The sequence below is a fragment of the Streptomyces sp. NPDC000404 genome (assembly GCF_040300365.1).
GTDB lineage: Bacteria > Actinomycetota > Actinomycetes > Streptomycetales > Streptomycetaceae > Streptomyces > Streptomyces ramulosus.
Map to the genome: position 1 here is coordinate 286,907 of NZ_JBEPDN010000002.1, position 226,133 is coordinate 513,039.

Genomic DNA, 226,133 nt, shown 5'->3' on the forward strand with positions numbered 1-226,133 from the left:
GAACTACGGCTGGCCGGTCTGCGAGGGCAACTGCTCGGAGTCCGGGATGACCAACCCGAAGCGCCAGTGGCCGGTGAAGGACGCCTCCCCCAGCGCCGTCGCCTACGCGGACGGCGCGATCTACATGGCGGCGCTGCGCGGTCAGCGGCTCTGGCGCATCCCCGTCGACGGCACCAACGCCGGTACGCCCAAGGCGTACTACACCAAGGACTACGGGCGGCTGCGCACCGTCGAGGCCGTCCCCGGCAAGAAGGCGCTGTGGCTGACGACGACGAACGGCGACAACAACGGTGACGGCGGCGCCGGTTCGGACAAGGTGTTCCGGATCGATCTGAAGTGAGCGCGGTGGGGAACCCGCCCCGGGGCCGGGCCGTGACCGGCCGGCCCCGGGTGGGCGGCGCTCCGCCGTACGCGGGCGCCGTCCGCCTCAGCCGGTCTCGTCGGGCGCCGGCTGGACGAGGTCCACGTCGAGCGTGCGGTGGCTGCCCGCGGTGAGGGATATCGGGGTGGCGCGGGGCGGGTAGCCGGACGCGGTGAGCGTCAGGTTGCTGCCGGTCAGGTCGTCGAAGGCGAAGGCGCCGTCCGGGCCGGTGACGGTGTGGCCCGCGACCGTGCCGTCCGTCAGCACCGTCACGGCGGCGTCGGCGAGCGGCGCGCCGCCGGGGCCCCGGACCGTGCCGCGCACCGAGGCGACCGGCCGCAGCCGTATCTCCTCGCAGCCGGTGGCCCCGGAGGCGTCCGCCAGATCGACGCTGCGGGCCTCGGGCCGGTGCCCGGGGGCGCTGAAGGTCACCGTGCAGACGGTGCAGGGCAGTTCGCGGATCTCCCAGCGGCCGTCGGCGCCGGTGGTCGCGCGGCCCACCGCCTCGCCGCCGGCATCGGTGACGATGACCTCGCCGCCGGCGAGCGCGGTGCCCCGCTCCCCGCCGGACAGCGTGCCGGCGAGCCGCGCGGCGCCGGTCAGCGTGAGCAGCACGTCCACGGTGGCGTCGCCGCAGGTCAGGGCGAGGGCGTGCGGGGTGTGGCCGGGGGCGGCGCCGGTGAGGACGTAGCTGCCCGCGCCCGGGTCCGGGAGGGTGAAGCGCCCCTCGGCGTCGGTGGTGGTGACTCCGGCCTGGCGGCCCCGCCGGTCGATGAGGGTGACGCTCGCCCCCGCAACGGGCGCACCGGCCGCGGTCCGGATGCCGCCGCGCACGCCGGTGAGGCCGGCCGCACCGGCCCGGTCGGCCTCACCGGCCCGGCCTTCGGCGGGCCCGGCGGGGTGCGCGCCGCCGGTCTCCGTCTCCCCGTCGGTGTTCCCGGCGACGAGGGTGGGGCGGGTGGCACGGCGCTGGGAGGGCAGGAACGCGGCGAAGACGACGCCGAGGACCACCGCGCCCGTGGCGATCACGAAGGAGACCCGGAACCCGGCCATCGTCGGGTAGGTGACCGGCCCCTTGGTGGTGGACATATGGGCCAGGACCATGCCGATGACGGCGCTGGACACGGAGGTCCCGATCGAACGCATCAGGGTGTTCAGGCCGTTGGCGGCGCCGGTCTCGGACGGGTCGACGGCGCCGACGATCAGGGCGGGCAGCGAGGAGTACGCCAGGCCGATGCCGGCGCCCACGACCACCGCGATGATGACCGTCTGCCAGGGGGCGTTCATCAGGCCGATGCCGGCGCCGTAGCCGATGCCGATGATCAGCATGCCCAGGAGCAGGGTGGCCTTCGGGCCGCGGCGGGCGGCGAGGCGGGCGTAGACCGGGGCGGTCAGCATCATCGTCAGGCCGAGCGGCGCCACGCACAGACCGGCGACCAGCATCGGCTGGCCCAGGCCGTAGCCGGTGGAGGTCGGCAGCTGGAGCACCTGGGGCAGCACCAGGGAGATGGCGTAGAAGGCGACGCCGACGGTGATGGACGCGAGGTTGGTGAGGAGGACCTCGCGGCGGGCGCTGGTGCGCAGGTCCACGAGCGGGTCGGCGAGGCGGAGTTCCATCACGCCCCACAGCACCAGGATCAGCACGGCGAGGCCGAACAGTCCGAGGGTGGTGGGGGAACCCCAGCCCCAGTCGCTGCCCTTGGTGATCGGCAGGAGCAGCGCGATCAGACCGGCGGACAGCCCCAGGGCGCCGAGCAGGTCGAAGCGTCCGGGTGCCCGGACGGAGGTCTCCGGCACGACGAGCAGGGTCAGCAGTATCGACAGGACGCCGAGCCCGGCGGCGAGGAAGAACAGGGCGTGCCAGTCGGCGTGCTGGGCGACGAGGGCGGCGACGGGCAGGGCGAGGCCGCCGCCGACGCCGATGGACGAACTCATCAGGGCCATCGCCGAACCGAGGCGTTCCTTGGGGAGTTCGTCGCGCATGATGCCGATGCCGAGCGGTATCGCGCCCATGGCGAAGCCCTGGAGCGCCCGGCCGACGATCATGACGATCAGGTTGTCGGTGAAGCCGCAGATCAGCGAGCCGACGACCATGACGGCGAGGCTGGCGAGAAGCATCTTCCGCTTGCCGGAGAGGTCGCCGAGGCGCCCCATGATGGGCGTGGCGACGGCACCGGAGAGCAGGGTGGCGGTCAGTACCCAGGTGGCGTTGCTCGGTGCCGTGCCCAGCAGCGTCGGCAGGTCCTTGATGACCGGCACGAGCAGCGTCTGCATCACGGCGACGACGATGCCGCAGAAGGCGAGGACGGGGACGAGGCCGCCGGATCTCCGCTCCTTTGCGGGGTCGGACACCGGGAGCGCGGCGGTGGGCGGCGCGCTCCTGGGTGGCTGCTGCGTCGTCGTCTGGGTCATGCCTGCGGCCTCCGGGCGGAGTGGAACGGATACGGATCGGGCCCGTCCGGCCGCTTCGGTGCGGCCGGACGGCGTGGTCGGTCTCGGGTGCGGCGGTGCGCCGCGGGCAGCGGTCGTCCCGTACGCGGCCGCATCCGGTGGGCGCGACGGTGTCCGCACGGGTCCCGGCGCGCGGCGGGGCCTCGGGCCGGGCGGCCCGGGCACGGCGGTGTGCGCCGGTGTCGGGGTGACGGTCGATGGCCGCGCGGGGCGGTCAACGTCAGGGTGGAGAAAGGGTGTTGGCGCGGCGGTGGCTTCGGTGGGGCGAGGTCAGGGTGTCGGGGTGCCGCGTGGCGGGCCAGGTACGTGCATACCGAACGTTGTATGCGGTGGCCGTATTCCGGCGCGATCTCGTCCATGCCGCGAGATGCGGGTGATCTGGGTCACTCCCCTGCCCGCCGTCAGGTGTCGCTCCGTCATCGGCCCTCCCCCGTTGTCGTTTTCGCTGCTGATCCGGCCGGGCGGCCGGCGGCTCGCCCGGATGCGGCCCCGGACCGCGGGCGGCCGGACGGCGTCCGGGCCGCGGCGGCCGCGGTCTATCCGGCCACGGTTCCCAGTCAACAGCACACCACTGACAACGGGTTGACCGCGAGCGGCGCCGAAGTGCTCAACACGCAAAGAAAGGGCCGGGTTCGCCACCCGGCCCTTTCCCGCCCCCTCCCGTATCCCGCAGCTCAGGCGTCGTGGAAGACGATCCCGAGGCAGTGGCGGCTGCCGGAGCGGACCGTGCTGACGCCGTGCCGGATCTGCCCCGCCGACCAGCCGCGGGCGGAGCGCACCGGGCGGTCGCGGGTGGTGAAGACGAGGCCGCGGCCCTGTTCCAGCACGGTTGTGGTGCCGCGGGACTGGGCGCGCGGACGCTGCTCGACGAGGAGGAATTCGCCTCCGGTGTAGTCGTCGCCGGGGACGTCGAGGCCGATGACGACCTGGAGCGGGAAGACCATGTCTCCGAAGAGGTCGCGGTGGAGGGCGTTCCAGTCGCCGGGGCCGTAGCGCAGCAGGATCTGGGAGGACCGATCCTGACCTGCGGCGTGGCACTGCTCCAGCCAGGCGTCCAGGGTGTCGGGCCAGGGCGCGGGACGGCCGAGCCGGTCTGCCCAGTCGCGGGCGACGGGCAGCAGCAACGGGTAGAGCGCGGCACGCAGTTGGCGGACCGGCTCGGGCAGCGGGTACGCGAAGTAGCGGTACTGACCGGACCCGAAGCGGTGGCGGGCCATGTCCACGGTGGAGCGGAAGAGGTCGGTCCGGTCATACAGGGCGATGAGGTCGCGGCACTCCGCGGGGGTGAGCAGCGGCGGCGTCATCGCGCAGCCCAGGGTGTCGAGCTCCGCGGCCAGGGCCTGCGGGTCCGTGGCGGCGACGCGGGCCGCGAGGCCGGAGCGGTCGGGGTGGCGGAGGGTGGTCGTGGACATGCGGGGCTCCGGTGCGGGCGGGTCGGGGGCCGTGGCGCGCCCCGGTCGCGACCGGGGCGCCGGGGGTCACGCGGTGCGGGGCAGGGCGTTCTCCAGGCGGAGCAGCTGCTCCTTGCGCTCGGGTCCGGCCGCGTACCCGGAGAGGGAGCCGTCGGCGCCGATCACGCGGTGGCAGGGCCGGACGATGAGCACCGGGTTGGCGCCGATGGCGGTCCCCAGGGCGCGGACGGCTCCGGGGGCGGCGCCGATCTCGGCGGTCAGCTTGCCGTAGCTGGTGGTGGTGCCGTACGGGATGGCTTCGAGGGCCTTCCAGACGCGCTCGCGGAACTCCGTGCCCGGGGTGGCGATTTCGAGGGTGAAGTCGGTGAGCTCGCCGTCGAAGTAGGCGCGGAGCTGGCGGATGACCTCGGTGAAGGCCGCCGGGTCGTGGGTCCAGCCGTCCTGGACGGAGGCGCCGCCCTTCTGGCCGGGCAGGGACAGGGCGGTCAGCGCGGTGCCGCCGACGGCCGTCGCCGACACCTCGCCCACCAGGAGGATCTCGCCCAGCGGGCTGTCGTACGTGGCGTAGTGGGTCATGAGGCTGTCCGTTCCTTAAGATTCTCGGCCGTACACGCTCCACTGTGCGGTACGGCCGGGGCTCTCGCTGGCGGAAATCGGACACGGCGCTCCGGTGGGGGCGGAGCGGCCTCGCGGACGCGGACGGACGCCCGGCGGCCTCGGGCACACGGCCGCCGCCGGTGCCCGGGGCGCCGGTCAGGCCGGTGGCATCGGCCAGTCGTCCAGGCCGCCGCCGCGCCATTCGACGAGGCGGGGGTCGTCGAGCGTGATGTCCTCGGCCGGTTCGCAGAGTCCGGCCCGGCGCAGGAACTCGGCCACATCGCCGCGGCCGTGGGCCAGACCCACGATCTGGCCGTGCACGGTGACGCGGCGCCCACCGGAGGACGACGGCGGATGCACGATGACGGGCGGGTGCTCTGTCATGCCTCCAGCCTGCGACGGGGTCCGCGGCCTCGCATGTCGGCCCGGTCCGCGGCGTCCCGTCCGGCGCGCCGGGCGGCCCGTACGGACAAGCCCCGGCCGGTCGGGGGGGGGGATCCGGCCGGGGCGGCTGAGGTGCGGGCCCGGAGGCGGTCGCCCCTCGGCGAAAGGCACTGTGGGGCTTCAGCCGAACGATCATCCCCACAGGCGGAGGGTTAGGCCCGGGGACACTGTTCCTCCGGCACCCGCACTCAGGAGAACAGCGAACCGGGGAGCGGTGTTCCGCCCCGCCCCGGTGACGGTGGCCACGCGCCCGCCCCGGCGGGACCACCCTGCCAAGACCCCCGTCCGGGCCTCTTCCGGGTCGCTCCCCGCCGGGGCGGAGACTCAGGTCAGACCTTCAGCGGCTGGATCGCCGTAGGCGCGTGGCCGGGCTCGGTCGCCAGCTCCTCCCACTCGTTGACCTTGTCGATCTCGGCACCGGCCATCGAGATGTTGGTGATCCGCTCCAGGATCGCCTCGACGACCACCGGGACGCGGTGCTCGGCGGCGAGCTTCTTCGCCTCCTCGAACGCGGGCAGCAGCTGCTCGGGCTCGGTCACCCGGATCGCCTTGCAGCCCAGCCCCTCGGCGACCTTGACGTGGTCGACGCCGTAGACGCCCAGCTCGGGGGTGTTGATGTTCTCGAACTCCAGGTTGACCTGGAAGTCGATGTCGAAGTTGCGCTGCGCCTGGCGGATCAGCCCCAGGTAGGCGTTGTTCACCAGGACGTGGACGTACGGGATGCGGTGCTGGGCGCCGACCGCCAGTTCCTCGATCATGAACTGGAAGTCGTAGTCGCCGGAGAGCGCGACCACCGGGGTGTCCGGGTCGGCGGTGGCCACGCCGAGGGCGGCGGGGATGGTCCAGCCGAGCGGTCCGGCCTGGCCGCAGTTGATCCAGTGGCGCGGCTTGTAGACGTGCAGCAGCTGCGCGCCGGCGATCTGCGAGAGGCCGATGGTGGTGACGTAGCGGGTGTCGGGCCCGAACGCCTTGTTCATCTCCTGGTAGACGCGCTGCGGCTTGATCGGGACGTTGTCGAAGTGGGTACGCCGCTGGAGCCGCGCGCGGCGCTCCTGGGTGGCGGCGGCCCACGCACCGCGATCGGGCAGTGCGCCCGCGGCCTGCTGCTCCCTGGCGACCTCGACGAACAGCTCCAGCGCCGCCCTGGCGTCGGAGGCGATGCCGTAGTCCGGGGCGAAGATCTTGCCGATCTGGGTGGGCTCGATGTCGACGTGCACGAAGGTGCGGCCCTCGGTGTAGACATCGAGCTTGCCGGTGTGGCGGTTGGCCCAGCGGTTGCCGATGCCGAGGACGAAGTCGGAGGCGAGGAGGGTGGCGTTGCCGTAGCGGTGGGAGGTCTGCAGGCCCACCATGCCGGCGTTCAGCTCGTGGTCGTCGGGGAGGATGCCCCAGCCCATCAGGGTGGGGACGACCGGGACGCCGGTCAGCTCGGCGAACTCGACCAGCAGCTCGCAGGCGTCGGCGTTGATGATGCCGCCGCCGGCGACGATCAGCGGGCGCTCGGCCGCGTTGAGGAGGGCGAGGGCCTTCTCGATCTGGGCGCGGGTGGCGGCGGGCTTGAAGGCGGGCAGCGGCTCGTAGGTCTCCGGGTCGAAGTCGATCTCCGTCATCTGGACGTCGATCGGCAGGTCGATGAGGACCGGGCCGGGGCGTCCGGAGCGCATCAGGTGGAACGCCTGCTGGAAGACGCCGGGGACCTGTGCCGCCTCGGTGACGGTGGTCGCCGCCTTGGTGACGGGCCCGGCGATGGCGGCGATGTCGACGGCCTGGAAGTCCTCCTTCTGCATCACCGCGACCGGTGCCTGGCCGGTGATGCAGAGGATCGGGATGGAGTCGCCGGTCGCGGAGTACAGGCCGGTGATCATGTCGGTGCCGGCCGGGCCCGAGGTGCCGATGCAGACGCCGATGTTGCCGGGGTGGGTGCGGGTGTACCCCTCGGCCATGTGGGAGGCGCCCTCGACGTGGCGGGCGAGCGTGTGGTCGATCCCGCCCGCGGCCTTGAGCGCCGCGTAGAAGGGGTTGATCGCCGCGCCCGGGACTCCGAAGGCGTGGGAGATGCCCTCCCGCTTGAGGATCTCCACCGCGGCGCGGGCGGCTGTCATTCGAGGCATCGCGTACTCCTGCGTCGGCCTGTCAGGGGCGTGGTCCGGCGAGAGACCGAACCCGATCAATTCCGCATCATGGAATTCATGTTTTGCTTTATGGAAGGAAAGTAGAGCGCGGTGCGGGGCCCGTCAAGAGATCCGGTGGCGGCGGAGGTACGGCGGCGCCCGTCCGGGTCGCTACGGACACGCCAACTCCCGCTTTTTATATGAGAGTTGGTGCATCGGGCCGCCCCACTCCGGACCTGCCCCCGGCGGCCGGTACCGTCACGTCCGGCCGCCAGACGGCCGCCGGGCGCCGCGCCCGGACCCCGTCGAGATCAGGAGTACCGCCCGTGCGCCACGCCGCCGTGACCCCCGCAGGTGACCGCATCCGCTGGATCGAGCACCCAGGCGACGGGACCGGGCGGCCGGCCCGCGTCTATCTGCACGGGCTCGGCGCCTCCTCGCCCGTCTACTGGAGCGCCACCGCGGCCCACCCCCTGCTCGCCGGGCCCCGGGCGCTCCTGCTGGATCTGCTCGGCTTCGGCATCAGCGACCGGCCGGCGGCGTTCCCGTACACGATGGAGGCGCACGCCGACGCGGTGGCGGCGGCGCTGGAGGCGGCCGGGGTGTCGGGCGCGCAGGTGGTGGCGCACAGCATGGGCGGCACGGTCGCCGTGCTGCTGGCGGCGCGGCATCCGCGGCTGGTGTCGCGGCTGGTGCTGGTCGACGCCAATCTCGACGCGCTGGAGCCGGAGCGGGGCGCGGGCGGCAGCCGCGGGATCGCGGCGCGGACGGCGGAGGAGTTCCGGACCGGCGACGCGGAGACCGCCGCCGCGACGGGCAGCGAGTGGTGGGCCACGATGCGGCTGGCCGGGCGGGATGCGGTGCACCGCAGCGCGGTCGACCTGGTCCGCGGGACGACGCCGTCAGTCCGGGAGGTGCTGTGCGGTCTGCCGGTCCCCCGGACGTTCCTGTACCCGGCCGACGACGGGCCCTTCCCCGGTGCGGACGGGCTGACCGCGGCGGGTGTCGCGGTGGTGGGCCTGCCCGGCTGCGGGCACAACATGATGCTGGACGCCCCGGAGGAGTTCGCCCGGGCGACGGCCGCGGCGCTGGCGTAGCCCGCCCCGGCACACGGAAAACCGCCGGTCCCCCCGCGGCTGTCGGGGGCGCCGGCGGTCGAAGCCGTACGGGGCGCGCGGCCGTGGCGGCGCGCCCCGTACGGGTTCAGCGGATCGGCATCCCGGAGAGGGTCCGGGCGATCACCAGGCGCTGGATCTCGCTGGTGCCCTCGAAGATCGTGTAGATCGCGGCGTCGCGGTGCATCCGCTCGACCGGGTACTCCCGGGTGAAGCCGTTGCCGCCGAGGATCTGGACGGCCTGGGCGGTGACCTTCTTGGCGGTCTCGCTCGCGAACAGCTTCGACTGCGAGCCCTCGGCGGCCGTGAACGGCTTGCCGTTGACCGCCATCCAGGAGGCCCGCCACACCAGCAGCCGGGCCGCGTCGATCGAGGTGCGCATGTCGGCCAGCTGGAAGGCGACGCCCTGGTTGTCGATGATCGGGCGGCCGAACTGCTCGCGGGTCTTCGCGTACTCCAGGGCCTCCTCGTACGCGGCGCGGGCGGTGCCGACGGCCATCGCGCCGACGGCCGGGCGGGACGCCTCGAAGGTGGCCATCGCGGCGTTCTTGACGCGCTCACCGCCGCCCGCCTTCGCGCGCTCGCGGGCGCGGGCCAGGCGCTCGTCCAGCTTCTGCTTGCCGCCCAGCAGGCAGCTGCCGGGGATGCGGACGTCCTCCAGGACGACCTCGGCGGTGTGCGAGGCGCGGATGCCGTGCTTCTGGAACTTCTGCCCCTGGGACAGGCCGGGCGTGTTCGGCGGCACGATGAAGGAGGCGTGGCCCTTGGAGCCCAGCTCCGCGTCGACGACCGCGACAACGACGTGGACATTGGCGATGCCGCCGTTGGTCGCCCAGGTCTTGGTGCCGTTGAGGACCCATTCGTCCGCGGCCTCGTCGTAGACGGCGCGGGTGCGCATGGAGGCGACGTCCGAGCCGGCGTCCGGCTCGGAGGAGCAGAAGGCGGCGACCTTGACGTCGTCGGGGGTGCCGTACATCTGGGGTATCCAGGTGCCGATCTGCTCCTCGGTGCCGTTGGCGAGGACGCCGACGGCGGCGAGGCCGGTGCCGACGATCGACAGGGCGATGCCCGCGTCGCCCCAGAAAAGCTCCTCCATCGCCATGGGGATGCCGAGGCCGGTGGGGTCGAAGTACTGCTGGGCGTAGAAGTCGAGCGAGTAGATGCCGATCTTGGCGGCCTCCTGGATGACCGGCCAGGGCGTCTCCTCGCGCTCGTCCCACTCGGCGGCCGCGGGACGCATGACATCCGCGGCGAAGCCGTGGATCCAGTCCCGGACCTCCTTCTGCTCGTCGTTCAGCTCCATGATGAACTCGGCCATGTCCCCTCCAGCGGTACGCGCCACATCAGGCGTTACTTACGGTAACAGGAGTCTGTTACTCGTGAGTAGGCGTGTCAACTCCCCCGCTGGCGGCAGGCACCGCGCGGCACGGGTGTTACGTTGCGCGAGCACCACGGATTCACAAGGGCGGGGAGCTGGACCATGGAGAGCACCGAGCGGGACGGCAGGCGGCAGACGACCGCGGACCGGCGGCGTGAGCTGCTGGAGGCGGCCGAGCGGATCGTCCTGCGCGACGGCCCGGAGGCGTCGATGAACGCCATCGCCGCCGAGGCCGGGATCACCAAACCGATCCTCTACCGCCACTTCGGCGACAAGGGCGGCCTCTACCGCGCCCTCGCGGTCCGCCACACCGACGGACTGCTGGCCGGGCTGCGGGCGGCGCTGGCCTCCCCCGTGCCGCGCCGCGAGCGGGTCGAGGCCACCCTCGACACCTATCTCCTCGCCATCGAGACCCGGCCGCAGGTCTACCGCTTCCTGATGCACCCGGCCGACGAGGCGACGCCCGCCGAGTCCGGGTTCGACGTCGGACGGCACTCCGCCCCGCTGCTGCGCCGCCTCGGCGAGGAGCTGGCGGAGGTGATCAGCGAACGCCTCGCCCTCGGCCCGGCGGGCGAGGAGAAGGCGCGCGTCTGGGGCCACGGCATCGTCGGCATGATGCACGCCGCCGGCGACTGGTGGCTGCGCGAACGCCCCTGCTCACGGCAGCAGTTGGTGACCCATCTGACGGATCTGCTGTGGGGCCAGCTGGCCGCGATCGAGGACCGGCCGGACGGTCCCGGGTTCTGAGCCGCAGGCGTCGCGGGAGCGGCCCGCGGCGCCCGGCGTCAGCGGGCGCCCGCCGTCTCCTTCGCCCACGGGGCGCGGGCCGCGGCGCGCAGCGCGCGGCGGCGGCGCAGCCCGGTGAGCCGGTCCACGTAGAGGCCGCCCTCCAGGTGGTCGCACTCGTGCTGGAGGCAGCGCGCGAAGAAGCCGGTGCCCTCGACCCGCAGCGGTGCGCCGGTCCGGTCGAAGCCCTCCACCACGGCCTCGTCGTGGCGCGGGGTGCCGGCCTCGATGCCGGGCAGCGAGAGGCAGCCCTCGGGGCCGCGCACGACCGGCCCGTCCGTGCCGGCCGGCTGCGGGTTGACGAGGTGGCCGAGGTGGCGGCGGTCCTCGTCGTCGGGGCAGTCGTAGACGAACACCCGCAGCGGGACGCCGATCTGGTTGGCGGCCAGGCCCACGCCGCGCGCCGCGTACATCGTCGCGAACATGTCCTCGATCAGCCGGGACAGCTCGCCGTCGAACGACGTGACCTCCCGGCAGGGGGCCGAAAGGACCGGATCGCCCAGCAGTCGGAGGGGGCGCGGTTGCCCGGTACGGCCGGGAATGGTGCGAGGCGGCATGGGGACCAGCGTACGGTCCCCCGGGGACCGGATGACCTCTCAGGGGTGGCGGGGTTCGGGCACAGGCCCGGATCTCGATAGGCTGATCCCCGACCGAAGCCTCCGGACGGGTCCTGGGCCGCGGAGGAGGCGTTCCACCGGCAGCCCGGAGGGCAGGCGGGCGCCGGATGCAAGGAGGATCAAGGACGATGGCAGGCAACACGGAGCCGCTGTCGCCGCGGGCCAAGCTGGCCGTGACGGCGGGCAGAGCCGCGGCGGCGGTATCGCGCGCGGCGGGCCGCGGCAGCGGATCGGTGATCGGCGGCCGGGTGGCACTCAAGCTCGACCCCGACCTGCTGGCCCGGCTGGCACGTCATCTGGATGTCGTGCTCGTGTCCGCGACGAACGGCAAGACGACCACGACCCGGCTGATCGCCGAGGCGCTGCGGGCCGGTGGCCCGGTGGTCTCGAACGCGCTGGGCGCCAACATGCCGGCGGGGATCACCTCCGCGCTGGCGGGCGGCTCGGACGCCAAGTTCGGCGTGATCGAGGTCGACGAGAAGTACCTCGCCGGTGTCGCGCGGGACGTCACACCCAAGGCCATAGCGCTGCTGAACCTCTCGCGCGACCAGCTCGACCGCGCGGCGGAGACCCGGATGCTGGCCGAGCACTGGCGCGAGGGCCTCTCCGGCTCCAAGGCGCTGATCATCGCCAACGCCGACGACCCGCTCATCGTGTGGGCGGCGTCCTCGTCGGCGAACGTGGTGTGGGTCGCGGCCGGCCAGGAGTGGAAGGACGACGCCTGGTCGTGCCCGTCGTGCGGCGGTGTGATGCAGCGCCCGGACGACGACTGGTTCTGCGGTGAGTGCGGCTTCCGCCGCCCCACGCCGAGCTGGGCCCTGTCGGGCGACTACGTCCTCGACCCGCACGGCAGCGCCTGGCCGATCAAGCTGCAGCTGCCCGGCCGGGCCAACAAGGCGAACGCGACGACGTCCGCCGCGGTGGCCGCCGCCTTCGGCGTGCCCCCGCAGGTGGCGCTGGAGCGGATGTACAGCGTGCAGGCGGTCGCCGGCCGCTACGACGTGGTGTCGTTCATGGAGCGGGAGCTGCGGCTGCTGCTGGCGAAGAACCCGGCCGGCTGGCTGGAGACGTTCTCGCTGATCGACCCGCCGCCCACCCCGGTGATCATGTCCGTCAACGCCCGGGGCGCGGACGGCACCGACACCTCCTGGCTGTGGGACGTCGACTACACCCGTCTCGCCGGGCACCCGCTGTTCGTGCTGGGCGACCGGAAGCTGGACCTCGCGGTCCGCCTGGAGGTCGCGGGGCTCGACTTCGAGGTCTGCGACAGCCTCGACCAGGCGGTGCAGATGGCGCCGCCCGGCCGCATCGAGGTCATCGCCAACTACACGGCCTTCCAGGACCTGCGTCGGCGCGTGGGCAACTGATGGCGATGGAACGACAAGGACGAGCGAGAATGAGCGACAACAGCCTGCGGCTGGTGTGGGTCTACCCGGACCTGCTGAGCACCTACGGCGACCAGGGCAACGCGCTGGTCGTGGAGCGCCGGGCCCGGCAGCGCGGCCTGGACGTGCAGCGCCTCGACGTACGGTCCGACCAGCCGATCCCCACCTCCGGTGACATCTACCTGATCGGCGGCGGCGAGGACCGGCCGCAGCGGCTGGCGGCCGAGCGGCTGCTGCGCGACGGCGGGCTGAACCGCGCCGTCTCCAACGGCGCGATCGTCTTCTCGGTGTGCGCCGGGTACCAGATCCTCGGTCACGAGTTCATCAACGACCAGGACAAGCAGCAGCAGGGCCTGGGCCTCCTCGACGTGGTGAGCACCCGCGGCGAGGCGGAGCGGTGCGTCGGTGACGTCCTCGCCGACATCGACCCGCAGCTCAACCTCCCGCCGCTGACCGGCTTCGAGAACCACCAGGGCGTCACGCACCTGGGGCCGACGGCCCGCCCGTTCGCGAAGGTCCGCTTCGGCAACGGCAACGGCGTCGGCGACGGCTTCGAGGGCGCCTGGCAGGACACCGTCTTCGGCACCTACATGCACGGCCCGGTGATGGCGCGCAACCCGCACATCGCGGACCTGCTGCTGAAGCTGGCCCTGGACGTCAACGCCCTGCCGCCGGCCGACGACCGGTGGTACGAGGCGCTGCGTCAGGAGCGGATCGCCGCCGCCACCGCGACCGCCTGACGGCCGCCGCGCCGGGCACCTCCCGCGCGGCCACGCCCCATCCCGTACGCCCGCAGTCCCGCACTGCGGGCGTACGTGTGCGTTCGGGCTCCGCGCTTGTAGGGTGAGCGCCATCCCACCGGACGACGGGGTCCGGGCCTCCCCGCTCTACCTTGCAGAGGGTTTCCGGCATGCGTATTGGTGTACTCACCTCCGGCGGCGACTGCCCCGGTCTGAACGCCGTCATCCGCTCCGTCGTCCATCGCGCCACGGCCGACCACGGCGACGAGGTCATCGGCTTCCACGACGGCTGGAAGGGCCTGCTGGAGTGCGATTACCGCAAGCTCGATCTGGATGCCGTGGGCGGCATCCTGGCGCTGGGCGGCACCATCCTCGGCTCGTCCCGGGTGCAGCCGGCGCAGCTGCGCGACGGCGTCGAGCGGGCCCGCGGGCACGTCGCCGACCTGGGTCTGGACGCGATCATCCCGATCGGCGGCGAGGGCACGCTGAAGGCGGCGCGGCTGCTGTCGGACGCCGGGCTGCCGATCGTCGGCGTACCGAAGACCATCGACAACGACATCGCGGTCACCGATGTGACGTTCGGCTTCGACACCGCGGTGGGGGTGGCGACGGAGGCGCTGGACCGGCTGAAGACGACCGCCGAGTCGCATCAGCGGGTGCTGATCGTCGAGGTGATGGGGCGGCACACCGGCTGGATCGCGCTGCACTCGGGCATGGCCGCGGGCGCGCACGCGATCGTGGTGCCGGAGCGGCCGTTCGACATCGAGGAGCTGGCGGAGCGCGTCGGGGAGCGGTTCGCGGCGGGCAAGAAGTTCGCGATCGTGGTGGCGGCCGAGGGCGCGAAGCCGCGTGAGGGGTCGATGCGGTTCGAGGTCGGCGACACCGACATGTACGGGCACGAGCGGTTCGCCGGGGTGGCGCGGCAGCTGGCCCGCGAGCTGGAGCACCGGCTCGGCAAGGAGGCCCGCCCGGTGATCCTCGGCCATGTGCAGCGCGGCGGGACGCCGACCGCGTACGACCGGGTGCTGGCGACCCGCTTCGGCTGGCACGCGGTGGAGGCGGTGCACCGCGGGGAGTTCGGGATGATGACGGCGCTGCGCGGGACGGACATCACGCTGGTGCCGCTGGCGGAGGCGGTCGAGACGCTGAAGACGGTGCCGGGCGATCGCTACGCCGAGGCCGAGTGCGTGCTGTGACCGGCGGCCGCGCCCGCGGGTAGGCGCGCCGTGTGAACCGCCCCCGGCCGAGGCAGGCGCCGGGGGCGGTTCTAGTCTGGTCGCCGGAGTATCGGTACGAACCAGGAGCGAGCGGATGGATCACAGCGGGCACGGCATGACGATGGATCTGCCGCCGTTCACGCTGGGGCGGGGGATGGAGTTCGGCGGTGATCCGTTCTTTCTCGTGGGCTCCCTGCTGGCGCTGGTGCTGTACGGCTGGGCGGTGGCGCGGCTGCGGCGGCGCGGGGACGCCTGGCCGGTGGGGCGGACGGTCGCCTGGGTGATCGGCGTGCTGACCGTCGCGCTGGTGATGTGCACCAAGCTCAACGACTACGGCATGGTCATGTTCAGCGTGCACATGGTGCAGCACATGGTGATCTCCATGCTGTCGCCGATCCTGCTGCTGCTCGGGGCGCCGGTGACGCTGACGCTGCGCGCGCTCCCGGCCGCCGGACGGGGCCGCAAGGGCCCGCGGGAGCTGCTGGTGGCGTTCCTGCACAGCCGGTACGTGCGGATCATCTCGCACCCGGCGTTCACCATCCCGCTGTTCATCGCGAGCCTCTACGCGCTGTACTTCTCGCCGCTCTTCGACTTCCTGATGGGGTCGCGGGTGGGGCACATCGCGATGATGGTGCACTTCCTGGCGGTGGGCCTGGCGTTCTTCTGGCCGATCATGGGCGTGGACCCGGGGCCGCACCGGCCCGGCTACGTGATGCGGATGCTGGAGCTGTTCGCGGGCATGCCCTTCCACGCGTTCTTCGGCATCGCGCTGATGATGGGCACCGAGCCGATGGTCGGCACCTATCTGCACCCGCCGGCCTCGCTGGGCATCGATGCGCTCTCCGACCAGATGGCGGCCGGCGGCATCGCGTGGGCGTTCAGCGAGATCCCGTCGGTGGTGGTGCTGATCGCGCTGGTCTACCAGTGGTACAAGTCCGAGGAGCGGCAGTCGCAGCGGGCGGACCGGGCGGCGGAGCGCAACGGCGATCAGGACCTGGCGGACTACAACGCGTATCTGGCGTCGCTGAACGCGCGCGGGCGCTGACGCGGGCGGACGGATGGCGGCGCGGGCCGCGGCCGGGGACGATGGGTCCCGGGCCGCGGCCCGCCGTCGTTGTGCCCGCGGCCCCCGTTGAGGAGGTACGCCGATGAGCGGATCCACGAGGACGATGACCGGGCTCACGGTGGCCGGGCTGGTGGTGGCGACCGCGTACAGCGTGGCGCTGGGCGGCAGTCCGTGGGTGTGGCTCACATGGCTGGTGGTGGCGCTGGCGACGGCGGCGATGGTGGTGACCGGCCGGCGGTGAGCCCGCCGGGCTCCGGCGGAGCGCGAGCGGCTCAGAAGCGGAACAGCGGCCCGGTGGCGGCGTCCATGGTGCAGGCGTTGGCGAAGGTGCGCTCCCAGTCGATGCGCGCGCCCCGCCAGACGCCCTCGGCGGAGACCGTCACCGGGTCGTACTGCTTGGTGCAGGCGTGCGGCCGGCCGCGCAGGGCGTCGAGGTCGCCGCGGGCCCAGGTCAGTTCGGAGCAGGCGGCGTCGTGCTGCGGATGGTGGTCGCGGCCGTCGGGGCAGCGCAGCAGGACGCCGCGGATCCAGGTGTGCGCGGTGTCCGAGACGGTGAGGAAGAGGCCCCGGTCCTCCTGGGGTTCGGCGGCTTCGGCGGGGCGGGCGGGGGCGACGGCCACCGCGGTGACGAGGGCGGCGGCGGTGACCGCGGTGGCGCGGGCCGCTCGGCGGCGTCGGCTGACGGGCATGGGGCGTCTCCTGGGCGCTCGTGGGGGTGGGCGGCACCGGCGCGCCCGACCGGCCGTGGTGGCCGGGCGGGCGCGCCCGTGACCGCCTCAGCGCACCGCGCGCGGGGCCGGGCGGCAAGCGGGCTCGCCGTGCGGTCGCCCGGACGGCGCCCGGGTGCGCGGGGCCCGTCAGGCGCCGTCGGCGAGCGGTCCGACGGGCGTGCGGCGGACCACGTCCACCAGCGACCGGTCGGTGATCTTCAGGCTCGGGGAGACGGCGAGCGTGAGCGTGGAGACGCTCATGAAGGGGTTGAGGTGGTCCCAGCCCCAGGCGTCGAGGGCGGCGCGGACCGCCCGGGAGCGGCGGACCGTCTCCTCCGCGGGTGCGGGCGACATCACGCCGCCGACCGGCAGCGGCAGGCTCGCCGCCACCGTGCCGCCGAGCGCGACGGCCACCCCGCCGCCGGCGGCGACCACGTCCTGCGCGGCGGCGGCCATCGCGGCGCGTGAGGTGCCGATGGTGACGAGGTTGTGGCTGTCGTGGGCGTACGTGGTGGCCAGCGCGCCGTCGGCGAGGGTGCGGCCCAGCAGCGGCGCGAAGACGCATCCGGCGCGCCCGTACCGGTTGCGGACCCGCACGACGGTGGCGCGGCCCTCCCACGCCACCTCGCCGTCGCGGACCGGCAGGTCGAGCGCGTCTTCCTCGGTGTAGGTGTCGCGGGGGTTGAGGCGCAGCGCGCGGAAGCGGTGGACGCCGTCGGGGAGGTCGGTGTGCCAGCGGAAGCCGTCGGCGGTCTGCGGTTCGACGTGGACGGTGCCGGTGAGGGCGCCGGGGCCGGCGGTGGTGGCGGTGGGGGCGGCCGCCTCGGGGACGGCGACGGCGTCACGGGCCACGACGCGGCCGCCGGCCAGGACCAGTGCCGGGTCGAAGGCGGCCAGCTCGCCGCGGAGGAGGACGAGGTCGGCGCGCTTGCCCGGGGCGACCACTCCCCTGTCGTACAGGCGCAGCCGCTGGGCCGGGTTCCAGGTCAGGGCGCGCAGCACCGCCTCGGCGGGGAGCCCGGCGCGGACGGCGGTGCGGGCGATGTGGTCGAGGTGGCCGTGGGTGAGGATGTGGTCGGCCGCGAGGTCGTCGGTGACCAGGCAGAACGGCGGGAGCTGCGGGAGCGCGAGGAGCGCCTGGGCGACCTCGGGGAGCAGGCACTTCTCCTGGAGCATCATCAGCATGCCCAGGCGGGCCTTCTCCAGGACGACCTCGGTGCGGTTCTTGGTGTGGTCGGAGTCGACGCCGGTGGCGAGGTAGGCGCTGAGGTCGGCGCCGCTGAGGTTGGGGCAGTGGCCGTCGAGGATCATGCCGCGGCGGCGGGCGGCGCCGACCACGTCGCGCATCCGGGGGTCGCCGCCGACGACGGCGCGGTAGTCCATGACCTCGCCGAGGGCGATGACGCCGGGCCAGCCGAGCATCTCGTCGATGTCGTCGGCGGTGAGGCTCGCCCCGGCGTGCTCCAGGCCCTCCAGGGCGGGGACGCAGGAGGGGACGCCCCACAGCTGGGTCTGGGCGGTGGCGGCGCCCGCGTCGATCATCCAGCGCATGGCGGCGGCGCCGGCCACGTTGACGATCTCGTGCGGGTCGGCGAGGACGGTGGTGGTGCCGCGGGCCAGGGTGAGGGCGGCGAAGGTCTGCGGGGTGAGGAACGAGCTCTCGATGTGCATGTGCGCGTCGACGAAGCCGGGCGCGATCAGCAGACCGGTGGCGTCCAGGTGTTCCCGGGCGTCGGCGGGGGTGCCGGGCGGCAGGACGCCGCTGATCAGGTCGTCGCGTACCAGGACGTCGGCGGCGAACCGTTCGCCGGTGAAGCTGGACACCACCTGGCCGCCGCTGATCCTCAGGTCGTGCGGGCGGGGGGAGGTCATGGGCGTATCTCCTCGTGCGGATGCGGTGGGCGGGGGCCGCGGGTGTCAGGTGGCGAGCGTGTAGAAGTAGTAGCCGAGCGGGATCAGGACGATCCACAGGCCCCACGGGATCTCGCGGAAGCGTCCGGCGACGGCCTTGACCAGGACGTGGGCGGTCAGGCCGACGGCGATGCCGGTGCCGAAGTTGCCGAAGAAGAGGGTCGTGGCGACGGTGAGGGCGGCCGGGACGGCGTCGGTCGGATCGGTGAAGTCGATCTTGCGCAGGGTGCCGAGCATGGTCAGGCCCACGTACATCAGCACCGGTGCGGTCGCCGCCGGCGGGATCAGCGTGGCGAACGGCGTGACGAGCAGCAGCGCGGCGAAGCCGAGCGCCGCCCAGACCGAGGCGAGGCCGGTGCGGGCACCGCTGTCGGCGCCCGCCGAGGACTCCAGGTAGGCGGTCATGCTGGGCGCGCCGAGGGCCGCGCCGCCGATGACGGCGCCGGAGTCGACGTAGAAGGGCTTGCGGACGCCGGGGAGGTTGCCGTCCGCGTCGGTGAGTCCGGCGCGGCCCGCGACGGCGAGCAGCGTGCCAGTCATCGAGAAGAACTCGGAGACGAAGAAGGCGAAGATGTACGGGAAGTACTCGGGCTTGAGGGCGCCGAGGACGTCGATGTGGAAGACGGCCGGGCCGGGGCTGTCCGGCAGGGCCAGCAGCCGGTCGGGCAGGTGGGTCACGCCGAGCGGGATGCCGGCGAGGGTGATGACGGCGATGGTGATCAGGAACGCGCCGGGGACCTTGCGGGTGGCGAGCGCGGTGAGCAGCACGAGTCCGGCCAGGGCCAGCAGCCCGGTCGGGGAGGCGAGGTCGCCGACGGTGAGCGCGGCACTGTCCGGCCGGGCCTTGACGAGGCCGCTGTCGCGGAAGCCGATCAGGGCGATGTAGAGGCCGAGGCCGCCGCTGATGGCGTACTTGAGGTGGCGCGGCATCATGCGGGTGACGAGGTCGCGGATGCCGAGCACGGTCAGCAGCAGGAAGGCGACGCCGGACCAGAGGACCATGCCGAGCGCGGCGTCCCAGGGGACCTTGTCCTGGCCGACGATGGTGACGGCGAGCAGGGCGACGCCGCCGAGCCCCGGGGCGACGACGAAGGGGAGGTTGGCGACGAGGCCCATGGCCAGCGTCGCCAGGACGATCGCGATGAGGACGGCGGTGGTGGCGGCGCCGTGCGGGATCCCGGCCTTGGCGAGCTGGCTGGGCACGACGACGACCGCGTAGGCGGCCGCCACGAACATCGACAGCCCCGCCAGCGCCTCGGTCCGCGGGGTGCTGCCGCGCTCCCGTACCCGGAAGAGCCGCTCCAGGCGGGAGGCGGGCGCCGGGGAGCCCGGCGGGGCCGGGGCCGTCGGGTCGGCGGCGCGTGCGTCGGTACGGGGCATGAACACCTCGGAGGAGGACGGGGCGGACCCGGAAAGTCTCTCCCGGGCCGGCCGCTGAGCGTCGTGCAACCGGTTGCAGAGACCGGTTGCAGACAGCATGCCATGCGGGGCGGCGTCAAGGGAAGATCCGGCCGGGCGGCTTGACGTGGTGCGGAGTGGCCGTCGCCGCCCGGGAGAGCGGGGCCGGTGGGCACCGTGCCCGCGGGCGGGTAGGTTCGCCGCGGGGCGTGCGCAGCGCGCGGGAGGCCGGGACGGAGAGGGCAGCGGTGGACGTGATCGCGGTCATGGAAGCGCTCGCCGGACAGGGCATCACGGTGCTCGTCAAGGCCGACGCCGAACGGATGGCTCAGGGCCGTGCGGCATGGACCGTCGTGGCCACCGGCGCGCCGCTGCACGAGGACGTGCTGGTGCGGACCGACGGCGCATCGGTGGAGCAGTGCCTCGCGCTCTGCCTGCCGCGCCTGCGCGAGCGGGGCTTCACGCTTCCCGGCTGAGCGCGGAAGCCGCCCCGCGCTCCCCCACCGGACACCTATGCCGACGCCCTGAACAGGAGCCCCCATGACCCTCTTTCCGGACCTCTCCCCGCCGCCGGGGCCGAAGCGCTCCTGGATCAACACCACCCACGACTGGGCCGCCACCGTGGACACCGGGCATCTCGCCCTCATCCGGCGGCGGCCCGGGGAGTTCGCCCCGGGCGGGCCGGTCCACCTCGTCCTGGAGGTGCTGGCCTACGCCGCCGACGAGGCCGCGAGCCGGGGCGGCGGGCGGTGCCAGGTCACCCTGCATCCCGACGGTTCCGTCGCGGTGGCGGATGACGGCCGGGGTACGGACACCCGGTTCGACGAGGACGGGCGGGCGGTGCAGAAGCCGGTCATGGCCACGAAGGACCTCCGGTTCTTCGACGCTCCGGGGGCCGAGCGCCTGCCGGACGGAGCGCCGCGCCGGGGCATGTCCGCCGTCGCGGCGCTGAGCCGGTGGCTGACGCACACCAACCGCCGCACCAACGGCGCCTGGCGGCGGCGCTATGCGCACGGTGTGCCGGTGACCGGCCTGGAACCGGTCGCGCCGGACGGGACCACGGGGACCCGGGTCCACTTCCTGCCGGACGAGAACCTCCGGCCGCGGTGGTCGCCGACCGGGGACGAGGCGGCCCGGTGGGGCGCGCACTGGCCGGAGCTGACCGTCCGCATCGAGGACCGGCGCCACCGGGACCGGCGGGAGCGCTGACGGCCGGGACCCCTCGCAGGCGCCCCGGCCGTCCCCTCGTCAGCCCTTGGTCAGAGCGGTGTCAGCCCTTGGTCAGGGCGGTGCCGAGCAGCGGCAGCAGCCGGTCCCAGTGGCGCTGCAGCGCGGCGGCGTCGAAGGCGGCGGTGTCGGACATGGTGAAGCCGTGGACGGCGCCCGGGTAGACCTCGGTGGTGTAGGCGACGCCCGCGGCGTCCAGGGCCCGGTTGAACTCCGCCAGGGCCTCGGGGGTCAGATCGCCCTCGGCGAGCCCGATGTGGACCCGGGCGGTCAGCTCGGACACCAGGCGGTGCGGGCTGTCGGGGGCGTCGGTGACCAGGGCCGCGGGGTGGAACCCGGCGACGGCGGCCACCTGTCCGGGGTGGGCCGTCGCGGTGCGCATCGCCAGGACGGCGCCCAGGCAGTAGCCGATCGTGGCGACGGGCCCGGCGGCGACCTCGGGCTGCGCGGTCAGGAACCGCAGGTAGGCATCGGCGTCGCGCAGCACGCGGTCGGTGGTGTGCTCCTGGATCAGCGGCATGATCTGCGCGAAGAGCGCGGGCCGCGACTCCTCGTCGATGTGCTCGGGAAGCTCGAACACCGGCGCCGGGCCGGTGCGGTAGTAGAGGTTGGGCACGAGGACGTAGTAGCCGTGATCGGCCAGCTCCTGGGCCATCGTCCGCAGGACGGGCCGCACGCCGAAGGCGTCCGGGTACAGCAGCACCCCCGGGTGCTGCCCGCCGCCCTCGGGGAAGGCGGCGAAGCCGTCGGCCGTGCCGTCAGGTGTGGGGATCTGCAGCGTCTTGATGGGCATGGTGGGGTTTCCTTCCTCGGGCTGCCGCCGGTGCGCAGCCCCGGTCAGGGGTCAGGTCCTCAGGAGATCACCCCGGCGCGCGGCCGGTCGGTGAGGTCGCGGGCGGGGCGGTGGCGGTATCGGGACCCGCCCTGAGCGTACGGGGCCGCGGCGCGCCGCCTCCGGGCACGCCGGCTGCCGGACGGGCCCGGTTCACCGGTGCGGTGACGCCCGTCCGCCCGGCGTTCAGCGCCGCCCCGGAGGTCCCGTGGAGGCGCGGACCGCCAGCCGGGGCGCGAGGCGCGTGGTGGTGCGGGCGCCCGTGCCGCCGCACAGGTCGAGGAGGCGGCGGACGGCCGTGGCGCCCGCCTCCTCGACCGGGAGGGCCAGGGCGGTGACCGGCGGGTCGGTGGCGGCGAAGGCGGTGAGGTCGTCGCCGGCCGCGACGCTCAGGTCCTCGGGGACGCGCCGGCCCGCGGCGCGCAGACCGTGCAGCAGGCCGAGGGTGAGGTAGCTGTTGTAGACGAGCACCGCCGTGGCCTCGGCGGGGAGTCGGGGCGCGGCGGCGATGCCCGCGTCGAAGGTGGGCGGCAGCGGGCCCAGCACGTGCAGGCGGGCCCCGGCGGCCGCGGTCCGTTCGGCCAGGGCCGCCCGGCGGTGGGTGTCCGACCAGGAGCCGGGCGGCCCGGAGACGTAGGCGAGGTCGCGGTGGCCCAGCTCCAGGAGGTGGTCGGCGAGGCGGGTGGCGCCCTCCTCGGCGTCCAGGACGACGGCGGGCAGACGGCCGACGCGGCGGTCGACGAGGATCAGCGGGCGCTGCCGTGCGTGCTCGCGCAGCGCGGCGTCCGTGCCGACGGGCGCCACCATGACGACGCCGTCGGCCTGTTCGCCCAGGCGCGCGGCGAGCGCCGCCTCCCGGTCGGTGTCGGCCTCGGAGACGCTGATGAGCAGATGGGCGTCGGCCTCCTCGGCGGCGCGCTGCGCGCCGAGGACCAGCGGGGAGAAGAACGGGTTGGCCAGCGTCGGCACGATCAGGCCGATCAGACCGGTGCGGCCGGTGGTCAGCGCGCGGGCGCTGCGGTTGGGCTGGAAGCCGAGGCGGCCGGCGGCGGCCCGTACCTTCTCGCGGGTCGCGTCCGTCACCATCTCCGGGCGGGTCAGCGCGCGCGAGGCGGTGGCCTTGGAGACCCCGGCCGCACGCGCCACGTCCGCGAGTGTCGCCACCTGCTGCTCCTTCCGCCCGGGCGCCGCGCGGGTGCGCGGTGCGGCGTCCGATGCTAGTGCAACCGCTCTCTGAAACCGGTTCCTCCGGCATCGTCCGGCACCTGGCGGGGCCTCACCACACGGGCGCGGGCGCCCCGGAGGGATCCGGGACGCCCGCGCCGTACGGCTGCGCCGGTCAGGGAGCGGCGGGCAGGTCGCTCGCGCTCACCGCGGCGGCCTTGACGCTCTTCTTGGCGGGCTCGGGGGTGGCGTGCGGGGCGCACGTCACGTCCTTCGCGTCGGTCTTGCCCGCCAGCAGGTAGGCGTCGACCCGGTCGTTGATGCAGGGGTTGGTCAGGCCGGTGACGCCGTGCGAACCGGCGTCCCGCTCGGTGATCAGCCGCGATCCGGCGAACCGCTTGTGCAGCTCGACCGCGCCCTCGTACGGGGTGGCGGCGTCGCGGGTGCTCTGGACGAGCAGCACCGGCGGCAGGTCCTTGCCGCTCTTGACCTCGACGGGGCGCTGCTGCTTGGCGGACCAGGTCGCGCAGGGCAGGTTCATCCAGGCGTTCGCCCAGGTCATGAAGGGGGCCTTGGCGTGGACGCGGGTGTTGTCGCGGTCCCAGGTGCGCCAGTTCGTGGGCCACTTGGCGTCGGTGCACTCGACGGCGGTGTAGACCGCGTTGCTGTTCTCGGCGGCGATGTTGCCGGCCTTGTCGTCCAGGTTCGGACCGGCGTTCTCGACCAGCGGCTTCTCGTCACCGGCGCGGTAGGCGCTCCACGCCTCGGCGACGGGCGCCCACATCGAGTCGTAGTACGGCGCCTGCTGGAAGAAGCCGATCAGCTCGGAGGGGCCGACGAGGCCGCCGATGGGGTTCTTCTTGGCGCTCGCGCGCAGCTTCTCCCACTGCGCCTGGACCTTCTCGGGGGTGTCGCCGATGTGGTACGTCGCGTCGTTCTTCGCGACCCACTTCTTCCAGTCGCCCCAGCGGGTCTCGAAGGCGACGTCCTGGTCGAGGTTGGCCTGGTACCAGACCTTCTCGCGCGCGGGGTTGACGACGCTGTCGACGACCATGCGGCGGACGTGGCCCGGGAAGAGCGTGCCGTAGACGGCGCCGAGGTAGGTGCCGTAGGAGACGCCGAGGTAGTTGAGCTTCTTCTCGCCGAGCGCGGCGCGGATGACGTCCAGGTCGCGGGCGGTGTTGGGCGTCGTGAGGTACGGCAGGAGGTCGCCGCTGCGGGCGGCGCAGCCGTCCGCGTACGCCTTGGCGAGCTTGCGCTGGGCGCGCTTGTCGGCCTCGTTGCCGGGGACCGGGTCGGCCTTGGGGGCGCTGACGAACTCCTGCGGGTCGACACAGGAGATGGCGGCGGAGTGGCCGACGCCGCGCGGGTCGAAGCCGACGAAGTCGTAGGCGGCGGAGATCTTCTTCCACACCGGAGTGGCGTTGGTGACGCGGGTGGGGAAGCGCATCCCGGAGCCGCCGGGGCCGCCGGGGTTGTAGACGAGGGCGCCCTGACGCGCGTCCTTGCCGCCGGTGTTGGCGATCCGGTCGACGGCGATCTTGATGGTGCGGCCGTCGGGGCGCGCGTAGTCGACGGGGACGGTGACGTAGCCGCACTGGATCGGGGCCTTCAGGCCCCAGTCGGCGGGGCAGTCCTGCCAGTTGACGCCCGCGGCGGCGGCGCGGGCGGCGGCGGTCCGCACGCCGCGGTCCTCGGCCGAGGAGGCGGAGTGGCGCTCACCGGCGGTGGCGGGCGTGGCGGTGACGGCGCCGGCGAGGAGCGCGCCGGTCACCAAGGTCCCGGCGGCGCCGAGTGCTGCTGTTCTTCTCACGTGGTGGTTCCCCCTGCAGAGGTGCGCCGCGCATGGCGGCTGATCACGGCATGACCAGGGAGATCCTGCCGTCCCGCACTCGCCAGGAGAAGATTCGAACATCATTTCTTTATCAATCTGTAGGAATCATGGGGGTGATGGAGGATGCGCGCCCTTGCCCTTTCCACCTCATCCATCCCCCCTCCCCCTCCTCCCCCTGCCGTTACGGACAGTGGTGGCCGGGATGTTCCCAGCACGGCCGGAATCCGCCGTAGCCACCGGGTTTCGCGGCGCTCCAGGGGCGCTTCCAAGGCCGCGGAAGACCAACCGGCCAGGGAGAACGGGCCGTTCGAGGTCCGGCGACCCGGCGGACACGTCACGCTGGGTATCCGAGGCGCCGGGCGACGGGCCAGAACGCGTCAATCGTCCGTCATGTACGTTCCGCCTCTGTGCCGGAACGCGCACGGTGAGTAGCCTTCAAGCGGGCTCTCCTCCGTGCCAGCCGCGCGGGGAGAGCTGTCGGCGTTTCGCCTCCGTCCCGTGACCGAGAAGGAGTTCCGCGTGCCGGGTATCGATCAGGTGTTGTCCGAGGCGATGGGTATACCCGGCGTTCTCGGCGCCGGGCTGATCGACTGGACCAGCGGGCTGTCCCTCGGTACCGCGGGCCGGGCGCCGGGGAACGACCACGACGCCGCGGCCGCGGACACCGCCGAGGTCGTCCAGGCGGTCCAGCGCAGCGCCACCTTCGACTCCGGCTCCGACGGGGCGCGACCGGGTCTGGAAGACCTGATCCTCACCGCCGCCGGGGGCTACCACCTCATCCGCTTCGTCCACACCGCCTTCGACAGTCAGACCTACCTGTACCTGTACCTGGACCGGGAGCGGGCCAATCTGGCCGTCGCACGCAGGCGGCTGCACGATCTGGCGGCCGGGCTCGTGCCGGGCTGACCGCGCGGGCTCCCGCGCCGCCGCGACACACCCGCGGCCCCGCCACCGTCGGTGCGCGGGGCCGCACTCGGCCCCGGTACCGCTCGACCGGACACGCTAGGGGAACGCCATGGGCCACTCCGCCGCCACTCCCCCGACCGGACCGGACGGCCCGCTCGCGCGACTCGCCGCCGAACGGGCCACCGGCGCACTCCACTTCCCGGGCGGCCGCATCCGTCTGCGTGACGGCGCGGTCTCCTGGGTGGAGTGCGACGACCTGCCCGGATCCGCCGCCCCCGCACCGCCCCGCGAGGGCGGGCGATCACGCCGCCCCCGGCAGGGCCGGGCGGCGCGCGGCGCGGCGGGCACGTCCGGAGCGGACGGGCAGGCGCACACCTCCGGGGACACCGGGCCGGAGAATCTGACGCTCCGGCAGATCCGTCATGTGACGGTGCTGCTGGACGCGGCGTTCCTGGTGCTGCCGCTTCCCGAGGAGGGCACCTCGTTCACGCCCGGGGCGGAGCACTGCCCCGCGGCCGTACGGCAGGTGGGCGTCGCCGCGCTGCTGCGGGCGGTCGCCGTCCGCCGGGCGCAGCTGGACGCCTGGCGGACGTGGGCGGCGGTGGACGGCGCGCCCGTCGTCCTGGCCCCGGACACGCGGCGCGAGGACGGCCCCGGGTGGCGGGCCCGGCTGCTGCTGGCGGCGGCCGACGGGCGGCGCACCCCCGCCGGTCTCGCGCAGGCGCTGGGGCACTCGGTGTTCTGGACGCTGCTGGAGGTCCGGCGGCTGGCGGCGGGCGGGCTGGTGGCGCTGCCGGAGGGAGCGACGGCGGCGGGCGGCACGGAGCCGACCGGCGGCACGGCCCCGGCAGGTGGCGCGGGGACGAGCGGCGGGAAGACGGCCACCGGCGGTACGGCGGCCACCGGCGGCAGGAAAGCGGGCGGCGGCACGGCGGCCGGCGGCGGGAAAGCGGGCAACGGCACGGCGGGCGGCGGGAAGGCGGCCGGCCGCGCGGCGGCTGCCGGGAGTCCGGAGAAGACCGGCAGTACGGGCGCGGCCGGTTCCCCGGAGGCGTCCGGTGGCCGGTCCGCGGGCCGGAGCGGTGGCGCGACGACGCGGCCGGGCGGGTCCGGGCGGCCGCGCGGCGGGGAGAAGCGTTCCGGCACGGCCGGGCGGGAGCGGAGCGGTCCGGACAAACGGTCGGGCACCGCGCCGCCGCTGCCGACGCGCGGCGCCGACGGCGGCCGGGAGGGCGGACTGCCGACGCGCGGCCCCGCGGGCGGGCGGAGCGGCGGGCCGGCGTCGCGGGCCGCCGGGCGGGAGCGGGAGACGGAGCGGCCGACGCACTCCGCCGCGGACGACGGCGGCGAGGCGCCGGGCGCGCTGCCCCGGCGGCGTCCGGGGGTGTGCCTGGAGGAGGCGCGGGAGCGGGAGCCGCAGCCGTCCACCGGGACGCCGGGGCTGCCGGCCGGACTCCCGGAGACCGCCGACCCCGATGTCACCCTCCTCACCCGCCTGCGTACGGCACTGGAGGAGAACCTGTGAACCGTTGTGACGACCCATGAGACGCGCCCTCGCACGGCGCGCCGAGAAGAGGAGACTGATGACGATACAGCCCAGGGTGCGGGACGAACTGCACGCGCTGCGCGACCAGGTGCGCCATCTTCGCGGCGGCATGGTGGCCAGCGCGGACGGCATGGTCATCGCCCACGATCTGCGGAACATCGAACCGGACGCCCTCGCCGCGCTCACCGCGGCGGCCATCGGCGTCGCCAAGCGCCTCACCGAAGCGACCGGTCAGGGCGGCTTCGAGGAGACCCTCACCCGCGGTACGCACGGCTATGTCGCGGCGTACGCGGCGGGGGCGAGGGCCGTGCTGACCACCGTCGGCGGCCCGGAGATCAATGTGGGGCGGCTGCATCTGCAGGCCCGGCAGGCCGCGGAGCGCATCGGCGCGCTGGTCGACGAGGCACCCGCCCCGGACCCGTCCTGATCCCGCCGCCTGCGCCCCGCGTCCTCCGGTCGTCGCTCTCCCCGCGCTCCGTACGTGCCCCGCATCCCTCGCCCCGCCGCAACCCGTACCCAGAAAGGTGTGCACCGTTATGGCATCCATGGAAAACGCGCTCGCCGATGCGATGTCGACCATCGAAGGCGTCATCGGCATCGCCCTCGTCGATCACACCAGCGGGATGACGCTGGCGGCGCTCGGCGGCAGCAACTCACTGGATATGGAGGTCGCCGCGGCGGGCAACACCGATCTCGTCCGCGCGAAGCTGCGCACGATGGAGATGCTGGAACTCCAGGGCTCCATCGAGGACATGCTGATCACGCTGACCTCGCAGTACCACCTGATCCGGCCGGTGACCGGGCGCCACGGCGCCGGGCTCTTCCTGTATCTGGTGCTCGACCGCAAGCGCGCCAATCTCGCGCTGGCCCGGCACCGGCTCGCCCGGGTCGAGGAGGTACTGGAGGTCTGAACGGCTCACCCCGGCAGGTGACGTGCCGCCTCGTCGAGGACGGTGCGCAGCCGCAGCGCGTCCGGGGCGACGGCGGTGGCGAGGGCCGCGGGGCCGGTCAGCGGCGTCAGCACGCCCTGCCCGCCGCCCGCGTCCGGCCGCTCCGGCGCGGCCCCACCCAGCAGCCGCACCCGCTGCTCCGCCTCCTCGAACTCCGGCCTTACGACGAAGAGTTGGCCGATCGCGCGGTGGCCGCCGAGGACGGCGGAGGTGTCCCAGCCGGGCACGCCGGGGCCGTAGGCCGTCTCCTGGTCGAGCAGGGTGCGGCCGGCGCGGCGGACCGTCAGCCGGCTGTGGAGCCGGCCGGTGCGCTCGCCGGCGCGGCCCAGGACCTGTTCCTCACGCAGCACGAGGCGGGCGGTGGGGGCCAGTTCGACGGTGGTGGTCATCCACAGGTCGCTGCCCGCGGCGCAGATCAGCGGCTCGGGCAGCCAGTCGAGGCGGGCGCCGTCGCCGACGGTCAGCCGGACGTCGTAGGTGGCGGCGTCGCCGGTGCGGCCGGGCAGCGCGACGGTGGCGGCGGCCGCGGTCAGCTGGAGTTGCGCCCCGGTCTCGGCGGTGACCTCGACCGCCAGCCGGTCGCCGCCGAGCGGGGCGCTCATCGCGCCCACCATGCAGACGCGGGCCTGCGGCCCCGGGAAGCCGAGCCGGCGCAGCGCGAACGGCCCGGAACCGTCCAGGACGGGCAGCCGGGTGGTGCCGTGCGCGTCGGTGCGGGCGAGGATGCGGGCGGTGGCCCGCAGTCCGGCGGCGGAGGTGGTGTCGCCGGACGGCCGGGTGGTGGGCGCGGTGATCATGCGGCGCTCGCGGTCCAGGCGGCGAGGCGGTCGCGGACCCAGGCGGCGACGGGGGTGACGCCGCCGTCGGACTTGACGTTGGTGAAGACCACGGGCAGTTCGCCGCGCTGCGCCTTGGCGTCGCGGGCCATGCCCTCCAGGTCGACGCCGACGTAGGGGGCGAGGTCGGTCTTGTTGACGATCAGCAGGTCGGCGGTGGTGACACCGGGGCCGCCCTTGCGGGGGATGTCGTCGCCGCCCGCGACGTCGATGACGAAGATCTGCGCGTCGACCAGGCCCTTGGAGAAGGTGGCGGTGAGGTTGTCGCCGCCGGACTCGACGAGGATCAGGTCGAGCGGGCCGACCTCGTCCTCCAGGTCCTCGACGGCCTCCAGGTTGGCGGAGATGTCGTCGCGGATCGCGGTGTGCGGGCACGCGCCGGTCTCCACCGCCTTGATCCGCTCGCCCGGCAGGACCGCCTCGCGCAGCAGGAACTCGGCGTCCTCGCGGGTGTAGATGTCGTTGGTGACGACGGCGAGGGAGAGTTCGTCGCGCAGGGCGCGGCACAGGGCCGCGACGGTGGCGGTCTTGCCGGTGCCGACCGGGCCGCCCAGGCCGATCCGCAGGGCGCGGCGGGTGCCGTCGGGGCGGGTGGGCGCGGCGGCGCTGTAGCTGTGGCGGTGCGGGAAGATCTCGTCGAGTTCGTGATCGAGGTGCATACAAACTCCATAGGTCGTGCGGGCGCGCGGGGCGCCGATGGGCCGCCGGGAGCGGGGGGGGCTCCCGGCGGCGGTGGGTCAGGAGGCGAAGAGGCGGACCGGCCAGGCGGCGTGCTGTTCGGCGGTGATGTCGAGCAGCGGCGCCGACGAGGCGGGCAGGACCTGCGGCCCCTCCGCCGGGAAGCGGGCCCCGGCCGCCGCGGCGTCGGCCGCGAGGCGGTCGAGGTCACCGGCGAGGCGGGCGAGGACGGCGGTGGCGTCGAACGGATCCAGGCTCAGCAGCCGGACCACCGCCGTCGCCGGACCGCTGACGTTCTCGTACGCCACCGCGTACGCGGCGTCCAGCGGCGTCAGCCCGGCGGCGCGGGCGGCGACGCCCAGCACCACCGGCTGGTGGGCGCCGCGCGGCCGGGCCGCCGCCAGCGCGTCCAGCTCGGCCGACGGCCAGGCCGCGCGCGCCGCCCGCATCATCTGGCGGCCCAGCCGGCGGGCGGCGGTGCGCAGCGCCGGGACGGGCGTGCGGGCGTCCGCCGCGTCGTCGAGGGCGAGCGGGTCGCCGCCGGCCGCGGCGGCCGCGGCGAGCCCCGCCGCGACCAGCCCGGCGGTGTGCAGCCGGCCGCGGCAGAACGCCTCCAGGGAGGCGGCGTCCGTGATGCGTCCGGCCGCGACCGCCGCCTCCGCCCCGCCGGAGTGCGCGTGCCCTCCGGCGGGGAAGCGGCCGTCGGCGAGCACCATGAGGGCGGCGCGGTTCATCGCGGGCCTCCGGGGTGCGTGCCGTTCATGGATGAGGTCACCTGCGTCACGTCAGAAGAGGAAGTAGCGCTGGGCCATGGGGAGTTCGGCGGCGGGGGCGGGCTCGACCACCTCGTCGTCGATGGTCACCGTGAAGGTGTCCGGATCCACCTGGACCCGCGGCAGGGCGTCGTTGTTGCGCATCGACGCCTTGGTGACCGACCGGGTGCTGCGGATCGGCTCGTACGCCTTGGCGAGCGGGAGCCGCTCGGCGATGCCGTCCTCGACCGCCTGCGCGGAGACGAAGTTGACGGAGTTGCTGCCGGGGGCCTTGCCGGTCGCGCCGAACATCGGGCGCGGCAGGATCGGCTGCGGGGTGGGGATGGAGGCGTTGGCGTCGCCGACCTGCGCGTAGGCGATCTGGCCGCCCTTGATGACGAGCAGCGGCTTGACGCCGAAGAACGCCGGGTCCCACAGCACCAGGTCGGCGAGCTTGCCGTCCTCGACGGAGCCGATGACGTGGTCGATGCCCTGGGCCGCGGCCGGGTTGATGGTGTACTTCGCGACGTAGCGGCGGGCCCGGGTGTTGTCGGCGTGGGTGTCGCCGGTCAGCAGGCCGCGGCGCTTCTTCATCACGTGCGCGGTCTGCCAGGTGCGCATGACGACCTCGCCGATGCGGCCCATGGCCTGGGCGTCCGACGACATGATCGAGATGGCGCCGAGGTCGTGCAGGATGTCCTCGGCGGCGATGGTCGAGGGCCGGATGCGGGACTCCGCGAAGGCCAGGTCCTCGGGGACCGCCGGGTTGAGGTGGTGGCAGACCATCAGCATGTCGAGGTGTTCCTCGACGGTGTTGACGGTGTGCGGCCGGGTCGGGTTGGTCGACGCGGGCAGCACGTTCGGCTCGGAGACCATGGCGATCATGTCGGGGGCGTGGCCGCCGCCCGCGCCCTCGACGTGGAAGGCGTGGATGGAGCGCCCGGCGATGGCCGCGATGGTGTCGCCGAGGAAGCCGGCCTCGTTGAGGGTGTCGGTGTGGATCGCGAGCTGGGCGCCGCTCTCCTCACAGATGTTCAGGCAGGCGTCGAGGACGGCGGGCGTGGCGCCCCAGTCCTCGTGGATCTTGAAGCCGAGGATGCCGGCGCGCAGCTGGTCGCGCATCGAGTCGGCGGACATGGTGTTGCCCTTGCCCAGCAGACCGATGTTGACGGGCAGGTTGTCCATCGACTCCAGGAGCCGGGAGATGTGCCAGGCGCCGGGGGTGATGGTGGTGGCCTTGCTGCCCTCGGCGGGGCCGGTGCCGCCGCCGACGAGGGTGGTGACGCCGGAGGCGAGGGCCTCGTCCACCTGCTGGGGGCAGATGAAGTGGACGTGGGTGTCGATGGCGCCGGCGGTGAGGATCTTGCCGTTGCCGGCGATGATCTCGGTCTCCGGGCCGATGACGAGGTCGGGGTGGACCCCGTCCATCGTCTCGGGGTTGCCCGCCTTGCCCAGCGCGGTGATCCGGCCGTCGCGGATGCCGACGTCCGCCTTGACGATGCCCCAGTGGTCGAGGACGACGACGCCGGTGATGACGGTGTCGGGGGCGCCCTCGGCGCGGGTGACGCGGGATTGGCCCATCGACTCGCGGATGACCTTGCCGCCGCCGAAGACGGCCTCGTCACCGGCGCGACCGGGACCGCCGCTGCGGTCCTCCTCGATCTCGATGACCAGGTCGGTGTCGGCGAGGCGTATCCGGTCGCCGGTCGTGGGGCCGAACAGGTCGGCGTAGTCCTGGCGGGAAAGCTCAGCCATCGAGGGTGCCTCCGGTCTCACCGCGCAGCCCGGCGACGATCCGCTTGCCCGCGAGGGGGACCAGCTCGACCTCGGTGGGAATGCCGGGCTCGAAGCGCACGGCGGAGCCCGCGGCGACGTTGAGCCGCAGGCCGTGCGCGGCCGCACGGTCGAACGCCAGGCCCGGGTTGGCCTCGGCGAAGTGGTAGTGGGAGCCGACCTGCACGGGGCGGTCGGCGGAGTTGAGGACGGTCATGCGCGTGAGGGGGCGGCCTTCGTTGAGGCGGACCGGCTCGTCGGCGTAGAGGATCTGTCCCGGGATCATGTTCTGCTCTCCCGTGGTCAGTTGATGGGTTCGTGAACGGTGACGAGCTTGGTGCCGTCGGGGAAGGTGGCCTCGACCTGCACGTCGTGAATCATTTCGGGGACGCCGTCCATGACGTCGTCGCGGCTGAGGACCTGGCGCCCGGAGGACATCAGCTCGGCGACCGTACGGCCGTCGCGCGCTCCTTCGAGGATGTGCGCGGTCAGCAACGCTATGGATTCCGGGTGGTTGAGCTTCAGCCCCCGAGCTCGACGCTTTTCGGCCACGTCGGCTGCCACATGAATCATCAGACGTTCCTGCTCATGCGGAGTCAGTTGCATACGTTCCACCTCACAGACTTCCTGCCCGGGTACGCGTTCGCCCAGGTCACAGGCGTGGACACGCCTGTATGGGTAGATGTATCACACAGTGACTAAAGGGAAAGCAAACCGCCTCCCCGCAAGAGGTCATCAACGCCCCATCCGGCAGCGGCGAGTTCACCCCTCTTTCCGTACCGCCACCCGGCCCGCCACCTGCGAAACCCTTCTCGGCACCGGAGAGCGGACATCCCCCCTTACCGGGAGTTACCGAGCGGCAACCGAATTCTCCTTCCGGATTTCCCACACCAGAAATTCCCGGCAGCGGGAATACGGCGAGGAATTCCACATCCCGGAACGTCCGCCGGACCGATCGGACACCGCATCCCGGGCGCGGCGAATTGGATGCTCCGGGCAATCCGGACCCGTCACCGCCGGCCGAACGCCGCTGTCCGGTATCCGCTCTTGACGGGGTGGAGATCGGTCACGATCCTCATGTGCGCGTCAAAACGCTCCGCACCACCCCCCACACCAGTATCGGAGCCACACCGTGACTCGCACCGCCCGTACCCGCCGCCTCACCCTCGCCACCGGCGCCTGCGCCGCCGTCGTCGGTCTGCTCGGCGTCGCGGCCAGCGCCCAGGCGACCGCGCCGACCGCCGCACCGGACATCCCGGTGGCCGACGTCAAGGCCGACCTGGCCAAGTTCCAGTCCATAGCCGACGCCAACGACGGCACCCGCGCCCACGGCACCGCCGGGTACCAGCAGTCGATCGACTACGTGAAGGGCAAGCTGGACGCCGCCGGGTTCACCACGAAGGTCCAGGAGTTCAGCAGCGGCGGCGCGAAGGGGTACAACCTCATCGCCGACTGGCCCGGCGGCGACGAGAGCAAGACCGTGATGTCCGGCGCCCACCTCGACTCCGTCCCCGCGGGCCCCGGCATCAACGACAACGGCTCCGGCTCGGCCGGCATCCTGGAGGTCGCGCTCGCGGTCGCCAAGGCGGACCTCAAGCCCGCCAAGCACCTGCGGTTCGGCTGGTGGGGCGACGAGGAGGACGGCATGATCGGCTCCTCCCACTACGTCGACTCGCTCGGCGCCGACACCGCGAAGCTCGACTCGTACCTGAACTTCGACATGATCGGCTCCCCCAACCCGGGCTACTTCGTCTACGACGACGACGCGCGGCTGGAGAAGGTGTTCAAGGACTGGTTCACCACCAAGAACATCGCCACCGAGAAGGAGACCGAGGGCGACGGCCGCTCCGACCACGCGCCGTTCAAGGACGCCGGCGTCCCGGTCGGCGGGCTGTTCTCCGGCGCCGACTACATCAAGACCGACGCGCAGGCCAAGGCGTGGGGCGGCGAGGCGGGCAAGGCGTTCGACGCCTGCTACCACGAGTCCTGCGACACCGCGAAGAACATCGACGACACCGCGCTGGACAACCACACCGACGCCATCGCCCACGCGGTCTGGGAGCTGAGCTCCTGACCTTCCGCACCCCGTGCGTCACCGGCCGGCCCCACCCGGCCGGCCGCGGCCCGGTCGCCCCTCCGGCGGCCGGGCCGCGGCGCGTCTCGGCTCCGGACGGCCGCCGCGCGCCGCCGGTCCGGGGCGGTCGCACCCGACGCCCCTCGCCCGACCGGGCTCGCCCGCACGGACCAGCCGGTTCCGGGCGGTCGCGGGGGTGCCGCGTTGCGGGACGCCGGTGCGCACCGCACCGCGCGCGGCCGCTTTCCCGCTGGTCCGGGGCGCGCGTCCGGTTCCGGCGGCCGACACCGGACGCCCCGAAAGCACCATTTGACACATTTGTGACCAATGTCACACTTCGTCATTTCAGCGCAGAATCCGGCCGCCCCATGCGTGACGATCCCCTGGACGACAAGCCCCCGCCGCAGCGGCGGGGCGGTCCGGGCGGACGCCGAATCCTGCCGCCGTCCCGGACGGCAGGTCGACGCGGATGCACCGGCAGGAGCGGAGGACCCGAGTACGACGGGGCCGCGGCAGCCGGGGCGCATGCCCCGGGCCGACGCGCCCCTTGGGGTGAAGCCGTACGCACGGCCGGGCACCTTCGCCTGCCCGAACCCGACAGGTCTTCCTTCGCAGGCGGCTGACGAAGGGTTTGCGCATGACTGTGCGCATGCATGTGCCGGCCGCGGTCGCCCGGGCCGGAACCATCTCCGCTCTCACACTCGCCACCGTCGGCGCGGCCGTCGCGCTCCCCCCGGGCGCCGACGCCACCTCCGTCTCCGCCACGGCGGTGCGGATCGCCGCGTCCAAGAAGGGCGCGCCCTACCAGTACGGCGCCCGGGGGCCGCACCGCTTCGACTGCTCGGGGCTGACGCAGTACGCCTTCAAGCGCGCCGGACGGAGCCTGCCACGCACCGCCGCCGCGCAGTACAACCGCACCCGCCACATCCGCGCCGCCGCCCGCAAGGCGGGCGACCTGGTCTTCTTCCACGGCCGCGGGGGCGTCTACCACGTCGGGATCTACGCCGGTCACAGCCGCATCTGGCATGCGCCGCGCACCGGCACCGTCGTCCGGCTGGAGAAGATCTGGTCCGGCGCGGTGTCGTACGGCCGGGTCGGCTGAGCGGCGTGGCCGCCCGTCACGCCCCGGCGGGCGGCCACGGCAGCCGGACCCGGACGGTCTTGCCGCCGCCCGGCTCCGCCACCGTCGCCACCTCTCCCCCGGACTCGGCGGCCAGCAGGCCGACGATGAGCAGCCCGCGGCCGCCGTCCCGGCACAGGTCGGCGGCGAGCTGCCGCGGCGGCCGGGGGTCGCGGTCGGTGACCCCCGCGGTCAGCGTCTCGTCGCGGTCGAGCCGCAGGGCGACGGTGAAGTACGGGGAGGTGTCGCCGGTGTGCCGGACGGCGTTGGTGGCCAGCTCGGAGACGATCAGCCGGACCGCGTCGGTGAGCGGCGCGGCCCGGTCCAGCCCCCAGGCGCCGAGCACCGCGGAAACGTGCCTGCGCGCGGCCGCGACCGACTCCGGCGCGCCGGGGAGGGTGAGGGTGGATTCCTGGTGATCTGCCATCGCGGTGCCGTCCTTCTTCCCACCGGGGGTCGGATCCGGCGCACGGGCGGGAGGCGGGACGCCGCTCGGTCACCGGATCGGCCGCGCACGCCGGGGTGCGGACCGGCGGTCCATGCTGCCGGTACGCCCCGCGATCCACCACGAAATGCCCATATCTCTCGCCCGAAGCGGTGAATCCTCCGATGTGAGAGCGGGTCGCGGGCCCCCGGCGGCCGCGCGGCGGCTAACGGCGGCTCCGGCGCACGCGCCGCCGGCGGGTCAGCCGCGCGGCGCCGTCCCCGTCAGGATCCGTACCGCCGCGCGCAGTTGGGTGTCGGTCAGGTCCGCGCGGGCCGTCAGGCGCACCCGGGAGACGCCGTCGGGGACGGATGGCGGGCGGAAGCAGCCGACGAGCAGCCCGGCGGCCCGGCAGTCGGCCGCCCAGCGGACGGCGGCGTCCGGCGACGGCGCGCGGACCGCGACGACGGCGGCATCCGGCCGGACCGCGGCCAGTCCGGCGGCGGTCAGCCGGTGGTGCAGCGCGGCGGCGACCTCGCGGGTGCGGGCCGCGCGCTCCGGTTCGCGGCGCAGCAGCCGCAGCGCGGCGAGGGCGGCGCCGGCCGCCGCCGGGGCGAGTCCGGTGTCGAAGATGAACGTCCGCGCGGTGTTGACCAGGTGGTCGATGACGCGCGCCGGGCCCAGCACCGCGCCGCCCTGGGAGCCGAGGGACTTCGACAGCGTCACGGTGGCGACGGTGTCCGGCGCCCCGGCGAGCCCGGCGGCGGCGAGGGTGCCGCGCCCGCCGTCGCCGAGCACCCCGAGCCCGTGGGCGTCGTCGACGAGGAGGCCCGCGCCGTGGCGGCGGCAGGCGGCGGCGAGGGCGGGCAGCGGTGCGGCGTCGCCGTCGACGGAGAACACCGCGTCGGTGACGGTGAGCGCCCGGCCGCCGTGCGCGGACAGGGCGGCGTCCACCGCGGCGGGGTCGGCGTGGGCGACGACGGCCTTGCCTGCGCGCGAGAGGCGGCAGCCGTCGATGAGCGAGGCGTGGTTTTGGGCATCGGAGACGACGAGGGTGCCGGGGCCGGTCAGCGCGGTGACGGCGGCGAGGTTGGCGGCGTACCCGGAGGAGAGGACGAGGGCCGCCTCGAAGCCGCAGAACGCGGCGAGTTCGGCCTCCAGCGTGGCGTGGAGTTCGGTGGAGCCGGTGACCAGCCGGGAGCCGGTGGATCCGGCGCCCCAGCGGTGTGCGGCCTGTGCGGCGGCGCGGGTGACCAGCGGGTGGCGGGCGAGGCCGAGGTAGTCGTTGCTCGCCAGGTCCAGCAGTTCGCAGGAGGCGGAGCGGGGGCGCAGGGTGCGGCGCAGTCCGGCGTGCAGCCGTGCGTTGTGGGCCGCGTCGAGCCAGTCGAACGCCGCGCCCAGGTCCGGCGGGGCCGCGTCGGCGCGGGGGGCGTCACGGGGCGGCGGCGGGGCGGGATCCGCTGGCATCGGCTTCCTTCGATTCCCTCGCGGCCCCGCCCGCGCGGGCCGTCGGCGGTGCGGGCGGGGCCGTTGGTGATTGTGGACTGCCGATAGACGTTAGCGGTCGTTCCACCGCCCCAGGGTGTGGTGATACACACACCCCGATCCGGCCGCGTTGTGGGAATCCTCCTTGGCCAGGGGCACCGGCGTACGTCAGGATCATCGCCATGGAGCTGCTGAACACGTTGGTGGAGAAGGGGCTGCGGCGCGAGCTGCCGACCCGTGAAGAGGCGCTCGCCGTACTGGCGACGTCCGATGACGACCTGCTCGACGTCGTGGCCGCGGCCGGCAAGGTGCGCCGCAAGTGGTTCGGCCGGCGGGTGAAGCTCAACTACCTCGTCAACCTCAAGTCCGGGCTCTGCCCCGAGGACTGCTCGTACTGCTCGCAGCGGCTCGGGTCGAAGGCGGAGATCCTCAAGTACACCTGGCTGAAGCCGGAGGAGGCGTCGCGGGCGGCGGCCGCCGGGGTGGCCGGGGGCGCCAAGCGGGTGTGCCTGGTGGCCAGCGGCCGCGGGCCGACCGACCGGGACGTCGACCGGGTGTCGGAGACCATCTCCGCCATCAAGGAGCAGAACGAGGGCGTCGAGGTGTGCGCCTGCCTCGGGCTGCTGACGGACGGCCAGGCCGGACGGCTGCGGGAAGCCGGCGCGGACGCCTACAACCACAACCTCAACACCTCCGAGGCGACGTACGGCGACATCTGCACCACCCATGACTTCGGCGACCGGGTGGAGACGGTCCGGCAGGCGCAGGCGGCCGGGATGTCGGCGTGCTCCGGGCTGATCGCCGGGATGGGCGAGAGCGACGCGGACCTCGTCGACGTGGTGTTCGCGCTGCGGGAGCTGGACCCGGACTCGGTGCCGGTGAACTTCCTGATCCCGTTCGAGGGGACGCCGCTGGCGAAGGAGTGGAACCTCACGCCGCAGCGGGCGCTGCGGATCCTGGCGATGACCCGGTTCGTCTGCCCGGACGTCGAGGTCCGGCTGGCCGGCGGGCGCGAGGTGCATCTGCGCAGCATGCAGCCGCTGGCGCTGCACCTCGTCAACTCCCTGTTCCTGGGCGACTACCTGACCAGTGAGGGCCAGGCCGGCAAGGACGACCTCGCGATGATCGCGGACGCCGGTTTCGAGGTGGAGGGCGCCGGTACGACCACGCTGCCCGAGCACCGCCTCCCGGGCAGCGCCTGCGGTGACGGCGGCTGCGGCGATGCGGAGGCGGGCGGCTGCCACGGCGCCGCCGAGGTCCCCGAGCAGGCCGCCGATGCCCCTTCCGAGGAGGCGCGGCGCGGTCTGGTGGCGGTGCGCCGCCGGGGCGCGGGCACGGAGCTGCCGCCCAATGCCTGAGCCGCTCGCCCCGGCCGAACTGCTCGCCCTCGACCGGCAGCACGTCTGGCATCCGTACGGTCCGATGCCCGGGCGCGCCGCGCCGCTCGTCGTCGAGTCGGCGGCCGGGGTGCGGCTGCGCCTCGCGGAACCGGCGGGCGGGCACCGGGAGTTGGTCGACGGGATGGCGTCGTGGTGGTCGGCGGTGCACGGCTACCGCCACCCGGTGCTGGACGAGGCGGCGCACGAGCAGCTGGGGCGGATGAGCCATGTGATGTTCGGCGGGCTCACCCATGAGCCCGCCGTGCGGCTCGCCGAGCGGCTGGTCGCGATCACACCGGAGCCGCTGCGCCATGTCTTCCTCGCCGACTCCGGTTCGGTGGCGGTCGAGGTCGCCGCCAAGATGTGTCTGCAGTACTGGCGGTCGGTGGGCCGCCCACGCAAGCAGCGGCTGCTGACCTGGCGCGGCGGCTACCACGGCGACACCTGGCACCCGATGTCGGTGTGCGACCCCGAGGGCGGGATGCACGAGCTGTGGCGGGGGGTGCTGCCGCGGCAGATCTTCGCGGACGCGCCGCCGCCGGGCTTCGACGCGCCGGTCGACGAGGCGTACGCGAACCATCTGCGGGAGCTGATCGCCCGGCACGCCGAGGAGCTGGCCGCGGTGATCGTGGAGCCGGTGGTGCAGGGCGCGGGCGGGATGGTGTTCCACTCCCCCGGCTATCTGCGGGTGCTGCGCGAGGCGTGCGACGCCCACGGCGTGCTGCTGGTCTTCGACGAGATCGCCACCGGCTTCGGCCGTACGGGCTCGCTCTTCGCCGCCGGGCACGCCGGGGTCGCCCCTGATGTGATGTGTCTGGGCAAGGCGCTGACCGGCGGTTATCTGACGCTGGCGGCGACGCTGTGCACGGCTCGGGTGGCGGCGGGCATCTCGCGCGGCGAGGTACCGGTGCTGGCGCACGGGCCGACGTTCATGGGCAATCCGCTGGCCACCGCCGTCGCGGGCGCCAGCGTCGAGCTGCTGCTGTCGCAGGACTGGGCGGGCGAGGTGCGCCGTATCGAGTCCGGGCTGCGGACGGGCCTGGCGGCGGCCCGGGAGCTTCCCGGGGTGCGGGACGTGCGGGTACTGGGCGCGATCGGTGTCGTCCAGCTCGATCACGAGGTGGACATGGCCGCGGCGACGGCGGCGGCGGTCCGCGAGGGCGTGTGGCTGCGCCCGTTCCGGGACCTCGTCTACACCATGCCGCCGTACGTCACCGGCGACGACGACGTGGCCCGGATCTGCGCCGCGGTGTGCGCGGCCGCCCGGCCGGGCTGACGGCGCGGGCGCCCCGGCCCTCCGGGGCGCCCGTCCCTTCCCCCGTTTCCCCGGGATTTCTCTGTACGACAAAGCTGAAGGAGACACCATGACGGTGCTGTTCGTGACGGGTACCGGCACCGGGATCGGCAAGACCGTGACGACGGCGGCGCTGGCCGCGGCGGCGCTCGCGGCGGGCCGTTCGGTGGCCGTGCTCAAGCCGGCGCAGACCGGCGTCGGGCCGGACGAGCCGGGTGACGCGGCGGAGGTGGCGCGGCTGGCGGGAGCTGTGACGGCGGAGGAGCTGGCGCGGTTCCCCGAGCCGTTGGCCCCGGCGACGGCGGCCGCGCGGGCGGGCCGGGCGCAGGTCGGGCCGCAGGAGGTCGCCGACGCCGCCGAGAAGCTGGCGGCCTCGCACGATCTGGTGCTGGTGGAGGGCGCGGGCGGGCTGCTGGTGCGGTTCGACGCGGACGGTCACACCCTCGCGGACGCGGCGCGGCGGGCGAACGCACCGGTGCTGGTGGTGGCGGAGGCCGGTCTCGGCACGCTCAACGCGACCGCGCTGACCGCGCTGGCCCTGCGCAGCCACGGCCTGCGCTGCGCGGGTGTGGTGATCGGCAGCTGGCCGGCCGAACCGGACCTGGCCTCCCGCTGCAACCTCGACGACCTGCCCGCGGCGGCGAACGCCCCGCTGCTCGGCCTGGTCCCGGAGGGCGCCGGAAGCCTGCCGCCGGCCGCGTTCCGCTCCGCGGCCCCAAGGTGGCTGGCCCCCGCGCTCGGCGGCTCGGGGGCGTTCCGGCTGCCGGGCTGAGCGGGGCCGGGGCCGGCCGGATCCGGTGAGAGCCGCGGGGCGCACCGTCCGGGAGCGGTACGGCGCCCGGGGCCGCGCCCGTCCGGCGGGCCCCGGGATCAGCGCCGTGGCGGCGGTCAGTCCAGGGCCGCGCCCTTGCGTTCGGGGATGAGGAACATCGCGGCCATGTCCAGGACGTAGAGGACCGCGAGCAGGCCGATGGCCTTCTGGAAGCCGAAGCTCCCGGCGACCAGTGCGACGACGAGCGGGGCGAAGCCGCCGACGCCGCGGCCGAGGTTGAACAGCACGTTCTGCGCGGTGGCGCGGGCGTGCGTCGGGTACAGCTCGGCGATGAGCGCGCCGTAGCCGCCGGTCATGCCGTTGACGAACGCGCCCATGACGGCGCCGCCGATGAGCAGCGCGACGGGCGTGGTGAGGGTGGCGTAGGCGAGGACGGTGACGACCGCGCCCGCCTGGAAGAGCCAGAAGGTGGGGCGGCGGCCGATGCGGTCGGCGAGGTGGCCGAAGGCGAGGATGCCGCAGGCCATCCCGAGGACGGTGACGGCGGTCCAGGCGCCGGACTTGGTGAGGCTGTAGCCGAACTGCTGGGAGAGATAGCTGGGCAGCCAGGTCATCAGGCCGTAGTAGCCAAAGTTCTGGACCGAGGTCAGGACGAGGACGCCGAGGGTGGCGCGGCGCGCGGCGGGCGTGCCGACGAGGCTGCGCAGCGGTGCGGTGGCCGGGCGGGCGCGGTCGGCTGCGGCGGTGAACGCGGCCGGCTCCCGCATGGTGCGGCGGAAGCAGAACGCGGCGAGGGCGGGCACCACGCCGAGCGCGAAGAGGGCGCGCCAGCCCCAGGCGTTGATGACGGGCGCGGAGACGAGGGCGGCGGCGAGGACACCCGCCTGCCAGCCGAGGCCGACGTACGAGGTGCCGCGGGCGCGTTTGCGGCTGGGGAACGCCTCGGCGGCGAGCGCCATGCCGATGCCGAACTCGCCGCCGATGCCCATCCCGGCGAGGAAGCGGAAGGCGGCGAGCTGCGGGAAGTCCTGGGCGAGGGCGGTGGCGCCGGTGAAGACGGCGAAGAGCACGATCGACCAGGACAGCACCCGGATCCGGCCGAGGCGGTCGGAGAGCATCCCGAAGAGGAGGCCGCCGGCGACGCAGCCGATGAGGGTGAGGGTGGTCAGCGATCCGGCCTGGGTGGACGTCAGGTGGAGTCCGGCGGTGACGGCGGAGAGCGCGAAGCTGAGGATGAGGAGGTCGAAGCCTTCGAGGCCGTAGCCGACGGCGGAGGCGACGACGGCCTTGCGGGCGTAGCGGTCCGCGGCGGCGTCGGGCGCCGCGGGATCCGCGGCCGTCGTCTCGGAGAGGGGTGTGGGGGCCGGCGCGGGGTGCTGGGGCATGCGTCCTTCAGTGCTGCGTACGGAGCGGGGGCGACCTGCCGACCTGGGGGGTCAACGGCCGGGCCGAAGGCGGTCGGTGTCTCCCGTACGGGATGCCGCCGGTGCCGCGTGCCCACCGTGTCCGGCCGCGCGCGGGGCCGAAGGGCCATTCTAGAGGGCGTGGCGCGATTCGTTCGCACGGGCGCCCGATCGCGCGGCCGGGCGCCGGCGTCAGACCGTCCAGCTGCGCAGTTCGTCGGCGATGGCGGAGAGTTCGGTGGTGTCGTCCTTGACGAGGCGGGCGAGGTCGCGGACGCGCTCGGGCGAGGTCGCGATCTTCAGGCCGCTGGCGACCAGGTAGCCGTAGGCCACGGCCGTCGCGAACATCGCGTTGGACCGCTCCAACGCCGGTACGCGCAGCAGGATTTGGAGGAGCGCCGCGGCGCGGTCCGGGGGGTCGGTGTAGACGGGGACGCCGAGGATCTCCGCTTCATGGCGGCTGACGGCGGCGACGAGGGCGCCCCAGTCGGTGACCGCGGGGTCGCCCGGGGTGTGCTGTTCGGCGATGAGGAGGAGCCAGGCGAGGTCGATGCGGAGCGTCACTTCTTGCCCGGGTGTCCTTCCCTGCCGCCGGCCGCGCCGCGCCCGGGCCCCGCCGCACCGCGGCCGAATTCCTCGGCGAAGACGCGCTCGTACTGCTTCATGAAGTCGGAGGCCGCCTCGACGAAGGTCTGGCCGGCCTCTCCGGCGTCCCGGAGGACGAGTTCCTCGATATAGCGATTCACGCTCACTCCCCGCTGCAGGGCCCGCTCCCGGGCCGCCTCGGCGGTGGCTTCGTCCACGCGGACGTTCAACTGTGTTTTCGCCACTTCTTCACGCTAGCGCGCATCTGCTAGCACCGGCAAGCGGCCGGCGGGGGCGGCAAGCGGAGCCGTACGCCCCGCCCCACCCCGCGGCGCGCGCCCCGGCGCGGCTCAGGGACCGGGCCGGGCGCCGCTGCCGTGCGGGGCGAGCGGGACCGTCGCGGAGGGCGAGGCGTCCGGGGCCGCGGCGGGTGCGGCGTCCCCGTCCGCGGGCCCGTGGCCGAGGGCGTGCACGCACAGCCCGGCGAGGATCAGCGCGAGCCCGAGCCAGCCGATCGGCGCGGGCGCCGCGACGCCGAGCAGCAGCGCCTCGCCGAGCAGGGTGAACGGCACCTCGGCCGCCTGCGTCGCCTCGACCGCGCCGAGCGCCGCGGGGTGGTCGCGGACGAGGTCCGTCGCGCGGAAGAAGAGCGTCGTGGCGAGGACGCCGGAGGCCAGCGCGACGATCACGGACTGCACCAGCTGCCCGCCGGACGGCGGCCCCGCGGTGATGCCCGCGGTGGCCGCCAGCACCAGCCACAGCGGCAGCGAGCCGAGCGTCATCGCAAGGGTCCGCTGGACGCCGTCGAGCCCGTCGGTGCCGAGCAGCATGCGGTTGCCGAGCGGGTAGGCGACCGCCGCGATCAGCACCGGGACCACCACCGTGAACGCGGTGGCGGCGCCCGTGTCCCCGGCGTGTTCCAGCTGGGTCAGGACGACGCCGATGACGATCAGCACGGAGACCAGGACGGTGCGCAGCGGGACCCGGCCGCCGCCCAGCGCGCCGATGGCGATGCCCGCGACGATGACCAGCTGCCAGGTCGAGGCGACCAGCCATCCGGCGCCCGCCTGGGACGCCCAGGCGAGCGGCGCGTAGAAGAGGCCGAAGCCGATCGTCGACCACAGGAGCCAGCGGGCGGGGCGGGTGCGCAGGCTGCGCAGCACGGCGGGCAGACCGCCGCGGACCGCGACCAGGGCGGTCATCGGCACCACCATGAAGAGGTAGCGCAGGCTCGCGGTCCACAGCCACGAGCCGCCGGACAGGCTCATCGCCCGGTTGAGCACGAAGCTCATGGCGAATCCGGCGGCGGCGAGGATGCCGAGGGCCATGGGCGTGGCGAGGGCCGGTGTCCGGCGCGGGCGGCCGGGGCGTATCCGCACAGTCGTCTCTCCCGTGTCGAGGCCGTCGCGCCGGGCGGGCGCGCGTCCGAGCAGCTGACATCTGAAATGTCAGTGGTTTCCGGCCACGGTACGGCACCCGGCACGGCCCGCGGCGCCCGGCCCCGGCACCCCCGCGGCGGCGCCTTAGGATCGCCTGGTGACCGCACTGGAACCGGTCCCGAGAAGGCTGCTGCGCGACGAGGCGTACGACGCGCTGCTGGAGGCGATCGTCTCCGGTGAGCTGCCTCCCGGGCAGAAACTCAACGACGCCGAGCTGGCCGCGCGCCTGGGCCTGTCCCGCGCGCCGGTCCGCCAGGCCCTGGCGCGATTGGCCGGGGAGCGCCTGGTGGAGTCGAAGCCGCAGAGCTACACGCGGGTCGCGCCGGTCGACGCGCAGGAGACCCGGGACGCGCTCGCGGTGGTGCAGGCGATGCACGCACTGGCCGTACGGGAGGCGGTGCCGCGGCTGACCGCCGGCGATCTGGGGCGGATGCGGGCGGCCAACGAGGACTTCGTCCGCGCGCTGGACGCCGAGGACACCACGGCGGCGCTCACCGCGGACGATGCGCTGCACGCCGTCCCGGTCGAGGTCTGCGGCAACGCCGCGCTCGCCGAGACGGTGCGCCGGTACACGCCGCTGCTGCGCCGGTGGGAGCGGCTCCGGTTCTCCGGGGCGGCGGCGCGCTCCTCGGCCGCCCGGCACGACGCGCTGATCGACGCCTGCGCGGTGGGCGCGACGGAGACCGCGGTGGCCCTGTCCGGGGAGATCTGGAGCGGTCTGGGCACGACGGCGGACTGAGCGTCTGCCCGGGACCGTTCGCGCACGGTCCCGGGCAGGCGCTCAGTCCGTGTTCCGGCGGCTAGCGGGCCGTTTCCGTCCAGGTGACCGGCAGGGCGTGGACGCCGTAGATGTTCATGTCGGTCCGCAGCGGCACCTGGTCGGCGGGGACGGCGAGGGCGAGGTCCGGGAAGCGGCGCAGCAGTGCCGCGAACCCGGCGCGCATCTCGATCCGGGCCAGCTGCTGGCCCAGGCACTGGTGGACGCCGTGCCCGAAGGAGAGATGGCCGCGGGCGTTGCGTCGGATGTCCAGCGTGTCGGGGTCATCGAAGCGGCGGGGGTCGCGGTTGGCGGCCAGCAGGGAGACGACGACGGTCGAGCCCTCGGGAATGATCTCGCCGCCCAGCTCGATGTCCTCCGTGGCGTAGCGGTAGAAGATGTCGGCGACGGACAGGTACCGCAGCAGCTCCTCGACGGCGCCCGGCATCAGCTCCGGTTCGGCGCGCAGTGCGGCCAGTTGCCCGGGGTTCTCCAGGAGCGCGAAGGCTCCCAGGCCCAGCAGGTTGGCGGTGGTCTCGTGGCCCGCGAGCAGCAGCAGGAAGGCGATGCCGGTCAGTTCCTCGGCGGTGAGGTCGTCGTGGCGGGCCAGATCGGAGAGGAGGTCGTCGCCGGGTGCGGCGCGCTTGCGGGCGACCAGCTCGGCGAGGTACGAGGTCATCGCGCCGTACGCGGCGATCTTCTCCTCCAGCGGCTGTTCCTTGAGCATGAAGCGGGCGGAGTTGGCCTGGAAGGTGTCGCGGTCCTCGTAGGGGACGCCGAGCAGTTCGCAGATGACCAGCGAGGGCACCGGCAGCGCGAACTCCTTGACCAGGTCGACCGGCGGGGCCAGATGCGCGAGGGCGTCCAGCTGCCGCTCGACGATGTCGGCGAGGTGCGCCTCAAGGCTTCTCATCCGCTTGACGGTGAACGCACCGGTGAGCTTGCGCCGCAGCCGGGTGTGGTCCGGCGGGTCCATGGCGATGAACAGGCCCGGCACCTGCGGTGACGGTTCGGTCGGCACGGGCATGCCCGGCGTCTCGTACGGGATGTGGAGGACGCCGAGGTCCTGGCGGGAGCTGAACCGGTTGTCGGCCAGCAGCTGCCGGGCCTCCTCGTGGCCGGTGACCAGCCGTCCCTCGTGCCCGTCGGGGAAGCGCAGCGGGCTGACGGGGCGTGCGTCGCGCAACCGGGATATCGCCCGGGGCGGGTCGAAGGGACCGGCGTCGCGCTCCATCGGGAGGCCGAGCGGGACGGATGCGGTGGAAGACATGGGGTGCCCTTTCATGGCGGGATAGCGCTGGGACATGGGCATGACACGGATGAGCCCGTGCGGCGGCAGGTACATGAGAGGTACGGAGCCTTTCCCCGGCGACGGCGGAAGGCGGGACCCGGCGGTGGCCGGGGGCCGGCGCCGGCGGTCAGCGCCGGGCGCGGAGGATCTCGATGTTGCCGTGGCGGGTGCGGGCGTGGATCTCGACCGTGTCCTCGGCCGCGCCCGGGGCTTCGGCGGAGGTGAGCGCGTTGCGTACCTGACCGGACGAGGAGGAGGCGTCGATCCAGGCGGCGGTGGATTCGCGGATGCCGACCTCGATCGAGCCGGAGGCGGTCTCCAACTGCACGCTGCCGCGGGCGACATCGGCCAGCCGCAGGGCGCCGTGCGCGGTGGTGGCGGTGACCGGCCCCTCGGCCCGGGCGATGTCGATGTCGCCGTGGGCGCCGCTGACCCGCAGCTCCCCGGTCACGGCGGCGACGGTCGTGGTGCCGTGCGAGTTCTTCAGGGTGGCCGGACCGTCGACCGTCCCGACCCGCAGACTGCCGGAGCTGGTGGCGATCTCCGCCGCGCCCTCGACCCGGCCGACGGTGACCGAACCGTGGGCGGCGGTCAGCTGGAGCGGCCCGGTCTCATCGAGGCGGACGTCACCGGCCGAGGTCTTGACGCGCACCTCACCGAGCCGCCCCTCGCCCAGCACCTGCACCCAGGCGCCGGCCGCCTCGACGCGCGAGCCCGCGGGCAGTTCGACGGTCACGTCGACGGTGCCGGTGCGCCCGAGGAGGTAGCGCGGCTTGGGCGTCCGGAGCGTCAGCACCCCGCCCGCGAAGGAGACTTCGGCCTGCTCGGCGGCCCGGACGTCCTGATCCCGCTTCGGGTCGCGGGGCCGTACGCCGACGACCGTGTCGCGGCGCTCCCCCGCCAGGAGTTGAAGGGAGCCGGCGTCCAGATGAGCGGCGACCGCGATCGGCCCGGGGGTGTCGAAAGAAGGCATGGCTGAACCGTCCTCGTGAGTCCTTGGAGCGTCCCCGCAGGTGGGGGACGGTGTGAAGTGGTACGTGTACGGCTGTGCGGCTACGGGCCCCGGCGCGGCGCGCGCTAGCGCACCCAGCCAGTGAAGCGCTGTCCCACCGTCTGGGCCCGCTGGGTGGTGACCGGCCGGGCGCCGCCGTCGACCGCGGACGACACCGCCCGCACCAGCCAGGCGTTGACCGACAGTCCCTCGCGGCCCGCGGCCTCCTCGGCGCGCGCCTTGAGGGCGGCCGGTAGGCGGAGGTTGACGCGGGCCGTGCCGCCCTCGTCGCCCTCGACGGGCGGCTGCGCCGTGAGCGGCTCCACCGGCGCGGCGGTCTCCGCCACGGGGGCGGCGGGCGGCGGTGTCACCACGAAGTCCGGGTCCAGACCCCGCAGCCGCACGTCGACCGACCCCGGCGCCAGCTCCCGGGTGATCTCGTCCATCGCGGCGGAGAGCACATGCAGCATCACCAACCGGCTGGCCGACTCCAGCGGGGCGGTGAGCCGCTCCGCCAGATCGCGGGCGTCCCCCCCACCGGCTTCGGCGGCCACCGCGAGTTCACGGCGGAGAGTGTCGACATACGGGGTGAGATCCATGGCGTCATGGTGGCATCACAATGGCGCCATGCGCAAGCCTGCGCGATGGCAGATCCCAGGAAGGCCCCGGGACACGTCCACGACCTGCGAGAACGCAGAAAATCCAGCAATCCTCGGGATGCCGCAGCGCGCGTCTTCACATCCGAGGCGACGCCCCATGGCACAGAATGGCACCATCTGGCATCACGCAGCGCCAGCGATGGCGCCACGTGCCCCACGGCCACCCCCGCCCCTCCCCAGCACTCCCCGAAAGATCGCTCCGTACCGGCGCCGCGCATGGTTGCATGGGCCCGTTCGGACGCACCCGAACACGCCCACGGGTACCGGGCCTCGGGTACCCGCCACCAAGGGGGATCGCATGTCCCGACCGTTCCGCTTCGGACTCAACATCCTCAACCTCGGCACCGGTGCCGCCTGGCGCCGCACCTGCCGCCGGGCCGAGGAACTGGGCTACGACGTACTGCTCGTACCGGACCATCTCGGCCGCCCGGCACCGTTCCCGGCGCTGGTCACCGCCGCGGAGGTGACCTCCAGGCCGCGGGTCGGCACGTTCGTCCTCAACGCCGGCTTCACCAACCCCGCGCTGCTCGCCCGCGAGGTGGCCACCACCGACGCGCTCACCGGCGGGCGGCTGGAGCTGGGCCTGGGCACCGGCTACGTCCGCGCCGAGCACGAGACGGCGGGGCTGCCCTGGGGCTCCCCCGGCGCGCGCGTCGACCATCTGACCCGCACCGTCGAGGAGTTGGGCCGGCTGCTGGGCGACCCGGAGGTCACCCCGCAGCCGGCGCAGCAGCCGGGTCCGCCGCTGCTGATCGGCGGCAACGGCCCGCGGATGCTGCGGCTGGCCGCCGCGCACGCGCAGATCACCGCGTTCTCCGGCGTCCGGCAGGCGGCCGGGCGCACCGAGGGCACACTGGAGCTGATGTCCGCCGAGGAGGTGGCGGATTCGGTGGCCCGCTACGCGGGATACGAGGAGGCCGCCGGGCGCACCACACTGGCCGAGCGGAACATCCTGGTCCAGCGGGTGGTGGTGACCGACGACCGCCGGGCGGCGGCGCGGGAGTTGGCGGCGGAGGGCCTGGGGCTCGACGCGAAGCAGCTGTTGGAGGCGCCGACGCTGCTCATCGGGACGCCCGCCGAGATGGCGGACCAACTCCGCGAGCGGCGCGAGCGGTTCGGGTTCTCGTACATCACCGTGCTGGATCCGGTGATGGAGGCGTTCGCGCCGGTGATCGCGGAGATGCGGCGCGGCTGACGGCCGGGCGGGTCCGCGGGGTCCAGCTGGGCCCCGCGGGCCGGGCGCGGGGCGACCGCCCGCATCGTGGAAAGGGTTCGACGTCCGCGCGGGGCCGTTGATGGGATGGCGCCATGAGTGATCATCTTCGTATCCGCTGCGCCCGCCTCTCCGACATCGACGCCGTACTCCGCTTCTGGCGTACGGCCGCGGAGGGCACCAGCATCAGCGACGACCACGACGGCATGACCCGGCTGCTGACCCGCGACCCGGAGTCCCTGCTGCTGGCCGAGCGGGACGGGGAGTTGGTGGGGACGGTCATCGCCGGGTTCGACGGGTGGCGGTGCTCGGCCTACCGGCTGGCCGTCGATCCCGGCCACCGCCGGCAGGGCGTCGCCACCGCCCTGATGGACGCGGCGCAGGAGCGGTTCCGGGCGCTGGGCGGCCGCCGGATCGACGCCATGGTCCTGGAGGCCAACGAACCGGCGCACCACACCTGGGCCGCCGCGGGCTACCACCGCGAGGACCACTGGCGACGCTGGGTGAAGCCGCTGCCCGCGGAGGGCTGAGCCGGCCGTCGCCACACCCTGGGGCTTCCCGCCGGACCGCGCAGGTCCAGCGGGAAGCCTCGTTCACTTCTCTCACCAAATCCCCTGCACTGCCGCCCGGTTGACGTACCGCGCGCCCCTATCCCCTCCGTATATACATCGCGCGTATACACACGTTATATAGTCGGCTTTCCCGTCGTCCGGCGGGATGTTCGACTCGTTCTGGAGGACCACCGTGCTCAGGGGCACTTCGCTACTTCCCGCCCGGAAGGGGCGCGCGTCCGCGGCGGACCGGACGGGAGACGGCCCCCGGCCCGCGGGCGGCGGGGCGCGGCTGGCCGCCATCGACGGGCTGCGGCTGGTGGCCGCCGTCGCGGTGGCCGCGTACCACTTCCTGGGGACGACCACCCCGCGCTTCTGGGACGGGTACGACCTGCGGGAGGCCGTTCCGGCGCTGCACGAGGTCAGCCGCTACGGCTGGCTCGGCGTGGAGTTCTTCTTCCTGATCAGCGGGTTCGTGATCTGCATGAGCTGCTGGGGGCGGACCCCGGCGCAGTTCGTCGTCTCGCGGGTGTCCCGACTGTTCCCCACGTACTGGTGCGCGGTGCTGCTCGTCGTGGCGCTGGTGGTGACCGCGCGGGTGGCGCATCTGGAGGCGGCGACGCCGATCGATCCCCGGACGGTGCTGGGGAATCTGACGATGGCGCCGGGACCGATGGGGCTCACGCTGATCGACGGGGTCGCGTGGACGCTGTGGGTGGAGGCGCGGTTCTATCTGCTGATGGCGCTGATGCTCTTCATCGGACTCACCTACCGCCGCATGATCGCGTTCTGCGGCGCCTGGCTGACGCTGGCGCTGCTCGCCCGCGAGCTGCACTCCAAGACGCTCGACGCGGTCGTGCTGAGCCAGTACGCGGGCCTGTTCGTCACCGGCATCGCGCTCTATCTGATGCACCGCTTCGGGCAGAACATCGTGCTGTGGCTGCTGGCCGGGTTCGCCTGGTGCTACGAGCTGACGGTGCTGGGCGACCGGGTGGCCTCGCACACCGTGAAGCCCGCGGCGGGCGGCGCGCTCTCCTGGGGCGTCTGCGCCGCGCTGCTGACCTTCTTCCTCGTCGTGCTGGCGCTCGCGGCGTTCGGTCCGCTGGCCCGGATACGGTGGCGCGCCCTCGTCACGGCGGGCGCGCTGACCTATCCGTTCTACCTGGTGCACCAGAGCATCGGCGTGCCGGTGGCCAAGGGGCTGCTCAAGATGGCGCCGGGACTGGGCCTGCTGCCGTCCGTGGCGACGGGGCTCATCTTCGCCCTGCTGCTCTCCTACGCCCTGTACCGCCTGGTCGACCGGCCCGTCGGGCGGGCCCTGCGCCACCACCTCACCCGCGGGATGCACCCGGCGGACCGCACGGCCGGTCCCGGCGCACCGCCGCGGCAGCCCACGACCGGCGGCGCGGAGACCGCACCGCGCCCGGTGCCCAGCGGCGTGTGACGCGCGCCGGGCAGGCGCACGAGCAGACACGGAACAGCACAAGGGGCCGCCTCCCGCGAGGCGGCCCCTTCCGCATGCCCTTTAGCCCCACACCGCATTCACCGCATTGACTTTTGCCGGTCCTTTACCATGGTGGGGTTCTTTCTCCTGTACGCAGGCGCATCCGGCGCCCGTACGACTCCCCGACGAAAGGTGTGTGAGCGTCCAGCCATGGGCGAACCTCCCAGTTGCCGAGCCTGCTCGCGACAGAGCGCGAACCTCCGGATCCTGTTCGATCATGGGACGGAGGTGACCCGATGACCGAGCTGCTCCTCCTGGCCCTGGCGCTCCTGCTGACGCTGGCCTGCGGCGTCTTCGTCGCGGCCGAATTCTCGTTGACCACCGTCGAGCGCAGCGATCTGGAACGCGCCTCGGAGCGCGGCGAGCGCGGCGCGGCGAACGCGCTCAAGGCCGTCCGCCGCCTGACCTTCCAGCTCTCCGGCGCCCAGCTGGGCATCACGGTGACGGGTCTGGTCATCGGCATGCTCTCCAAACCGGCGCTGGCCACCCTGCTCGCCGGTCCGCTCGACGCGATCGGGCTGCCGGACACCGCCGCCCGGTCCGTGGCGCTGGTCCTCGGCACGGCGATCTCCACCGTCGTCCTGATGGTCGTCGGCGAGCTGGTCCCCAAGAACTGGGCGATCTCCAGCCCGCTGCCCGTCGCGAAGCGGGTCGCGGGGGTGCAGCGGGCGTTCAGCGCCGTGTTCTCCCCGCTCATCGGCCATCTCAACGCCACCGCGAACCACACCGTGCGCCGGATGGGTCTGGAGCCCGCCGAGGAGCTGGCGTCCGCCCGCGGGCCGCAGGAGCTGGTGGCGCTGGCCCGGCACTCCGCCAAGGAGGGCGCGCTGGAGCCGGACACCGCCGAGCTGTTCGTCCGCACCCTCAACCTCCCCGGTCTCACCGCCGAGAACGTCATGACCCCCCGCGTCCAGGTCACCGCCCTGGATCTGCAGGCCAACGCCGAGGACGTCGCCAACGCGACGCGGGCGACCGGTCTGTCCCGCTTCCCCGTCTACCGCGGCAGCCTCGACGGTGTCGTCGGCGTCGCGCACATCAAGGACGTGCTGGCCATCCCGGCCCAGCTGCGCGCCCGCCGCCCGGTGTCCGAGCTGCTGCGCGAACCGCTGCTGGTCCCGGCGACGCTGCCGGTCGACCAGCTCCTGGACCGGCTCTCCGGCAAGCGCACCATGGCCGTGGTGATCGACGAGTACGGCGGCACCGCTGGTGTCGTCACCCTGGAGGACATCGTCGAGGAGGTGGTCGGCGAGGTCCGTGACGAACACGACCCGATGGAGACCCCGGACCTCGCCGCCGCGGGCCGCGACCCCGAGGGCCACGCCCTCTACCACGCCGACGGCGCCGCCCGCACCGATCAGCTCGCCCGCATCGGACTGCGGCTGCCCGAGGGCCCGTACGAGACGCTGGCCGGGGTGATCGCCGCCGAACTGGGCCGGATCCCGGCCGAGGGCGACACCGTGGAGGTGGCGGGCTGGACCATGGACGTGCTCGACGCGTCCGGGCGCCGCGCCGCGCGGGTGCTGCTGCGCGCACCGGCCGCACAGCCGCCCGGTGACCGGGGACGGGAGGCCGGCCGATGACCGTGCTGCAGATCTTCGTCGGGCTGCTGACCCTCGTCGTCAACGCGTTCTTCGTGGGCGCCGAGTTCGCGCTGATCTCGGTGCGCCGCAGCCAGATCGAGCCGCACGCCGACGAGGGCGACCGCCGCGCGCACCGGGTGCTGTGGGGGCTCCAGCACGTCTCGGCGCTGCTGGCCACCGCTCAGCTCGGCATCACGCTGTGCACGCTGGTGCTGGGCGCGGTCGCCGAACCGGCCATCGCCCACCTGCTGGAGCCGCTCTTCGACGCGGTGTCGGTGCCGGACGCGCTGGTCCACCCGGTCTCGTTCGTGATCGCGCTGGCGCTCGCGACCTATCTGCACATGCTCTTCGGCGAGATGGTGCCGAAGAACGTGGCGCTGGCCGAGCCGGTGCGCACCGCGCTGCTGCTGGGGCCGCCGCTGGTGGCGCTGACCCGGGCGCTGCGTCCGGTGATCTTCGCGGTCAACAAACTGGCCAACGGGGCGCTCCGGCTGCTGCGGGTGGAGGTCAAGGACGAGGTCACGGCGACGTTCTCGGACGATCAGCTGGCCCGGATGGTCGACGACTCGCGCGCGGCGGGGCTGCTGGACGAGCGCGCCAAGGAGCGGCTGCGGGACGCCCTGGAGCTGGGCCGGCGGCCGGTGCGCGATGTGGTGCTGCCGGTGGAGAAGGTCGTCTCGGCGGGCCTGGGGATCACCCCGGAGGGCCTGGAGCGGCTGGCCGCGGCGTCCGGGTTCTCGCGCTTCCCGGTCGTCGACGACACCCATCGGATCGTGGGATATCTGCACGTCAAGGACGCGCTGGACGCGATGCCGCGGGAGGTGCCGTTCCCGGTGTCGGCGATGCGGCCGATCGCCCGGGTGCGGGCCGCGACGCCGCTGGACGACGTGCTGACCGCGATGCGCGGCTCCCGGACGCATCTGGCGGCGGTCATCGGTGAGGGCGGCACGCTGGCCGGGCTGGTGACGATGGAGGACGTGCTGCGCGAACTGGTGCTGCAACAGCCGGCCGGCTGAGCCCCACGGCGCTCCCCCGCGACCGCGCGGCACCCCGCCCTACCCACCGTCTGACCGATCGGTTAGTTTACTGACCGATCGGTCAGGCAGGGTGCGCCGACGGCGGTGTGCCATGCGCCCTGGCCGGTCGCTGCGCCGCGCCGCAGGGGCGGCGGCCGACACGAGGGGGCACGGACATGGCACGCACCACCTGCTGCATCGCCGGCGGCGGACCCGCCGGAATGATGCTCGGACTGCTGCTGGCCAGGGCGGGGCTGAAGGTCACCGTCCTGGAGAAGCACGCCGACTTCCTGCGGGACTTCCGCGGCGACACCGTCCATCCCTCGACGCTGCGCCTCCTCGACGAACTGGGGCTCGGCGCGGAGTTCGCCAAGATCCCGTTCCCCCGGCTGGAGGAGATGCGGACCCGGATCGGCGACACCACCGTGGTTCTGGCCGACATGCGCCGCCTGCCCGGGCGGCACCCGTACATCGCGATGGTCCCGCAGTGGGACTTCCTCGATCTGCTCGCCCGCGCCGCGGCCGCCGAGCCCTCCTTCTCGCTGCGGATGTCCACCGAGGTCACCGGGCTGCTGACCGAGGGCGGCCGGGTGAGCGGCGTCCGCCTGCGCGACGCGGACGGCCGCGCCGGCACCCTCACCGCCGATCTCACCGTCGCCTGCGACGGCCGCGGCTCGGCCGTGGCGGCCGCCGCCGGACTGCGCCAGGAGCAGTTCGACGTGCCGATGGACGTCTGGCAGGTCCGGGTCGACGCCCCGGCCGACGCGCACACCTCCGGCCGGGTCTTCGCCCGCTTCGGCGGCGGACAGGCGGCCGTCACGATGGACCGCGGCGACTACTTCCAGACCTCGTACCTGATCGGCAAGGGCCGCGACGCCGAACTGCGGCGCCTGGACGTCCAGTGGCTGCGCGACCGGCTCGGCGCGCTCTTCGGCTGGGACGCGCAGGTGACCGGCACGATCGCCTCCTGGGACGACGTCAAGCTGCTGGAGGTGACCTTCGGGCGGCTGCGCCGCTGGTACCGGCCGGGGCTGCTCTGCATCGGGGACGCGGCGCACACCATGTCGCCGGTGGGCGGCGTCGGTGTCAACATCGCCCTGCAGGACGCCGTCGCGGCCGCCCGGATCCTCGCCGCTCCGCTACGCGCGGGCACCGTCTCCGTCCGCGATCTGGCGCGCGTCCAGCGCCGGCGGCGACTGCCGCTGACGGTCGCGCAGAAGGCCCAGCACACCGAGCACGGGCTGATCACCGCCGCGCTCGACGGCACCCTGGACGCGCACCGGCTGCCGCTGATGCTCCGGCTGCTGCGCCGGGTGCCGCCGCTGCGGACGGTCACCGGCTACGTGGGCGGCATCGGGATCCGCCCGGAGCGCGTCCCGCCGTTCGCCCGGCGGGGGTGAGCCGGTCCGGGGCGCGGGCGGTACGGGGGTCCGGCCGCGCCCCGGGCCGAGGACGCGTGGACGCGGGCGCGCCGCTCAGTCCCGCGGCTCGATCGCGTACCGGGTGAACGCCTCCAACTCGGCGGTGGCCGCGTCCAGATCGAGGTCCGGGTGGGCCAGCCAGTGCGCGATGACCCCGTCGATGGCGCCGCCGATGGCGAGCGCGACGGTGCGGGTGTCGCACCGCCGCAGCCGCCCGGCGTCCTGACCTGCGGCGAGCAGCGCGGCCAGGAACTGCCAGCGGCCGTGGGTGTCGTGCGAGCCGGGCGTCTTGAGCCGGGTGCCGCCCTCGTCGTCGAGGAGCATCTCGGTGATCACCCGGACCTGGCTGCGGTGCGCCCGCTGGTAGCCGATCATCGCCCGGACGTAGGCGAGCACCGCCTCCCGCGGATCGTCCTCCTTCGCCACCTGCTCGGTGACGTACCCGGCGAACGCCTCCAGGACCTGCGTGAGCGTGGCGCGGGTGAGGTTGTCCTTGGAGGAGAAGTGGTAGAGGACCGCCGCCTTGGACAGACCCGCGCGCTCCGCGATGGCGGCGAGCGAGGTCGCCGGATAGCCGCGGGCGGCGATCAGCTCGATCGTGCAGTCGATCAGCTGCTGCCTGCGGGCGCTCTCCGTGAAGGTCGGCGTGGCGCTCCCCGCGCCGCGGCGAGGCGTCATCGCGGACCCACCCCTGTTCGTTCGTCGTGTACCGGCCGGAAGCCGACCGTACACCGCGGGATAGGATCGCCGCGCCATGGAGATGAATGCCCGCTACACCAGTTTTGTCGCGGTCGGCGACAGCTTCACCGAGGGAATGTCGGACGGCCTGCCGGACGGCACCTACCGCGGCTGGGCCGATCTGCTCGCGGCCCGCCTCGCCGCCCGCACACCCGGCTTCCGCTACGCCAACCTCGCCGTCCGCGGCAAGCTCATCGGCCAGATCGCCGACGACCAGGCCGGGCCCGCGGCCGCGATGGGCGCCGATCTGGTCACGATGGTCGGCGGGCTCAACGACGTGCTGCGGCCCAAGTGCGAGGTGGCGCAGGTCTGCGAACGGTTCTCGGCCGCGGCGGCGGTCCTGGCCAGGGGCGGCGGACAGCTGGTGCTGATGCGCAGCCCCGGCCGCCAGGGCCCGGTCCTGGAACGCTTCCGGCCGCGGATGGAGCAGCTGTACGCCCACATCGACGCGGTCGCCGCCCGGCACGGCGCGCTCGTCGTCGACCTCTACGCGTCCCGGGCGCTGGCCGATCCGCGGATGTGGGCCGACGACCGGCTGCATCTGACCGCCGAGGGACACCGGCGGGTGGCGGAGGCCGTCTGGCAGACGCTGGGGTTCGCCGCGGAGAGCGACTGGGACGCCCCGCTGCCGCCCGCGGCGACACCGGGCTGGCGCGCACGGCGCTCGGCGGACGTGCGGTTCGCCCGCGAGCATCTGGTGCCGTGGATCGGCCGGCGGCTGACCGGCCGCTCCTCCGGGGACGGCCGGTCCGGCGCCCAGTTCAGCGCCGAGCTGGGCCGGGCCTTCTGGGTCACCCCCGCGGACCACGCGGACCCGGGCCCGGTGACGGGGTGGCGCCGGGTGGAGCCCTGACGCGGGGCCGGTGGCCGGACCGGCCGTCCGATCAGGCGCGGGTCACGGCTTCAACGTCGCGACTCGGGCGTTGACGAGGATGTTCCTGTCGCCGGGGAACTCGTCGGGGACGAAGTCCAGCTTCACCCCCGGCTTGAAGACCAGGCAGTGGGTGGAGCCGCCGTAGTGGAACGAACCGAGCTGGTCACCGCGCTTGACCTGTTGGCCGGGCTGGACGGTGACCTCGCAGGAGGAGACCTCGGCCATGCCGATGGCGGCGAAGGCCATCAGGCCGACGGCCGGCTGCGTGGCCTCGATGTAGACCACCGCACGGGCGGCGAGATGGGCGATGTACCCCTGTGACAGGTCCGGGGCGGCGACGTCGCAGAGGGCGGCGGGCGTCTGCGAGTAGTACGTGCCGGGGATGTTGCGGACGGCCTTGACCGTGCCGTCGACGGGGCTGTGCCAGCGGTGGTAGTTGAGGGCGCTGAGGAACGCCTGGTAGACGGTGCCTCCGACGAAGTCCTTCGGATCCGGCTCGTCCGCGCCCTTGTGTGCGGAGTCGAGGAGGTAGGCGAGGGCGTACGGCTGGCCCTTGAGCCAGAACGTGTCCTGCAGCTTGATGTCGCGGGCCAGCCGGTAGGGGACGGACTCGGCGGCGCTGGTGACGGTCTTCGGGTCCGTGTCGACGGGGCGTGCGCCTTCCCGGAGCTCGCGTGTGAAGAAGTCGTCCCATGACGTGAAGCCGTAGTGCGGGGCCGCGGGATCGCACACGAAGGTCTTCTCGAAGTCCGGCATCGCGGCCAGGGCTTCCTTGCTGAACCAGTGGCCCGGCTCCGCATCGAGCACATAGGTCGAATCATCGCTCGTCAGATACTCGCTCCACTCGTCGAGCATGTTCTTGAGCGCCTTGTTCACCTCGCTGTCGAGGAACGCCGCGAAGCCCGCCTGGGTGCCTATCGCCCAGTTGAGGATCGCGTTGATCGGGAAGCCGACGAGTCCTGACGTGTTGAACTCCGGAGCGCTCTGGATGGCCTCGTTGAACAGCAGCAGCAGCTGCTCGACCGTCTTCACCTGCGGATAGCCGGTCGGCGTCTCGCGGTGGGACAGCTGCCACAGCATGTCGTGGAAGAGCATGTAGATCTTCGGGTCTTTGTTGATCAGGTCGCGGAGGGCGGCGACGGAGGGCTTCAGCTCCTCCGTTTCGAGCGACCGGCCCTCGATCTCCCTGATGCGGTCGTCCAGCCAGCCCCGCAGGAAGTCCGGGTCCGACGGGAGCCATTCGCCGGCGCGCACGGTGGAGAAGAGTTCCATGGTTTGCCTCACCTGGGGATGTCCGGCCTTGCCCGGGGCAGATCTCGTCCTGCCGCAAGGACCGTGTTCCGGATGTGGAAGCCCGCGGCGGCGCAGGAGCCATGGCCGGCGGGCGCGTGGGCAGCTCACCCCCGGTCCTCGTTCAGGAGCCGCAGCAGATGGCATTCGGCGTCGGTCATCGCCGTCAGCTCGCCGACGTTCACGCTCTCGGGCGAGGAGTGGATGCGGCACAGCGGCTCCTCACAACCGATCAGGAGCACCGTCGCCTTGGGGTTGATCTGCTGAAGCGCGGTGACCAGGGGTATCGCGCCCCCGTCACCGGTGAACACGACCTGCTTGCCGGGATACGCCTGCTCCATGGCCTTCTTGGCCATCGCGTAGCCGGGCCGGCTGGTGTCCGCCCGGAACCCCGCACCGGAGTCCGCCTTCTTGACCTCGACGACGGCGTTCCAGGGGTTCAGCTCGGGCCGCTTGACGAACCGCTCCAGTTCCGCGAGGGCGTCCTCCGGCTTCTCCTGCGGGGCGATGCGCAGGCTCACCCGGGCACTTGCCGTCGCGGTCAGCTGGTTGACGGGCGCGGAGTACGGCGGCGGACCGCTCAGCCCGACGACGTTGACGGACGGACGCCCGTACAGCCGGCTGCCGAGCGTGTCGCTGCCGATGAGGTTCACGTCCGGCAGCACCCCCGCTTCGGTGCGGAAGGCGGCTTCCCCGGGTTCCTTGCCGTTCCAGTGCTCCCGGACCAGGTCCGGTATCGCGACATCGCCCGGGTCGTCGAGGAGCGCCGCGAGGATGCGTACTAGCGCCATGAAGGCGTCGGGCGGCGGGCCTCCGTAGACGCCGCTGTGGACGGGCGCCTTCAGCGTGCTGACGGTGATGTCCACGGCCACCACGCCGCGCAGGCTGGTGGTGAGGGTCGGCTCGCCGAGCTTGTAGTTGCCCGTGTCGGCGACGACGATGACATCCGCCTTGAACAGGTCCTTGTTCTTCCGCACGTACCCCTCAAGGGTGTCGCCGGACTCCTCCTCCCCTTCCAGGACGATCTTCAGGGGGACCGGTGGCCTGCCGCCGAACGCGCGGAGCGCACCGAGGTGCATCATGACCCCCGACTTGTCGTCGGCGGCGCCCCGGCCCTGCACACGGGTGCGGTTGTCGATGTACCGCGGATTCCAGGCCTCTTGCCAGCCGCCGTCCGCCACCACGTCGTAGTGGGCGTACAGCAACGCCGTGGGCGCGTCCGCGGCGGCGTCGTCGGATGCGCAGGTGGCGTAGACCAGCGGGGCGTTCTTGTCGGGGTCGCCGATGCACTTCTGCTCGACGTGGTCGGGCTTGACGCCCGCCTCCGTCAGCTTCTTCTGGCACCAGTTCGCGGCGTCCTGCACGGGTTTCAGGTTCTTCTCGTCGTAGACCGACCGGATTTTGATGAACTCCATCAGATCCGCGACCAGGTCCTCCTTCAACTGGTCGGCCCGGACGGCCGGTTCGTCGTGGACAGTCATGTTCCTGGCTCCTCGGGACGAGGACGTGGGTCACGGCAGCCGTGGTTGCTGCTGGGTGATGCAGTGGGCGCCGCCGCCGCGCTCGAACAGCGGCCTGGCGTGGACCGGGAAGACGTCGCGCCCGTAGGCGTCACGAAGGATGACGTTCGCGCGGTTGTCGTTTTCGTCGTCGAAGTTGCACGCGATGACGGCCTCATTGCAGACCACATGGTTGATGTAGCTCCAGTCGAGCCACTCCCCCGCCTCGGTCAGCTTTTTCGGCGCCGGCACCCTGGTGACGGTCAGCGGCTTGCCCTGGATGTCGGTGGCCTGGCTCAACAGCTCCACGGCGCGGTTCGACACCTCGTGGTCGGGATGGTCGGGGTTCTCCTGGCTGTGGACGAGGACCTGGCCCGGTGCGGCGAAGGTCGCGACGAGGTCGATGTGTCCGCGCGTGCCGTAGGGCGAGTAGTCGGCGGTGAGGCCCCGGGAGAGCCAGATCAGCTTGCACTCGCCGTAGACGCGCGCGAATGCCTCCTCCACCCGCTCCCGTGTCCAGCCCAGGTTCCGGTAGGGGTCCAGCATCACCGTCTCGGTGACCAGGAACGTGCCCTGTCCGTCGGTGTGGATGCCGCCGCCTTCGGCCACCAGTTCCGACGGGATGATCTCGGCCGCCGCCTGGTTCGCGATCGCTGTCGCCACCCGGGCGTCCCAGGCCCATCTCGTCCAGGGCTGGGCACCCCAGGCGTTGAACACCCAGTCGACCGCGCCCAGCCGCTGACGGTCGTCGACGACGAAGGTCGGCCCGGTGTCACGGGCCCAGCCGTCGTCGTGCCGGACCACCATCAAGGTCGCGTCGGGCACCCACTTCTTCGCCTGTCCCTTCTCTTCCTCCGTCACCAGGATCGTGACGGGCTGGCCTCCGTGCTTCAGGATCGCGTTGGCCACGGCGGCCCAGACGGCCCTCGCCTCGTCGGGGTCCGAACCGGGCGGGTACCACTGGACGGGCCAGGCCATCCAGGTCCGCTCCTGAACCTCGGTCTCGGCGGGCATCCGCCACATACCGCGCTCCGGGGCACTCATCGCTCCTCCGTCCCGCTCGGCCGCACCACCTGGACGGTCTCGTCGGACGGCCCGTGCGGACGGTTTCACGCCGGCGTCGACGGAGTGGCCGGGGAAAACGCCGAGCCTGGATCTCCGTTGTGCCCCCTCCTTCCATCGTAGGAATCCCGCCCATCGGCGCACCCGGGCGCGCCGATGGGCGGTCATGCGGTCAACTCGGTGGCGGGGTCCTTCGGACTTCCGGTAGGAGCTCGCGACCTGTCCGGCCAGAAGGGCGGCGCTCAGAGCATCGACGTGTCCTTGACGTCGATGTGGGTGGACCAGGACTCGTAGCCGCACACGTTGAACATCAGATGGGTCTGCCCCTGTGTGGCACCGCCGGGTGCGGACACCGCGACCCAGGCGGTGGACGTCGCGTCCTTCTTCGGCAGGGCCGGGTCGACGCCCGTGAACGTGAGGGTCTGACCGTCGCCCGACAGGGCCCCGAAGTAATGCTTCTCGCCGCCCTGGGCGGGCAGCACCGTGAGCTGGTAATTCCCCGCGCCGCCCTCGGCGACGAACTGCAGGCCCTTGCCCGGGGGAAGGGTCACGGTGATCTTCTGCGGGGGTACTTTGTCGGTCTTCTTGCTGGTCAGGACCACGCCCGGGTAGCCGGGGCCGCCGCCGATGTTCAGCGTCACATCGGGCGGTCCGCCCGGCCGTACCGAGAAGCCGAACACCACGTGGATCGGGGTGGAGGACGATTTCTGTCCTTCCACGTCGAAGGTCAGATCGGTGTCTGCCCGCGAGCCTCCGCAAGGGGCTTGCACGGCGACCCAGAGCGTGGACTTCGCGCCCTTCTTCGACAGGGCCGGATCGACGCCCGTGAACGTGAGGGTCTGGCCGTCATGTGACAGGGTCCCGAGGTAGTGCTTCGGATCGCCCTGGGCGGGCTGCACGGTGAGCTGGTACTGCCCCACGCCGCCCTCGGCGACGAACTGCAGGCCCTTGCCCAGGGGAAGCGTCACCTTGCAGGTCAGCGTGGGTACCGCGCCGTCCGCTGTGGCGGTCAGCACCACACCCGGGTAGCCGATCTTGCCGCCCACCAGCAGTTCCACGTCCGGCGGGCCTCCCGGTACCACCGAGAAAAGCGTCTGCGTTTCCAGGGTCGTGACAGCGTCGCTCATTCCGGGCTCCTTTCGATGCGTCGCGTGTGTCCCCGTTACGTGATGCGGACGGTCGTGGACGGCGAGGTGAGGGTGTCGACCGCGAACGTCAGGGACGTCTTGTCCGGCCGGGCGCCGGCGGGGGCCTTGACCGCGATCCAGGCGAGCGAGACCGAGTCCTTGCCGGAGAGGGCCAGGTCCACCGAGGTGGCCCGGAGCTGTCTCCCGTCGTCGGAGAGAGTGGCGTCGTGGAAGGTCTCGTGGCCGCCGGGGTCCTGCACGGTCAGCCGGTAGCGGGTCCCGGACTCGGGGACGAACTCCAGGCCCTGCCCCGGGGGCAGCGTCACCGAGACGTCCTTCGCGGGCACCGGTGCGTCGTCCAAGGCGCGGAACCTGACGCCCGGGTAGCCGGGCGGGCCGCCCGCGGTCAGCGTGACATCCGGCGGGCCGCCCGGCGACACCGAGAACCGGCCCGAGACCACGATGTGGACCGGGGTGGACCGGGAGGTGCGGCCGCCCACGTCGAACGTCAGGTGGGTGTCCGCGGGTTGGGTTCCGGCAGGGGCCTTCACCGCGACCCAAGCACTGGACGTCTTCCCCTTGCCAGAGAGGGCCAGATCCACGCCGCTGAACGTGAGCTGCTGCCCGTCGGGCGACAGCGTCCCGTAGTAGTGGGTCTCCCGCGTGCAGGCGTCCCGCACGGTCAGCTGGTAGCGGGCCCCGGCCTCGGCGACGAACTCCAGGCCCTGCCCCGGGGGCAGCGTCACCGAGACGTTCTGCGGGGCGAACGGGCCGCGTGTGCGGGCCTCCAGCCGCACCCCCGGATATCCCGTGCCGCAGCCCGCGGTCAACGTGACGTCCGGCGGCCCGCCCGGCGACACCGTGAAGACCGCGGCGGTGGACAGACCGGTGACCTTCCGGACCCGGTGGTGATTCGTGTCGGCGATGTGGACGCCGCCTTGTGCGTCCACGGCGACGCCGTTGGGTTCATCGAGCGAGAAGTGGTCGGCGGGAGTGCCGTCGCCGTTCCAGTGGGTGCTGCCGTTGCCCGCGATCGTGGTGATGTTCTTGGTGCCCGCGGCCACCCGGCGCACCCGGTGGTTGCCGGTGTCGGCGATGTAGACGTCGCCCTGCCCGTCCACCGCGACCCCGTAAGGCCTGTTGAGCTGGGCGCGGACGGCCGGTCCGCCGTCGCCGGAGAAGCCCTCGGAGTCGGTGCCCGCGATCACGCTGAACGCGGCCGAGGACGCATCCACCTTGCACACCCGGGAGTTGAGGGTGTCCGCGATGTACACGTCGCCCCGCGCATGCGCCGCGACGCCGTACGGGCGGTTCAGCTCGGTCTTCTTGGTGCCGCCCGCGACCGTGGTGACGTAGGCGGCCCCCACGTCCAGCTTCCGTACCCGGCAGTTGTCGACGTCGGCGATGTAGAGGTTGCCTGCGGCGTCCGTGGCGAGGGCGCCGGGGTTGTAGAGCTGGACCTGGTCGGCCGGCCCTTCCTCGCCCGAGAAACCCGCGGTGCCGGTGCCGGCCACCGTGGTGATCCGCCGTGCCGCCACGTCCACTTCGCACACCCGGTGGTTGCCGGTGTCGGCGACGTAGATCTTTCCCTGGGGGCTGACCGCGACGCCGTAGGGGCGGGACAGCCGGGTGTCGAGGGTGCCGCCCGCGACCGTGGTGATCTTCTTGGTCGCCGCGTCCACCCGGCGCAAACGGTCGTTGCCGGTGTCGGCGAGGTAGACATTGCCCTGCGCGTCCGTGGCGGCGGCGCAGGGGCGGGACAGCTCGGCGCGGACGGCCGGCCCGTCGTCCCCGGAGAAGCCCTTCGATTCGGTGCCCGCCACGGTGGCGACGGAGGACCGCTCCTCCGCGACCGGGGCCTCGGGGACCCCGACGGGTCCGCTCATCACCGACTCCTTCCCGCCTCGTATCGGATGGCGGATTCCGGTGATGCGCCCGTTCCGCCTCGCCCCGTTCGTCCCGGATCCACACTAGGCAGGTGCGGCCGCCGGCGCCCGCCGAAAGCCCGCTCATGAGGTGGCGGAACCACAATGCGCCTACCATCGCCCTAGGGGGCGTCTTCCCGATCTTCACGGGGCGGAGATCCGCGGTGATCCCGCCGGCGATTGCGGCCGAAGGCGAAGCGCTTCGGCTTCGCGTGCCAGGCTTTCGGTGCGGCCGAGGATTCACGCCGCCATGACACGCCGCAACGCCGCCAACGCCCGCAATTCCCCGGCCCGTTCCGGAGAGATTCGTACGGTCCCTGACGGCTTTCAGAGCCTCATCGGGTGACATCAAACGAATCACGAGACAACTCATGCGCGAGATCACCTTCTTTCCGCGGCCTGCCCGTCGGGAGGAATTCGCCGTGCGGCGGCGCCAGGGCCCTTGGCGCCGGCACGGGAAAACGACCAGAGCCGCAATGGTGAACGACTGGAGGAACCATGGCCGACGGAAACAACCCCAGGGAGTGGAATGTCCCCCGCGGAAGGAAGCCGCATTCGATCACCATCGCGCCGGACAACTACCTCTGGGTGACCACGCACGACAAAGCTCTGGTCAGGTTCAACCCCATCGACCCGGGGAGCTACCACGAAGTCGAGAGGGACATTCCCCAGCTCACCGCGGGAATCATCCCCGAGCCCAACCCGAAGCGGCCGGACAAGCACGTGTGGTTCGCCTCGCCGGCGAACGAACAGTGGGTGGACCCCATCTACGACTTCGACGTCGTGAAGGAGAAATTCGACAAGTACGATCTCGACCCCAAGGCGCGGGCCCAGACCGTCTCCGCGGTATGCATCAAGGACCGGAACACTCCGACGTACTCGTACCATGTGGCATTCGCCGAGCCGCTCGCCAAGCAGGTCGGGTACATCAAATTCGGAGAGGACGGGCCGACCTACTTTCCGCTCCCGAAGGATGATGCCCAGTTCGACACCTGGCTCTGGTCGGTGGCCGTCAGCACCAACCAGGACAAGTCCTCCTACACGTTCTGGGCCACCGGGCGGCAATGGGAAGACCACACCACCAAAAGAACGAAGAACGGGCTGTACACCCATTCGCCCCGCGAAAAGGGGTCGCGCTGGCAGCGCATCGAGTTCCAGGGAGACAAGCAGACTCCGATCCATGTCATCACGGACTCGACGTATGTCTGGGTCGGCACGACGAATCCGAACACGCTGTGCCGTTACGAAATCGACGAGGGCCGCATGAAGCAGAGCACAAAGATTCTGCCGGACGAACCACGGCAACTGGCTTTCGGCCCGGACGGTCTGATCTGGGTGGCCGGCGCCCAGTGCATCCACCGCTTCAAAAAGGACGCCAGCGTCTCCTACGACTCGTCGGTCGACCTCCCCGAGGGAAGCGAGGCGGAGGGCCTCGTCGTCGGCAGCGAGAAGGGTCAGCCGGTGGTCTGGTACACGAGCCCGAAGAGCAAGAAGATCGGCAAGTACACGATGCCGCCCGAGCCCTCGGCCCGGACCGAGGTGGTCCTCCAGGCCGCGAGTTCGGCGCCGGCCGGGGAGATGGTGGAAGCACCCCTGGTGGCCGAGCACACCATCGGCGGGGACCCGACACCGGGTATTCCGCTCACCTGCCGCATCGTCGCCGAGCACGCGGCCTTCGAGGACGGCAGCCGGGAGTGCGTCGTGTTCACAGACAGCACGGGGCAGGTCGTCTTCCCCCGGGTGCAGGCAGGAGAGGTGACCGAGGACATCCGGCTCGAAGTCGGGTACGGGACGCCGGAGCCCGAGAACGCGGTCACCCTCGCCGTCACCGACGAGGGCACGGAGGCGTGATGACGGGCACCACGGATGCCGCGGGTGCGGCCGGAGCGCGCCCCTCCTTCGACCACCACGACCTCCTGGGCGCCGCACCGGCCGCGGTCGCGTTCAACCCCGCGGACGACAACATCTGGTTCGTCACCGCCGATGCACGCATCGGCAGATTCGTCCCGCGCCCCCCGTTCGAGGTCGCCGTCTTTCCGCCGCAGTTCTCACAGAAGCAGGCCGGCACCCTCACGACCTGGGACGGCAACGTATGGACCTACGTCCACGACACCGCCGAAGGGCGGCCCGCCAAGTGCGACCCGTCCGGGAAGTACCCGCTTCTCGGCACCGGCCCCGCCAAAGCGTGCCAGGCCATGGCCGTGGCCGAGGACGGCAGGAGCGCGGGGCGTCTGATCGCCACGCTCGACGGCCAGAAGTTCCTCTACCTCATCGACTCCGCGGGAGAGGTGGAGTACTCCGATGCCTACGTGGGCGGCGCCCTGCACGGCCTGGCCGTCGAGGAGGCGTCCAAGCGGTGCTGGGTGAGCTGCCCCGGCAGCAAGGACCTCGTCCCGTTCGACCTCACGGCGGGCCGGTTCGGCAGCCCCCTCGGCCTGCGGACGGCGCCGCTGCAGATCGCCCTGACCGAAAGCGAGGGGAAACGGTATCTGTGGGCGGCGACACCGGAGCGCAGGATCGTCCGGCGGCGTCTGGACGATCCCGGGGAGAAGGAGATCGCCACTCCCGCTCCGGTGGGCCGCTTCCTCGCCCTGCCCGGCGGAACGCTCTGGTTCACCATGCCGAGCCTGGACGCGGTGGGCTACATCCTGCCCGGCGCCGAGACCGTGACCGGCACCGTCCCCACGGGGGCGGGCAGCAGGCCGTCGGGGATCACGGTGGCCGACGACGGACAGCTGTGGGTCGCCCTCGAAGGCACGGCCCAGCTGTTCCGCGTGTCCAAATACCAGATCAGAGCCGTCTCCGGCGGCAGTCAGGCGGCGGATCTCGGCGAGACGTTCGACGAACCGCTGGTCGCCCAGGTGTCCATGGTCGACGGCAGCAGCCCCGCCGACGCCTCGGTCGTCTTCACCGTGCTGGGCGACAACGCCCGCTTCAGCGGTACCCAGCAGAGCGCGAAGGTCCCGGCGAAGGCGGGCGTCGCCACCAGCCCGCCGCTCAAGGCCGTGAAGGCAGGGCCGTTCGAGGTCTCCGCGGAATGGCAGGGCAAGGACGCGGTCACCCGGTTCCGGTACCTCACCGTGAACCCGCAGGCCGGGTCCGTCGATCACGTCCGCCACCTCTCCGGCGCCGGCCAGCACACCGCCCCGGACACCGCCTTCGACCAGCCGCTGAAGGTCGTCGTCGAGGACCGCAACGGCATCGCGGTGACGGCGCGGACGAGAGTCACCTTTACCGTCACCAGAGGCAGGGCCACCTTCGAGGGCGCCGCCTCGGCGAAGACCGAGAGCGACGCCGACGGCGTGGCCGCCTCCCCGGCTCTGACCGCCGGCCCCACCCCCGGCACCTGCACCGTTGAGGCGTGGGCCGAGGGCACCGACGCCGGGACCACCTTCCGCGAGTTCATCGACTGACGGGCCCGGCCCCGAGGCGGGGCCCACGGCTCCTCGTACCACGCAGCGGAACACAGCGCATCCATGCCACCCCTGGCACGGCTCAACGAAAGGACGTCACGCCATGCCTCAGCAAACCGCTCTCCACACCAACCTCCAACGCTTCAACCATTCCGGCGTCGTCCAGGACTTCACCGTCCCGCCCGGCGTCACCACGATCAACGCCCGCTGCTGGGGCGGCGGCGGAAAGGGCAGCAGAGGAGGCGGCGGCGGATTCGTCACCGGGGACATCGCCGTCCAGCCCGGGGAGACACTGCAGGTCGTCGTCGACCTGGGCGGCGGCTCGAAGGGCGGGGGCGGGATGAGCGGCCTGTTCAGTCAGCGGCTGGGACGCCCGCTCCTGATCGCGGGAGGCGGCGGCGGAGGCTACTCGGTGAACATCCGCGACGCGCACGGCGGTCCCGGCGGGAGCGCCACCGGGGCCGACGGTCAGGCGGGCACCGCGGCGGCGTCGGGGATCCTGGCGCGTGGCGCGTCGGATGCGTCGGGCGGCGCCAACGCGTCCGTGGACAGCAGACGCGGCGGGCGCGGGGGCAACACCGGCCAGGACGGATTCTCCAACGCGAGCGGAACCGGCGGAGGGCAGGTCCCGATCCCGGGCATGGGAGGAGGCGGCGGCGCGGGCGACGGCGGCCTCACCGGCGGCGGAGCCGGCTACGCGGGCGGCGGCGGAGGCGTCGACGCGGGCTTCCCGACGCGCTGGGCCAGCGGCGGCGGTGGCGGCAGCAGCTTCGTCGACGGCTCCGTCGCCGGCGGACGCAGCGTGCCCGGCACGGGTCCCCAGGCAGGAGGCAGGAACGACGCCCTGTACGAGTCTCCGGTCGGGGACGCGGACCAGCGCGGCCAAGTGGTGCTGCAGTGGACGGGGTTCACCGTGGCACCCGGCGGGCCGCCCGACGTGGATCTGGTGCAGGGTGGACCGGTCAAGTACCCGGGAGTGCAGGTCGACGGCAACGCGGCGGTCAACCCGGTGCCGGTCACGGTGGAGCTGCCCGCCGGCCACGGTCTGCTCTTCGGCACCCAGACGCTCCCGGACCTCCAGCTGACCGTGCATCACCTCAGCCGAGGAACGGTCCAGTACGTGGGAGCGCTGTCGGCGGACGGCAGCTCGCTCGCCTTCTCGGACGTGGATCTGATGCTGCCCGGGCCCACGGTGATGTGGGTGGGCGTGAGCGCCACCGCTTCCGCCGTTCCCGGCGACACCGCGCTGCGCTTCACCGTCGGCGGCCAGACCTCCGATTCCACCCCGGTACACGTCGGCACGGCCGTGGTCGTCCCGCCGCTCTCGGTCGAGCCCGGCGGGCCGCCGGATGTGCTGCTGACGCGAGGCGGGATCACCCGCTACCCGGCGGTGAAGGTGACCAACAACGGCACGGGAGCGGTCCCCCCGCTGACCGTCACCGTCACGCTCCCCCCGGGCGCCGGACTGCAATGGGGGCAACCCGGCCTGCCGGACATTCAGCTGACGGTCCTCAACGACCCGGGCCCGCCCTACACCGGAACGCTCTCCCCGGACGGTCAGAGCCTGACCTTCACCAACGTCGCCCCGCCGAGCCCCGGGTCGGACTATGTCCTCTACGTGGGCGTCAGCGCGGTCGCGAGTGCCCCCCTGGGAATCTCGTCACTGACGTTCAACGTAGGCGGCCATCAGAGCGCCTCCACACCCGTGGAGGTGACCGTTTAGCCGGAGTGGTACGCAACAGCAGGAGCATTCCCTTTCCTCGCCGACGGTGCCGCTGCTCGCGGAGCGGCACCGTCGGGTAACCGCCGAGTACCAATTCTCGGCATCTTTTGCCGAATTGGCACTCCGCACCTGACTGATAACCCGTCATGCGCTCCATGATGTGAACGCCGTTTCCTCGCCGTGCGCGAGTCACTGCCGCATGAGACGCTCCCGATGACGGGGCGCACCGAATCATCTGATCCCGCACTTACGGCCTTCAACCGTGGGAGGAATGTATGGCGTCAACACCAAGGGCCGGACAGGCCATTGCGGTGGCCGGGTCGCTCGACCCGCTCGCATTGAGCCGCGCCATGGACAAGCTGGTGACGGCAGCTCTTGCCGCGCAGACCTGGAGTCTCGTCAACACCGCCGCGGGGGCCGCACCCCCCTCGAGCGAAAGCGCGGTGCAGGAAGTACAGGCGGCTCAGGAAGGGGTCAGGGAGAGCGCTCAAGAATTCCTGAACGCGCACGTGCCGGAAGTCATCAAACGGCTCGGTGACGCCCAGAGTGCGGCCACCACTTTCCGCGCCATTCAGAAGTTCGTCGCGGCGGCCCCTGATCAGTCGGCCGCGCTTCTCGGGGCAACGGCGGAAGACTTCGAGAAGTTCCGGAAGCTGGCGGATGACTTCGCCGCGATGTACGAGGAATTCTGCAAGCAGGCGGAGGCCGCGGGTGCGGCGCTGACCAGCGCCACGGCCACCGCGATCACGCGACTCTCCGCGGGAAAGGGGGAAATCGCCGACACCAACCGCGCGCTGAAGGAGATGCAGCAGGTCGTGAGCGACGACCTGGACGACGTCATCGAGGCGTCTCACACCTCCGGCCGGGCAATGCGGAAGATCCTCGATTCCGTCGCGGAAGCTCTCAAGAGCATCGGGAACAGGGACCAGGCAGCGGGGGGTCCGGGAAACGTCCGCGAGCCGGGCGAGGAGGCTCCGCCCGCCAAGGTCGTCAACGCGCTGCGGAAGCTCCGTGCGGACAGCGAAAAACTGGCGGCGCTCCATCTGCAGCTCGCCGAGCAGCAGGCCGGAGTACAGCAATTGGCGAAGGTCAGCTCGGACTGCGACGCCTATGTGCGCAGTGTGCGCGCCGTCGCGGGGCCGGCCAGAGCCGTCGCCAACATGTGGCAGGAGGTGCACGCGGAGTACACGGCGACCGCGGCGCAGCACGACCGGCCCGGCGACGGTGCCCGCCTGGTCAGGCCCATCGACGAGGCCGCCGTCAAGTGGGAAGCGCTGCAGAAGCAGGCGGACCGGCTGCGGGCCGCGATCACCGACGGCTGACGCGAGGCATCGACAGCAGCGGACGAAGGAGAGCGGAGAGATCATGACCACGCAGATCGAGGCAAGCGTCGAACTCCAGCAGAGCGCCGGAAACGCGGTCGTCGAGCAGGGCGGACTGGCCGCGGTCGTCCAGTCGTATGCGATGAGTGTGACGCGGCAGCAGAAGCTGGACCCGAGCCGCTGCAGCAGCCAGGTGAAGCCGCACGCCATCGGGATCAACAAGGAACTGGACAGCGCCGCGGAAACGGCACGGTATTACCTCAACACCGTGCAGCCGGAATCCATGAGAATGCTCAACGCGGCCCACGACTACTTCCTCCTCCAGAGATCCCTCATCGAGATCTCCCAAGAGGTACAGGACAAAGATGACCTGGCGGAAATACTCCGCGGCATCCGGGACGACGTGGGCAGGATAGCGGCCGAGGCACAGCAGTACGTCAGGACGATGCAGAAGCTCCGCGACGACTTCACGAACAGCGGAAAGGCGTTCACCGAGTACGCCGCCAAACTGAACGCCGTGGTAGGGGGCAACCAAGGCGTCCTGCGAGATCTGAGCAATCAGCTCAACAGCGTGAACAGCCAGATCAGATCGAATTCCTCCAAGGCGCCGAACTGGCTCGCCATCGTCGGCGGCTTGGCCCTGATCGCCCTCGGCACCCTCGGTGCGGTGTTCACCGGAGGTCTTTCCCTGGGGCTGGCCATCGGCGGCGGTGTGCTGCTCGTCAAGGGAATGGGGAGGAACAACGGGCAGACACTGGCGCGCCTGGAGAACCAGAAGCGGGACATCATCGCCAAGCAGCAGCAGATTCAGGGGGAGGTGAAGCTGCTCCAGACGTGCGAGGCCGGGCTGACCGATCTCGGCGGCGAGGCGGCCAAGGCAGCCACTTCGGCCCAGAGCGCGGCCAATGGATGGACCGATCTCCGAACCTCCCTGGACAGCTTCGCCGATCAGGTGGAGAAGAGCAGCCAAGCGAGCGGAATTATGCAGAAGTTCCGCATGCAGGTGGCCGACAGCCAGCGGGACCCCATCCTCGACAAGATCCAGGCCATGCAGCGCAACCTCACCAGCCCGCAGCTGGTGACCAGCCCCACCCAGCCCACCGGCGACCTCGTCCAGGGCCAGCTCGGCAACATCTGAGGGCTGATTTCTCAGGGCTGACTCTGAGGGCTGACTCTGAGGGCTGATTCTCAGGGTTGATGCTGCGGGCCGACCCGCAATTCCCGGCGGGACAGCTCTTCGACCCCGAATTCCGGAACGGCTTGCCGGGTGAACCGGCAAGCCGTTCCGGCCGTCGTGCCCCCGCTCCGGCCGCCCGGCCCTTCAGCGACCCGCCGGCCGATGTCCACCGATCGGCGTCATGGCGGGTCAATCCGGAAGACCGGCTCGCCCACCAACGGGCTGTGAACCGCAACCCGGCGGCCCGGCCGCGGTACGAACGGCCGCGTGATCAGCCTTCGCCGGCGGCTCCGTGCCGCCACCACCGCTCTGGCCCTCGCGTGCCTGCTCGGCCCGCTGGCCGCCGCACCCGCCTCCGCCGCGCCCGCGCCCCCCGCGGAACTGACGCACAGTCGCCGGGCCCTGCCCACCCCGCCGTCCGCCGCTCAGGTGCGCACCGAGATCGAGGACCTCGTCGTCGAGGCCCCGCACTCGATGGACGGCTACAGCCGCGCCAAGTTCCCCCACTGGATCGGTCAGGGCGGCACCTGCGACACCCGTGAGATCGTCCTGGCCCGCGACGGGCAGGACGTCGTCGCCGACAGCCAGTGCCACGCCGTCTCCGGCACCTGGACCTCCCCCTACGACGACAAGATGTTCACCAACGCCAGGGACCTCGACATCGACCACATGGTGCCGCTCGCCAATGCCTGGCGGTCCGGTGCGGACGGTTGGGACACCGCGCGGCGCAAGGCGTTCGCCAACGATCTGCAGCACTCGCAGCTGGTGGCGGTGTCCGCCTCGTCCAACCGCAGCAAGGGCGACCAGTCCCCGGACCAGTGGAAGCCGCCGCTCGTCTCGTACTGGTGCGAGTACGCGCGGGCCTGGGGCGACACGAAGTACGTGTACGGGCTGAGGGTCACCCAGCCCGAGAAGGACGCTCTCGACTCGATGCTCGACACCTGCCCCACCGGCTGATGGGCCGTTGACGGCCGGTCAGGTGTGCGTACCCGCGAACCTGCCTCCACTGCTGCGGAGGCAGGTTCGCGGGTACGTCCTGCCGGAGTGGCCGCGTTGCCGGTGGGGCGGCCGCCACTCGCGGTGGTGCCGTGCCGGTCAGACGATGTCGAGGGTGGTGGACGGCGAGGTCCGGGCGCCGACGGAGAACTCGACGGCGGTGGGGCCCAAAGGCGCGTCGCCGCCGGCGCTCACGCAGACCCACATGACCGACTGCGAGGTGGCGGTGGGGATGGCGAGGTCGACGTTGGTGAAGGTGAGCGACTGTCCGTCGGTGGCGAGGGTCCCCGGGTACGCCTTGGTCCTTCCGCCGGCATCCTGGACGGTCAACTGGTGGTCGGGGGCGGACGGCGTGCCGAACGCCAGGCCGGCCCCGGCCGGAAGCGTCGCCGTGACGGTCTGCAGGGGAAGGGCGTGCGCGCCCTTGTTGACGACCTTCACCCCCGGGTACCTGAGTGCCGCGCCTCCCCGGGCCAGGGGCAGCGGGCCGTCGCCCGGGGAGAGGACGAAGCCGGGCTGGACGACGACCGGCGTGGACGGGGAGGTCTTGCCTCCCACGGTGAAGGGCAGGCTGGTGACGCCGAGGACGGCGTCGTGCTCGGCGCTCACCGCGACCCACATCACCGACGTCCCGGGCAGTTGCAGGTCCACGTCCGAGAAGTGGAGCGACGCCCCGTCCGGGGAGAGGACGCCGCTGTAGGGCGGGAGGGTCGGTCCGGCGGCGTTCCGGACGGTCAGCTGGTAGTCGGGGAGTGCCTGGGTGCCGAAGAGCAGGCCGCCGCCGGGAGGCAGGGCCACCGTCACGGGCACCGGAGCGAACGCCGCGCCGCCGTCGACCCGCACCCCCGGATATCCGACCGGCCCGGCCTGCACCAGTTGCACGTCCGGCGGGCCGCCGGGCGCCACCGTGAACTCGTGCCACTGCAGCACCACCTGGCCCGGCTGCCCGGCGTCGCCGACACCTGCCTGGTACCACGGATCGGATTTGCCCGCGGCGCTCGGCCCCGCGCCGGTGACCGTCACACCGCCGGTCACTCCGGGCCCGGACGCGAAACCCGAGCCACCGGCGCCGCCGGATTCGTAGGCGCCGCCGCCCCCGGCATCGCCGCCCCAGCCGCCGCCACCGCCGCCACCCGCGTAGCCGCCCCCACCACCGGCGGTGGCGGCGGACTGCGGGCCCCCGCCGCCACCGCCCATGCCGGGCAGCGGAACCCGCCCGCCGTTGAACCCACCGTCATAGCCCAGGTCGCCGCCCTTTCCCGCCGGGTCGTGGTCCTTGGCCTCCACCCCGGCGCCGCCTGTCGGTCCCACGGCTCCTCGTGCCGGGGCTCCCGTCCATGTCCCCCGGGCCCGGGGCTTCCCGTCGCCGCCGCGCGCACCGCCGCCCGGTCCGCCGGCCATCAGCGTCACATCGCCCTGGCCTTCGCCACCGGCGCCGCCGCCACCGGCGATGAGCAAGGGGCCCTGCCCGGTGCGGTACAGACCGCTCATGCCCCCGCCCTGCTTGGGCCCGCCGCCGAAGGCGGTACTGCCCACCACCACCTTCAACACCTCGCCCGGCGTGACCGCAACGGTCCCGGAGGTGAACCCGCCGCCGCCGGCGTGCGCACCGCCGCCGCCTCCGCTGCCCCAGATGCGGGCTTCGAGCGAGGTCACCCCGTCGGGAACCCGGAAGTCCTGCACCTGGCCCGTGGCGTTGAACCGCGTCTGCTGCTGCCCTGGCGCGGAAGTGGTCATGGCGTGCCGTCCTTTCGTTGCAGCCCGGCTGCATCGGTCGCGGTGTGCTGAGGTTCCTCAAGGCCGTGACGGGTACCGGAACGGCCGAGGTCCGGCTCGCCGGCCGGCTCCCCGCTGCGCGTCGGTTCCGCCGGGGCCCGGTCCGTACCGGCACCGGTTGACGGCGGCGGCTCCGGCTCGTGATGGCTTCGGGTGCGGCCGGCCGCCGGGCGCGCCCCGAAGGCCCGTCTCACCCGGCTCAGGGGCGACAGCCGGGGCCGGCCCTCGGCGGGCGTGCCGTCCCCGACCGCACGGTCGTCCTCGGGGCCGGGGCCCGCCGGGCCGGCATCGGCGGACGGGGGGACGGTGCGCCCGGCGGAGGCGGCGTGGCGGCGGTTCCCCTCCAGCGATTCGATGGCCTCGCACCACAGGTCGAGGTCGTGGGCGGCGCTCAGTTCGGCGGACCGTTCCAGGGCCCGGCGGGAGGCGCGGGCCCAGGTGTCCGGATCGCGGAGCGACCTCAGGGCATCGATCCAGGCGTTCTGGTCGTCGCGGTAGGCGAAGATGCCGGCGGCGCCCATGGCCTCCACCAGCCCGGGGGTGGGGTGGGCGATCACCGGGATGCCGGAGGCGAACGCCTCCACCGCCACCCGGCCCCACGACTCGTACAGGCTCGGCATCAGCATCACCCGTGCCCGGCTGTAGACGTGCTCACGCATCTGCTGCCCGGGCACCGAGTCGACGACTTCGCAGTTGGGCAGCCGCGGTGGCGGCATGACCTGCTCGCCGTAGGCGCCGCGCACCCCGCGGAACTTCCACTCCGGGGTCCAGGCGGCGATCCGCCAGAACAGCTCGCCGCCCTTGTCGGCATTGAGATTGACCAGGGTCGCGCACTCGCCCGGCCGTGTGCGGTACTCGTCCGCGATCACCGGCGGGCGCACCACGATGCTGCGCCGGGGCAGGAACTCCGGCGGGTAGCGGGCGTAGTAGATCTCACCGTCCCGCCGGATCCATTCGCTGTTGTAGACCACCAGGTCCGCGCCCGCCGCGTTGTGGAAGCTCGCGGCGAAGTTGTCGTGGCAGATCACCGTGAGCGGGATGGCGCGCTCCCGTGCGAGCCCGGCCAGCAGCGGCACGTTCTCGTAGTGGGTGACCAGCACGTCCGCCCGGTGCGCACGGGCGACGAAGTCGATGCCCTCCTGGAAGGGCACCACGTACACCCCGTCGATCTCGTACGACTTGTGGGTCTTCCCCGGGTGTGACAGCCATACCTCGACCCGGTGGCCGCGCTCGGCCAAGGGGCGCAGCATCGAGTGCAGCATCCACTCGGAACCGGCGTTGTGATCCGGTGGATACCCGTACACCCGGGCCACGATCGATCTGCGGCGTGCCACCGGTAACGCGGCCGGGCCGTACGGGCGGGGCGCCACGGAATTCACCCACCAATCCCCTCACTTGGGGTATATATTCCTTATCTACTCTTATCGGGCATATCGTATCTTCGTGCGGCCACGCCGGCAGGCGCCACACGGGCGCCGGCGAGTCTCACACCCGTATGCGCGCGCCCCGCCGTACGACGGCCGGGCCGGCGGCGGCCACCGGCGGCGGCCCTGGAGGAACGTACAGCCGGTACCGGGGCGCTGGCCTGCGGAAAGCGACAGTAGACTCTGGCCATGTGACTGCTGTGACTGCGAAGCCCCGCATCCCCAATGTCCTGGCCGGCCGCTACGCCTCCACCGAGCTGGCCGTGCTGTGGTCCCCCGAGTACAAGGTCAAGCTGGAGCGGAAGCTGTGGCTCGCCGTCCTGCGCGCGCAGAAGGATCTGGGCGTGGAGGTTCCCGAGCAGGCCCTCGCGGACTACGAGCGGGTCCTCGACACCGTCGACCTCGCCTCCATCGCGGAGCGCGAGAAGGTCACCCGGCACGACGTCAAGGCGCGGATCGAGGAGTTCAACGCCCTCGCCGGCCATGAGCAGGTCCACAAGGGCATGACCTCCCGCGACCTGACCGAGAACGTCGAGCAGCTGCAGGTGCGGCTGTCGCTGGAGCTGATGCGCGACCGCACGGTGGCCGTGCTGGCCCGCCTCGGCTCGCTCGCCGCCCAGCACGCCGAGCTGGTCATGGCCGGGCGTTCGCACAACGTCGCGGCGCAGGCCACCACCCTCGGCAAGCGCTTCGCGACCGCGGCGGACGAGCTGCTGGTGGCGTACGGGCGGCTGGAGGAGCTGCTGTCGCGCTACCCGCTGCGCGGCATCAAGGGCCCGGTCGGCACCGCGCAGGACATGCTCGACCTGCTGGGCGGGGACGCCGCCAAGCTCGCCGAGCTGGAGCAGCGGATCGCCGCCCACCTGGGCTTCGGCCGCGCCTTCACCTCCGTCGGCCAGGTCTACCCGCGCTCCCTCGACTACGACGTCGTCACCTCGCTGGTACAGCTGGCCGCCGCGCCGTCCTCGCTCGCCAAGACGATCCGGCTGATGGCCGGCCACGAGCTGGTGACCGAGGGCTTCAAGCCCGGCCAGGTCGGCTCGTCGGCGATGCCGCACAAGATGAACACCCGCTCCTGCGAGCGCGTCAACGGCCTGATGGTGATCCTGCGCGGGTACGCCTCGATGACCGGTGAGCTGTCGGGCGACCAGTGGAACGAGGGCGACGTGTCCTGCTCCGTGGTCCGCCGGGTGGCGCTGCCCGACGCGTTCTTCGCGCTGGACGGCCTGCTGGAGACGTTCTTGACGGTGCTCGACGAGTTCGGCGCGTTCCCCGCCGTCGTCGCCCGCGAGCTGGACCGCTACCTGCCGTTCCTCGCCACCACCAAGGTGCTGATGGGCGCGGTGCGGGCCGGGGTGGGCCGCGAGGAGGCGCACGAGGCGATCAAGGAGAACGCGGTGGCGTCGGCGCTGGCCATGCGCGAGCAGGGCGTGGAGCGCAACGAACTCCTCGACAAGCTGGCCGCCGACTCCCGCATCCCGCTGGACCGGGCGCAGCTCGATGCGCTGATGGCCGACAAGCTGTCGTTCACCGGTGCCGCCGCCGACCAGGTCGCGTCCGTGGTGGAGCGGATCCAGAAGGTCGCCGGGGAGCACCCCGAGGCCGCCGCGTACACGCCCGGCGCCATCCTCTGACCATGGGCTTCACCCCCGAGGAGCTGCAGGCCGCGCGCGGCCGTCATGTCCCCGACGTGACGGCGCCCGGCCTGCGGGTCCTGTTCTGCGGGATCAATCCGTCGCTGATGACGGCGGCGTGCGGGCACCACTTCGCCCGCCCCGGCAACCGCTTCTGGCCGGTGCTGCACGCCGCGGGCTTCACCCCGCGGCTGCTGGCCCCCGCCGAGCAGGGTGAGCTGCCCTCGTTCGGGGTGGGCATCACCAACGTCGTGGCGCGGGCGACCGCCCGGGCCGACGAGCTGAGCGCCGAGGAGTTCCGCGAGGGCGGCCGGCTGCTGGCGGAGAAGGTGGCGCGGCTGCGCCCGCACTGGCTGGCCGTCGCGGGCGTCACCGCGTACCGCACCGCCTTCGGCGACCGCCACGCGGCCATCGGCCCGCAGGAGCGCACCCTGGGCACCACCCGCATCTGGGCGCTGCCCAACCCCAGTGGTCTCAACGCCCGGTGGACGGTGGCGGCGATGGCCGAGGAGTACGGGCGGCTGCGGGCCGCGGCGTTCGGCGAGGAGGCCGCGCCCACCGGCTGAGACGGCTCCCCGCGGCCGGCTTTCGGGGCTCGCCGGGACCGCGCTGACCGGCTACGATCCGCCTCACATCGAGGCGAGGAGACGGACGTTGGGGCGGCTCACCGGCGGGGACCCCTCCCTGTTGCGACGGATCAACTCGGCGGTGGTGCTGCACGCGCTGCGCGCCGCCGACTCCCCCACGCTCACCGACCTCGTCCAGGTGACGGGGCTGTCGCGGCCGACGGTCGAGGGCGTGGTCGAAGGGCTCATCGAGACCGGGCTGGTGGCCGAGGCGGCCGCCGAGGAGGGGGAGGCGCGCCGGCAGGGACGGCCCGCGCGCCGCTTCCGGTTCCGGACCGAGGCCGGGCATCTGCTGGGCATCGAGATCGGCCCGCACCGCGTCTCCGTCCTCCTGTCCGACCTCGCCGGACGCCTCGTCGACTCCACCCAGCGCACGGTCGGCGCACGGGCCGGTGCGGACGAGCGGTTGGAGCGGGTACGCACCGCCGTCGCCGAACTCCTGCGCCGCGCCGGGGTGCCGCGCCGCTCGCTGCGCGCCGTCGGGGTGGGCAGCCCCGGGATCGTGGAGGCGGACGGCACGGTACGGCTGGGCACCGCGCTGCCCGGCTGGACGGGACTGCCGCTGGGCGAACGGCTGCGCCGCTCGTTCCGCTGCCCGGTGCTGGTGGAGAACGACGCCAACGCGGCGGCGGTGGCCGAGCACTGGACCGGCGCGGCGACCGGCAGCGACGACATCGTCTTCGTCCTGGCGGGGCTGAGCCCGGGGGCCGGGGCGCTGATCGGCGGGCGGCTGCACCGCGGGTTCGGCGGCGCCGCCGGGGAGATCGGCGCGCTCCATCTGCTGGGGCGGGAGGCCACGCCGGAGAAGCTGCTGTCGACGACCGGGAAGCCGCTGCATCCGCTCGACGAGGCGCAGGTCGCCGAGGTGTTCGCGCTGGCCCACGAGGGCGACGCCCGGGCGCAGGAGGCGATGGACCGCTTCCTGCAGCGGCTGGTGCACCATGTGGCGGCGCTGGTGTTGGCGCTCGATCCGGAGCTGGTGGTGATCGGCGGCTGGGCGACCGGGCTCGCGGGGGTCCTCGATCCGCTCCGCGACGAGCTGGCCCGCTACTGCCTGCGGCCGCCGCAGGTGGCGCTGTCGGCACTGGGCGAAACGGCGGTCGCCACCGGCGCGCTGCGCCTCGCGCTCGACCATGTGGAGGGCGAACTCTTCGCGGTCGAGGGCGCGGTGACGAGGCGCCGGTAGGGGGCGGCGCTTCCCCGGACACACGGATGCGCCCCTGCCCGGAGCCGGGCAGGGGCGCTGCTGCGTCTCGGCGCTCACGGCCCTGTCGCGATGGGCCGTCACATTCGATCGCCTGGCCTTTTCCCCGTCGGCCGGCGCCGGGAATACGGCGCCGGCCGACGGGCCCGGACGAATCCGGCACCGACCGTTCGGCAATTACCCGCGGAACACCTTCCGGCTTTCCCGGCCGCCCGACGCGAGCGGATCACCGAAATCCCCATCACGCCTCGAAGGAATTCGAACTTCCCTTCCTTCGAAACGGTGACCGGAATTTCATGGCCACTCGTCCGGCATCGAACACCCGGGACGGGGCACGGCTATTCGGTCGACACCGTCATGTTCTTGTCGGTCAGGTTCTTGACCGACAGCGTGACACCGCCGAAGCCGCGCTTGAACTCGTTGCTCCCCTTCTTGACGTCGCTGGTCTCGGTCGGGGAACCCCCCGCCGTCATCTCGAACCGCCCGTCGGCCTCACACTCGACCTTCACCGTGGTCTCCCGACCACCTGCCCAGGTGGGGATACCACCCTTGACCTCATTCGGGGCGAGACCGTAAGGACCAGCCATGATCATTCCCTCCCGTTTTTCTGCAATTGCCTTTCTCGACTGTGTGGGTACCCGGGCCCGCCTTTCCTCATTCACGGCACACGCCCCGTAAAGGGGAATGGCGTGATCTTTGGCTTCACCGACCGCTCGACCAGCGGTTCCATCATTTCAAGCCCCGACCGGGCATACGATATCCCCGGCATCCTTATTTCAAATTCAAGGAAGGAACAAGGGGTTCACATTCCGATTTTTCCATTCCGCGTTCGCGAAAGATTCCGGTCTGCTAAGGGGGCGGAGAGCGGCGGCCGTACGGAGCGGCGGGCCCCAAAACGCCCGGGCCCGTACCGCCGTGCGGCGGTACGGGCCCGGGCGTTGCGCCGTCGGTCAGCCGGCGAGCAGGGAGACCGCTTCGCTCTCGCCGAAGGTGAGGCGGCAGGTGTCGGCGCGGTAGGTGGAGACCGCGACGGCCGCGGGGCGGCCGCCGGAGACGTAGCGGGTGGTGACGACGAGGACGGGCGCGCCGGGCAGCCGGTCGAGCGCCTTGGCGTCCTCGGCGCTGGCCGAGCCCAGCTCGACGGTGCGGTCCTGGCCCTCCAGCGGATGGGCGGCCAGGGCGTCCAGCACCGCGCGGGCCCGGGCCGGGGCGCTGACCGCGGCGACCTCCGCACAGCCGGGGACCACCGCCGCCGGCACGTACAGCAGCTCGGCGGCGACGGGGCGGCCGGCGGTGACGCGGCCCCGGCGGACGACGTGCACGGGCACGCCCGCCGGGGTCTCCAGCAGGCGGGCGACGGGCGACGGGAGGGTGTCGGCGGTGCCGGCGTCGACGGGCTCCCAGTCGTCCCCGGCGGCGCCCGGCCAGGTGTGGCGGGCGGGATCGACGGCGACGCCGACGCGCGGCGGGGCGACGGTGGTGCCGACCCCGCGGCGGCGCTGGAGGCGGCCCTCCAGCTCCAGCTGCTCCAGCGCCTGCCGCAGCGTGGCGCGGGCGACGCCGAACCGGGCCGCCAGGTCACGCTCGTTGGGCAGGATCTCGCCGACGGAGAACTCCGAGTCCAGCGCCTCGCTGAGTACGGTCTTGAGGTGCCAGTACTTCGGCTCCGGCACCGTTTCGAGCTGCGTGGTCCCCACCCTGTCCTCCGCCTCGGCCATGTCCCGCAGGGCCGCGCTCCGCTCCCGCTGTCCTTGGGCGGACCGGTTATGAGCGCTTCTTTATTAAAGGTTGTTGCAGTATCGCCGACGATAGGCCTGGCCCCACCCTTGGTCAAGACCAATGAGCCAGGAGTGGGGGAATCGGCGGATGGGACGCGAGGGCGCTGCCCTGGCGCCCGGCGTACGCCGGGCGCGGAGCGGAGCGAGTCCGGAAAGCGGTCACCCTGCTCCGTGTAGCGGAGCCGTCAAGGTCCCCTCCGGTGGGTGGCCCCGGGTGCGCGGGCTTGCCACCATGTCCCGGTGCGCGGTGGTGGCGGTCGGCCGGAGTTCACCGGGAGTTGGCCGACCGGGCACCGCGACGCTGTACGAACGGGACGTCAGCTCATTTGTGCGACTTCACGGAGGTATCTGATGGCACCGGGATCCGGCGGCGGATTCGGACGGCGGTCGCTGCTGCGCGGCGCCGCGGTGGGCTCCGCCGCGCTGGCGCTGCCCACCCTGTCCTGCGCCGCGCCCGCGCAGGCCCGCAGCGGACGGCCGGCGGCCCGGTGGGGCACCCAGGTCGGCGATGTGACGGCGACGTCGGGGCTGGTGTGGGTGCGCTCCGACCGTCCGGCCCGGATGATCGTCGAGACGGCGGCGACCGAGGCGTTCCGCAACGCCCGGACCTGGACCGGCCCGGTGGTCGGCGCCGGAACGGACTTCACGGGCGTCACCGCGGTGCACGGCCTGCCGCCCGGTCAGCAGGTGCACTACCGGGTGCGGCTCGCCGACCCGGACGACCCGCGGCGCTCCGGGGAGCCGCTGACCGGCACGTTCCGGACCGCTCCGGCGCACCGCCGCGACGGCGTGCGCTTCCTGTGGTCGGGCGATCTGGCCGGGCAGGGCTGGGGCATCAACCCCGACCGGGGCGGCTACCGCATCTACGAGGACATGCGCCGCCGCAACCCGGACTTCTTCCTGTGCAGCGGCGACAACATCTACGCCGACAACCCGATCGAGGCGCGGGTGACCCTGCCCGACGGCCGGATCTGGCGGAATGTGACGACCGAGGAGAAGGCGAAGGTCGCCGAGACCACGGCGGAGTTCCGCGGCGCGTTCCGCTACAACCTCCAGGACCACAACCTGCGGGCGTTCAACGCCCAGGTCCCCACGATCACGCAGTGGGACGACCACGAGGTGCACAACAACTGGTACCCGGGGCAGTTGCTCGACGACGACCGCTACACCGTCAAGGACGCCGATGTGCTGGCCGCGCGGTCGCTGCGGGCGTTCAGCGAGTACTTCCCGATCCGTACGCTGCGGCCCGGACGCGAGGGCCGGGTGTACCGCGTGGTGCGGCACGGCCCGCTGTTGGACGTGTTCGTGCTGGACATGCGGCGCTACCGCAACGCCAACTCGCCCGGGCGGCAGACCGACGACCCGCAGGGCATTCTCGGCGCGGAGCAGCTGCGCTGGCTCAAGCGGGAGCTGTCGCGCTCGCGCGCGGTGTGGAAGGTGATCGCCTCGGACATGCCGCTGGGGCTGGTCGTACCGGACGGCAAGGAGAACTTCGAGGCGGTGGCGCAGGGCGATCCGGGCGCGCCGCTGGGCCGGGAGCTGCAGATCGCGGAGCTGCTGCGGCACATCAAGCACGCGCGGATCACCGGCACGGTGTGGCTGACGACGGATGTCCACTACACCTCGGCGCAGCACTACGCGCCCGAGCGGGCGGCGTTCAAGGACTTCGAGCCGTTCTGGGAGTTCGTGTCGGGGCCGCTGCACGCGGGCGGTTTCCCGGCGGTGAAGCTGGACGGCACGTTCGGCCCGCGGCAGGCGTTCGTCCGGGCGCCGGAGCGCGCCAACACCTCTCCCGCGGAGTCGCCGCAGTACTTCGGTGAGATCGACATCGACGGCGGCAGCGGCGAGCTGACGGTGCGGTTGCGGCGGGACAGCGGTCCGGGCGACGGGCGGGAGGGCGACGAGGTGCTCTTCAGCAAGGTGCTGCAGCCGGGACGGGTAGGACAGTAGAGCCCGATGCCACGCATGCTCCCCTTGACCGCTTCGCCCCTCTTGCGCCTCTTACCGGGTTTTACCCGTCGGACACAAGACGTTGGCGGCCAGGCAACACCGGTCGGCGAGGCTGGCGCCATGACCGACACCACCTCCGACACGTCCGCCCGGCGGGGCCACCGGCGCCGGGACGCCGTCGCCCTGACCGCGGCGGTCTCCGCCGCGGCCACGGCGACCGCCGCCGGGTCCCTGCTCCCCGGCCCGGCGGCGGCGCCGCTGCTCTGCGCCGCCGGGCTCGCCGCCGGCTGGCCGGCCGTCGCCCGGCTGCGCACCCGCTGGTCGCGCCGCCACGATCCGGCGCCGCCGCCGTCCGATACCGGCGCCGCGGCGCCGGCCCCCGCCCCGGGTGCCACGGCGCCCGGGGCGCAGCCGGCGCTGTGGCGGATGCGCACCACCGTCCAGGACTCCCCGGGCAGCCTGGCCGCCCTGTGCACGGCGCTGGCCGCGCACCACGTGGACATCCTCAGCCTGCAGACCCATCCGCTGGCCGCGGGCACGGCCGACGAGTTCCTGCTGCGCGCCCCGGGGGCGCTGACGCCGCAGGAGCTGACCGGTGCGGTGGCCGCCGCGGGCGGCCGGAGCACCTGGCTGGAGCGGGCCGACACCCACGATCTGGTGGACGCCCCGGCCCGGATGCTGGGCCTGGCCACCCGTACCGCGCTGGACTCCGCCGAACTTCCGCTGGCACTGCGGCAGTTGCTGGGCCGGTGCACGATCCGTTCGGTGCCGGCGCGTCCGCTGCGCGGGCGGCCCGCCGAGCCGCTGCCCGCCGAGGGCGTGCTGGAGGAACACGTCATGAAGTTCCGGGACGCCTTCGGGGGTTCCCTGATCGTCGAGAGGCCGCAGTTGCCGTTCACGCCCACCGAGTTCGCGCGGGTGCATGCGCTGGTCGAGCTGGACCGCCGGCTGGGCCGGCGGATGCCGCACCGCCGTGAGGTGCTGACGCTGCCGGAGGGCAACGATCTGACGGTCCGCCGGGCCGGGCCGGACGACCTGGCGGCGGCCGTGGCGATGCACGGCCGCTGCTCGGCGGCGACGCTGACCCGGCGCTACCACGGTCCGGTCGGCGACGCCGACGCCTATCTGCGGCATCTGCTCGGCCCGCACCACGGCCGCACCCTCGCGGTGGAGACCGCGTCCGGCCGTCTGGTGGCGCTCGGGCACCTGCTGTGGGACGGCGACGAGACCGAGGTGGCGCTCCTGGTCGAGGACGCCTGGCAGCAGCGCGGCATCGGCGCCGACCTGCTGCGCCGGCTGGTGGAGATGGCCGGCGAGGCGGGCTGCGAGAGCGTCTACGCGATCACCCAGGCGTCCAACACCGGGATGGTGGCGGCGATGCGGGGCCTGGGCCTGCCGCTCGACTACCAGATCGAGGACGGCACCCTGGTGATCACCACCCGGCCGCAGGGCGAACCGGCGCTGCGCACCACCCGCCCGGCGACCGCCTCCGGCGAGTCCCCGGGCCACGGCTGACGGACCGCCCTCACCCCGCCCCGGCCCGGTCGGGCACCGCGGGCTCCTTCAGGGGGCGCAGGAGGAGTCCGCCGAGGGCCGGGAGGGCGATCAGCGGCAGCAGTGCGGTCTGCAGCGAGGTGGCGTCGGCGACGGCGCCGATCACCGGCGTGGCGAGGCCGCCGACGCTGACGGCCAGCCCCAGCGTCACCCCGCCCGCGGTGCCCACCCGGCCCGGCAGGTAGTCCTGCCCGAGCGTGACGTGCAGGGAGAACGGCACGTACAGCCCGGCCGAGGTCAGTGCCACGCACACGTACAGCGCGGGCCCCGGGACGAGGACGACGCCGGCGACGGCCGGGACGGTCAGCGCGTAGGACCAGCGGACCACCGGGAGGCGGCCGAAGCGCGTGGCGAGGCGGCCGCCGGCGACGGTGCCGACGGCGCCGCCGAGGTAGAGGACGAAGAGCGCGGCGGCCCCCGCGGCGGGCCCTGCCCCGGTGCGCTGGCGCACGTAGAGGGCGAGGAAGGCGCCGAGGCCGACGAAGACGATCGAGCGGCAGACCACGGCGCCGGACAGGCGGGCGAAGGAGGCCCAGTCGTCGCGGGCGGCGGCCCGGGCCGTCCGGGCGGCCCCGGAGGCGGTCGCCGGTGCGGCGAGGGCGCGCAGCGCGACGGCGCAGAGCACGGCGCCGAGGAGCGCGGGCACCGCCAGCAGCGGGGAGGCGCGCAGTCCGCCGGTGGCGACGACGGCGGCGACCAGGAGCGGGGCGGTGGCGAAGCCGAGGTTGCCGCCCAGCGAGAACCAGCCCATCCCGGTGTGGCTGCCCCGGCTCGCGACGCGCGCCACGCGGACGGCCTCGGGGTGGTACGCGGCGACGCCGATGCCGCCGAGCGCGACCGCCGCGAGGGTGAGGGCGTACCCGCCGGTGAGTCCGGCGGCGGCCACCCCCGCACCGGCCAGCAGGGCGCTGACCGGCAGCAGCCAGGGCAGCGGCCGCCGGTCGGTGACCGCGCCGAACAGCGGCTGGACGACGGAGGAGAGCAGCGAGGCGGCCAGCACGATCCCGGAGGCGGCGGCGTAGGTGTAGTGCCGCTCGGCGACGAAGAACGGCACCAGCGCGGCGACCGCGCCCTGGTACACGTCGACGCAGGCGTGGCCGAGCGAGAGGAGGGGCAGCGGGCGCAGGGCGCGCGGGGTGCGGCGGCCGGCCGGCTGCGGGCCGACGGGCGCCGGGCGGGCGGGGGGCGACCATGAGGTCCGTCGTGTCGTCACCCGGCCATCGTCATCGGCCCCCGCGCGGCACGCTTCCGTTAAATTGCCAAGCTATGCCGGAGATCCGCCACACCCCGCAGGCGCCCACCCGGGCCCGGACGCTGGCCCCGGGTGAGCGGATCGCCGCGCACCGCCACGACGACCACCAGATCGTCTACGCGGGCTCCGGTCTGGTGGCCGTGACCACCAACGCCGGGACGTGGTTCGCGCCCGGCAACCGCGCGCTGTGGGTGCCCGCCGGCTGCGTCCACGCCCACCGCGCCCACGGCCGCCTCGCCCTGCACCTGCTCGGGCTGCCCGCCGCGGTCAACCCGCTGGGCCTTCACGCCCCGACGGTCCTCGCGGTCGATCCGCTGCTGCGGGAGCTGATCCTCGCGTACACCCGGGAGGGCGGGGACGACACCCCCGAGCGGCGGCGGCTGCGCGCCGTGCTGCTCGACCGGCTGCGGGCCTCGCCGCAGCAGCCGTTCCGGCTCCCGGCGCCCACCGATCCGCGGCTCGTCGCGGTCTGCGCGCTGCTGCACCGCGATCCGGCGGACGCCCGGACGCTGGCCGCGCTCGGGGCGGCGACCGGCAGCGGCGCCCGCACCCTGAGCCGCCTCTTCCGGCGGGAGTTGGGCATGACGTTCCCGCAGTGGCGGACGCAGCTGCGGCTCTACCACGCGCTGCGGCTGCTGGCCGAGGGCGCGGCGGTGACGACGGTGGCGCACCGCTGCGGCTGGTCCTCCGCGAGCGCATTCATCGATGTCTTCCGCCGCGCGTTCGGCCATACCCCGGGCAGCCATCAGGGTCTTCGCTGAGCCGCGGTCAGGGCCCGGGGGCGCCCGTGCGCAGGCCGTCCATGACGAGGTCCAGCAGCCGGCCGGCGCGGGTCTGCCAGTCGCCGTACGGGTCGAGTTGCCACAGGCCGGCGATGGCGAGGAGGAAGTCGTCGGGGGTGACGCCGGGGCGGATGGTGCCGGCGCGGGTGTTGGCGTCGAGGAGGAGTGCGACGGCGGCGGTGAGCGGGCCGCACCCGACAGCGGCGAGGCTGCCGGGGGCGCTGGCCTTGCGGATCGCCTCGGCCAGCCCCGCCTTGGCCATGGCGTGCCGGGCGAGGTGATCCATCCATGCGCGGAGCGCCGCCTCGGGGGCGCGGGTGCGCAGGAGGTGACCGGCGAGGGCGGCGACCCGGCCGACCTCGTGGCGGTAGACCTCCAGCACCAGGCACTCGCGGCTGGGGAAGTTGCGGTAGAAGGTCGCCTGGCCGACGCCGGCGCGCCGGGCGATGGCGCTGAGCGGGGCGCCGGCGTCGCGGGTGAGTTCGCCGAGCGCGGCGTCGAGGATGCGGGCGCGGTTGCGCCGGGCGTCCGAACGCAGTGCGGGTTCCTGCTCGTTGTGCACCCGTCCTCCTTCCGGAAGGCCCTTGCTGCTCGCACAACCGTCCGCTAGGTTTCCCCGATATGGACAACTGTCCGCTCTGGTCCACCGTAGCGGCTGACGCGGGCGGTGTGGATGGGCAAGTCCGCCGGTGCACAGGTTCTTCACCGCCACCCGACGCCCGTACCCGTCCTTTTCGCCCACACCGATGCCCGTGCCTGCGGCCCGTCCCTCGGGCGGTCCCACCGTCCCGGCCGGGCGGGAGGGCTTGACCTCCGGTCGACCATGCCGTCCTCCGGGCCTGCGGGTCCGGTCGCGGCCGCGCCTCACTCACGCGAAAGAAGGCTGAACCCATGCCCCCATCGACGCCCTCGGAGTCGTCGGCGCCGTCCCCCACGTACAGCGACATCTCCCTGCGCGTCAACGGGGAGACGTACACCCTCCCCGTCGACCACCGCACCACGCTGCTCGACGCGCTGCGCGAGCGGCTGGACCTGACGGGCAGCAAGAAGGGCTGCGACCACGGCCAGTGCGGTGCCTGCACGGTGCTGGTGGACGGGCGGCGGTCGCTGGCGTGTCTGCAGTTCGCGGTGGCCACCCAGGGCCGGGAGGTCACCACCATCGAGGGGGTGGCCGACGGCGACCGGCTCCACCCCGTACAGCAGGCGTTCCTCGATCTCGACGGCTACCAGTGCGGCTACTGCACGCCGGGGCAGATCTGCTCGGCGCTCGGGGTGATCGAGGAGCACGCGGCGGGCTGGCCCAGCGCGGTCACCGCCGACCTGAGCCCACAGGCCGCCGCGGCGCCGCTGGACGCGGACGAGATCCGCGAGCGGATGAGCGGCAACCTCTGCCGCTGCGGTGCGTACGCCTCCATCGTCGAGGCGGTGGCCCGGGCCGCGGCGCCGGACGCGGACGGCTCCGGTGCCGGTGCCCGCGGTACGGAGGTGACGGCATGAGGGAATTCGCCTACGAGCGGGCGGCCGATGTGGCCGGTGCGGTGGCGCTGCTGGGCTCCGGCCCCCAGGCGCGGGCGCTGGGCGGCGGCACCAACCTCGTCGACCTGATGAAGGCCGGGGTGGAGCGGCCGCGGCTCCTCGTCGACGTACGGGAGCTGCCGCTGGACCGGATCGAGGAGGACGCCGGCGGCGGGCTGCGGATCGGTGCGACCGTCACCAACAGCGAGCTGGCCGCCCACCCCGAGGTGCGGCGCCGCTACCCGGCGCTGGCGCAGGCGGTGCTGGCCGGCGCGTCCGGGCAGCTGCGCAACATGGCGACGGTCGGCGGGAACCTCCTCCAGCGCACCCGCTGCGGCTACTTCACCGACACCACCAAGGCGTGCAACCGCCGCTCCCCCGGCAGCGGTTGCCCGGCGATCGAGGGCGAGCACCGCAACGGCGCGATCCTGGGCGCCTCGGAGCACTGCGTGGCGGTGCACCCGTCCGACATGGGCGTGGCGCTGGCCGCCTTCGACGCGGTGGTGGAGTACGAGACGGCGGACGGCCCGGGCACGCTGGCGCTGGACGCGCTGTACCCGCCGGTGGGCGATACCCCGCACCGGGAGACGGCGCTGCCGGACGGCGCGCTGATCACCGGTCTGACGCTGCCCGCCGCGCCGGTGGCGGCGCACTCGCGCTACCGCAAGGTGCGCGAACGCGCCTCGTACGCCTTCGCGATCGGTTCGCTGGCGGCGGCGCTGGACGTCCGGGGCGGCGTGGTGCACGACGTGCGGCTGGCGTTCGGCGCGGTCGCCTCCCGGCCGTGGCGGGCGCGGCGGGCGGAGGAGGCGCTGCGCGGGCAGGCGGCCGGTGCGAAGGCGTTCGCCGCCGCGGCGGACGCGGAGCTGGCCGCGGCGCGGGCGCTGCCCGGCAACGGATACAAGCTGACGTTGATGCGCAATCTCGTCGTGGCCGTCCTCGGCGAGCTGACCGAGGAGGCGGGCCGATGACGGTCGCGACGGGCACCACGGCGGGCAACCGCACGGCAGGCGGCGCGGTGGGCACCGCGCACACCCGGCTGGAGGGCCGGGCGAAGGTCACCGGCGCGGCGCGGTACGCCGGGGAGGTGCCGTTCGCGGAGCTGGCCCACGGGCAGCTGGTGGTCTCGACCGTCGCGCGGGGCCGGATCACGGCGGTGGAGACGGATGCGGTGCTGGCGATGCCCGGGGTCCTAGACGTCCTCCACCACGGCAACGCGCCGCGGCTGAACGGTGATTACGCCGGCATGCTCGGGAAGGCCGACCCGTTGCTCCAGGTCTTCCAGCACGAGCGGGTGCCGCACGTCGGGTGGCCGGTAGCGCTGGTCCTGGCCGAGACGCCGGAGCAGGCGCGCGAGGCCGCCGACGCGCTGGTGGTGCGGTACGCCACCGACCCGCACGACGTGGCGTTCTCCGAGACGCATCCGGCCGCGTACGGCTCCGATGCGGAGACCGGCGGCACGGCGGAGACCGAGCAGGCGCTCGCCTCCTCCGCGGTCGTGGTGGACGCGCGGTACACCACGCCGGAGGAGCACCATCACCCGATGGAGCCCCATGCGGCGATGGCGCGCTGGGACGGCGGGCGGCTGGAGGTGGTGGACACCAACCAGGGCAGCACCTTCGTCGCGGACGAGCTGGCGAAGCTGTTCTCGCTCGACGCGGAGTCGGTGCGGGTGCGGTCGGAGCACGTCGGCGGCGCGTTCGGCGCGAAGGCGACGCGGCCGCACGTGGTGCTCGCCGCGATGGCCGCGACGGTGCTGAACCGGCCGGTACGCGTGGTCCTGACGCGCCGTCAGCTCTTCTCGCTGGTGGGCTACCGCAGCCCGACGGTGCAGCGGGTGCGGCTGGGCGCGGACGCCGACGGGCGGCTGCGGGCCCTGGACCACCAGGCGTACTGCGCCACGTCGTCGTTCCGTGAGTTCATCGAACGCAGCGCGGACTTCGGCCGGGTGATGTACGGGCCGGACGCCTACCGGGCGCAGAACCACGTGGTGCCGCTGGACGTGCCGACGCCCAGCTTCATGCGGGCGCCGGGCGAGGCGCCGGGGTCGTTCGCGCTGGAGTGCGCGGTCGACGAGCTGGCCGAGAAGTGCGGCATCGACCCGATCGAGCTGCGGTCGCGCAACGAGCCCGAGGCAGGGGTGGTCTCCGGGCTGCCGTTCAGCAGCCGGAATCTGCTGGCCTGCTTCGAGGAGGGCGCCCGGCGGTTCGGCTGGGCGGAGCGCGATCCCCGCCCGGGGGTGCGCCGCGAGGGGCGCTGGCTGCTGGGCACCGGGACGGCCGCGGCGCGGTTCCCGTCGGGCGTCGCGCCGTCGACCGCGGCGGTGACGGCGGAGGCGGACGGGACGTTCACGGTCCGGATCACCGCGGCGGACGTCGGGACGGGGGCGCGCACCGCGCTGGCCCTGGTCGCGGCGGACGCGCTGGAGGTGGCGACGGAGCGGGTCCGCATCCGGATCGCGGACAGCGACTTCGGGCCGGCGATGGTGGCCGGCGGTTCGATGGGAACGCGTTCTTGGGCGTGGGCGGTCATCGAGGCGGTGCAGGCACTGCGCGAGAAGCTGGCGCTGGGCGGCACCGTCCCGCCGCAGGGCCTCACCGCCCGGGCGGACACCGGCGCCTCGATCGGCGCGCTGTCGCAGAAGGAACGGCACTCCTTCGGGGCGCAGTTCGCCGAGGTGGCGGTCGATGTCTCCACCGGTGAGGTGCGGGTGCGGCGGATGCTGGGGATGTTCGCCGCCGGCAAGATCGTCAATCCGCTGACGGCGCGCAGTCAGTTCCTCGGCGGGATGATCTGGGGACTGTCGATGGCGCTGCACGAGGAGGCGGTACGGGACGGGGCGACCGGCGGGCACGTCGGTGCGGACCTCGCCGGCTACCACATCGCGGCGCACGCCGACATCCCGCAGCTGGAGGCCGGTTGGGTCGACGACGTGGACGAGGACGACCCGGTCGGCATCAAGGGCATCGGGGAGATCGGCATCGTGGGCTCGGCCGCGGCCGTCGCCAACGCGGTCTGGCACGCCACGGGTGTCCGCCACCGGGATCTGCCGATCCGCCCGGACCGGGTCCTGACGGCGGGATCGGTGGAGCGGCCGGAGGGCGCGGGCGCCTGAGCGGATCGCCGGGCGCCGGGCCCCGGGCGGTGCTGCCCGGGGCCCGGCGCCGTTCCCGGACCGACGCGCCGGGCCCCGGGATTCCTCACCCCCGCCCGGCGGCCTCCCGGGCCACGCCCTCCAGCCGGGCCCGGTGCTCCTTCCACCACGCGCCGTCCTGCGACGGCAGGTTGGTGTTGCCGTCGCGCATCCCGGCGGCGCCGTCGATCAGTTCGCGGACGATGTCCGCATGACCGGCGTGCCGGTGGGCATCGGCGGTCACATGGATCAATACCTGATGCAGCGTCACCTCGGCCCGCTCCTGCGGCCACCACGGCACCCGGCCGGTGGCGTCGAGCGGGAGCGCCGTGATGGTCGCATCGGCGTGCCGCCACGCCCGCCGGTACAGCTCCACCATCTGCTCGCGCGTCTCGTCGGCGGTGGCCCACATGTCGTCGTTGGGATCGGCGCCGTCCGCGAGCCAGGGCATGGGCTCGCCGGACGGGCGGCCGAACGTCTCGCCGAAATAGCCCAGTTCCACGCTGGCGAGGTGCTTGACCAGGCCCAGCAGATTGGTGCCGGTGGGCGTCAGGGGGCGGCGGATGTCGTACTCATCGAGCCCGTCGAGCTTCCAGAGCAGGGCGTCGCGGGCGGCCTGCAGAGAGCGCAGGAGGTCTGCTTTCGGCTTCGATGCGTCCATGCCGGAAAGCATGCCACCCGCCACTGACAACGGCCCCGGAATTCCCTGCCCGCCGGGGCGGTTCAGGAGGCCCGGCAGACGCAGAACGGCTGGCCGGACGGGTCGAGGAGGACGGTCCAGCGGCCCTTGCCGGGCTGGTGGTCGGGGCGGGTGGCGCCGAGGGCGAGCAGCCGTTCCTCGGCCGCGGCGGGGTCCTCGAAGGCGAGGTCGAGGTGGAAGGGGAGTTCGTCCTGCGGCCACTTCGGGGCGCGGAAGGTGCGGGCCGTGCAGAACACCAGGGTGCGGACGCCGTCGCTGATGAGGTGGGCGGCCGGATTGCCGTCCTCGTCGTGGAAGGTGTGGCGGCTCTCCCAGCCGAGGGCCGCGGCGTAGAAGTCGGCGAGGGCCGCGCCGTCGGGGGCCCAGATCCCGGAGCCCAGCAGGGTGCCGGTGGGGGTCGCCGGGGCGGTGGTGGCGGGGGTCGTCTGGGGCATGGTGCGGTCCTTCTCGGTGGCACGGTGGCGCGGGGACCTCGCACGGTGGCGGTGTCCCCGGCGCCCGGACACGTCGAGGATCTCTGCCCTTCAGGACAGTTTCCGTCCGGAATGGCGGTGCGCCCCAGCCCGTTCCGGCCCGTGCCCGCCGGGCGCTACCCCACGTCCCCGTCCCGCAGGCGCCGGTTGTCGAGGACCGCGACGGCGCGGCGGATGCGGGTGGTCTCCGCCGCGTCGACGGCGGCGGTGACGGTGCCCGGCTCCGCGCCGAGGCGGGCGCGGACGGTGCCGTCGGGGGCGACGAGCATGCTGTGGCCGATGCCGGTGGGCGCCTTGGTGGGCTGCTCGGGGTCGGCCGCCGGGTCCGGGGCGGACTGGCCGACGGCGGCGAGCCAGACGGTGGCGTCCAGCGCCCGGGCGCGGACGAGGAGTTCCCACTGATCGCGCTTGCCGGGGCCGGCGCCCCAGGAGGCGGGCAGCACGCTGACGGTGGCCCCGGCGTCCGCGTGGGCCCGGAAGAGTTCGGGGAAGCGCAGGTCGTAGCAGGTGGCGAGGCCGACGCGGACGTCGTCGACGTCGACGGTCACGACCCGGTCCCCGGCGGCGACGGTGTCGGACTCGCGGAAGCCGAAGGCGTCGTAGAGGTGGATCTTGTCGTAGGAGGCGTCCGTCCCGGGGCCGGTGGCCAGCAGGGTGTTGGCGACCCGGCCGCCGGGGGCGGGGGTGAACATGCCGGCGACGACGGTGATCCCGGCTTCCTCGGCGGCGGCGCGCACGCCGTCCGCCCACGGGCCGTCGAGCGGTTCGGCGACCGGGCCGAGCGGTACGCCGAAGCAGCACATGGCCGCCTCGGGCAGGACGGCCAGCCGGGCGCCGTCGTCGGCGGCGCGGCGGACGTGCTCGGTGAGCAGGGCGAGGTTCCGCCGCGGGTCGTCGGTCGACGTCAGCTGGCAGAGGGCGATACGCATGGGGCTCCGTTTCCTCGGGTCGGGTGCGGCGCGTCGGGGGCGGCGGGCGGGCCCGCAGCAGCATGGTGCCTCGCCGGGGCGGCGGACCGCAGCCCGGTCCCGGCCGGATGCGGCGCCCGGCTGTCCTGATGCCGCCCTACGTACGCCCCGGCGGCGCGCCGCCCCCGGAGCCCGTCACCACCCCATGTGCGCGGCGATCTCCTCCACGCACTCCCGCAGCCGCGGCAGCTGGGCGTGGAGTTCGTCCGCCGAGGTCAGTGCGGTGACCGCGCCCAGCGAGATCGCCAGCCGCGGCGCGCCCGACCGGGCCGGGACCGCCATGGCGATCGAGCGGACGCCGACCTCGCCCTCCTCGTCGACCTCCGCCCAGCCCCGGGCCCGCACCCGCGCCAGCTCCGCGCGGACCGCCTCGGGGTCGGTCACCGTACGGGCGGTCACCGCGGGCAGTTCCTTCGCCAGCAGGGCGTCGACGGTGTCCGCGGGTTGGCCGCAGACCAGCGCCTTGCCGAGCGAGGTGGCGTGCCAGGCGTTGCGGGTGCCCTCGGCGCTGCGGAGCTGGAGGTGCTGGGTGCCCTGCACCGCGAGGACCAGCAGGACGTCGCCGTCGTACAGGATGCCGGCGATGGCGGGCAGTCCGGTGGCGGCGGCGAGGGTCCGCATGGGGGCGGCGGCCTCGGAGTAGCCGGCCGGTGAGCGGTGGAAGCCGCGCGAGAGTTCCAGGACGCGGACGCCCGGGGCGTAGCGGCGGGCGCGTTCGTCGTAGGAGGCGAACCGCTCGGCCACCAGGCGGCCCAGGATGCGGTGGGCGCTGCTGACGGGGAGGCCCGCCATCCGGGCCGCCGCGCTGACCCCGAGGCCTGTGGGGTGGTCGGCGAGGACGGAGAGCAGGCGCAGCCCCCGGCTGAGCTGGTCGTCGCCGGATGTGGTGGTCATGGTGCGTCTCCTGTGTGCCGCGCCGGTGGCCCGGCCGTTCCTGGTGTCAGCGGGCCTCGGCGGGCTCCGGCTGCCCGGTCACCGTACCCAAGGGCCCGGCCGCGGGCCGGGGCTCGCGCACCGTGAGGGTCAGTCCGGCGGAGAGCAGCGCGCCGACGGCCATCATGGCGAAGGCGCCCGCGTCGCCGAGCGCGGTGCCGCGCACCCAGCCGACCAGGTAGGTCCCGGCGAACGAGCCGAGCGCGCCGAAGGAGTTCACCATCGCGACGGCCGCGCCGGAGATCCCGGCCGGGGCGAGCGAGGAGATCAGCGCGAAGAACGGACCGTAGGGCGCGTAGAGGCAGGCGGCGGCGACCACCAGCAGGGCGAAGGCGACGCCGAAGTGGGAGCCGGCCGCGTAGGAGCCGAAAAGGGCGAGGCCGCCGGTGGCGAGCCAGGGCCAGACGGCGGCGCGGCGGCGGCCGCTGCGGTCCGAGAGGCGGGAGTTGACGAGCATCGCGACGACGGCGAAGGCGTACGGGACGGCGGTGAGCGCTCCGGTGGTGCCGATGCCCTCGCCGGTGCCGCTCTTGACGATCGAGGGCAGCCAGAAGACGAAGCCGTACATGCCGAACGACCAGCAGAAGTACTGCGCGGACATGAGCAGCACGGGGCGCGAGCGGAGCACCGCGCGGTAGGAGCGGACCAGTTCGGGGGTGGTGGTGGGGGCGGGCGGCGCGGTGGTGGGGTCGGCGCGCAGTTCGGCGAGTTCGGCGGCGGGGAGCCAGCCGGCGTCGTCGGGGCGGTCCTTGATCAGGCGGAGGCAGCACAGGCCCCAGACGACCGAGGGGATGCCCTCGGCGATGAACATCACGCGCCAGTCGGAGACGGAGATCAGCCAGCCGGAGAGGGCGGACAGCCACATCACGGTGACGGGGTTGCCGAGGATCAGCAGCGTGTTGGCGCGGCCGCGTTCGGCGTGGGTGAACCAGCGGCCCAGCAGCATGACCATCGACGGCAGTACGGCGCCCTCGACGACGCCGAGCGCGAAGCGGACGGCGATCAGCTGCGCCGGATCGCTCAGCATTCCCTGGACGACGGCGAGCAGGCCCCACAGCACCGTCGACCAAGCGATGAGGCGGCGGGCGCTGCGCTGCTCGGCGTAGATGGTGCCGGGGATCTGGAAGAGGAAGTAGCCGAGGAAGAAGGAGGCCGCGATCAGCGAGTCGAGGCCCGCCGAGAGGTGGAGTTCACCGGCCATGCCGCCCGCCGAGGCGAGCGAGTAGTTCGACTTGTCCAGGTAGGCGAGCGAGTACGTGACGAAGGCGACGGGCATCAGATGCCGGGCGCGGCTGGAGGCCCACAGCGAGGGCGCGGGCTTCAGGGACGGTGACGGCGTTGTCATCGTTGACCCCCCGTTTTCCGTGAGATGGAAAGTGTTTCACTAGGCGGGAAGAACTTACGAGTAGGCAGCAGTTCCGGTCAATGGTTGGCCGGTATCCGTTCACCGCCCGTACCGCCTGCACCGCTTCTGCCGCCTTCACCGCCTTCACCGCCTTCCGCCGTCGAGGAGACACCCGATGACCGACGTCCTGATCCCCTGGCCGCAGCTCGACGAGCGGCACGGCCCCTGGCCCGGCGGCACCCGCGTCCATGTGTGGGACGGCCGCACCCCCGTCGAACAGCTGCCGGCCGATGTGCTGGACGCGGTGGGCCTGTGGGTCATGCCGTACGCGGTCGCCGATGCGCACCGGCTGCTGGAGCGGCTGCCGCGGCTGCGCGCCGTGCAGTCGCTGAGCGCGGGCGTCGAGAAGCTGCAGCCGCTGCTGCCGGCCGGGGTGGCGCTGCACAACGGCCGCGGGCTGCACGACGCGTCCACCGCCGAGCACGCCCTCGGCCTGATCCTCGCCGCGCAGCGCGAACTCCCCCGCTGGGTCGCCGATCAGGGCGCGGGCCGCTGGGCGCCGCACTTCACCCGCTCGCTGGCGGACAGCCGGGTCGCGATCGTCGGGTACGGATCGATCGGCGAGGCGCTGGAGCGGCGGCTGCTGGCCTGTGAGGCGGAGGTCGTCAAGGTCGCCCGCCGGGCCCGGCCCGAGCACGGGGTGCACGCCGTCGAGGAGCTGCCGGCGCTGCTGCCGGACGTCGACATCGCGGTCCTCACGCTGCCCGAGACCCCGGCCACCACCGGGCTGTTCGGGGCCCGGGAGCTGGCCGCGCTGCCCGACAGCGCGCTCGTCGTCAACGTCGGCCGGGGCCGCACCCTGGACACCGCGGCGCTGCTCGCGGAGGCCACCGCCGGCCGGCTGCGCGCCGCCCTCGACGTCACCGACCCCGAACCGCTGCCCGGCGACCATCCGCTGCGCCGGGCGCCGGGGGTGCTGCTGACCCCGCACATCGGGGGCGGCGCGGCGTCGTTCCGGCCGCGCGCCGAGCGGCTGATCGTGGAGCAGGTCCGCCGGTGGGCGGCGGGCGAGGAGCTGCTGAACCCGGTGGCAGCGCAGGGCTGACGGGACGGCCTGCCACGGGCGGCCCCGGCCGGAGCGCGGGCGCCGGTCCCGTCAGGCGGCCACCGGGTCGCCCGGCGGGACCGCCGTGGCCGCCGCGCTCAGCGCGTCGAGGACCGGCCGGAACAGCGGGTGGTCCTCGGCGCCGCGGCGGACGGCGGCGAAGACCCGGCGGGTCGCCGCCACCCCGTCGACCGGCCGCACCGCGACCTGCGTGAGATCGGTGTCGCGCAGCGCCGACCGCGGCACCAGCGCCACCCCGGCCCCGGCGCCGGCGAGCGTGACGACGGCCCGGAAGTCGTCGGAGGAATGCGCGAGTTCGGGGCGGAATCCCGCGTATTCGCAGGCCAGGACCATCACGTCATGGCAGGGGTTGCCCGGGTACGGGCCGATCCACGGGTCCTCGGCGAGCGCCGCCACCGGCACCGCCGCGGCGTGCGCGAGACGGTGGTCGCGCGGCAGCACCGCGTCGAACGGCTCGGCGTAGAGCGGGACGCGCACCAGACGCCGGTCCGCCGCGCTCGGTGCGCCGCGGTACTCGACGGCCACGGCGACATCGGCGCGCCCGTCGAGCACCATCGGCAGACTCTCGTCGCCCTCCGCGTCCCGCACCCGCACGACGATGCCGGGTGCGGCGGCCCGCAGCGTGATGATGGCCGGGGCCACCACCACGCCGATACCGGTGGCGAACGCGGCGACGGTGACCTCCCCCGCCGCGCCGCTGGTGTACGCCGCGACCTCCGCCTCGGCGCGCTCCAGCTCCGCGAGGACCGCCCCGGCGTGCCGCAGCAGGATCGCGCCGACCGCGGTCAGGCGCGCCCCGCGGTGATCACGGGCGAGGACCTTGTGGCCGGTCTCCTGCTCCAGCGCCGCGATCTGCTGGGAGACGGCGGAGGGGGTCAGGTGGAGCGCCGCGGCTGCCGCGGTCACCGTGCGGTGGTCGGCCACCGCCTGGAGGGTGCGCAGCCGTCGTGCGTCGATCACGTCATCGATTCTGCCAGGCGGGTCACTCCGCCTCGGTGGCCAGGGCCTTTCGGGCGGCGACGAAGGCGTCCACGGCGCGGTGCACGTCCTCGGTCGAGTGGGCGGCGGAGAGCTGGACGCGGATCCGGGCGGCGCCGTGCGGCACCACCGGGTACGAGAAGCCGATGACGTAGACGCCGCGCTCCAGGAGGAGTTCGGCCATCCGCGCCGCCTCGGCCGCGTCGCCGATCATGACCGGGGCGATCGGGTGGTCGCCCGGCAGCAGGTCGAAGCCCTCCTCGGTCATCCGCGAGCGGAACAGCGCGGTGTTCGCGGCGAGCTTGTCGCGCAGGTCACCGGCGGACTCCAGCAGGTCGAGGACCTTCAGCGAGGCGGCGGCGATGACCGGCGCCAGGCTGTTGGAGAAGAGGTAGGGCCGGGAGCGCTGGCGCAGCAGGGCGACGATCTCGGCGCGGGCGGCGACATAGCCGCCGGAGGCGCCGCCGAGGGCCTTGCCGAGGGTGCCGGTGAGGATGTCGACGCGGTCCAGGACGCCGTGCAGCTCCGGGGTGCCGCGGCCGCCGGCGCCGACGAAGCCGACCGCGTGCGAGTCGTCGACCATCACCATCGCGTCGTAGCGCTCGGCGAGGTCGCAGATCTCCCGCAGCGGCGCGACATGGCCGTCCATGGAGAAGACGCCATCGGTGACGACGAGCCGGCGGCGGGCGCCCGCGGCGTCCTTGAGCTGCGCCTCCAGATCGGCGAGGTCGCGGTTGGCGTAGCGGAAGCGGCGCGCCTTCGACAGGCGGATGCCGTCGATGATGGAGGCGTGGTTGAGGGCGTCGGAGATGACCGCGTCCTCCGGGCCGAGGAGCGTTTCGAAGACGCCGCCGTTGGCGTCGAAGCAGGACGAGTAGAGGATCGTGTCCTCCTGGCCGAGGAAGGCCGAGAGCCGCGCCTCCAGCTCCTTGTGGACCTCCTGGGTGCCGCAGATGAAGCGGACGGAGGCCATGCCGTAGCCCCAGCGGTCGAGGGCCTCGCGGGCGGCGGCGACGACCTCGGGGTGGTCGGCGAGGCCGAGGTAGTTGTTGGCGCAGAAGTTGAGCACCTCGCCGGGGCGGCCCCCCTCAGTGACCTGCACGCTCGCGGACTGCGGGGTGGAGATGACGCGCTCGGGCTTGTGCAGTCCGGCGCTGCGGATCTCGTCGAGGGTGGCGCGCAGGTCGTCGCGTACGGAGTCGAACATGTCCTGTCCTTCGGGGTCGGGTACCGGGGCACGGAAGGGACGGTGGGGCGGGCGCGCCCGGCGGGCGGCCGGGCGCGCCTTGTGGGAGAACGGGAGGTCAGTCGGTCCAGTCGAGGATGACCTTGCCGCCGCGGCCGCTCGCGGCGTCGGCGAAGGCCGCCTCGTGGTCGCGGTGGCCGTACCGGCCGGTGATCACCGGCGCGAGGTCGAGACCGCCTTCGAGCAGCACCGACATCGCGTACCAGGTCTCGAACATCTCGCGGCCGTAGATGCCCTTGATGGTGATCATCGAGGTGACGATGCGGGCCCAGTCGACGGGGAACTCGGCGGCGGGCAGGCCGAGCATGGCGATGCGGCCGCCGTTGGTCAGGTTGGCGATCATGTCGCGCAGCGCCTCGGGGCGGCCGGACATTTCCAGGCCGATGTCGAAGCCCTCGCGCAGCCCGATCTCCCGCTGGCCGTCGGCGATCGTCGCGTCCGCCACGTTGAGCGCGAGGCTGACGCCGATCTTGCGGGCCAGCTCCAGGCGCTCCTCGCTGACGTCGGTGATCACGACGTTCCGGGCCCCGGCGTGCCGGGCGACGGCCGCCGCCATCAGCCCGATCGGCCCGGCGCCGGTGATCAGCACGTCCTCGCCGACCAGCGGGAACGACAGGGCGGTGTGCACGGCGTTGCCGAACGGGTCGAAGATCGCGGCGACATCGAGGTCGACGGGGACCCGGTGCACCCAGACGTTGGAGGCGGGCAGCGCGACGTACTCGGCGAACGCGCCGTCGCGTCCGACGCCGAGACCGACGGTGGCGCGGCACAGATGGCGGCGCCCGGCCAGGCAGTTGCGGCACTTGCCGCACACCAGGTGGCCCTCGCCGCTGACCCGGTCGCCGACGGCGATGTCGGTGACGTCCCGGCCCCTCTCCACGACCTCGCCGACGAACTCGTGGCCGACGATCAGCGGCGCGGCGACGGCCTGCTGCGCCCAGCCGTCCCAGTCACGGATGTGCAGATCGGTGCCGCAGATGCCGGTGCGCAACACCTTGATCAGCACATCGCCGGGCCCGACGGCCGGCTCCGGGACGTCCCGCAGCCACAGCCCGGGCTCAGCCTTCTCCTTGACCAGCGCTTTCACCGAGGCGCCTCCTGTGCCGACGACGGGCCCGGGCGCGCCGTGGAGCGGCGGATCCGGGCAGGAAAAACCGGCACACGGCGGCGAACGCGGCGGACCGCGGCCGCTCGTGGCCGGACGCCTCACAATCTGCCGTCCGACGGGCGCCGCGTCCATCGATCATTTCTTAAGCCGGGCAACAGAAGCGCTTCATCCGTCCCGTCCGGCACACGGGCACCGGCTCAGCGGGGCCACTCCGGTGCGGGGTCCTCGTCGAGCAGCGGACGCAGTGCGCCCAGGACCGCGCCGATGCACACATCGCGCAGTTCGGTCCGGGTGCAGCTCTCCTCGGCGAGCCAGTCGACGCAGAGCACCTGGACGAAGACCAGCCAGCTCTTCAGCACCCCCGAGACCGCCTCCCGTCTGCCCTCGGCGTACGGCAGCACGGCGAGCAACCGCTCGCGCAGCGCGTCGAGTTCGTCGGCGATGATCGTCTGGATCAGCCGGTCCCCGGCCAGGACGCGGTTGGCCGCCAGGACGGTGTTGCGGTTCTCGGCGAAGTACGCGATGTGGGCGTCCAGTCCCTCGGTCAGCTGCGCCACGAGCGTGTCGGCGGGGTCGACCCGCGAGCGGGCGAGCAGTTGCCCGGCGACCTGCCGGTAGAGCGCCGCGAACAGCTCGCGCTTACTGGGAAAGTGCTGGTAGAGCAGGGCGCGGGAGACGCCCGCCGCCTCGGCGACGGCCTCCATCCGCACCTCGTCGTACGGCTGCGCGGCGAAGAGCCGGGCCGCGACGGAGAGGAGTTGGGCGCGGCGCTCGGCGGGGCGCAGGCGCTGACGGGGCGACATGGCTCCACCTTACTTGACACTCATCCAGTAAGGGGTGACGCTGATGTACACGTGTCTACTACGCGGATCCGGCCGACCGTGACGGCGCCCTCGGTCGGCCGGCGCCGGGCGCGTGCGCGGGGCGTCCCGACAAAGGAGTTGGTGGCAGATGACCCGGGCGAAGGCGCTTCGATGGCTGGCCCTCGCGATGGGGTACGGCTGCGCGGCGATCGGCCTCTTCCACGTCCTGGGCGGGAACGCCGCGATCCCGGGGGCGCCCGGGGCGGGGGCGACGGTCGACAGCCTCGGCCGGTTCCTCGGCGCGGTCTTCACCGGATACGGCCTGGCCTGGCTGCGGGCGACCCGGCAGCGGCCGATCCCGGCGTCCTCGGTCCGCCTGCTGACCGGCGTCTTTCTGCTGGGCGCGCTCGGCCGGGTGCTCTCGGTCGCCGTGACCGGCTGGCCGCACTGGTTCCAGACGGCGCTCGGCTGCCTCGAACTGGCCCTCTCCCCCTTGCTCTTCTGGCTCGCGGACGCGGAGGAGAAGGCGGCGCGGTCCGCGACGTCGCAGGTGGCGGCGGACGCGGAGGCGTGACGGGAGGCCGACCGGAAGGCCGGGACCGGCGCCCCGCGGGGAGCCGGTCCGGCGTGCGGAAGCCTCCCGGGTCAGCCGGCCAGGGCCTCGCCGCCGCCCTCCGGGGACCGGGACGGCTCGCAGCCGCCGTGCTCCGGGCTCCGCCGGCCCTCCGCGCCGTCCGGGTCGCGCCGGTGCCGCGCGCCGCTCGCCGCCGCGTCCCGCAGGTCCGGGGCCGACCGGTCGTCGAGGACGATGGTCAGCGGCACCCCGTCGGAGGCGAGGGCGGTCAGGGCCTGTTCGATGCGGAGGTAGAGCGTCGTGGCGAGCGGCAGGTCTCCGTCACCGTCGTCATCGGCGGCCCGGATCCGGTGCAGGCTGATCAGGATCGCGATCAGGGAACGCCCCGACAGCGCGGCCGAGACCCGCCCCGCCCCCTCGTCGACGACCTCCGGCGGCATCCGGAAATGACGGTGCCGCCCGGCGGTGGCGGACACGAACTCCCAGACGTCGCGGTGGCAGACGAGCACCGTCGACGACACCCGCGCCGCCTGGAGCAGCAGCCGCCGGTGGGCCGTGGCGTCGACCGGGACGAGGGTGACCGGCTCGCACCCGGCCGCCGGCGTCACGACCGCTTCCGGGCCCGCCTCGGCCGGCGTACCCTCCCCCTCCGCGCGTCCGGTGATACCGACGAGAACCTGCCGCAGGTAAGCCACCTCATCAGTCAACTCGTCGTATTTCACGGCGAGTTCACCTTCTCCGTAGCCCTCCTGCCGCTCCGGCCGCCCCTGGTCCTCCCCTCGCTCCAGCCGTTCCGTCCGGGCGCGGGCGAGTTCGTCGCGCAGGGGCGCCACCACCTCCTTCAGCGCGTCGGCGAGGGCGGCCCGCGGGGACGGGATCAGGGCGGTTTCCTCAAGGACGGTCGCGGCGGGCGGGGCCGGAACGGGGGCGGACGGAGGCGGGACCGCGCCCGCGGCGGAAGGCTCCGGAGCCGTCGCGGAACCAGGCCCCTCCTCGGGAGCCACTGCGGAGGCGGCCGCGCCCTCCTCGGGGCGATCGGCAGGCCCGTGACCGGCGTTCGGGCAGCCGGCCTCCGCGCCGGCAGCGGCCTCGGCGTGCCCGGGGTCCCCGGTGTGCGGACCGGCCGTCCGCCCTTCGGCGCTCCCCGGCGACGCGGCCTCCGCGGACCGCCGCGGCTCGGCCTCCCGCAGCTTCACCAGCTCCTCGCGCACGGCGCCGAGCAGCTCCGTCAGGCCCTTCACCTCCGCCCCCAACGGGCCGAGGGCGGCCGTCACTTCGCCCCGCACATCCACCGCCGGGGCCGGGCCCGCCTCTTCGACCTTCGCCCTCAGCGAGCCCACGCTCCGTCCGACGGTGCGCAGCTCCTCCCGCACCCCGGACAGCGCCTTCTGCGTGGCCTCCCCCTGCGCCACGTCGTCCAGCTTGGCCAGCACCTCCTTGTGCGCCAACTCCCGCCCGTTCGCCAGGCGCTCCACCCCCTTGCCCAGGGTGTCCCGTACGTCGTTCCCGGTGTGCACGACCGTGGTGTGCAGCATGGTCAACGCCTGGGTGATGTCTCCGCCCCTCAAGTCCGGACCCTCCTCGCCTTTTCTTACGTTGTGTACGCGATCGATCTCCCTCCGTACTCTCCTGTACGGCCACCCACGGCGCGTGCGGATCGCAGTAACTGCGCTGGTCAACGACGTGATCGCGCCCCTGTTGGCGCGATCGGCACCGGCGCGGGGGCGCACGCGGACGGATCGCGGGGGCGGGCGGGCGCCCGGGCCGGCCGGTACGCCGGGCGGCAGGCCCGGCGGCGAACGGTGAGCCCTACCCGCCGGCCGGTCCGGACGGCCGGGCAGGGGGCGGCTCCGCCCATCCCGTCGCCGCCACCACCTGCGCGGCGAGGTCCGCCACGGAGCGTCCGTCCGTCGCCACCCGCACGGTGTCCCCGGGTGCCCGCGCGTCCAGCAGGCGTGCCTTGCGGGCGCTGCCCGCGAGTTCGGAGTCCAGCTCCGAGCCGATCTCCCGGGCGGTGAGCCGGTCACCGGCGGTGGCGTCCGTGGCGGTGAGCAGCACCCGTATCAACCGGACGTCGTCGCCCATGGCGCGCCGGAACATCGCGGCGCTCTCCGGCAGCACGCTGACGGTGTTGGTGTAGACGAGGCGGCGGTATCCGAGGGCGGCGAAGTTCGACCAGACGGCCGTGAGATTGCGGGTGGTGAGCGCGCTGCGGTGCGGGTCCCCGTCCGGGGCGGGGTGCGCCTGGCCCAGATAGTCGCCCTCGATGACGCAGTGCCGGACCGCCGCGGCCCGCAGCCGCGCGGAGACCTCCCAGCCCACCGTGGTCTTCCCGACTCCCGCGCGCCCGCCGATGAGCAGTACCTCTGCCGTGTCCATGGCGGGCACCCTGCCATGCGCCGGCCGGGCGGCGCAGGCGCTTTTCCGGGGCGCCGCCGCTTTCGCGGGCCCGCCCGGCACGGCCGAGGGCCGCCCCGCACGGCCGAGGGCCGGAGCCCGGTGACGGAGACGAAACGCCCCGTCACCGGCCCCGGCCCTCGCGGCCCTCGCGGCCCTCGGCCTCCGGCCTCCGGTGCAGCCCGCTACGCCGCCCCGTTCGCGGAGGTGCGGCAGTCCGGGTGGCCCCAGCCGTCCGGGTTCTTGGCGATGGACTCGCCCGCGGCGTAGGAGCGGCCGCAGCGGCAGCGGCCGGGGAACTTCGCCTTCAGCGTCCGGGACGCACCGCTGCCGGCGCCGCGCGTGCGGGCGGCACCGCCGCCGCTGCGGCGGACCGGCTTGGCGCGGGCGGCGGTGGGCGAGGAGGGCGGCGGTTCCGGGGAGCCCTGGGCGCTGCTCGCGGGCTCCTGGTCCGTCGCGGCGCGGCTCGCGGCGCGGTCGGCGAAGTCGTTGAGCCGGTCCCCGTCCACCTGGTGCGCGGGGACGTAGCGGAAGGTGACGGAGCGGTCGGTCAGCAGCGCGTCGATGCGCACCACCAGCTCCTGGTTGGCGACCGGCTTGCCCGCGGCGGTCTTCCAGCCCTTGCGCTTCCAGCCGGGCAGCCAGGTCGTGACCGCCTTCATCGCGTACTGCGAGTCCATCCGGATTTCCAGCGGGATCTGCGGGTCGGCGTGGGTCAGCAGCCGCTCCAGAGCGGTCAGCTCGGCGACGTTGTTGGTCGCCGTGCCCAGCGGTCCGGCCTCCCAGACGGCCGGGTCGCCGGCCTCGTCGGCGATGACCCAGGCCCAGCCCGCCGGTCCCGGATTTCCCTTCGACGCCCCGTCACACGCGGCGATTACGCGTTCAGCCATGCCCCGATCATCCCAGGCCGACGGGGTGCCGGACGCCACGCCCCCGCCGGCGGCGCCCGCCGTGACTCAGCGCGCCGGGTCGGTGGCGGGACGCCAGGACGTCAGCCGGTCCGTGGCGGTGCGGGCTCGCCAGGCGGTGAACGCGGGATAGCCGCGCACCCCGTCGGCGACGACCGCGCGGTAGACCCAGACGCCCGGCAGCGGCTCGCCCTCGGCTGCCGCCGCCTCCTTGATCGTGAGGATCGCGTCCCGCGTCTCCTCGGTCAGCGCCGCGCGCAGCGGACCGACCAGATCGGCGGCCCGGGGGCCCGGGTGGTCGTCGGCCAGCCACCACATGTCGATCTGCCAGGTGTCGCCGGAGTCCGCCTCGTAGTCCAGGCGCCAGTACAGCCCCTGGTCGGGGAGGTCGAGGGCGTTGGTGAACCGCAGCCGGCGTACGCCCGGCAGCTCGGCGCAGGGCGCGAGGGCGGCGAAGCCCCGGGCGACGGAGGGGGCCGGGGAGTAGATCTCCAGGTCGATGTCCGGTTCGACGACGAGGTCCAGCGCCACCGACCCGACCACCACCGGCCGGCCGAGGGGCCGCCAGCGGTCGACCAGGCCGAGCGTGCCGAGGATGTCGAGTGCGGCGCCGCGGCGGCGGTCGGCGCGGTCGCGGCGGTCGGCGCGGTCGCGGCGGGCGGCGGCTTCCGGAACGGGCATGCGCCGAGCCTATGCGGAGGCGCCGCCCGTCGGCAGCGGCGCTCACGCCCCGGTGGGACCGCGCCGCCCGGCTCGGGGCACCGCTCGCCCGTGGGGAGCGCCGAGGCCGTGCGCCTGCGCCTCGTCGAGCAGATCGCGCGGCGCCGCGGAGGTCTGTGCGACGGCGGTGGCGAGGAGGGCCGGGCCGTGGGCCGGCGGCGCGAGGACGGCGCAGCCGTCGCCGGTTCCTTCGCGGAACGGCACGGGCGCGCGGTCGGCGGCGGCATGCGGACCGACGAGGAGGAGTTGGCCGGCGGCGCGGTGTCCGCCCAGGACCGCGGGGCCGTCCCAGCCGGGCTCCGGGTCGCCGCAGGCGGTGCGTCGGTCCAGCAGCGGGTGTCCGCAGGGACGCCATCGGTGCAGGTGGGACGGGCCCGGTGGCGGCCCCCGCACCGTTCGCCGTACCGGCCCGCCCGGCCGGAGGGGTACGGCCACGTTCCGGGCCCGCCCGGAACGGCGTCCCCTACGGGCGGAAGTGCTCCAACAGGCGGGGTGGCGCGGCCTGTTGCCAGGAGTCGGTCAGGATGTCCCGGAGTTCGCCCTCGTCCTCCAGGGCGGCGAGCCGGACGCGTACCCAGTGCGAGCCGGCCTCGTGCGGCGGGACCCAGAACTTCTCCGGCTCCGCCGCGATCAGCTCCGCGCGCTCGTGCATCGGGCAGCGGACCGCGAAGGACGTCTCGTCGTCCGGCACCGTGACGAACATCTTCCCGGCGACCCGGAAGGTCGGCATCCCCCACGCCAGCCGCTCCTCCGTACCGGGGAACGAGAGCGCGATACGGCGTACGTCGTCGGAGTCGGGCGTGCCCTGGGCGTCGGTCATGCCCCGAGATTACGAGAGCGGCGCGGGGGTGCGCACGGCGGGAGGCCGGCGGCCGCGCGGCCGGCGTACGGGCCCCGGAATCGGTCCAGTTGTCCGCAGGTGGACCGGGCCGCGGCCGCGCGCACCGGCCTAGCGTGACGGCGAACCGAAGAATGGAGCCCCCATGCACCCTCGTCTCGCCGACGACCTCGCCGACCTGCCCGCCCTGCTGGACGCCGCGCGGGAACGCGCCGTGACCTTCCTGGACGGGCTGCCCGAGCGGCCGGTGATCCCGGCCTGGCAGCCGCCGCCGAAGGTCCCGCTGCCCGAGTCGGGGGCGGGGCTGCGGGAGGCGCTGGCGGAGTTCGGGGAGGACTGGGAGCCGGGGCTGTCGGGGAGCGCGGGCCCGCGCTACCTCGGTTTCGTGACGGGCGGGGCGACGCCCGCGGCGCTGGCCGGCGACTGGCTGACCGCCACCGCCGACCAGAACTCCAACACCTCGCTGGACGGCACGGGCCAGGTGCTGGAGCGGCGGACCGTGGCCTGGCTGCGGGAGCTGTTCGGCCTGTCGGAGGCGCACGCCGGGACGTTCGTGAGCGGGGCGACGATGTCGAACACCGTCGGTCTCGCGGTGGCGCGTGAATGGCTCGGGGAGCGGCGCGGCATCTCCCCGGCGCGCAGCGGTGTCGCGGCGCTCGGCCCCGTACGGGTGCTGTCGGGGGCCGCGCACGCGAGCGTGACCAAGGGGCTGTCGGTGCTCGGGCTCGGGCACGACGCGCTGGTGGCGGTGGGGACGCAGCCGGGGCGCGAGGCCGTCGACCTCGTGGCGCTGGAGCGGGAGTTGGCGGCGCACGACGGGCCGTGCATCGTGGTGGCGAACGCCGGGACCGTCAACACCGTCGACTTCGACGATCTGACGGCCCTCGCCGCGCTGCGCGACCGCTACGGCTTCTGGCTGCACGTCGACGCCGCGTTCGGCGCGTTCGCCGCCCTCTCCCCCGCGTCGGCGCATCTGGTGGCCGGACTGGATCTGGCGGACTCGATCTGCGTGGACCTGCACAAATGGCTCAATGTGCCGTACGACAGCGCGGTGCAGTTCACCCGGCGGCCGGATCTGCAGGCGGAGGTGTTCCGCAGCGCCGCGGCATACCTGGGGCCCCTGGGCGCGGATCCCGACCTCGTCCATCTGACGCCGGAGAACTCGCACCGGCTGCGGGCGCTCGCCGCGTGGTTCACCCTGCGGGCCTACGGGCGGGACGGGTACCGGGAGATCGTCGAGCGGTGTGTGGCCGGGGCCAGGGCCCTGGGGCGGGCGGTGGAGGCGGCACCCGAGCTGCGGCTGCTGGCGCCGGTGCGGCTGAACGTCGTCTGCTTCACGCTGGCCGGCGCGCCGACGGAGCAGTCGCTGCGGGCGCTCGCGGACGCGGTCTCCACGGAGGCGTTCCTGACGCCGACGGTGTACGACGGGACCCCCGCGCTGCGGGCCGCGTTCAGCAACTGGCGCACCGGCGAGGCGGACGTGGCCCGGATCGCGGCGGCGCTGGAGGAGGCGGCCCGGAAGGTGACGGCCCAGGAGGCGTGAGCCGGCGACTCCCGGGTGGCGACTGCCGCCCGGGAGGCTGCGTGCACCCGGGCGGAGCCACGCACCGAGGGTGCGCCCGCCCCGGAGGCTGCGCGCACCCGGGCTGAGCCACGCACCGAGGCGGGGGCCTGCGGCCCGACGGGCCCCCGCACCCCGGCCAAGCCGCTCACCCCGGCGGGCTCCCGCGCTCCGGCGACGCCACGCATCCCGAGGGGCACCATCCGCACCCCGACGAATCCCCACACCTCTGAGAGCCGCCAGGCCGGCGCAGGCCACCAGGCCCAGGAGCGCCACCACGCCGAAGCGGACCAGCACGCCTGCGCAGGCCGCCACACCCGGGAGGGCCACCACACCTGGGCGTACCGCCCGGCAGCCCCTCCCGCCCGCACGCCCCACCTCGCCCACGTCACCGCGCAACGAGCCGCGCCGGCCGAACCGCGCCATCGCGCCACACCCCCTCACGCCCCTGGACGGAGCCCCGCGGTACGTTCTTCCGCACCCTCGGCGCACACCCCCGGCAGACGTCCGTGCGGCGCCCCGCCCCGGCGCGCGGCCCGATGCGGCGGTCGGCGGGCGCGCGGCGGGCCCGGAACGTGGTGTCGAGGGCGATGTCACCGGTCATGCTCCCGACCGTAACGCCGGGGTCTGACAACGCCGTTCGGCCCGGCAGCGCGGAAAACCGGTGATCGGCGGGCCCCGTCAGAGGCTAGACTTGCTGGATACAAGCAATATGCCGGGTCGGCCGCTCCGCGCCGACGGATTTTCGCAAGGATTCATCATGAGCAAGGGGACGGTCCCCCCTGACGGCCGCGTGGACGAGCGGGTCACCGCCGCCTCGGGGCTGGACGAGGCCGCCGCCGGACTGGGGTCGGAAATCGTGCGGTTCACGCGGCTCATCGCGGCGTGGAAACAGCGCGCGAAGAACGACGCGAGCGCCGCCGACCGCGTACTGCTGGCCCGGCTGGTGATCGGCGGCGACCGACGGGCGACCGACCTGGCCGCCGACGCGTTCCTCGACCTGTCGACGGTCAGCCGTCAGGTGCGGGCGCTGGTCGACCGGGGGCTGGTCGAACGGCGGCCGGACCCGGACGACCGGCGGGTCACGCTGCTGAGCGCCACCCCGTCCGGCCGGGACACCTTCGAGCACTACCGGCGTCAGCGCGACGCCGAACTGGCCAGGCTGCTGGAGCCATGGACGCCGCAGGACCGGGCGGACCTGATCCGGCTGCTGGGCCGCCTCAACAACGACTTGGTGGAACACCAACACGCGCGACCGTGCTCCGGGGGAGACCAGGGCAGCGCCGCGCAACAGGGAGAGCACAGCGCATGAGCACATCCACCTCCCCACCCACGGCGGGGGCCAAGGCGATACCGGAGACAGGTGTCCTCACCCACCGTCAGATATTGACCATCCTCAGCGGACTCATGCTGGGGATGTTCCTGGCGGCGCTCGACCAGACCATTGTCAGTACGTCGATCCGCACCATCGCCGACGACCTGCACGGGCTGAGCCAGCAGGCGTGGGCGACCACCGCTTACCTCATCACCTCGACGATCTCCACACCGCTCTACGGCAAGCTGTCCGACCTGCACGGACGGAAGCCGTACTATCTGACGGCGATCAGCGTCTTCGTCGTCGGCTCGGTGGCCTGCACGTTCTCCACCTCGATGACCGAACTCGCGGCGTTCCGCGCCGTGCAGGGCCTGGGCGCCGGCGGTCTGATGTCGCTGGCGCTGGCGATCATCGGCGATGTCGTACCGCCCCGCGAACGGGCCCGCTATCAGGGCTACATGCTGGGCACCTTCGCCACCTCCAGCGTGGCGGGCCCGCTGATCGGCGGCGCGCTGGCCGGTCAGGAGCACCTGCTGGGGATCACCGGCTGGCGCTGGGTGTTCCTGGTGAACGTGCCGATCGGCATCATCGCCCTCTTCGTCGTCGCGAAGGTCCTCAACATCCCGCACACCCGCCGCGACCACCGCATCGACTGGTGGGGCGCGGTCACCATCGCGATCGGCGTCGTCCCGCTGCTGCTCGTCGCCGAACAGGGCCGCGAGTGGGGCTGGGGGTCGAACACCTCGATCGCCTGCTACGTCATCGGCGGCGTCGGCATCATCGCGTGGATCTTCGTGGAGCGGTGGATCGGGGACGATGCGCTGATCCCGATGCGGCTCTTCCGCAACAGCACCTTCAGCATGACGAGCCTGCTGTCCGTGCTGATCGGCATGGGGATGTTCGGCGGGATGCTGATGATCCCGCAGTACCTCCAGATCGTGAAGGGCGCGAGCCCCACCCGCTCGGGCCTGGAGATGCTGCCGCTGATGGCGGGCATGCTGATCGCCTCCATCGCCTGCGGCCAGATCACCGCCAAGACCGGCCGCTACAAGATCTTCCCGATCCTCGGTACGGCGCTGATGGTCGCGGCGATGCTGCTCTTCCACTTCCGGGTCCAGTGGGACACCCCGCTGTGGGAGACGATGCTCTACATGCTCGTCTTCGGCCTGGGGCTGGGCGGTTGCATGCAGACGCTGGTGCTGGCGGTGCAGAACGCCGTGCCGCCGCGGGACATGGGCGTGGCGACCGCGTCGTCGACGTTCTTCCGGCAGATGGGCGCCACCGCCGGTACCGCGATCTTCCTGTCGGTGCTGTTCAGCACCGTCGGCGACAAGATCGCGGACGCGTTCGGCTCGGCGGTGCGCACCGAGCGCTTCCAGGCGGCGCTTCACGACCCGAAGGTCCTCCAGGACCCGGCCAACAAGCCGGTCCTGGACATGCTCAAGGCGCCCGGGGGCGGCGGGAACTCCTCCGGCGTGCTCAGCGACTCGTCGTTCATCCAGCACCTGGACCCGCGGCTGGCCGAGCCGTTCAAGCGCGGCTTCGCCGACTCGATGCACACGGTCTTCCTGATGGGCGCGATCGTCGTCGCGGTGGCGTTCTTGCTGGTGCTGTTCGTCAAGGAGGTGCCGCTGCGGCAGATCTCCGGACTGCAGGCACGCGCCCAGGCGGACGCGGAGGCCGCGGGTACGGGCGGTACGGGCGAGGGCGCCGGCGACGGCGCGGCCGCCGCGGCCACCGCCGTGGAGGCGCCGGCGGCCGAGCCCGTGGCGACCGCGCCCGTGGAGGCGTCGGGCCCCTGTGTCACGGGCACCGTGCACGACGGCGGCGGCGCCCCGGTGGCGCAGGCCGTGGTCACGCTGATCGATATCGGCGGGCGGCAGTTGGGCCGCGCCGCCACCGGGGACGACGGCCGCTACGCGCTGGCCGCGCCGGGCGCCGGGACGTATGTCCTGATCGGCTCGGCGGGCGCCCGGCAGCCGCAGGCGGCGACGGTCGTGGTGGCGGACGAGCCGGTGCGGTTCGATCTGGCGCTCGGCGGTGCGGCCGGACTCTCCGGCGAGGTCGTCGCGGATCTGGACGGCGCTCCCCTGCCGGGCGCGCTGGTCGTCGCCACGGATGTCCGCGGTGAGGTCGTGGCGTCGGGCATCGCCGGTGCGGACGGCGGCTTCGCCTTCGGGGAGCTGGCGCAGGGCGGCTACACCCTCGCGGTCAGCGCCGAGGGCCACCGCCCGGCCGCCCTCCCGGTGGAGGTCACGCCCGGCGGCCGCAACCGCTACGAGATCCGGCTGACGCCCGGCGCCCGCATCCGGGGCACCGTGCGGTCCGCACACCACGGGCCGCTGGGCGACGCCCGGGTGACGCTGCTGGACCCGGCGGGCAACGTCGTGGGCACGGCGACGACCGGCGGGGACGGCGCATACGCCTTCACCGACCTCGACCAGGGCACCTACACCGTGATCGCCAGCGGTTATCCGCCGGTCGCCACGCCGCTGCGGGTGGACACCGACGGACACACCGAGTTGGACATCGACCTCGGTCACGACACCGCAGGCTGACCGGCCGCCGACGGAACTGCGGGCCCGGCTCCTCCACCAGGGGCCGGGCCCGCTCCCGTCCGCGGCCCGGCCCGCCCCGGCCCTCGCGTACGGTCCCCGCTCCTCTTCACGCTCCGCACTCCCCCATCGACACGCAGAACACACGAAACCCACCCCGAACGCCCACCGTTTGTGGCCAACAAGTCACTCTCTGTGTAACGTCGAAGGGTGGCCGCCGAGTTCCGGATCCGGTCTGGTCGAGTTCCGGATCCGGTCCGGTCGGTCACCACTTGTCAGTCATCCGTCGTCTGTCGCGGCCTCCCGCACGGTGCGGGAGGCCTTACGAGTTCCCGTGGAGGGCATATGAAGAGCGGCATCGTGAAGTGGTTCAACGCGGAGAAGGGGTACGGCTTCATCCAGCAGGACGGCGGCGGCCCCGACGTGTTCGCCCATTACTCCCACATCAACGCCACCGGCTTCCGGGAGCTGCGGGAGGGCCAGGCCGTCTCCTTCGACGTCACCGAGGGCCACAAGGGCCCGCAGGCCGAGAACATCGTGGTCAACACCGTCGGCGCCTGAGCCGCCGCCCGGTCCCCCTTTCCCGGACCCGTCGCCGCCCCGCTCCCCGCAGGAGCGGGGCGGTCCGCGTCGTACGGTGCGGCCGTCAGCCGGCCGTGAACTGCGCGACGTACTCCTCGTACGGCGCGATCCCGGCCGCGGCGCGCAGGGCGTCGACGCGGTCGGGCTCCGCGCAGGGCCAGGGCACGGGCACCCCGTCGCGTACCCCGGCGATCTGGGTGGCGCAGAGCTGCTCGCGCCCCTCGTTCACCCGCACCCGGTCGCGCAGGAAGGCCAGTTCCCGGGGCCCGGCGGCGCCTTCGGCCACCGCCTGCTCCAGCAGTTGCAACGCCCGCCGCTGCACATCGAGCTGCCGGTCGGCGTGCTGCGCCACCAGCCAGGCGGCGCGGGCGGCGGCCTCGCCCACCCGGTCCGCGGTGGGCCAGCCGGACTCGTCCATGATCCGGCGCAGCCGGTCCCCGTGCTCCGCGGTGAGGCGGTGCCAGGCCAGCCGCTCGGCGGGATCCTCGCTGTTCGCGCACGGTGCGGTCCGGGCGTCCTCCTCGGCCATGCCGATCAGCTCGGCGCGCAGGTCGTCGACGGCGGGGGAAGAAGGCATGGGTACGGCGCTCCTCGGGTTCGGTGATCACGGCGGTGGCGCACGCGTACGCACCGGACGCCGACCGGACGCGCGGACGGCCGCGCGGCGGCCCACGGCGGCCGTGCTGCGACGGTGGCGGTGGTGGCACCACGCTACGGGCGCGACCGGCGGTAAAGATCATCTTCGGGAACGGTGACAGCGGCCCCCGCCACCCGGGATACTGGAGAAGTCCCGCCGGGCCCGCCCCCTTTCCGGCGCCGCCGCCCCGGGCACCGAGCGCCGTCGATCACGGGCTCACCACCGCCTCCCCGCACCTCCCGTTTCCCGTACGGCCTCGTCCGCGCCCGCGCGCTCCTGGGTGCCGCGCGATGGAAGAATGCGGCTCCACGATTCCGGGGAAAGGTGCGCAGCGTGGAATCTCCCGTTCCGAGCGTGTTGTGCGATGTCGTCGCGCTCGCCGCGGACGCCTCGGGCGGTGCCGCGGTGCGGTGGAAGCTGGCCGAGTCCGGGCGGCAGCTCGACGCCAACGTCGTCCATCTGACGGCCGGGCAGCGCGTGGACGCCCACCGCGAACCGGACCTGGACGTCCTCCTCCTCGTCCTGTCCGGCGACGGCACCCTGGAATCCGCGGGACGGGACGAGGCGCTGACCGCGGGCGGTCTGGTGTGGCTGCCGCACGGCTCCACCCGCGCCCTCGTCGCGGGCGCGGGCGGCCTGTCGTACCTCACCGTGCACCGCCGCCGCCCCGGTATGCAGATCGGCACGCGGCCCCCGGGCGCGGCGGGCCCGGAAGCCGGCTGACCGCCACGCGCCGGGCCCGCGCCGTCTCAGGGCAGGGCGGTGTGGTCGGGGTGGCCGTGGGTGCGGCGGGATTCCTTGAGTTCCGCTTCGTTGACGTGTTCGCGGCCGGCGACGAGTTCGCCGCGTACGTACGCCTCGATGTCGGTGAAGGGCCGGTAGTAGGTGGCGTTGTACTCCTCGACCACCTGGAACGTCCAGCGGCCCGGGAGGACGTTGCGCCCGACGATCTCCCGCTCGACCAGGTCGGCCAGATCGAGGTGGCCGGCCGCCCGCAGCTGGTGGACGCTCTCCCCCACCGTGCGGTCGGCGCCCCCGGTGAGCTGGTGGAAGGCGTAGAGGTGGCCGCGGGCCCGTTCGACGGTCTCCAGGGCTTCCGAGAGGGTGCCGAGCGCCCGGATGGTGGCGTCGCCCACCCCCTCGGGTCTGCGGTGGGCGGCGTCCGGTCCCGGCCGGTCGGCGTCGTGCGGTACGGAGTGAGCGCTCATGCCCCTCCTGTGCCCCGGAATCCGGCGGCTGTCCGCACGGGTACGCCCATCGGGGTGAATGCCGCCGTCCCCTCGGGGCGCCGGGCCGCCCTGCGGTGACCGGCCGCCGGTGCCAGACTTGAGGAACTGCGCCCGGCCGCCGGCCGGTGCCCCCGTCACCCGAGGGGGAATTCATGACCTGGGCTTCCTGGACCACCGTCGGCATCCACGCGCGGCCGGGCACCGTCCGCACCGAGGAGGCGGGTGTGCTCGACGGCGATGTGACCATCCATACGACCTGGTCGGAGGATGAGGCGCACGTGGCGGTGCAGTACACCGGTGCCACGGACTGGTTCACGCTGGACGGCAGTCCCGTCCCCTGCCACTCCGAGGAGGACAGCCGCAGCTTCCACCAGGCGGTGGTGGAAGCGATACGCGGCGGCGAGGACGCGCGGCGGGAACTGCAGCGGCTCTTCGAACGGCAGCGGTAGCGTCCGCACCGCCCGGCCGGCCCACCGCGCCCGGGACGCGGCGCACGTCGCCCGCCCCTTTTTCCGCCTCGTACCGCCTCCGGCCCCCGGCCGTCTCCGCAATCCGTCCCCGTGGGCCGTGCGCGGCCCCTACCGTCCCTGGGGAGCGACGACTTCGGGCCCGCCGGGCCGGTCGCGGGACGAGAGAGGGCTGCCATGGCGCAGACGCGTACGGAGCACGACTTCCTTGTGGTGGGGGCCGGTTCGGCCGGGAGCGTGCTGACCCGGAGACTGCTGGACCAGGGGTACTCCGTGCAGGTGCTGGAGGCCGGGCCGCCGGACGACGACGCGCGGGTGCACAGCCCGCAGGGCTGGCCCGCGCTCCTCGGGTCCGCGCTGGACTGGGCGGCCGTGTCCGTCCCGCAACGGCACGCCGGCGGCCGGACGTTGGCCTGGCCACGCGGGAAGGTGCTCGGCGGCTCCAGCTCCCTCAACGGCATGATCTACGTCCGCGGGCACCGCAGCGACTACGACGGCTGGGCCGCCGACGGCTGCCCGGGGTGGGACTGGGACAGCGTGCTGCCGCTGTTCAAACGGTCCGAGGACCATGTGGACGGCGCCGGTGCCTGGCACGGCGCGGGCGGACCGCTGCCGGTCAGCCGGATCACCGAGCCGCACCCGACGGCCGCCGCGTTCGTCGAGGCGGCGGCCGGTCTGGGCCACCCCGTCACCGAGGACTTCAACGGCGCGCGGATGACCGGCGTCGGCTTCAACCACGTCACGGTCCGCGGCGGGCTGCGGATGAGCGCCTGGCAGAGCTTCGTCGCGCCCGTCCTGGGCAACCCGGGCCTGACGGTGACGACCGGTGCGCGGGTGCACCGGGTGCTGCTGGAGAAGGGCCGGGCCGTCGGCGTGGAGTACGCGGCCGACGGGCGGCTGCACCGGGCGCGCGCCGCGCGGGAGGTGCTGCTCTGCGGCGGGGTGCTCGGGTCGCCGCAGACGCTGCTGCACTCCGGCATCGGCCCGGCGGACGCCCTGGGCGCGGTGGGGGTGGAGACGGTGGTGGACCTGCCGGGCGTGGGGGCCAACCTCCACGACCACCTGCTGGTGAGCAATGTCTACGAGGCCACCGGACCGCTTCCGGCCGGTACCGCGAACCTGCTGGAGGCGCAGCTGTTCGCGTCCTCCGACGCGCGGCTGCCGGGGCCCGACCTCCAGCCGCTCTTCATGCACCTGGTGTACCCGGCGGAGTCCTATCCGGTGCCCGAGCACGGTTACACCATCGCGCCGGGTCTCGTACGGCCCCGTTCGCGCGGCACGCTGCGGCCGGCCTCGGCGGACCCCGAGGCGGCGCCGCTGATCGACCCGAACGTGCTGGACGATCCGTACGACCTGGAGGCGCTGGTCGACGCGGTGGAGCTGAGCCGGGAGATCGGCGGGCAGCGGGCGTTCGACGTCTGGCGCAAGGCGGAGGTGGCGCCGGGCCCAAAGGCCCGCACCCGGGACGACCTGCGGGCCTTCGTGCGGCGGGCGGTGGCGACGTACCACCACCAGGTGGGCACCTGCCGGATGGGGCGGGGCGCGGCGGCGGTGGTCGATCCGTCGCTGCGGGTGTACGGCGTGGACGGGCTGCGGGTGGCGGATGCCTCGGTGATGCCGTCGGTGCCGTCCGGGAACACCAACGCCCCGACGATCATGGTCGGGGAGAAGGCCGCGGAGATGGTGCTCGCGGACGCGGGCTGAGGGAGCGGCGGCCCGGCACCGCGCGGCCGCGGTGCCGGGCGGGCGGGGCTCATCCCTCGCGGTCCCGGAGGTCCTTGATGCGGCGGATCTTGCCGACCGAGCGCTCCAGGGTCTCCGGGTCGACGATCTCCACCTCGACCGTGACGCCCACACCGTCCTTGACACCCTTGGCGATCCGCGCGGCGGCCGCGCTGCGCACCTCGGGGGCAGCGTCCGGCCGCGCCTCGACGAGGACGGCCATGTGGTCCATGCGGCCGCGGCGGCTCAGCCGTATCTGGAAGTGCGGGGCGACGCCGGGGGCGGCCAGGACGATCTCCTCGATCTGGCTGGGGAAGACGTTGACCCCGCGCAGGATGATCATGTCGTCGCAGCGGCCGGTGATCTTCTCGATGCGGCGGAAGGCCGGGCGGGCGGTGCCGGGCAGCAGGCGGGTCAGGTCGTGGGTGCGGTAGCGGATGATCGGCAGCGCCTCCTTGGTCAGGGAGGTGAAGGTCAGCTCGCCGTCGCCGCCGTCGGGCACCGATGCGCCGGTGACCGGGTCGACGATCTCCGGGTAGAAGTGGTCCTCCCAGACGTGCAGTCCGTCCTTGGTGTCGACGCACTCCTGGGCGATGCCGGGGCCGCAGACCTCGGACAGGCCGTAGATGTCGACGGCGTGGAGGTCCATCCGCTCCTCGATCTCGCGCCGCATGCCCTCCGTCCACGGCTCGGCGCCGAAGACGCCGACCCGCAGGGAGGTGGTGCGCGGATCGATGCCCTGCCGCTCGAACTCGTCGAGGAGGGTGAGCATGTAGGACGGCGTGACCATGATGATCTCGGGGCGGAAGTCCTGGATGATCTGCACCTGGCGCGCGGTCATCCCGCCGGACGCCGGGATGACCGTACAGCCGGCCCGCTCGGCGCCGTAGTGGGCGCCGAGGCCGCCGGTGAACAGGCCGTAGCCGTAGGAGACGTGCACCTTGTCGCCGGGGCGGGCGCCGGCGGCGCGCAGCGAACGGGCGACGACGTCGGACCACATGGAGAGGTCGTTGTCGGTGTAGCCGACCACGGTGGGGCGGCCGGTGGTGCCGCTGGAGGCGTGGATACGGCGCACCCGGTCCATCGGCACGGCGAACATCCCGAACGGGTAGGTGTCCCGCAGGTCCGCCTTGGTGGTGAACGGGAAGCGGGTCAGGTCCTCCAGGGTGCGGCAGTCCTCGGGGCGGACCCCGGCGTGGTCGAACTTGGTGCGGTACAGCTCGACGTTGTCGTACGCGTGGCGCAGCGTCGCGCGCAGCCGTTGGAGCTGAACGGCGCGCAGCTCCTCGCGGGTCATCCGCTCGCCGTCGTCCAGCAGGGCGTCCGGCAGGGGCTCCCCGAGACGGGGGGCGTCGGTCGCCCGGGCCGTCGGTTCGCTGCTCATCGCGGCTCCTTCGTCGTCGTTCTGCGGATGCTGCGGCTGCGGCCGCGGAATTCCGCGATCACCTCGTCGGCACGGCGGACGGTCACGTCGTAGAGGCCGCTGCGGCCGAAGCGGGTGCGTTCCACCGCGGTCGCGTGCAGGACGTCGCCTTCGTGCGCGGGGGCGACGAAGTCGATGTCGGCGGCGGCCGCGACGGTGACCGGGCCGTGGCTGTTGCAGGCGCAGGCGAACGCGGTGTCGGCCAGCAGGAAGAGGCAGCCGCCGTGTGCGGTGCCGTGGCCGTTGACCATCGTCGCGGTCACCGTCATCCGCACCACGGCGTGTCCTTCGCCGTGCGTGAGCAACTCGATCCCCATGGCGCGGGACGCCTGGTCCGCGGCGAGCATGCGCTCGACCGGGCCGGGGGCGGCGTCAGCGGTGTGCGTCACCTGTCCACAGCTCCTCTCCGCATCTTGTGCACCGACCGAACATTCGGTTAGCGTGCGGCCCAGTCAAGTAATCAAGCATCAGCACTGCCTGTCAAGAGGTGGAACGCATGCCCCAGTACGCCCCGGGAAGCCCCGGCTCCCCCGCCCGCCGCCGGCCGCCGCAGGGGCCGGCCGTGACCGCCGCGCACCGCGTGCCGGGAGCGGCGCGCCTCCCGGGCGGCGCCCGTCTCGCAAAGGAGGCCGGCCGTGGCTGACGAGGTCTATCTGATCGACGGCGCCCGCACCCCGCAGGGCCGCTTCGGCGGCGCGCTGGCCTCCGTACGGCCCGACGACCTCGCGGCCCTGGTGGTCGGCGAGGCGGTGCGGCGCGCGGGCGTCCCGGGCGAGGCGGTGGACGAGGTGATCCTCGGCGCCGCCAACCAGGCGGGCGAGGACAACCGCAACGTGGCGCGGATGGCCGTGCTGCTGGCGGGCCTGCCGCACACGGTGCCGGGCCACACGGTCAACCGGCTGTGCGCCTCCGGGCTGACCGCGGTCGCCTCCGCGGCCCAGGCGGTGCGGGCGGGCGAGGCCGAGCTGGTCGTGGCGGGCGGCGTGGAGTCGATGACCCGCGCCCCCTGGGTCATGGAGAAGCCGGGCACGCCGTGGGCGAAGCCCGGCGAGATACGCGACACCTCCCTGGGCTGGCGGTTCACCAATCCGCGCTTCGCGGCGGCCGACCGCGCGGTGGCGGCGGACGCGGGGCCCGAGGAGCTGCGGGTGACGCTGTCGATGGGCGAGACGGCGGAGGAGGTCGCGGCGCTCGACTCCGTGGACCGCGCCGCGTCCGACGCGTTCGCGCTGCGCAGCCACCGGCGGGCGGTCGCCGCCCAAGAGGCGGGCCGCTTCGACCGGGAGATCGTGCCGGTGGAGACGGCGAACGGCGTGGTGACGCGGGACGAGGGGCCGCGCCCGTCGACGACGGCGGAGAAGCTCGCGGCGCTGCGTCCGCTCTTCCGCGCCGGCGGCGTGGTGACGGCCGGTTCCGCCTCGCCGCTCTCGGACGGCGCGGCCGCGCTGGTGGTGGCGGGCGCCGCCGCCGTCGAGCGGTACGGACTGACGCCGCGCGCCCGGATCGTCACCTCGGCGGCGGCCGGCGTGACGCCGCAGCTGATGGGCCTGGGCCCGGTGCCCGCCACCGAGAAGGCGCTGGCCCGCGCCGGCTGGGCGACGTCCCAGCTGGACGCGGTCGAGCTGAACGAGGCGTTCGCCGCGCAGGCGCTGGCGGTCATCCGGCGGCTGGAGCTGGACGAGGCGCGGGTCAACGCGGACGGCGGGGCGCTGGCGCTGGGTCACCCGCTGGGGTGCTCGGGCGCCCGGATCCTGCTGACGCTGTTGGGGCGGCTGGAGCGGGAGGACGCCCGGCGCGGGCTCGCCACGCTGTGCGTGGGCGTCGGCCAGGGCGTGGCGATGCTGGTGGAGCGGGTGTGAGCGGCGCAGGGACAGGCCCCGGCGAGGTCCGGGCGACACAGGGTGCGGAGCAGAGGAGACGAGGATGACCAGCACAGCTGCCGAGCCGTCGGCGCCGGACGTCGTCGGGGTGATCGGCGGCGGCCGGATGGGCGCGGGCATCGCGCAGTCGTTCGCGGTCGCCGGGGCGTCGGTGACGGTCGTGGAGAGCGACGGGCGGGCGGCGGCCGCGGCCGTGGAGCGGGTCGCCACGGGGCTGCGGCGCGCCGCCGAGCGCGGCAAGCTCGCCGAGCCGGCCGAGGCGGTGCTCGGCCGGGTGACCACCGTGGAGTCGGTCGGCGCGCTGCCGCTCATGGCCGCGCTGGTCGTCGAGGCGGTGCCGGAGGACGCCCGGCTCAAGGCCGGGGTGCTGGCCGCCGCGGAGCGGGCGGTCGGCGAGGGGGCGGTGCTGGCCACCAACACCTCCTCCCTGCCGGTCACCGAGCTGGCGGCGGCGCTCGAACGCCCCGGCCGCTTCCTGGGCATGCACTTCTTCAACCCGGTTCCGGCCTCCGCGCTCGTGGAGATCGTCGTCGGGCCGGCCACCGAGGAGGCGACGGTCGAGCGGGCGCTCGGCTGGACGCGGGCGCTGGGCAAGAAGGACGTCGTGGTCAAGGACTCCCCCGGGTTCGCCAGCAGCCGCCTGGGGGTGGCGCTGGGCCTGGAGGCGATCCGCATGGTGGAGGAGGGCGTGGCCGCCCCGGAGGCCATCGACGACGCGATGACGCTCGGCTACCGCCACCCGATGGGGCCGCTGCGCCTGACGGACCTGGTCGGGCTGGACGTCCGGCTGGCCATCGCCGAGCATCTGCACGCCACGCTCGGCGACCGCTTCGCCCCGCCGGAGCTGCTGCGCGCCAAGGTGGCGCGGGGCGAGCTGGGGCGGAAGTCGGGGCAGGGGTTCTACAGCTGGGAGTGAGGGCCCCGGCCCGGGGGCGCCGGGGCCGGCGGGACGTGCGAACTCCAGGAGCCCTTCGGCGTCGTCCGGCCCGCGGACGCCGGGGCCGTCGGGGCAGCGGACGCCGGGAGACCCGTACGGCTCCGGGCCCCGGGGACGCCGCAGGCCGCGGGCGTACCGGCGCCGCCCTCCCTCCGGCGCCGGTACGGCGCACGACCTGCGAGTTCCGGCGGCCGCCCCGGCGGTCCGGACACTCCGTCCCCCGAAAGGGGCTTGCCCACGCCGTGGAAACTCGTCAGAATATGAACCGAACGAATGGTCGGTAGGGAAGTTGGTATCGATGACCACGACAGACTCCGCCCCGTCGGCCACCGGCGGCGCCGAGCAGGAGCTGCAGGAGCGGTTCGACACCTCGATCGCCAAGGACCGGCGCATCGAGCCGCGCGACTGGATGCCCGACGGCTACCGCAAGACCCTGGTCCGGCAGATCGCCCAGCACGCCCACTCCGAGATCATCGGGATGCAGCCCGAGGGCGCATGGATCACCCGGGCGCCCTCGCTGCGCCGCAAGGCGATCCTCTTCGCCAAGGTCCAGGACGAGGCGGGGCACGGCCTGTATCTCTACTCCGCGGCCGAGACGCTGGGCGCCGAGCGCACCGAGCTGACCGAGCGGCTGATCGCGGGCCGCCAGAAGTACTCCTCGATCTTCAACTACCCCACGCCGACCTTCGCCGACGTCGGCGTCATCGGCTGGTTCGTGGACGGCGCCGCGATCTGCAACCAGGTCCCGCTCTGCCGGAGTTCGTACGGCCCCTACGCCCGTGCGATGGTGCGGATCTGCAAGGAGGAGTCGTTCCACCAGCGGCAGGGCTACGAGCTGCTGATGACGATGATGCGCGGCACCGAGGAACAGCGGGAGATGGTCCAGGACGCGGTGAACCGCTGGTGGTGGCCGTCGCTGATGATGTTCGGCCCGCCCGACGGCGACTCCCCCAACTCCGCGGCGTCGATGGCCTGGAAGATCAAGCGGCACACCAACGACGAGCTGCGCAGCCGGTTCGTCGACATGACCGTCCCGCAGGCGGAGCGGCTGGGGGTGACCCTGCCCGACCCCGAGCTGCGCTGGAACCCCGAGCGCGGACGCCATGACTTCGGCACCCCCGACTGGTCCGAACTCCAGCGCGTCATCAAGGGCGACGGGCCGTGCAACGCCGAGCGGATGGAGCGCCGCCGGACGGCGCACGAGGACGGCGCCTGGGTGCGCGAGGCGGCCACCGCCCACGCGGCCAAGCAGGCGGCCCGCGGCCCGCGCGGGTCCCACACCGAGGAAGGAACGGCGGCATGAGCGACACCGACGACCCGAAGGCCGGCTGGCCGCTGTACGAGGTGTTCATCCGCGGCAAGCGCGGTCTCAACCACGTCCACGTCGGCTCGCTGCACGCCGCCGACGACCGGATGGCCCTCACCCACGCCCGCGATCTCTACACCCGGCGCAACGAAGGCGTCAGCATCTGGGTGGTCCTCTCGTCCCACATAGCGGCCTCCACCCGCGATGAGAAGGACCCGTTCTTCGCGCCCAGCGCCGACAAGATCTACCGCCATCCCACCTTCTACGACATACCCGACGACGTCCCGCACATCTGAGGCCGGAGAGGAGCAGGACATGGCCGGCACCGACGACGATCACATTTACCTGTCCCTGGCCGAGGAGCACGGCGACGGCGACGCCCGCTGGGCGTTCGGCACCGGCTTCGAGGACCCGCTGCACGGCGTGGAGACGGCCGTGCCCGCCGGGGTGGACGCGGCGCGGCTCGCCGCGGACTGCGCGGCGCTCGCCGATGACGCGCTGGTCGGCGCGCAGCGGCTGGCCCAATGGTGCACCCGCGCCCCGGAGCTGGAGGAGGAGGTGGCGCTCGCCAACATCGGTCTCGACCTGCTGGGCCAGGCCCGGCTGCTGTACACCCGCGCCGGGCAGGTCGACGGCACCGGGCGGGACGAGGACGCCTTCGCCTACTTCCGCGTCCCCGACGCCTTCCGCAGCCTGCGGCTTGCCGAACTCCCCAACGGCGACTTCGCGTTCTCCGTCGTGCGACTGCTGTGGCTGTCGAGCTGGCGGCTGGCGCTCTTCACCCGGCTCGCGCACGGCGCGCCGGATCCGGTGGTGGCCGCCGTCGCCGACAAGGGCGTCAAGGAGCTGACGTACCACCGTCAGTACGCCGCGGACTGGGCCCTCCGGCTGGGTGACGGCACCGAGGAGTCGCACCGCCGGATGTGCGCGGCGCTCGCCGAGATCGCGCCGTACACCGGTGAGCTGTTCACCGGCGCGCCCGTGTGCGGGGTGGCTCCGGCGGACCTCCGGGACGAGGTGACCGGAGTGCTGCGGCAGGTCTGTGACGCGGCGGGGCTGGAGCTTCCGGAGGCGGAACCGCTGCCCGGCAGCGGCCGCGACGGCGACCGTACCGCCCATCTGGCACCGCTGCTGGAGGAGTTGCAGAGCGTGGCACGGGCCCATCCGGAGGGGGTGTGGTGACCATGGCGACCGTCACCGGTCTCACCGGCGCCCTGGCCCGGCGTGTCGCGGCGGAGGTGCCCGACCCCGAGCTGCCGATGCTGACCCTCGCCGATCTCGGGGTACTGCGGGGTGTGGAGGTCGCCGCGGACGGCGCGGTCACGGCCACGCTCACGCCGACGTACTCGGGGTGCCCGGCGATGGCGGAGATGCGGGCCGCCGTCGCGGCGCGGCTGCGGGCCGCCGGGTTCGGGCGGGTCACGATCCGTACGGCCCTGGAGCCGGCGTGGACCACCGACTGGATCACCGCCGAGGGCCGCCGCAAGCTCGCCGAGCACGGCATCGCCCCGCCCGGTCCGGCGCCGCGGCGCACCTCGGGGCCGGTTCCGCTGGAGCTGTCCGGGGTGCGGCGCGCGGTCCGCTGCCCGCACTGCGGGTCGGCGGAGACCCGGGAGACCTCCCGTTTCGGCGCGACCTCCTGCAAGTCCCTGTGGCGGTGCGGGAGTTGCCGCGAGCCTTTCGAGTACGTCAAGGAGATCTGATGGCCCCGACCTCGTCCGAGCTGACCGAGGCGACGCCGCCGGAGGCGTCCGCGGCGGAGCGGTCCGGCGCGCACCCGCGACGGCGGCGCCCCCTGTTCCACCGGCTGCGCGTCGCGGAGGTCGAGCCGCTGTGCGACGACGCCGCGGCGATCGGCTTCGAGGTGCCCGAGGAGCTGGCGGCGGAGTTCGTCTTCCGTCCCGGGCAGTCGCTGACGCTGCGCCGGGAGGTCGAGGGGCGCGACGAGCGGCGGTCGTACTCGATCTGTGCGCCGGTGGGCTCCCGGCCGCGGATCGGGGTGCGGGTGGTGCCCGGCGGGCTGTTCTCCTCGTGGCTGGTGCACGAGGTCCGTCCCGGGGACACCGTCGAGGTGATGGCGCCGACGGGCGCGTTCACCCCGGATCTGTCGCACCCGGGCCACCATGTGCTGATCGCGGCGGGCTCCGGCATCACCCCGATGGTCTCGATCGCGGAGTCGGTGCTCGCCGCCGATTCGCGTTCGCAGGTCACCCTCTTCTACGGCAACCGCCGGACGGATTCGGTGATGTTCGCCGATGAGCTGGCCGATCTGAAGGACCTGTACCCGGCGCGGTTCCAGCTGGGCCATGTCCTCTCCCGGGAGCCCCGCGAGGCGGAGCTGCTGTCGGGCCGGCTGGACGCGGAGCGCCTGGCCGCGCTGATCGACGGGCTGGTGGACGTCGCCTCGGCCGATCACTGGTGGCTGTGCGGTCCGCACGGCATGGTCCAAGGCGCCCAGCGGGTGCTGGCGGATCTCGGGGTGCCCGGGGAGCGGGTCCATCAGGAGCTGTTCTTCGCCGACGACGAGCCGGTCCGCCCGGTGCAGCACACGGACGCGCCCGCGAAGGGGCCGGTCAGCCGGGTCACGCTGGTGCTGGACGGCCGGTCCACCACCGCCCCGCTCCCCCGCGACACCACCCTGCTGGACGGCGCCGCGCGGATACGTCCGGACACCCCGTTCGCCTGCAAGGGCGGGGTGTGCGGCACCTGCCGGGCGCTGGTCACCGAGGGCACGGCGGACATGCGGCGCAACTACGCGCTGGAGGACGCCGAGGTGTCCGCCGGGTACGTCCTGACCTGCCAGAGCTTCCCGGTGTCCGAGGAGCTGACGGTCGACTTCGACAGCTGAGGCGGACCGCCCGCAGCCCCGGTCCCCGTCCGGCCGCCCGCCGCTCCGCCCCCGGGCCCCTCCGTCTCCTCCATCCCCTCCGCCCCGTCGGGCCGCGGCGTCCGGTGCCACATGCCGGAAGCGCCGGATCCGGCCACCCTGGAAGGGAGAGGGTGCGTCGCTCCGCCGGGCCAGCCGCCGGGAGGACGCCGTCCGGAAGGGAGTGCCGTGATGCAGAGCCGTACACGAGGCGGCCCGAGGCCCCGGGGAGCGGTGCGGCCGCGGCCGGGCGGCCCCACCGCCTGGGAGCGGTGGAGCGCCGCGTCCGCCGGGGCGTCCGGTGCCGGGCGCGCCGTCGCGGCCGGCGTCGGCGGAGCGGCGCCGTGACGGGCGCGACCGCCGCGGCGGGCACCGTGACGGTGGGGCTGGACGGCAGCCCCGAGTCATTGGCGGCCGTGCTGTGGGCGGCGGAGGAGGCCGAGGCCCGCGGCGCGCGGCTGCGGTTGGTGCATGCCTGGGCGATGCTCGCGCCGGAGCCGCCCGAGCCGCCGGAACAGCCGGACGCAGGCGCGGCGGCGGGCGCGGAACCGCGGACGGCGGAGCCCCCGGGGCCGGAATCACGGCGGCCGGCCGGTGCGTCGCGGCGGCGGATCCGGCCTGGCTGGAAGGCCCGTGCGGCCGAGCAGAACCACTGGTCCCACCGGATCGTCGAGCAGGCACGCGCCGCCGTGCAGACCCGCCACCCGGATCTTCCGGTGGACGAGGAGCTGATCCCCGGCGACCCGCTGGAGGCGCTGTTCGGCGCGGCGGACCGTTCGGACCTGCTGGTGCTCGGCTCGCGGAATCTGGGCCCGGTGGCCCGGTATGTGCTGGGCGATATCGCGTTGAAGCTGGTGACGCGGGTGAATGTGCCCACCGTGCTGGTCCGGGCGCGGCCGGGCGCCGCCGCGGACGGGCGGTCCGGCGACGACGTGGTGGTCGGGGTGAGCCTGCACGAGCCGTGTGTGGCGATGATGGACTTCGCCTTCGCGACCGCCGCCCGGCGTGGTGTCACCCTGCGGGCGGTGCACGGACGCCATCTGCCCGCGCACGCCTACAACCGGGGCGGCGGGGTGGAGCCGTACGTGGTCGAGCAGACCGCGCAGGACGCCCGGAAGGAGCTGGCCGAGGCGCTGCGGCCGTGGCGGTCGCGGTATCCCGCGGTGCAGGTGGTGGCGCGGGTGGATCTGGAGAGCCCGGCGCAGGCGCTGCTGGAGGAGGCCGGGCGGGCCGGACTGCTGGTCGTCGGGCGCCGCCACCGCCGCCCCCGGATCCCGTCGCGGATCGGCCACCTCGGACAGGCGGCGCTGCACCATGCGCCGTGCCCGGTGGCGGTCGTTCCGCATGAGTGAGTGCGCCCGACCGGACGCGGGCACCACCGGTGTCCGGCGGGTGACCGAGAAGCGGAGGTACGTCATGACGCGAACCACCGAATGGACGGTGCGGATCGTGGTCTTCGAGGAGGACGGGACGACGAAGGCGCGGGCGGTGCTCGACACCGGCTCGGCCAAGATGACCGGGCGGGGCGCGGCCCACTGCAACCCCGAGGACGTGGACATCCCCGAGATCGGCGACGAGCTGGCGTCCGGCCGGGCCCTGAAGGACCTCGCCGCGCGGCTGCTGCGGGAGGCCGACCGGGATCTGGCCGGAGTCGGGGCGCCGCCACCCCCGGCACGGCGCCCGACGGTGTACGGGTGGGCGGATGCGTCGGCCTGAGCGGTAGGGCGCGGGCGGTCCCCGGGAGGCGGCGGGCGGCGGTCCGGCGCGGTTCCGGCCCGGTGCGCGGCGGCGATCCGTCGCACCTGGCGCGGTGCCGGCCCGGTCCGCGGCGGCGATCCGCCGCCCCGGCGCGGTGCCGGCCCGGTGCGTACCGGCGGTAGGCCGTCCCCGGCGTAGTCCCACCGGCCCGGCACGCCGCGGGCCGGGCCGCGCCGTCCTGAGCCAGGTGCCCCGGAGGCCGGGACTCGCATCCGGCCCGGCGCCGCCGCGTCGGGCGCGCTCCGCACCACGGCGCCCGCGCCGTACGCGCCTGCCGCGCGGCGCGGGCGCGGCGCTCGTACACGGTTCGGACACCTCGGGTCGCGGGGCGCAAAAGGGCGGCGGGGCCGTTCGGGGGATCCGGGCGGGGCCGTGGTGTGCGACCGTCGGTGGCGGGGGCCGGGCGGGAGAGGCGGACGGGGTGGGCCATGCGGGGCGCGAGGCGCTTCGGGCGGGTGCGGCGGGGGCCGCTGCGGCGCGGGACGGATGTGGCGGAGTTCTGGCTGATGCCGCTCACCGCGGCGCTGATCGCGGTGGGTGCCCCGGCCGCGGGCGTCGCGGCGGCGCACGCGGTCCAGAACCGGGCCCCGCTCGCCCGGGACACGCACAGCGTCCGGGCGGTGCTGACGGAGGATCCCCCGGCGCGTATCGGGCTGGACGCGGCGGCCGCGGCCGGGGTGCGGGTGGCGGCGACGGTGCGGTGGCGGGCGCCCGACGGTTCGGTCCGGCACGGCCGGATCACGGTCCCGGCCTCGGCGCGGGCGGGGGCGCACACCACGGCCCGGGTGGACGGTGCGGGCCGGCTGCGCGGCGCGGCGGACCCGTCGCGTGCCGCGGCGGAGGGCGTCGCCGTGGGGGTGGTGGCGGCCTCGTGCGGCGCGCTGGCGGTCCTCGGGGCGGCGCGCGGCGCCCGTCTGTGGCTGGATCGGCGGCGCGACGCCCAGTGGGAGCGCGGGTGGGAGCGGGTCGGCCCCACGTGGCGCGGCGGGCCGGAGTGACCGTGCCGCAACGGCTTCCGGCGGGCCGTCCGTTCGGCCTCACGGTACGGGCGGAGGGCGGCCGGACCGTGTGGTCCGCCCGCCCTCCGTACCGGTCGGGTCACCTCGGTCCGGGGTTCAGGACGCCTTCTTGGACGAGGTGAGGTGGGCGAAGACCACGACGTTGTCCGTGTAGTCCTTGGCCGCCTTGTCGTAGGCGCCGCCGCAGGTGATCACCCTCAGCTGCGGGTTGGCGGTGTCGTTGTAGACCCGGTCGCTGGGGAACTGGGCCTTGCTGAAGGTTTCGACGCTGTCGACGGTGAAGGTGGCGACGGTCTTGTCGGCGCGGGTGATGTTGATCTTGTTGCCCTTTTTGAGCGAGTCGAGTTCGAGGAAGACGGCCGGGCCGGTCTTGGTGTCGACGTGTCCGGCGACGATGGCGGCGCCGTCCTCACCGGGGGTGGCGCCGTCCTTGTACCAGCCGGCGAGGTTGCTGTTGTCCGGCGGCGGGGCGTTGAGCTGGCCGGTGGGGCCGAGGGCGAGCGGGGTGAACGGCGCGTCGACGCCGATCTGCGGGATGCGGATGCGGGTCGGGGCGGAGCGGGGCATCGCCGCGGAGGTCTTCGGTTCGGCCGTCGGTACGGCGACGTTCGGCGCCAGCGGCGCGGCGGCCGCGGGCGGGGCGGGCGGCTTGGAGTCCGCGGAGGTGTCGAGGGAGTTGAAGACGAGCAGGGCCCCCACGCCCACGGCCGCCACCGGCCACATCAGGGCCCGGGCGAACGGGCGGGGAGCGGCGTCGGTCTGACGCGGTGTCGACGGAGGCTGATGCCGGGGAGGAGTCGTGGGAGCCATCGAACGTGCCTTTCTTCCACACGAGGTGAGCTGTTCCGGCCCGCGTAACGGGCGGCGGCCGGGGCGGTGCACCGGGTCGGTGGTGCCGGTCCGCCGGGTCGTCCGCCGCGCGTACGGGTGGCCGTCGGGGCGCAACGCAAGCGCCGCGACCACCGCCGGTGAGGACGGTGGCCGCGACAGCTCAGCGATCTACGCCGGGCGGGAGGGGTCAGGCGGCCGCACCGGAGTTGCGGCGGCGCAGGACGTACGCGCCGGCGCCGAGGCCACCGAGGAGCAGGACCGAACCGGCGGCGAGGCCGCTGCCGGAGAGGGCCGTGCCGCCACCGCCGGTGTGCATACCGCCGCGCGGACCGTTGTCACGGTCGCCGCCGCGGTCACCGTGGTCGCCGTGGTGCCCGCGACCGCCGCGGTCACCGTGCTCGCCCCGGTCGCCGCGGTCACCACGGTCGCCGCGGTCGCCGCGGTCCCCACGGTCGCCCCGGTCCCCACGGTCGCCGCGGTCGCCCTTGTCGCCCTTGTCGTGGTCACGGCCGGAGCCCTCGTCGTCGCCCTGCTGGCCCCACTCGTTGACGACGACGCCGGCGAGGGCGCCACCACCGGTGTGCATACCGCCGCGCGGGCCGTTGTCACGGTCGCCGCCGCGGTCACCGTGGTCGCCGTGGTGTCCACGACCGCCGCGGTCACCGTGCTCACCGCGGTCGCCGCGGTCGCCACGGTCGCCCCGGTCGCCCCGGTCCCCACGGTCGCCCCGGTCCCCACGGTCACCGCGGTCGCCCTTGTCGCCCTTGTCGTGGTCACGGCCGGAGCCCTCGTCGTCGCCCATCACCTTGGCGAGGAAGCCACCACCGGTGTGCATACCGCCGTGCGGGCGGTCGCCACGGCCACGGTCGCCGTGGTCGCCGTGGTCGCCCCGGCCACCGCGGTCGCCCCGGTCACCGTGCTCGCCGCGGCCGCCGCGGTCACCGCGGTCCCCACGGTCGCCCCGGTCCCCACGGTCACCGCGGTCGCCCTTGTCGCCCTTGTCGTGGTCACGGCCGGAGCCCTCGTCGTCGCCCATCACCTTGGCGAGGAAGCCGCCGCCCGTGTGCATACCGCCGCGCGGGCCGTTGTCACGGTCGCCGCCGCGGTCACCGTGGTCACCGTGGTGTCCGCGACCGCCGCGGTCGCCGTGCTCACCGCGGTCGCCGCGGTCGCCACGGTCGCCGCGGTCACCGCGATCGCCGCGGTCACCACGGTCGCCGCGGTCGCCGCGGTCGCCCTTGTCGTGGTCGTTGTCCCGGCTGCTGGAGTGGGAGGAGCCGCCGTCGTCGCCCGCGACGGTGAGCGCGTACGCGGCGGGGGTCGTGATGGCGAGGACCGCGCTGATGGCGGCCGAGGCGAACAGGGTGCGGGAAGTGCGCATGAAAACGTGTGTCCTTTCACGTACGGCACCGCGAAGGCTGACAGGTCGTCGGCGCATCGGATTCGCGGTGGCGACGTGATCACCGTCATCCGAAATCCGGGGGCGCACCACCGGAGAGGTCCGCATTCGAGCGACACCGTGGGCTCAACGAGTGGCCCGGGGCCCGTTCCTCACCCATTGGACGGCGCCGGACGCCGCCGCACGTCACCGCACCGGGGTAATCCCCGCTCACCCCCGGCGGATCGGGCCCCGCACCGGGCCTCCGACACCGCCCCGCCCCGCACCGGACCCCCACGAACCATATAACTGATGTGACGTCAGATTCGTTTTCGCAAAGCCATGTTGAAGGCTTTTCCGCGGCTTCCGTACGCGGCGGCGCCCGCCTCGGCCGGGTGGGCCGTGGCGGGCGCCGCCGGGTGCGGGCGCGGGCGGACGCCGTCAGGTGCGGTGCAGGAGCCGGCCCAGGACGTCGCGCAGGGCCGCCTCCGGATCGTCGACGGCGCCGGGCGCTCGCCATGCCACGAAGCCGTCCGGGCGTACGAGGACGGCGCCGTCGGGGGTCGTGCCGTGGGCCTCGGCCCAGTCGGCGCCGCCCTCGGGGGCGAAGTCGTCCCCGGGGGCGTCGCCGACGGCGTAGCAGTCCAGGGGGAGCGACCAGGCGGCCGCGACCGCGGCGGCGGCGATCCGCCAGGCGGTGCCCGCGGAGCCGGTGAGCAGCACGAAGGAGCGCTCGTAGAGGTCGAGGGTGGAGCGGCGGGTGGCGCCGGAGCGCAGCCACAGGTGCGGGGCGCGGGTGCCGGGGGCGCCGGTGAGCTGCATCCGGTCGGGGACGACGGGCAGGTCCTCGGCGGCGCCCACCACGGCGCCTCGGGGATAGGCGTAGCCCAGGGCGACGGTCAGGACGCCCTTCTGGCGTGCGCCGGTGGCCGCGGGCGCCGGGTCGTAGCCGGGGTGGCTGTGTTCGGCGGAGCGGGCCGAGGCGCGGGCGCTGGTCGCCTGGGCGACCGGGCGGCGCTCCGCCTCGTAGCTCGCCAGCAGGCCGGGGCCGGCCGAGCCGTCGAGGACGGCGGCGAGTTTCCAGGCGAGGTTGTGGGCGTCCTGGATGCCGGTGTTGGAGCCGAAGGCGCCGGTGGGTGACATCTCGTGGGCGGAGTCCCCGGCGAGGAAGACGCGGCCGGAGCCGTAGCGTTCGGCGACCCGTTCGGCGGCGTGCCAGGGGGCCTTTCCGGTGATCTCGACGTCCAGGTCGAGCGCGCCGGTGGCGCGGCGGATGTGATCGGCGCAGCGGGCGTCGGTGAAGTCCTCCAGGGTTTCGCCGCTCTCGGGGTGCCAGGGGGCGTGGAAGACCCAGTGGGTGTGGTTGTCGACGGGCAGCAGGGCGCCGTCGGCGTCCGGGTCGGTGAGGTAGCAGGCGATGAAGTGGCGGTCGCCGACGACCTCGGCCAGGCCCGGGGCGCGGAAGGTGATGCTGACGTTGTGGAAGAGGGCGCCGGGCCCGGTCATGGCGATGCCGAGGCGGTCGCGGGCGGGGCTGCGGGGGCCGTCGGCGGCGATGACGTAGTCGGCGCGCACGGTCAGGTGCTCACCGGTCTCGCTGCTCTTGACCAGGGCCGTCACTCCGTCGGGGTCCTGGTCGAAGGAGAGCATCTCGTGGGAGAAGCGCAGATCGCCGCCGAGTTCACGGGCGGCGCGCACCAGGACCGGCTCCAGGTCGTTCTGGCTGCACAGGCACCAGCCGGCGGGGCTGAAGCGGCCCAGTTGGCCGCCCGGGTCCATCTCCCGGAACAGCCACTGCTGCTCCTCACCCGTCAGGGAGGGTGCCTGAAGGATGCCGTGGTTGTCGGCGAGGACGGAGGCCGCCTCGCGGATGCGGTCCTCGACCCCCGCGGTGCGGTACAGCTCCATGGTGCGGACGTTGTTGCCGCGTCCGCGTGGATGGCGCGAGGTGTCCGAGTGCCGCTCCACCAGAAGGTGTTCGACGCCCAGACGTCCCAGGAACAACGAGGCCGACAGACCCACCAGGGATCCGCCGACGACGAGTACCGGAACCCTGACGGTTTCCGTTGTTTTCATTGCGTGCTCCAGCTCCTCCGGCGGCGCGTACGGGCTGGATTTCCCCTGATGACAGGCGATTCGATCATGCTTCACCCGCATGGGTCACAGATCTCGCGCGCCCCGGAGGACCCGTCCACGATCGACGAGACGGCCACCCCAGGCGCGGGGCCGTCGGCGACCGCTGGGCACGACGCCCCGGTGCACCAGGGCCTGATGGCCCGTCACACGATCTGCCGCAAGGAGTTGCGAAGCCGATGACCATGCTGTCGGAACGAATATCTCAGTCCGCCTTCGACGGCTCGCGCCTGCGGGTCGTTCTCCTCCTGGACCTTCACGACGGTGCCCAGCAGCGTTTCCTCGAAGCGTACGAACACCTCTGCAACCAGGTCGCCTCCGTCCCCGGTCACCTCTCCGACCAGCTGTGCCAGTCCATCGAGAACCCCTCGCAGTGGCTGATCACCAGTGAATGGGAGAGCGCTCCGCCGTTCCTCGCCTGGGTCAACAGCGAGGAGCACGTCGAGATGGTGCAGCCGCTGCACGGCTGTGTCCGTGACACCCGTTCGCTGCGGTTCAGCGTGATGCGGGAGACCGCCCACGGTGCGGACTCCGCGCCCGAGCCCGTGAAGGGCAACTTCCCCGCCTCCCCCCGCGTCGGCGACGGCATCGTCCGCCACGCGCTGACGTTCACCGTCAAGCCGGGCAGCGAGCCGAAGGTCGCGGAGATCCTCGCGGGCTACACCTCGCCCGAGGCGCGCGTCGACGACACCACCCGACTGCTGCGCACCACTCTCTTCCTGCACGGCAACCGTGTGGTGCGGGCCGTCGAGGTGCAGGGCGACCTGGTCGCCGCGCTGCGCTACATCGCCCGGCAGCCGGAGATCCGGCAGGTCGAGGAGGCGATCAACCCCTATCTGGAGCAGGACCGGGATCTGTCGGACCCGAACTCGGCGCGGATGTTCTTCACCCGCGCCGCGCTGCCCGCCGTGCACCATGTGGCGGCAGGCGCGGCGACACCCGCCGACGTCTCCCGCCATGCGCTGTTCTACCCGGCCCGGGAGGGCTGCGGGATGGCGCTGGCGCGGCTGCTGGCGCAGCAGGACGAGGCGGCGGCCGGCGATCCGGCGAGCCCCGTCGCGGCCAGCACCGTCTTCCAGCGCGACGACGTCGTCGTCCGCCTCGTCGACCTGACCGCCGCCCCGGAGAGCGATCCGGCGGCGGTGCTCGGGGTGCGCGGCGCCCGCAAGACCGAGGTGCTGCGGCGGCTGCTGGACACCGGGCAGGCCGGTGAGCTGTCCGACGACCGCGATCTGGCCCGGTTCCTCGCCCGCTGCGACATGCGGCTCATCACCGACCGCCGGTCCCCGCGGCCCTGACCGCACCGGCCCGCCGCCCGCCGCCACGCGGCGCGGCGGCGCACCACCCATCCCGCACCATCTGGAGGAAGACAGCCATGAGCACCCACCGCCCACGCATCGTGGACCTCGGCGAGACGCAGCCCAACCGCCGGCGCGGAGGTGACCTGCGCGCGATGCTGACGCCCAGCGCGGTCGGCGCCACCAGCGGCTTCATGGGCATGGCCCTCGTCGAGCCGGGCGAGCGCATCGGCGAGCACTACCACCCCTACTCCGAGGAGTTCGTCTACGTCGTGGACGGCGCCCTGGAGGTCGATCTGGACGACGAGACGTTCTCGCTGGTGCCGGACCAGGCGCTGCTGATCCCCCTCGGGATGCGGCACCGCTTCCGCAACGTCGGGAACGTGCAGGCGCGGATGGTCTTCCATCTGGGCCCGCTGGCGCCGCGTCCGGAGCTGGGCCACGTCGACACCGAGGTCACGGAGGTGTCCGGGGCAGCCGCGCAGGCGGGCCCACCCGAACGAACGGAGGCGGTTTCATGAGTCGCCGTGTCGCGGTCACCGGCATGGGGATCGTGGCGCCGGGCGGCGTGGGCGTCCCCGCCTTCTGGGACCTGCTGTCCGCCGGGCGCACGGCGACCCGGGCCATCTCGCTCTTCGACGCGACCGGGTTCCGTTCCCGGATCGCCGCCGAGTGCGACTTCGACCCGGTGGCGCACGGCCTGAGCGGCGAGCAGATCGCCCGCTCGGACCGGTACGTCCAGTTCGCGCTGGTCGCGGCCGCCGAGGCGCTGCGCGACGCCGGTCTGGACATGGCGGCGCAGGACCCGTGGCAGGTCGGGGTGTCGCTGGGCACCGCGGTCGGCGGCACCACCCGGCTGGAGCACGACTACGTGGCGGTCAGCGCGTCCGGCGCCCGCTGGGACGTCGACCACCGGCCGTCCGGGCGGTACCTGGAGCGGGCGTTCGCGCCCAGTTCGCTGGCGTCCGCGGTGGCCGAGGAGGTGGGCGCCCACGGGCCGGTGCAGACCGTGTCGACGGGCTGCACCTCCGGGCTCGACGCGATCGGGTACGCGTTCCAGGCGATCGAGGAGGGCCGGGCCGACGTCGTCGTCTCGGGCGCGTCGGACTCCCCCATCTCCCCGATCACGGTGGCGTGCTTCGACGCGATCAAGGCGACCTCGGCCAACAACGACGACCCGGAGCACGCCTCCCGGCCGTTCGACGCGCACCGCGACGGCTTCGTGATGGGTGAGGGCGGCGCCGTCCTCGTCCTGGAGGAGCTGGAGCACGCCCGGGCCCGCGGCGCCACCGTGCACTGCGTCATCGGCGGCTACGCGACCTTCGGGAACGCGTACCACATGACGGGGCTGACCCAGGAGGGCCTGGAGATGGCCGAGGCGATCAACCACGCCCTCGACCACGCCCGGCTCGACCGGTCGGCCGTCGACTACGTCAACGCGCACGGGTCGGGCACCAAGCAGAACGACCGGCACGAGACCGCCGCGGTCAAACGGTCCCTGGGGGCGCACGCCCGCAAGGTGCCGATGAGTTCCATCAAGTCGATGGTGGGCCATTCGCTGGGCGCGATCGGCGCGATCGAGATCGTCGCGTCGGTGCTGGCGCTGACCCATCAGGTGGTGCCGCCCACCGCCAACTACGAGACGCCGGACCCGGAGTGCGACCTGGACTACGTCCCGCGCACGGCCCGGGAGGCCCGGCTGCGGTCCGTGCTGTCGGTCGGCAGCGGATTCGGCGGCTTCCAGTCCGCCGTGGTCCTGACCGACCCGGGAGGGAGAGCGTCATGAGCGCAGGTGAGCGACGCCGCTGCGCCGTCACCGGCATCGGTGTGGTGGCCCCCAACGGCACCGGCACCGAACCGTTCTGGAAGGCGACCCGGGAGGGCATCAGCGTCCTGGACCGCGTCACCCGCGAGGGCTGCGGGCAGCTGCCGCTGAAGGTGGCCGGCGAGGTCCGGGACTTCGATCCCGGCGGTCTGGTGGAGGAGCGGTTCCTGGTCCAGACGGACCGCTTCACGCACTTCGCGATGGCGGCGGCGGACCTCGCCCTGGAGGACGCCGGGCTGGTGCCCGACGACGCGCGCTCGCCGTTCGCGGTGGGCGTGGTGACGGCCGCCGGCTCCGGCGGCGGCGAGTTCGGCCAGCGGGAGCTCCAGCAGCTGTGGGGCAAGAGCCCGCGCCATGTGGGCCCGTACCAGTCGATCGCGTGGTTCTACGCGGCGAGCACCGGTCAGGTGTCCATCCGCGGCGGCTTCAAGGGGCCGTGCGGGGTGGTGGCGAGCGACGAGGCCGGCGGTCTGGACGCGCTGGCGCACGCCGCCCGCACCCTCGCGCGCGGCACCGACGCCGTGGTCGTGGGCGCCGCGGAGGCACCGCTCGCGCCGTACTCGATCGTCTGCCAGCTCGGGTACGAGGACCTCAGCCTGGTGCCCGACCCGGAGCGTGCCTACCGACCGTTCACCTCCCGGGCCTGCGGGTTCGTGCCTGCCGAGGGCGGCGCGATGCTCGTCGTCGAGGAGGAGCGGACGGCGCGGGAGCGGGGCGCCGCGGTGCGTGCGGTGGTGGCGGGGCACGGGGCGACGTTCACCGGTGCGTCCCGGTGGGCGGATTCCCGGGCCGGGCTGGCGCGGGCCGTCGAGGTCGCGCTGGCGGAGGCCGGCTGCGCGCCGGAGGAGATCGATGTGGTCTTCGCCGACGCGCTGGGCGTTCCGGCGGCCGACCGTGCCGAGGCGCTGGCGCTCGCCGACGCGCTCGGCGGGCACGCGGCGCGGGTGCCGGTGACCGCGCCCAAGACCGGGACGGGGCGGGCGTACTGCGGCGCCCCGGTCCTGGACACGGCGGCGGCGGTGCTGGCCCTGGAGCACCAGGTGGTGCCGCCGACGCCGAACGTCGTGGACGTCTGCCACGACCTGGACGTGGTGACCGGCTGGGCGCGCCCCGCCGAACTGCGCACCGCGCTCGTCCTGAGCCGGGGGCTGATGGGTTCCAACGCGGCGCTGGTGCTGCGGCGGGCCGACGGCTCCCCCTCATGAGAAGGAGAACTGCCATGACCGACCGACTGACCTTCGACGAACTCGCCGCGCTGATGAAGTCGGCCGCGGGGGTCACCGTCGACCCGCAGGAGCTGGCCGCCCGGCCCGATGTCCTCTTCGCCGAGCTGGGTCTCGACTCGCTCGGCCTGCTCGGCATCGTGGGCGAGCTGGAGAACCGCTACGACCACCCCATGCCGGAGGACGCCGAGCGCTGCCGTTCTCCCCGCGACTTCCTCGACCTCGTCAACACCGCATCCCCGACAGGAGCCTGACATGCCCGGCCACACGGAGAACGCCATCACCATCGCCGCCCCGCTCGACTTGGTCTGGGAGATGACCAACGACCTGGAGAACTGGCCGCAGCTCTTCAGCGAGTACGCGTCGGTCGAGATCCTCTCGCGGGAGGGCAACAGCACCACGTTCCGGCTGACGATGCATCCGGACGACAACGGCAAGGTCTGGAGCTGGGTCTCGGAACGGACCGCCGACCGCGAGGCCCTGAGCGTGCGGGCGCGCCGCGTCGAGACCGGTCCGTTCGAGCACATGGACATCCACTGGACGTACGCGCCGAACAAGACCGGCACGACCATGCACTGGACGCAGGACTTCGCGATGAAGCCGCAGGCGCCCGTCGACGACCAGGGCATGACCGACCACATCAACCGCAACTCCCGCATCCAGCTGGAGCTGATCCGCGACAAGATCGAGCAGCGCGCCCGGGAGCTGCGCGGCGCCGTCCCCGCCAACTGACGGGCCACCGCCCCCCGTTCGCCACGCCGCCCCCGGGGCGGCGGGAAAGGTACCTGACCGATGCACCACGCACTGATCGTCGCCCGGATGTCCCCGGAGTCGGCGCCGAAGATCGCGGACGTGTTCGCCGCGTCCGACCGGACGGAGCTGCCGCATCTGGTCGGCGTCACCCGGCGGACGCTGTTCCAGTTCGGCGACGTGTATCTGCACCTCATCGAGTCGGAGCAGCCGCCCGGGCCGGAGATCGCCAAGGTGACCTCGCACCCGGAGTTCCGCGCCATCAGCGACCGGCTGTCGTCGTTCGTCAGCCCGTACGACCCCGAGACCTGGCGCGGGCCGAAGGACGCGATGGCCCATCAGTTCTACCGGTGGGAGCGCGCGGGTCTGGACTGACCGGACGCCGCCGCAAACGGGCCGCCCGCCGGGGAAGTTCTCCCGGCGGGCGGCCCGTTGCGGTGGCGGCGGCGCGGCCGCGTCAGTGCGGGACGGTGCACTCGAAGGCGTGCAGATACGGGTTGACCTCCAGGATGTCGTGGAGCACGAGCCCGGCCTCGGTGACCCGGCGGACCAGGCTGTCCTTGGTGTGCTTGGCGCCGCCGACGTTGAGGAGCAGCAGCAGGTCCATGGCGGTGGTGAACTTCATCGACGGGCTGTCGTCGACGAGGTTCTCGATGACGACGACCCGGGCGCCGGGCTCGGCGGCGTCCATGACGTTCCGCAGGGTGCGGCGGGTGGACTCGTCGTCCCACTCCAGGATGTTCTTGATGAGGTAGGCGTCGGCGCGGACCGGGATGGCGGTGCGGCAGTCGCCGGGGACGACGGTGGCGCGGTCGGCGAGCGGACCGCCGTCGCGCAGCCGCGGGTCGGCGCCGGCGACGACCGCGGGGAGGTCGACGAGGGTGCCTTCCAGGTGCGGGTGCTTCTCCAGGAGGGCGGCCAGGACGTGGCCCTGGCCGCCGCCGATGTCGGCGACGGTGGCGGCGCCGGACAGGTCGAGGAGGGCCGCGACGTCCTGGGCGGACTGCCGGCTGGAGGTGGTCATGGCCCGGTCGAAGATCTGCGCGGAGTCGCGGGCGTCCTGGTGGAGGTAGGTGAAGAAGTCCTTGCCGTAGAGGGTGTCGAAGACGTCGCGGCCGGAGCGGACGGCCTGGTCGAGCAGCGGCCAGGCCTGCCAGGTCCAGGGTTCGGTGCACCACAGGGAGATGTGGCGGAGGCTGTGCGGGGTGTCGTCGCGCAGCAGGCGGGACATGTCGGTGTGGGCGAAGGTGTTCTCGTCCGGCTCGGTGAAGATGCCGTAGCAGGTCAGGGCGCGCAGCAGGCGGGCGAGGGGCCGGGGTTCGGTGCGGACGGCGGCGGCGAGTTCCTCGGCGGTGGCGGGGGTGTCCCCCAGCGCGTCGGCGACGCCGAGGCGGGCGGCGGCGCGGACGGCGGCGGCGGGCGCCGCGCCGAAGATGATCTCCCGGAGCTGCATCGCCGCCGGGGGCGCGGGCGGCTGCTCCGCGGGGGGCTGGGGTCGGTCGCTGACGGTGGTCATGGAGTCTCGTCTCTCCTGGTGACGGGCGTGCGGGTCAGCACAGCCCGGCGGGCTGCGAGATACGGCACGTGTTGCGGGTGAAGTGGTTGCTGGTGGCGGTGTCGCGGTTGGCGAGGTCGGGCTTGTTGCCGAGCAGGATGTTGCCGGTGACCTCGTTGCGTTCGTTGCGGGCGCCGACGAAGCTGCGGAAGAGGACGATGCCGCCGGCCATCGGGGAATCGCCGGCGTTGTCGCGCACGAGGTTGCCGGTGACCTCGGTGCCCTCGGCGCCGGTGAGCACGATGCCGACGCCCTGGAGGGCGGGCAGGCGCTTGGTGGCGGGGCACTTCCTGGTGTTCTCGGAGACGTTGTTGCCGCGGACGCTCAGGTCGCCGCCGCGGGGGCGGGATTCGTCGCCGACGACGAAGACGCCGCTGCAGTTGCCGGTGATGTCGTTGCGGGCGATGTCGAGGTGGCGGACGCGGCGGGCGGTGATGCCGATGCGGTTGCCGGTGACGGTGTTGCCGCGGATGTCGGTGCCCTGGGTGTCGAGGGCGCCGCCCTCCTCGTCCACGGTGTTGGCGACGAAGATCCCGGCGTCGCCGTTGCCGGTGACGGTGTTGCCGCGCACCGTGGCCCGGACGGACTCCTGCTGGGCGATGCCCCACTGCCCCATGTCGCGGGCGGTGACGTCGCGGACGCTGAGCCGGTCGGTGCCCGAGGCCCAGACGCCGCTCTTGCGGAAGCCCTCGACGGTCAGCGAGCGCAGCGCGACATCGGCGACGCGGTGGCCGGGGCCGCCCAGCACGCAGATGCCGTTGCCGTCCTTGCCGCAGTCGCCCGCGGCGCGGGTCGCGGCCCGGCCGGCGGGGGGCCGCAGCACGGTGCGCTCCCCCGCGCCGCGCAGCGTCAGGCCCGGCTTGTCGATGCGGACGCTCTCGCGGTACGTGCCGGGGGCGAGGCGGACGGTGTCGCCGGGCTGCGCGGCGTCCACGGCCTTCTGGATCGACTCACCCGGGTGGACGGTGTACCCGTCGTCGGCCTGGCCGGGCGGGGCGGCGGCCACCGCGGTGACCAGCATCGTGACCAGGCAGCCGGTTGCTGTCAGTTGTCGTTTCACCATGAGGCGAAGCTATGGGCGCGCGCCGGGCCCCGCCACATGTGGTAACCCGAGGGGCACGCTGCGTGCGCGACCGGGTGGTGGCGTTCCCCCCGGTGGTGGCCCGGGCGGGGCCCGCGCATCATGGAACGGGCCGCCCCCGCGGGGCGCCCTGCCCGGTCCGCCCGTCCCCCAGGAGCCGCGTATGAGCGCCGGAACGGACCTGCTCATCGATGCCTTCGGCCGGATCCGGGAGACCGTCGAGGAGGTGGTCGACGGGCTGGGGCCACAGGAACTTGCCGCGTCGCCCCAGGGCGGCGGCAATCCGATCGGCTGGCTGGTGTGGCACCTCACCCGGGTGCAGGACGACCACATCGCCGAGGCGGCCGGCCTCGAACAGGTGTGGACGGCGCTGGGCTGGGCGCACCGCTTCGGGCTGGCGCTGCCCGCGTCGGACACCGGCTACGGCCACTCCCGGCGGGAGGTGGCGAAGGTCCACGATCTGACGGCGCTCCAGCTGCTCGGCTACCACGACGCGGTGTACAAGGTGACCCTCCGCTTCGTCGAGGACCTCCAGGTCAAGGATCTGAACGAGGTGATCGACCGGTCCTGGGACCCGCCGGTCACCCTCGCCACCCGGCTGATCAGCGTGATCTCCGACAATCTGCAGCACGTGGGGCAGGCGGCGTATGCGCGGGGGCTGCTGGGCGGCTGAGACGGAACGGGCCGGGCCCGCCGCGGTCTCTCCCGCGGCGGGCCCGGCCCGTGTCACGTCCGGCGGCGTCAGCTCTGCGCGGCGGCGCGCTGCTCGTAGCCCACCAGGCGCACGCAGACGGCGAGGCCCTCGATGGCGGCCTCCAGCTCGGCGAGGCCGGGGTAGCTGGGGGCGATGCGGATGACGGCGTCGCGCGGGTCGTCGCCGTAGGGGTGGGTGGCGCCGGCCGGGGTCAGCACGATGCCGGCCTCGGCGGCGCGGCGCACGACCTCCTTGGCGCAGCCGTCGGGCACGGTGAGGGTGACGAAGTAGCCGCCCTTGGGCGCGGTCCACTCGGCGAGGCCGGTGGCGCCCAGCTCGGCGTCGAGGATGCGGGCCACCGCGGCGAACTTGGGCGCCAGCAGGGCGCGCTGGCGCTCCATGTGGGCGCGCACGCCGTCCGCGTCGCGCAGGAACATCACGTGCCGGAGCTGGTTGATCTTGTCCGGGCCGATCGACCGCTTGCCGTTGTTGGCGAGCAGCCAGGAGACGTTGGCGGGCGAGGAGCCGAAGAAGGCGACGCCGGCGCCGGCCGCGGTGATCTTCGAGGTGGAGCCGAAGACGAACGCCCGGTCGGCGTGGCCGCTCTCCTCGCAGGCGGCGAGCACGTCGACGATCTGGACCTGCTCGTCGGTGAGGTGGTGGGCGGCGTAGGCGTTGTCCCAGAAGATGCGGAAGTCCGGGGCGGCGGTGGGCATCGCGGCGAGGCGGCGGACGGTCTCGTCGCTGTAGACGACGCCGTCGGGGTTGCTGTACTTCGGGACGCACCAGATGCCCTTGACGGACGGGTCCTCGGCGACGAGGCGCTCGACGGTGTCCATGTCGGGGCCGTCGGCGGTCATCGGCACCTGGATCATGTCGATGCCGAAGCGCTCGCAGAGCGCGAAGTGGCGGTCGTAGCCGGGGACCGGGCAGAGGAAGGCGATGCGCTCCTGGTCGACCCAGCGGGACTCGGCGCCGGGCAGGACGCTCAGCAGGGCGTGCACGATGCTGTCGTGCATCAGCTCCAGGCTGGAGTTGCCGGCGGCGAGCAGCTGCGGGACGGGGACCTGGAGCACGTCGGAGAAGATCTCGCGCAGCTCCGGGAGGCCCTGGAGGCCGCCGTAGTTGCGGACGTCGGTGCCGTTCGCGGCGGTGTGCCGTCCGCCGGGCAGGCTGAGCAGGTCCTCGGAGAGGTCGAGCTGCTCCGGTGCCGGCTTACCGCGGGTCAGGTCGAGGGCGAGCCCGCGTCCGGCGAGGTCCTTGTAGTCACTCCGTGCCTGGTCAAGGAGCTCGCTGAGGGTGGCGGCGCTCAGCTCGGTGGTCATGGTGTTTCCTCTCGACCGCGATGTTGCCGGGATGGCTCGGCTTGCCCCCACGAGCATACAAACCGCCGGTCGGGCGCGGTCGGGCGCGGTCGGCCGGGGCCGCCGTCACCGGGCGGCGGCGGTGCCAGGTGGCGGTCACGGACGAACGGCACACCTTCGGCAGTGGGCCCGGACCCGGTGCTCCCTGGCGCGACATCGCGGATTTCGTCAGGTCACGCACCTCGCTGGGCTCTCCAGGTGACACACATGGCGTGTCACCTGGAGACCGATATTCGGCAAGACCGCCGCACCTACGTTTTTCATATGAAACGTCACATGTATCTCATCGGCGCGATGCTCGCCGCCGGGGCGACCTCGTTGGCACTGCTCCCCTCTCCGTCGGCCTCGGCGCACCCGTCCGTGGTCGCGCGTCAGGCCGGGACGCAGTTGTTCGGGTTCACCGGGGCGCCTGAGCAGTTCACCGTCCCCGACGACGTCTGCGGCCTGAATGTCGAGGCGTTCGGAGCGGAGGGCGGCGTCGGCCAGTACGGAGTGCCGGGCGGCCGTGGCGCGGAGGTGTCGGCGACGCTCGACGTGTCGCCCGGCGAGGTCCTCACCGTGGACGTGGGCGGCGCGGGCCACTCCGGCGAGGACTATGCCGACCCGAACCGCGCCCAGGGCGGCTACGGGGGCGGCGGCCGGGGCGGCGCCTACGTGGCGGGCGGTCAGATCTCCGGTATCGCCGCGGGTGGCGGTGGCGGCCGGACCGTCGTCAGCGCCGGGGCCACGCCGCTGGTCGTGGCCGGTGGCGGCGGCGGTGGCGGCGCGTCCTTCTTCTCCAGCGCCCTCAACGGCGGCGACGGCGGGGAATCGGGCGAACCGGGGCAGGGGCTGCCCGGCGACGACGAGGGCAAGCCGGGCCGTCCGGGCGGCGAGGGAGGCCAGGGCGGCGTCAACGTCCCCCACACGGATCCCAACGGTGAGGACGGCGCCTCGGCGGTCGGGCCCGTCGGTGGCGCCGGCGGCAACAGCATCCTCGACCCGCACGGCGGCGCGGGCGGCGGCGGAGGCGGCGGAGCCACCGGCGGTGGCGGTGGCGCGGCGTCCCCCACCGCCTACAACAGCGGCGCGGGCGGCGGCGGAGGCTCCAGCACCGGCCCCGCCGGCGCCACCTTCACCACCGGCGCCCGCCAGGGCGACGGCCAGGTCACCTTCGCCTGGGAACCCTGCCCGACACCGACACCCACACCGACCCCGACACCGACACCGACGCCCACACCGACGCCCACGCCCACACCGACCCCGACACCCACCCCAACGCCCACCCCAACGGTGACGCCGACCCCCACACCGACGCCCACCCCCACCGTGCCGCCGACGCCCACGCCGACCCCCACACCGCCGAAGCCAACCCCGTCGAAGACGTGGAAGCCGAAGCCGAAGCCGTCGAGAACGTGGCACCCCTGCGACAAGCACGGCGACAAGCACCACCCCGGCCATTGCCCGCCCGGAAAACACTGGCACAGTCACCAGAGCTGAGAAGGATCAACACCGGCCGGCACAGCGACCGGGTGCCGGTCCGGGCAGCCATGAATGGCTGACGCACCCGGGTCCGGCACATGAACGTGCCGGACCCGGTTCGCCGTCGCGTAGGTCCGGTGCGGCCGGAGGGACGGTGTCCGTTGCGGGACTAGGGCGCGTCCGGTGCCTCCAGGACGACGACCGCCTCATCGGTATAGGTGAGGAAGGTCAGCGTCTCCTCCAGATACAGCTCGATGCCGTGTGCGTCATGGGCGGTGTAGCCGATGGCGACGTCCCGGCCGAGGCGGAGGGCGAAATCGCCGCCGCGGGTGGAGAGCACGAACGCGCCGTTGACGGCGGGCGCCCAGATCGGTTTGCCGTCCAGGATCCGGGCGAGGTGGGCGGCGATCGGGTAGCCGTGGTCGGAGGTCTCGCTGACCGCCGTGTACGCGTCGGCGCCGAGCAGCAGCGCGTACGGGCCGCCGACGCCGGCCAGCCGCAGCGCGGTGAGGGCGCCGCTGACCGCGTCGGGGTAGTCGCGGGCCTCGGCGGGCAGCCGCAGGACGGGGTTGGAGCTGCGGGCGCGCAGTCCGTCCACGCCGGCGGCCGGGTAGCCGTCGAAGACGGCGTGGTCCTCGGCGAGTGCCAGGGCGCGGGCGGCGTCCTTCACCGGCTGCCAGTCGGAGTCCTGTGAGCCGCGTTCGACGTCGTCGACGGCGGCCCGGGTGACGGTGAAGGAGCTGCGCAGCTCGACCAGGGGTCTGGCCTCGCGCAGCCGGGCGGTGACGCCGGGGGCGGGCGGTTCGATGCCGGTGGTGTGGCCGGTGCCGACGGCGGCGAGCCGCGGTCCGCCCGGGTCGGGGACGTCGACGACGCGGCGCCCGGCGACATGGCGGCGGAAGGTGCGGCGGGCCTCCTCCTCGATCTCCGCCCACGCCTGCGGGGTGATCGGGGCGAGTTCGCGGTGCAGGTTGCCGGTGCCGCACGGCGCCGGCACGGCGGGGGCGGCGGTGGTGTCGGTCATGGCGCTCAGGCTCCTTTCAGGCTGCCGATGCGCAGGGAGCCGCCCGGGTCGGCGGCGCCGGTCGGCGGGGCGGGCGGGTCGTCGAGGAAGTCGGCGCCGGGCACGAAGAACAGGCCGCCGGTGACGGCGCGGGAGAAGTCGAGGATGCGGTCGGTGGTGCCCGGCGGGTCGCCGAGGAACATGTTGTCGAGCATCCGCTCGGTGACCTCGGGGGTGCGGGCGTAGCCGATGAAGTAGGTGCCGAACTCGCCCTGCCCGACCCGGCCGAACGGCATGTTCTCCCGGACGATCTTCCGTTCGGTGCCGTCGGCGTCGGTGACGGTGTTGAGCGCGACGTGCGAGTCGGGCGGCTTGACGTCGTCGTCCAGTTCGACGTTGGCCGTCTTGGTGCGGCCGATGACGCGCTCCTGCTCCTCGACGGTGAGCGCCTGCCAGGCGGCCATGTCGTGGAGGTACTTCTGCACGATCACATAGCTGCCGCCGCGGAACGGCGGGTCCTCGTCGCCGGTGTGGACGGCGTCGGCGGCGGCGCGGCCGGTGGGGTTCTCGCTGCCGTCGACGAAGCCGAGGAGGTCGCGGGCGTCGAAGTAGCGGAAGCCGTGGACCTCGTCGACGACGGTGACGGCGGCGCCGAGCCGGTCGGTGAGCAGCCGGGCCAGTTCGAAGCAGAGGTCCGGGCGGGCGGCCCGGAGGTGGAAGAGGAGGTCGCCGGGGGTGGCCGGGGCGTGGTGGCGGGGGCCGTGCAGCGGTCGGAAGGGGTGCAGGTAGCGGGGGCGCGGGCCGTCGAAGAGGCGGTCCCAGCCGGCCGAGCCGATCCCGGCGACGCAGGTCAGCTCGGCCTCGGGGGCCCGGAAGCCGACCGAGCGGACCAGCCCCGCCAGGTCCCCCAGCCCGTCCCGGACGGCGCTCTCGCCGCCGGGGGCGATGGTCGCCACGAGGAACACGGCGGCGCGGGCGGGCGGCATGACGACGGACTGCGTGGTGACCATGGGGCTCCCGGCGGGGTACGGGGAGGCGTCGGGGGCGGCGAACCCTCCGACGGACCAATCCCTCCAAAGCAGGCAAAATTCATGGAACGGGGTCAGCGTATCCGTGCCCGGTACGGCGTGCAGTCGGGCGACGCGCCGCGGCCGGGCGGCGGACGGCCGGGCCCCGTGCGGCGGGCACGCGTCGGACCGTGCCCGTGCCGGGCGGCGGGGCCGTGCCGGGCCGCGCGACGGCCGCGCCTCGTACCACGCCCCGTCCGCCTCGCCCGCCCCTCGCGCCCCGCCTAGCCTGGCCGGAAAGGCCCGCTGCGGGCCGTGCCCGGATGACGGAAAGGGTGGACGCGGTGAGCACCTCCGAGGAACGGGAACAGCCGACGCACCGGGTGGGGCCCGTCCCCGAGGGCGAGCCGTCCGCCCGGCCCTACCACCACCCCGCCGCCGGCTGGGGCGCCGCGAAGAGCGTGGGCCGGGTCCTGGCCCGGGAGAAGCAGTGGGTGGACGGGCCGCGGGCGATCTTGCGGATGAACCACGAGAACCGCGGCTTCGACTGCCCCGGATGCGCCTGGCCGGACGACACCAAGGGCCTGCACCTGGACATCTGCGAGAACGGCATCAAGCACGTCACCTGGGAGATGACCCGCAAGCGCGTGGGGCGGGAGTTCTTCGCCGCGCACACGGTGACCGAACTGTCCTCCTGGAGCGACTTCGCGCTGGAGGACCAGGGCCGGCTGACCGAGCCGATGGTCTACGACCCGGACACCGACCACTACGTACCGATCAGCTGGAAGGACGCGTTCGCGCTGTTCGGCCGGGTGGTGCGGGAGCTCGACAGCCCGGACCGGGCGGCGTACTACACCTCCGGGCGGCTCGGCAACGAGGCGACGTTCCTCTACCAGCTGATGGCCCGGGAGCTGGGCACCAACAACCTGCCGGACTGTTCCAACATGTGCCACGAGGCGAGCGGGCGCGCCCTGACCGCGTCGCTCGGCACCGGCAAGGGCACCGTCGACCTCAAGGACTGGGAGGCCACCGACGCGCTCTTCGTGATGGGCGTCAACGCCGCCTCCAACGCGCCCCGGATGCTGACCGCGCTGGCCGCGGCGTACGACCGGGGCGCGCAGATCGTGCACATCAACCCGATGGTCGAGGCGGCCGCCACCCGCACGATCGTGCCGCACGACTTCACCGACATGGCGCTCCTCAAGGCGACCCGGACCGGCACCCTGAACCTCCAGGTCCGCATCGGCGGCGACATGGCGCTGCTGCGCGGGATGGCCAAGGCCGTCCTGGAGCAGGCGCGCACCGACCCCAAGGCGCTCGACCAGGAGTTCATCGACCGGCACACCACCGGCTTCGCGGCGTACCGGGCGGTGTGCGAGGCCACGCCCTGGGAGGAGATCGAGCGGCAGTCGGGCATCGCGCGCGCCGACATCCTCAAGGCGGCGCGGATCTACGGCGACGCCGACCGCTCGATCGTCAGCTGGTGCCTGGGCATCAGCCAGCACGAGCACGGCGTCGACACCGTCCGGGAGATCGTCAACCTGCTGCTGCTCCGCGGCAATCTGGGCCGCGAGGGCGCGGGCCCCTCCCCCGTCCGCGGGCACAGCAACGTGCAGGGCAACCGCACCTGCGGCGTCGACCACCGGCCCGGCGGCGCGTTCCTCGACCGGCTCGCGGAGGTCTGCGGCATCGAACCGCCGCGGGAGCACGGGCTGGACACCGTCGGCACGGTCGAGGCGATGCACCGCGGCGAGGTACAGGTCTTCGTCGGCATGGGCGGCAACTTCGCCATGGCGGCGCCCGACACCCCGTACACCTGGGCGGCGCTGCGCAACTGTGCGCTGACGGTGCAGGTCAGCACCAAGCTGAACCGCAGCCATCTCGTCCACGGGAAGCAGGCGCTGATCCTGCCGTGTCTGGGCCGGACCGAGAAGGACCAGCAGCGCGGCGGGGTGCAGAGCACGTCCGTCGAGGACTCGATGAGCATGGTCCATCTCTCCGTCGGCATGAAGCGGCCCGCCTCGCCGCACCTGCTGTCGGAGCCCGCCGTCATCGCCGGGCTGGCCCGCGCGGCGCTGCCGGACAGCGCCACGCCCTGGGAGTGGTACGTCGAGGACTACGACCGGATCCGCGACACGATGGCGCAGGTCCTGGACGGTTTCGAGGACTTCAACCGGCGGGTGCGGCTGCCGCTCGGCTTCCGGATCAAGCAGCCCGCCCGGGAGCTGGTGTTCCGCACTCCGTCGGGGAAGGCGGAGTTCTCCACGGCGCCGCTGCCCGACGTGGTCCCGGCGCCCGGCACGCTGGCGCTGGGCACCCTCCGCTCCCACGACCAGTGGAACACCACGCTGTACTCGGACAACGACCGCTACCGCGGCATCCGCAATCTGCGCACGCTGGTCTTCATGAACCACGACGACATGCGGGACCGCGGCATCGCGCAGTTCGATCCCGTCGACATCACCGCCACCGCGAAGGACGGCACCACCCGGGCGCTGCGCGGCTATCTCGCCGTGCCGTACGGCCTCCCCCGCGGCTGTGCGGCCGGGTACATGCCGGAGATGAATGTGCTGGTGGCGCTCTGCGACTACAGCGTGCAGAGCGATCAGCCGCTGATGAAGCATCTGAAGGTCACCATCGCCCCGGCGGGGTGAGGCCCGGTCAGCGGCGGGCGAAGCGCTCCAGGAGGAGATGGGCGCGGTCCTCCGCGGCGGCGAGTTCGGCGGGGTCGATCTCGGCCCGCCACACCTCGCCCGCCGCGGCGTCGTCCGCCTCCCGCAGCTCGACCACCGCCACCGCCAGCCGGGCCTGGGCGTCCGGGAACGCCGCCGGCCGGCCGCCGTCGAGCGCCCGCTCGGCCCGCGCGGCGGCCGCCGTGCACGCGGCCAGCGCGCGCTCCACCCGCACCACGGCCCGGTCGTGGACCACCAGCAGACCGCAGAGCAGTCCGACGACGATGCCGAGGACGCTGGCGAGCGCCCGGTCCGCGACGAGCGTCCCGGCGGACTGCGGTGCGGTCAGATCGGTCATCAGCAGCGCCAGCGGCGTCAGGAAGACCACGCCGAGGCCGTAGTTGCGCGGGACGACGTACTCCATCAGGAACTCCAGCGCCACGATCACCGCGACCAGCACGCCGGGCCCCGGCGCCAGGGCCAGGACCGCCAGGACGATCACCAGCCCGGCGGCCGTGCCCAGGGTCCGCTGCACGGCGCGCTGGGTCGCCGTGCGGACGTTGACGGAGTGCAGCACCGCCGCCGCCGTCAGCGCGGCCCAGTAGCCGTGCCCGAGGCCGAGCGCCAGGGCGGCGCCGCCGGCGACGGCGGTGGCCAGCGCCATCCGCAGGGCGGGGACGAGCAGCACCGAGCGGTGGCCGGGGCCGCCGGGGTGGCGGCCCGCGACGAGTTCGGCGGCGCGGAGTTCGGCGGGACGCGGCGGCACGGGGCCCGCCCCGGGCGGCGCCGGTGTCCCGGCGTCCCGGTCGGCCCGGGCGGCGGCCGGCCAGGTCTCCGGGGGCAACAGCAGCGGCGGGACGCGCCGGCGCCGGTCCGCCAGGGCCCGGGCCTGACGGCGCAGCTGCCGGGCGAGCGCCGCCGGGTCGTCCGGCGGCCGGGTCGCGGAGCCGATCAGCAGCGACCAGGACAGATCGGTCAGCCGGCCGCAGACCCCGCGGTGGCGCTCCGCGCCCGCCGCGTGCGGCAGCAGGCCGAGGGCGTGGTGGGCGCGGAGCACGGCGGCGGTCGCCCGGTGGCGCCGCCGGCCGTCGTGGTCCGCGCCCGGGGCGTCCCAGAGTTCGGCGAGCGCGCGGAGCGCTGTGGCCACCGCGAGGCGCTGCGGGCGGTCGGGGTGGACGAGGCGGCCCGCCATGGCCAGCGCCCAGGCGAGCGCGGCGCCCGCGGCGGCGAGCGCGGTGTGCGGCAGGACGTCGGCGGGGGTGGACGTGCCGTTGGCCGCCGCGGCGAACGCGAAGAGCAGCAGCACCGCGCCGAGCCCGCCCAGCCGTGCGGCGTCGCAGGCGTACTTCGCGGCGCCCGCGACCAGCGCCATCGCGGCGACCACCACGGCGGCGCCGCCCGCCCGGGGCAGCGCCCAGGCGGCGAGCGCCGAGCCGGTGCCCACGCACGCCGTCATGGCGAGCGCGACCAGCGCCAGGGCGCGGGCGCGCCGCCGGTAGGGCAGATTGCGGCCGAAGGTGGTGGTGAAGGCGCCGAGCATGGCGTAGACGGCCAGTTCGGTGCGGCCGGCCGCGGCGAGCGCCAGCGCCGGGAGCGCCATGGCGAGCGCGGCGCGCAGCGCGAAGGTGAAGGCCCCGTCCACCGGGTGGAGGGTCAGCGACCCGCGCGGCGAGAGCACCCGCACCACCCCGGCCACCGCCTGCCGCGGGCCGCGCGCGGGGGCGGTGCGGCCGTCGTCACCGGCCGGGTTCATGAGGGCGTACGGGGATCGTGCGGGCGGGGCGGTGTGCGCATCTCTCCGGTTTCCGGTGGCGAACGGGGGCTCTTCCACAACCCGGCCGGCGGTGGCGGAATTCCGTCTTCCGTTCGCCTTCGGTGAAATTCCGTGACATGTCACAGGTGACCTGTGCACCTCGCTGACCTGCGACGTCCTCCCGGGCGGCGACATCGCGGGGCCGTGCCGCCGCCCGGGGCGGACACGGCCCCGCGAGGACCCGCGCGTTACGCCGCCGCGTCCTCCGCGCCCCCGGCGCCCCCGGCGCCCTTGCGGACGGTGCAGTGCAGCGAGTCGTCATCGCCCACGTCGGCGACGATCGTGTCGCCGGGGCCGGCCTCGTCCGCGAGGAGGAGGGAGGCGATGCGGTTGTCCAGTTCGGTCTGGATGGTGCGGCGCAGCGGGCGGGCGCCGAACTCCGGCTGATAGCCGTGGGCGACCAGCAGTTTCTTCGCCGCCTCGGTGACCTCCAGCGTCATGTCCTGGGCGTGGACGCGGCGCCGGCTGCGGTCGAGGAGGTGCTCGACGATCCGCGTCAGATCGTCCTCGGTGAGGCTGTGGAAGAGGATGATGTCGTCGATGCGGTTGAGGAACTCCGGCAGGAAGCGCGCCCGCAGGTCCGCCATCAGCTCGTCCTTCAGCTCGGAGACATCGCCCTCGTGCGCGATGATCCGCTGGGCGCCGATGTTGGACGTCATGATGACGACGCAGTGGCGGAAGCTGACGGTGCGGCCCTGAGCGTCCGTGAGGCGGCCGTCGTCGAGGATCTGCAGCAGGGTGTTGAAGATGTCCGGGTGGGCCTTCTCCACCTCGTCGAAGAGGAGCACGCAGTACGGGCGGCGGCGCACCCGGTCGGTGAGCTGACCGGCCTCCTCGTAGCCGACGTAGCCGGGCGGCGCCCCGACGAGCCGGGCGACGGTGTGCTTCTCCTGGAACTCGCTCATGTCGAACCGGATCATGCGGTCCTCGTCGCCGAAGAGGAGTTCGGCGAGGGTCTTGGCGAGTTCGGTCTTGCCGACGCCGGTGGGGCCGAGGAAGAGGAAGGAGCCGACCGGCCGGTGGGGGTCGCCCATGCCGGAGCGGTTGCGGCGGACGGCCTCGGAGACGGCGGTGACGGCCTCGCTCTGGCCGACGATCCGCTCGTGCATCGCGTCCTCCAGCTTGAGCAGCTTCTCCTTCTCGCCCGCGGTGAGCTGGGCGACGGGGATGCCGGTGCGGCGGGAGACGACGTCGGCGATGTCGGCGGCGGTGACGGAGACGACGCCCTCGCGGCGCTCCTCGATCCCGGCGAGTTCGCCCTCCGCCTCGGCGATCTGCCGCTTGAGTTCGGCCGCCTTGTCGAAGTCCTCCGCGGCGACCGCCTGGTCCTTCTCGCGGCCCAGCTTGGCGAGGCGGTCCTCGCGGCTGACGACCTCGGTGGAGCGCCCGGCGCTGCGCAGCCGCACCCGGGCGCCCGCCTGGTCCATCAGGTCGATGGCCTTGTCGGGCAGGAAGCGGTCGCTGACGTAGCGGTCGGAGAGTTCGGCGGCGGCGGTCAGCGCACCGTCGGCGAAGCGGACCTGGTGGTGCGCCTCGTAGGAGTCGCGCAGCCCCTCCAGGATCTGCACGGTCTCCTCGACGGTCGGCTCGGGGATCATCACCGGCTGGAAGCGGCGCTCCAGGGCTGCGTCCTTCTCGATGTGCTTGCGGTACTCGTCGATGGTGGTGGCGCCGACGACGTGGAGTTCGCCGCGGGCCAGCGCGGGCTTGAGCATGTTGCCGGCGTCCATGGCGCCCTCGCCGGTGGCGCCCGCGCCGACGACGGTGTGGAGTTCGTCGATGAAGAGGATGATCTCGCCCTCGGCCTGCTGGACGTCCTCGATGACCTTCTTCAGCCGCTCCTCGAACTGGCCCCGGTACTGCGCCCCGGCGACCATGCCGGACAGGTCGAGGGCGACGACCCGTTTGTCCTTGAGCGTCGCGGGGACCTCACCGGCCACGATGCGCTGGGCGAGCCCCTCGACGATGGCGGTCTTGCCGACGCCGGGCTCGCCGATGAGGACCGGGTTGTTCTTGGCGCGCCGGGAGAGGATCTCCACGGTCTGCTCGATCTCGTCGGCCCGGCCCACGACGGGGTCGAGCTTGCCCGCCCTCGCCTCCTCGGTGAGATCGCGGCCGTACTCGTCGAGGGTGGTGGCCGGGGGTTTGGCGGCGGCGGGCGTGCCCTCCGCGCGGGCCGCCTCGTCGGCCTGCCGCCGCACCTTGTCGACGTCGAGGTCCTCGGCGCGCAGCAGCCTGGCGGCGCCGGATTCGGCGCCGGCGCCGGAGGTGTCGAGGAGGGCGCCGAGGATGTGTTCGGGGCCGATGTAGGAGACGCCGGCGGCCTGGGAGCGGTCGTAGGCGGCGGCGAGGGTGCGTTTGGCGGCGGGGGTCAGGCCCGGTTCGGCGGAGGGTTCGCCGGATTCGCGGGGCAGGACGGTGGCGATGCGGCCGCCGAGGCCGTCGGGGTCGACGCCGGCGCGGGCGAGCAGGCCGCGGGCCGGTTCGACCTGGGTTGCGGCCCACAGCAGATGTTCGGTGTCGAGGTCGGAGGTGCCGTCCTCGGCGGCCCGTCCGGCGGCCAGGTTGATCAGTTCCTGGGACGATTCGGTCAGCAGCCGTCCGATGGGGACCCGTTGGACGGCGGGCGGCGACGACGCCGGGGACATCCCGAAGAACCGGTTCAACAGCTCGCTGAACGGGTCGGACGCGCCGAAAGCGGAACCGAACGGCATCGACATGACTGCTCCTGGTGCGTGGGGGTCGTTCTCACTCAAGCGCGGCCCCGGGCGCTCCGCAAACGGAGGAAGGCCCCGCAGCGGAGCGCCCCCGGAGCCCGGAACACCGGCCCGCACCGGCCGGCGCACCGCCTCGCACCGCAGGTCAGCAGGGGTCGTCCGCGAGGGCGTCGGTGACCCAGCGGTGGAAGGCACCGATGTGGTGCTCGCTGGGCACCAGGACGCCGCCGTCGCGGTAGGCGCGGGAGCCCATGGCGGGCTGGGTGCGGGCGCAGGCGTCGAAGTCCTGGGTGTTGACGCGGTGGAACAGCTCCACCGACGGGGTGACGTCGGCGCCGCCCGCCAGCACCTCGGGCCGGTAGAGCCAGTCGCACTCGACGGTGGTGCGGTCGGCGGCGACCGGGAACATCCGGTGGACGATGACGTGGTCCGGGACGAGGTTGACGAAGACCTGGGGGCGCAGGGTCAGCGCGTAGTAGCGGCGGTCCTGGCTGTCGTCGATGCCGGGCAGCCGCCCGAAGCCGCCGGTGCCGTCGACGGTGAACCCCTCGGCCTCCTCGGCGAAGGCCGCGCCGTGGCCGACGAAGTACTGGGCGGCGAGCCCGTCGGCGAACTCCGGGAGGACGTCGGTGAGTTCGGGGTGGATGGTGGCGCAGTGGTAGCACTCCATGAAGTTCTCGACGATGAGCTTCCAGTTGGCGCGCACGTCGTAGGTGATCCGGCGGCCGAGGGCGAGGGTGTCGGCGCCGTAGCGGTCGAGGACGGCGGGGTCGCCGAGGCGTTCGGTGGCCGCGCCGATCACGCTCTCCTCGAAGGACGGCGGTGCGCCGGCGAGGCAGACCCAGAGGTAGCCGAGCCATTCCCGCAGGTGGACGGCGATGAGTCCGCGTTCGGTGCGGTCGATGCCGGGCATCTGCCGGAGGTTGGGGGCCGCGGTGAGGCGGCCGTCGAGGTCGTAGGTCCAGGCGTGATAGGGGCACTGGAGGGCGCGGCGGACGGTGCCGCTCTCCTCGGTGCAGAGGCGGGCGCCGCGGTGGCGGCAGACGTTGAGGTAGGCGCGGGGCTCGCCGCGCCGGTTGCGGGTGATCAGCACGCTCTCCCGGCCGACCTGGACGGTGCGGAAGGCGCCGGGCCCGGCGAGGTCGGCGGCGCGGACCGCGCAGAACCACAGCCGTTCGAAGATCCGCTCCTGTTCGCGGCGGAAGACGGCGGGGTCGGTGTAGGCGGCGCCGGGCAGGGTGGCGATCAGCTCACCGGACGGCGCGGGCGCACCCGCCCGCGGGCCGGCGACGGGGCTGGTGGTCATACGGGGCTCCTCGGGCGGTGCGGCGGGACGGCGGTCAGCGGCGCGGGCGGGCCCCTTCGGGGGCGACGAGCGGTTCCTCGGCGACGGTCGCGGCGAGCAGATCGCCGAAGTACCCGATGCGGACGGCGGTGCCGGGCGCGGCGTGGGCCGCCGGCAGCCAGGCATGGGCGACACAGCGGCCGACGGTGGGGCCGTGGGCGGCGGAGGCGACGTAACCGACCGCTTCCCCGCCGGCGTACACCGGTTCGCCGCCGAGGACGGCGGCGGCGGGGTCGTCGAGGGTGAGGCAGACCAGGCGGCGCCGGACGGCGGCCTCGCGTCCGGCCAGGGCGGCGCGGCCGAGGAAGTCGCCCTTGGCGGGGCGGACGGCGAAGCCGAGGCCCGCCTCGTAGGGGTCACATTCGGTGGTCATGTCGTGGCCCCAGGCGCGGAACCCCTTCTCCAGGCGGAGGCCGTCCAGGGCGCCGCGCCCCGCGGCGACGGCGCCGAGGCCGCGGCCCGCCTCCCACAGCGTGTCCCACAGGCAGCGGCCGAGGTCGGCGGTGGTGTACAGCTCCCAGCCGAGTTCGCCGGCGTAGGAGACGCGCTGGGCGAGGACCGGGACGGGGCCGAGGTGGGTCCGGCGGGCCCGGAAGCGGCCGAAGCCCCGGTGGGAGAAGTCGTCCCCGGTCAGCGGCTGGACGAGGTCGCGGGCGAGCGGGCCCCAGACGCCGATGCCGCAGGTGCCGGGGGTGAGGTCGCGGACGCGGACGCCGTCGGGGGCGTGGCGGCGCAGCCAGGCGAGGTCGGCCCCGCTGTTGGCGCCGATCCGGAAGCGGTCCTCGGTCAGGCGGGTGACGGTGAGGTCGGAGCGGATGCCGCCGTGCGCGTCGAGCAGCAGGGTGTAGGTGACCGTGCCCGGCGGGCGGTCGAGTTGATTGGTCGTCAGATATTGCAGGAAGGCGAGCGCGCCGGGGCCCTCGACGGCCAGGCGGCGCAGCGGGGTCAGGTCGTACAGGCCGACGCGTTCGCGGGTGGCGCGGGCCTCGGCGGCGATGACCGGGGACCAGTGGCGGGCCGCCCAGGCGTCGCGGGCGGGCAGGGCGAGGCCGTCGGCGAGCGGGGCGTTCGCCTCGTACCAGTGGGGGCGCTCCCAGCCGCCCGACTCCAGGAAGTACGCGCCGAGTTCGCGCTGCCGGTCGTGGAAGGGGCTGACCCGCAGCGGGCGGGGGTGCGCGGGCGGCTGGAGGGGGTGGACGACGTCGTAGACCTCGATGAAGGCGCGGGTGCCGCGGGCGGCGGCGTACGCGGGTGAGCGCTGGGCGCCCTCGAAGCGGTCCGGATCGCAGGCGTGCAGGTCGAGACCGGCGTGGCCGTCGGTCATCAGCTCGGCGACGGCGCGGGCGGCGCCCGCGGAGTGGGTGACCCAGACGGCCTCGGCGAGCCAGAAGCCGCGCAGTCCGGACGCCTCGCCGAGGAGCGGCATACCGTCCGGGGTGAAGGAGAAGACGCCGTTGAAGCCGTCGGCGATCCGTGACGCGCCGAGCGCGGGCAGCAGGTCGGTGGCGTCGCGCCAGCTGGGGGCGAAGTCGTCGGCGGTGAACGGCAGCGAGGACGGCATGACGGGCGCGTCGTCGTAGGCGGGCAGGGTGCGCGGGTCGACGGGCATCGGGCGGTGGGCGTACGAGCCGATGCCCAGGCGGTCGCCGTGTTCGCGGAAGTAGAGGTCGCGGTCCTGGAAGCGCAGCAGCGGGCGGACGGCCCCGTCCCGCGGGCCGCCCGGGGCGGCGAGTCCGGGCAGCGGTGCCGTCGTCGCGTACTGGTGGGCGAGCGGCAGCAGCGGGACGGTGACGCCGGCCATCGCGCCGATCACCGGGCCCCAGAATCCGGCGGCGGTCACGACGTGGTCGGCGGGGAAGGTGCCGCGGTCGGTGACGACGCCGGTGACGCGGCCGGCCGCCTGCTCGATGCCGGTGACGGTGTGGCGGTCGAGGAAGCGGGCGCCGCGGGCGGTGGCGCGGGCGAGCTGCGCACGGCAGGCGGGCACCGCGCGGGCGATGCCGTCGTCGGGGGTGTACCAGCCGCCGTACAGCAGGGCGGTGTCGAGCATCGGCCAGTGGCGGGCGCACTCCTCGGGGGTGAGCAGGGTGCCGCGGACGCCCCAGGAGGCGGCGAGGCGGGCCTTGCGGTGGAGGTCGGCCCAGCGCTCCTCGGTGGTGGCGACCTCCAGCCCGCCGACGGCGGAGAAACAGGGCGCGCCGTCACTCTCCAGGGCGGTGAACTTCTCGATGGTGCGGGCGGCGAAGCGGGTCAGGGTCCGGGAGGGGCTGGTGGCGAAGACCAGACCGGGGGCGTGCGAGGTGGAGCCGCCGGGGGCCGGGAGGGGGCCCTGTTCCAGGACGGTGACGTCGCGCCAGCCGCGGGCGGTGAGTTCGTCGGCGAGCGAGCAGCCGACGATGCCGGCGCCGATGACGACCACGCGGGCGTCGGACGGGGATGCGGAAGGCATGTCCCTCCTTCGGGAGGTCGGGCGGACGGTGCCGGGGCGCGCTGGTGCGGCGGGGACGAGTGGGAGGCGCAGGGCGCAAGAGAGCCGTGGTGTTGCGCATGACACGATCGGTTGCGCGATGAGAGACATAGTGGGAACGCCGGAGCGGCACCGTCAAGGGGCGGGGAACGGGCGGCCGGGAATCGCCGGACGATCCCTGAATGATCCCGGGGAACCGCTTGACGGGCCCGCACCCCGCCGGGATTCTGTTGCGCAGAACGCTTCCTCGTGCGCATCGCGAAACGCCTCCCGGATGCCGGGCGGCGCGACGCCCGCACGTCCCGACCGCCCGGCACACGGCCGCCGTCCACACCACCCACCACTGCGCGGGACGCCGCCCCGCCGCAGGTTGAACCCGGGTTCCACCGTTTCGAGGAGGACGCCCCATGCACACCGTCACGGTCATCGGCGCGTCACTGGCGGGGCTCGGCGCCGCCCGTGCGCTGCGCGCCGAGGGGTACACGGGCCGGCTGATCCTGATCGGCGAGGAGCGCCACCGGCCGTACGACCGGCCGCCGCTGTCGAAGGCGTTCCTCACCGGCGCGGCGGATACGGCCGCCCTCGCGCTCGCCGACGACGAGGAGACCGCCGCGCTCGGCCTCGATCTGCGGACCGGCGCCCGGGCCGTCCGCCTCGACCCGCGGGCGCGGTCGGTGACCCTCGCCGGCGGCGAGGAGATCCGCACCGACGGCGTCGTCCTCGCCACCGGCGCCGCACCGCGCACCCTGCCCGGGCCGGTGCCCGGCGGGGTGCACACCCTGCGCACCCTCGACGACGCGCGGGCGCTGCGCGCCGCGCTGACCGCCGGGCCGGTGCGGGTGGTGGTGATCGGCGGCGGGTTCCTGGGCGCGGAGACCGCCTCGTCGTGCGCCGCGCTCGGCCACGACGTGACGGTGGTGGAGGCCGCGCCGCTCCCCCTCGTACCGCAGGTCGGCGAGGCGATGGCCCAGGTGTGCGCCGCGCTCCACGCCGACCACGGGGTGCGGCTGCTGACCGGCACCGGGGTGGCGGGGCTGCGGGCGGACGGAGCGGCGGACACCGTCACCGGTGTCGCGCTGGCCGACGGGCGACTGCTCCCCGCCGAGGTGGTCGTCGTCGCCATCGGCGTCCGCCCGCGCACCGGCTGGCTGGTCGGCAGCGGACTGCCGCTCGACGACGGGGTGTGCTGCGACGCGGGCGGGGTGACGCCGCTGCCGCAGGTGGTGGCCGCCGGCGACGTGGCGCGGGCGGCGGGAGCGCGCAGCGAACACTGGAGTGCCGCCACCGCACAGGCGGCGGTCTGCGCCCGCAACCTCCTCGCGGGCCGCACCGTCGCCGCCTGCCGGTCGCTGCCGTACTTCTGGTCGGAGCAGTACGGCGTCCGCCTCCAGTTCGCCGGACGCCGGACCCCGGGGGACCTGCCGCGGATCGTGGAAGGCTCCCCCGACGACCGCAGCTTCCTCGCCGTCTACGAACGCGACGGCCGCGCCGTCGCCGCCCTCGCCCTCAACCGCCCCCGGCCGTTCGCCCGGCTGCGGCGGGAGCTGGGGCGGGCGGCGGAGGCGGTGGGGTGAGGCGGGCGGTCAGCCGTCGGCGCCGCCGATCCGCATGTCCCGGCCCGCCTGGTAGACGCGGGCGTCGCCGGAGGCGGTGGCGTGCTGGGTGACGGCGGGGGCGGGTGCCTCCGGCGGGGTGAGGTCGGCGACGAGGGCGCGCAGTTCGCCGGCGAGTTCGGGGTGCGCGGTGAGCAGGCGGCGCAGCCGGACCTGCCATTCGGTGCCGCTCTCGGCGGCGACGGCGTCCCGGCCCGCCCCCTCGGGCGCGGCGAGCAACTCCTCGCGGGTGCCGTCGAGGTCACCGGCGACGCCCGGTGCCTGCTCGGGGCGGGTGCGCTGCCACAGTGCCAGTACGCGGTCGCGTACGCCGTGCCAGGCGTCGGTGGCCAGCGCCCCGACGAGTGCCGTTCCTGCGCTGCCCGCCAGCGTGGCGATCTCCGGATCCACAACTCCCCCTCATGACCGAACGGTTCGGGGCTCCAGCGTACGGGGTGCCTGCGGCGGGCTGTTCCGTTCTTCGGCTTGCCCGCCCTTCGCCTGCGGCGGGCCGGTTGCCTTCTTCGGCTTGCCCGCCGTAGGGGTTTGGCCTTCTTCGCCTGCGGCGGGCCAGTTGCCTGCGGCGGGCGGTTCCGTTCTTCGGCTTTCCCGCCGTGGGGGTTCGCCGGTTCGCCTGCGGCGGGCTGTGTCGGTTTTCGGCTTTCCCGCCGTGAAGGCTTGGCGCCGTTGCGCCTGCGGCGGGCGTGGGTTGTCGGGAGCGGGGGCCCTCCTGCGGACTCCGTCCTCCGGAGGTCCCCCTCCCGTGGGTGGGTGGTAAAAGGCCGGTGGGGGTTCGCCACCGTCGTCATCTTCCCTACGGGCGAGAAGTCGACGACGGTGGCGTACCCCCACCATCTTTCCCCCACCACAAACGGAAGGGGCCGGACCGCAGGACGGAGTCCGGAGGTCCGGCACCGCAGCCGAAAAGCCTCGCGCAGCGACCACGCCCGCCGCAGGCGCAACAAACAGACAGCGAGCAACGCACCGCACAAGCACCGCGCAGCGGCAGGCAACAGACGGGCCGCAGGCCACACACCGCACCCGGCACCGCGCAGCGGACCGGCAGCGGACGGGCAACAGACAGGCCGCAGGCCACCGCACCCGGCACCGCGCAGCGGACCGGCACCGCGCAGCGGACCGGCAGCGGGCAGGCAAGGGAATCCCGCCGGGTGAACGCGGCGGGGCGCCCCCTTGCCAGCTCGCGATCGTACGTGTTCGGATTATCTCCGTCGGCGGCCCGGGGCCTCCCCCCGGCGTCACCGCTGATCAGCGCGTTTCCGCAGACAGCAATCCGCCGTTCCCGGGGCCCGCGGCCCCGGCCCGCGCCATCCGCCCCCGTACGCACAGCGCTCCGCAGCCCCCCGCCGGCAGGCGGGCCCCGTACGAACAGGAGAGTGATGAAACCCGCCGCGTTCCGTTATCACCGGGCCCGTGACGCCGATGGCGCGGTCCGGCTCCTCGCCGAGTTGGGTGAGGACGCCAAGGTGCTCGCCGGGGGCCAGAGTCTGGTGGCGATGATGGCCTACCGGCTCGCCCGTCCCCGGCATCTCGTCGACATCGGGGGGCTGCGCGATCTCGACCGGCTCCGGGTCGACGCCGACGGGGCGCTGCGGGTCGGGGCGCTGACCACCCATCACACCGTGGAGCGAGCGCCGGACTCCGTCCTCGGGAGCGGGTTCGCGGTGGTGCGGGAGACGATGCGGTGGATCGGGCATCTGCCGATCCGTACCCGGGGCACCGCGGGCGGCAGCCTCGCGCACGCCGATGCGACCGCCGAGTGGTGTCTGCTCGCGGTGGCTCTCGACGCCGAACTGCACGTCCTCGGGGTCCGCGGGATGCGCCGCATCGCCGCCGCGGACTTCTTCCTCGGCCCGTACACCACCGCCCTGGAGCCGGACGAACTCCTCGTCGAGATCGTCTTCCCGCGCCCGGCGCCGTACGCCGCGGTGACCGAATTCGCCGAGCGGCGCGGGGACTTCGCGCTGGCGTCGGCCGCCGTCGCCCTGGACCGAGGCGGCGGCCGGCCGCGCGGCGGGCGGGTGGCGCTCGGCGGCGTGGGGCCGGTGCCGCTGCGGGCCGTCGCGGCGGAACGGGTGCTCGCGGACGGCGGCACCTTCGCGGAGTGCGCCGAGGCGGCGGCCGACGCGCTCCCGGACGACGGGCCCGGCGGCGGCGCGCGGTACCGGCGGCAGCTGATCCGCTCGCTGGTGCGGCGGGCCTGTGAGGAGGCGGACGCACGATGACGGCGAGGACACCCGAGGAGCGGCACGACGGCCACCGCGGACGCGGCGTGCCGGACCGTCCCGGTCACCGGCCGGGCGGCGCCGGCCACCCCGACTCCGCACCCGGCGACGGGCCCGGGCCGCTGGTCGGCCGGTCGGTGCCGCGCAAGGAGGACCCGCGGCTGCTGACCGGGCGCGGCCGGTTCGTCGACGACCTCACCGAACCGGGGCTGCTGCACGCCCAGTTCGTCCGCTCGGCCGTCGCGCACGGCGAGGTCACCGCGCTCGATCTGGACGCGGTGCGGCGGGTGCCGGGCGTGGTCGCCGCGTTCGGCGCCGCGGATCTGGGCCTGGGCGACATCACCGCCCGGCTGCACCGGCCGCCGCAGGAGTGGGCCGAGACCGCGATGCCGGTGCTGGCGCGGCGCCGGGTGCGGTACGTCGGGGAGCCGCTGGCGATCGTCGTGGCCCGGGACGCGTACGCCGCCGAGGACGGTCTGGAGGCCGCGCGCGTCACCTACGACGAGCGGGAGCCGGTGCTGAGCGAGGCGGCGGCGCTGGCCGACGGGGCGCCGCTGGTCCACGAGGCGGCGGCCCGCAACACCCTGGTGGACGTCGCGCCGTTCGCCACCGAGGGCCTCGACGAGGTCTTCGCCGGCGCTCACCGCGTGGTGCGCGTCGAGGCGCGTACCGGACGGCAGAACGCGCTGCCGCTGGAGACCCGCGGCGCGCTGGCCCGCTGGGACGACCGGGCCGACCAGCTGGTGCTGCGGACCTGCACCCAGGTGCCGCACCAGGTGCGGACGGTCGCGGCGGGCTGTCTGGGGCTCGACGAGCGGGCGGTGCGGGTCGTCGTCCCGGACATGGGCGGCGGCTTCGGGCTGAAGTGCGTGGTGGGCCGGGAGGAGATCGCGACCGCCGCGGCGGCGCTGCGGCTCGGCCGTCCGGTGAAGTGGATCGAGGACCGCAAGGACGCGCTGACCGCCTCCTTCCTCGCCCGCGAGCAGCACTACGACGTACGCGCCGCGTTCGCCGCCGACGGCCGCATCCTGGGTCTGGACGCCGACATCGTCTGCGACATGGGCGCCTACTCCTGCTATCCGTTCACCGCCGGGATCGAACCGCTGATGGCGGCGGCGGAGCTGCCGGGCGTCTACAAGGTGCCCGCCTACCGGGTGCGCGGCCGGGCGGTGACCACCAACAAGGCGCCGAGCGCGCCGTACCGGGGCGTGAGCCGCCCGCAGTACGTGATGGTGATGGAACGGCTCTTCGAACGGGCCGCCCGGGAGCTGGACATCGACGCGGTGGAGCTGCGCCGCCGCAACCTCATCACCGACTTCCCCTACACCGGCGTCAACGGCATCACCTACGACCCCGGCTCGTACCGCGAGTCCCTGGACCTGTGCGAGCGGACGCTGCGCGAGGAGGGCTGGTACGAGCGGCGGGACGCGGCGGCGGCCGGCGGGCGGCTGCTGGGCATCGGCTACGCCTGCTTCAACGAGCGCACCGGCTACGGCTCCGCCGCGTTCGCGCAGCGCCGGATGGAGATGGTGCCCGGCTACGACCTCGCCGAGGTGCGGATGGACCCGGGCGGCGCGGTGAGCGTCACCACCGGCACGATGAGCCACGGCCAGAGCCATGAGACGACGCTCGCGCAGATCGTCGCCGACACCCTCGGGGTGGAGCTGGCGCGGGTGAAGCTCCATCAGGGCGACACGGACCGGGTGCCGTACGGCTGGGGGACGTTCGCCAGCCGGTCGGTGACGATCGGCGGCAGCGCGGTGCGGCTGGCCGCGGAGCGGCTCGGCGAGAAGCTGCGGCGGCTGGCGGCGGCCCGGTGGGACCTGCCGTGGGAGGAGACGGAGCTGCACCGCGGCACGGTGCGCCGGCGCGACGCCCCGGGCACCTGTCTCCCGTACGCCGAACTCGCCGCGCTCGCGCACTTCCGGGCGCAGCTGCTGCCCAAGGACCTGGAGCCGGGGCTGACCGCCACGGCGTCCTTCGACGTCTTCCACGACGGGACGTTCTCCAACGCCACCCACGGCGTCGTCGCCGAACTCGACGCGGAGACCGGCGGCGTCACCCTGCTGCGATACGTCTGCGTCGAGGACTGCGGGGTGGCGATCAACCCGCGGGTCGTCGAGGGGCAGTGCCGCGGCGGCATCGCCCAGGGCATCGCGGGCGCGCTGTTCGAGCAGATCACCTACGACGAGCGGGGCGAGCCGTCGGCGACCGGCTTCCTCGACTACAAGGTGCCCACCGCCCAGGAGATCCCCGACATCACCCTCTTCCATCTTCAGACGCCGTGCCTGTCCAACGCGACCGGCGCCAAGGGGGTCGGCGAGGGAGGCACGATCGGTGCGCCCGCCGCCGTCCTCAACGCCGTCAACGACGCGCTGCGCGCCACCGGCACCGAACTCGACACGCTGCCCGTCACCCCCGAGGCGGTGCACCGCGCCCTGCACGGCGCCTGACCCGCGCCGCCCCGGACCACCGCCGACCCGACCTGGGAGTCCCGCCGTGAGTGACCATCCGCCCGACCTGCCGCTGACCGAACCGGCGGACGCCGGGAGCGATCCCGCGCTGGAGCGCCAGCTGCTGGTGCTGGACGTCAACGGCACCGCGCACGAGGTGCTGTGCGAGCCGCGCCGCACCCTGGTGGACGTGCTCCGCCACGATCTGGGGCTGACCGGCACCCACGTCGGCTGTGAGCACGGCGTCTGCGGCGCCTGCACCGTGCTGCTCGACGGCCGCCCGGTGCGCGCCTGCCTGATCTTCGCCGTGCAGGCGGAGGGCGCGGCGGTCCGTACCGTCGAATCGCTCTGCGACGGCCGGGAACTGAGCGATCTGCAAAAGGCGTTCGCCGAGCACCATGCGCTCCAGTGCGGCTTCTGCACCCCCGGATTCCTGATGCTGGCGGAGGGCTTCCTCGCCGAGCGGCCGGCGGCCGACCGGGCGGAGATCCGCGAGCTGGTGGCGGCGAACCTCTGCCGCTGCACCGGCTACCAGCCGATCGTCGACGCGATCCACGGCTGCGCCACGGCCCGGCGCGCCGCACGGAAGGAGAACTGATGCGGATCGGCAACAGCGTGCCCGTGGCGGCGCCGCCGGAAGCGGTGTTCGCGCTGCTCAACGACGTACGGCGGGTGGCGTCGTGCATGCCGGGGGCGGTGTTGGACGGACCGGACGGCGACGGCTGGCGGGGCCGGGTGACGGTCCGCGTCGGTCCGGTCGCCGCCGCGTACGGGGGCACCGTGCGGTTCCTGGAGTCGGACGCCGGGCAGGGCAGGCTGCGGCTCCAGGCGCGCGGCGCCGATGCGCACGGCCGGGGCAACGCCGAGGCGGAGGTGGTGCTGACGGTGACCGGCGACCCGGCGGGCTCCCGGCTCGACGTCGCCACCGACCTCGTGATCAGCGGCAAACTCGCCCAGTTCGGGAAGGGCGCGCTGGACGCCGTCTCGCAGCGACTGCTCCAGCGGTTCGCGGCCAACCTCGGTGAGCTGCTGGCGGCGGAGCGGGCGGGGGCGGAGGGGACGGAGGGCTCGGCGGGCGGTGCAGGCGGAGTCCCGGTAGACGGCGTGGCGGACGGCGCGAGCGGGCCCGCGGCCGGTGCGGCGGGTGGCTCCGCGGCGCCCCGGGCGGACGACCCCGCGCCGTCCGTGGCGGGCTCCCCCGCTCCCGCCGCGCCGCCGCCCGGCGCTCCGGCCGCCGCACCCGTCGCGGGCGGCCCCGCCCTGCTGCCGGCCGGCGCCGCCCGGTACGGCCCGCTGGTCGCCGCCTTCGCCTTCGGGGTCTTCGAGGGCTGGCTGCTGACCCGCCTCGGCCAGTTGCGCCGGGAGTTGGCCGAGGCGCGGCGCGGGTGAGCGCGGAGGCGAGCCGTGCCGGGCGGGCTCGCGCCGGCCGGCGGCCCTCCGGCACCGACGCTCCCGGGGCGGCGGGCGCGCGCCCCGGGAGCGCGCGTCCCGCCCCACGCCCCGTCCGTCGCACCCCCACGCCGCCCGCGATCACCGTGATTGAGTGGCCCCATGGCTGACGAGACCCCTGCGGGCACCGCCCCCGCACCCGGGCCCGCGATCCCCCCGGCGCTCACCGATGCCCCCGGCTATCAGGTGCGCCGGCTCCACCAGGCGTACCTCGCGCTGTGGGCACGCGAGGTCGATCCGACCCTGACCGGGCCGCAGTTCGCGGTGTTGACGGCGGTGCGGGCGGCGCCCGGCCGCGATCAGCGGTCGATGGCGACGGCGGTGGCCCTGGACACCTCGACCATGGCGGACGTGGCCCGCCGGCTGGAGACCCGGGGCCTGCTCGTCCGCCACACCGCCGCGGCCGACGGCCGCCGCAAGCTGCTCTACCTCACCGAGGCGGGCGAGCGGGCGCTGCGCGCCGCCCGCGGCCGCCTCGACCTGCTCGACGACCGGCTGCTCGCCCCGTACGGCACCGAGCGGCGCGCCGAGTTGATACGTCTGCTGACGTCCCTGGCCGACCACTGGGAGGGCCTGAACGAGGAATCCGCCCCGTAGCGGGCCCGCCCGGAACACGGGTTCTCCTCCCGCCGATACCGAATCGTGTCATTGAGGTGCGATCCGGCGGACAACCACGGAAGCCGACAAACCGTCTCCTGTAGTGGCGGAACGTCCGTGCGGTACCCCGCGCCCACGTTCCGCACCCGTTTGCCTGCGCTCTGTGCTCTGGAGGAACCCGTGCTCGCCGCACCACGCCGTCATTCCGTCCGCTGGATACCCGCCCTGCTCGCGGCGGCGCTGGTGACCTCGTGCGGGACGGGCGCGACCGCCTCCCAGGCCCAGGATCAGCCCGCGGCCAAGGTCACCGTCACCCCGGCCGCGGGCGCCAAGTCCGCGCCGCTCGGCGATCCGATAGCGATACGCACCGAGGGCGGAAAGATCACCTCGGTCGAGGCGAAGGACGACAAGGGCGCCGCGGTGCCGGGGAAGCTGGCCGCCGGCGGCACGTCCTGGACCTCCGACGGCCGGGTCCGGCCCGGCACCACGTACACCCTCACCACGCACACCACGTCGGACGGCGGGCGGAAGGCCACCAAGAAGACGGTCCTCACCACCGCCGAGGCCGACCGCGTCAACAAACTCACCAACACCCCCGGCAACGGCCAGACCGTGGGCACCGGGATGCCGGTCTCGATCCTCTTCGACAACCCGGTCGACAAGAGCCGCCGCGCCGGGATCGAGAAGTCCCTCAAGGTCACCACCAGCCCGAAGGTCGAGGGCGCCTGGGGCTGGGTCACCGACTACTCCGGCAAGGACCGCATCGACTGGCGGCCCAAGACGTACTGGCCCGCCGGCACCAAGGTCACCGTCAAGGGCGGGCTGACCGGCGTCCCGTCCGGCACCGGCGGCTGGTTCGTCCGCGACTACGACTTCGGCTTCACCATCGGCGCCGACCACCGGGCCGTCATCGACGTCCCGGCGCACACCCTGACCATGTACGAGAACGGCAAGGCCGTCGGCACCGTCAAGGGCTCGGCCGGCTCGCCGCAGGCGCCCACCCGCGGCGGCGTGCACACCGTCCGCAGCAAGAACGCCGACGAGACGATGGACTCCTCCACCATCGGCTACGGCGACCAGTGGATGCTGGACGCGAAGTGGGTCACCCACCTCACCGCCTCCGGCACCTTCCTGCACTCCGCGCCGTGGAACAACTCCATCGGCGTGGTCAACAACTCCCACGGCTGCTTTGGCATGACCACCTCGGACGCCAAGCGCGTGTACGACTTCCTGCCGGTCGGCTCCACCGTCGAGGTCCGGGGCACCAGCAACACCGAGCGCACGGACGTCGGCAACGGCCTGGAGGTCTGGCAGGAGAGCTGGCCGCAGTGGCAGCAGCGCTCCGCCCTCGGCTGAGCCCCGCCGCTCCCCCGCATCCGGCCCGGCGCCGTCCCTCACGGACGGCGCCGGGCCGCTGTGCACGAGGCGTAACGCCACAAGATCGACCGGTGTGACACCGGGGAAACCCGAGCTGCCTACCGTCAGGGACGTACCGCGTCCGAGCACGGGAGAAGCCGCACATGACCGCACCCGAACCGCACCCGCGTCCCCTCCCGCCGGTGCGGACCGTCTGCTCGTACTGCGGGGTGGGGTGCGGCGTCGTCCTCGACGTGACGGCCGGCCCGGACGGGCGGCGAACGGTCCGCCGGGCCTCGGGCGACAAGGCACATCCGGCCAACTCCGGGCGGTTGTGCGCCAAAGGTGCCACCGGCGCGGAGCTGATGGCCGCGCCGGGACGGCTCACCGGGGCGCTGCGCCGCCCGCGCCGCGGCGAGGCGCCCGAGCCGGTCGCCATGGAGACGGCGATCGCCGAGACGGCCCGGCGGCTGCGCGCCGTCGCCGATGCGCACGGTCCGGACGCGGTGGCGCTGTACGTCTCCGGGCAGCTGACGCTGGAGGCGCAGTACCTGGCGAACAAGCTGGCCAAGGGCTTTCTGCGCACCTCATGGATCGAGTCCAACTCGCGGCTGTGCATGGCGAGCGCGGGCAGCGGCTACAAGCTGTCGCTGGGCGCCGACGGGCCGCCCGGCTCGTACGACGACTTCGCGCACGCGGACGTGTTCCTGGTCATCGGGGCCAACATGGCCGACTGCCATCCGGTGCTGTTCCTGCGGATGATGGAGCGGGTGCGGGCCGGGGCGAAGCTGATCGTCGTCGATCCGCGGCGCACCGCCACCGCCGCCAAGGCCGACCTCTTCCTCCAGATCCGGCCCGGCACCGACCTCGCGCTGCTCAACGGGCTGCTGCACCTGCTGGCGAAGGGCGGGCACACCGACCCGGACTTCATCGCCGAACACACCGAGGGCTGGGCGGCGATGGCAGGCGTCCTCGCCGACCATCCACCGGACGCCGTCGCCCGGCTGACCGGTCTGGCGGAGGCGGACCTGCGGCGGGCGGCGGAGTGGATCGGCACCGCCGGAGCGTGGCTGAGCTGCTGGACGATGGGGCTGAACCAGTCGACGCACGGCACGTGGAACACCAATGCGCTGATCAATCTGCATCTGGCGACCGGCGCGATCTGCCGCCCGGGCTGCGGCCCCCTCTCGCTGACCGGGCAGGCCAACGCGATGGGCGGCCGGGAGATGGGCTACATGGGCCCCGGGCTGCCGGGCCAGCGGTCGGCGGAGGTCGCGGAGGACCGGGCGTTCACCGAGGAGTTGTGGGGGCTTGCGCCCGGGACGATCCGGGCCGGCAGCGGCGGTCCGGGGACCGTCGAGATGTTCCGGCGGATGGCGCGCGGCGAGATCAAGGCGGCGTGGATCCTGTGCACCAATCCGGTCGCCTCGGTCGCCCACCGCCGCACCGTGATCGAGGGCCTGGAGGCCGCGGAGTTCGTCGTCACCCAGGACGTGTTCGCGGCGACCGAGACCCAGGCGTACGCGGATGTGCAGCTGCCCGCGGCGATGTGGGCGGAGACCGAGGGGGTGATGGTCAACTCCGAGCGGAACCTCACCCTGCTGCAACAGGCCGTCGCGCCGCCCGGCGACGCCTGGCCGGACTGGCGGATCATCGCCGCCGTCGCCCGCGAGATGGGCTACGGGGAGGCGTTCGGGTACGACAGCGCCGAGGAGGTCTTCGCCGAACTGTCGCGGGCGTACAACCCGCGGACCGGCTACGACCTGCGCGGCGTCAGCCACCGGCGGCTGCGCCGGGGGCCGGTGCAGTGGCCCAGCGCCGATCCGGACGGCCCGGACCGCAACCCGGTGCGCTACCTCAACGACGGCACGGCGCGGCCGCCCCGGGTCCGGGCCGACGGCAGCCGCCCCCGGCTGTGGTTCCCGACGCCCACCGGACGGGCCGTCTTCCACGCCCGGCCGTTCCTGCCGGCCGCCGAACTCCCCGACGACAGCTATCCGTTCCTCCTCAACACCGGCCGGCTGCCGCACCAGTGGCACACGCTGACCAAGACCGCGAAGATCGCCCGGCTCGACGCGCTGAACCCGGGGCCGTTCGTGGAGATCCACCCGCGGGACGCGGCGTCCCTGGGCATCGCGGACGGCGACGCGGTGGAGGTCGCCTCGCGGCGCGGGCGCGCGGTGCTGCCCGCGAAGGTCGACGACCGCGTCCGGCCCGGCGACTGCTTCGCGCCGTTCCACTGGAACGACCTGTTCGGCGAGTATCTGAGCGTCAACGCGGTGACGCACGACGCGGTCGACCCGGTGTCGTTCCAGCCGGGGACGAAGGCGTGCGCGGTGGCGCTGACGAAGGTGGCGCCGGCGGCCGGGGCGGGGGTGCCCGCGGCTCGTGAGCAGGCGGCGGTGGGAGCTGGGCACGGGGCCGGGGCGGCGGCGCCCGCCGCCCGTGAGCAGGCGGCGGTGGGGGCGGCCGGAGGCGTCGGCGGTGCGGGCGCCGGCGGGCCGGCACCGGACGGTGCGCCCGGTGCGGCGGGCGCCGTGGCGGCCGTACCGTCGCCGCTCGCCGCGGCGGCGGCCGAGGTCTTCCACACCGGCGGCATCGCCCCGCCCGCCCTGGCCGAGCCGGAGCGGCGCTACCTCGCCGGGTTCCTCGCCGGGGTGGGCGCGGGCGCTCCGGGCGCCCCGGTGCTGCCGGAGCGCACACCGCTCACCCCGGACCACGCCCTGTGGGTCAACGGCTGGCTGGCCGGGGCGTTCTCCCGGATGCCGCTGCCGGAGCCGGAGCCCGCCGCCGGGGACAGCGCCCGGGAAGTGCTGGTGCTGTGGGCCTCGCAGACCGGCAACGCGGAGGAGGCGGCGACGGAGGCGGCCCGCGGGCTGACCGCACACGGCCACCCGGCGCGGCTGCTGCGGATGGACGACGGCACCCCCGCGGCCCTGCCGTCCGACGCCGTACTGCTCCTGGTCACCAGCACCTTCGGCGACGGCGAGGCCCCCGACAACGGCGCCCGCTTCTGGGCCGCGCTGAACGCCCCGGACGCGCCCCGCCTGGACGGCACGCCCTACTCCGTCCTCGCCCTCGGCGACTCCTCCTACGACGACTTCTGCGCCCACGGCCGCCGCCTCGACGACCGCCTGACCGCCCTCGGCGCCCACCGCCTGGTCCCCCGCGCCCAGTGCGAACCGGACGACGCGGAGCCCGCCCGGCGGTGGCTCGACGCGGTGCTGGAGGCGTTGGACGCCGGGGAGGCTTCGGGCGCCGGGGACGCGTCGGACGCCGGGCAGGCGTGGGGCGCGGAGGAGGGCGGGGCCGGGGCGGGCGCCGCCGGTGCCGGGCAGGTGCCTGCCGGGCCCGCGGCCGGGCCCACGGCTGAGCCCGCGGCTGAACCCCCGGCTGAGCCCGCCCGCGGCGACGCTCCGCCGGCCGGTGGGGAAACCGCCGCCGCACTCGGACAGGTGCCTGCCGAGCCCGCGGCCGGGCCCGCCACCGGCGACGCTCCGCCCGCCGCCGGGGAAACCACCGCCACACCGACCGTCCCCGGGCAAGGACCCGCCACACCCGGCCCCGCAGCCCTCCGGCAGGTCACCGGCCCCGCCCCCCGCACCGCGACCCGCGCCGCCCCCGCCACCGCCCGTCTCACCGTCAACCGCCTGCTGAGCGGCCCCGGCTCCGGCAAGGAGGTCCGCGCCTTCACCCTCGACACCGGCGCGTCCGAGGTGCCCGTCCGTTACGAGGCGGGGGACGCGCTGGGCGTGCTGCCGCGGCAGCGACCCGAGGTGGTGGCGGAGTGGCTGGCGGCGACCGGCGCCGACCCGGCGGCCGCCGTCGAGGTCTCCGGCGTCGGCACCGTCCCCCTCGCCACGGCGCTGACGGACCACCTCGACCCCACCCGGATCACCACCGATCTGCTCCGGCTGATCGCCGACCGCACCGGCGACGGCGCCCTGGCCCGCCTGCTGCGCCCCGAGGCCAAGGCGGAGCGTGCCCGCTGGGCCTGGGGCCGGCAGGCGCTCGACGTCCTCGCCGAGCATCCGGTGCGGGTGTCCGCCGCCGAGTGGGCCGCCGCCCTGCCCCGGCTGCGGCCCCGGCTGTACTCCATCGCCTCCAGCCCGCTCCAGGACCCGCGGCTGATCCGGCTGACGGTCTCGGTCGTCCGCTTCGGCGGCAACGGGGGCCGGCCGCGCCACGGCGTGGCCTCGGCCCACCTCGCCGACGCCGAAACCGGCGCCCCGGTACGGGTCTTCGTCCAGCGCTCCCCGCACTTCCGGCCGCCGTCCGACCCGGCGACGCCGCTGGTGATGGTGGGCCCCGGCACCGGCGTCGCCCCGTTCCTCGGCTTCCTCCAGGAGCGGCGCGCCCGCGGCCACACCGCCCCCAACTGGCTCTTCTTCGGCGAACGGCACCGCGCGAGCGACTTCCACCACCGCGCCGAACTGGAAGCCCTGCGCGCCTCGGGCACGCTCACCCGGCTGGACACCGCGTTCTCCCGCGACCAGCCGGAGAAGATCTACGTCCAGGACCGGATGCGCGAACACGGCGCGCTGCTCTGGTCCTGGCTGCGCGACGGCGCGCACCTCTGCGTCTGCGGGGACGCCTCCCGGATGGCCGGCGACGTCGACCGGGCACTGCGTGACATCGCCAGGACCCACGGCGGTCTCGACGAGGACGGCGCCGCCGCCCACCTCACCCGCCTCACCTCCGAGCGGCGCTACCTCCGCGACGTGTACTGAGGGCCCGCGCGGCCGGGCGGAGGGCTGTCCTAACGGCGCCGGGCATGACATCGCCGCCACGGTCATCCGCGGTCAAGAAATACCTCCGCATCGGCCGCGGGCGCAGTTATTCCGCGCGGTGTCGACCGCTGCCGTTCCAGAGCGCGAGGGTTTCGACAATGCGCGCCGGACGCATGTACGCGATACCCCAGGCCAGCACGGGGATCGCGGCGATGAGTGGAGTCCACACCTCTTCCGGCGCTTCTAACGCGGTGGCCCCCGCAGCAAATCCCGCCATGATGATCAGCGCAAATGCCGCTTTGATCCAACCCCGGCGCACCACAGGTTCGACGCCTTCGAGGTCTTCGGGATCGAGCAGCGCCAAGGTGCGGCCCGCCGTGTACCGATCACCGATTTTCAGGAGCATGGCATGCGTGTCTTCAAGGACGTTCTTGGTGTCGGATTCACGCTCCTGCCGGCTTTCCGCTGCGCGGAGCGCTCCGACCACCAACTCGGCATGGTCGGAGAATTCTTGGCTACGGCTGAACCTCTTTCTCCGATGCCGGGTCCGCCAGGCGGAATAAACGACGCTTTCCGCATTCCTCAGACTGACCAACGGCGCCGCTCCATCGGTTTCCAGCTGACGGGATGCACGGCTCACCTCCGTGCAGATGTTCAGGAGCCTGACCGTTGGCCAACAGCGGTTCACCTCACCCGCCGGACCGGGCCCGGCGGCCGCTCGCGCCCCGTCCGGCACCGGCGGGTTGCGGCTCGGTCGTCGGCGCCAGTTGCGCCAGACAATGGAGGTCAGCGGGTACGCCACCGTGATGACGATCACCACGAGGAGCGCTGCGGCGACCGTGGTGGCGGTGTGTACGGGGTACTCCAGCGGGCGCACCGCTTTTTTCACATAGCCCCATTTTTCGCGGACAAAATTCACCTTCAGGTCCCACGGCCAACCGAGCTGGTCCGCCCGCCCGAGAGGGCAGCCCTTGGCATCTCCTCCGGAGCCACCCGGCGGCGATTTATCACATTTCCCGCTCACCCAACTCGAAATGAAATCCCCGATGTGATGGATATTCACCAGAAGCCACACGGCGAGCGCCAGCAGAGCCGCCTGCCGCGCGGTCCACAGGCGAGAATGGGCGTGCCAGACCTTGGCATCCCTCACCAGGCGGTTGCGCACATCGTCGGAAATACCGGAGGCGGCAGATTCCATGTGCGCCATGGCGTTCCGCACATACTGCTCCGCGAATTCGGCAGCCCGTTCCTGCCGACGGCTGCTCGATGGCTCGAATATCTGCCTCACCCATCTGTTCAACCGCCCACCCAGAAGTGGCGTGAGCACGAACGAAAGAACGAGGACGGCGATGACGATCGCCACCTGGAACAAGAGCAGCAGTGTCGCGCCAGTTACCACCCTCCTGAGGTATTGGATGAAATCAAGCCCATCGATCACTCGGTTCGCAGAGGAAATATGATCTGCGCAGAGGCTGAACATGCAGGCCTCGCACTCCTTCCCGAAATCGCCGAACCCACCGTGAGGACACCGTGGCCGCGGTGACGCGGGCCCGCCCTCCCCCGCCTTTCACACCACGGACCGTGGAACGGTGAACCCTTCACCGTAGAACTTCACTTGACAGCACGTGGGTGATTGCGGGAAAAGGTCCGGGATCGAGAGGCCTGGTCCATACCGCGGCGGAGCCCGCCCGTGCCCTTGGTGTTCGGCGCTCCCTTGCGGGAGGTGGCGGGCAGGCTCCGCTCCCGATAGCCCTCTAGCCCAGCTCCAGGCTGGTCGTCCCGTGGATCCGGTCCTGGCGGACGGGCGGTACGTCGCCGGTGTACATCCGGGTCGACCGGGAGACGGGCACCAGACCGCGGGCGAGGGCCAACTCCTGGGTGGCGGCCGCGGTTTCGGGGACGTCGATGACGACCTCGGCCTCCGGGCCCGCGGCCGCGGCGAGTGCGTCGAAGAGCGTGGCGGCGTCCTCGGGGGTGTCGGCGAAGAGCGGGCCGATGCGGTGCCCGCTGCGGGCCGGGCGGATCACTCCGTAGCCGGTGAGGACGCCGTCGCGGAGCAGCACGCGGACGGTGTGGCCGGGTGCGGTCAGCCAGCGGGCGAGGAAGCCGCGCCGGTCGGCGGGGAAGCAGGTCCGGTCGTAGGCGAGGAGCGCGTCCTGATGGGCCGCGGTGTACGGCTCGGCCGCCGAGGGGCTGCCCGCCGGTGCGGGGCGCCCGGCGTAGCGGACGGATTCGTGGGCGGCGGTGAACCCGGCACGCTCGTACGTGGCCTTCTGCGCGGGGACGGCGTCGAGGCCGATGGTGCGGGTGCCGGCGTGCGGGACGGCTGCGCGCCAGGTGGCCAGGCCCAGGCCCTGCCCGCGGTGCTCGGGGTGGACGAGGTAGTAGCCGAGGAAGGCGTAGCTGTCGGAGTAGGTGACGACGGAGACGGCGGAGACGGTGCGGTCGCCGAGGCGGCCGGTGAAGAAGCCGGCCGGGTCGGTGGGGTGGAAGCATCCGGTGTCGGCGAGCCCGGGGTTCCACTCCTCGTCCGCCGCCCACTGCTCGACGAGCCGCCAGTCGTCCAGCGAGGCGGCGGCGACGGTGAGTTCGGAGGCGGGGGCGGAGGTGCCGGAGGTGGGCATCGGGGGGCGCTCCTTCGGTCGGGGCCGGTGTGCGGCGGGGGTACGCGGCGGCGCTGCGGCGCCTCGCGTACCCCCGGGGCGGGTCGGACGGGGTGTCAGATGAGGTCCATGGCCGCGACCTCGTCGGGGCGGCCGTAGCTGACCGGTCCCTGGAAGCGGCGGCGGGCGGTGGCGAACCACCAGACCGTGGCGATGACGAGGACGACCGCCAGGGCGATCGGCGCGTAGTTGAACGATGCCGGGGTGATCGGGGACGCCTGCGGGAGCATGAACAGCACATTGCTGATCACGATCCAGGTCACCGCGATGAAGGCGACGGGCTTGCCGAACCGGCCGAGGTTCCACGGGCCGGGCCGGAAGTCGTCGAGACGCAGCCGGAGGAATATCGGCACGCCGTAGGCGAGGAAGAGGCCCACGACATTGACGCTGACGACGGCGGTGAACGCGGTGTGCGACCACCATCCGGGCAGCACCAGCACGAGCGGGCAGGCGGCGGCGAGCCATACCGCCTTGACGGGCGTACGGGTGCGCGCGGAGACCGAATGCCACCAGCGGGAGCCGGGCATCGCGCCGTCGCGGGAGAAGGCGAAGATCTGCCGGGTATTGCTCGTCATGTTGGCGAGCCCGCAGAAGAGCATCGCGCCGATGACGATCAGCAGGAGCAGCTTGGCGGTGCCCGCTCCGAGCGCGTCGATGAGAATCTGCACGGGCGGCGCGTCGGCGCTCGCCGCATGGCCGTAATCCTTGATCGCGTACACCAGTGCGAGCATGAGGATGAGGCCGGTGAGCGCGGAGTAGCCGATGGCGCGCATGATCCCGCGCGGGGCGTTGACGGTGGCCTTCACGGTCTCTTCCGACATGTGAAAGCTGCCGTCGAAGCCGGTGAACGTCCAGCTGGTGACCAGCAGTCCGAGCATTCCGCCGTAAATCGCGTTCGTGAAACCGGTGTTGTTGGCGAAATGGGTGACGAACGACGCCGGCTGATGGCTGTCGGGGATGATCATCAAGGCGGTGACGATCACCACCAGACCGATGAGCAGCCACCACACGGAAATACGGTTGAACACCGCGACCAGCCGCACGGTGTAGGTGTTGGCCAGCGCCTGGAGCAGCAGGATCACGGCGGTGATGGCGACGGTCTGCTGCGGGGTGGCGACGTAGGACGGCCACTGCATGGCGATGAACGCCTGGATGAAGGTGGCGGCGGCGAAGTTGGTGGCCGCGGTGCCGCCGACCTGTCCGACGAAGTTGAGCCAGCCGGTGTACCAGGACCAGGCGCCGCGGTGGCGCTTGGCGAGTTTTCCGGCGGAGAAGTAAAGGGCTCCGCTGGTGGGATAGGCGGAGGCGATTTCCCCCATGGCGGCGCCGACGAACAGCACCATGATCGAGACGCCGATCCAGCCGAACACCAGAACCCGCGGGCCGCCCGCGTTCATTCCGAAACCGAAGGAGGAGAAGATCCCGGAGATAATGTTGATGATGGTGAAGGAGATCGCGAAATTGTCGAAGGCGCGGAATCTTCTGGTGAGTTTCCGCGGATATCCCATCGCATGCAGCGTGGCATCGTCATCAAGAGTCCCGGAATCCACCGGTGGAGGCGTTTTCAGGCGGGGCGGCGCAATGCGTTCGGACACTACCGTATCCTTTCTGACAGAGCTGATAGGGGGACTTCGGTGGGGGCGAACAGTCGCACTTTCGGCGCTATCGGTTACACGTCGGATCTCACGCAGGTGTCCGCGATGGAAGGGGAAATGCGCTCAGGCGGCTCCGGGGACCGGGAGACCGCAGGAGCGCCTGGCCTTCGTCAATTGTTCTTCGGGCGGCCCGAAGGCGCTCCACGGCATACGGGCCGCATAGGGCCCCATCGCCGTGAAGACCTCGCGCGCCTCGAATTCGCGCTTCGCCATGAACAGCGCATGCGCGAGATAGGAGAGGTCGACCACCGGCACGAAGCGGTAGTCGGCCACGTGCGGGAACCAGTGGCGGTGGATGCTCAGCGCGGTGCTGGTCCACTGCGGCTGCTCCCAGGTGCGGTCGGCCAGCAGCGCCGTCGGGTTGTACTCGTCGACCAGCGCGACCAGCGGCAACAGCCGCAGCGGCGAGGAGGCCGCGGCGCGCTGCCCGAGGAAGGCGGCGACGTCCCAGCTGGCGCTCGCCGAGCCGCCGTTGCGGCTGAAGAAGAAGGCGAGGAAGCGGTGGTGGGCCTCGCGGTGCCAGGGGTCGATGCGCAGGATGTGGGCGAAGAGGTACCAGGGCCCGGTGGGCGCGGTGAGCAGGCCCTGCGGCGCCGGGTCACGGGGGCGCTGAAAGCGCGAGAGCGCGAGTTGGCAGACCCAGGGGGTGGGATCGTCGGGCAGCATCTGGGCGGCGCGCTCGGCCGCCGTCCGCGCGATACGCACCAGGGCTTCGTGCCGCCGGTCGTCGGTATCCGCCATGCGCAATGCCCGGATCATCGCGACCCGCGCCCACATGAGTGCGGCTTCCGGGCCGGGTTCTTCCGCTATCCAGCGTTCCGACAGGTCCGAGTCGGCGGCTTCCGATGCCAGCACCAGCGACCGGTGCGCCCGGACCTCGAAATCCCCCCGAGCCTCTTTGAGTACCTCATGTGCGCTGAAGTACCGGCCCGCCCTGACATCCATGCACGCCTGTGCCAACTGCCGGTCATTGGCCGCCGGACTCCACACGTACTGCCCTTCGAATGAGCCCGCCGCCATGAGCCCCTCCTGGTCCTGAAGGCGTCATCGTCCCCCCGCTCACATTCCCCACGCGCCGAATTAAGCCGGATCGTTTCCCCCGATCCGGCCGTGGCGGGGCACACCCTACTCACCTACAAGTGAGAGCGAAAATAGTCGCCGGGTATATCGACTTCCGTACCTTTTGCCCCACCCATTCGAGGGGTTATCCCGTCACCCTTCGAACCCTCGGATCACTCTTCTTCACCATTCAAGGAAGGAGAGTGTCAACCGATCGGCATATGCACTTCTTTTCACAATCCTCATATCTGATGAGGTGTCATACCAGGTCGCCGCCCTGACGCCGCGCCCTTCGGCGCCCCGCCCGGGACCGGCGAAGGGGCCGCAGGTCGGAGCGTCTCCAACGCCCCACGACCGCCCACCCGTTGAACGGCGCGGCCGAGCCGCCGGCGAGGCGAACCCCGACGCCGCCCCGCCACCCGTACCGAGTGACGGAATTGCGCCAAAGATGGCGCGCGGAACGGCATTCACGAGCCCGTCAGATTGCCGTTCATTGACACTCACTTGGTGATCCTTTTACTTTCGAGGGGTGCGGCGGCGTCCGGCGCCGTACACCCCCACCCCACCACCCACGAACGCCCTGGAGGCCGACATGGAGCAGCTCATCAAGAAGATGGCGCAGGACGACATCTGGCAGGGCTGGCTGGCCGCCAACTCCGCGGTCAAGGGCGGGTGCGTCAGCGCCACGCCGAAGACCGGCTGCATCAGCGCCGCCCCCAAGGCCGGCTGTGTCAGCGCGGCGAAGGCCGGCTGCGTCTCCTGACCGCCCCCACCGCCCCGGGAGGCGACGGCCCCGTGCCCGTCGCCTCCCGCCGGGCGCCCGTTTCCGAGCACTTGTGAAGGTACGCAATGGAGTTGGACGGCCAGCCGACGGCCGAGGTCCGCGCGCAGATCAAGGACATCCCGATCTACCGCGACTCGCTGGCGCGGGGGCACTTCCCCCTGCTCGACAAGCCGGAGATCGCCCGCGGCTTCCCCGACAACTGGATGACGCCCGCGCTGGCCCGCGCCCTGGAGAACGGCGACGCCGAGTTCGTGCTGTCCACCGGCACGAACCACGCCCGGATGCAGATCATCCGCCCGCCCTACTTCCTGCTGCGCTCCTACTACCAGCTGTGGAGCGAGCACCCGGACATCGCGCACACCTGGCAGGAGGGCTGCCGCCGGGTGTCGCTGACCACCGTGCTGGCCACCGAGCACGTCGCACGCGTCAACGCCGCCAAGCGCGACGCCGCACCCGATCCCCGCCCCGCCCCCGCCGACCGGCGGCTCGACTCCCGGACCTCGTACGTCAACCTCCGGCTCGACCCGGCGCTCTGGGAGCGCGACGAGGTCCTGCGGATGCTCGGGGAGATCGACGCGGCGCGGCAGGCCCATCCGCGCGGCTGGTACCACCTCGACTGCTCCGGCTACCACCTGGCGCATCTGCTGCTGAAGATCGGCAGGTGGGGCCTGTGGGACGCGTTCCCGCCGCCGGCCAGCATCATCCACGCGTACGAGTACACGCCGGTGAACGTCCGCCGTTTCCTGGCGCAGCACTTCGCCTGCCCCGTCATCGACCTGTTCGGCAGCACCGAGCTGGGCTACCTCTTCTCCGGCGACCGCCGCGGCCGCTACCGCCCGCACCTGGAGGGGATGAGCATCGAGCTGCTGCCCGTCGCCCCGGGCAGCGAGATCTACCAGCTCATCGTCACCAGCATCCGCAACCCGTACATGCCGCTGGTGCGCTACCGCTCCGGGGACTGCGTCCGCACCGAGGACGGAGTGCCGGACCCGGCGCGGATCGTGAAGTTCTGCGGGCGGGAGAAGGAGCTGCTGGCGACCGCGCACGGGCCGGTGGCGCAGGGCGATCTCGACGACCGGGTCGGGGCCGCCAGCCCCCGGATCTTCCTGTACCAACTGCGGACCGGCGACGGCCCGGCCCACCTCGCGTACACCACGTTCGACGGGGCGCCGCTGACCGCCGCGGAGCGCACCGCCCTGGAGGACCAGATCCGCGAACTGACCGGCCGCGGCTGCCGCGCCGAGCACCACGACCAGCTGCCGATCGGCGCCTCCGGCAAGTACGCCTGGCTCGCCACCGGCGCCTGAGCCCCGAACCGCCCCACGGGAGAACCATGACCGCCACCGCTCCCCCGCCCGCCGTCCTGACCGCCGACGACCTCACCGCGCTGCTCGGCGCGGAGCTGCACGCCGAGGTCGTCGCCCACTTCACGCACACCACCGGCGCGCCCCGGGAGTTCGTCGAGCGGCAGGTGACCGAGTGCCTGCGCTACCTCTATCTCGTCTCGCGCCACCACGACCGGCTCGGCGGTCTCTTCCTCCCCGTGGAGCAGGAGATCGACGAGATCTGGCACTACCTGATCCTCCAGACCCGCGAGTACCGCGCGCTGTGCGAGGAGCGGCTGCCCGGCCGGTTCCTCATCGAGCACCGCTCGATCGCGTACGAGGACTACCGGCAGGAGCCCGGTCGCGAGCAGGTGCTGGAGGAGGCGCTGCGGTGGATCCCGCTGTACTGCGCGGCGTTCGGCCCGTTCGACGAGGGCGCGCTGCCGCACTGGACGATCGTGCGCTTCCTGCACCAACGGCTGGCGATGCCGCTGGCGGAGATCTCCGCCCTGGCGCCGGCCGCCGCCTGACCGACCGGGGCGCGGGCGCCCGGTCACGCCGCCCCGGCGGCGCACCCTTCCGCCCGTTGATCCGTTGATCCGTACACCCGACCACGCCCGGCCCCCCGCGGGCCGGCCGAGACCGAGAGGCGATGATGCGCCGGGACAAGAACACGCCGGGCCGACACCGGCCGGCCGTACGACCGATGACCACGCTCGCCGTGCTCCTCCTCTTCCTGCTGGGCGTCGCGGCGCCGACCGCGTCCGCCGCGGTCGCGACGCCCGCCACCGGCTCCGCCACGGCGGCGCCGCCCGCCCTGGGCTCCCCGAGCTACACCAACGGTGAACTCGCCGAACGTGAGACGGAACGCGGCCACGGAGTGCGGCGCGGCCCCCGCCACGCCGAGCCGCTGCCGTTCCCGGACGCCCCGGCGGCGCCGGACCGCGCCGCGGGCGTCCGGGCACCCGCGACGTGCGGGCCCGGTGTGCCGCCGCGGCCCGGCGACGGCAGAGCGCGGCCGTCCGCACGCTCCGTCCTGCACTGCGTCTTCCGCTGCTGAGCACTTCACGGACCGACCGCACCCTGCGTTCCCGCCGCCCTCGGGCGGTGTTCCACGGCCCACCCTCATCAGCAGGAGCCCTGTCCTCATGGACACCTTCATCCAGCACGCCCGGGGCCACAGTGCCCGTATCGCCGATCTCCAGGAGGAGCGGGAGACCTACGGCCGGCTGGCCGCCGGTCAGTCGCCGCTCGCCCTCTTCATCACCTGCTCCGACTCCCGGGTCATCCCGTCGCTGATCACCGGCGCGCGCCCCGGGGAACTCTTCGAACTGCGCACGGCGGGCAACGCCGTGCCCCTCTACGCCCCCGGCCGGGCGGCGAGTTCCGAGGCCGCCACGATCGAGTACGCCATGCGGGTCCTGGAGGTCGCCGACATCGTCGTCTGCGGCCACTCGCACTGCGGCGCGGTCGGTGCCCGCAGCCGCGGCGAGGACCTGACCGCGGCGCCCGACGTCCGCGACTGGCTCAGCCAGGAACTCTCCGACTCGCTGCCCCACGACGCGGAACCGGCCGCGGCCAACGCCGTCCGCCGCCATGTCTGCGAACAGGTCGACCGGCTGCGCGCCTACCCGAGCGTGCGCGAACGGCTGGCGACCGGCTCCGTGGGGCTGCACGGCTGGTTCTACGAGGTCCACACCGGCCGGGTCACCGTGCACGACCCGGCGACCGACTCGTTCCTCCCGCTGTGAAGGCGGGACCTCCCACCATGAATCGACTGACAGTGAACCGACTCCCGTCCCTCCGGGCGGACTTCGCCGCATCCCTCGTCGTCTTCCTCGTCGCCGTGCCGCTCTGCGTGGGCGTCGCGGTGGCCTCCGGCGTCCCCGCCGAACTCGGCCTGATCACCGGCATCGTCGGCGGTCTGCTGACGGGCCTGCTGCCCGGCAGCAGCCTCCAGGTCAGCGGCCCGGCGGCCGGACTGACCGTCCTCGTGTACGAAGCGGTGCAGGCGTACGGGCTGGGGGCGCTGGGCGCCATCGTCCTGGCCGCCGGGGCGCTGCAACTGCTCATGGGCGCACTGCGGCTGGGGCGGTGGTTCCGGGCGATCTCGGTCGCCGTCGTCCAGGGCATGCTGGCCGGTATCGGGCTGGTGCTGATAGCCGGACAGCTCTACACCCTCACCGACGCCAAGGCGCCCGGTGACGGCCTCGCCAACCTCGCGGGGCTGCCCCGGCTGGCCTGGGAGACGGCCCGGGACGGCGGCGCCGCCACCGCGTTCGCGGTCGGTGCGGGCACCATCGCGGTGCTGGTGCTGTGGCCGCGCTGGCGGCGGGCGGCGCGGGTGCTCCCGGCGCCGCTGGCCGCCGTGCTGCTCGCCACCGCCGCGGTGTTCGTCCTGGAGCTGCCGGTGGCGCGGGTCGAGGTCAGCGGGTTGCTGGCGGCCGTGCAGCCGCCCTCGCTCGCCGACATCGGGCGGCTGACCGAGCCGCTGGTGCTGGGCACGGTCCTCTCGTTCACCCTGATCGCCTCGGCGGAGTCGCTGTTCAGCGCGGCGGCGGTGGACCGGCTGCACGACGGCCCGAAGACCGACTACGACAAGGAGCTGATGGCGCAGGGCGCAGGCAACGCGGTGTGCGGGGTGCTCGGCGCGCTGCCGATGACCGCGGTGATCGTGCGCAGCGCCGCCAATGTGCAGGCGGGCGGGCGGACGAAGGCGTCGCGGGTGCTGCACGGGGTGTGGATCCTGCTGTTCGCGGCGGCGTTCCCGGCGGCGCTGGGCGTGGTGCCGGTCGCGGCGCTGGCGGGGGTGCTGGTGCACGCCGGGTGGAAGCTGATCCCGCTGCGCGAGCTGCGGCCGCTGTGGCGGGAACACCGCGGTGAGGCGCTGGTGTTGCTGGTGACGGCGGTGGCGATCGTCACGGTCAACATGTTCGAGGGCGTGCTGATCGGTCTGCTGCTGGCCGTCGCCAAGACCGCCTGGGACACCTCGCAGGTGCAGCTGGAGATCGAGGTGCCCGACGGGGACGCGCCGATCCGGGTGCGGGCCGTGGGCAATGCGACGTTCCTGCGGCTGCCGAAGCTGCTGGATCAGCTGGCCGAGCTGCCGCCGGGCCGCGAGGTCGAGCTGGACCTGAGCGCGCTGCGCCATCTCGACCACGCCTGCGCCACCGCGCTGCACAGCTGGTCGCAGCAGCGCCGCCGGGTCCGCCCGGAGGCGGCTTTGGCGTCCTGACGCCGCGGTGACCACCGGTGCCCCGGGCCCTCCTCGGCGGGTCCGGGGCACCGGTGCGTGCGGTCAGTCGCGGTCCGCGTCGACGGTGGTGAGCCTGGTGTACGCGGCCGGGTCGCGGCGGCGGATGCGCAGCGCCACGGCGACGCCGGCGGCGCCGGCGAGGGGCAGCGGGGCGAGCAGGGCGGCGTTGACACCGGGTGAGGCGCCGGTGAGCAGGGTGAAGTTGCGGCAGACGAGGACAGTCAGGGCCGTGAGCCCGCAGCACGCCACGAGCGGCGCGGCCACCACCCGCCACCGGGGCAGCCCGCGCCGGTCGGCCCGGAAGAAGCCGAACACCGCCGCCGCGGCGAGCGCCTGGAGCACCATCACGCCGACGATTCCGGTGCCGCTGGTCCACAGAAACGTCACCGTGTACGGATCGGCGCCCGCCACGGCGGTGAGGACCACGGTCACCAGCGCGCAGGCGGACTGGGCGAGGACGGCGACGGCGGGTGCGCGGGTGCGGGCCGAGACGGTGCCGAGGCGGCGGGGCAGCAGCCCCTCGCGGCCGAGGGCGTAGCCGTAGCGGGTGGCGGCGTTGTGGAAGGCGAGGGTGGCGGCGAAGGCGCTGGTGACGAGGAGGAACCGCATGACGTCGGCGGACGGGGCGCCGACGAAGCGGGTGGCGGCGGTGAAGAACAGATCGGTGCCGCCGGGGCCGCGCGCGAGGTCCTGGACCTGGTCGGCCCCGTAGGCGCTGATGATCAGCCAGGTGGTGAGGGTGTAGAAGAGCGCGAGGAAGGCGACGGCGAGGCAGGTGGCGCGGGGCACGGCGCGGGCCGGGTCGCGGGTCTCCTCGGCGTAGAGGGCCGTCGCCTCGAAGCCGACGAAGGCGCCAATCGCGAGGACGAACATGCCGCCGGTGCCGGGGGCGGCGAGGCGGGCGGGTGCGAGGACGGTGAGGTCCGGCCCGGCGGGTCCGCCGCCGTGCGCGAGGATTCCGGTCTCCAGGACGAGGAGGACCGCCACCTCCAGGACGAGCGCGACGCCGAGCACCTTCGCGCCGAGGGTGACCCGGAGGTAGCCGAGGACGCCGATGGCGACGAGCCCGCCGAGCGCCCAGAGCCACCAGGCGACGCGGACTCCGGTGAGGTCCGCGAACGCCGCCGCCGTGAAGTGGCCGAACGCGGCGAGCAGCCCCACCTCCAGCGCGTTGTAGGCGAGCAGCGCGACGTAGGCGGCACCGGCGCCGGCCGGGCGTCCCAGGCCACGGCCGATGTAGGCGGAGAAGGCTCCGGCGTTGCGGACGTGGCGGCTCATCGCGGTGAATCCGGCGGCGAAGACGATGAGGAGCAGCCCGGCGACGAGATAGCCGAGCGGGACGGCCGGGCCGGCCATGCCGATGGCGACGGGGGCGGCGCCCGCCATGACGGTGAGCGGCGCGGCCGCGGCGACGACGAAGAAGACGAGGTCACCCGTGCCGATGGCGCCGCGTTCGAGGGTGGGGGCGGCCGCCGGGGCGGTGGCGGCGGGCTGCTGGGCGGGCATGTGCGGTCCTCATCGGGCGTCGTCGGGCGGCGTGCGGGGCGACCGTACGGGGGCGGCGGCGCGGTGCGGAAGGGCGCGGGGCGCGGGGCGGACGTACGCCCGCGGGAATTCGGGTGTGCCGGGCGGCCCGGTGGGTGATCATGGACGGCCGTCCCGCAGCCGACACCGAGGAGCCGCCCGCCATGCCCGTACCGCCCGATCCCACGACCCTCCACCCGATGCCCGGGCAGCCGCGGGTGGTGCTGCTGAAGCCGCTGGTGACGTCCCCGCTGATCGAGGTCGGGGAGTTCACGTACTACGACGACCCCGAGGACGCGACGGCGTTCGAGACGCGCAATGTGCTCTATCACTACGGGCCGGAGAAGCTGGTCATCGGCAAGTTCTGCGCGCTCGGCACCGGTGTGCGGTTCCTGATGAACGGCGCCAACCACCGGATGGACGGCCCCTCCACCTTCCCGTTCCCGACGATGGGCGGCGCCTGGGCCGACCACTTCGACCTGCTCGCCGGGCTGCCGAACCGCGGCGACACCGTCGTCGGCCACGACGTCTGGTTCGGGCACGGCGCGACGGTGCTGCCCGGTGTCCGCATCGGCCACGGCGCGATCATCGGCGCCGGTGCGGTCGTCACCTCCGACGTCCCCGACTACGGCATCGTCGGCGGCAATCCGGCCCGCCTCCTGCGCACCCGCCACAGCGAAGCGGACATCGCCCGCCTGCTGGCCGTCGCCTGGTGGGACTGGCCCGCCGAGCACCTCACCGCGCACGTCCGCACGCTGATGTCGGGCAGCATCGAGGAGTTGGAGGCGGCGGCGCCGCGGGGGTGAGGCCCTTATCCCTTCTCCCACACGACCGCGTCGAAGGTGGCGCCGCCGTCCGCCAGGTCGTACCAGAACTTGGTGACCTTCAGGCGGCCGATCTGGGCGGGGGCATGCTCGGGGCGGCGGTGGTGGGGGCTGTGGTGGTCGGGGCAGGGCCCGGCCTCGGGGCGGCGGTGCGACACGAACGCCCGGTTGGGGAGTGAATCGTGGGGCGCCGGTGTTGAGTGGAACGGGCCGCCGCGCGGCGGCCCGACAGTGCTGTGACGACGAGGACGAGGAGACCCGATGCCTCTTGAGGGCGAGTACGAGCCGAGCCCGACGCCCTGGGTGCGCGAGCAGGTGGAGTTGATCGAGAGTTCCGGCGGGCAGCAGGGCACGACCCTGCGCGGGATGCCGGTGGTGGTGCTGACCACCAAGGGCGCGAGGAGCGGGAAGCTGCGCAAGTCGCCGGTGATGCGGGTGGAGCACAACGGCCGGTACGCGGCGGTGGCCTCGCTCGGCGGCGCGCCGCAGCACCCGGTCTGGTACCACAACCTGAAGGCCGATCCCCGGCTGGAGCTGCAGGACGGGCCGAAGCGGCTGGACATGACGGCGCGTGAGGTGCACGGCGCCGAGAAGGCCGAGTGGTGGGCGCGGGCGGTGGACGCGTTCCCGGACTACGCCGACTACCAGAAGAAGACCGACCGGACGATCCCGGTCTTCGTGCTGGAGGCGGCCGAGCGGCCGCACTGACCGGGCGGGCCGGCCGCGTCACAGGGCGACGAGGGAGACCTCCGTCGCCTTGACGCTCGTCCACACGGCGGCGCCGTCGGCCAGTTCCAGTTCGGCGGCGGCCTGCGGGGTGACCTCCGCGACCAGGTCGGGGGTGGCGGACGAGGCGATCTGGATCCGCAGCCGGGAGCCCGCGGCGGTGATCTCGCGTACGGTGCCGGGCCAGACGTTGCGGGGGCTGCCCGCGGGCCGTTCGCGGTGGACGGAGACCGCCTCGGGCGCCAGGATCGCGAGCGCCGCGGCGCCTTCGGGCAGCGGGTCGGCGGCGATGACGCGGCCGCCGCCGTCGAGGGCGAGGCCGTCGGCGGTGGTGGTGCCCGGCCAGGCGTTGCGGCCCAGCATCCGGGCGACCCACGGGGAACGCGGGCTGCGGGTGACCTCGGCGGGCGGCGCGTCCTGGAGGGCGAGACCGGCGTCGAGGACCAGCACCCGGTCGGCGAGCGACACCGCCTCCACCGGGTCGTGGGTGACGATCAGGCAGACGCCGCCGAAGCCCGCGAGGTGGCGGCGGAGGGTGTGGCGGACGTGGGCGCGGGTGGTCTGGTCGAGGGCGGCGAGCGGTTCGTCGAGGAGCAGCAGCCGGGGGCGGGCCGCCAGCGCGCGGGCCAGGGCGACGCGTTGGGCCTGGCCGCCGGAGAGCTGGCCGGGGCGGCGGTGGGCGAGCGCGCCGACGCCGAGCCGGTCCAGCCACTCCTGGGCCGCGCGGCGGGCCGCAGCGCGCGGGACGCCGCGGGCGCGCAGTCCGTAGGCGGTGTTGCGCAGGGCGCTCAGGTGCGGGAAGAGCGCGCCGTCCTGGGGGACCCAGGCGACGCCGCGGCGGTGCGGCGGCAGCGCGGTGGCGTCGAGGTCGCCGAGGCGCAGGTCGGCGCGGGCGCGCGGGGTGAGGCCGAGCAGGGCGCGCAGCAGGGTGGTCTTGCCCGCGCCGTTGGGGCCGACGACGGCGAGGGTGGTGCCGGGGGCGGCGTCGAGGGTGAGGGTGGTGAAGCCGGTGACGTCGGCGTGGAGGGCGTGGCGGTCCTCGGGCGCGGGGGCGGAGCCGCCGTGGTCCGGGTCCGGGGGCGTGGCGCCGTCGGGGGTGGCGGTGGCGCCCGGCCGGTCGGCCGGGGCCGGGCGGCGGGGTGTGCGGCGGGCGGGGGCGCCGGCCCAGCGGCCGCGCAGGGCCACCAGGACGGCCATGGCGATGGCGAGGAGCAGCAGGGAGACCGAGGTGGCGGCCTCCGGGGAGTCCTGGAGCAGCAGGTAGACCTGGAGCGGCAGCGTCTGGGTGGTGCCGGGCAGGTTGCCGGCGAAGGTGATGGTGGCGCCGAATTCGCCGAGGGCCCGGGCCCAGGTCAGGGCGGCGCCCGCGGCGAGGCCCGGCGCGATCATCGGGAGGGTGACGGTGACGAAGACGCGTACCGGTGAGGCGCCGAGGGAGGCGGCGGTCTCCTCGTAGGCGGGGCGGAGTCCGGCGAGGGCGCCTTCGAGGCTGATGACCAGGAACGGCATGGCGACGAAGGTGGCGGCGACGACGGCGCCGGAGGTGTGGAAGGGCAGGGTGAGCCCGAAGGTGTCCTCCAGCCAGGGGCCGAGGACGCCGCGGCGGCCGAAGCCGAGGAGCAGCGCGACGCCGCCGACGGTCGGCGGCAGCACCATCGGCAGCAGCACCAGCGAGCGCACCAGCGCCTTCCCGGGGAACGTGACGCGCGCCAGCAGCCAGGCGAGCGGCACCCCGAGCAGCAGCGACAGGCCCAGCGCCCAGAAGGAGACCAGCAGCGACAGCCGCAGCGCCTCGGTGACGCCGAGGCTGGTGAGGTGGGTGCCCAGTGCGCTCCAGGGGGTGCGGGCGAGGATGCCGACGAGCGGCATCAGCAAGAACGCCACGGCCAGCAGCGCGGGCGCCGCGAGGGCCACGGGCGTGCGGGCTCCGGGCCGCCGGGAGCGCGCGGGGTGGCGGGAGATCATGGGGGCTCCTGTGGTGGGGCGGGCGCCGGGGCGGGTCCGCGCCGGGCGGGGCTTTCGCGGACACGCCCCGGAGGGTGCCGGCGGCGGGCTCGTCCGGCTCGGCTCCGCCCGCCACCGTGCCGCGGAACCGCCGCGCCGCGGGCCGGGGCCTGCCGTGGCCGGGGCCCGCGGCGGCGGGTCAGGGCTGCTGGAAGCCGGCCTTGCGGAGGAGTTGCTGGGCCTCGGGGCCGGCGAGCCACTTCACGAACGCGGCGGCGTCGGCTGTGTGCCGGGAGGACTTGAGGGTGGCGGCGGGGTAGTCGGCGACGGCGTTCTGCGCATCGGGGAGGGAGATCGCCTCGACCTTGCCGGGTGCGGTGGCCGCGTCCGTCCTGTAGACGATCCCGGCGTCCGCCTCGCCGAGTTCGACCTTGCTGAGCACCGCGCGGACGTTGGGCTCCTGGGAGACCGGCCGCACCGTCAGATGCTGCTTGCCGAGCACCTGCTCGCTGTACCGCCCGACGGGCACCGCGGGGGCGGCGAGCACCACCTTCACCCCGGAGCCGGTGAGGTCCTTCAGGTCCTGGATCTTCTTCGGGTTGCCCTTGCCGACGGCGATGACCAGGCGGTTCCTCGCGATGACGGTCGGCTTGCCGGTGTCGGCGCGGAGCCCGTCCATCGTCTTGGTGTCGGCGGTGACCAGCGCGTCGGCGGGTGCGCCCTGGCGGACCTGAGCGGCCAGTTCCTGCGAGCCGGCGAAGGAGAAGTGCACCGTGGTGCCGGGGTGCGCGTGCTCGTACGCGGCGCCCGCCGTCTTGAAGACATCGGTGAGGGAGGCGGCGGCGAGGACGGTCAGTTCGGTCCGGGCGGCGCCGTCCTTCGTGTCCGTCCCCTGGCCGGTGCCGCAGGCGGCGAGCGGGGCGAGCAGGGCGGCGGTCACGAGTGCGGCGGCGCGGCGACGGGTCACGGCGGGCGGCATGGCGGGCTCCTCGGGAAGCGGGGCGGTGCGGGGCGCCCCGGGCGGGCGGGACGGGCGGCGCGGCGGCGCCGGGTGCGGGCGTGGCTCAGGCGCGGTCGATGTGCACGCTGGTGGCCTTGACCCGGGCGGTGGCCTCCGCGCCGACCTCCAGGCCGAGTTCCTCGACGGCTTCCCGGGTGAGCAGGGAGACGAGGCGGTGCGGCCCGGCCTGGATCTCCACCTGGGCCGCCACATCGCCGAGGGTGACGGCGGTGACGATGCCGGGGAAGGCGTTGCGGGCGGAGGTGTAGGACCCCTCCTCGACGGTGTCGCCGCGGCCGTTCTCGACGGCGAAGGCGGCGAGGTCACGGCCGTCGATCAGCCGGCGGCCGTTCTCGTCGCGGTGGGTGGCGATCCGCCCGGCGTCGGCCCAGCGGCGCGCGGTGTCCGGGCTGACGCCCAGCAGCCGCGCGGCGCGGCCGATGGTGTAGGACTGCATATGCGGAAAGATATGCGGGATTCTCGCGCATCTGCAATCCCTTCGGGTGATCCACCGGGGCAGCTGCGAGGTGGCTCGGAGGTTCCTCGGGTGGCCGCCGGGCGGGCCCGTCGCCGCCCGGCCACCGGCGTCCGGGCCGGGGCCCGTCCGGCCTACCGTCCGTCGAACCGGCGCCGGGTCCCGTCGTCGGCGGGCAGGAAGGTTTCCAGATGGAGCCCTTCCAGGGCGGCGTCGGTGGCGGTGCTGAGGGTGGCGGAGGTGCTGAAGAAGCGGAGCGGGTGGCCGTCGGCGTCGATTTCGAGGGTGATGACCGGGCCCGTGGCAAAGGCGGCGGCCTTGGGGGCGCCGAGGTATCCGGCGATCTCCGCGGCCAGCTCGCGGTGGCGCGGGTCGTGGGTGCGCTCGGCGCGGTGGCCGACCTGCTGGAGCAGATGGCCGCCCCACTCGGCGAGGTTGCCGATCCGGCGGGCCAGTCCGTCGGGGTGGAGGCAGACCCGGACCACGTTGACCGGCGGTTCCAGCAGCTCCGGCGCGCAGCCGGCCAGCAGCCGATCGACGGCGGCGTTGGCGTCGACGATGTCCCAGTGGTCGTCCAACAGGAGTGCGGGGTAGGGCAGATGGGCGTCGAGGAGGCGGCGCAGCCCGTCCATCACCACCGTGATCGACGCGTCGTCCCAGGCGCGGTCCTGGTAGCGCGGGGCGTATCCGGCGGCCAGCAGGAGCCGGTTGCGCTCGCGCAGTGGCACATCGAGGTTGTCGGAGAGACGCAGGAGCATCTCCGGCGTCGGGTGCGCCTTGCCGGTCTCGACCCGGCTGAGGTGCCGGGTGGAGACCCGCGAGCGGTTGGACAGCTCCTGCTGACTGAACCGGCGGCGCTCGCGCCAGGTACGCAACAGCACACCGACCGGCGGGACTTCGACTGCAACGCTCATACCAGGAGACTAGGTGCTCGTGTCCGGACGGCCATGACCTCCGAGGTCATGGCCCGGGCGGCCGGTCCGGGACAGGATTTCGGTCATCGGCCCCACGGAACGAACGGGAGAAACACCATGCAGGCGATCGTGCAGCAGTACCTGGCCACCTGGAACGCGACCGGTGACGAGCGGGCGGAGCTGCTCGCCGCGCACTGGTCGCCCGAGGCGACCTACACCGACCCGCTGGCCGAGGTCGCCGGCCACGAGGGGATCGCGGCGGTCGTCGACGGCGTCCACGCGCAGTTCCCCGGGTTCGTGTTCACGCAGGTCGGCGAGGTCGACGCGCACCACCGCCGGGCGCGCTTCCGCTGGGGGCTGGGCCCGGAGGGCGCCGAGCCGCTGGTGATCGGCTTCGACGTCCTCGTACTGGACGCGTCGGGCCGGATCCAGGACGTCCACGGCTTCCTGGACAAGGTGCCGGCATGAGAGGACCGCGCCGGTTCGCCAACGCTGCGGTCCGCAAACGCCCCTGACGCGGAGTCACCCGACCGGGGGTACCCGCACCGCACCGGACCAATGCCCGCCGGCGGAACGGCAGCGGCAGGCCCCGCATCCCGCGGCGGCCTGCCGCTGCGTTTCCGGCTTGCGGGCCGGGCCCCGGGCCGGGCGGGCCTGACATGCCGTCGTCCGTCCCGGCGCCGGGTCCCCCGCCCGGCCACAGCGCCCTTTTCTTCCGATTGCGGGCGATTAAGGGCGATGTAAGAGTGAAGTCACTGCCGTAGAAGGAGATGATCCCATGACCACGGATCGCATCACTTCGGTCGAGTCGGTGACCCTCGCCGTCGAGGTCGAGGACCTGCTGGACTCCACCGAGCCGGACGGCGTCTTCCGGGACAGCCGCGAGTGTGCCGGGGCGGCGCTCCTCGCCGCCCTCCTGCTGGCGTCACCCCCCACACCCCGGCCCAAGCCGGACGCGCGCTGAAAGGTAGTGCATTGGTAGAACAGGCCGAGGGATCCGGATCCCTGAGCACTGTGATCGCCGATGCCGCATCAGGGGTCGCCCTCGCCCTCCGGGGTGAGGGCGGCCCTTATGCGCTCTCCCGCGTACTGCGGCAGAGTGACGCATTGGCACCGGCGGCCGTCCGCGTCCTGGGCGCCGACGCGCTCGCACCGTACGCGGCCGACCACCACACCCCGGCGGCGGGGCACGAGGACCGCGGCGTCGTCCAGGCGGCGCTGGCCGCGTTCCCGCCGGGCGCCGACGCCTCGGCGGTCTCGGTCTGGAGCTACCGGGGCCTGGTCGAGGCATCCCATGCGTTCCTGCCCGGCGGCCCCGACCGCTGGCCGCAGCCGCCGGACGCCGCGGCGGGCTGGGTCGAGGCCGACCCCTGGCCCAAGCTCGCCCACCGCGCCTCCCAACTCGCCGCGCTGGCGCTGCCGGGCCTCTCCCCCGCGCTCGCCGACGCCCTCACCACCCGCACCGACGACCTCGCCCGCGGCTTCGTGCGCGCGGTGCGCCGCCGGGACTGGCTCCAGGCGGCGGGCCTCGGCCGGTGGCTGGCACGGCTGCCCGGCGTGCCGCCGACGCTCGGGCTGGACGCCGGGCTCGCCTTCATCGGGCACATGGGCGGCGGGGACGCCCGGGTGGCCCTGCACCTCGTCGCCGCCCGGTGCTTCTACGGGCGGGGGGAGTGAGCGCCCCGCCGCCGGCGGCGGCCGACCCCGCACTGCTGGACTCCGTCACCGCGGGCGCCCTGGGCTGGCTCGGCGCCCACCGCGACCGGTTCCGCCTGCCCGCCGACGTCACCACCGACGCCGACCCCAACCTCACCCTCAAACCCCTGGGCGAACTGGCCGAACTCGCCCGGCTGATCCAGGAGCTGCACCCGCGCGCGGACGTGCGGGAGGCGGCCGGGGAGCTGTTCGCGTTCGCCTGGGAGCAGTTCGGGCAAGGCGCGCTCCACGTCGCGTTGATGCGCAACGAGCCGCAGGCGGTGTACCCGGTGGAGCTGTACGGCGTCTTCGCCCGCACCGGGCTGCGCCATCCGGAGGCCGACGCCCTGCTCACCACCGTCACCGGGCTGCGCCGCTGGCGGGTGGCGGGCGGCGACCACACCCGTACGCTCAGCGTGCTCGGCGCCGAGCGGCGCATCGGGCTGCCGCCGCACGCCGACCCCGCCGCGGTGTTCGCCCTGACCGGCCTGGGGGTACGCGCCGAGCCCTGGCTGCTGGACCTGCGGGCCGCGTACGGCCTGACCCATGACGTCTTCCACCTCACCGACTGGGGGCGCGCCCGCCACCGGATGGCCGCGCCGTTCGCCGCCTATCTGCGGCTGTGGCTGCCCTGCTGGCTGGAGGGCGAGCTGGAGCGGGAGCTGTGGGACCTGGTGGGCGAACTCCTCGCCGTCGCCGCGTGTCTGCCCCGGCCCTGGTACGCGGCGGAGGCCTGGCACCACCTGGCCGCGGCGCAGCGGCCCGACGGGAGCGTGCCGGAGCGGGCCGACCCGGCGGACGTCCCGTACCGCGACGATCCGTTCCTGACCTGCTACCACTCGACCCTGGTGACCGCGTTCGCCGCCACGCTCGCCCGCGCCGGCGCGGACACCGCCCCGAACGAGACCTCCGGCGCGGCGTGCACCACCGCTCCCGGCCCAGAAAGCGAGGCGGCACCGTGACCGTTACGGCCGCGCCCCCGGCGCTGCTGCACAAGGTCGGCGACCGGGCCCTGGCCTGGCTCGACGCCCACCGTGAGCACTTCCGGCTGACGTCCGAGGACCGCGCCACCAACCGCGCGCTGCTGGAGCGGCTCAAGCCGGTCGGCGAGTTGGTGATCAATATGCAGGTGCTGTTCCGGGAGGGCGTGGCCGGCTCGCAGCAGCGCAACCGCGCAGGCCAGCTCCTCGACTTCGCCTGGCGTGAGCTGCTCGACGGCGGCAACGTCCTGGCCGCGCTCCAGCACGACGAGCCGTTCTCCCCCGTCCCCCTGGAGATCTACGGCAGCTTCCACGAGCTGGGCCACCGTCACCCCGGGCTGGAGCGGGCGATCGCCACGGCGCGCCAGACGCGGAGCTGGTCGGCGCTGGAGATGGTGCCCAACCGGCGCCTCGGCGTGCTCAACGCCGAACGCAAGCTCGGGCTGCCGCCGAGCGGCGACTTCGGCCGGGCGCTGTCGCGCACCTGGCTGGCGCAGCGCCCCGAGCCGTGGACGGTGCAGCTCCACCTCGCGTACGACGTGACCCACACCGTCTTCCACCTCACCAACTGGGGCGCCGTACCCGAGCGGATCCCGCCGCAGATCGCCGACTACCTCACCCGCTACCTGCCGGCGTGGCTGGAGGACTGGGCGGACCTGGGCCACTGGGACCTGCTGGGCGAACTCCTCGTCGTCGACGCCTGTCTGCCGCGGCCGTCGCTGGACGCGGAGGTGTGGGAGCGGTTCGCGGCGGCGCAGGACGCGAGCGGGGCGATGCCGCTCCAGCGGGAGATGCCGGACGGCGACGCCGCCACGGTCTTCGACATCGTGCACCACCCGACGCTGGTCGCCGCGTTCGCCTCCGCGATGGCCACCTCACGGGCGCTGGCGGACGCGCTGTGACGGTGGCGTTCACGGACCGGGTGGCGGACGCGGTCGCCGCCGTCGAGGCGCCGGACGTGGTGGTCGCCGTCACCCGCCGCGGCGTGCGCACCGTGCTGAGCGGCGGCACCGCTCCGCCGCCGCCCGGCGGCCGCCATGCGCTGCGCTACGAACTCGGCTCGCTCAGCAAGACGTTCACCGTGCTGCTGCTCGCCGCGCTCGCCCACGACGGGGTGCTGGGCACCGACGACCGGCTCACCGCGCATCTGCCCCGCCCCGCGCCGCCGCACCGCACCGCGCACGGCATCACGCTGCGCCATCTGGCCACCCATACGTCGGGCCTGCCGCGGGTGCCGCGCGAGCTGCTGCCCACCGGACTGCTCCAGCCGTACGCCAACGGCTACCACGGCTACGGCACCGACCGGCTGCTGCGCAGCTTCGCCCGCACCCGGCCCCGGCCGCCCGGGACCCGCTGGCACTACTCCAACTTCGGCCTGGCGCTGCTGGGCTGCGCGCTGGCCCGGGCCGCCCGGGCCGCCTTCCCCGCGCTGCTGACCCGCCGGGTGCTGGCCCCGCTCGGGCTGACCGGCACGGCGCTGGAGCCCGGGACCGCCGGCACCGACGCGCTGGGGCACCGGGCGGACGGGCACACGCCCGTACCGGCCGGTTCGATGGGCGCGTTCGCCCCGGCGGCGGCGGTCCGCGCCACCCCCGGCGATCTGCTCACCTATCTGGAGGCCCAGCTGACCCCCGAGGCGACGCCGCTGGCCGGGGCGGTGCGCGCGGTGCAGGTGCCGCAGCTGCGGCGGGGCGCCGGGCGGCTGCACACCCATACGCTGACGTGGTTCCAGCACCCGGCGCCGGGCGGCCCGCTCCTCTTCCACCTGGGGGCGACGTTCGGACAGCAGGCGTTCCTCGGCTTCCATCCGGCGAGCGGCACGGGCGTGGCCGCCGTCGCCACCCGGCGCGGCCGCGCCTGCCGCCTGACGGAGACCGCGTACGAGCTGCTGTACGCGCTGTGCGGCGACGCGGCCGGCGGCTGAGCGCGCCGGCCGACCGGGGCGGGTTGGTCCGGACTGTCAGCCGCCCAGACCGAGTTCGTCCGGGCCCAGCGAGCGGAAGTGGCGGGCGACCTCGCCGTCGGTGACGTCCTTCAGGCGTGCCGGTGACCAGCGGGGCGCGCGGTCCTTGTCGACGATACGGGCGCGGATGCCCTCCACCAGATCGGGCGAGGCGAGCGCCGCGGAGGCGATGCGGTAGTCCTGGTCGAGGACGCGCTCCAGCGAGCCGAGGCGGCGCACCCGGCGCAGCGCGGCGAGGGTGACCTTCAGCGAGGTCGGCGAGAGTTCCAGCAGCGACTGCGCGGCGCTCTTGGCCGCCGGCTCCCCGCTCTGCTCCAGCCGGTCGACGATCTCCTCGACGGTGTCGGCGGCGTAGCAGGCGTCGATCCAGCCGCGGTGGGCGGCCAGTTCGGCGGCGGGCGCGGGCTCGGCGTAGCGGGCCACGGCCTCGGTCACCTCGCCGGTGGCGAGGGCGGCGGCCAGTTCCGGGAGGCGGGCGGCGGGCACGTAGTGGTCGGCCAGACCGCACAGCAGGGCGTCGCCGGCGGTCATCGCGGTGCCGGTGAGGGCGAGGTGGGTGCCGAGTTCGCCGGGGGCGGCGGCCAGCAGGTGGAGTCCGCCGACGTCGGGGACGAAGCCGATGGCGGTCTCCGGCATGGCGACGCGGGAGCGTTCGGTGACGATGCGGACCGCGCCGTGCGCGGAGACGCCGACGCCGCCGCCCATCACGATGCCGTCCATGAACGCGACGAACGGCTTGGGGTAGCGGGCGATCTGCGCGTTGAGGCGGTATTCGTCGCGCCAGAAGGCGCGGGTGGCGGCGCCGTCGCCGTCGCGGGCGTCGTCGTGGATGGCGCGGATGTCGCCGCCCGCGCACAGCCCCCGCTCGCCCGCCCCGGAGAGCACCACGGCGGCGACGGCCGGGTCGTCCCGCCAGGCGTCGAGCGCGGCGGACAGCTGCCGCACCATGCCGTGGGTGAGGGAGTTGAGCGCCCGGGGCCGGTTGAGGGTGAGGTGTCCGGCGCGGCCCTCGGTGCGGCGCAGTACGGAGTCGTCGGCGGCGGTCATCGGGCGTCTCCGGTGCGCTGCTCGGTGGTGAACGGCATCTCTCGTCGGTCCTTCCAACGGTACGGCGCCCGCGGGCCGCGGACGGTCGGTGACGCCCCCACTCCATCAGACGGCGCACGTCCGCGGGCGGGCGCCGGTCGGTTCTCCGTGGCCGACGGGCGGCGCCCGCGGCTCGCCGGACCGCGTCGCCGCCCGGCTCCGCCATCCCTTTCCCGCTCAAATCCGGCCATTTAAGGCTGGGTTAAACTGCCGGGGCCGACAACGAACTGTTGTGCGGCCGTCACCCGTTCCGCGGTGGCCGGCCGTACGTCCGGGACGACGGGAGGGACGGACATGCCGACCACCGCCTCCTCCCCCGTCGTTCCCCCCGCATCCGCCGCCTGGGGCGACCGTCCGCACGGCGCCGGCTCGGACGGTGTCCGGCCGCGCCGCGTCCGGCGGACCTCCGCCCATGCGCACGGCTTCGTCCCGCACCGCAGGCCCCGTCTCGCGCCCTGCGCACGCAGCGGCATTCCCGATATGTCCTGCGCCGGCTGACACCACCTCACCTCCTTCGGGGCCCGCTCCGCCCGGCCCCGGTCGCCGGCGCCGGATGCTGCACAATGCCTGACCAGTGACGGCCGGTCGTACCGGCCGTCCGGCCAGGGGCCTCACACGCCCGCACGCTGTACGCACCCCCGCAGGAGCACCTCCATGGAGCCATCGGCCCACGTCGGCAAGACCGCCCTACCCGGGGTCGGCACCCGCTACGACCTCGACACGGACGGGGGGCGGCACGTCTCGGTCGTCGTCCACCAGGACGGCCGCCGCATCCTCGCCTTCCACGACCCGCAGGACGAGGACAGCTGCCAGGACTCCGTGGCGCTCGCGCCGCAGGAGGCGAGCGCGCTGTCCAAGCTCCTCTTCCCCGACCCCGTCGCCCATCTCCACCAGCATCCGGAGATCGACCTGGTCACCGAGCACATCCCGGTCACCAAACGATCCCCGTACGCCGGGCGGACCCTGGGGGCCACCGCGGCCCGCACCCGCACCGGCGCGTCCATCGTCGCCGTTCTGCGCCGTACCGACGCCGTGCCCTCGCCCACCCCGGACTTCCGTTTCGCGATCGGCGACACCCTCGTCGTGGTCGGCACCCGGGAAGGCGTGGACGCCGTCGCCGCATTGATCACCGGAGGGTAACCGCCCGTGCACGACACCACCGCGCTGCTCATCGAACTCGGGGCCATCATCCTCGGCCTGGGCATACTCGGCCGGCTCGCGGGGCGGGTGGGATTCTCACCGATTCCGCTCTACCTGCTCGCCGGACTCGCCTTCGGCCACGGGGGGCTGCTGCCGCTCAACGCCAGTGAGGAATTCGTCTCCACCGGCGCCGAGATCGGCGTCATATTGCTGCTGCTCCTGCTGGGTCTGGAGTACAGCGCCTCGGAGCTGGTCACCAATCTCAAGACGCAATATCCCTCCGGGATCGTCGACTTCGTGCTGAACGCCGTGCCGGGCGCGGTGGCGGCGCTGGTGCTCGGGTGGGGGCCGGTGGCCGCGGTGGCGCTGGCCGGCGTCACCTGGATCTCGTCGTCGGGGGTGATCGCCAAGGTGCTCGGCGATCTCGGGCGGCTGGGCAACCGCGAGACGCCGGTGATCCTCGGCGTCCTCGTCATCGAGGACCTGGCGATGGCGGTCTACCTGCCGCTGCTGACCGCCCTGCTGGCCGGGCTGAGCCTGGCCGGCGGCAGCCTGACCCTGCTGATCTCGCTCGGCACGGTCGGCGCGGTCCTCTACGTGGCGCTGCGGCACGGCAGACTGATCAGCCGGGCGGTCTCCTCCGACAACCCGGAGATGCTGCTGCTGGTGGTGCTGGGCCTGACGGTGCTGGTCGCCGGGGTCGCGCAGCAGCTGCAGGTGTCGGCGGCGGTCGGCGCGTTCCTGGTCGGCATCGCGCTCTCCGGTGAGGTGGCCGAGGGCGCGCACCATCTGCTGGCGCCGATGCGGGACCTGTTCGCCGCGGTGTTCTTCGTCTTCTTCGGCCTCAACACCGATCCGGCGGCGATCCCGCCGGTGCTCGTCCCGGCGCTGATCCTGGCCGTGATCACCGCCTGCACCAAGATCGCGACCGGCTGGTTCGCGGCCCGCCGCGCCGGGGTCCGTACGGCGGGACGCTGGCGGACCGGCGGCACGCTGGTGGCGCGCGGCGAGTTCTCGATCGTCATCGCCGGTCTCGCGGTCGGCGTGGAGCCCCGCATCGGCCCGCTGGCCACCGCGTACGTCCTGATCCTGGTGATCCTCGGCCCGCTGGCCGCCCGCTTCACGGAGCCGGTGGCGCGCCGCGCGACCCGGCTGCTGGGCCGCGCCCCGGCCGCTGCGGGCGCGGTGCCCGCCCCCGCGGCGGCGCCCGAACCGGCGGCCGCCGAGGAGTCCCCGGCCACTCCGGGTGACGCCGCCCGTACCCGCGGCTGACGGGCCCCGCACACGACGCCGGCCGGCGCCCGTGAGGGGCGCCGGCCGTCGGGTCGCGCGTACGGTCACCGTCCGTGTGCGCGGATCAGGCGCGGTGACGGCTCCTGCCGGACACCGCGACGCAGACCAACCCCAGCAGGCAGGTCAGACCGCCGATGACGGCGTTGGTCCAGATCACGCCCCGGTCCGGGCCGCTGCCCACGATCCAGGGCGCGATGATCATCCAGGCGCCCATCGCGCACATCGCCCAGCTCAGTCCGTACATCCGGGCCGGGCGGGCGGTGAAGCCGAGGCCCAGTGCGGCGATGGCGATGCCCATGATCAGGTTGTGGGTCATCAGCGCCGGCTGGGAGGCCGCGAAGTGCACGATCCACGGCGAGACCGCGCAGAACAGGCCGACGAGGAACACCGGTCCGTCCACGAGGGCCACGTCGCGCCCGCCGAGCACCCGGTCGTACCGGGCCTGCATCTCCGATACATCGGGGTGACCCGCGAGGTCTCCCCTGTGGTGTGAGACGTCGGCCATCCGACTCGCCTCCTTCGTCCGCAAGCCTGGCCGTATCGCGTGGCAATGGGACCACACACCCCTATTCTGCGCTTATGTCGCCTTTATGTGTAGGGGTGGCGGGCGGACGGTCCGGCCGGGGGCGGGTCAGGAGCGGCCGAGCAGACCGTCCAGATGCGGCAGGTCGTGGGCGAGGCGCTCGCGCTTGGCGCGGAGGTAGCCGATGTTCTCCGGGCACGGCTCCATCAGCAGCGGCACCTGCGCCGCGACCCCGATGCCGTGGGCCACCAGCGCCTCCCGCTTGAGCGGATTGTTCGACAGCAGACGCACCGAGGCGACGCCGAGGTCGTGCAGGATGTCGGCGGCCACGCGGTAGTCCCGGGCGTCGACCGGCAGCCCCAGCGCGAGATTGGCCTCGACCGTGTCCAGCCCCTCCCCCTGGAGTTTCATCGCCCGCAGTTTCGCCAGCAGACCGATTCCGCGGCCCTCGTGTCCCTGGAGATAGACCAGAATTCCGCGGCCTTCCGCGACGATCTCCCGGAGTGCGGCCGCCAATTGCTCCCCGCATTCGCAGTGCCGGGAGGCGAAGACATCTCCGGTCAGGCACTCGGAATGCAATCGGGTCAGTGTCCGCCCCCCGGCGACCTCGCCGTGCACCAGCGCCAGCTGTTCCTCACCGGATATCCGGTCGCGATAGCCGACCGCCGTGAATTCCCCGTAGGCCGTGGGCAATCGGACCTCCACCACGCGTTCCACACCGGATCGGGGAGCGGAATCGCGGTACACGACATCGTGTTCGGTCATGCCGGGATCGTACCTCCCGGAACGGGAATTCCGCGGGGTGCACATGAACACAGCGTCCGGCAACTCCGCCGCGATGTAGGGAAGATGACCCGTGCTCGGGCGGCGCGTAATCTGCGGCGTACGGGCGCCCCGGCACCCGGCACCGCACGCCTCTTGCAGGGCGGACCGCGCCGCCCCGGACGGAGAAAGGCCGCACGGCATGGACACACCCCGGCCCCCGGCGGGCCCGCTGCCCACGGACACCACCGCCGACTGGGCCGACCGGCCCGGGCAGGTGGCGCTGCTGCCCGTCGGCAGCTTCGAACAGCACGGCCCCCACCTGCCGTTGACCACCGACACCGTCATCGCGTCCGCCGTCGCGGGCGAGATCGCCGCCGCCCACCCCGTCCGGCTGCTGCCGCCGCTGACCTTCTCCTGCTCGCAGGAGCACGCCGCCTGGCCGGGCACGGTCAGCCTCTCCGCGCCGACGCTGCACGCCGTCGTCGCGGACATCGCCCGCTCCCTCGCCGCCGCCGGGACGCGCGGACTGGTCCTCGTCAACGGGCACGGCGGAAACTACGTGCTGCGCAACGCCGTTCAGGAGTCGGCCGGCTGCGGGCTGCCGATGGCGCTCTTCCCCGGATCGGCCGACTGGGGTGCGGCGAGCGAGCACGCGGGGGTCGAGACGTCGGCCCACAGCGACATGCACGCCGGGGAGCTGGAGACCTCGATCCTGCTCCACACGCATCCGGAGCTGGTCCGGCCCGGGTACGCGAGCGCCGACCACCTCGCCGACGACCGCCGCCATCTGCTGACCCTCGGCATGGCCCCGTACACCGCGTCCGGCGTCATCGGCCGCCCCTCCCTGGGAACGGCGGCGAAGGGCGCGCGGGTCCTGGACTCGCTCGTCACGTCGTTCGCGGACTGCCTGGCGGTCGTCGAGGCGCAAAGTGCCGGCGGGCGTACGCCCGGGGCCGAACGGTGACAGCGGGGCGCGCCGCTTGGTAGACAGCAGCAGTTCACCGACCGCAGCCGGTGGCCCGCCCCGCCGGGCGCGGCCGCCGCTGTCCGACGAGGGGCGGGCATGACCCGATCGAACCGAACCGCCGGCGCACCGGACGCCGGCGCCGCGTGGCGGCGGCTGCTCACCGTGCGGTCCGCCGCCGGTGCGCGGGAGGCCGGGCTGCGCCGCGGCGCGGACGGCGGCTGGGCCTGGCCGGAGCCGGTGCCGGCCGGGGCGGCGGCGCTCGCGGCGCGCTATCTGCCGCTCTGCCTGGCCGGGCCGCACACCGCGTTCGCGCAGCTGGGGCAGAGCGCGGACGGGTTCATCGCCACCCGCACCGGCGACGCCGACTACGTCACCGGCGAGGAGGACCGGCTCCATCTGCACCGGATGCGGGCGCTGGCCGACGCCGTCCTCGTCGGGGCGGGTACCGCGACCGCCGACGACCCCCGGCTGACCGTCCGCGCCTGCGAGGGCGCCCATCCGGTGCGGGTGGTGCTCGATCCGCGGGGCCGGGTGCCGCGCGGCCGGGGCGTCTTCACCGACGGGGCGGCGCCGACGCTGTGGGTGGTGGGCGCGGACACCGCCGCGGCCCGCGGGCGGCCGCCGGGCGACGGGGTGACGGTGCTGTCCCTCGGCGACCGGGCCGCCTTCGCGCCGCGCCCGCTGCTGTCCGCCCTCGCCGCCCGGGGCCTGGGCCGGGTGCTGGTGGAGGGCGGCGGGGACACCGTCTCGCGCTTCGTCCGGGCCGGGGTGCTCGACCGGCTCTACCTGACGATTGCGCCGGTGCTCATCGGCGACGGCGTGCCGGGGCTGCGGTTCCCCGGGACGGGCGTGATGCGGCGGGCGCTACGGCCCCCGGCGCGCCGCACCCTCCTCGGCGAGGACACGCTCTGGGAGTTCGATCTGCGCGGGTGCGGGCCGCAGCCCGGCGACGCCGCGGGCGATCAGCACGCCGATGCCGGGCAGGCTCGCGACGAGGGTGAGCACGCCGTAGACCACGGCCACGGCCAGGCCCTGGGCCGCGCCTAGCCCGGCGGCGCCGAACGACCAGGCGGCGACGCCCTCGCGCGGGCCCCAGCCGCCGACGTTCAGCGGCAGCGCCATCGCCAGCAGCGCCAGGACCATCAGCGGGACGAGGACGGCGAGCGGGGCGGTGGAGCCGGCGACGCGGGCGGCGAGCAGGAACATCCCGAGGTATCCGGCGAGCACCGCGACGGAGGAGAGGATCACGCCGTGCCAGCCGCCGTTCGCCAGCAGGCCGTCGCGCGCCTCGGCGCAGGCGGCCAGCACCGCGCGGCGCCGCCGGGAGGTGGCCGGGCCCCAGCACAGCCAGCCGACGGCGGCGAGCAGCAGCAGGCAGCACACGAGGGCGGCGGCGTCGGCGCCGGAGGTGTGGAAGAGCCGCTGGGTCTCGGCGAGCGCCAGCGACGGCTGGGCGAGCAGCACCAGCACGCCGACGACGCAGAGCACCGCCTGGCCCGCGGCGCGCTCCAGGACGACCGCGCGCACCCCGCGGGCGAGGTCACCGGCGCTGCGGCCGTGGCCCACCGCGCGGTGCACGTCGCCCAGGACGCCGCCGGGCAGCGCGGCGTTGAGGAAGAGCGCGCGGTAGTAGTCGGCGAGCGCCCGGCGCAGCGGCAGCCGCAGCCCCAGCCCGCGGGCGACCAGGCACCAGCGCCAGGCGCTGAAGACGGTGGTGAACAGGCCGATGGCGAGGGCGCCGAGGAGGGCCGGGGCATCGATGCGGCGCAGCCCGTCGAGGAACGGGCCGGTGCCCAGCCGCCACAGCAGCACCGCCAGGATCGCCGCCCCGGCCAGGGTGCGCAGCCAGGCGGCGAGGGCGCGCGGCATCACGACGTCCCGGCGGGCAGCACGAGCAGGTCCTCGTGGCCGAGCGTCACGCGGAGGTTCCCGGCGGCGAGTTCGGCCTCCCGGCCGCGCAGATAGCCGGCCGCGGCACCGGCCAGCTCCGGCCGCTGCTCGACGGCGGCGCCGGCCCAGCCGCGCAGCCAGGTGGCGGTCAGCTCCGGGTGGCCGGGGCCCAGCCGCCAGTCGGCGGCGTAGGTGGTGACCGAGGCGCCGCGGCGCGCGAAGGCCGCGCGGGCGGTGGCGGCGGCGTCCGGGCCCAGCAGGCGGCGGCCGGCGGTGGTGCGGCGCTGATGGTCGTTGAAGGCGGCGGTGAGGTCCGCGTCGAGCGGGTCGTACGGGGTGAACGCCGGGCTGCCGGTGACGGTGAGGGTGAGCAGCGCGGGGCAGCCGGCGGCGACGCAGACCGCGGCGAGCGCCTCGATCTCGCCCGGGGTGAGCATGTCGAGCAGCGCCGAGGCGGTGAGCAGGTCGGTGCCGGCGAGGTCGGCGGCGGTGAGCCGGGTGAGGTCGGCGCACTCGGTGACCACCGTGACGGGGGCGCCGTCGGCGGCGGGCCCGGGCGGCGCCCCGGCGGCGCGGGCGAGGAGCTCCGGGTCGTGGTCCTGGAGGACCCAGTGCTGGGCGCCGGGCAGGCGGGGCGCGAGCCAGCGGGCCATCGAGCCGGTGCCGCAGCCGATGTCGCGGACGGTCAGCGGCGCCTGCGGCGGCAGCTTCCGGCGTCTGCGGTCGAGGAGGTCGCGCAGCGGGCCGAGCGGCGCGGTGGCGCGGGCCGCGGCGTCGGCCGGTTCGCGCAACTCCAGCCAACCGGGCGCGTATCGGGGGGTGTCGGTCACGCTCACATCGTCCTCCGGGGCTGCCGCGAGAGGGTTTCCAGTACACCGGCCAGGGCGCGGGAGGTCGTCTCCCACCCGGTCAGCATGGCACGCCGGGCGTGCGCCGCGGCGCGTAACGGGCGCCGTACGCCGGGGTCGCGCAACCAGGCTTCCAGCGCGTCCCGCAGCGCGTGCGGCGATCCCTCGGGCACCAGCACGCCGGGCACCGTCCCGTCGGGCGCCCGGCCGACGGCCTCGGGGATGCCGTCCACGGCGGTCGCGACGACGGGGATGCCGCGGGCCAGCGCCTCGGTGAGGACCATGCCGTACGGCTCGGCGTACGACGGGAGGACGAGGAGGTCGGCGGCGGCGTAACGGGCGGCGAGGGCTTCGGGGGTGAGGGCGCCGGTGAGGTGGAAGCGGTCGCCGAGGCCGTGGCGGGCGATCAAGGCGCGCAGGCCGGCGGTGTACTGCGCATCGCGGTCCAGGGCGCCCGCGCAGACGCACTCCCAGGGCAGGCCGGCGAGGGCGGCGAGGGCTTCGGCCAGGCGGCGTTGGCCCTTGCGCGGGGTGACGGTGGCGGCGCACAGCAACCGGTGGCCGCCGTCCGTGCCGGGGGCGAGGGGCGCCGGGTCGGTGCCGGGGGCGGCGATGTGGACGCGGTCGGGCGGCAGGCCGTGGTGGGTCACCAGGCGCCGGGCGGTCCAGGCGCTGGTGGCGATGGCGGCGTGCGCGGTGTGCAGGGCCCCGCGTTCGGCGGTGTCCAGCTGCGCGGCGACGGCGGGGTCGAGGCCGGTCTCGTCGGCGAGCGGGAGGTGCACCAGGACGGCGAGGCGCAGCCGGTGCGCCTGCGCGGCGAGCACCCCGGGCGCGGCGCAGGCCACCAGGCCGTCCAGGAGGACGGTGGCGCCGTCGGGCAACGCCGCGAGGAGGCGGGCCAGTCCGGCGCGGTCGGCGGGCGCGGGGCGCGGCCAGGCGCCGGTGGCGCGGTGGCCGGTGACGTGCCATCCGGCGCCCGGCAGCTCCCGGGCGATGCGCAGGTCGTAGCGGTTGCCGCCGCTGGGCGCGGCCGGGTCGTCGACGGTGGCGGGCAGGACGAGGTGGACGGTGTGCAGAGCGGACGCCGCCGTCACAGGGCGCGCTCGTAGCTCGCCCAGGCGATGTGCGATTCGTGCAGGGTGACGGTGAGGCCGGTCAGGCCGTGGGCGCCGGGGCCGAGGTGGCCTGCGTGGACGCGGTCGGCGAGCCGGTCGGCGATGATGCGGGCGAGCGCCTCGGTGGAGGTGTTGATGCCGGCGAGGTCCGGTTCGTCGTCGAGGTTGCGGTAGTTCAGTTCACCGACGACCGCGCCGAGTTCGCGGGTGGCGAGGCCGATGTCGACGACGATGTTGTCGTCGTCCAGCTCCGGGCGGCGGAAGCTCGCGTCCACGAGGAAGGTCGCGCCGTGCAGGCGCTGGGCGGGGCCGAAGACCTCGCCGCGGAAGCTGTGGGCGATCATCAGGTGGTCGCGGACGGTGATGCTGAACAACGGTTCCCCTTCCGGGAGTTCGGCCGCGCCTTGATGCGGGCGGCGGGGTGGTGGCCGGGGCGCGGCGGCGGCTCAGGCCGGGTCCGCGTCCGGGTAGACGAGGCGGTGGCAGAGCGCCGGGAGGGTGCCGTCGGCGAGCCGGGGCAGCAGCTGCGGCAGGTCGTCGAAGGGGCTCTCGCCGGTGATCAGCGCGTCGAAGGCCGGGTCGGTGAGGAGGTCGAGGGCGAGCGCGAGCCGGTCGGCGAAGGTGCGGCGGTCGCGGCGGGCCGGGGAGACGGCGCCGACCTGGCTGGAGCGGACGGTCAGCCGCCGGGAGTGGAACTGCTCCCCCAGCGGCAGGGTGACCTGGCGGTCGCCGTACCAGCTCAGTTCGAGCAGGGTGCCTTCGGGGGCGAGGAGTTCGAGGCCGCGGGCGAGTCCGGCGGCGGTGGCGCTGGCGTGGACGACGAGGTCGCAGCCGTCCGCGGCGTCCTCGGGGAGGGCGAACGAGGCGCCGAGCGCGGCGGCGGTGGCGGCGCGTGCCGGTTCGGTGTCGACGAGTTGGACGCGGACGCCGGGGAAGCGGGCGAGGAGGGCGGTGACGCTGCAGCCGACCATGCCGCCGCCGATCACCGCGATCCGGTCGCCGATCAGCGGGGCGGCGTCCCAGAGGGCGTTGACGGCGGTCTCGACGGTGCCGGCGAGGACGGCGCGGGCGGGCGGCAGGCCCTCGGGGAGCGGGGTGACGGCGGCGGCCGGGAGCACCAGGCGGGTCTGGTGCGGGGCGAGGCTGAAGACCGTGCGCCCCACCAAGGAGGCGGGCCCCTCCTCCACCGTGCCGACGTTGAGATAGCCGTACTTGACGGGGCCGGGGAATTCGCCTTCCTGGAACGGGGCGCGCATTGCGGCGTGTTGGCTTTCCGGGACTTCACCGCGGAAGACCAGGGTCTCCGTTCCGCGGCTCACTCCGGTGGCCAGGGTGCGTATCAGGACGTCGTCGGGGCCGGGTAACGGCAGACCGACCGTCCGGATTTCACCGTGCCCCGGAGAACGCAGCCAGAACGCACGGGCGGTGCGTCTCATCGGCATCCTCCTGAACATTCGCGTGATGGTTCATGATGCTGGAGATCACGAGGCCGCGGACACGATACGCGGCCCTTATCGACTGTGCCACACAGTCCCGGGAGGCACGGTGGCCGTACAGGACAGGCCGCAGGAACGCGTGAAAGCACGGCCGTTGGAGCAGGAAACGACGGCGGGAATGGGGGTGCAGATACTGCTGCTCGTGGCGCTGTGCACCGCGGTGGGGCTGGGGCCCGCCGGCTGGCTCGCGGGCGCGGCGTTCGCGGTGGGCACCTGGGCCGTCCTCACCCTGGCGCTGCGCCGCTCCTGGGCGCGCGGGTTCGGCGCGGCGAACCGGGTGACGCTGGCCCGCGCGACGCTGGTGGGCGGGGTGACGGCGCTGGTCGCCGACTCGTTCGGGCGGCACGCCCCGGTCGCGGTGCTGGTCGCGCTGGCGTCGGTGGCGCTGGTGCTGGACGCCGTCGACGGCAAGGTCGCGCGCCGCACCGGCACGGCGACGGCGCTGGGCGCGCGGTTCGACATGGAGGTCGACGCCTTCCTGATCCTGGTGCTGTGCGTCTTCGTGTCGATGTCGCTGGGCCCGTGGGTGCTGGTGATCGGCGCCATGCGGTACGTGTTCGTGGCCGCGGCGTGGGTGGCGCCGTGGCTGCGGGCGCCGCTGCCGCCGAGCACGGCGCGCAAGACGGTGGCGGCGCTGCAGGGCGTCGTGCTGGTCGCGGCCGGTGCGGATCTGGTGCCGCGGCCGGTGTCCGCGGCGGCGGTCGCGCTGGCGCTGGTGTCGCTGGTGTGGTCGTTCGGCCGGGACGTGCGGTGGCTGTGGCGCACCCGGCGGCGCCCGGCAGCGGCGGGGTGAGAGCGCGTTCCGGGCCGGGCCGAAGCGCCCGGTGCGGCGCTCGATCGCCGTACGGGGGCGGCGCGTTCCGCCCCCGTGGCGTCGCCGCCTTTCCGTGAATTCCCCGGTGTGGCGATGGCGTGCCGCCGTGAATTCGCGCATTTCGCGGATCCGGTGAATGCACGGCCCCGCGGCGCATTCCCGTATTTCCTCGTTCCCTTCCTCGCCACTCCCCCGTTGCCGCCCGTCTCGGTTTCAGGGCAGCCGGATGACCTGGGCGGCGTAGCTGAGGCCGGCGCCGAAGCCGATGAGCAGGGCGAGTTCGCCGGAGAGGTGCGGGCGCTCGTCGAGGAGCGCCGTCATGGCGAGCGGGATCGAGGCGGCGGAGGTGTTGCCGGTGTGGGCGACGTCGTGCGAGACGGCGACGGTGTCCGGCAGCCGCAGCGCGGTCGTGAGGCCCTTGATCATGCGGTCGTTGGCCTGGTGCGGGATGAAGGCGCCGAGGTCCGCCACGGTGATCCCGGCCCGGCGCACGGCGGCCCCCGCGACCTCCGGCACGTGCCCCATCACCCAGCGGTACAGCTCCGGCCCCTGCATCCGCAAGAAGCCCGGCTCCCAGCCCTCCTTCTCGTCGTCCGGGTCGGCGCGGCAGGTCAGCAGGGCGGCCCCGGAGCCGTCGCTGCCCCACGCCGGGGCGGCGATGCCCGGCTCGTCCGCGACGGTGACCAGCGCGGCTCCGGCGCCGTCGGCGAAGATCGGGCTGGTGGAGCGGTCGCCGGGGTCGACGATGTCGCTCATCCGCTCCGCGCCCACCACCAGCACCCGGTCGAAGGTGCCGCCGGCGATCAGGCACCGCGCCATCTCCAGGGCGGCGCAGAAGCCGGCGCAGGCGGCGTTGACGTCGAACGCGGCGCGCGGTGTGCCCGGCAGGCGGTCGGCGACGGCGCGGGCGACGGAGTGCTCCGGATCGCGGTGGCTCATCGAGGCGACCAGGACGCAGTCGACGTCGGCGGTGTCGACGCCGGCCCGCCGGGCGGCCGCCAGGGCGGCGTGCGCGCCCATCACCTCAAGGGTCTCGTCGCGGCCGGCGAGGCGCCGGCTGATGATGCCGGTGCGGCGGCGCACCCAGTCGTCCGACGAGTCGAGGTCACGGGACCTGATGAGTTCGGAATTGGAAATGGAATTCACCGGGCGATAGCCCGCCACTCCCGTTACCGCCGCATGACGACTTTCCCATTCCACGGACATGAATTGACTCCTGAGCGCAGCAAGGATGACCGCCCGTAATTTCTCCGATGCGTAGCTAACCGCATCGGCGGCGGTTGAACAAGGAGTTCACTTTCCGGCGGGCGGCCTTACCGTCGGGTAAGAAATGCGAATGCGGCGGGGCGGCGGGAATTCGGGCCTCATACGGCGACGATCCGCGCGGCCGGCAGTGCGGCGCGCAGCGCCTTGCGGTCCACCTTGCCGTTGGTCCGCGACCGCGCGACCGCGGCCACGGCGACCGCGCCGGTCAGCCGTTCGTGCGGGCGCAGCCCGGAGTTGACGCCGGCGACGAGCGCGGCGAGCCGGTCGTCGCCGAGGTCGTGGGCGGTGGCGAGGAAGGCGACGGGCGCGTGGCCGCGGTCGCCGTCCGGGCGCTCGACCACGGCGGCCTCGCGTACGTCCGGGTGTGCCTCCAGGGCCCGTTCGAGCAGCGAGGGGGCGATCAGTTCGCCGTCGTGGTGGAAGACGTCGGCGGTGCGGTCGAGGACGTAGAGGTAGCCGTCCTCGTCGAGGTGGCCGACGTCGCCGGTGGCGAACCAGCCGTCGGCGTCGAAGGGGTGCAGGTCGGGGCGGTTGGTGTAGCCGGACATCAGCTGGGGTCCGCGGATCTGGAGTTCGCCGGTCGCGCCGGCGGGCAGCGGGCGGCCGGTGGCGAGGTCGACGATGCGGGAGCTGCTGCCGGCGACGGGCGGGCCGACCGAGCCGGGGCGCGGGCCGACGGGGCCGTCGGTGTGCGCGAGGTGGGTGGACTCGGTCAGGCCGTAGCCCTGGAAGACGGGGACGCCGAGGCGGCCCGCGAGGGCGGCGATGACGCGCGGGGCGAGGGTCTGGTTGCCGGCGGCGACCATGGTGACGGTCTTGAGTGTCACCCCGGCGAACTCCGGCGCGGTGGCCAGGCGGGTGAGCCGGACCGGCAGGCTGTAGTAGTGCGTGGCGCCGTGCGCGTCGGCCAGCCGCAGGGACTCCTCGATCGCGGGGTCGGGGCAGAGCAGCTGGCAGGCGCCGGCCCGGACCGCGGCGTTCATGTGCATCGGCGAGACGATCGGGATGTGGCACAGGACGGCCGAGTCGGCGCCGATGCGGTGGGCGTCGCCGAACTGCGCGGCGTTGGTGCGGATGGCGCGGTGGGAGGCGGCGACGCCCTTGGAGGGGCCGGTGGTGCCGCTGGTGAACATCACCGCGGCGATGGCCTCCGGGTCGTGCGGGGCGGCGGGCTCCGGGCGGGCGGCGCCGGGCGTGCCGTCGGTGAGCACCTCGGCGGCCGGGTCGTCGCCGGCCCAGAGTGCGAAGGTGCGGACCGGGTGCGGGAGTTGGTCGCGGAGTCCGGCCCAGACACTGTGGACCTGCGGGGCGAGCAGGGCGACGGCGGCGCCCGATTCGGCGGCGACGCGCGCCACGGCGGCGGGCGGCAGCATCGGGTTGAGCGGCACGACGACCGCACCGGCGCGGATCGCGCCGTAGTAGGCGGCCATGAACGCCGGGTGCGGGGCGGAGGACACCAGCACCGGGCCGCGGGCGCCGTCCGGGCCGGCCGGCAGCAGCGGGGCGAGGGCCGCGGCGTAGGCGTCGGCCCAGGCGTCGAGTGCGGCGTAGCTCCAGCGGCCGGCCGCGCCGATGACGGCGGTGCGGCCGGGGCTGCGCCGCGCGGCGTCTGCCAGCAGCGCGTCGACGGGCGCGGCGGTGGCCGGGCCCACGTCCCAGGCGGGCGGGGTGTGCTCGTCGTGCATCGCGGTTCTCCCGTTCGCTCGGCGGCCGCCGCCGCGGTTCGCGGGCGGCCTCGCCGTGGACGCTCACGCACCGGGGTCAAAGGCCGCTCAGGAACCGCTCAAGGCCGCTCGGCGCGGTCCGGCGGGTGGTCGCGGGGGCCTTGTGCGGACTTTGAGCGGGCCTTGAGAACGGGCCCCGAAGCTTCGGCACCCGGCCGGATCAGGCCATCGGACCCAATCGGACGAAGGAGTCGGCGTGCCCGAGACAGTCAGCACCCCCGCGGTGGTGTCCGCGGACCTCTACCAGGAGATCCACCAGTTCTACGCCCGCCACATGTACGCGGGTGACAGCGGCGACCTCGACGGCTGGGCGGCCGGTTTCACCGAGGACGCGGTGTTCGTCTCGAACGGTCTGCCGGAGCCGCTGGAGGGCCGGGCCGCCATCGACGCGGCGACCCGGGCGGGCCACGCGGCGCGGGCCGGGCGCGGCGCCGTGCACCGGCACATCGTCACCATGCTCGACGTCCGCCCGCAGGACGCGGATTCGGTGGCGACGCGCTCGTACGTCCTGGTCGTCGAGTCGGTTCCGGAGGGCGGTTCGAAGCTGCACGTCAGCACGGTGCTGGAGGACCGGCTCGTGCGGGCGGACGACGGCTGGCGGGTGGCCGGGCGCTGGGTGAGCCGCGACGACCTGCCGGCGGCGCCGGCCACCTCCTGACCGGGGAAGGGGCCACCGTGTCCGGATCCGAACGCCTCGCGGCCACCCGGCTCCAGCTGTTCTACGCGCGCCAGGTGCACGCCCTCAACTGCGGGGACTTCGACGCCTACGGGCGGACCTTCGCCCCCGGCGCCCGCTTCGTCCTGGCCGGGCGGGCGCAGCCGCTGTGCGGCTCCGACACGATCGCCGCGCACAGCCGGACGCTCGCGCGCATGCGCGCCGCCGACGGCGCCGTCCAGCGCCACCACGTCACCATGACCGCCGTCCTCCTCGGTCCGCACGGGGCGCTGCGGGCGCGCTCGGCCACCCTCATCGTCACCACCGGCCCCTACGGGATGCCGCAGCTGACCGCGAGCACCGAGTGCGAGGACCTCTTCGAGGAGGACGCGGGCGGGCTGCGGATCTCGCAGCGGCGGGTGCTGCCCGACGGCGCCCCGCGCCCCGCCACCGTCTGAACCCGGCGGCCGCGCCGGCCGGCGATCCCGGCGGACCGGCCCGGCCGCTCTCACGAAAGGCACAGTCCATGACCTCTGCACATCCCGCCGCGCCGGCTCCCGGCGCGGCCGCACCGCCCCGCGCGGCCTCCGGGCCCGGGCGCCGGGTGGTGCTCACCGGCATCGGGGTGATCGCGCCGGGCGGCGACGGCGTCCCGGCCTTCTGGTCCCAGCTCACCTCCGGGCGGACCGCGACCGGCCCCATCTCGTTCTTCGACGCCTCGCCCTACCGCTCGCGGATCGCCGCCGAGTGCGTCTTCGACCCGGCGGCGCACGGCCTGACGCCGCGGGAGATCCGGCGGATGGGCCGGGCCACGCAGTTCGCGGTGGTCTGCGCCCGCCAGGCGCTGGCCGACAGCGGTCTGGCGGACGGCGCGTCGGCCCCCGAGCGGACCGGCGTCACTATCGGCACCGCCGTCGGCGCCACCACCGAGCTGGAGGAGGAGTACGCCGTCCTCAGCGACAGCGGCCGCCAGTGGCTGGTGGACAGCGCCTACGGCGTGCCGCACCTCTACGGCCATTACGTGCCCAGCAGCATGGCGGCGGAGGTCGCGACGGCGGCGGGCGCCGAGGGCCCGGCCGCGGTGGTCTCCACCGGCTGCACCTCGGGCATCGACGCCGTCGGGCACGCCTGCGCGCTGATCGCGGAGGGCTCGGCCGACGTGATGGTGGCCGGGGCGACCGACGCGCCCATCTCGCCCATCGCGGTGGCCTGCTTCGACGCGATCAAGGCGACCTCGCCGCGCAACGACGACGCCGCGCACGCCTCCCGCCCGTTCGACGGCAGCCGCAACGGCTTCGTCCTCGGTGAGGGCGCCGCGGTCTTCGTCCTGGAGGAGTACGGGCACGCCCGGCGGCGCGGTGCGCACATCTACGCCGAGATCGCCGGGTACGCCTCGCGCTGCAACGCCTTCCACATGACCGGACTGCGGCCGGACGGGCGGGAGATGGCGGCGGCGATCGACGCGGCGCTGGCACAGGCCCGGACGCCGGCCCAGGCCGTCGACTACGTCAACGCGCACGGCTCCGGCACTCGGCAGAACGACCGGCACGAGACCGCCGCCTTCAAGCGGAGCCTGGGCGCGCACGCGTACCGGGTGCCGGTCAGCTCCATCAAGTCGATGATCGGGCACTCCCTCGGGGCGATCGGCTCCCTGGAGATCGCCGCCTGCGCGCTGACGATCGAGCACGGAGTGATCCCGCCGACCGCGAATCTGCACACCCCCGACCCCGAGTGCGACCTCGACTACGTACCGCTGACCGCGCGCGAGCAGACGGTGGACACCGCGCTCACCGTCGGCAGCGGCTTCGGCGGCTTCCAGAGCGCGATGGTGCTCCGCCGCCCGGCGGAAGGAGCGGCCGCATGAGCGGACAAAGACACGGGGCGGCGGCCCCCGACGACGCGGTGATCACCGGCCTCGGGGTGGCGGCCGCCACCGGGCTCGGCACCGAGGAGCACTGGAACGCCACGGTCAAGGGCGCCAGCGGCATCGGCCCGATCCGGCGCCACGACGCGAGCGGCTACCCCTGCCGACTGGCCGGTGAGGTCCCCGGGTTCGACCCCGCCGACCACCTCTCGGGGCGGCTGCTGCCGCAGACCGACCGGATGACGCAGCTGGCGCTGGCCGCCTCCGACTGGGCGCTGGCCGACGCCGGTCTCGATCCGGCGACGCTGGACGAGTACGGCATGGGCGTGGTGACCGCGAGCGCCTCCGGCGGCTTCGAGTTCGCGCAGAAGGAACTGCAGAGCCTGTGGAGCAAGGGGCCGCGCCATGTCACGGCGTACCAGTCCTTCGCGTGGTTCTACGCCGTCAACTCCGGCCAGATCTCCATCCGGCACGGGCTGCGCGGGCCCAGCGGGGTGCTCGTCACCGGTCAGGCCGGGGGCCTGGACGCGCTGGCGCACGCCCGGCGGCAGCTGCGGGCGGGCGCCTCGGCGATGCTCACCGGCGGGATGGAGGCCCCGCTGTCGCCCTGGGGGCTGGTCTCCCAGCTGACGTCGGGGCGGCTGAGCACCCGGGACGAGCCCGGGCGCGCCTATGTGCCGTTCGACTCCGCGGCGTGCGGCCATGTGCCGGGCGAGGGCGGCGCATTGCTGGTCATGGAGCGTGCCGAGGCCGCGCGGGCGCGGGGGGCGCGCGTGCTGGGGACGTTCGCGGGGTACTGCGCCACCTTCGACCCGGCGCCGGAAACGGGGCGGCCGCCGGGGCTGCGCCGGGCGATACAGGGCGCGCTGGACGACGCCGGGACGGAGCCCGACGCCATCGATGTGGTCTTCGCGGACGCGGCGGGGGTGCGTGCGCTGGACACGGCGGAGGCCGAGGCGCTGGAGGCGGTGTTCGGCGGCCGGCCGGTGCCGGTGACGGCGCCGAAGACGATGACCGGGCGGCTCGCCTCCGGCGGCGCCGCACTGGATGTGGCGAGCGCGCTGCTGGCGATGCGGGACGCGGTGGTGCCGCCGACCCTGCATGTCACCACGCCCGCCGCGGACGCGCCCGCCGGGCTCGTCCGGGACACCGCGCGGCCGATGCCGGTGCGCTCCGCGCTGATCGTCGCGCGCGGCCACGGCGGCTTCAACGCCGCGGCCGTCCTGCGGGCCGCCGGATGAACCGGCCCGCCGACCGCACGCCACCCACCCTGGAGGAGAAGAAGATGAACCGCACCGCGCTGACCCTGCCGGACCTCACCCGGATCCTGCGCGACTGCGCCGGCGAGGACGAGAGCGTCAACCTCGACGGCGACATCCTGGACACGCCCTTCGCCGAGCTGGGCTACGACTCGCTCGCGCTGCTGGAGACGGCGGCGCGGCTGGAGCGGCAGCTCGACGTCTCCCTCTCCGAGGAGGAGGTCGGCCGGGCCACCACGCCGCGGCTGCTGCTGGAGCTGGCCAACGCCACCGCGGGCGCCCTGCCCTCGGCGGACCCGGCGCCGCAGGGCCCGGCCGGCGGCCGCGGGAGCGTGCTGGTCACCGGCGGCACCAGCGGCATCGGCCTGGCCGTCGTCGAACTGCTGGCGGGCACCGGACGCCCGGTGTTCCTGTGCGCCCGCGACGGCGAGCGGCTCGCGCTGACCCTCAAGTCGCTGCGCGAGCGGGGTCTGGAGGTGGACGGCACGGTGTGCGACGTCCGCTCCCGCGCGCAGGTCACCGCGTTCGTCGCGGCGGCGGTGGCGCGGTACGGACCGGTGGAGGTGCTGGTCAACAACGCGGGCCGGAGCGGCGGCGGGGTGACCGCGGAGCTGTCCGACGAGACCTGGTACGACGTCATCGACACCAATCTCAACGGCGTCTTCCTGATGACGCGTGAGGTGCTGACGGCCGGCGGGATGCGCGAGCGGGGCCACGGCCGGATCGTCAACATCGCGTCCACCGGCGGCAAGCAGGGCGTGGTGCTGGGGGCGCCGTACTCGGCGTCGAAGCACGGCGTGGTGGGCCTGACCAAGGCGCTCGGCCTGGAGCTGGCCGGTTCCGGGATCACCGTCAACGCGGTGTGCCCGGGGTATGTGGAGACGCCGATGGCCCAGCAGGTGCGCGGCAACTACGCGCGGATCTGGGGCGTCGACGAGCAGGCGGTGCTGGACCGGTTCGAGGCGAAGATCCCGCTCGGCCGCTACACCACCCCGCAGGAGGTCGCCGCCCTCGTCGGCCACCTCGTCGGCGATCTCGCCGCCGCCATCACCGCGCAGGCGCTCAACGTCTGCGGCGGCCTCGGCAACTACTGAACCGCCGGACGACGACGCCCCAGGACGGATACGGCATGAACGGACACAACATGAAGAGCGTGGCACACCGCATCACCGTGGAGGCGCCCGCGCCGACGGTGTACGCCCTCCTGGCCGACACCTCCCGCTGGCCGGTGTGCTTCCGGCCGACGGTCCACGTCGACCGGCCCGAGAGCGGACCGGACACCGAACGGCTGCGGATCTGGGCGGTGGCGGGCGACACCGTCAAGGCGTGGACGTCGCGGCGGGAGCTGTTCCCGCGCGAGGGGCGGATCACCTTCCGTCAGGAGGTGTCGCAGCCGCCGATCGCGCAGATGCGCGGGTCGTGGACGGTGCGCCCGAGCGGTGAGAGCCGGTGCGAGGTGGTCCTCGGCCACGAGTTCCGCGCGGTCGGCGACGACCCGGCGGCGCTGTCGTGGATCGACGAGGTCACCGACCGCAACAGCACCGCGGAGCTGGCCGCGCTGGCGGAGGTGGCGCGCGATCCGGCCGGGCACGCGGCGGCGACGCTGACCTTCGACGACACGGTGACCGTCGACGGCCGCGCCGAGGACGTGCACGGCTTCCTGTACGACGCCGCCCGGTGGCCGGAGCGGCTGCCGCACGTCGGCCGGATGGTGCTGTCGGAGCCGTCCGAGGGGGTGCAGATCATGGAGATGGACACGGTCACGGCGGACGGGTCGGCGCACACGACGAAGTCGGTGCGGGTGTGTCCGGACGCGCGGCGGATCGTCTACAAGCAGGTGGTGGTGCCGCCGTTGCTGCGGGCGCACACCGGTGAGTGGATCCTCGCGCCCGACGGCGACCGGCTGTCGGTGACCTCGCGGCACACGGTGGTGATCCGGCCGGAGGCGATCGAGGACGTCCTGGGGCCGGGCCGCGACCTGACGGCGGCGCGCTCCTACGTGCGCACCGCGCTGGGCACCAACAGCCGGGTGACGCTGGAGCACGCCAAGGCGTTCGCCGAGGGGCGGGCGGCCGGGGCCGCATGACGGAGACGGGCCGCGCGCCGGGGTTCCGGCGCGCGGCCCGTACGGCAACGCGGGGGCGGCTCAGACGGGTTGGCGGGTGCCGGACCGCGCCCGGGGCGACCGGCTCCGTGCGGCGGCGGTGCCGGTGACGGGCTCGGTGACGGGCTCGGCGGGCGCGGGCTCGGCGCCGGGCTCGGCGCCGGCTGTCCCGGCGCTCGCCGCGGGTTCCGCCGCCCGCTCTCCGGTCTCCGCCGCGCGGGCGGCCTCCGCCTGCCGGGCGGCGGCGCCGAGGAGGACGGTGCTCGGGGTGCTGGGGACGCCGTCCTCGCCGCCGGCGTAGTGGGCGGTGACCTTGCCGAGGATGCGGACCAGATCGGCGTGGTCGCGGTCGTCGAGCAGCCCGGAGAAGCAGTCCTCGACGTTGGCGACCTGCACCGGCAGCGCCTCCTCCAGGGCCGCGCGGCCGTCCGCGGTGACCGCGGCGAACACGGCGCGGCGGTCCTCGTCGGAACTCTCCCGGCGGACCAGCCCGGCGCGCTCCATCCGGTCGATCAGCTTGCTGACGCTGGCCTTGGAGACGACGAGCAGCCGGGACAGCTCCAGCAGCCGGCGGCGGCCCCCCGGGGCGGTGTGCAGCAGGACGAGGACCTCGAACCAGGCCAGGGACATCCCGAGGTCGCGCACCAGCCGGCGGTCGAGGGTCTTGGCGACCGAGCCGTAGGAGTGCACCAGGGCCAGCCAGGACTGGAATCCGGGCCGCAGCACGGCGGGCGGGACGGTTCCCAGCGGCACGGTCTCACCATCCGTTGACATGCTAACCATCTTCCCTCTAGCCTCGATGACATGAAGTTTCCTTGCTAACTGTGCCATGCGGGAAGGGCGTTGTCACCGCGCCGTACCGCGAAACGGCGGCCGCCGCCGGGCCGCCTCCACTGCCGCGGCGCCCGGTTCCCCCGGCCGGGCGCCGCACGGAAACTCAGAGTTCCATGGGGAAAAGCCGCGAGGCGACGCGCGGTTGCAGGCAGTCGTCGGAATTCAGCACGGCCTGCTGCAGGCGCCGCATACGCGGTGACGGATCGATGCCCAGCTCCTCGCGGAGATTGCGCCGCAACAAGTGAAAAGAACTCAGCGCCTGCGCCGGACGGCCGGCCCGGTAGAGAGAGATCATGAAGAGGGCATGCAGGTTTTCGTGCAGCGGATATTGCAGCGTCAGTCCGGTCAGTTCGCCGAGCAGTTCATGGTGGTGGCCCAGCCGCAGATCGGCCTCGACCCGCGCCTCCAGCGCGGTCAGCCGGTCCTCGGCCAGGGTGGTGCGGTGCGCGGTCAGCTGCGGGCCGGCCTTGACGTCGGCGAGCACCGGGCCGTGCCACAGGCCCAGCGCGCGGCGCAGCAGCACGGCCGCGCGCCCGTCGTCACCGGCCGCCAGGGCCCGCCGCCCGGCCGTGGCGCAGCGCCGGAACTCCTGGGCGTCGTGGGTGCCGTCGCCGGTCGCGAGCCGGTAGCCCCAGCCCTCGAAGGGCAGCACGTCACGGGCGACGGCGGCGCCGCCGATGCCCAGCGTCGAGGTCAGCTGACGGCGCAGCAGCACGATGTACGTCTGTACGGCGGTGATCACGCTGCTCGGCGGCCGGCTGTCCCACAACTCGTCGACCAGCGCGTCCATCGAGACGGTCTCGTCGGGGCGGGACGCCAGCAGGGCGAGCAGCTGACGGGGTTTGGGGGCGCTCGGCGCGACCTCGCCGCCCGCCGTGGAAACGCGCAGCGGGCCCAGCACACGGATATCAACGGTCATTCTCTGCCTCCCCGTTATGTCCTGCGGACCCGGCAATTCCGTTCCGATGACGGTTTTCCGGCCGGGCGGTGCCGGTCACGGGCGTGCACGCACCGCAACCGCGCGACGGGGACGCCGGGCGTCCCTTAAGGTTTTCGCGCAGGAGGAAATAACACGCTCAGTGTAGGTCAGGCGTGGCTGGATACGAGATTGGGAAGGCTGAAAAAGTGCTCACACTCGTCAATTCATTCGAGGTGCACGGCGACCCCGCGCGTTTCGAGGAAGAATTCCGGAAAGTCTCCGACTGGATGCGCGGACAGCCGGGCTTCCACCGCCATCAACTGTGCCGCTCCGCACACGATCCGCGACGTTTTGTGAATATAGCCGTGTGGGACGACCAGGCCGCGCTCGACGCCGCGATCGGCGATGAGGGCTTCCAAAGCCGGGTCGCGGTGCTGCGCACCATGGCGACCGCCTCCCCGCAGACCTATGAACACGTCCTCGACGTCGTCGGTGCCGCGTCCGGGAGCACGCCGTGACCGCACCGGTCGCACCGGCTCCGCACCTCGTCGCGCTCGACGAGGACGTCCACGCCTACGTCCAGCCGGACGGCGGCTGGTGCGTCAACAACGCCGGGATCCTGGGCGGTCCGGACGGTGCGGCGCTCATCGACACCGCCGCGACCGAGGCGCGGGCCCGGCGGCTGCACGAGACGGTGCACACGCTGGTGCCCGGCCCGGTCCACACCCTCGTCAACACCCACAGCCACGGCGATCACACCTTCGGCAACGCGCTCTTCGCCGACGAGGCGACGGTCATCGCCCACGAGCGGGCGGCGGCGGAGATCGCCGAACACGGGCTGGCGCTCCAGGGGTTGTGGCCGGATGTGGTCTGGGGCCGGATCGAGGTGACACCCCCTCAGGTCACCTTCCGCGAGCGGCTGGTGCCCGAGACCCGCGGCCCGCGCTACGAACTGCTGCACCTGGGCCCCGGCCACACCGCGGGCGACGCCGTGGTGTGGCTGCCCGAGCGGCGGGTGCTGTTCGCCGGTGACCTGGTGTTCTCCGGTGTCACCCCGTTCGTGCTGATGGGCTCGGTGGCCGGCGCGCTGGAGGTCCTCGACCGGCTGCGGGCCCTGGAGCCGCTGCACGTCGTCCCCGGCCACGGCCCGGTCGGCGGCCCCGAACTCCTCGACGCCAACGCCGGATATCTGCGCCGGGTGCAGGAGCTGGCCCGCGCGGGGCTGGCCGAGGGCGCCACCCCGCTGGAGGTCGCCCGGGCGTCCGGGCCGGGTCCGTACGCCGGGCTGCTCGACGGCGAGCGGCTGCTCCCCAATCTCGTCCGGGCCTACGCGGAGCTGTCCGGTGCCGGGCGCGCCGCGCCGCTCGATGTGCCGGCCGCCTTCGGCGAGATGGTCCGCTACGCCGGCGGGCTGCCGCACTGCGCGGCCTGACCCGCCGCTCCCCCGCACCACCGCCGCCCGGCCCGCGCACGCCGGGCGGCGGCCGCCCCTTCGACCACCCGATTCAGGAGTCCGCACCATGCTCGCCGTCCACTCCCCCCGCAGCGCCTCCGGCGCCCTGTTACTCGTCCACTTCGTGGCGGTGCTCTACACCACCGGATTCGTCTGGACGCTCCAGCTGATGGACTATCCGATGGTCGCCCGCCTCAAGGGAGCCGCCTCGGCTGCCTACATGGACCAGCACAACCACATGTTCTGGCGGGTGCTGGCGCCCGGCCTGTTCACCGCGGGCCTGACCGGGCTGGTGATGCTGATCGTGCGGCCGGCGGTGGTGCCGCTCGCCGTGGTGGTGGCGTTCCTGGTGCTGATGGCGGCGATCATGGTGCTGTCGGGCGCGGTGGCGACGCCGGACCGCAACGCCCTCGCGCAGCACTTCGACACAGCGACCCACGCCCACCTCCTCAAGGTCAGCTGGATCCGCACCCTCGCCTTCACCGGCTGGTCCGCGCTGAGCGGCTGGATGATCTGGCGGCTGATCGCCGAGAAGCGCTGACCGCCGCAGCAGAGGGGGGCTTCGTATCCGCCGGCCGGCGGAAACGAAGCCCCCCTCTCTCATCTCCGACAGCCCGTCAGGAGAGTTCCACGATCTTCAAGTCGGGCGAGGCGAGGATGTCCTTCTCGCAGTACCGGCCGGTGGCCCAGCGGCCCTCCGAGAAGAGCTTCGTCTGGTCGCTGTGGTGCGGCGACGTCGGATCCGCGGACTGCGACGGCGCCACCAGCGTGGCCGCGTCCGGGCACGGGCCGTCGCCGAACGCCACGACCTGGATGTACGACGAGCCGGTCCGCACATCGGTGTTGCCGGCGGCCGGGTCCCACTGGCCCTTGATGAGGTTCAGCACGCCCAGCGCCTCCGGGGCGCCCGGCATCGGGATCTTCTCGCCGCCGCGCAGCGCGTACTGGTGCGCGCCCAGCTCGGCGTCCAGCGGGATGCCGGCCGTGTGCAGTTCGGCGGCGGCGTCACCGAAGGCCTGCTGGACGGCGGCCGCGCCGGTGTCCAGGGTGTTCGGCGTGGCCACCGGGTCGGCGGCGTCGAACGGCTGCCGCCACAGGGCGACCTTGCGCTCCTCCAGCTTGAGGGCGAAGCGCTGGAAGAGCATCGAGCCGCGGGTGTGCGTGGTGTAGGTGTGGTCCCAGGCGGCGAGTGCGGCGCAGCCGGCGGCGACGTCGACCGGGCCGCTCGAGGACGGGGCCTTGCCGTCGGGGAAGGCGCGGCACATCGCGGCGGTGTCGGCGGCGGCGAGTTCGGCGAAGCGGCTGCGGTCGGCGAAGAGCATCCGCTGCATCGAGGCGCGGCTGAACCCGCCGTTCTTCAGCCCCTCCTGGACGCTGGTGAGCGATTCGCGGGTGCGCAGGGTGCGGGCGGTGCCGATGTCGCCGATGATCCGCGGGTAGCCGGTCAGCGGGGCCTTGAGGTTGGCGAGCCAGGCGCTGTCGTTGGAGTTGAGGACGTAGTCGTCGCGGGTCAGCGACGGCATCCGGGACGGGCCGAAGAGGCCCGGCTCCAGGGCATCGGGGTCGCTCCCCCAGGCACAGGCCGCCTTCGAACCGTCGAGGACGGGCACGCCGGTCTTCGGGAAGATCTGGTGGCCCAGGTCGGTGCCGCAGCGGTCGGCCTGGTCGTCGGTGACGTGCGGGACGACCTGGATGTCGGCGTAGAGGGCCTGGCCTGCCCGGTCGACGGCGATGGTGTTCACCCACGGCGCGCCCTGGGTGTCGGTCAGCGTCTTCTTGATGTCGGCCGTGCTCTTGGCCAGGCCGAAGCCGAACCAGGTGTTGAGCCCGCGCAGGTTGGTGGCGTTGGCGTCGCGCAGCGCATGGCCGGTGGTGTCGTTCCAGGGCAGGCCGATGCCGGCGGCGGCGGAGACCATCGGGCCGTAGCGGGTCTCGTAGAGGGTGCGGTGGACCTCGCCGATGCTGCCGTCGTCCTGGCGGACCTGGACGGTGACGGTGCGGGAGGTCATCTTCTCCTTGACGCCGTCGACGAGGTACGAGGTGGGGTCGCCGGGCGCCGGGTGGATGGCGTAGAGGCCGAAGGTGCGGGGCGTGGCGAGGGTGTGGGTCCAGGCGACGTCCGCGTTGTAGCCCTTCTCGACGACCGGGGTACCCAGCAGTCCGGCGCCGGTGACGTCGAGCTTGCCGGGGACGGTCAGCTGCACCTGCCAGAAGCGGTTGGCGCCGCGCCAGGGGAAGTGCGGGTTGCCCAGCAGCACGCTCTTGGCGCCGGACGCGCCCTGGGAGCCGATGCCGATGCCGTTGCTGCCGAGCGCGCCGGAGCCGGGGGCGCCCAGGCCCTCGGCGAAGCGGGCGGCGGTGCGGGCGTCGGCGGCCGGGGGGCGGGCGGTGGAGCCGGGCTGGGCGGTGACGATGCCGTCGGCGAGGGCGCCCGAACTGCCGATGGTGCTCAGGGCGTAGAAGAGGCGGTAGAGGTCGGTGGGGCCGATGTCGCGGACCCAGGGGGCGCCCTTGCAGGCGGGGTCGGTGATGCCGTCCCGGCCGGTCTGCGCGAGGTAGCGGTTGAAGCCCTGGGCGTAGCCGTCGATCAGCTGCTTGACCTCGGTGCGCGGGCCGAGGGGCGCCGACTGGCCGGCGAGCCGCTCGACGACGCCGGAATCGATGATCCGCCGGAAGTGCAGATCGCTGTTGAGGTTGGTGGTGGCGGCGCTGAGGGTGTCGTTCCCCGAGCCGCCGGGGCCGTGATAGCGGGAGCGTTCGCCGGCGACGGTGAGAAAGGAATCGGCGAGCAGACAGATGTTGTCCTTGGCTATCGCATAGCCGTATCCGTATCCCAGGTCGGTGTAATTGTCGGCGAGGATGTGCGGGACGCCGTATTCGGTGTACCGGATCGTCGCCCGGGTCGGGCCGTCCTTCTCCGGTGCCGCCGCCGCGGTCGTCGCACCGGGGACGGCGAGGAGCAGTGCTGCGGCGAGAACCGTGTGAAGCGCCGATCTGAAGCGCTGACGGAGCATGGCCACCACCTTTCTCGAAATCGATTGATATCGGGGGAACTTGCGGCCGTCCGGCGTTTTCCCGTTCACGGAGGCGGAGGCCCTTCCGGCTTCCTTTTTCCGTGCGGCAGGGCGGCGCCGGGGAAAGGCGCCGGAACGGGGACGCACCGCGCCCGGAAGGGGGATGTCCGGGCGCGGTGCGCGTGCGGGTGCGGCCGGGCCGCGGGCGGGTCAGGCGGCGGGCTCCACGAGTTCGACGAGGATGCCGCCGGCGTCCGCCGGGTGCACGAAGTTGATCCGGGAGCCGGCGGTGCCGCCGCGCGGCTCCTCGTACAGCAGCCGCGCGCCGCGCTCGCGCAGGGCGGCGCTGGTCGCGTCGAGGTCGGCGACGGTGTACGCGAGCTGCTGGACGCCGGGGCCCGAGCGGCCCAGGAACTTCGCGATGGTGGAGTCGGGGTTGAGCGGGGCGAGGAGCTGGATGCAGCCGCCGGAGGCGCCCGGGCCGACGGTCATCATCGCCTCCCGTACGCCCTGTTCGACGTTCTCCTCGGTGTGGGTGCAGCGCATGCCGAAGGTCTTCTCGTAGCGCTCGATCGCCTCGTCGAGGTCGGCGACCGCCACCCCTACGTGGTCGATGCGGAGCAGGCCGATGCCCTCGGCGAGACCGGTGGTTTCCGTCATGGCTGGTCGGGCCGGCGCGCGCGGCGCCGGTCCTCCCCCTTTCGCGTGGTGTGGGTGGGTGCCACCGGTCGCTGGAGCCGGGGCGGGCCCGGTGGCGGGCGGCCCGCCCCGGGGCGGGTCAGACCATCACGGCGCCGTTGCCGGTGCGGTGGCCGCGGGTGCGGCGGTTGTCGAGGTGGACGAAGATCCGCTGGAGCCAGCGGTCCCGGCCGTCGTAGCGGGGGGCGAAGTGGTCCCGGCCGTGCAGCACGACGCGGTTGTCGACGAGGACCATCTCGCCGGGTGCCAGCCGGACGGACTGCGCGACCTGTCCGAAGGTGCGCCGCAGCCGCTCCAGGACCTGCGCCGCCTCGTCGTCCAGCGCGGTGGTGGCGTTGAAGTCGACGCAGATGTTGGGGTCGTCGGGGCTGCCGTCGAGGACCGGGTGGGCCCAGGTGCCCTCGCCGGAGCGGAAGGAGGGCGGCGGCGCGGTCACGAACCGGGACTGGAGCAGGACCTTGGTGTCCGCCTCGTCGATCAGCGGCAGGGCCTGGCGGACGGAGGCGACGCGGGTGCCGGCGCGGGTGACGGTGTCGCTGCGCAGGCAGAGCAGGCCGACGAAGTCCGGGCGGAAGGGGTGGAAGGCGTTCTCCACATGGAGTTCGAGTTCGGCGGCGGAGCCGGCGTTGGACTGCGAGGACTCCAGGCCGCGCACCGGGACGACGTTCTGGACCAGCGCGCCGGACTTCTCCTCGCGGTAGGCGACGAGTTCGCCGAGGGCGAGGCCGATCAGGGCGCTGGTGGCGGCGGCCACGGTGGCGGTGCGCTCTACGGAGTCCTTGACCGAGGGGGTGTCGGGCAGCGTGTCGCCGCCCGTCGGCAGGTTGCGCAGCAGCAGCGCGCCCTGGACGCCGGGGTCGTGGCGGTAGTCCCGGACGGCCTCGCGCAGCCGCGACGGCAGCTGCGCGCCGAGCTGCCGGGCCCGCTCCAGCCAGCTGGGGTGGTCCAGCAGCTGCGGGGGCGTGGCGGCGAGGTCGGTGGCCAGCTCCTCGACGGCGCGGTGTTCGCTTCCGGTCAGCTCCAGCTGGTGCGTGCGTCCTTCCTTGGCCGGAGGGGCGGAGAGATCGTGGACGGTCATCGTGCTTTCCCTTTCGGCGGCGTGAGCGGTGCGCGGCGGGTTTTCCCGGGGACGGGGCGCGGCGCGGTTTCTCAGCAGGGCGCGGGCGGCAGGGCCCGGACGTCGACTTTTCCGTTGGCGGTCAGCGGAATGGCGTCGAGGGCGATGCAGTCCGCCGGAACCATGTACGGCGGGAGCTGACCGGCGAGCCGGTCACGAATTCCCGTGGAATCCAGGGCGCCGGGCTGCGCGGGAACGACATAGGCGTAAAGGCGGGGATTTCCCGGGGTGGCCTCGCGTACGACGGCGACCGCGTCACGTACCTGCGGATGCCGGCGGAGCGCCGCCTCGATTTCGCCCAATTCCACGCGGTAGCCGCGGATCTTGACCTGATTGTCGATGCGCCCGAGAAATTCGAGGCTACCATCGGGCGCCCAGCGCGCGAGGTCTCCGGTGCGGTAAAGACGGCCGTCCGGAGCGCCGAAGGGGTCGGGCAGGAAACGCTCGGCGGTGAGGTCGTCGCGGCCCAGGTAGCCGCGGGCCACGCCGTCGCCGCCGATGTACACCTCGCCGGGCACGCCCGCGGGCACCGGCTCCAGGCGGTCGGTGAGGACGTACATGGTGGTGTTGGGGATCGGGCGGCCCAGCGGGACGAGTTCGCTCGCCGGGACCTCGTCGACGATCTGCCCGGAGTTGCCGATGGTGATCTCGGTCGGCCCGTACTCCGTGGCGACCAGCGTGCCGCCGGGGCCGGCCAGCTCCTGCCAGCGGGCGGCGAGCGCGCTGGAGAAGGAGTCGCCGGCGGCGATGCAGATGCCGGCCAGCGAGCGGATCTGTTCGGCGGTCAACTGGTAGGTGAGCAGGTCGAGATGGCCCGGCGTCATCTTGATGAAGCTGTACGGCGCCCCGGCGGCGAGGTGGGCGCCGAGGTCGGCGGTGTCGAACGGGTCGGGCAGCAGATGGACGGGCTGCCCGGTCAGCAGCGGGGTGAAGAGGTTGGGGATGCCCAGGTCGAAGGAGAGCGAGGAGAAGACGGGGGCGCCGCCGGTGCCGTGCGCGGCGTACGCGCCGACGGTCCAGCCCAGGTAGTTGAGCAGTCCGCGGTGCTCGATCTGGACGCCCTTGGGGGCGCCGGTCGAACCGGAGGTGTAGATGATGTACGCCAGGTCGCCGGGGGCCGGGGTGACCTCGGGCGGGGTGGCGGGCAGGGCGCCGATGGCGGCGCGGTCGGTGTCCAGCTCCACCAGCGGGCCGTCGTACAGGGCGGTGAGCCGTTCGCGGTGGCCGGCTGTGGTCAAGACGGCGGGGCAGCCGGTGGCGTCCAGCATCTGCCGCAGCCGTTCGGTGGGCAGCGACGGGTCGAGCGGCAGATAGCCGGCGCCGGACTTCCACACGCCGAGGAGGGCGGGCAGCAGGTCCGGGGTGCGGCGCAGGCAGACGCCGATGAGGGTGTCGGGCCGGGCGCCGAGGCCGAGGAGGTGGTGGGCGATGCGCTCGGAGCGCTCGTCGACCTCGCGGTAGGTGAGGGTGGTGTCGCCGACGCGGACGGCGACGGCGTCGGGGGTGCGGGCGGCCTGGGCGCGCAGCAGGTCGACGACGGTGCCGGGGCCGCGGTCGGCGGCGGGGGCGGTGGCCCAGGTGGTGAGGACGGCGGTGCGCTCCTCCGGGTCCAGGTGGGCGCCGGTGGCGGCGCCGTCCGGATCGGCGGCCATGGACTCCAGGACGGAGCGGTACATCCGGCCCAGCCGCTCGGCGCGGTCGGGGGTGCAGGCGCCGCCGTGGGCGCGGAGGTGGAGGAGGCCGTCGCCGGCGACCACGGTCAGGCCGTGGCCGGTGGGCGCGGGGTCCTCGTCCAGGGCGGTGACCTGGGTGTCGGAGACGGTCCGCTGCCGGTCCTCGGCGGCGAAGCGGGCGTGCACCGGCGGTTCGGCGGCGGCGTCGGCCGCGGGCCCGGCGGCGGGGCGGTGGGCGTGGCGGTGGCGCCAGGCGGCCCGCTCCCGCTCGTGGACGTGGGCGGCCAGATCGCGCCAGGTGGTGGCGGGGCGTTCGACGGCCACCGGCAGGGTGGTGCGGTGCAGGGCGGCGGCGCAGCCCTCCTCCCCCGCGTCCGCACGGACCACGACGTCGGTGTGGAAGGCGGTCTCGGCGGTGAGCCGGCTGAGGACCGCGACGTGGGCGGCGCAGAGCACCGCGGTGAGCGGCACCCCGGCGGCGGTGGCGAGGGCGGCGAGGCCCCCTTCGAGGTCGGCGTAGGGCACGGTGGCGGCGGCCGGGGCGGGCGCGGCGGAGCGGTCGGCCCAGGCGCGGGGCAGGGCGAACGGCGGGTGCGCGGTGGTGGCCTCGCGCCAGTGGGCGCGGCCCGCGCGGTCGAGGCGGCCGGCGCGCGCGGCGGCGGCGCAGGCGGCGTGGCGCAGGGGACCTGCGGGCGCCGGGGCGCCGGTGAGCTGCCGCTCGTAGGCGCGCAGCACCTCCGTCAGCAGGGCGTCGGTGCCGAGGAGGGCGGCGAGGTCGGGGTGGAGGGTGACGAGCAGGAGCCAGGCGTTGTCCGGTTCGAGGACGGCGTGCAGCCGCAGCAGCGGCGGGTGCTCCGGGTCGAAGGGGCGGGTGCGTTCGCTCTCGCGCAACGCGGTGAGCAGGTCGGCGCGGGTGGCCGCGGTCACCTCGCGGTGGTCGTGGAGGGCCGGTTCGGCGCGGGCCGTGGCGTGTACGACGTGCAGCGGGGCGGCGGATGCGGCGGTGCGGGCCAGGCGCAGCAGTTCGTGGCGGGCGAGGACCTCGTCGGCGGCGGCGCGCAGCGCGTCGGCGGCGAACGGCTTGCGGTGGGTGAGGCGCCAGGCGGCGGTGCGGTTGCCGGCCGCGGCCGGGCCCGCCGGGTCGGCGCCGGTGAGCGGGAAGGCGTCGACGGCACCGGCGGGCAGGGCGGCGCGCTCGCCGGGGCTCAGGAGCGCGAAGGGCTGCGGGGCGGCGGGCGCCGCGGGGCCGGGCGTGGGCATGGGCGTCTCCTGGCGGGCGGACCGGCCGCGGTGCGCGGTGAGTTCCTGGTCGAGGGTGCGGGTGAGGTGGGCCAGCAGTTCGGTGCGGGCGGAGTGGAGGAAGAAGTGGTCGCCGTCGACGGCGGTGAGCCGGGCGCGGGTGGACTGGTCGCGCCAGCCCTGGAGCGCCGAGAGCTGGACGGACGGGTCGGCGGTGCCGCCGAACGCGGTCAGCGGCACGTCGAGCGGCGGCTCGGGGCGGTACTCGTACGTCTCCAGGACGGAGAAGTCGGCGCGCAGGGTGGGGATCATCATGTCCATCAGCTCCTGGTTCTCCAGGAGTTCCTTGGGCGTGCCGCCCAGGAAGCGCAGCTCCTCGCGGACCTCGGCGTCGGTGGCGCTGTGCAGGACGGGCCGGGTGCGGGTGGTGCCGGGGGCGGCGACGGCGGAGACGAAGAGGTGGAGCGGGGCCGGCAGGGAGCGGCGGCGCAGTTCCCGGGCGACCTCGAAGGCGATCAGGCCGCCCATGCTGTGCCCGAAGAGGGCGTAGGGGCGGTCCAGTTCGCCTTCGATCGCGCGGGTCAGCGCGCGGACCAGCGGGCCCATCCGGCTGAAGGGGGCGCCGGTCATCCGGCGGCCGCGGCCGGGGAGTTCGAGGGGGGTGAGGTGGATGCGGCGGGGCAGCGCGGCCCGCCACTCGCGGAACGCGGCGGCGCCGCCGCCCGCGTACGGCAGGCAGAAGAGGCGTAGCTCCGCCTGCGGGTCGATGGTCTCGTGGCCCAGCCAGTCAGCGTCCACCGGCGGTCTCCTCCTGTCGCAGTTGGCCGTAGTCGAGCCGTACGAGGCGGTCGGCCACGTGGAAGTACTGGTCGTCGTGGCTGATGACGACGACGGTCTTGCCCCGGTCGCGGAGTTCGGCGAGGAGTTCCTCGTAGAAGAACTCCTTGAAGACCGGGTCCTGGTCGGCGGCCCATTCGTCGAAGAGGTAGACGGGGGCGTCGGCGAGGTAGGCGGTGAGCAGCGCGAGGCGTTTGCGCTGGCCCTGGGAGAGGGCGGTGGTGGAGAAGCGGTCGTCGACGATGGAGACCTTGTGGTCGAGCTGGAGGCGGCGCAGGTGCTGCTCGGCCTTCTCGGTGCGGGCCTCGCCGGGCAGCCCGGTGAGGGTGTCGAAGAGGTGGAAGTCGGAGAAGACGGTGGCGAACAGCTGCCGGTAGGCGTCGCAGTTGCGGGTGGTCAGCTCGGTGCCGTC

General features: G+C 73.9%; 205 protein-coding genes and 2 pseudogenes (2 of these 207 running past the window's edge). 108 read left to right on the plus strand and 99 right to left on the minus strand.

What is annotated here, in order from left to right; translation table 11 throughout:
- Positions 1-340: the 3' end of a PQQ-dependent sugar dehydrogenase gene (locus ABT345_RS04355; protein ID WP_345081696.1), read on the plus strand. 794 nt of this gene lie to the left of the window's left edge; the window shows 340 of its 1,134 coding nt (coding positions 795-1,134); its start codon lies off the left edge, out of view; the stop codon is at positions 338-340.
- An 87-nt stretch (positions 341-427) separates the two neighbouring features.
- Here ABT345_RS04355 and ABT345_RS04360 read toward each other — a convergent pair whose 3' ends face one another.
- The 5 genes from ABT345_RS04360 to gcl all read right to left on the minus strand — a co-directional run bounded on the left by ABT345_RS04360 (position 428) and on the right by gcl (position 7,376).
- The gene (locus ABT345_RS04360) at positions 428-2,773 is read right to left on the minus strand and encodes an MFS transporter (protein WP_345081699.1); all 2,346 of its coding nucleotides are present in this window, start codon (positions 2,771-2,773) and stop codon (positions 428-430) included.
- A gap of 713 nt (positions 2,774-3,486) precedes the next feature.
- Complete coding sequence (locus tag ABT345_RS04365; protein WP_345081702.1) at positions 3,487-4,224, minus strand: 2OG-Fe(II) oxygenase; 738 nt, start codon at positions 4,222-4,224, stop codon at positions 3,487-3,489.
- Positions 4,225-4,290: 66 nt separating this feature from the next.
- Positions 4,291-4,800, minus strand: a complete 510-nt coding sequence (locus ABT345_RS04370) for a methylated-DNA--[protein]-cysteine S-methyltransferase (protein ID WP_345081705.1) — start codon at positions 4,798-4,800, stop codon at positions 4,291-4,293.
- A 177-nt stretch (positions 4,801-4,977) separates the two neighbouring features.
- A complete protein-coding gene (locus ABT345_RS04375) occupies positions 4,978-5,205 on the minus strand; it encodes a hypothetical protein (protein WP_345081708.1) in 228 nt (75 codons plus the stop codon).
- Between the two features lie 389 nt (positions 5,206-5,594).
- Positions 5,595-7,376: a glyoxylate carboligase gene (gcl, locus tag ABT345_RS04380; RefSeq protein ID WP_345081710.1), complete on the minus strand. Its 1,782-nt coding sequence runs from the start codon at positions 7,374-7,376 to the stop codon at positions 5,595-5,597.
- A gap of 326 nt (positions 7,377-7,702) precedes the next feature.
- Between gcl and ABT345_RS04385 the strand changes: the two genes are divergently transcribed.
- On the plus strand, positions 7,703-8,473 hold the full coding sequence (locus tag ABT345_RS04385) for an alpha/beta fold hydrolase (RefSeq protein ID WP_345081713.1): 771 nt from the start codon (positions 7,703-7,705) through the stop codon (positions 8,471-8,473).
- Between the two features lie 106 nt (positions 8,474-8,579).
- Here ABT345_RS04385 and ABT345_RS04390 read toward each other — a convergent pair whose 3' ends face one another.
- Positions 8,580-9,809 (minus strand): acyl-CoA dehydrogenase family protein, encoded by a 1,230-nt coding sequence (locus ABT345_RS04390; protein ID WP_345081716.1) that lies wholly within the window; start codon positions 9,807-9,809, stop codon positions 8,580-8,582.
- A gap of 162 nt (positions 9,810-9,971) precedes the next feature.
- On the opposite strand from ABT345_RS04390, the gene ABT345_RS04395 reads away from it, so the two are divergent.
- Positions 9,972-10,616 carry a TetR/AcrR family transcriptional regulator gene (locus ABT345_RS04395; protein WP_345081719.1) on the plus strand — a complete coding sequence of 215 codons (645 nt, stop codon included), beginning with the start codon at positions 9,972-9,974 and terminating at the stop codon, positions 10,614-10,616.
- A gap of 38 nt (positions 10,617-10,654) precedes the next feature.
- Here ABT345_RS04395 and def read toward each other — a convergent pair whose 3' ends face one another.
- Positions 10,655-11,212, minus strand: coding sequence for a peptide deformylase (def, locus tag ABT345_RS04400; protein ID WP_345081723.1), 558 nt, complete (start codon positions 11,210-11,212; stop codon positions 10,655-10,657).
- A gap of 188 nt (positions 11,213-11,400) precedes the next feature.
- Here def and ABT345_RS04405 point away from each other — a divergent pair, with 188 nt between their 5' ends.
- From ABT345_RS04405 to ABT345_RS04425, 5 genes are all read left to right on the plus strand, one after another.
- Positions 11,401-12,639: a MurT ligase domain-containing protein gene (locus tag ABT345_RS04405; protein ID WP_345081726.1), complete on the plus strand. Its 1,239-nt coding sequence runs from the start codon at positions 11,401-11,403 to the stop codon at positions 12,637-12,639.
- Positions 12,640-12,668: 29 nt separating this feature from the next.
- Positions 12,669-13,397 carry a type 1 glutamine amidotransferase gene (locus ABT345_RS04410; RefSeq protein WP_345081729.1) on the plus strand — a complete coding sequence of 243 codons (729 nt, stop codon included), beginning with the start codon at positions 12,669-12,671 and terminating at the stop codon, positions 13,395-13,397.
- Positions 13,398-13,567: 170 nt separating this feature from the next.
- A complete protein-coding gene (locus ABT345_RS04415; RefSeq protein ID WP_345081732.1) occupies positions 13,568-14,593 on the plus strand; it encodes a 6-phosphofructokinase in 1,026 nt (341 codons plus the stop codon).
- Between the two features lie 115 nt (positions 14,594-14,708).
- Entirely contained in the window at positions 14,709-15,659 is a 951-nt protein-coding gene (locus tag ABT345_RS04420) for a cytochrome c oxidase assembly protein (protein WP_345081735.1), read from the plus strand.
- A gap of 103 nt (positions 15,660-15,762) precedes the next feature.
- Positions 15,763-15,921, plus strand: coding sequence for a hypothetical protein (locus tag ABT345_RS04425; RefSeq protein WP_345081738.1), 159 nt, complete (start codon positions 15,763-15,765; stop codon positions 15,919-15,921).
- Positions 15,922-15,952: 31 nt separating this feature from the next.
- Here ABT345_RS04425 and ABT345_RS04430 read toward each other — a convergent pair whose 3' ends face one another.
- From ABT345_RS04430 to ABT345_RS04440, 3 genes are all read right to left on the minus strand, one after another.
- Positions 15,953-16,369: an SSI family serine proteinase inhibitor gene (locus ABT345_RS04430; RefSeq protein WP_345081741.1), complete on the minus strand. Its 417-nt coding sequence runs from the start codon at positions 16,367-16,369 to the stop codon at positions 15,953-15,955.
- A gap of 168 nt (positions 16,370-16,537) precedes the next feature.
- Positions 16,538-18,262, minus strand: a complete 1,725-nt coding sequence (locus ABT345_RS04435; protein ID WP_345081743.1) for an adenine deaminase C-terminal domain-containing protein — start codon at positions 18,260-18,262, stop codon at positions 16,538-16,540.
- Between the two features lie 45 nt (positions 18,263-18,307).
- Complete coding sequence (locus tag ABT345_RS04440; RefSeq protein ID WP_345081746.1) at positions 18,308-19,681, minus strand: NCS2 family permease; 1,374 nt, start codon at positions 19,679-19,681, stop codon at positions 18,308-18,310.
- Between the two features lie 266 nt (positions 19,682-19,947).
- Here ABT345_RS04440 and ABT345_RS04445 point away from each other — a divergent pair, with 266 nt between their 5' ends.
- Positions 19,948-20,175, plus strand: coding sequence for a hypothetical protein (locus tag ABT345_RS04445; RefSeq protein ID WP_345081749.1), 228 nt, complete (start codon positions 19,948-19,950; stop codon positions 20,173-20,175).
- 64 nt (positions 20,176-20,239) lie between these two features.
- Positions 20,240-20,908, plus strand: coding sequence for an ATP-binding protein (locus ABT345_RS04450; protein WP_345081752.1), 669 nt, complete (start codon positions 20,240-20,242; stop codon positions 20,906-20,908).
- Positions 20,909-20,969: 61 nt separating this feature from the next.
- On the opposite strand, the gene ABT345_RS04455 is transcribed toward ABT345_RS04450, so the two are convergent.
- From ABT345_RS04455 to ABT345_RS04465, 3 genes are all read right to left on the minus strand, one after another.
- Positions 20,970-21,719, minus strand: coding sequence for a dienelactone hydrolase family protein (locus tag ABT345_RS04455; RefSeq protein ID WP_345081755.1), 750 nt, complete (start codon positions 21,717-21,719; stop codon positions 20,970-20,972).
- 225 nt (positions 21,720-21,944) lie between these two features.
- Positions 21,945-22,922 carry a LacI family DNA-binding transcriptional regulator gene (locus ABT345_RS04460; RefSeq protein WP_345081759.1) on the minus strand — a complete coding sequence of 326 codons (978 nt, stop codon included), beginning with the start codon at positions 22,920-22,922 and terminating at the stop codon, positions 21,945-21,947.
- A gap of 175 nt (positions 22,923-23,097) precedes the next feature.
- Entirely contained in the window at positions 23,098-24,735 is a 1,638-nt protein-coding gene (locus ABT345_RS04465; RefSeq protein WP_345081762.1) for an alpha/beta hydrolase, read from the minus strand.
- Positions 24,736-25,275: 540 nt separating this feature from the next.
- Here ABT345_RS04465 and ABT345_RS04470 point away from each other — a divergent pair.
- The 4 genes from ABT345_RS04470 (at position 25,276) to ABT345_RS04485 (ending at position 28,119) form a co-directional block, all read left to right on the plus strand.
- Positions 25,276-25,662 carry a hypothetical protein gene (locus ABT345_RS04470; RefSeq protein WP_345081765.1) on the plus strand — a complete coding sequence of 129 codons (387 nt, stop codon included), beginning with the start codon at positions 25,276-25,278 and terminating at the stop codon, positions 25,660-25,662.
- 109 nt (positions 25,663-25,771) lie between these two features.
- Complete coding sequence (locus tag ABT345_RS04475) at positions 25,772-27,187, plus strand: hypothetical protein (protein ID WP_345081768.1); 1,416 nt, start codon at positions 25,772-25,774, stop codon at positions 27,185-27,187.
- Positions 27,188-27,245: 58 nt separating this feature from the next.
- On the plus strand, positions 27,246-27,635 hold the full coding sequence (locus ABT345_RS04480; protein WP_345081770.1) for a roadblock/LC7 domain-containing protein: 390 nt from the start codon (positions 27,246-27,248) through the stop codon (positions 27,633-27,635).
- Between the two features lie 109 nt (positions 27,636-27,744).
- Positions 27,745-28,119, plus strand: coding sequence for a roadblock/LC7 domain-containing protein (locus tag ABT345_RS04485; protein ID WP_345081773.1), 375 nt, complete (start codon positions 27,745-27,747; stop codon positions 28,117-28,119).
- A 5-nt stretch (positions 28,120-28,124) separates the two neighbouring features.
- Here ABT345_RS04485 and ABT345_RS04490 read toward each other — a convergent pair whose 3' ends face one another.
- The 6 genes from ABT345_RS04490 to ABT345_RS04515 all read right to left on the minus strand — a co-directional run bounded on the left by ABT345_RS04490 (position 28,125) and on the right by ABT345_RS04515 (position 32,803).
- Positions 28,125-28,955, minus strand: a complete 831-nt coding sequence (locus ABT345_RS04490; protein ID WP_345081777.1) for an urease accessory protein UreD — start codon at positions 28,953-28,955, stop codon at positions 28,125-28,127.
- On the minus strand, positions 28,952-29,653 hold the full coding sequence (gene ureG / locus ABT345_RS04495; protein WP_345081779.1) for an urease accessory protein UreG: 702 nt from the start codon (positions 29,651-29,653) through the stop codon (positions 28,952-28,954). Before ureG ends, ABT345_RS04490 begins: the two co-directional genes overlap by 4 nt.
- Before the next feature lie 78 nt (positions 29,654-29,731).
- Positions 29,732-30,406, minus strand: coding sequence for an urease accessory protein UreF (locus ABT345_RS04500; protein WP_345081782.1), 675 nt, complete (start codon positions 30,404-30,406; stop codon positions 29,732-29,734).
- Positions 30,407-30,457: 51 nt separating this feature from the next.
- Positions 30,458-32,179 carry an urease subunit alpha gene (locus ABT345_RS04505; RefSeq protein WP_345081785.1) on the minus strand — a complete coding sequence of 574 codons (1,722 nt, stop codon included), beginning with the start codon at positions 32,177-32,179 and terminating at the stop codon, positions 30,458-30,460.
- Complete coding sequence (locus ABT345_RS04510) at positions 32,172-32,483, minus strand: urease subunit beta (RefSeq protein WP_030281360.1); 312 nt, start codon at positions 32,481-32,483, stop codon at positions 32,172-32,174. Before ABT345_RS04510 ends, ABT345_RS04505 begins: the two co-directional genes overlap by 8 nt.
- A gap of 17 nt (positions 32,484-32,500) precedes the next feature.
- A complete protein-coding gene (locus ABT345_RS04515; RefSeq protein ID WP_143940408.1) occupies positions 32,501-32,803 on the minus strand; it encodes an urease subunit gamma in 303 nt (100 codons plus the stop codon).
- 526 nt (positions 32,804-33,329) lie between these two features.
- Between ABT345_RS04515 and ABT345_RS04520 the strand changes: the two genes are divergently transcribed.
- Complete coding sequence (locus ABT345_RS04520) at positions 33,330-34,271, plus strand: M28 family metallopeptidase (protein ID WP_345081793.1); 942 nt, start codon at positions 33,330-33,332, stop codon at positions 34,269-34,271.
- A gap of 637 nt (positions 34,272-34,908) precedes the next feature.
- Entirely contained in the window at positions 34,909-35,373 is a 465-nt protein-coding gene (locus tag ABT345_RS04525) for a C40 family peptidase (RefSeq protein ID WP_345081796.1), read from the plus strand.
- Positions 35,374-35,389: 16 nt separating this feature from the next.
- On the opposite strand, the gene ABT345_RS04530 is transcribed toward ABT345_RS04525, so the two are convergent.
- Positions 35,390-35,818 carry an ATP-binding protein gene (locus ABT345_RS04530; protein ID WP_345081799.1) on the minus strand — a complete coding sequence of 143 codons (429 nt, stop codon included), beginning with the start codon at positions 35,816-35,818 and terminating at the stop codon, positions 35,390-35,392.
- Between the two features lie 258 nt (positions 35,819-36,076).
- Entirely contained in the window at positions 36,077-37,282 is a 1,206-nt protein-coding gene (locus ABT345_RS04535; RefSeq protein WP_345081802.1) for an 8-amino-7-oxononanoate synthase, read from the minus strand.
- Positions 37,283-37,482: 200 nt separating this feature from the next.
- Between ABT345_RS04535 and bioB the strand changes: the two genes are divergently transcribed.
- From bioB to bioD, 3 genes are all read left to right on the plus strand, one after another.
- Positions 37,483-38,658, plus strand: a complete 1,176-nt coding sequence (gene bioB / locus ABT345_RS04540; RefSeq protein WP_345081805.1) for a biotin synthase BioB — start codon at positions 37,483-37,485, stop codon at positions 38,656-38,658.
- Positions 38,651-39,955, plus strand: a complete 1,305-nt coding sequence (locus ABT345_RS04545) for an adenosylmethionine--8-amino-7-oxononanoate transaminase (protein ID WP_345081808.1) — start codon at positions 38,651-38,653, stop codon at positions 39,953-39,955. Before bioB ends, ABT345_RS04545 begins: the two co-directional genes overlap by 8 nt.
- Before the next feature lie 88 nt (positions 39,956-40,043).
- Positions 40,044-40,745: a dethiobiotin synthase gene (gene bioD, locus ABT345_RS04550; protein ID WP_345081811.1), complete on the plus strand. Its 702-nt coding sequence runs from the start codon at positions 40,044-40,046 to the stop codon at positions 40,743-40,745.
- 116 nt (positions 40,746-40,861) lie between these two features.
- Here the strand turns inward: bioD and ABT345_RS04555 are convergent, their stop codons facing one another.
- The 4 genes from ABT345_RS04555 to ABT345_RS04570 all read right to left on the minus strand — a co-directional run bounded on the left by ABT345_RS04555 (position 40,862) and on the right by ABT345_RS04570 (position 44,112).
- Positions 40,862-42,130 carry an MFS transporter gene (locus tag ABT345_RS04555; RefSeq protein ID WP_345081813.1) on the minus strand — a complete coding sequence of 423 codons (1,269 nt, stop codon included), beginning with the start codon at positions 42,128-42,130 and terminating at the stop codon, positions 40,862-40,864.
- Positions 42,131-42,340: 210 nt separating this feature from the next.
- Positions 42,341-42,712 (minus strand): fic family toxin-antitoxin system, toxin component, encoded by a 372-nt coding sequence (locus ABT345_RS04560; RefSeq protein WP_345081816.1) that lies wholly within the window; start codon positions 42,710-42,712, stop codon positions 42,341-42,343.
- A complete protein-coding gene (locus tag ABT345_RS04565) occupies positions 42,709-42,978 on the minus strand; it encodes a hypothetical protein (protein ID WP_345081819.1) in 270 nt (89 codons plus the stop codon). The genes ABT345_RS04560 and ABT345_RS04565 overlap by 4 nt, the downstream gene beginning before the upstream one ends.
- A 105-nt stretch (positions 42,979-43,083) precedes the next feature.
- A complete protein-coding gene (locus ABT345_RS04570) occupies positions 43,084-44,112 on the minus strand; it encodes a DMT family transporter (RefSeq protein WP_345081822.1) in 1,029 nt (342 codons plus the stop codon).
- A 157-nt stretch (positions 44,113-44,269) separates the two neighbouring features.
- On the opposite strand from ABT345_RS04570, the gene ABT345_RS04575 reads away from it, so the two are divergent.
- Positions 44,270-44,911 carry a GntR family transcriptional regulator gene (locus ABT345_RS04575; RefSeq protein WP_345081825.1) on the plus strand — a complete coding sequence of 214 codons (642 nt, stop codon included), beginning with the start codon at positions 44,270-44,272 and terminating at the stop codon, positions 44,909-44,911.
- Positions 44,912-44,972: 61 nt separating this feature from the next.
- On the opposite strand, the gene ABT345_RS04580 is transcribed toward ABT345_RS04575, so the two are convergent.
- From ABT345_RS04580 to ABT345_RS04590, 3 genes are all read right to left on the minus strand, one after another.
- Complete coding sequence (locus ABT345_RS04580; protein ID WP_345081828.1) at positions 44,973-46,199, minus strand: cytochrome P450; 1,227 nt, start codon at positions 46,197-46,199, stop codon at positions 44,973-44,975.
- A 148-nt stretch (positions 46,200-46,347) separates the two neighbouring features.
- Positions 46,348-47,193 carry a DUF4097 family beta strand repeat-containing protein gene (locus ABT345_RS04585; RefSeq protein WP_345081831.1) on the minus strand — a complete coding sequence of 282 codons (846 nt, stop codon included), beginning with the start codon at positions 47,191-47,193 and terminating at the stop codon, positions 46,348-46,350.
- Positions 47,194-47,297: 104 nt separating this feature from the next.
- Positions 47,298-47,810: a hypothetical protein gene (locus tag ABT345_RS04590; protein WP_345081834.1), complete on the minus strand. Its 513-nt coding sequence runs from the start codon at positions 47,808-47,810 to the stop codon at positions 47,298-47,300.
- Between the two features lie 358 nt (positions 47,811-48,168).
- Here ABT345_RS04590 and ABT345_RS04595 point away from each other — a divergent pair, with 358 nt between their 5' ends.
- The 6 genes from ABT345_RS04595 (at position 48,169) to ABT345_RS04620 (ending at position 55,134) form a co-directional block, all read left to right on the plus strand.
- Positions 48,169-49,065, plus strand: coding sequence for a TIGR03621 family F420-dependent LLM class oxidoreductase (locus ABT345_RS04595; protein ID WP_345081837.1), 897 nt, complete (start codon positions 48,169-48,171; stop codon positions 49,063-49,065).
- Between the two features lie 113 nt (positions 49,066-49,178).
- On the plus strand, positions 49,179-49,613 hold the full coding sequence (locus tag ABT345_RS04600) for a GNAT family N-acetyltransferase (RefSeq protein ID WP_345081840.1): 435 nt from the start codon (positions 49,179-49,181) through the stop codon (positions 49,611-49,613).
- A gap of 214 nt (positions 49,614-49,827) precedes the next feature.
- The gene (locus ABT345_RS04605) at positions 49,828-51,078 is read left to right on the plus strand and encodes an acyltransferase family protein (protein ID WP_345081843.1); all 1,251 of its coding nucleotides are present in this window, start codon (positions 49,828-49,830) and stop codon (positions 51,076-51,078) included.
- A gap of 296 nt (positions 51,079-51,374) precedes the next feature.
- Positions 51,375-52,718, plus strand: a complete 1,344-nt coding sequence (locus tag ABT345_RS04610; protein WP_345081846.1) for a hemolysin family protein — start codon at positions 51,375-51,377, stop codon at positions 52,716-52,718.
- A complete protein-coding gene (locus tag ABT345_RS04615; RefSeq protein ID WP_345081849.1) occupies positions 52,715-53,734 on the plus strand; it encodes a hemolysin family protein in 1,020 nt (339 codons plus the stop codon). Before ABT345_RS04610 ends, ABT345_RS04615 begins: the two co-directional genes overlap by 4 nt.
- Before the next feature lie 176 nt (positions 53,735-53,910).
- Positions 53,911-55,134 (plus strand): FAD-dependent oxidoreductase, encoded by a 1,224-nt coding sequence (locus ABT345_RS04620; protein WP_345081852.1) that lies wholly within the window; start codon positions 53,911-53,913, stop codon positions 55,132-55,134.
- Positions 55,135-55,209: 75 nt separating this feature from the next.
- On the opposite strand, the gene ABT345_RS04625 is transcribed toward ABT345_RS04620, so the two are convergent.
- Positions 55,210-55,833, minus strand: a complete 624-nt coding sequence (locus tag ABT345_RS04625; protein ID WP_345081854.1) for a TetR/AcrR family transcriptional regulator — start codon at positions 55,831-55,833, stop codon at positions 55,210-55,212.
- A gap of 76 nt (positions 55,834-55,909) precedes the next feature.
- Here ABT345_RS04625 and ABT345_RS04630 point away from each other — a divergent pair, with 76 nt between their 5' ends.
- A complete protein-coding gene (locus ABT345_RS04630; protein ID WP_345081856.1) occupies positions 55,910-56,746 on the plus strand; it encodes an SGNH/GDSL hydrolase family protein in 837 nt (278 codons plus the stop codon).
- Between the two features lie 42 nt (positions 56,747-56,788).
- On the opposite strand, the gene ABT345_RS04635 is transcribed toward ABT345_RS04630, so the two are convergent.
- The 5 genes from ABT345_RS04635 to ABT345_RS04655 form a co-directional block, all read right to left on the minus strand.
- Complete coding sequence (locus ABT345_RS04635; RefSeq protein WP_345081858.1) at positions 56,789-58,039, minus strand: phosphatidylserine decarboxylase family protein; 1,251 nt, start codon at positions 58,037-58,039, stop codon at positions 56,789-56,791.
- Between the two features lie 125 nt (positions 58,040-58,164).
- Positions 58,165-59,538 carry a M20/M25/M40 family metallo-hydrolase gene (locus ABT345_RS04640; protein WP_345081861.1) on the minus strand — a complete coding sequence of 458 codons (1,374 nt, stop codon included), beginning with the start codon at positions 59,536-59,538 and terminating at the stop codon, positions 58,165-58,167.
- 30 nt (positions 59,539-59,568) lie between these two features.
- Entirely contained in the window at positions 59,569-60,600 is a 1,032-nt protein-coding gene (locus tag ABT345_RS04645) for an agmatine deiminase family protein (RefSeq protein ID WP_345081863.1), read from the minus strand.
- Between the two features lie 260 nt (positions 60,601-60,860).
- Complete coding sequence (locus tag ABT345_RS04650; RefSeq protein WP_345081866.1) at positions 60,861-61,745, minus strand: hypothetical protein; 885 nt, start codon at positions 61,743-61,745, stop codon at positions 60,861-60,863.
- A gap of 35 nt (positions 61,746-61,780) precedes the next feature.
- Positions 61,781-63,631 carry an NHL domain-containing protein gene (locus tag ABT345_RS04655; protein ID WP_345081869.1) on the minus strand — a complete coding sequence of 617 codons (1,851 nt, stop codon included), beginning with the start codon at positions 63,629-63,631 and terminating at the stop codon, positions 61,781-61,783.
- 537 nt (positions 63,632-64,168) lie between these two features.
- Here ABT345_RS04655 and ABT345_RS04660 point away from each other — a divergent pair.
- From ABT345_RS04660 to ABT345_RS04685, 6 genes are all read left to right on the plus strand, one after another.
- The gene (locus tag ABT345_RS04660; RefSeq protein WP_345081872.1) at positions 64,169-65,521 is read left to right on the plus strand and encodes an NHL repeat-containing protein; all 1,353 of its coding nucleotides are present in this window, start codon (positions 64,169-64,171) and stop codon (positions 65,519-65,521) included.
- Entirely contained in the window at positions 65,521-67,083 is a 1,563-nt protein-coding gene (locus ABT345_RS04665) for an NHL repeat-containing protein (protein WP_345081875.1), read from the plus strand. The genes ABT345_RS04660 and ABT345_RS04665 overlap by 1 nt, the downstream gene beginning before the upstream one ends.
- A gap of 103 nt (positions 67,084-67,186) precedes the next feature.
- Positions 67,187-68,806 (plus strand): hypothetical protein, encoded by a 1,620-nt coding sequence (locus ABT345_RS04670; RefSeq protein ID WP_345081878.1) that lies wholly within the window; start codon positions 67,187-67,189, stop codon positions 68,804-68,806.
- Between the two features lie 350 nt (positions 68,807-69,156).
- Positions 69,157-70,128 (plus strand): hypothetical protein, encoded by a 972-nt coding sequence (locus tag ABT345_RS04675; RefSeq protein ID WP_345081881.1) that lies wholly within the window; start codon positions 69,157-69,159, stop codon positions 70,126-70,128.
- 43 nt (positions 70,129-70,171) lie between these two features.
- Entirely contained in the window at positions 70,172-71,266 is a 1,095-nt protein-coding gene (locus tag ABT345_RS04680; protein WP_345081884.1) for an HBL/NHE enterotoxin family protein, read from the plus strand.
- Positions 71,267-71,572: 306 nt separating this feature from the next.
- Positions 71,573-72,262: a GmrSD restriction endonuclease domain-containing protein gene (locus tag ABT345_RS04685; protein ID WP_345081887.1), complete on the plus strand. Its 690-nt coding sequence runs from the start codon at positions 71,573-71,575 to the stop codon at positions 72,260-72,262.
- Between the two features lie 138 nt (positions 72,263-72,400).
- Here ABT345_RS04685 and ABT345_RS04690 read toward each other — a convergent pair whose 3' ends face one another.
- Positions 72,401-74,038, minus strand: coding sequence for a hypothetical protein (locus ABT345_RS04690; protein ID WP_345081890.1), 1,638 nt, complete (start codon positions 74,036-74,038; stop codon positions 72,401-72,403).
- Positions 74,035-75,381, minus strand: a complete 1,347-nt coding sequence (locus tag ABT345_RS04695) for a glycosyltransferase (RefSeq protein ID WP_351320781.1) — start codon at positions 75,379-75,381, stop codon at positions 74,035-74,037. The genes ABT345_RS04690 and ABT345_RS04695 overlap by 4 nt, the downstream gene beginning before the upstream one ends.
- Before the next feature lie 320 nt (positions 75,382-75,701).
- Between ABT345_RS04695 and purB the strand changes: the two genes are divergently transcribed.
- The 3 genes from purB (at position 75,702) to ABT345_RS04710 (ending at position 78,947) form a co-directional block, all read left to right on the plus strand.
- Positions 75,702-77,135, plus strand: coding sequence for an adenylosuccinate lyase (gene purB / locus ABT345_RS04700; protein ID WP_345082529.1), 1,434 nt, complete (start codon positions 75,702-75,704; stop codon positions 77,133-77,135).
- A gap of 2 nt (positions 77,136-77,137) precedes the next feature.
- The gene (gene mug, locus ABT345_RS04705; protein WP_345081893.1) at positions 77,138-77,701 is read left to right on the plus strand and encodes a G/U mismatch-specific DNA glycosylase; all 564 of its coding nucleotides are present in this window, start codon (positions 77,138-77,140) and stop codon (positions 77,699-77,701) included.
- 88 nt (positions 77,702-77,789) lie between these two features.
- Positions 77,790-78,947: an ROK family transcriptional regulator gene (locus ABT345_RS04710; protein WP_345081896.1), complete on the plus strand. Its 1,158-nt coding sequence runs from the start codon at positions 77,790-77,792 to the stop codon at positions 78,945-78,947.
- A 356-nt stretch (positions 78,948-79,303) separates the two neighbouring features.
- Here ABT345_RS04710 and ABT345_RS04715 read toward each other — a convergent pair whose 3' ends face one another.
- Both ABT345_RS04715 and ABT345_RS04720 read right to left on the minus strand, forming a co-directional pair.
- Positions 79,304-79,552 (minus strand): hypothetical protein, encoded by a 249-nt coding sequence (locus ABT345_RS04715; RefSeq protein WP_345081899.1) that lies wholly within the window; start codon positions 79,550-79,552, stop codon positions 79,304-79,306.
- A 363-nt stretch (positions 79,553-79,915) separates the two neighbouring features.
- A complete protein-coding gene (locus tag ABT345_RS04720; RefSeq protein ID WP_345081902.1) occupies positions 79,916-80,662 on the minus strand; it encodes a GntR family transcriptional regulator in 747 nt (248 codons plus the stop codon).
- A gap of 432 nt (positions 80,663-81,094) precedes the next feature.
- On the opposite strand from ABT345_RS04720, the gene ABT345_RS04725 reads away from it, so the two are divergent.
- A complete protein-coding gene (locus ABT345_RS04725; RefSeq protein ID WP_345081906.1) occupies positions 81,095-82,693 on the plus strand; it encodes an alkaline phosphatase D family protein in 1,599 nt (532 codons plus the stop codon).
- 120 nt (positions 82,694-82,813) lie between these two features.
- The gene (locus ABT345_RS04730; protein WP_345081908.1) at positions 82,814-84,208 is read left to right on the plus strand and encodes a GNAT family N-acetyltransferase; all 1,395 of its coding nucleotides are present in this window, start codon (positions 82,814-82,816) and stop codon (positions 84,206-84,208) included.
- 10 nt (positions 84,209-84,218) lie between these two features.
- Here ABT345_RS04730 and ABT345_RS04735 read toward each other — a convergent pair whose 3' ends face one another.
- On the minus strand, positions 84,219-85,364 hold the full coding sequence (locus tag ABT345_RS04735; RefSeq protein WP_345082532.1) for an MFS transporter: 1,146 nt from the start codon (positions 85,362-85,364) through the stop codon (positions 84,219-84,221).
- A gap of 149 nt (positions 85,365-85,513) precedes the next feature.
- Here ABT345_RS04735 and ABT345_RS04740 point away from each other — a divergent pair, with 149 nt between their 5' ends.
- Positions 85,514-86,260 carry an AraC family transcriptional regulator gene (locus ABT345_RS04740; RefSeq protein WP_345081911.1) on the plus strand — a complete coding sequence of 249 codons (747 nt, stop codon included), beginning with the start codon at positions 85,514-85,516 and terminating at the stop codon, positions 86,258-86,260.
- A gap of 7 nt (positions 86,261-86,267) precedes the next feature.
- Here ABT345_RS04740 and ABT345_RS04745 read toward each other — a convergent pair whose 3' ends face one another.
- Positions 86,268-86,843: a TetR/AcrR family transcriptional regulator gene (locus ABT345_RS04745; RefSeq protein WP_345081914.1), complete on the minus strand. Its 576-nt coding sequence runs from the start codon at positions 86,841-86,843 to the stop codon at positions 86,268-86,270.
- A 329-nt stretch (positions 86,844-87,172) separates the two neighbouring features.
- Here ABT345_RS04745 and ABT345_RS04750 point away from each other — a divergent pair, with 329 nt between their 5' ends.
- Genes ABT345_RS04750 through ABT345_RS04760 form a run of 3 tightly spaced genes read left to right on the plus strand, consistent with a single transcriptional unit; the run spans position 87,173 to position 90,911 of the window.
- Positions 87,173-87,778 (plus strand): 2Fe-2S iron-sulfur cluster-binding protein, encoded by a 606-nt coding sequence (locus tag ABT345_RS04750; RefSeq protein WP_345081917.1) that lies wholly within the window; start codon positions 87,173-87,175, stop codon positions 87,776-87,778.
- Complete coding sequence (locus ABT345_RS04755) at positions 87,775-88,767, plus strand: FAD binding domain-containing protein (RefSeq protein ID WP_345081920.1); 993 nt, start codon at positions 87,775-87,777, stop codon at positions 88,765-88,767. Before ABT345_RS04750 ends, ABT345_RS04755 begins: the two co-directional genes overlap by 4 nt.
- Entirely contained in the window at positions 88,764-90,911 is a 2,148-nt protein-coding gene (locus ABT345_RS04760) for a xanthine dehydrogenase family protein molybdopterin-binding subunit (protein ID WP_345081923.1), read from the plus strand. Before ABT345_RS04755 ends, ABT345_RS04760 begins: the two co-directional genes overlap by 4 nt.
- A gap of 85 nt (positions 90,912-90,996) precedes the next feature.
- On the opposite strand, the gene ABT345_RS04765 is transcribed toward ABT345_RS04760, so the two are convergent.
- The 5 genes from ABT345_RS04765 to ABT345_RS04785 all read right to left on the minus strand — a co-directional run bounded on the left by ABT345_RS04765 (position 90,997) and on the right by ABT345_RS04785 (position 95,348).
- Complete coding sequence (locus ABT345_RS04765; protein ID WP_345081926.1) at positions 90,997-91,590, minus strand: DinB family protein; 594 nt, start codon at positions 91,588-91,590, stop codon at positions 90,997-90,999.
- 62 nt (positions 91,591-91,652) lie between these two features.
- Positions 91,653-92,063, minus strand: coding sequence for a VOC family protein (locus ABT345_RS04770; RefSeq protein WP_345081929.1), 411 nt, complete (start codon positions 92,061-92,063; stop codon positions 91,653-91,655).
- Between the two features lie 155 nt (positions 92,064-92,218).
- Positions 92,219-93,031, minus strand: coding sequence for a carbon-nitrogen hydrolase family protein (locus ABT345_RS04775; protein ID WP_345081932.1), 813 nt, complete (start codon positions 93,029-93,031; stop codon positions 92,219-92,221).
- A 174-nt stretch (positions 93,032-93,205) separates the two neighbouring features.
- Positions 93,206-93,964, minus strand: coding sequence for an IclR family transcriptional regulator (locus ABT345_RS04780; RefSeq protein WP_345081935.1), 759 nt, complete (start codon positions 93,962-93,964; stop codon positions 93,206-93,208).
- A 46-nt stretch (positions 93,965-94,010) separates the two neighbouring features.
- Entirely contained in the window at positions 94,011-95,348 is a 1,338-nt protein-coding gene (locus ABT345_RS04785; RefSeq protein WP_345081938.1) for an MFS transporter, read from the minus strand.
- A 175-nt stretch (positions 95,349-95,523) separates the two neighbouring features.
- Here ABT345_RS04785 and ABT345_RS04790 point away from each other — a divergent pair, with 175 nt between their 5' ends.
- Positions 95,524-96,453 (plus strand): 2-hydroxyacid dehydrogenase, encoded by a 930-nt coding sequence (locus tag ABT345_RS04790; protein ID WP_345081941.1) that lies wholly within the window; start codon positions 95,524-95,526, stop codon positions 96,451-96,453.
- A 51-nt stretch (positions 96,454-96,504) separates the two neighbouring features.
- Here ABT345_RS04790 and ABT345_RS04795 read toward each other — a convergent pair whose 3' ends face one another.
- The 4 genes from ABT345_RS04795 to ABT345_RS04810 all read right to left on the minus strand — a co-directional run bounded on the left by ABT345_RS04795 (position 96,505) and on the right by ABT345_RS04810 (position 100,609).
- Positions 96,505-97,434, minus strand: coding sequence for a LysR family transcriptional regulator (locus tag ABT345_RS04795; RefSeq protein ID WP_345081944.1), 930 nt, complete (start codon positions 97,432-97,434; stop codon positions 96,505-96,507).
- A 22-nt stretch (positions 97,435-97,456) separates the two neighbouring features.
- The gene (locus ABT345_RS04800; RefSeq protein WP_345081947.1) at positions 97,457-98,659 is read right to left on the minus strand and encodes a glycine C-acetyltransferase; all 1,203 of its coding nucleotides are present in this window, start codon (positions 98,657-98,659) and stop codon (positions 97,457-97,459) included.
- A 97-nt stretch (positions 98,660-98,756) separates the two neighbouring features.
- Positions 98,757-99,785 carry an L-threonine 3-dehydrogenase gene (gene tdh, locus ABT345_RS04805; protein WP_345081950.1) on the minus strand — a complete coding sequence of 343 codons (1,029 nt, stop codon included), beginning with the start codon at positions 99,783-99,785 and terminating at the stop codon, positions 98,757-98,759.
- 218 nt (positions 99,786-100,003) lie between these two features.
- Positions 100,004-100,609, minus strand: coding sequence for a TetR/AcrR family transcriptional regulator (locus tag ABT345_RS04810; protein WP_345081953.1), 606 nt, complete (start codon positions 100,607-100,609; stop codon positions 100,004-100,006).
- Between the two features lie 148 nt (positions 100,610-100,757).
- Between ABT345_RS04810 and ABT345_RS04815 the strand changes: the two genes are divergently transcribed.
- Positions 100,758-101,183, plus strand: a complete 426-nt coding sequence (locus tag ABT345_RS04815) for a DUF4345 domain-containing protein (RefSeq protein ID WP_345081956.1) — start codon at positions 100,758-100,760, stop codon at positions 101,181-101,183.
- A 71-nt stretch (positions 101,184-101,254) separates the two neighbouring features.
- Here ABT345_RS04815 and ABT345_RS04820 read toward each other — a convergent pair whose 3' ends face one another.
- The 6 genes from ABT345_RS04820 to ABT345_RS04845 form a co-directional block, all read right to left on the minus strand.
- The gene (locus ABT345_RS04820) at positions 101,255-102,751 is read right to left on the minus strand and encodes a hypothetical protein (RefSeq protein WP_345081958.1); all 1,497 of its coding nucleotides are present in this window, start codon (positions 102,749-102,751) and stop codon (positions 101,255-101,257) included.
- A 241-nt stretch (positions 102,752-102,992) separates the two neighbouring features.
- Positions 102,993-103,562 (minus strand): nucleoside/nucleotide kinase family protein, encoded by a 570-nt coding sequence (locus ABT345_RS04825; RefSeq protein WP_345081960.1) that lies wholly within the window; start codon positions 103,560-103,562, stop codon positions 102,993-102,995.
- A gap of 203 nt (positions 103,563-103,765) precedes the next feature.
- Positions 103,766-104,470, minus strand: coding sequence for a ribonuclease H family protein (locus ABT345_RS04830; RefSeq protein WP_345081962.1), 705 nt, complete (start codon positions 104,468-104,470; stop codon positions 103,766-103,768).
- Positions 104,471-104,536: 66 nt separating this feature from the next.
- On the minus strand, positions 104,537-105,169 hold the full coding sequence (locus ABT345_RS04835) for a hypothetical protein (protein ID WP_345081964.1): 633 nt from the start codon (positions 105,167-105,169) through the stop codon (positions 104,537-104,539).
- Between the two features lie 42 nt (positions 105,170-105,211).
- Positions 105,212-105,601, minus strand: coding sequence for a hypothetical protein (locus tag ABT345_RS04840; protein ID WP_345081966.1), 390 nt, complete (start codon positions 105,599-105,601; stop codon positions 105,212-105,214).
- Positions 105,602-105,671: 70 nt separating this feature from the next.
- Positions 105,672-106,028 (minus strand): MmcQ/YjbR family DNA-binding protein, encoded by a 357-nt coding sequence (locus ABT345_RS04845; protein ID WP_345081969.1) that lies wholly within the window; start codon positions 106,026-106,028, stop codon positions 105,672-105,674.
- Between the two features lie 163 nt (positions 106,029-106,191).
- Here ABT345_RS04845 and ABT345_RS04850 point away from each other — a divergent pair, with 163 nt between their 5' ends.
- From ABT345_RS04850 to ABT345_RS04865, 4 genes are all read left to right on the plus strand, one after another.
- Positions 106,192-107,589: a pyridoxal phosphate-dependent decarboxylase family protein gene (locus ABT345_RS04850; RefSeq protein WP_345081972.1), complete on the plus strand. Its 1,398-nt coding sequence runs from the start codon at positions 106,192-106,194 to the stop codon at positions 107,587-107,589.
- Positions 107,590-108,367: 778 nt separating this feature from the next.
- Entirely contained in the window at positions 108,368-108,919 is a 552-nt protein-coding gene (locus tag ABT345_RS04855; protein WP_345081975.1) for a MarR family winged helix-turn-helix transcriptional regulator, read from the plus strand.
- The gene (locus ABT345_RS04860; RefSeq protein ID WP_345081978.1) at positions 108,916-111,480 is read left to right on the plus strand and encodes an MFS transporter; all 2,565 of its coding nucleotides are present in this window, start codon (positions 108,916-108,918) and stop codon (positions 111,478-111,480) included. Before ABT345_RS04855 ends, ABT345_RS04860 begins: the two co-directional genes overlap by 4 nt.
- Before the next feature lie 342 nt (positions 111,481-111,822).
- A complete protein-coding gene (locus ABT345_RS04865; protein WP_345081980.1) occupies positions 111,823-112,038 on the plus strand; it encodes a cold-shock protein in 216 nt (71 codons plus the stop codon).
- An 85-nt stretch (positions 112,039-112,123) separates the two neighbouring features.
- Here ABT345_RS04865 and ABT345_RS04870 read toward each other — a convergent pair whose 3' ends face one another.
- On the minus strand, positions 112,124-112,636 hold the full coding sequence (locus ABT345_RS04870) for a DUF6624 domain-containing protein (RefSeq protein WP_345081983.1): 513 nt from the start codon (positions 112,634-112,636) through the stop codon (positions 112,124-112,126).
- 393 nt (positions 112,637-113,029) lie between these two features.
- Here ABT345_RS04870 and ABT345_RS04875 point away from each other — a divergent pair, with 393 nt between their 5' ends.
- Positions 113,030-113,419: a hypothetical protein gene (locus ABT345_RS04875; protein WP_345081986.1), complete on the plus strand. Its 390-nt coding sequence runs from the start codon at positions 113,030-113,032 to the stop codon at positions 113,417-113,419.
- 26 nt (positions 113,420-113,445) lie between these two features.
- On the opposite strand, the gene ABT345_RS04880 is transcribed toward ABT345_RS04875, so the two are convergent.
- The gene (locus tag ABT345_RS04880; RefSeq protein WP_345081989.1) at positions 113,446-113,904 is read right to left on the minus strand and encodes a hypothetical protein; all 459 of its coding nucleotides are present in this window, start codon (positions 113,902-113,904) and stop codon (positions 113,446-113,448) included.
- A 173-nt stretch (positions 113,905-114,077) separates the two neighbouring features.
- Between ABT345_RS04880 and ABT345_RS04885 the strand changes: the two genes are divergently transcribed.
- Positions 114,078-114,374, plus strand: a complete 297-nt coding sequence (locus ABT345_RS04885; protein WP_345081992.1) for a hypothetical protein — start codon at positions 114,078-114,080, stop codon at positions 114,372-114,374.
- Positions 114,375-114,569: 195 nt separating this feature from the next.
- Positions 114,570-116,096, plus strand: coding sequence for a GMC family oxidoreductase (locus ABT345_RS04890; protein WP_345081995.1), 1,527 nt, complete (start codon positions 114,570-114,572; stop codon positions 116,094-116,096).
- A gap of 49 nt (positions 116,097-116,145) precedes the next feature.
- On the opposite strand, the gene paaK is transcribed toward ABT345_RS04890, so the two are convergent.
- Positions 116,146-117,498 (minus strand): phenylacetate--CoA ligase PaaK, encoded by a 1,353-nt coding sequence (paaK, locus tag ABT345_RS04895; RefSeq protein ID WP_345081998.1) that lies wholly within the window; start codon positions 117,496-117,498, stop codon positions 116,146-116,148.
- Positions 117,495-117,884 carry a hydroxyphenylacetyl-CoA thioesterase PaaI gene (paaI, locus tag ABT345_RS04900; protein WP_386458637.1) on the minus strand — a complete coding sequence of 130 codons (390 nt, stop codon included), beginning with the start codon at positions 117,882-117,884 and terminating at the stop codon, positions 117,495-117,497. The genes paaK and paaI overlap by 4 nt, the downstream gene beginning before the upstream one ends.
- A 288-nt stretch (positions 117,885-118,172) precedes the next feature.
- Between paaI and ABT345_RS04905 the strand changes: the two genes are divergently transcribed.
- The 10 genes from ABT345_RS04905 (at position 118,173) to ABT345_RS04950 (ending at position 127,282) form a co-directional block, all read left to right on the plus strand.
- Positions 118,173-119,396, plus strand: coding sequence for a thiolase family protein (locus ABT345_RS04905; protein WP_345082004.1), 1,224 nt, complete (start codon positions 118,173-118,175; stop codon positions 119,394-119,396).
- Positions 119,397-119,460: 64 nt separating this feature from the next.
- Entirely contained in the window at positions 119,461-120,333 is an 873-nt protein-coding gene (locus tag ABT345_RS04910; RefSeq protein WP_345082007.1) for a 3-hydroxyacyl-CoA dehydrogenase family protein, read from the plus strand.
- 319 nt (positions 120,334-120,652) lie between these two features.
- Positions 120,653-121,657: a 1,2-phenylacetyl-CoA epoxidase subunit PaaA gene (gene paaA, locus ABT345_RS04915; protein ID WP_345082010.1), complete on the plus strand. Its 1,005-nt coding sequence runs from the start codon at positions 120,653-120,655 to the stop codon at positions 121,655-121,657.
- Positions 121,654-121,956, plus strand: coding sequence for a 1,2-phenylacetyl-CoA epoxidase subunit PaaB (gene paaB, locus ABT345_RS04920; protein WP_143944113.1), 303 nt, complete (start codon positions 121,654-121,656; stop codon positions 121,954-121,956). The genes paaA and paaB overlap by 4 nt, the downstream gene beginning before the upstream one ends.
- Before the next feature lie 19 nt (positions 121,957-121,975).
- Positions 121,976-122,842 (plus strand): 1,2-phenylacetyl-CoA epoxidase subunit PaaC, encoded by an 867-nt coding sequence (gene paaC / locus ABT345_RS04925; protein ID WP_345082017.1) that lies wholly within the window; start codon positions 121,976-121,978, stop codon positions 122,840-122,842.
- Positions 122,843-122,844: 2 nt separating this feature from the next.
- Complete coding sequence (paaD, locus tag ABT345_RS04930; protein WP_345082535.1) at positions 122,845-123,363, plus strand: 1,2-phenylacetyl-CoA epoxidase subunit PaaD; 519 nt, start codon at positions 122,845-122,847, stop codon at positions 123,361-123,363.
- Positions 123,363-124,508, plus strand: coding sequence for a 1,2-phenylacetyl-CoA epoxidase subunit PaaE (gene paaE, locus ABT345_RS04935; RefSeq protein ID WP_345082020.1), 1,146 nt, complete (start codon positions 123,363-123,365; stop codon positions 124,506-124,508). Before paaD ends, paaE begins: the two co-directional genes overlap by 1 nt.
- A gap of 362 nt (positions 124,509-124,870) precedes the next feature.
- A complete protein-coding gene (locus ABT345_RS04940) occupies positions 124,871-125,878 on the plus strand; it encodes a universal stress protein (protein ID WP_345082023.1) in 1,008 nt (335 codons plus the stop codon).
- A gap of 64 nt (positions 125,879-125,942) precedes the next feature.
- A complete protein-coding gene (locus ABT345_RS04945; RefSeq protein WP_345082026.1) occupies positions 125,943-126,242 on the plus strand; it encodes a DUF1876 domain-containing protein in 300 nt (99 codons plus the stop codon).
- Positions 126,243-126,712: 470 nt separating this feature from the next.
- Positions 126,713-127,282 carry an Rv1733c family protein gene (locus ABT345_RS04950; protein WP_345082029.1) on the plus strand — a complete coding sequence of 190 codons (570 nt, stop codon included), beginning with the start codon at positions 126,713-126,715 and terminating at the stop codon, positions 127,280-127,282.
- Positions 127,283-127,399: 117 nt separating this feature from the next.
- Here ABT345_RS04950 and ABT345_RS04955 read toward each other — a convergent pair whose 3' ends face one another.
- The 3 genes from ABT345_RS04955 to ABT345_RS04965 all read right to left on the minus strand — a co-directional run bounded on the left by ABT345_RS04955 (position 127,400) and on the right by ABT345_RS04965 (position 131,588).
- Positions 127,400-128,113, minus strand: a complete 714-nt coding sequence (locus tag ABT345_RS04955) for a class F sortase (protein WP_345082032.1) — start codon at positions 128,111-128,113, stop codon at positions 127,400-127,402.
- 208 nt (positions 128,114-128,321) lie between these two features.
- Positions 128,322-129,515 carry a hypothetical protein gene (locus tag ABT345_RS04960; RefSeq protein WP_345082035.1) on the minus strand — a complete coding sequence of 398 codons (1,194 nt, stop codon included), beginning with the start codon at positions 129,513-129,515 and terminating at the stop codon, positions 128,322-128,324.
- Positions 129,516-129,953: 438 nt separating this feature from the next.
- Positions 129,954-131,588 (minus strand): FAD-dependent oxidoreductase, encoded by a 1,635-nt coding sequence (locus ABT345_RS04965; RefSeq protein ID WP_345082038.1) that lies wholly within the window; start codon positions 131,586-131,588, stop codon positions 129,954-129,956.
- A gap of 236 nt (positions 131,589-131,824) precedes the next feature.
- Here ABT345_RS04965 and ABT345_RS04970 point away from each other — a divergent pair, with 236 nt between their 5' ends.
- The 7 genes from ABT345_RS04970 to ABT345_RS05000 all read left to right on the plus strand — a co-directional run bounded on the left by ABT345_RS04970 (position 131,825) and on the right by ABT345_RS05000 (position 137,116).
- Positions 131,825-132,943, plus strand: coding sequence for a SchA/CurD-like domain-containing protein (locus ABT345_RS04970; protein ID WP_345082041.1), 1,119 nt, complete (start codon positions 131,825-131,827; stop codon positions 132,941-132,943).
- A 77-nt stretch (positions 132,944-133,020) separates the two neighbouring features.
- Complete coding sequence (locus ABT345_RS04975) at positions 133,021-133,464, plus strand: cupin domain-containing protein (RefSeq protein ID WP_345082044.1); 444 nt, start codon at positions 133,021-133,023, stop codon at positions 133,462-133,464.
- On the plus strand, positions 133,461-134,729 hold the full coding sequence (locus tag ABT345_RS04980) for a beta-ketoacyl-[acyl-carrier-protein] synthase family protein (RefSeq protein WP_345082047.1): 1,269 nt from the start codon (positions 133,461-133,463) through the stop codon (positions 134,727-134,729). Before ABT345_RS04975 ends, ABT345_RS04980 begins: the two co-directional genes overlap by 4 nt.
- Positions 134,726-135,973 (plus strand): beta-ketoacyl synthase N-terminal-like domain-containing protein, encoded by a 1,248-nt coding sequence (locus ABT345_RS04985; RefSeq protein ID WP_345082050.1) that lies wholly within the window; start codon positions 134,726-134,728, stop codon positions 135,971-135,973. Before ABT345_RS04980 ends, ABT345_RS04985 begins: the two co-directional genes overlap by 4 nt.
- A gap of 14 nt (positions 135,974-135,987) precedes the next feature.
- Positions 135,988-136,245 carry a phosphopantetheine-binding protein gene (locus ABT345_RS04990; protein ID WP_345082053.1) on the plus strand — a complete coding sequence of 86 codons (258 nt, stop codon included), beginning with the start codon at positions 135,988-135,990 and terminating at the stop codon, positions 136,243-136,245.
- Position 136,246: 1 nt separating this feature from the next.
- Positions 136,247-136,723: an SRPBCC family protein gene (locus tag ABT345_RS04995; protein WP_030282619.1), complete on the plus strand. Its 477-nt coding sequence runs from the start codon at positions 136,247-136,249 to the stop codon at positions 136,721-136,723.
- 60 nt (positions 136,724-136,783) lie between these two features.
- On the plus strand, positions 136,784-137,116 hold the full coding sequence (locus ABT345_RS05000) for a TcmI family type II polyketide cyclase (RefSeq protein WP_345082060.1): 333 nt from the start codon (positions 136,784-136,786) through the stop codon (positions 137,114-137,116).
- Between the two features lie 82 nt (positions 137,117-137,198).
- On the opposite strand, the gene ABT345_RS05005 is transcribed toward ABT345_RS05000, so the two are convergent.
- A complete protein-coding gene (locus tag ABT345_RS05005) occupies positions 137,199-138,257 on the minus strand; it encodes a methyltransferase (RefSeq protein WP_386458293.1) in 1,059 nt (352 codons plus the stop codon).
- Positions 138,258-138,291: 34 nt separating this feature from the next.
- Positions 138,292-139,359, minus strand: coding sequence for a right-handed parallel beta-helix repeat-containing protein (locus ABT345_RS05010; protein WP_386458291.1), 1,068 nt, complete (start codon positions 139,357-139,359; stop codon positions 138,292-138,294).
- 181 nt (positions 139,360-139,540) lie between these two features.
- On the opposite strand from ABT345_RS05010, the gene ABT345_RS05015 reads away from it, so the two are divergent.
- Positions 139,541-140,050 (plus strand): mycothiol transferase, encoded by a 510-nt coding sequence (locus ABT345_RS05015; protein ID WP_345082063.1) that lies wholly within the window; start codon positions 139,541-139,543, stop codon positions 140,048-140,050.
- A 68-nt stretch (positions 140,051-140,118) separates the two neighbouring features.
- On the opposite strand, the gene ABT345_RS05020 is transcribed toward ABT345_RS05015, so the two are convergent.
- Positions 140,119-141,396 carry an aspartate aminotransferase type Ic gene (locus ABT345_RS05020; RefSeq protein WP_345082066.1) on the minus strand — a complete coding sequence of 426 codons (1,278 nt, stop codon included), beginning with the start codon at positions 141,394-141,396 and terminating at the stop codon, positions 140,119-140,121.
- Positions 141,397-141,699: 303 nt separating this feature from the next.
- Here ABT345_RS05020 and ABT345_RS05025 point away from each other — a divergent pair, with 303 nt between their 5' ends.
- Positions 141,700-142,914, plus strand: a complete 1,215-nt coding sequence (locus ABT345_RS05025) for a hypothetical protein (RefSeq protein WP_345082069.1) — start codon at positions 141,700-141,702, stop codon at positions 142,912-142,914.
- Positions 142,915-143,065: 151 nt separating this feature from the next.
- Here ABT345_RS05025 and ABT345_RS05030 read toward each other — a convergent pair whose 3' ends face one another.
- Together ABT345_RS05030 and ABT345_RS05035 are read right to left on the minus strand one after the other, a co-directional pair.
- Complete coding sequence (locus ABT345_RS05030) at positions 143,066-143,920, minus strand: family 1 encapsulin nanocompartment shell protein (RefSeq protein ID WP_345082072.1); 855 nt, start codon at positions 143,918-143,920, stop codon at positions 143,066-143,068.
- Between the two features lie 5 nt (positions 143,921-143,925).
- Positions 143,926-144,909: a Dyp-type peroxidase gene (locus ABT345_RS05035; RefSeq protein WP_345082075.1), complete on the minus strand. Its 984-nt coding sequence runs from the start codon at positions 144,907-144,909 to the stop codon at positions 143,926-143,928.
- Positions 144,910-145,250: 341 nt separating this feature from the next.
- Here ABT345_RS05035 and ABT345_RS05040 point away from each other — a divergent pair, with 341 nt between their 5' ends.
- Positions 145,251-147,560, plus strand: a complete 2,310-nt coding sequence (locus ABT345_RS05040) for an FdhF/YdeP family oxidoreductase (protein ID WP_386458285.1) — start codon at positions 145,251-145,253, stop codon at positions 147,558-147,560.
- Between the two features lie 7 nt (positions 147,561-147,567).
- On the opposite strand, the gene ABT345_RS05045 is transcribed toward ABT345_RS05040, so the two are convergent.
- From ABT345_RS05045 to ABT345_RS05060, 4 genes are all read right to left on the minus strand, one after another.
- A complete protein-coding gene (locus ABT345_RS05045) occupies positions 147,568-149,331 on the minus strand; it encodes an FUSC family protein (RefSeq protein WP_345082081.1) in 1,764 nt (587 codons plus the stop codon).
- 248 nt (positions 149,332-149,579) lie between these two features.
- Positions 149,580-152,111 carry an ATP-dependent Clp protease ATP-binding subunit gene (locus tag ABT345_RS05050; RefSeq protein WP_345082084.1) on the minus strand — a complete coding sequence of 844 codons (2,532 nt, stop codon included), beginning with the start codon at positions 152,109-152,111 and terminating at the stop codon, positions 149,580-149,582.
- A 142-nt stretch (positions 152,112-152,253) separates the two neighbouring features.
- Entirely contained in the window at positions 152,254-153,414 is a 1,161-nt protein-coding gene (locus ABT345_RS05055) for an aromatic ring-hydroxylating oxygenase subunit alpha (protein WP_345082087.1), read from the minus strand.
- 34 nt (positions 153,415-153,448) lie between these two features.
- The gene (locus ABT345_RS05060; RefSeq protein WP_345082090.1) at positions 153,449-155,902 is read right to left on the minus strand and encodes a GcvT family protein; all 2,454 of its coding nucleotides are present in this window, start codon (positions 155,900-155,902) and stop codon (positions 153,449-153,451) included.
- Positions 155,903-156,327: 425 nt separating this feature from the next.
- Here ABT345_RS05060 and ABT345_RS05065 point away from each other — a divergent pair, with 425 nt between their 5' ends.
- Positions 156,328-157,494, plus strand: a complete 1,167-nt coding sequence (locus tag ABT345_RS05065) for an NAD(P)/FAD-dependent oxidoreductase (RefSeq protein WP_345082093.1) — start codon at positions 156,328-156,330, stop codon at positions 157,492-157,494.
- A gap of 9 nt (positions 157,495-157,503) precedes the next feature.
- On the opposite strand, the gene ABT345_RS05070 is transcribed toward ABT345_RS05065, so the two are convergent.
- Positions 157,504-157,923, minus strand: coding sequence for a hypothetical protein (locus tag ABT345_RS05070; protein WP_345082096.1), 420 nt, complete (start codon positions 157,921-157,923; stop codon positions 157,504-157,506).
- A gap of 986 nt (positions 157,924-158,909) precedes the next feature.
- Here ABT345_RS05070 and ABT345_RS05075 point away from each other — a divergent pair.
- The 7 genes from ABT345_RS05075 (at position 158,910) to ABT345_RS05105 (ending at position 170,340) form a co-directional block, all read left to right on the plus strand.
- The gene (locus tag ABT345_RS05075; RefSeq protein ID WP_345082099.1) at positions 158,910-159,755 is read left to right on the plus strand and encodes an FAD binding domain-containing protein; all 846 of its coding nucleotides are present in this window, start codon (positions 158,910-158,912) and stop codon (positions 159,753-159,755) included.
- Positions 159,752-162,208 carry a xanthine dehydrogenase family protein molybdopterin-binding subunit gene (locus ABT345_RS05080; protein WP_345082102.1) on the plus strand — a complete coding sequence of 819 codons (2,457 nt, stop codon included), beginning with the start codon at positions 159,752-159,754 and terminating at the stop codon, positions 162,206-162,208. The genes ABT345_RS05075 and ABT345_RS05080 overlap by 4 nt, the downstream gene beginning before the upstream one ends.
- Before the next feature lie 73 nt (positions 162,209-162,281).
- Entirely contained in the window at positions 162,282-162,806 is a 525-nt protein-coding gene (locus ABT345_RS05085; protein ID WP_417832892.1) for a (2Fe-2S)-binding protein, read from the plus strand.
- Complete coding sequence (locus ABT345_RS05090; protein WP_345082105.1) at positions 162,806-163,597, plus strand: SRPBCC family protein; 792 nt, start codon at positions 162,806-162,808, stop codon at positions 163,595-163,597. The genes ABT345_RS05085 and ABT345_RS05090 overlap by 1 nt, the downstream gene beginning before the upstream one ends.
- A 162-nt stretch (positions 163,598-163,759) precedes the next feature.
- Positions 163,760-164,254: a MarR family winged helix-turn-helix transcriptional regulator gene (locus ABT345_RS05095; RefSeq protein WP_345082108.1), complete on the plus strand. Its 495-nt coding sequence runs from the start codon at positions 163,760-163,762 to the stop codon at positions 164,252-164,254.
- Between the two features lie 180 nt (positions 164,255-164,434).
- Positions 164,435-165,610: a L,D-transpeptidase family protein gene (locus ABT345_RS05100; RefSeq protein ID WP_345082111.1), complete on the plus strand. Its 1,176-nt coding sequence runs from the start codon at positions 164,435-164,437 to the stop codon at positions 165,608-165,610.
- A 164-nt stretch (positions 165,611-165,774) separates the two neighbouring features.
- Positions 165,775-170,340, plus strand: coding sequence for a bifunctional nitrate reductase/sulfite reductase flavoprotein subunit alpha (locus tag ABT345_RS05105; protein WP_345082115.1), 4,566 nt, complete (start codon positions 165,775-165,777; stop codon positions 170,338-170,340).
- A 106-nt stretch (positions 170,341-170,446) separates the two neighbouring features.
- On the opposite strand, the gene ABT345_RS05110 is transcribed toward ABT345_RS05105, so the two are convergent.
- From ABT345_RS05110 to ABT345_RS05125, 4 genes are all read right to left on the minus strand, one after another.
- On the minus strand, positions 170,447-171,820 hold the full coding sequence (locus ABT345_RS05110; protein WP_345082118.1) for a hypothetical protein: 1,374 nt from the start codon (positions 171,818-171,820) through the stop codon (positions 170,447-170,449).
- A 274-nt stretch (positions 171,821-172,094) separates the two neighbouring features.
- Positions 172,095-172,964: a GNAT family N-acetyltransferase gene (locus ABT345_RS05115; protein ID WP_345082121.1), complete on the minus strand. Its 870-nt coding sequence runs from the start codon at positions 172,962-172,964 to the stop codon at positions 172,095-172,097.
- A gap of 95 nt (positions 172,965-173,059) precedes the next feature.
- Positions 173,060-174,511 carry an amino acid permease gene (locus tag ABT345_RS05120; RefSeq protein ID WP_345082124.1) on the minus strand — a complete coding sequence of 484 codons (1,452 nt, stop codon included), beginning with the start codon at positions 174,509-174,511 and terminating at the stop codon, positions 173,060-173,062.
- 210 nt (positions 174,512-174,721) lie between these two features.
- Positions 174,722-175,678: a hypothetical protein gene (locus ABT345_RS05125; RefSeq protein WP_345082127.1), complete on the minus strand. Its 957-nt coding sequence runs from the start codon at positions 175,676-175,678 to the stop codon at positions 174,722-174,724.
- Positions 175,679-176,309: 631 nt separating this feature from the next.
- Between ABT345_RS05125 and ABT345_RS05130 the strand changes: the two genes are divergently transcribed.
- From ABT345_RS05130 to ABT345_RS05155, 6 genes are all read left to right on the plus strand, one after another.
- Entirely contained in the window at positions 176,310-176,480 is a 171-nt protein-coding gene (locus ABT345_RS05130) for a hypothetical protein (protein WP_345082130.1), read from the plus strand.
- A gap of 92 nt (positions 176,481-176,572) precedes the next feature.
- The gene (locus tag ABT345_RS05135) at positions 176,573-177,808 is read left to right on the plus strand and encodes a phenylacetate--CoA ligase family protein (RefSeq protein ID WP_345082547.1); all 1,236 of its coding nucleotides are present in this window, start codon (positions 176,573-176,575) and stop codon (positions 177,806-177,808) included.
- 26 nt (positions 177,809-177,834) lie between these two features.
- Positions 177,835-178,356, plus strand: coding sequence for a glycine-rich domain-containing protein (locus ABT345_RS05140; RefSeq protein ID WP_345082133.1), 522 nt, complete (start codon positions 177,835-177,837; stop codon positions 178,354-178,356).
- 176 nt (positions 178,357-178,532) lie between these two features.
- Positions 178,533-178,886, plus strand: a complete 354-nt coding sequence (locus tag ABT345_RS05145) for a hypothetical protein (RefSeq protein ID WP_345082136.1) — start codon at positions 178,533-178,535, stop codon at positions 178,884-178,886.
- An 88-nt stretch (positions 178,887-178,974) separates the two neighbouring features.
- Entirely contained in the window at positions 178,975-179,577 is a 603-nt protein-coding gene (locus tag ABT345_RS05150) for a carbonic anhydrase (RefSeq protein ID WP_345082138.1), read from the plus strand.
- 17 nt (positions 179,578-179,594) lie between these two features.
- Entirely contained in the window at positions 179,595-181,061 is a 1,467-nt protein-coding gene (locus ABT345_RS05155; RefSeq protein WP_351320846.1) for a SulP family inorganic anion transporter, read from the plus strand.
- 63 nt (positions 181,062-181,124) lie between these two features.
- Here ABT345_RS05155 and ABT345_RS05160 read toward each other — a convergent pair whose 3' ends face one another.
- The gene (locus tag ABT345_RS05160) at positions 181,125-182,588 is read right to left on the minus strand and encodes an APC family permease (protein WP_345082145.1); all 1,464 of its coding nucleotides are present in this window, start codon (positions 182,586-182,588) and stop codon (positions 181,125-181,127) included.
- Positions 182,589-182,770: 182 nt separating this feature from the next.
- Here ABT345_RS05160 and ABT345_RS05165 point away from each other — a divergent pair, with 182 nt between their 5' ends.
- Positions 182,771-183,412, plus strand: a complete 642-nt coding sequence (locus ABT345_RS05165; protein WP_345082550.1) for a CatB-related O-acetyltransferase — start codon at positions 182,771-182,773, stop codon at positions 183,410-183,412.
- A 5-nt stretch (positions 183,413-183,417) separates the two neighbouring features.
- Here ABT345_RS05165 and ABT345_RS05170 read toward each other — a convergent pair whose 3' ends face one another.
- A complete protein-coding gene (locus ABT345_RS05170) occupies positions 183,418-183,588 on the minus strand; it encodes a hypothetical protein (RefSeq protein WP_345082148.1) in 171 nt (56 codons plus the stop codon).
- A gap of 103 nt (positions 183,589-183,691) precedes the next feature.
- On the opposite strand from ABT345_RS05170, the gene ABT345_RS05175 reads away from it, so the two are divergent.
- Entirely contained in the window at positions 183,692-184,138 is a 447-nt protein-coding gene (locus ABT345_RS05175; protein ID WP_345082151.1) for a nitroreductase family deazaflavin-dependent oxidoreductase, read from the plus strand.
- 18 nt (positions 184,139-184,156) lie between these two features.
- Here ABT345_RS05175 and ABT345_RS05180 read toward each other — a convergent pair whose 3' ends face one another.
- From ABT345_RS05180 to ABT345_RS05195, 4 genes are all read right to left on the minus strand, one after another.
- Positions 184,157-186,121 (minus strand): ABC transporter permease, encoded by a 1,965-nt coding sequence (locus ABT345_RS05180; protein ID WP_345082154.1) that lies wholly within the window; start codon positions 186,119-186,121, stop codon positions 184,157-184,159.
- Between the two features lie 178 nt (positions 186,122-186,299).
- Complete coding sequence (gene modA, locus ABT345_RS05185; RefSeq protein WP_345082157.1) at positions 186,300-187,079, minus strand: molybdate ABC transporter substrate-binding protein; 780 nt, start codon at positions 187,077-187,079, stop codon at positions 186,300-186,302.
- 85 nt (positions 187,080-187,164) lie between these two features.
- Positions 187,165-187,557 carry a TOBE domain-containing protein gene (locus ABT345_RS05190; protein ID WP_345082160.1) on the minus strand — a complete coding sequence of 131 codons (393 nt, stop codon included), beginning with the start codon at positions 187,555-187,557 and terminating at the stop codon, positions 187,165-187,167.
- 152 nt (positions 187,558-187,709) lie between these two features.
- Positions 187,710-188,489 (minus strand): helix-turn-helix domain-containing protein, encoded by a 780-nt coding sequence (locus tag ABT345_RS05195; RefSeq protein WP_345082163.1) that lies wholly within the window; start codon positions 188,487-188,489, stop codon positions 187,710-187,712.
- A 117-nt stretch (positions 188,490-188,606) separates the two neighbouring features.
- Between ABT345_RS05195 and ABT345_RS05200 the strand changes: the two genes are divergently transcribed.
- The 6 genes from ABT345_RS05200 to ABT345_RS05225 all read left to right on the plus strand — a co-directional run bounded on the left by ABT345_RS05200 (position 188,607) and on the right by ABT345_RS05225 (position 193,088).
- The gene (locus tag ABT345_RS05200) at positions 188,607-188,957 is read left to right on the plus strand and encodes a nuclear transport factor 2 family protein (protein WP_345082166.1); all 351 of its coding nucleotides are present in this window, start codon (positions 188,607-188,609) and stop codon (positions 188,955-188,957) included.
- Positions 188,958-189,267: 310 nt separating this feature from the next.
- The gene (locus ABT345_RS05205; RefSeq protein ID WP_345082169.1) at positions 189,268-189,453 is read left to right on the plus strand and encodes a hypothetical protein; all 186 of its coding nucleotides are present in this window, start codon (positions 189,268-189,270) and stop codon (positions 189,451-189,453) included.
- Positions 189,454-189,596: 143 nt separating this feature from the next.
- Positions 189,597-190,166, plus strand: coding sequence for a hypothetical protein (locus ABT345_RS05210; protein ID WP_345082172.1), 570 nt, complete (start codon positions 189,597-189,599; stop codon positions 190,164-190,166).
- Positions 190,163-191,146 carry a DUF6895 family protein gene (locus tag ABT345_RS05215; RefSeq protein ID WP_345082175.1) on the plus strand — a complete coding sequence of 328 codons (984 nt, stop codon included), beginning with the start codon at positions 190,163-190,165 and terminating at the stop codon, positions 191,144-191,146. Before ABT345_RS05210 ends, ABT345_RS05215 begins: the two co-directional genes overlap by 4 nt.
- Complete coding sequence (locus tag ABT345_RS05220) at positions 191,143-192,066, plus strand: DUF6895 family protein (protein ID WP_345082178.1); 924 nt, start codon at positions 191,143-191,145, stop codon at positions 192,064-192,066. The genes ABT345_RS05215 and ABT345_RS05220 overlap by 4 nt, the downstream gene beginning before the upstream one ends.
- A gap of 2 nt (positions 192,067-192,068) precedes the next feature.
- On the plus strand, positions 192,069-193,088 hold the full coding sequence (locus tag ABT345_RS05225) for a serine hydrolase domain-containing protein (RefSeq protein ID WP_345082181.1): 1,020 nt from the start codon (positions 192,069-192,071) through the stop codon (positions 193,086-193,088).
- A gap of 36 nt (positions 193,089-193,124) precedes the next feature.
- Here the strand turns inward: ABT345_RS05225 and ABT345_RS05230 are convergent, their stop codons facing one another.
- Positions 193,125-194,174: an enoyl-CoA hydratase/isomerase family protein gene (locus tag ABT345_RS05230; protein ID WP_345082184.1), complete on the minus strand. Its 1,050-nt coding sequence runs from the start codon at positions 194,172-194,174 to the stop codon at positions 193,125-193,127.
- A gap of 693 nt (positions 194,175-194,867) precedes the next feature.
- Between ABT345_RS05230 and ABT345_RS05235 the strand changes: the two genes are divergently transcribed.
- Entirely contained in the window at positions 194,868-195,353 is a 486-nt protein-coding gene (locus ABT345_RS05235) for a cation:proton antiporter regulatory subunit (protein ID WP_345082187.1), read from the plus strand.
- Positions 195,354-195,359: 6 nt separating this feature from the next.
- On the plus strand, positions 195,360-196,625 hold the full coding sequence (locus ABT345_RS05240; protein WP_345082191.1) for a cation:proton antiporter: 1,266 nt from the start codon (positions 195,360-195,362) through the stop codon (positions 196,623-196,625).
- 85 nt (positions 196,626-196,710) lie between these two features.
- Here ABT345_RS05240 and ABT345_RS05245 read toward each other — a convergent pair whose 3' ends face one another.
- Complete coding sequence (locus ABT345_RS05245; protein ID WP_345082194.1) at positions 196,711-197,151, minus strand: SPW repeat protein; 441 nt, start codon at positions 197,149-197,151, stop codon at positions 196,711-196,713.
- Positions 197,152-197,277: 126 nt separating this feature from the next.
- On the minus strand, positions 197,278-197,934 hold the full coding sequence (gene ribA, locus ABT345_RS05250; protein WP_345082196.1) for a GTP cyclohydrolase II: 657 nt from the start codon (positions 197,932-197,934) through the stop codon (positions 197,278-197,280).
- A 199-nt stretch (positions 197,935-198,133) separates the two neighbouring features.
- Between ribA and ABT345_RS05255 the strand changes: the two genes are divergently transcribed.
- Together ABT345_RS05255 and ABT345_RS05260 are read left to right on the plus strand one after the other, a co-directional pair.
- Entirely contained in the window at positions 198,134-198,898 is a 765-nt protein-coding gene (locus tag ABT345_RS05255; protein WP_345082199.1) for a creatininase family protein, read from the plus strand.
- 99 nt (positions 198,899-198,997) lie between these two features.
- On the plus strand, positions 198,998-199,948 hold the full coding sequence (locus ABT345_RS05260) for a RibD family protein (protein ID WP_345082202.1): 951 nt from the start codon (positions 198,998-199,000) through the stop codon (positions 199,946-199,948).
- On the opposite strand, the pseudogene ABT345_RS05265 reads toward ABT345_RS05260, so the two are convergent.
- The 5 genes and pseudogenes from ABT345_RS05265 to ABT345_RS05285 form a co-directional block, all read right to left on the minus strand.
- A pseudogene (locus ABT345_RS05265) lies at positions 199,937-200,770 on the minus strand (lysylphosphatidylglycerol synthase transmembrane domain-containing protein); the annotation flags it as partial. The gene ABT345_RS05260 and the pseudogene ABT345_RS05265 overlap by 12 nt on opposite strands.
- Positions 200,770-201,627 (minus strand): class I SAM-dependent methyltransferase, encoded by an 858-nt coding sequence (locus ABT345_RS05270; RefSeq protein ID WP_345082205.1) that lies wholly within the window; start codon positions 201,625-201,627, stop codon positions 200,770-200,772. The gene ABT345_RS05270 and the pseudogene ABT345_RS05265, both read right to left, overlap by 1 nt.
- Positions 201,624-202,733 (minus strand): glycosyltransferase family 4 protein, encoded by a 1,110-nt coding sequence (locus tag ABT345_RS05275; protein ID WP_345082208.1) that lies wholly within the window; start codon positions 202,731-202,733, stop codon positions 201,624-201,626. The genes ABT345_RS05270 and ABT345_RS05275 overlap by 4 nt, the downstream gene beginning before the upstream one ends.
- Positions 202,730-203,128, minus strand: coding sequence for a 6-pyruvoyl trahydropterin synthase family protein (locus tag ABT345_RS05280; protein ID WP_345082211.1), 399 nt, complete (start codon positions 203,126-203,128; stop codon positions 202,730-202,732). Before ABT345_RS05280 ends, ABT345_RS05275 begins: the two co-directional genes overlap by 4 nt.
- A gap of 72 nt (positions 203,129-203,200) precedes the next feature.
- Positions 203,201-204,190 (minus strand): zinc-dependent alcohol dehydrogenase, encoded by a 990-nt coding sequence (locus ABT345_RS05285; protein ID WP_345082214.1) that lies wholly within the window; start codon positions 204,188-204,190, stop codon positions 203,201-203,203.
- A gap of 178 nt (positions 204,191-204,368) precedes the next feature.
- Between ABT345_RS05285 and ABT345_RS05290 the strand changes: the two genes are divergently transcribed.
- Positions 204,369-205,043 carry a CDP-alcohol phosphatidyltransferase family protein gene (locus tag ABT345_RS05290; protein ID WP_345082218.1) on the plus strand — a complete coding sequence of 225 codons (675 nt, stop codon included), beginning with the start codon at positions 204,369-204,371 and terminating at the stop codon, positions 205,041-205,043.
- Positions 205,044-205,277: 234 nt separating this feature from the next.
- On the opposite strand, the gene ABT345_RS05295 is transcribed toward ABT345_RS05290, so the two are convergent.
- Entirely contained in the window at positions 205,278-206,270 is a 993-nt protein-coding gene (locus ABT345_RS05295) for a beta-ketoacyl-ACP synthase 3 (protein WP_345082221.1), read from the minus strand.
- Between the two features lie 158 nt (positions 206,271-206,428).
- Positions 206,429-208,015, minus strand: a complete 1,587-nt coding sequence (locus tag ABT345_RS05300) for a class I adenylate-forming enzyme family protein (protein WP_345082224.1) — start codon at positions 208,013-208,015, stop codon at positions 206,429-206,431.
- Between the two features lie 235 nt (positions 208,016-208,250).
- Between ABT345_RS05300 and ABT345_RS05305 the strand changes: the two genes are divergently transcribed.
- From ABT345_RS05305 to ABT345_RS05335, 7 genes and pseudogenes are all read left to right on the plus strand, one after another.
- Positions 208,251-208,712, plus strand: coding sequence for a nuclear transport factor 2 family protein (locus ABT345_RS05305; protein WP_345082227.1), 462 nt, complete (start codon positions 208,251-208,253; stop codon positions 208,710-208,712).
- A gap of 17 nt (positions 208,713-208,729) precedes the next feature.
- A complete protein-coding gene (locus ABT345_RS05310) occupies positions 208,730-209,167 on the plus strand; it encodes a nuclear transport factor 2 family protein (protein WP_345082230.1) in 438 nt (145 codons plus the stop codon).
- Between the two features lie 68 nt (positions 209,168-209,235).
- Positions 209,236-210,573, plus strand: a complete 1,338-nt coding sequence (locus ABT345_RS05315) for a beta-ketoacyl-[acyl-carrier-protein] synthase family protein (RefSeq protein ID WP_345082233.1) — start codon at positions 209,236-209,238, stop codon at positions 210,571-210,573.
- Positions 210,570-211,814, plus strand: coding sequence for a ketosynthase chain-length factor (locus ABT345_RS05320; RefSeq protein ID WP_345082236.1), 1,245 nt, complete (start codon positions 210,570-210,572; stop codon positions 211,812-211,814). Before ABT345_RS05315 ends, ABT345_RS05320 begins: the two co-directional genes overlap by 4 nt.
- Positions 211,815-211,858: 44 nt before the next feature.
- A pseudogene (locus ABT345_RS05325) lies at positions 211,859-212,077 on the plus strand (acyl carrier protein); the annotation flags it as partial.
- Positions 212,078-212,113: 36 nt separating this feature from the next.
- Complete coding sequence (locus tag ABT345_RS05330) at positions 212,114-212,926, plus strand: SDR family NAD(P)-dependent oxidoreductase (RefSeq protein WP_345082553.1); 813 nt, start codon at positions 212,114-212,116, stop codon at positions 212,924-212,926.
- Between the two features lie 35 nt (positions 212,927-212,961).
- Complete coding sequence (locus ABT345_RS05335; RefSeq protein WP_345082240.1) at positions 212,962-213,918, plus strand: aromatase/cyclase; 957 nt, start codon at positions 212,962-212,964, stop codon at positions 213,916-213,918.
- Positions 213,919-213,978: 60 nt separating this feature from the next.
- On the opposite strand, the gene ABT345_RS05340 is transcribed toward ABT345_RS05335, so the two are convergent.
- Positions 213,979-214,710 (minus strand): MarR family winged helix-turn-helix transcriptional regulator, encoded by a 732-nt coding sequence (locus ABT345_RS05340; RefSeq protein ID WP_345082243.1) that lies wholly within the window; start codon positions 214,708-214,710, stop codon positions 213,979-213,981.
- A gap of 163 nt (positions 214,711-214,873) precedes the next feature.
- Complete coding sequence (locus ABT345_RS05345) at positions 214,874-215,689, minus strand: AfsR/SARP family transcriptional regulator (RefSeq protein WP_345082246.1); 816 nt, start codon at positions 215,687-215,689, stop codon at positions 214,874-214,876.
- Between the two features lie 173 nt (positions 215,690-215,862).
- Here ABT345_RS05345 and ABT345_RS05350 point away from each other — a divergent pair, with 173 nt between their 5' ends.
- The 3 genes from ABT345_RS05350 to ABT345_RS05360 all read left to right on the plus strand — a co-directional run bounded on the left by ABT345_RS05350 (position 215,863) and on the right by ABT345_RS05360 (position 217,683).
- Positions 215,863-216,207, plus strand: coding sequence for an antibiotic biosynthesis monooxygenase family protein (locus ABT345_RS05350; protein ID WP_345082249.1), 345 nt, complete (start codon positions 215,863-215,865; stop codon positions 216,205-216,207).
- Positions 216,204-217,121 (plus strand): MBL fold metallo-hydrolase, encoded by a 918-nt coding sequence (locus ABT345_RS05355; RefSeq protein WP_345082252.1) that lies wholly within the window; start codon positions 216,204-216,206, stop codon positions 217,119-217,121. Before ABT345_RS05350 ends, ABT345_RS05355 begins: the two co-directional genes overlap by 4 nt.
- 88 nt (positions 217,122-217,209) lie before the next feature.
- Entirely contained in the window at positions 217,210-217,683 is a 474-nt protein-coding gene (locus tag ABT345_RS05360; protein ID WP_345082255.1) for a hypothetical protein, read from the plus strand.
- Positions 217,684-217,759: 76 nt separating this feature from the next.
- On the opposite strand, the gene ABT345_RS05365 is transcribed toward ABT345_RS05360, so the two are convergent.
- The 5 genes from ABT345_RS05365 to ABT345_RS05385 form a co-directional block, all read right to left on the minus strand.
- Complete coding sequence (locus tag ABT345_RS05365) at positions 217,760-220,156, minus strand: penicillin acylase family protein (protein WP_345082260.1); 2,397 nt, start codon at positions 220,154-220,156, stop codon at positions 217,760-217,762.
- Positions 220,157-220,366: 210 nt separating this feature from the next.
- A complete protein-coding gene (mce, locus tag ABT345_RS05370) occupies positions 220,367-220,816 on the minus strand; it encodes a methylmalonyl-CoA epimerase (protein ID WP_345082264.1) in 450 nt (149 codons plus the stop codon).
- Positions 220,817-220,934: 118 nt separating this feature from the next.
- A complete protein-coding gene (locus ABT345_RS05375; RefSeq protein ID WP_345082267.1) occupies positions 220,935-221,933 on the minus strand; it encodes a TauD/TfdA family dioxygenase in 999 nt (332 codons plus the stop codon).
- 71 nt (positions 221,934-222,004) lie between these two features.
- Positions 222,005-225,682, minus strand: a complete 3,678-nt coding sequence (locus tag ABT345_RS05380; RefSeq protein WP_345082269.1) for an amino acid adenylation domain-containing protein — start codon at positions 225,680-225,682, stop codon at positions 222,005-222,007.
- Positions 225,672-226,133: the 3' end of a cyclic peptide export ABC transporter gene (locus ABT345_RS05385; RefSeq protein WP_345082272.1), read on the minus strand. The gene runs 1,182 nt beyond the window's last position; only the last 462 of its 1,644 coding nucleotides appear in the window; its start codon lies off the right edge, out of view; it ends in the stop codon at positions 225,672-225,674. Before ABT345_RS05385 ends, ABT345_RS05380 begins: the two co-directional genes overlap by 11 nt.

Bases quoted from the DNA above. Each gene is read 5' to 3' on its own strand.
- ABT345_RS04360 (WP_345081699.1), bottom strand. From the start codon at position 2,773: ATGACCCAGACGACGACGCAGCAGCCACCCAGGAGCGCGCCGCCCACC.
- ABT345_RS04365 (WP_345081702.1), bottom strand. From the start codon at position 4,224: ATGTCCACGACCACCCTCCGCCACCCCGACCGCTCCGGCCTCGCGGCC.
- ABT345_RS04370 (WP_345081705.1), bottom strand. From the start codon at position 4,800: ATGACCCACTACGCCACGTACGACAGCCCGCTGGGCGAGATCCTCCTG.
- ABT345_RS04375 (WP_345081708.1), bottom strand. From the start codon at position 5,205: ATGACAGAGCACCCGCCCGTCATCGTGCATCCGCCGTCGTCCTCCGGT.
- gcl (WP_345081710.1), bottom strand. From the start codon at position 7,376: ATGCCTCGAATGACAGCCGCCCGCGCCGCGGTGGAGATCCTCAAGCGG.
- ABT345_RS04390 (WP_345081716.1), bottom strand. From the start codon at position 9,809: ATGGCCGAGTTCATCATGGAGCTGAACGACGAGCAGAAGGAGGTCCGG.
- ABT345_RS04395 (WP_345081719.1), top strand. From the start codon at position 9,972: ATGGAGAGCACCGAGCGGGACGGCAGGCGGCAGACGACCGCGGACCGG.
- def (WP_345081723.1), bottom strand. From the start codon at position 11,212: ATGCCGCCTCGCACCATTCCCGGCCGTACCGGGCAACCGCGCCCCCTC.
- ABT345_RS04405 (WP_345081726.1), top strand. From the start codon at position 11,401: ATGGCAGGCAACACGGAGCCGCTGTCGCCGCGGGCCAAGCTGGCCGTG.
- ABT345_RS04410 (WP_345081729.1), top strand. From the start codon at position 12,669: ATGAGCGACAACAGCCTGCGGCTGGTGTGGGTCTACCCGGACCTGCTG.
- ABT345_RS04415 (WP_345081732.1), top strand. From the start codon at position 13,568: ATGCGTATTGGTGTACTCACCTCCGGCGGCGACTGCCCCGGTCTGAAC.
- ABT345_RS04420 (WP_345081735.1), top strand. From the start codon at position 14,709: ATGGATCACAGCGGGCACGGCATGACGATGGATCTGCCGCCGTTCACG.
- ABT345_RS04425 (WP_345081738.1), top strand. From the start codon at position 15,763: ATGAGCGGATCCACGAGGACGATGACCGGGCTCACGGTGGCCGGGCTG.
- ABT345_RS04430 (WP_345081741.1), bottom strand. From the start codon at position 16,369: ATGCCCGTCAGCCGACGCCGCCGAGCGGCCCGCGCCACCGCGGTCACC.
- ABT345_RS04435 (WP_345081743.1), bottom strand. From the start codon at position 18,262: ATGACCTCCCCCCGCCCGCACGACCTGAGGATCAGCGGCGGCCAGGTG.
- ABT345_RS04440 (WP_345081746.1), bottom strand. From the start codon at position 19,681: ATGCCCCGTACCGACGCACGCGCCGCCGACCCGACGGCCCCGGCCCCG.
- ABT345_RS04450 (WP_345081752.1), top strand. From the start codon at position 20,240: ATGACCCTCTTTCCGGACCTCTCCCCGCCGCCGGGGCCGAAGCGCTCC.
- ABT345_RS04455 (WP_345081755.1), bottom strand. From the start codon at position 21,719: ATGCCCATCAAGACGCTGCAGATCCCCACACCTGACGGCACGGCCGAC.
- ABT345_RS04475 (WP_345081768.1), top strand. From the start codon at position 25,772: ATGGGCCACTCCGCCGCCACTCCCCCGACCGGACCGGACGGCCCGCTC.
- ABT345_RS04480 (WP_345081770.1), top strand. From the start codon at position 27,246: ATGACGATACAGCCCAGGGTGCGGGACGAACTGCACGCGCTGCGCGAC.
- ABT345_RS04485 (WP_345081773.1), top strand. From the start codon at position 27,745: ATGGCATCCATGGAAAACGCGCTCGCCGATGCGATGTCGACCATCGAA.
- ABT345_RS04490 (WP_345081777.1), bottom strand. From the start codon at position 28,955: ATGATCACCGCGCCCACCACCCGGCCGTCCGGCGACACCACCTCCGCC.
- ureG (WP_345081779.1), bottom strand. From the start codon at position 29,653: ATGCACCTCGATCACGAACTCGACGAGATCTTCCCGCACCGCCACAGC.
- ABT345_RS04500 (WP_345081782.1), bottom strand. From the start codon at position 30,406: ATGAACCGCGCCGCCCTCATGGTGCTCGCCGACGGCCGCTTCCCCGCC.
- ABT345_RS04505 (WP_345081785.1), bottom strand. From the start codon at position 32,179: ATGGCTGAGCTTTCCCGCCAGGACTACGCCGACCTGTTCGGCCCCACG.
- ABT345_RS04510 (WP_030281360.1), bottom strand. From the start codon at position 32,483: ATGATCCCGGGACAGATCCTCTACGCCGACGAGCCGGTCCGCCTCAAC.
- ABT345_RS04515 (WP_143940408.1), bottom strand. From the start codon at position 32,803: ATGCAACTGACTCCGCATGAGCAGGAACGTCTGATGATTCATGTGGCA.
- ABT345_RS04525 (WP_345081796.1), top strand. From the start codon at position 34,909: ATGACTGTGCGCATGCATGTGCCGGCCGCGGTCGCCCGGGCCGGAACC.
- ABT345_RS04530 (WP_345081799.1), bottom strand. From the start codon at position 35,818: ATGGCAGATCACCAGGAATCCACCCTCACCCTCCCCGGCGCGCCGGAG.
- ABT345_RS04535 (WP_345081802.1), bottom strand. From the start codon at position 37,282: ATGCCAGCGGATCCCGCCCCGCCGCCGCCCCGTGACGCCCCCCGCGCC.
- bioB (WP_345081805.1), top strand. From the start codon at position 37,483: ATGGAGCTGCTGAACACGTTGGTGGAGAAGGGGCTGCGGCGCGAGCTG.
- ABT345_RS04545 (WP_345081808.1), top strand. From the start codon at position 38,651: ATGCCTGAGCCGCTCGCCCCGGCCGAACTGCTCGCCCTCGACCGGCAG.
- bioD (WP_345081811.1), top strand. From the start codon at position 40,044: ATGACGGTGCTGTTCGTGACGGGTACCGGCACCGGGATCGGCAAGACC.
- ABT345_RS04555 (WP_345081813.1), bottom strand. From the start codon at position 42,130: ATGCCCCAGCACCCCGCGCCGGCCCCCACACCCCTCTCCGAGACGACG.
- ABT345_RS04580 (WP_345081828.1), bottom strand. From the start codon at position 46,199: ATGTCTTCCACCGCATCCGTCCCGCTCGGCCTCCCGATGGAGCGCGAC.
- ABT345_RS04585 (WP_345081831.1), bottom strand. From the start codon at position 47,193: ATGCCTTCTTTCGACACCCCCGGGCCGATCGCGGTCGCCGCTCATCTG.
- ABT345_RS04590 (WP_345081834.1), bottom strand. From the start codon at position 47,810: ATGGATCTCACCCCGTATGTCGACACTCTCCGCCGTGAACTCGCGGTG.
- ABT345_RS04595 (WP_345081837.1), top strand. From the start codon at position 48,169: ATGTCCCGACCGTTCCGCTTCGGACTCAACATCCTCAACCTCGGCACC.
- ABT345_RS04600 (WP_345081840.1), top strand. From the start codon at position 49,179: ATGAGTGATCATCTTCGTATCCGCTGCGCCCGCCTCTCCGACATCGAC.
- ABT345_RS04610 (WP_345081846.1), top strand. From the start codon at position 51,375: ATGACCGAGCTGCTCCTCCTGGCCCTGGCGCTCCTGCTGACGCTGGCC.
- ABT345_RS04615 (WP_345081849.1), top strand. From the start codon at position 52,715: ATGACCGTGCTGCAGATCTTCGTCGGGCTGCTGACCCTCGTCGTCAAC.
- ABT345_RS04620 (WP_345081852.1), top strand. From the start codon at position 53,911: ATGGCACGCACCACCTGCTGCATCGCCGGCGGCGGACCCGCCGGAATG.
- ABT345_RS04625 (WP_345081854.1), bottom strand. From the start codon at position 55,833: ATGACGCCTCGCCGCGGCGCGGGGAGCGCCACGCCGACCTTCACGGAG.
- ABT345_RS04630 (WP_345081856.1), top strand. From the start codon at position 55,910: ATGGAGATGAATGCCCGCTACACCAGTTTTGTCGCGGTCGGCGACAGC.
- ABT345_RS04635 (WP_345081858.1), bottom strand. From the start codon at position 58,039: ATGGAACTCTTCTCCACCGTGCGCGCCGGCGAATGGCTCCCGTCGGAC.
- ABT345_RS04640 (WP_345081861.1), bottom strand. From the start codon at position 59,538: ATGACTGTCCACGACGAACCGGCCGTCCGGGCCGACCAGTTGAAGGAG.
- ABT345_RS04645 (WP_345081863.1), bottom strand. From the start codon at position 60,600: ATGAGTGCCCCGGAGCGCGGTATGTGGCGGATGCCCGCCGAGACCGAG.
- ABT345_RS04650 (WP_345081866.1), bottom strand. From the start codon at position 61,745: ATGAGCGACGCTGTCACGACCCTGGAAACGCAGACGCTTTTCTCGGTG.
- ABT345_RS04655 (WP_345081869.1), bottom strand. From the start codon at position 63,631: ATGAGCGGACCCGTCGGGGTCCCCGAGGCCCCGGTCGCGGAGGAGCGG.
- ABT345_RS04660 (WP_345081872.1), top strand. From the start codon at position 64,169: ATGGCCGACGGAAACAACCCCAGGGAGTGGAATGTCCCCCGCGGAAGG.
- ABT345_RS04665 (WP_345081875.1), top strand. From the start codon at position 65,521: ATGACGGGCACCACGGATGCCGCGGGTGCGGCCGGAGCGCGCCCCTCC.
- ABT345_RS04670 (WP_345081878.1), top strand. From the start codon at position 67,187: ATGCCTCAGCAAACCGCTCTCCACACCAACCTCCAACGCTTCAACCAT.
- ABT345_RS04675 (WP_345081881.1), top strand. From the start codon at position 69,157: ATGGACAAGCTGGTGACGGCAGCTCTTGCCGCGCAGACCTGGAGTCTC.
- ABT345_RS04680 (WP_345081884.1), top strand. From the start codon at position 70,172: ATGACCACGCAGATCGAGGCAAGCGTCGAACTCCAGCAGAGCGCCGGA.
- ABT345_RS04690 (WP_345081890.1), bottom strand. From the start codon at position 74,038: ATGACCACTTCCGCGCCAGGGCAGCAGCAGACGCGGTTCAACGCCACG.
- mug (WP_345081893.1), top strand. From the start codon at position 77,138: ATGGGCTTCACCCCCGAGGAGCTGCAGGCCGCGCGCGGCCGTCATGTC.
- ABT345_RS04715 (WP_345081899.1), bottom strand. From the start codon at position 79,552: ATGGCTGGTCCTTACGGTCTCGCCCCGAATGAGGTCAAGGGTGGTATC.
- ABT345_RS04725 (WP_345081906.1), top strand. From the start codon at position 81,095: ATGGCACCGGGATCCGGCGGCGGATTCGGACGGCGGTCGCTGCTGCGC.
- ABT345_RS04730 (WP_345081908.1), top strand. From the start codon at position 82,814: ATGACCGACACCACCTCCGACACGTCCGCCCGGCGGGGCCACCGGCGC.
- ABT345_RS04740 (WP_345081911.1), top strand. From the start codon at position 85,514: ATGCCGGAGATCCGCCACACCCCGCAGGCGCCCACCCGGGCCCGGACG.
- ABT345_RS04750 (WP_345081917.1), top strand. From the start codon at position 87,173: ATGCCCCCATCGACGCCCTCGGAGTCGTCGGCGCCGTCCCCCACGTAC.
- ABT345_RS04755 (WP_345081920.1), top strand. From the start codon at position 87,775: ATGAGGGAATTCGCCTACGAGCGGGCGGCCGATGTGGCCGGTGCGGTG.
- ABT345_RS04760 (WP_345081923.1), top strand. From the start codon at position 88,764: ATGACGGTCGCGACGGGCACCACGGCGGGCAACCGCACGGCAGGCGGC.
- ABT345_RS04765 (WP_345081926.1), bottom strand. From the start codon at position 91,590: ATGGACGCATCGAAGCCGAAAGCAGACCTCCTGCGCTCTCTGCAGGCC.
- ABT345_RS04770 (WP_345081929.1), bottom strand. From the start codon at position 92,063: ATGCCCCAGACGACCCCCGCCACCACCGCCCCGGCGACCCCCACCGGC.
- ABT345_RS04775 (WP_345081932.1), bottom strand. From the start codon at position 93,031: ATGCGTATCGCCCTCTGCCAGCTGACGTCGACCGACGACCCGCGGCGG.
- ABT345_RS04780 (WP_345081935.1), bottom strand. From the start codon at position 93,964: ATGACCACCACATCCGGCGACGACCAGCTCAGCCGGGGGCTGCGCCTG.
- ABT345_RS04785 (WP_345081938.1), bottom strand. From the start codon at position 95,348: ATGACAACGCCGTCACCGTCCCTGAAGCCCGCGCCCTCGCTGTGGGCC.
- ABT345_RS04790 (WP_345081941.1), top strand. From the start codon at position 95,524: ATGACCGACGTCCTGATCCCCTGGCCGCAGCTCGACGAGCGGCACGGC.
- ABT345_RS04800 (WP_345081947.1), bottom strand. From the start codon at position 98,659: ATGTTCGACTCCGTACGCGACGACCTGCGCGCCACCCTCGACGAGATC.
- ABT345_RS04810 (WP_345081953.1), bottom strand. From the start codon at position 100,609: ATGTCGCCCCGTCAGCGCCTGCGCCCCGCCGAGCGCCGCGCCCAACTC.
- ABT345_RS04815 (WP_345081956.1), top strand. From the start codon at position 100,758: ATGACCCGGGCGAAGGCGCTTCGATGGCTGGCCCTCGCGATGGGGTAC.
- ABT345_RS04825 (WP_345081960.1), bottom strand. From the start codon at position 103,562: ATGGACACGGCAGAGGTACTGCTCATCGGCGGGCGCGCGGGAGTCGGG.
- ABT345_RS04830 (WP_345081962.1), bottom strand. From the start codon at position 104,470: ATGGCTGAACGCGTAATCGCCGCGTGTGACGGGGCGTCGAAGGGAAAT.
- ABT345_RS04835 (WP_345081964.1), bottom strand. From the start codon at position 105,169: ATGCCCGTTCCGGAAGCCGCCGCCCGCCGCGACCGCGCCGACCGCCGC.
- ABT345_RS04845 (WP_345081969.1), bottom strand. From the start codon at position 106,028: ATGACCGACGCCCAGGGCACGCCCGACTCCGACGACGTACGCCGTATC.
- ABT345_RS04850 (WP_345081972.1), top strand. From the start codon at position 106,192: ATGCACCCTCGTCTCGCCGACGACCTCGCCGACCTGCCCGCCCTGCTG.
- ABT345_RS04855 (WP_345081975.1), top strand. From the start codon at position 108,368: ATGAGCAAGGGGACGGTCCCCCCTGACGGCCGCGTGGACGAGCGGGTC.
- ABT345_RS04860 (WP_345081978.1), top strand. From the start codon at position 108,916: ATGAGCACATCCACCTCCCCACCCACGGCGGGGGCCAAGGCGATACCG.
- ABT345_RS04865 (WP_345081980.1), top strand. From the start codon at position 111,823: ATGAAGAGCGGCATCGTGAAGTGGTTCAACGCGGAGAAGGGGTACGGC.
- ABT345_RS04870 (WP_345081983.1), bottom strand. From the start codon at position 112,636: ATGCCTTCTTCCCCCGCCGTCGACGACCTGCGCGCCGAGCTGATCGGC.
- ABT345_RS04880 (WP_345081989.1), bottom strand. From the start codon at position 113,904: ATGAGCGCTCACTCCGTACCGCACGACGCCGACCGGCCGGGACCGGAC.
- ABT345_RS04885 (WP_345081992.1), top strand. From the start codon at position 114,078: ATGACCTGGGCTTCCTGGACCACCGTCGGCATCCACGCGCGGCCGGGC.
- ABT345_RS04890 (WP_345081995.1), top strand. From the start codon at position 114,570: ATGGCGCAGACGCGTACGGAGCACGACTTCCTTGTGGTGGGGGCCGGT.
- paaK (WP_345081998.1), bottom strand. From the start codon at position 117,498: ATGAGCAGCGAACCGACGGCCCGGGCGACCGACGCCCCCCGTCTCGGG.
- paaI (WP_386458637.1), bottom strand. From the start codon at position 117,884: ATGCTCGCCGCGGACCAGGCGTCCCGCGCCATGGGGATCGAGTTGCTC.
- ABT345_RS04910 (WP_345082007.1), top strand. From the start codon at position 119,461: ATGACCAGCACAGCTGCCGAGCCGTCGGCGCCGGACGTCGTCGGGGTG.
- paaA (WP_345082010.1), top strand. From the start codon at position 120,653: ATGACCACGACAGACTCCGCCCCGTCGGCCACCGGCGGCGCCGAGCAG.
- paaB (WP_143944113.1), top strand. From the start codon at position 121,654: ATGAGCGACACCGACGACCCGAAGGCCGGCTGGCCGCTGTACGAGGTG.
- paaC (WP_345082017.1), top strand. From the start codon at position 121,976: ATGGCCGGCACCGACGACGATCACATTTACCTGTCCCTGGCCGAGGAG.
- paaD (WP_345082535.1), top strand. From the start codon at position 122,845: ATGGCGACCGTCACCGGTCTCACCGGCGCCCTGGCCCGGCGTGTCGCG.
- paaE (WP_345082020.1), top strand. From the start codon at position 123,363: ATGGCCCCGACCTCGTCCGAGCTGACCGAGGCGACGCCGCCGGAGGCG.
- ABT345_RS04945 (WP_345082026.1), top strand. From the start codon at position 125,943: ATGACGCGAACCACCGAATGGACGGTGCGGATCGTGGTCTTCGAGGAG.
- ABT345_RS04950 (WP_345082029.1), top strand. From the start codon at position 126,713: ATGCGGGGCGCGAGGCGCTTCGGGCGGGTGCGGCGGGGGCCGCTGCGG.
- ABT345_RS04955 (WP_345082032.1), bottom strand. From the start codon at position 128,113: ATGGCTCCCACGACTCCTCCCCGGCATCAGCCTCCGTCGACACCGCGT.
- ABT345_RS04960 (WP_345082035.1), bottom strand. From the start codon at position 129,515: ATGCGCACTTCCCGCACCCTGTTCGCCTCGGCCGCCATCAGCGCGGTC.
- ABT345_RS04965 (WP_345082038.1), bottom strand. From the start codon at position 131,588: ATGAAAACAACGGAAACCGTCAGGGTTCCGGTACTCGTCGTCGGCGGA.
- ABT345_RS04970 (WP_345082041.1), top strand. From the start codon at position 131,825: ATGACCATGCTGTCGGAACGAATATCTCAGTCCGCCTTCGACGGCTCG.
- ABT345_RS04975 (WP_345082044.1), top strand. From the start codon at position 133,021: ATGAGCACCCACCGCCCACGCATCGTGGACCTCGGCGAGACGCAGCCC.
- ABT345_RS04980 (WP_345082047.1), top strand. From the start codon at position 133,461: ATGAGTCGCCGTGTCGCGGTCACCGGCATGGGGATCGTGGCGCCGGGC.
- ABT345_RS04985 (WP_345082050.1), top strand. From the start codon at position 134,726: ATGAGCGCAGGTGAGCGACGCCGCTGCGCCGTCACCGGCATCGGTGTG.
- ABT345_RS04990 (WP_345082053.1), top strand. From the start codon at position 135,988: ATGACCGACCGACTGACCTTCGACGAACTCGCCGCGCTGATGAAGTCG.
- ABT345_RS04995 (WP_030282619.1), top strand. From the start codon at position 136,247: ATGCCCGGCCACACGGAGAACGCCATCACCATCGCCGCCCCGCTCGAC.
- ABT345_RS05000 (WP_345082060.1), top strand. From the start codon at position 136,784: ATGCACCACGCACTGATCGTCGCCCGGATGTCCCCGGAGTCGGCGCCG.
- ABT345_RS05005 (WP_386458293.1), bottom strand. From the start codon at position 138,257: ATGACCACCGTCAGCGACCGACCCCAGCCCCCCGCGGAGCAGCCGCCC.
- ABT345_RS05010 (WP_386458291.1), bottom strand. From the start codon at position 139,359: ATGGTGAAACGACAACTGACAGCAACCGGCTGCCTGGTCACGATGCTG.
- ABT345_RS05015 (WP_345082063.1), top strand. From the start codon at position 139,541: ATGAGCGCCGGAACGGACCTGCTCATCGATGCCTTCGGCCGGATCCGG.
- ABT345_RS05020 (WP_345082066.1), bottom strand. From the start codon at position 141,396: ATGACCACCGAGCTGAGCGCCGCCACCCTCAGCGAGCTCCTTGACCAG.
- ABT345_RS05025 (WP_345082069.1), top strand. From the start codon at position 141,700: ATGAAACGTCACATGTATCTCATCGGCGCGATGCTCGCCGCCGGGGCG.
- ABT345_RS05030 (WP_345082072.1), bottom strand. From the start codon at position 143,920: ATGACCGACACCACCGCCGCCCCCGCCGTGCCGGCGCCGTGCGGCACC.
- ABT345_RS05035 (WP_345082075.1), bottom strand. From the start codon at position 144,909: ATGGTCACCACGCAGTCCGTCGTCATGCCGCCCGCCCGCGCCGCCGTG.
- ABT345_RS05045 (WP_345082081.1), bottom strand. From the start codon at position 149,331: ATGAACCCGGCCGGTGACGACGGCCGCACCGCCCCCGCGCGCGGCCCG.
- ABT345_RS05050 (WP_345082084.1), bottom strand. From the start codon at position 152,111: ATGTCGATGCCGTTCGGTTCCGCTTTCGGCGCGTCCGACCCGTTCAGC.
- ABT345_RS05055 (WP_345082087.1), bottom strand. From the start codon at position 153,414: ATGACCACCAGCCCCGTCGCCGGCCCGCGGGCGGGTGCGCCCGCGCCG.
- ABT345_RS05060 (WP_345082090.1), bottom strand. From the start codon at position 155,902: ATGCCTTCCGCATCCCCGTCCGACGCCCGCGTGGTCGTCATCGGCGCC.
- ABT345_RS05065 (WP_345082093.1), top strand. From the start codon at position 156,328: ATGCACACCGTCACGGTCATCGGCGCGTCACTGGCGGGGCTCGGCGCC.
- ABT345_RS05075 (WP_345082099.1), top strand. From the start codon at position 158,910: ATGAAACCCGCCGCGTTCCGTTATCACCGGGCCCGTGACGCCGATGGC.
- ABT345_RS05080 (WP_345082102.1), top strand. From the start codon at position 159,752: ATGACGGCGAGGACACCCGAGGAGCGGCACGACGGCCACCGCGGACGC.
- ABT345_RS05090 (WP_345082105.1), top strand. From the start codon at position 162,806: ATGCGGATCGGCAACAGCGTGCCCGTGGCGGCGCCGCCGGAAGCGGTG.
- ABT345_RS05095 (WP_345082108.1), top strand. From the start codon at position 163,760: ATGGCTGACGAGACCCCTGCGGGCACCGCCCCCGCACCCGGGCCCGCG.
- ABT345_RS05105 (WP_345082115.1), top strand. From the start codon at position 165,775: ATGACCGCACCCGAACCGCACCCGCGTCCCCTCCCGCCGGTGCGGACC.
- ABT345_RS05110 (WP_345082118.1), bottom strand. From the start codon at position 171,820: ATGTTCAGCCTCTGCGCAGATCATATTTCCTCTGCGAACCGAGTGATC.
- ABT345_RS05115 (WP_345082121.1), bottom strand. From the start codon at position 172,964: ATGCCCACCTCCGGCACCTCCGCCCCCGCCTCCGAACTCACCGTCGCC.
- ABT345_RS05120 (WP_345082124.1), bottom strand. From the start codon at position 174,511: ATGGGATATCCGCGGAAACTCACCAGAAGATTCCGCGCCTTCGACAAT.
- ABT345_RS05125 (WP_345082127.1), bottom strand. From the start codon at position 175,678: ATGGCGGCGGGCTCATTCGAAGGGCAGTACGTGTGGAGTCCGGCGGCC.
- ABT345_RS05130 (WP_345082130.1), top strand. From the start codon at position 176,310: ATGGAGCAGCTCATCAAGAAGATGGCGCAGGACGACATCTGGCAGGGC.
- ABT345_RS05140 (WP_345082133.1), top strand. From the start codon at position 177,835: ATGACCGCCACCGCTCCCCCGCCCGCCGTCCTGACCGCCGACGACCTC.
- ABT345_RS05145 (WP_345082136.1), top strand. From the start codon at position 178,533: ATGACCACGCTCGCCGTGCTCCTCCTCTTCCTGCTGGGCGTCGCGGCG.
- ABT345_RS05150 (WP_345082138.1), top strand. From the start codon at position 178,975: ATGGACACCTTCATCCAGCACGCCCGGGGCCACAGTGCCCGTATCGCC.
- ABT345_RS05155 (WP_351320846.1), top strand. From the start codon at position 179,595: ATGAATCGACTGACAGTGAACCGACTCCCGTCCCTCCGGGCGGACTTC.
- ABT345_RS05160 (WP_345082145.1), bottom strand. From the start codon at position 182,588: ATGCCCGCCCAGCAGCCCGCCGCCACCGCCCCGGCGGCCGCCCCCACC.
- ABT345_RS05165 (WP_345082550.1), top strand. From the start codon at position 182,771: ATGCCCGTACCGCCCGATCCCACGACCCTCCACCCGATGCCCGGGCAG.
- ABT345_RS05175 (WP_345082151.1), top strand. From the start codon at position 183,692: ATGCCTCTTGAGGGCGAGTACGAGCCGAGCCCGACGCCCTGGGTGCGC.
- ABT345_RS05180 (WP_345082154.1), bottom strand. From the start codon at position 186,121: ATGATCTCCCGCCACCCCGCGCGCTCCCGGCGGCCCGGAGCCCGCACG.
- modA (WP_345082157.1), bottom strand. From the start codon at position 187,079: ATGCCGCCCGCCGTGACCCGTCGCCGCGCCGCCGCACTCGTGACCGCC.
- ABT345_RS05190 (WP_345082160.1), bottom strand. From the start codon at position 187,557: ATGCAGTCCTACACCATCGGCCGCGCCGCGCGGCTGCTGGGCGTCAGC.
- ABT345_RS05195 (WP_345082163.1), bottom strand. From the start codon at position 188,489: ATGAGCGTTGCAGTCGAAGTCCCGCCGGTCGGTGTGCTGTTGCGTACC.
- ABT345_RS05200 (WP_345082166.1), top strand. From the start codon at position 188,607: ATGCAGGCGATCGTGCAGCAGTACCTGGCCACCTGGAACGCGACCGGT.
- ABT345_RS05205 (WP_345082169.1), top strand. From the start codon at position 189,268: ATGACCACGGATCGCATCACTTCGGTCGAGTCGGTGACCCTCGCCGTC.
- ABT345_RS05230 (WP_345082184.1), bottom strand. From the start codon at position 194,174: ATGACCGCCGCCGACGACTCCGTACTGCGCCGCACCGAGGGCCGCGCC.
- ABT345_RS05235 (WP_345082187.1), top strand. From the start codon at position 194,868: ATGGAGCCATCGGCCCACGTCGGCAAGACCGCCCTACCCGGGGTCGGC.
- ABT345_RS05245 (WP_345082194.1), bottom strand. From the start codon at position 197,151: ATGGCCGACGTCTCACACCACAGGGGAGACCTCGCGGGTCACCCCGAT.
- ribA (WP_345082196.1), bottom strand. From the start codon at position 197,934: ATGACCGAACACGATGTCGTGTACCGCGATTCCGCTCCCCGATCCGGT.
- ABT345_RS05255 (WP_345082199.1), top strand. From the start codon at position 198,134: ATGGACACACCCCGGCCCCCGGCGGGCCCGCTGCCCACGGACACCACC.
- ABT345_RS05260 (WP_345082202.1), top strand. From the start codon at position 198,998: ATGACCCGATCGAACCGAACCGCCGGCGCACCGGACGCCGGCGCCGCG.
- ABT345_RS05285 (WP_345082214.1), bottom strand. From the start codon at position 204,190: ATGAGACGCACCGCCCGTGCGTTCTGGCTGCGTTCTCCGGGGCACGGT.
- ABT345_RS05290 (WP_345082218.1), top strand. From the start codon at position 204,369: ATGGGGGTGCAGATACTGCTGCTCGTGGCGCTGTGCACCGCGGTGGGG.
- ABT345_RS05295 (WP_345082221.1), bottom strand. From the start codon at position 206,270: ATGTCCGTGGAATGGGAAAGTCGTCATGCGGCGGTAACGGGAGTGGCG.
- ABT345_RS05300 (WP_345082224.1), bottom strand. From the start codon at position 208,015: ATGCACGACGAGCACACCCCGCCCGCCTGGGACGTGGGCCCGGCCACC.
- ABT345_RS05315 (WP_345082233.1), top strand. From the start codon at position 209,236: ATGACCTCTGCACATCCCGCCGCGCCGGCTCCCGGCGCGGCCGCACCG.
- ABT345_RS05320 (WP_345082236.1), top strand. From the start codon at position 210,570: ATGAGCGGACAAAGACACGGGGCGGCGGCCCCCGACGACGCGGTGATC.
- ABT345_RS05335 (WP_345082240.1), top strand. From the start codon at position 212,962: ATGAACGGACACAACATGAAGAGCGTGGCACACCGCATCACCGTGGAG.
- ABT345_RS05340 (WP_345082243.1), bottom strand. From the start codon at position 214,710: ATGTCAACGGATGGTGAGACCGTGCCGCTGGGAACCGTCCCGCCCGCC.
- ABT345_RS05345 (WP_345082246.1), bottom strand. From the start codon at position 215,689: ATGACCGTTGATATCCGTGTGCTGGGCCCGCTGCGCGTTTCCACGGCG.
- ABT345_RS05360 (WP_345082255.1), top strand. From the start codon at position 217,210: ATGCTCGCCGTCCACTCCCCCCGCAGCGCCTCCGGCGCCCTGTTACTC.
- ABT345_RS05365 (WP_345082260.1), bottom strand. From the start codon at position 220,156: ATGCTCCGTCAGCGCTTCAGATCGGCGCTTCACACGGTTCTCGCCGCA.
- mce (WP_345082264.1), bottom strand. From the start codon at position 220,816: ATGACGGAAACCACCGGTCTCGCCGAGGGCATCGGCCTGCTCCGCATC.
- ABT345_RS05375 (WP_345082267.1), bottom strand. From the start codon at position 221,933: ATGACCGTCCACGATCTCTCCGCCCCTCCGGCCAAGGAAGGACGCACG.